Annotated in this window: 252 protein-coding genes, 6 pseudogenes and 1 other annotated feature (1 of these 259 running past the window's edge); of the genes and pseudogenes, 164 read left to right on the top strand and 94 right to left on the bottom strand. The window is 38.5% G+C overall.

Annotated features, from left to right (window positions below):
* Positions 1–1019, bottom strand: partial view of a hemolysin family protein gene (locus tag MKX82_RS03645; RefSeq protein ID WP_237942237.1) — the 5' portion only. It extends 280 nt beyond the left edge of the window; 1019 of the gene's 1299 nt are visible here — the first part of the coding sequence; it begins with the start codon at positions 1017–1019; its stop codon lies off the left edge, out of view.
* A gap of 178 nt (positions 1020–1197) precedes the next feature.
* A complete protein-coding gene (locus tag MKX82_RS03650) occupies positions 1198–1755 on the bottom strand; it encodes a GNAT family N-acetyltransferase (RefSeq protein ID WP_233317394.1) in 558 nt (185 codons plus the stop codon).
* A gap of 260 nt (positions 1756–2015) precedes the next feature.
* Here MKX82_RS03650 and MKX82_RS03655 point away from each other — a divergent pair, with 260 nt between their 5' ends.
* Together MKX82_RS03655 and MKX82_RS03660 are read left to right on the top strand one after the other, a co-directional pair.
* Positions 2016–3284 carry a methyl-accepting chemotaxis protein gene (locus MKX82_RS03655; RefSeq protein ID WP_341075044.1) on the top strand — a complete coding sequence of 423 codons (1269 nt, stop codon included), beginning with the start codon at positions 2016–2018 and terminating at the stop codon, positions 3282–3284.
* Between the two features lie 159 nt (positions 3285–3443).
* Entirely contained in the window at positions 3444–3899 is a 456-nt protein-coding gene (locus MKX82_RS03660) for a helix-turn-helix transcriptional regulator (RefSeq protein WP_233317331.1), read from the top strand.
* Between the two features lie 51 nt (positions 3900–3950).
* On the opposite strand, the gene MKX82_RS03665 is transcribed toward MKX82_RS03660, so the two are convergent.
* On the bottom strand, positions 3951–4253 hold the full coding sequence (locus MKX82_RS03665; RefSeq protein WP_233317330.1) for a hypothetical protein: 303 nt from the start codon (positions 4251–4253) through the stop codon (positions 3951–3953).
* 235 nt (positions 4254–4488) lie between these two features.
* Between MKX82_RS03665 and MKX82_RS03670 the strand changes: the two genes are divergently transcribed.
* From MKX82_RS03670 to MKX82_RS03680, 3 genes are all read left to right on the top strand, one after another.
* A complete protein-coding gene (locus tag MKX82_RS03670) occupies positions 4489–5775 on the top strand; it encodes an MFS transporter (RefSeq protein ID WP_237940759.1) in 1287 nt (428 codons plus the stop codon).
* 419 nt (positions 5776–6194) lie between these two features.
* Positions 6195–7961 (top strand): ABC transporter ATP-binding protein, encoded by a 1767-nt coding sequence (locus tag MKX82_RS03675; RefSeq protein WP_341075047.1) that lies wholly within the window; start codon positions 6195–6197, stop codon positions 7959–7961.
* Positions 7958–9958 carry an ABC transporter ATP-binding protein gene (locus tag MKX82_RS03680; protein WP_341075048.1) on the top strand — a complete coding sequence of 667 codons (2001 nt, stop codon included), beginning with the start codon at positions 7958–7960 and terminating at the stop codon, positions 9956–9958. The genes MKX82_RS03675 and MKX82_RS03680 overlap by 4 nt, the downstream gene beginning before the upstream one ends.
* Before the next feature lie 61 nt (positions 9959–10019).
* Here MKX82_RS03680 and MKX82_RS03685 read toward each other — a convergent pair whose 3' ends face one another.
* A complete protein-coding gene (locus MKX82_RS03685) occupies positions 10020–10223 on the bottom strand; it encodes an alpha/beta-type small acid-soluble spore protein (RefSeq protein WP_233317326.1) in 204 nt (67 codons plus the stop codon).
* A 274-nt stretch (positions 10224–10497) separates the two neighbouring features.
* Here MKX82_RS03685 and MKX82_RS03690 point away from each other — a divergent pair, with 274 nt between their 5' ends.
* Entirely contained in the window at positions 10498–10737 is a 240-nt protein-coding gene (locus MKX82_RS03690) for a hypothetical protein (RefSeq protein ID WP_233317325.1), read from the top strand.
* Positions 10738–10775: 38 nt separating this feature from the next.
* On the opposite strand, the gene MKX82_RS03695 is transcribed toward MKX82_RS03690, so the two are convergent.
* The 8 genes from MKX82_RS03695 to MKX82_RS03730 all read right to left on the bottom strand — a co-directional run bounded on the left by MKX82_RS03695 (position 10776) and on the right by MKX82_RS03730 (position 19082).
* The gene (locus MKX82_RS03695; RefSeq protein WP_233317324.1) at positions 10776–11873 is read right to left on the bottom strand and encodes an ABC transporter ATP-binding protein; all 1098 of its coding nucleotides are present in this window, start codon (positions 11871–11873) and stop codon (positions 10776–10778) included.
* Between the two features lie 161 nt (positions 11874–12034).
* Complete coding sequence (locus MKX82_RS03700; protein ID WP_233317323.1) at positions 12035–12661, bottom strand: metal-dependent hydrolase; 627 nt, start codon at positions 12659–12661, stop codon at positions 12035–12037.
* 122 nt (positions 12662–12783) lie between these two features.
* Positions 12784–13683, bottom strand: coding sequence for a PucR family transcriptional regulator (locus MKX82_RS03705; RefSeq protein WP_251645101.1), 900 nt, complete (start codon positions 13681–13683; stop codon positions 12784–12786).
* Between the two features lie 175 nt (positions 13684–13858).
* Positions 13859–14029 (bottom strand): hypothetical protein, encoded by a 171-nt coding sequence (locus tag MKX82_RS03710; RefSeq protein WP_233317321.1) that lies wholly within the window; start codon positions 14027–14029, stop codon positions 13859–13861.
* 42 nt (positions 14030–14071) lie between these two features.
* Positions 14072–15256 carry a YheC/YheD family endospore coat-associated protein gene (locus tag MKX82_RS03715; RefSeq protein WP_341075058.1) on the bottom strand — a complete coding sequence of 395 codons (1185 nt, stop codon included), beginning with the start codon at positions 15254–15256 and terminating at the stop codon, positions 14072–14074.
* The gene (locus MKX82_RS03720; RefSeq protein ID WP_341075060.1) at positions 15253–16617 is read right to left on the bottom strand and encodes a YheC/YheD family endospore coat-associated protein; all 1365 of its coding nucleotides are present in this window, start codon (positions 16615–16617) and stop codon (positions 15253–15255) included. Before MKX82_RS03720 ends, MKX82_RS03715 begins: the two co-directional genes overlap by 4 nt.
* Entirely contained in the window at positions 16595–17689 is a 1095-nt protein-coding gene (locus tag MKX82_RS03725; RefSeq protein WP_237940766.1) for a YheC/YheD family endospore coat-associated protein, read from the bottom strand. Before MKX82_RS03725 ends, MKX82_RS03720 begins: the two co-directional genes overlap by 23 nt.
* Entirely contained in the window at positions 17682–19082 is a 1401-nt protein-coding gene (locus MKX82_RS03730) for a YheC/YheD family endospore coat-associated protein (protein WP_341075061.1), read from the bottom strand. The genes MKX82_RS03725 and MKX82_RS03730 overlap by 8 nt, the downstream gene beginning before the upstream one ends.
* Before the next feature lie 284 nt (positions 19083–19366).
* Between MKX82_RS03730 and MKX82_RS03735 the strand changes: the two genes are divergently transcribed.
* Positions 19367–19720, top strand: a complete 354-nt coding sequence (locus MKX82_RS03735; RefSeq protein WP_341075063.1) for a YlbF family regulator — start codon at positions 19367–19369, stop codon at positions 19718–19720.
* An 84-nt stretch (positions 19721–19804) separates the two neighbouring features.
* On the opposite strand, the gene MKX82_RS03740 is transcribed toward MKX82_RS03735, so the two are convergent.
* Positions 19805–20002 carry an alpha/beta-type small acid-soluble spore protein gene (locus MKX82_RS03740; RefSeq protein ID WP_233317315.1) on the bottom strand — a complete coding sequence of 66 codons (198 nt, stop codon included), beginning with the start codon at positions 20000–20002 and terminating at the stop codon, positions 19805–19807.
* A 211-nt stretch (positions 20003–20213) separates the two neighbouring features.
* Between MKX82_RS03740 and MKX82_RS03745 the strand changes: the two genes are divergently transcribed.
* The 10 genes from MKX82_RS03745 to MKX82_RS03790 all read left to right on the top strand — a co-directional run bounded on the left by MKX82_RS03745 (position 20214) and on the right by MKX82_RS03790 (position 33114).
* Entirely contained in the window at positions 20214–21080 is an 867-nt protein-coding gene (locus tag MKX82_RS03745) for a Cof-type HAD-IIB family hydrolase (protein WP_233317314.1), read from the top strand.
* Between the two features lie 163 nt (positions 21081–21243).
* The gene (locus MKX82_RS03750) at positions 21244–22740 is read left to right on the top strand and encodes a coproporphyrinogen III oxidase (protein ID WP_237940771.1); all 1497 of its coding nucleotides are present in this window, start codon (positions 21244–21246) and stop codon (positions 22738–22740) included.
* A 193-nt stretch (positions 22741–22933) separates the two neighbouring features.
* A complete protein-coding gene (locus MKX82_RS03755; protein WP_233317312.1) occupies positions 22934–24232 on the top strand; it encodes an NCS2 family permease in 1299 nt (432 codons plus the stop codon).
* A gap of 124 nt (positions 24233–24356) precedes the next feature.
* The gene (locus tag MKX82_RS03760) at positions 24357–25256 is read left to right on the top strand and encodes an ABC transporter ATP-binding protein (protein ID WP_233317311.1); all 900 of its coding nucleotides are present in this window, start codon (positions 24357–24359) and stop codon (positions 25254–25256) included.
* Positions 25249–26493, top strand: a complete 1245-nt coding sequence (locus MKX82_RS03765; protein ID WP_233317310.1) for an ABC transporter permease — start codon at positions 25249–25251, stop codon at positions 26491–26493. Before MKX82_RS03760 ends, MKX82_RS03765 begins: the two co-directional genes overlap by 8 nt.
* Positions 26494–26613: 120 nt before the next feature.
* A complete protein-coding gene (locus MKX82_RS03770) occupies positions 26614–27483 on the top strand; it encodes a S66 family peptidase (protein WP_233317309.1) in 870 nt (289 codons plus the stop codon).
* A gap of 63 nt (positions 27484–27546) precedes the next feature.
* Positions 27547–28761, top strand: coding sequence for a metallophosphoesterase family protein (locus MKX82_RS03775; RefSeq protein WP_341075070.1), 1215 nt, complete (start codon positions 27547–27549; stop codon positions 28759–28761).
* Between the two features lie 3 nt (positions 28762–28764).
* Complete coding sequence (locus tag MKX82_RS03780) at positions 28765–31761, top strand: ATP-binding protein (RefSeq protein ID WP_341075073.1); 2997 nt, start codon at positions 28765–28767, stop codon at positions 31759–31761.
* Positions 31762–31813: 52 nt separating this feature from the next.
* Positions 31814–32782, top strand: coding sequence for a 3'-5' exoribonuclease YhaM (yhaM, locus tag MKX82_RS03785; protein WP_237940779.1), 969 nt, complete (start codon positions 31814–31816; stop codon positions 32780–32782).
* 44 nt (positions 32783–32826) lie between these two features.
* Positions 32827–33114 (top strand): sporulation YhaL family protein, encoded by a 288-nt coding sequence (locus tag MKX82_RS03790; RefSeq protein WP_311315889.1) that lies wholly within the window; start codon positions 32827–32829, stop codon positions 33112–33114.
* Between the two features lie 39 nt (positions 33115–33153).
* Here MKX82_RS03790 and MKX82_RS03795 read toward each other — a convergent pair whose 3' ends face one another.
* On the bottom strand, positions 33154–34038 hold the full coding sequence (locus tag MKX82_RS03795) for a peptidylprolyl isomerase (RefSeq protein ID WP_233317305.1): 885 nt from the start codon (positions 34036–34038) through the stop codon (positions 33154–33156).
* A 358-nt stretch (positions 34039–34396) separates the two neighbouring features.
* Between MKX82_RS03795 and MKX82_RS03800 the strand changes: the two genes are divergently transcribed.
* Together MKX82_RS03800 and MKX82_RS03805 are read left to right on the top strand one after the other, a co-directional pair.
* Positions 34397–34480, top strand: coding sequence for a YjcZ family sporulation protein (locus MKX82_RS03800; RefSeq protein WP_060670486.1), 84 nt, complete (start codon positions 34397–34399; stop codon positions 34478–34480).
* 52 nt (positions 34481–34532) lie between these two features.
* Positions 34533–34625 (top strand): YjcZ family sporulation protein, encoded by a 93-nt coding sequence (locus MKX82_RS03805; protein ID WP_127736325.1) that lies wholly within the window; start codon positions 34533–34535, stop codon positions 34623–34625.
* Between the two features lie 101 nt (positions 34626–34726).
* On the opposite strand, the gene MKX82_RS03810 is transcribed toward MKX82_RS03805, so the two are convergent.
* From MKX82_RS03810 to MKX82_RS03835, 6 genes are all read right to left on the bottom strand, one after another.
* Entirely contained in the window at positions 34727–34906 is a 180-nt protein-coding gene (locus MKX82_RS03810; protein ID WP_233317392.1) for a hypothetical protein, read from the bottom strand.
* A 157-nt stretch (positions 34907–35063) separates the two neighbouring features.
* Positions 35064–35609 (bottom strand): DUF3267 domain-containing protein, encoded by a 546-nt coding sequence (locus tag MKX82_RS03815; protein WP_233317304.1) that lies wholly within the window; start codon positions 35607–35609, stop codon positions 35064–35066.
* A 187-nt stretch (positions 35610–35796) separates the two neighbouring features.
* The gene (locus MKX82_RS03820; protein ID WP_341075085.1) at positions 35797–36366 is read right to left on the bottom strand and encodes an HTH-type transcriptional regulator Hpr; all 570 of its coding nucleotides are present in this window, start codon (positions 36364–36366) and stop codon (positions 35797–35799) included.
* 526 nt (positions 36367–36892) lie between these two features.
* Complete coding sequence (locus MKX82_RS03825; RefSeq protein ID WP_233317302.1) at positions 36893–37255, bottom strand: YtxH domain-containing protein; 363 nt, start codon at positions 37253–37255, stop codon at positions 36893–36895.
* A gap of 122 nt (positions 37256–37377) precedes the next feature.
* Positions 37378–38457: a 3-phosphoserine/phosphohydroxythreonine transaminase gene (gene serC, locus MKX82_RS03830; RefSeq protein WP_233317301.1), complete on the bottom strand. Its 1080-nt coding sequence runs from the start codon at positions 38455–38457 to the stop codon at positions 37378–37380.
* A 240-nt stretch (positions 38458–38697) separates the two neighbouring features.
* Positions 38698–39132: an HIT family protein gene (locus MKX82_RS03835; RefSeq protein ID WP_341075089.1), complete on the bottom strand. Its 435-nt coding sequence runs from the start codon at positions 39130–39132 to the stop codon at positions 38698–38700.
* Positions 39133–39747: 615 nt separating this feature from the next.
* Between MKX82_RS03835 and MKX82_RS03840 the strand changes: the two genes are divergently transcribed.
* The 4 genes from MKX82_RS03840 (at position 39748) to MKX82_RS03855 (ending at position 43290) form a co-directional block, all read left to right on the top strand.
* On the top strand, positions 39748–40488 hold the full coding sequence (locus tag MKX82_RS03840; RefSeq protein WP_237942239.1) for an ABC transporter ATP-binding protein: 741 nt from the start codon (positions 39748–39750) through the stop codon (positions 40486–40488).
* Positions 40481–41698 (top strand): ABC transporter permease, encoded by a 1218-nt coding sequence (locus tag MKX82_RS03845; RefSeq protein WP_237940780.1) that lies wholly within the window; start codon positions 40481–40483, stop codon positions 41696–41698. The genes MKX82_RS03840 and MKX82_RS03845 overlap by 8 nt, the downstream gene beginning before the upstream one ends.
* A gap of 107 nt (positions 41699–41805) precedes the next feature.
* Complete coding sequence (locus MKX82_RS03850) at positions 41806–42525, top strand: EcsC family protein (RefSeq protein ID WP_233317298.1); 720 nt, start codon at positions 41806–41808, stop codon at positions 42523–42525.
* A 108-nt stretch (positions 42526–42633) separates the two neighbouring features.
* Positions 42634–43290 (top strand): phosphatase PAP2 family protein, encoded by a 657-nt coding sequence (locus tag MKX82_RS03855; protein WP_237940782.1) that lies wholly within the window; start codon positions 42634–42636, stop codon positions 43288–43290.
* Between the two features lie 218 nt (positions 43291–43508).
* On the opposite strand, the gene MKX82_RS03860 is transcribed toward MKX82_RS03855, so the two are convergent.
* A complete protein-coding gene (locus tag MKX82_RS03860) occupies positions 43509–44933 on the bottom strand; it encodes a recombinase family protein (RefSeq protein ID WP_341075094.1) in 1425 nt (474 codons plus the stop codon).
* Between the two features lie 12 nt (positions 44934–44945).
* Positions 44946–45599: a LexA family protein gene (locus MKX82_RS03865; RefSeq protein WP_341075096.1), complete on the bottom strand. Its 654-nt coding sequence runs from the start codon at positions 45597–45599 to the stop codon at positions 44946–44948.
* Between the two features lie 192 nt (positions 45600–45791).
* Here MKX82_RS03865 and MKX82_RS03870 point away from each other — a divergent pair, with 192 nt between their 5' ends.
* The 17 genes and pseudogenes from MKX82_RS03870 to MKX82_RS03950 all read left to right on the top strand — a co-directional run bounded on the left by MKX82_RS03870 (position 45792) and on the right by MKX82_RS03950 (position 53488).
* Positions 45792–46025 carry a helix-turn-helix transcriptional regulator gene (locus MKX82_RS03870; RefSeq protein WP_341075098.1) on the top strand — a complete coding sequence of 78 codons (234 nt, stop codon included), beginning with the start codon at positions 45792–45794 and terminating at the stop codon, positions 46023–46025.
* 58 nt (positions 46026–46083) lie between these two features.
* A complete protein-coding gene (locus tag MKX82_RS03875) occupies positions 46084–46245 on the top strand; it encodes a hypothetical protein (protein ID WP_341075100.1) in 162 nt (53 codons plus the stop codon).
* Between the two features lie 107 nt (positions 46246–46352).
* The gene (locus MKX82_RS03880; RefSeq protein WP_341075102.1) at positions 46353–46652 is read left to right on the top strand and encodes a DUF6877 family protein; all 300 of its coding nucleotides are present in this window, start codon (positions 46353–46355) and stop codon (positions 46650–46652) included.
* 34 nt (positions 46653–46686) lie between these two features.
* Positions 46687–46845, top strand: a complete 159-nt coding sequence (locus MKX82_RS03885) for a YqaI family protein (RefSeq protein WP_341075103.1) — start codon at positions 46687–46689, stop codon at positions 46843–46845.
* Positions 46846–46942: 97 nt separating this feature from the next.
* Positions 46943–47119, top strand: a complete 177-nt coding sequence (locus MKX82_RS03890; RefSeq protein WP_341075105.1) for a hypothetical protein — start codon at positions 46943–46945, stop codon at positions 47117–47119.
* Positions 47116–47349, top strand: a complete 234-nt coding sequence (locus MKX82_RS03895; protein ID WP_341075107.1) for a hypothetical protein — start codon at positions 47116–47118, stop codon at positions 47347–47349. Before MKX82_RS03890 ends, MKX82_RS03895 begins: the two co-directional genes overlap by 4 nt.
* Entirely contained in the window at positions 47333–47530 is a 198-nt protein-coding gene (locus MKX82_RS03900) for a hypothetical protein (RefSeq protein ID WP_341075108.1), read from the top strand. The genes MKX82_RS03895 and MKX82_RS03900 overlap by 17 nt, the downstream gene beginning before the upstream one ends.
* On the top strand, positions 47531–48244 hold the full coding sequence (locus MKX82_RS03905) for an AAA family ATPase (RefSeq protein WP_341075110.1): 714 nt from the start codon (positions 47531–47533) through the stop codon (positions 48242–48244).
* Positions 48231–48707: a DUF669 domain-containing protein gene (locus MKX82_RS03910; protein WP_341075112.1), complete on the top strand. Its 477-nt coding sequence runs from the start codon at positions 48231–48233 to the stop codon at positions 48705–48707. The genes MKX82_RS03905 and MKX82_RS03910 overlap by 14 nt, the downstream gene beginning before the upstream one ends.
* 74 nt (positions 48708–48781) lie before the next feature.
* On the top strand, positions 48782–48961 hold the full coding sequence (locus MKX82_RS03915; protein WP_341075114.1) for a hypothetical protein: 180 nt from the start codon (positions 48782–48784) through the stop codon (positions 48959–48961).
* A 33-nt stretch (positions 48962–48994) separates the two neighbouring features.
* Positions 48995–51349, top strand: a complete 2355-nt coding sequence (locus MKX82_RS03920) for a phage/plasmid primase, P4 family (protein WP_341075117.1) — start codon at positions 48995–48997, stop codon at positions 51347–51349.
* A 264-nt stretch (positions 51350–51613) separates the two neighbouring features.
* Complete coding sequence (locus tag MKX82_RS03925) at positions 51614–52069, top strand: hypothetical protein (RefSeq protein ID WP_341075118.1); 456 nt, start codon at positions 51614–51616, stop codon at positions 52067–52069.
* Positions 52044–52214, top strand: coding sequence for a YozD family protein (locus MKX82_RS03930; protein ID WP_341075120.1), 171 nt, complete (start codon positions 52044–52046; stop codon positions 52212–52214). The genes MKX82_RS03925 and MKX82_RS03930 overlap by 26 nt, the downstream gene beginning before the upstream one ends.
* A pseudogene (locus tag MKX82_RS03935) lies at positions 52211–52748 on the top strand (ERCC4 domain-containing protein). Before MKX82_RS03930 ends, MKX82_RS03935 begins: the two are co-directional and overlap by 4 nt.
* 23 nt (positions 52749–52771) lie before the next feature.
* Complete coding sequence (gene fbpA / locus MKX82_RS03940) at positions 52772–52912, top strand: Fur-regulated basic protein FbpA (protein WP_341075121.1); 141 nt, start codon at positions 52772–52774, stop codon at positions 52910–52912.
* Positions 52909–53175: a hypothetical protein gene (locus MKX82_RS03945; protein WP_341075123.1), complete on the top strand. Its 267-nt coding sequence runs from the start codon at positions 52909–52911 to the stop codon at positions 53173–53175. The genes fbpA and MKX82_RS03945 overlap by 4 nt, the downstream gene beginning before the upstream one ends.
* 37 nt (positions 53176–53212) lie before the next feature.
* Positions 53213–53488, top strand: a complete 276-nt coding sequence (locus MKX82_RS03950; protein WP_341075125.1) for an organic solvent tolerance protein OstA — start codon at positions 53213–53215, stop codon at positions 53486–53488.
* 130 nt (positions 53489–53618) lie between these two features.
* Here the strand turns inward: MKX82_RS03950 and MKX82_RS03955 are convergent, their stop codons facing one another.
* Positions 53619–54146 (bottom strand): hypothetical protein, encoded by a 528-nt coding sequence (locus MKX82_RS03955; protein WP_341075126.1) that lies wholly within the window; start codon positions 54144–54146, stop codon positions 53619–53621.
* Positions 54147–54671: 525 nt separating this feature from the next.
* Here MKX82_RS03955 and MKX82_RS03960 point away from each other — a divergent pair.
* The 5 genes from MKX82_RS03960 to MKX82_RS03980 all read left to right on the top strand — a co-directional run bounded on the left by MKX82_RS03960 (position 54672) and on the right by MKX82_RS03980 (position 59975).
* Positions 54672–54968: an ArpU family phage packaging/lysis transcriptional regulator gene (locus tag MKX82_RS03960; protein ID WP_341075130.1), complete on the top strand. Its 297-nt coding sequence runs from the start codon at positions 54672–54674 to the stop codon at positions 54966–54968.
* Positions 54969–56240: 1272 nt separating this feature from the next.
* Positions 56241–57143, top strand: a complete 903-nt coding sequence (locus MKX82_RS03965) for a hypothetical protein (protein ID WP_341075132.1) — start codon at positions 56241–56243, stop codon at positions 57141–57143.
* A 168-nt stretch (positions 57144–57311) separates the two neighbouring features.
* Complete coding sequence (locus tag MKX82_RS03970) at positions 57312–58142, top strand: ATP-dependent DNA ligase (protein WP_341075134.1); 831 nt, start codon at positions 57312–57314, stop codon at positions 58140–58142.
* A 177-nt stretch (positions 58143–58319) separates the two neighbouring features.
* Positions 58320–59546, top strand: coding sequence for a glycerophosphodiester phosphodiesterase family protein (locus MKX82_RS03975; RefSeq protein WP_341075136.1), 1227 nt, complete (start codon positions 58320–58322; stop codon positions 59544–59546).
* 162 nt (positions 59547–59708) lie between these two features.
* Positions 59709–59975 carry a hypothetical protein gene (locus MKX82_RS03980; RefSeq protein ID WP_341075139.1) on the top strand — a complete coding sequence of 89 codons (267 nt, stop codon included), beginning with the start codon at positions 59709–59711 and terminating at the stop codon, positions 59973–59975.
* Positions 59976–60131: 156 nt separating this feature from the next.
* Here MKX82_RS03980 and MKX82_RS03985 read toward each other — a convergent pair whose 3' ends face one another.
* Complete coding sequence (locus MKX82_RS03985) at positions 60132–60308, bottom strand: hypothetical protein (protein WP_341075140.1); 177 nt, start codon at positions 60306–60308, stop codon at positions 60132–60134.
* A gap of 145 nt (positions 60309–60453) precedes the next feature.
* Between MKX82_RS03985 and MKX82_RS03990 the strand changes: the two genes are divergently transcribed.
* The 7 genes and pseudogenes from MKX82_RS03990 to MKX82_RS04020 all read left to right on the top strand — a co-directional run.
* Positions 60454–60876, top strand: a complete 423-nt coding sequence (locus MKX82_RS03990; protein WP_341075142.1) for a hypothetical protein — start codon at positions 60454–60456, stop codon at positions 60874–60876.
* Positions 60877–60927: 51 nt separating this feature from the next.
* Positions 60928–61218, top strand: a complete 291-nt coding sequence (locus MKX82_RS03995; RefSeq protein WP_445738826.1) for a hypothetical protein — start codon at positions 60928–60930, stop codon at positions 61216–61218.
* Positions 61218–61550 carry an HNH endonuclease gene (locus MKX82_RS04000; protein WP_341075144.1) on the top strand — a complete coding sequence of 111 codons (333 nt, stop codon included), beginning with the start codon at positions 61218–61220 and terminating at the stop codon, positions 61548–61550. The genes MKX82_RS03995 and MKX82_RS04000 overlap by 1 nt, the downstream gene beginning before the upstream one ends.
* Before the next feature lie 213 nt (positions 61551–61763).
* A complete protein-coding gene (locus tag MKX82_RS04005) occupies positions 61764–62054 on the top strand; it encodes a hypothetical protein (RefSeq protein ID WP_341075146.1) in 291 nt (96 codons plus the stop codon).
* A gap of 11 nt (positions 62055–62065) precedes the next feature.
* On the top strand, positions 62066–62947 hold the full coding sequence (locus tag MKX82_RS04010; protein WP_341075148.1) for a phage portal protein: 882 nt from the start codon (positions 62066–62068) through the stop codon (positions 62945–62947).
* 15 nt (positions 62948–62962) lie between these two features.
* On the top strand, positions 62963–63211 hold the full coding sequence (locus tag MKX82_RS04015) for an HK97 family phage prohead protease (protein ID WP_341079393.1): 249 nt from the start codon (positions 62963–62965) through the stop codon (positions 63209–63211).
* Positions 63210–63614 (top strand): annotated as a pseudogene (locus MKX82_RS04020) (major tail protein); the annotation flags it as partial. The gene MKX82_RS04015 and the pseudogene MKX82_RS04020, both read left to right, overlap by 2 nt.
* A gap of 79 nt (positions 63615–63693) precedes the next feature.
* Here MKX82_RS04020 and MKX82_RS04025 read toward each other — a convergent pair.
* The 6 genes and pseudogenes from MKX82_RS04025 to MKX82_RS04050 form a co-directional block, all read right to left on the bottom strand.
* The gene (locus MKX82_RS04025) at positions 63694–63852 is read right to left on the bottom strand and encodes a hypothetical protein (protein ID WP_445738827.1); all 159 of its coding nucleotides are present in this window, start codon (positions 63850–63852) and stop codon (positions 63694–63696) included.
* Position 63853: 1 nt separating this feature from the next.
* The gene (locus MKX82_RS04030; RefSeq protein ID WP_341075150.1) at positions 63854–64174 is read right to left on the bottom strand and encodes a hypothetical protein; all 321 of its coding nucleotides are present in this window, start codon (positions 64172–64174) and stop codon (positions 63854–63856) included.
* Positions 64171–64526, bottom strand: a pseudogene (locus tag MKX82_RS04035) (HK97 gp10 family phage protein). The gene MKX82_RS04030 and the pseudogene MKX82_RS04035 overlap by 4 nt, the downstream one beginning before the upstream one ends.
* Before the next feature lie 310 nt (positions 64527–64836).
* A complete protein-coding gene (locus MKX82_RS04040) occupies positions 64837–65127 on the bottom strand; it encodes a hypothetical protein (protein WP_341075152.1) in 291 nt (96 codons plus the stop codon).
* The gene (locus tag MKX82_RS04045) at positions 65128–65448 is read right to left on the bottom strand and encodes a hypothetical protein (RefSeq protein WP_341075154.1); all 321 of its coding nucleotides are present in this window, start codon (positions 65446–65448) and stop codon (positions 65128–65130) included. It lies immediately after the preceding gene.
* A 13-nt stretch (positions 65449–65461) separates the two neighbouring features.
* Positions 65462–66184, bottom strand: a complete 723-nt coding sequence (locus MKX82_RS04050) for a phage major capsid protein (RefSeq protein WP_341075155.1) — start codon at positions 66182–66184, stop codon at positions 65462–65464.
* A 27-nt stretch (positions 66185–66211) separates the two neighbouring features.
* Between MKX82_RS04050 and MKX82_RS04055 the strand changes: the two genes are divergently transcribed.
* From MKX82_RS04055 to MKX82_RS04075, 5 genes are all read left to right on the top strand, one after another.
* Complete coding sequence (locus tag MKX82_RS04055) at positions 66212–66457, top strand: hypothetical protein (RefSeq protein WP_341075156.1); 246 nt, start codon at positions 66212–66214, stop codon at positions 66455–66457.
* Between the two features lie 40 nt (positions 66458–66497).
* Complete coding sequence (locus MKX82_RS04060) at positions 66498–66950, top strand: DUF2441 domain-containing protein (protein WP_341075159.1); 453 nt, start codon at positions 66498–66500, stop codon at positions 66948–66950.
* Between the two features lie 346 nt (positions 66951–67296).
* Positions 67297–67635: a hypothetical protein gene (locus MKX82_RS04065; protein ID WP_341075161.1), complete on the top strand. Its 339-nt coding sequence runs from the start codon at positions 67297–67299 to the stop codon at positions 67633–67635.
* 16 nt (positions 67636–67651) lie between these two features.
* On the top strand, positions 67652–67870 hold the full coding sequence (locus tag MKX82_RS04070; protein ID WP_341075162.1) for a transposase: 219 nt from the start codon (positions 67652–67654) through the stop codon (positions 67868–67870).
* A gap of 153 nt (positions 67871–68023) precedes the next feature.
* Positions 68024–68650 carry a glucosaminidase domain-containing protein gene (locus tag MKX82_RS04075; protein WP_341075163.1) on the top strand — a complete coding sequence of 209 codons (627 nt, stop codon included), beginning with the start codon at positions 68024–68026 and terminating at the stop codon, positions 68648–68650.
* Between the two features lie 21 nt (positions 68651–68671).
* On the opposite strand, the gene MKX82_RS04080 is transcribed toward MKX82_RS04075, so the two are convergent.
* The 3 genes from MKX82_RS04080 to MKX82_RS04090 form a co-directional block, all read right to left on the bottom strand.
* Positions 68672–69142, bottom strand: coding sequence for a hypothetical protein (locus MKX82_RS04080; RefSeq protein WP_341075165.1), 471 nt, complete (start codon positions 69140–69142; stop codon positions 68672–68674).
* 55 nt (positions 69143–69197) lie between these two features.
* Positions 69198–69857 (bottom strand): hypothetical protein, encoded by a 660-nt coding sequence (locus MKX82_RS04085; RefSeq protein ID WP_341075167.1) that lies wholly within the window; start codon positions 69855–69857, stop codon positions 69198–69200.
* Positions 69858–70049: 192 nt separating this feature from the next.
* The gene (locus tag MKX82_RS04090; protein WP_341075169.1) at positions 70050–70391 is read right to left on the bottom strand and encodes a hypothetical protein; all 342 of its coding nucleotides are present in this window, start codon (positions 70389–70391) and stop codon (positions 70050–70052) included.
* Positions 70392–70695: 304 nt separating this feature from the next.
* Here MKX82_RS04090 and MKX82_RS04095 point away from each other — a divergent pair, with 304 nt between their 5' ends.
* Positions 70696–71346 carry a DUF4352 domain-containing protein gene (locus tag MKX82_RS04095; protein ID WP_341075171.1) on the top strand — a complete coding sequence of 217 codons (651 nt, stop codon included), beginning with the start codon at positions 70696–70698 and terminating at the stop codon, positions 71344–71346.
* Between the two features lie 31 nt (positions 71347–71377).
* Here the strand turns inward: MKX82_RS04095 and MKX82_RS04100 are convergent, their stop codons facing one another.
* Both MKX82_RS04100 and MKX82_RS04105 read right to left on the bottom strand, forming a co-directional pair.
* On the bottom strand, positions 71378–71734 hold the full coding sequence (locus tag MKX82_RS04100; RefSeq protein ID WP_341075172.1) for a hypothetical protein: 357 nt from the start codon (positions 71732–71734) through the stop codon (positions 71378–71380).
* 4 nt (positions 71735–71738) lie between these two features.
* Positions 71739–71942 (bottom strand): annotated as a pseudogene (locus MKX82_RS04105) (YolD-like family protein); the annotation flags it as partial.
* Between the two features lie 173 nt (positions 71943–72115).
* Here MKX82_RS04105 and MKX82_RS04110 point away from each other — a divergent pair.
* Positions 72116–72334 carry a hypothetical protein gene (locus MKX82_RS04110; RefSeq protein WP_341075176.1) on the top strand — a complete coding sequence of 73 codons (219 nt, stop codon included), beginning with the start codon at positions 72116–72118 and terminating at the stop codon, positions 72332–72334.
* Between the two features lie 2 nt (positions 72335–72336).
* Positions 72337–72591, top strand: coding sequence for a YolD-like family protein (locus MKX82_RS04115; protein ID WP_341075177.1), 255 nt, complete (start codon positions 72337–72339; stop codon positions 72589–72591).
* A 40-nt stretch (positions 72592–72631) separates the two neighbouring features.
* Here MKX82_RS04115 and MKX82_RS04120 read toward each other — a convergent pair whose 3' ends face one another.
* The 3 genes from MKX82_RS04120 to MKX82_RS04130 form a co-directional block, all read right to left on the bottom strand.
* Positions 72632–72787, bottom strand: a complete 156-nt coding sequence (locus MKX82_RS04120; protein ID WP_341075179.1) for a hypothetical protein — start codon at positions 72785–72787, stop codon at positions 72632–72634.
* 25 nt (positions 72788–72812) lie between these two features.
* The gene (locus MKX82_RS04125; RefSeq protein WP_341075181.1) at positions 72813–73013 is read right to left on the bottom strand and encodes a hypothetical protein; all 201 of its coding nucleotides are present in this window, start codon (positions 73011–73013) and stop codon (positions 72813–72815) included.
* Between the two features lie 194 nt (positions 73014–73207).
* The gene (locus MKX82_RS04130) at positions 73208–73411 is read right to left on the bottom strand and encodes a helix-turn-helix transcriptional regulator (RefSeq protein ID WP_341075183.1); all 204 of its coding nucleotides are present in this window, start codon (positions 73409–73411) and stop codon (positions 73208–73210) included.
* A 254-nt stretch (positions 73412–73665) separates the two neighbouring features.
* On the opposite strand from MKX82_RS04130, the gene MKX82_RS04135 reads away from it, so the two are divergent.
* The 3 genes from MKX82_RS04135 to MKX82_RS04145 are packed head-to-tail and all read left to right on the top strand — an operon-like array spanning position 73666 to position 75967.
* A complete protein-coding gene (locus tag MKX82_RS04135; RefSeq protein ID WP_341075184.1) occupies positions 73666–74997 on the top strand; it encodes an FtsK/SpoIIIE domain-containing protein in 1332 nt (443 codons plus the stop codon).
* Complete coding sequence (locus MKX82_RS04140) at positions 74942–75526, top strand: replication-relaxation family protein (protein WP_341075186.1); 585 nt, start codon at positions 74942–74944, stop codon at positions 75524–75526. Before MKX82_RS04135 ends, MKX82_RS04140 begins: the two co-directional genes overlap by 56 nt.
* A gap of 12 nt (positions 75527–75538) precedes the next feature.
* Positions 75539–75967 (top strand): hypothetical protein, encoded by a 429-nt coding sequence (locus MKX82_RS04145; protein ID WP_341075187.1) that lies wholly within the window; start codon positions 75539–75541, stop codon positions 75965–75967.
* Between the two features lie 198 nt (positions 75968–76165).
* Here the strand turns inward: MKX82_RS04145 and MKX82_RS04150 are convergent, their stop codons facing one another.
* The 6 genes and pseudogenes from MKX82_RS04150 to MKX82_RS04175 form a co-directional block, all read right to left on the bottom strand.
* A complete protein-coding gene (locus MKX82_RS04150) occupies positions 76166–76720 on the bottom strand; it encodes a hypothetical protein (protein ID WP_233319233.1) in 555 nt (184 codons plus the stop codon).
* Between the two features lie 15 nt (positions 76721–76735).
* A complete protein-coding gene (locus MKX82_RS04155; protein ID WP_341075191.1) occupies positions 76736–77347 on the bottom strand; it encodes a hypothetical protein in 612 nt (203 codons plus the stop codon).
* A 503-nt stretch (positions 77348–77850) separates the two neighbouring features.
* On the bottom strand, positions 77851–78213 hold the full coding sequence (locus tag MKX82_RS04160) for an FxLYD domain-containing protein (RefSeq protein ID WP_341075193.1): 363 nt from the start codon (positions 78211–78213) through the stop codon (positions 77851–77853).
* A gap of 148 nt (positions 78214–78361) precedes the next feature.
* A pseudogene (locus MKX82_RS04165) lies at positions 78362–79237 on the bottom strand (hypothetical protein); the annotation flags it as partial.
* A gap of 9 nt (positions 79238–79246) precedes the next feature.
* Positions 79247–80683, bottom strand: coding sequence for a recombinase family protein (locus MKX82_RS04170; RefSeq protein WP_341075195.1), 1437 nt, complete (start codon positions 80681–80683; stop codon positions 79247–79249).
* Positions 80684–80840: 157 nt separating this feature from the next.
* Complete coding sequence (locus MKX82_RS04175) at positions 80841–81263, bottom strand: helix-turn-helix domain-containing protein (RefSeq protein WP_233316633.1); 423 nt, start codon at positions 81261–81263, stop codon at positions 80841–80843.
* Between the two features lie 441 nt (positions 81264–81704).
* On the opposite strand from MKX82_RS04175, the gene MKX82_RS04180 reads away from it, so the two are divergent.
* From MKX82_RS04180 to MKX82_RS04190, 3 genes are all read left to right on the top strand, one after another.
* A complete protein-coding gene (locus MKX82_RS04180) occupies positions 81705–81827 on the top strand; it encodes a hypothetical protein (protein WP_267913438.1) in 123 nt (40 codons plus the stop codon).
* A 15-nt stretch (positions 81828–81842) separates the two neighbouring features.
* Positions 81843–81992, top strand: a complete 150-nt coding sequence (locus tag MKX82_RS04185) for a hypothetical protein (protein WP_233316634.1) — start codon at positions 81843–81845, stop codon at positions 81990–81992.
* Between the two features lie 337 nt (positions 81993–82329).
* Positions 82330–83190: an STAS domain-containing protein gene (locus MKX82_RS04190; protein WP_233316635.1), complete on the top strand. Its 861-nt coding sequence runs from the start codon at positions 82330–82332 to the stop codon at positions 83188–83190.
* 108 nt (positions 83191–83298) lie between these two features.
* On the opposite strand, the pseudogene MKX82_RS04195 reads toward MKX82_RS04190, so the two are convergent.
* Positions 83299–83751, bottom strand: a pseudogene (locus MKX82_RS04195) (hypothetical protein); the annotation flags it as partial.
* Positions 83752–84033: 282 nt separating this feature from the next.
* On the opposite strand from MKX82_RS04195, the gene liaF reads away from it, so the two are divergent.
* From liaF to MKX82_RS04210, 3 genes are read left to right on the top strand one after another with little or no spacing between them, the layout of a single operon-like run.
* Positions 84034–84831 (top strand): cell wall-active antibiotics response protein LiaF, encoded by a 798-nt coding sequence (gene liaF / locus MKX82_RS04200; protein WP_341075207.1) that lies wholly within the window; start codon positions 84034–84036, stop codon positions 84829–84831.
* A gap of 13 nt (positions 84832–84844) precedes the next feature.
* Positions 84845–85891: a sensor histidine kinase gene (locus tag MKX82_RS04205; RefSeq protein WP_341075209.1), complete on the top strand. Its 1047-nt coding sequence runs from the start codon at positions 84845–84847 to the stop codon at positions 85889–85891.
* Entirely contained in the window at positions 85888–86526 is a 639-nt protein-coding gene (locus MKX82_RS04210; protein WP_341075212.1) for a response regulator transcription factor, read from the top strand. The genes MKX82_RS04205 and MKX82_RS04210 overlap by 4 nt, the downstream gene beginning before the upstream one ends.
* Here the strand turns inward: MKX82_RS04210 and MKX82_RS04215 are convergent.
* Both MKX82_RS04215 and MKX82_RS04220 read right to left on the bottom strand, forming a co-directional pair.
* Positions 86523–87041, bottom strand: a complete 519-nt coding sequence (locus tag MKX82_RS04215; protein WP_233316639.1) for an antibiotic biosynthesis monooxygenase family protein — start codon at positions 87039–87041, stop codon at positions 86523–86525. The two genes, MKX82_RS04210 and MKX82_RS04215, sit on opposite strands and share 4 nt — an antisense overlap.
* A 130-nt stretch (positions 87042–87171) precedes the next feature.
* Positions 87172–87795: a spore coat protein gene (locus MKX82_RS04220; RefSeq protein ID WP_341075216.1), complete on the bottom strand. Its 624-nt coding sequence runs from the start codon at positions 87793–87795 to the stop codon at positions 87172–87174.
* A gap of 390 nt (positions 87796–88185) precedes the next feature.
* Here MKX82_RS04220 and hemE point away from each other — a divergent pair, with 390 nt between their 5' ends.
* The 6 genes from hemE to MKX82_RS04250 all read left to right on the top strand — a co-directional run bounded on the left by hemE (position 88186) and on the right by MKX82_RS04250 (position 95842).
* Positions 88186–89229, top strand: coding sequence for a uroporphyrinogen decarboxylase (gene hemE / locus MKX82_RS04225; RefSeq protein WP_233316641.1), 1044 nt, complete (start codon positions 88186–88188; stop codon positions 89227–89229).
* 34 nt (positions 89230–89263) lie between these two features.
* On the top strand, positions 89264–90205 hold the full coding sequence (hemH, locus tag MKX82_RS04230) for a ferrochelatase (protein WP_233316642.1): 942 nt from the start codon (positions 89264–89266) through the stop codon (positions 90203–90205).
* 174 nt (positions 90206–90379) lie between these two features.
* Complete coding sequence (locus MKX82_RS04235; RefSeq protein WP_233316643.1) at positions 90380–90955, top strand: TetR/AcrR family transcriptional regulator; 576 nt, start codon at positions 90380–90382, stop codon at positions 90953–90955.
* Between the two features lie 65 nt (positions 90956–91020).
* Positions 91021–93228 carry a YhgE/Pip domain-containing protein gene (locus MKX82_RS04240; protein ID WP_341075221.1) on the top strand — a complete coding sequence of 736 codons (2208 nt, stop codon included), beginning with the start codon at positions 91021–91023 and terminating at the stop codon, positions 93226–93228.
* A 207-nt stretch (positions 93229–93435) separates the two neighbouring features.
* On the top strand, positions 93436–94425 hold the full coding sequence (locus MKX82_RS04245) for a lipoate--protein ligase (RefSeq protein WP_233316645.1): 990 nt from the start codon (positions 93436–93438) through the stop codon (positions 94423–94425).
* A gap of 139 nt (positions 94426–94564) precedes the next feature.
* A complete protein-coding gene (locus tag MKX82_RS04250) occupies positions 94565–95842 on the top strand; it encodes a M48 family metallopeptidase (protein ID WP_341075224.1) in 1278 nt (425 codons plus the stop codon).
* Positions 95843–95963: 121 nt separating this feature from the next.
* Here the strand turns inward: MKX82_RS04250 and MKX82_RS04255 are convergent, their stop codons facing one another.
* Positions 95964–96200, bottom strand: a complete 237-nt coding sequence (locus MKX82_RS04255) for an IDEAL domain-containing protein (RefSeq protein ID WP_233316647.1) — start codon at positions 96198–96200, stop codon at positions 95964–95966.
* A gap of 209 nt (positions 96201–96409) precedes the next feature.
* Here MKX82_RS04255 and MKX82_RS04260 point away from each other — a divergent pair, with 209 nt between their 5' ends.
* Positions 96410–96907 carry a competence protein ComK gene (locus tag MKX82_RS04260; RefSeq protein ID WP_233316648.1) on the top strand — a complete coding sequence of 166 codons (498 nt, stop codon included), beginning with the start codon at positions 96410–96412 and terminating at the stop codon, positions 96905–96907.
* 38 nt (positions 96908–96945) lie between these two features.
* Here the strand turns inward: MKX82_RS04260 and MKX82_RS04265 are convergent, their stop codons facing one another.
* Positions 96946–97308, bottom strand: a complete 363-nt coding sequence (locus MKX82_RS04265; protein ID WP_233316649.1) for a hypothetical protein — start codon at positions 97306–97308, stop codon at positions 96946–96948.
* 221 nt (positions 97309–97529) lie between these two features.
* Here MKX82_RS04265 and MKX82_RS04270 point away from each other — a divergent pair, with 221 nt between their 5' ends.
* From MKX82_RS04270 to MKX82_RS04300, 7 genes are all read left to right on the top strand, one after another.
* Positions 97530–99515: an alpha/beta hydrolase family protein gene (locus MKX82_RS04270; protein WP_251645265.1), complete on the top strand. Its 1986-nt coding sequence runs from the start codon at positions 97530–97532 to the stop codon at positions 99513–99515.
* A 365-nt stretch (positions 99516–99880) separates the two neighbouring features.
* Positions 99881–100744: an LCP family protein gene (locus MKX82_RS04275; protein ID WP_341075229.1), complete on the top strand. Its 864-nt coding sequence runs from the start codon at positions 99881–99883 to the stop codon at positions 100742–100744.
* Positions 100745–100885: 141 nt separating this feature from the next.
* Complete coding sequence (locus MKX82_RS04280) at positions 100886–101512, top strand: TVP38/TMEM64 family protein (protein ID WP_233316652.1); 627 nt, start codon at positions 100886–100888, stop codon at positions 101510–101512.
* Positions 101513–101543: 31 nt separating this feature from the next.
* The gene (gene lepB / locus MKX82_RS04285; protein WP_233316653.1) at positions 101544–102098 is read left to right on the top strand and encodes a signal peptidase I; all 555 of its coding nucleotides are present in this window, start codon (positions 101544–101546) and stop codon (positions 102096–102098) included.
* 137 nt (positions 102099–102235) lie between these two features.
* On the top strand, positions 102236–105733 hold the full coding sequence (gene addB, locus MKX82_RS04290) for a helicase-exonuclease AddAB subunit AddB (protein ID WP_341075233.1): 3498 nt from the start codon (positions 102236–102238) through the stop codon (positions 105731–105733).
* Positions 105720–109445, top strand: coding sequence for a helicase-exonuclease AddAB subunit AddA (gene addA, locus MKX82_RS04295; protein ID WP_341075235.1), 3726 nt, complete (start codon positions 105720–105722; stop codon positions 109443–109445). Before addB ends, addA begins: the two co-directional genes overlap by 14 nt.
* Positions 109446–109558: 113 nt before the next feature.
* Positions 109559–109867: an HNH endonuclease gene (locus MKX82_RS04300; RefSeq protein ID WP_233316656.1), complete on the top strand. Its 309-nt coding sequence runs from the start codon at positions 109559–109561 to the stop codon at positions 109865–109867.
* Between the two features lie 19 nt (positions 109868–109886).
* Here MKX82_RS04300 and MKX82_RS04305 read toward each other — a convergent pair whose 3' ends face one another.
* From MKX82_RS04305 to MKX82_RS04330, 6 genes are read right to left on the bottom strand one after another with little or no spacing between them, the layout of a single operon-like run.
* Positions 109887–110105, bottom strand: coding sequence for a spore germination protein (locus MKX82_RS04305; protein WP_233316657.1), 219 nt, complete (start codon positions 110103–110105; stop codon positions 109887–109889).
* A 45-nt stretch (positions 110106–110150) separates the two neighbouring features.
* Positions 110151–110600, bottom strand: coding sequence for a spore germination protein GerPE (locus tag MKX82_RS04310; RefSeq protein WP_233316658.1), 450 nt, complete (start codon positions 110598–110600; stop codon positions 110151–110153).
* 2 nt (positions 110601–110602) lie between these two features.
* Positions 110603–110782 carry a spore gernimation protein GerPD gene (locus MKX82_RS04315; protein ID WP_233316659.1) on the bottom strand — a complete coding sequence of 60 codons (180 nt, stop codon included), beginning with the start codon at positions 110780–110782 and terminating at the stop codon, positions 110603–110605.
* The gene (gene gerPC / locus MKX82_RS04320; protein ID WP_233316660.1) at positions 110779–111411 is read right to left on the bottom strand and encodes a spore germination protein GerPC; all 633 of its coding nucleotides are present in this window, start codon (positions 111409–111411) and stop codon (positions 110779–110781) included. The genes MKX82_RS04315 and gerPC overlap by 4 nt, the downstream gene beginning before the upstream one ends.
* Positions 111412–111435: 24 nt before the next feature.
* Positions 111436–111678, bottom strand: coding sequence for a spore germination protein GerPB (locus tag MKX82_RS04325; protein ID WP_233316803.1), 243 nt, complete (start codon positions 111676–111678; stop codon positions 111436–111438).
* 33 nt (positions 111679–111711) lie between these two features.
* Entirely contained in the window at positions 111712–111933 is a 222-nt protein-coding gene (locus MKX82_RS04330; protein ID WP_144451981.1) for a spore germination protein, read from the bottom strand.
* Between the two features lie 230 nt (positions 111934–112163).
* Between MKX82_RS04330 and MKX82_RS04335 the strand changes: the two genes are divergently transcribed.
* From MKX82_RS04335 to MKX82_RS04390, 12 genes are all read left to right on the top strand, one after another.
* Entirely contained in the window at positions 112164–113060 is an 897-nt protein-coding gene (locus MKX82_RS04335; protein WP_237940907.1) for a fumarylacetoacetate hydrolase family protein, read from the top strand.
* A 66-nt stretch (positions 113061–113126) separates the two neighbouring features.
* Positions 113127–113468, top strand: coding sequence for a YisL family protein (locus MKX82_RS04340; protein ID WP_233316662.1), 342 nt, complete (start codon positions 113127–113129; stop codon positions 113466–113468).
* A 118-nt stretch (positions 113469–113586) separates the two neighbouring features.
* A complete protein-coding gene (locus tag MKX82_RS04345) occupies positions 113587–114693 on the top strand; it encodes a sensor histidine kinase (RefSeq protein ID WP_233316663.1) in 1107 nt (368 codons plus the stop codon).
* Complete coding sequence (locus tag MKX82_RS04350; protein ID WP_233316664.1) at positions 114690–115334, top strand: response regulator transcription factor; 645 nt, start codon at positions 114690–114692, stop codon at positions 115332–115334. Before MKX82_RS04345 ends, MKX82_RS04350 begins: the two co-directional genes overlap by 4 nt.
* Before the next feature lie 76 nt (positions 115335–115410).
* Complete coding sequence (locus MKX82_RS04355; protein WP_233316665.1) at positions 115411–115890, top strand: DinB family protein; 480 nt, start codon at positions 115411–115413, stop codon at positions 115888–115890.
* A 153-nt stretch (positions 115891–116043) separates the two neighbouring features.
* Positions 116044–116976 (top strand): ABC transporter ATP-binding protein, encoded by a 933-nt coding sequence (locus MKX82_RS04360; RefSeq protein ID WP_233316666.1) that lies wholly within the window; start codon positions 116044–116046, stop codon positions 116974–116976.
* Between the two features lie 11 nt (positions 116977–116987).
* On the top strand, positions 116988–118253 hold the full coding sequence (locus MKX82_RS04365; RefSeq protein ID WP_341075246.1) for an ABC transporter permease: 1266 nt from the start codon (positions 116988–116990) through the stop codon (positions 118251–118253).
* On the top strand, positions 118250–119338 hold the full coding sequence (locus tag MKX82_RS04370; protein WP_341075248.1) for an ABC transporter permease: 1089 nt from the start codon (positions 118250–118252) through the stop codon (positions 119336–119338). The genes MKX82_RS04365 and MKX82_RS04370 overlap by 4 nt, the downstream gene beginning before the upstream one ends.
* A 117-nt stretch (positions 119339–119455) precedes the next feature.
* Entirely contained in the window at positions 119456–120046 is a 591-nt protein-coding gene (locus MKX82_RS04375) for a DJ-1/PfpI family protein (RefSeq protein WP_341075250.1), read from the top strand.
* Positions 120047–120061: 15 nt separating this feature from the next.
* Positions 120062–120532, top strand: a complete 471-nt coding sequence (locus MKX82_RS04380) for a DinB family protein (RefSeq protein ID WP_233316670.1) — start codon at positions 120062–120064, stop codon at positions 120530–120532.
* Between the two features lie 46 nt (positions 120533–120578).
* Positions 120579–121430, top strand: a complete 852-nt coding sequence (locus MKX82_RS04385) for a pentapeptide repeat-containing protein (RefSeq protein WP_341075254.1) — start codon at positions 120579–120581, stop codon at positions 121428–121430.
* A gap of 100 nt (positions 121431–121530) precedes the next feature.
* Complete coding sequence (locus MKX82_RS04390) at positions 121531–121836, top strand: DUF3243 domain-containing protein (RefSeq protein WP_233316672.1); 306 nt, start codon at positions 121531–121533, stop codon at positions 121834–121836.
* Between the two features lie 32 nt (positions 121837–121868).
* Here MKX82_RS04390 and MKX82_RS04395 read toward each other — a convergent pair whose 3' ends face one another.
* Positions 121869–122771 carry an ArsR/SmtB family transcription factor gene (locus MKX82_RS04395; protein ID WP_233316673.1) on the bottom strand — a complete coding sequence of 301 codons (903 nt, stop codon included), beginning with the start codon at positions 122769–122771 and terminating at the stop codon, positions 121869–121871.
* 250 nt (positions 122772–123021) lie between these two features.
* Between MKX82_RS04395 and MKX82_RS04400 the strand changes: the two genes are divergently transcribed.
* Together MKX82_RS04400 and MKX82_RS04405 are read left to right on the top strand one after the other, a co-directional pair.
* The gene (locus MKX82_RS04400) at positions 123022–123510 is read left to right on the top strand and encodes an NUDIX hydrolase (RefSeq protein ID WP_341079396.1); all 489 of its coding nucleotides are present in this window, start codon (positions 123022–123024) and stop codon (positions 123508–123510) included.
* Positions 123507–124004 carry a GNAT family N-acetyltransferase gene (locus tag MKX82_RS04405; protein WP_233316674.1) on the top strand — a complete coding sequence of 166 codons (498 nt, stop codon included), beginning with the start codon at positions 123507–123509 and terminating at the stop codon, positions 124002–124004. The genes MKX82_RS04400 and MKX82_RS04405 overlap by 4 nt, the downstream gene beginning before the upstream one ends.
* A gap of 41 nt (positions 124005–124045) precedes the next feature.
* On the opposite strand, the gene MKX82_RS04410 is transcribed toward MKX82_RS04405, so the two are convergent.
* The gene (locus MKX82_RS04410; protein WP_233316675.1) at positions 124046–124609 is read right to left on the bottom strand and encodes a DUF2777 domain-containing protein; all 564 of its coding nucleotides are present in this window, start codon (positions 124607–124609) and stop codon (positions 124046–124048) included.
* A 252-nt stretch (positions 124610–124861) separates the two neighbouring features.
* Between MKX82_RS04410 and asnB the strand changes: the two genes are divergently transcribed.
* Complete coding sequence (gene asnB / locus MKX82_RS04415) at positions 124862–126709, top strand: asparagine synthase (glutamine-hydrolyzing) (protein ID WP_233316676.1); 1848 nt, start codon at positions 124862–124864, stop codon at positions 126707–126709.
* Positions 126710–126736: 27 nt separating this feature from the next.
* Here asnB and MKX82_RS04420 read toward each other — a convergent pair whose 3' ends face one another.
* Positions 126737–127693: an AraC family transcriptional regulator gene (locus tag MKX82_RS04420; RefSeq protein WP_237940917.1), complete on the bottom strand. Its 957-nt coding sequence runs from the start codon at positions 127691–127693 to the stop codon at positions 126737–126739.
* 277 nt (positions 127694–127970) lie between these two features.
* Between MKX82_RS04420 and MKX82_RS04425 the strand changes: the two genes are divergently transcribed.
* Positions 127971–129965 carry a glycoside hydrolase family 127 protein gene (locus MKX82_RS04425; protein WP_341075257.1) on the top strand — a complete coding sequence of 665 codons (1995 nt, stop codon included), beginning with the start codon at positions 127971–127973 and terminating at the stop codon, positions 129963–129965.
* A gap of 70 nt (positions 129966–130035) precedes the next feature.
* Positions 130036–131121 carry a DNA alkylation repair protein gene (locus tag MKX82_RS04430; protein ID WP_233316679.1) on the top strand — a complete coding sequence of 362 codons (1086 nt, stop codon included), beginning with the start codon at positions 130036–130038 and terminating at the stop codon, positions 131119–131121.
* Positions 131122–131160: 39 nt separating this feature from the next.
* Here the strand turns inward: MKX82_RS04430 and MKX82_RS04435 are convergent, their stop codons facing one another.
* From MKX82_RS04435 to MKX82_RS04455, 5 genes are all read right to left on the bottom strand, one after another.
* On the bottom strand, positions 131161–132063 hold the full coding sequence (locus MKX82_RS04435) for a DMT family transporter (RefSeq protein WP_233316680.1): 903 nt from the start codon (positions 132061–132063) through the stop codon (positions 131161–131163).
* 111 nt (positions 132064–132174) lie between these two features.
* Positions 132175–133935 carry a glycoside hydrolase family 13 protein gene (locus MKX82_RS04440; protein ID WP_341075258.1) on the bottom strand — a complete coding sequence of 587 codons (1761 nt, stop codon included), beginning with the start codon at positions 133933–133935 and terminating at the stop codon, positions 132175–132177.
* A 125-nt stretch (positions 133936–134060) separates the two neighbouring features.
* Entirely contained in the window at positions 134061–135464 is a 1404-nt protein-coding gene (locus MKX82_RS04445) for an L-cystine transporter (protein ID WP_233316682.1), read from the bottom strand.
* 239 nt (positions 135465–135703) lie between these two features.
* Positions 135704–136573 (bottom strand): SDR family oxidoreductase, encoded by an 870-nt coding sequence (locus MKX82_RS04450; RefSeq protein ID WP_233316804.1) that lies wholly within the window; start codon positions 136571–136573, stop codon positions 135704–135706.
* 120 nt (positions 136574–136693) lie between these two features.
* Complete coding sequence (locus tag MKX82_RS04455; protein WP_233316683.1) at positions 136694–137185, bottom strand: YajQ family cyclic di-GMP-binding protein; 492 nt, start codon at positions 137183–137185, stop codon at positions 136694–136696.
* Positions 137186–137319: 134 nt separating this feature from the next.
* Here MKX82_RS04455 and MKX82_RS04460 point away from each other — a divergent pair, with 134 nt between their 5' ends.
* Complete coding sequence (locus tag MKX82_RS04460; RefSeq protein WP_233316684.1) at positions 137320–138195, top strand: CvfB family protein; 876 nt, start codon at positions 137320–137322, stop codon at positions 138193–138195.
* Positions 138196–138225: 30 nt separating this feature from the next.
* Here the strand turns inward: MKX82_RS04460 and MKX82_RS04465 are convergent, their stop codons facing one another.
* Both MKX82_RS04465 and MKX82_RS04470 read right to left on the bottom strand, forming a co-directional pair.
* Entirely contained in the window at positions 138226–138357 is a 132-nt protein-coding gene (locus tag MKX82_RS04465) for a DUF3941 domain-containing protein (protein WP_233316685.1), read from the bottom strand.
* Between the two features lie 102 nt (positions 138358–138459).
* Entirely contained in the window at positions 138460–139314 is an 855-nt protein-coding gene (locus MKX82_RS04470) for a DegV family protein (protein WP_251645299.1), read from the bottom strand.
* Between the two features lie 190 nt (positions 139315–139504).
* Here MKX82_RS04470 and MKX82_RS04475 point away from each other — a divergent pair, with 190 nt between their 5' ends.
* Together MKX82_RS04475 and MKX82_RS04480 are read left to right on the top strand one after the other, a co-directional pair.
* Positions 139505–140329: a YitT family protein gene (locus MKX82_RS04475; RefSeq protein ID WP_233316687.1), complete on the top strand. Its 825-nt coding sequence runs from the start codon at positions 139505–139507 to the stop codon at positions 140327–140329.
* 17 nt (positions 140330–140346) lie between these two features.
* On the top strand, positions 140347–141063 hold the full coding sequence (locus MKX82_RS04480; protein ID WP_233316688.1) for a BsuPI-related putative proteinase inhibitor: 717 nt from the start codon (positions 140347–140349) through the stop codon (positions 141061–141063).
* A 42-nt stretch (positions 141064–141105) separates the two neighbouring features.
* Here the strand turns inward: MKX82_RS04480 and MKX82_RS04485 are convergent, their stop codons facing one another.
* The 3 genes from MKX82_RS04485 to MKX82_RS04495 form a co-directional block, all read right to left on the bottom strand.
* Complete coding sequence (locus tag MKX82_RS04485; RefSeq protein WP_233316689.1) at positions 141106–141291, bottom strand: DUF3813 domain-containing protein; 186 nt, start codon at positions 141289–141291, stop codon at positions 141106–141108.
* Positions 141292–141444 carry a hypothetical protein gene (locus tag MKX82_RS04490; RefSeq protein WP_233316690.1) on the bottom strand — a complete coding sequence of 51 codons (153 nt, stop codon included), beginning with the start codon at positions 141442–141444 and terminating at the stop codon, positions 141292–141294.
* Between the two features lie 164 nt (positions 141445–141608).
* Positions 141609–142427 carry a Cof-type HAD-IIB family hydrolase gene (locus tag MKX82_RS04495; protein WP_245399840.1) on the bottom strand — a complete coding sequence of 273 codons (819 nt, stop codon included), beginning with the start codon at positions 142425–142427 and terminating at the stop codon, positions 141609–141611.
* A gap of 302 nt (positions 142428–142729) precedes the next feature.
* Here MKX82_RS04495 and MKX82_RS04500 point away from each other — a divergent pair, with 302 nt between their 5' ends.
* From MKX82_RS04500 to clpB, 13 genes are all read left to right on the top strand, one after another.
* On the top strand, positions 142730–143515 hold the full coding sequence (locus MKX82_RS04500; RefSeq protein ID WP_233316691.1) for an alpha/beta fold hydrolase: 786 nt from the start codon (positions 142730–142732) through the stop codon (positions 143513–143515).
* A 146-nt stretch (positions 143516–143661) separates the two neighbouring features.
* On the top strand, positions 143662–143970 hold the full coding sequence (locus tag MKX82_RS04505; protein ID WP_233316692.1) for a metal-sulfur cluster assembly factor: 309 nt from the start codon (positions 143662–143664) through the stop codon (positions 143968–143970).
* A gap of 91 nt (positions 143971–144061) precedes the next feature.
* Complete coding sequence (gene moaA, locus MKX82_RS04510; RefSeq protein ID WP_341075273.1) at positions 144062–145063, top strand: GTP 3',8-cyclase MoaA; 1002 nt, start codon at positions 144062–144064, stop codon at positions 145061–145063.
* 16 nt (positions 145064–145079) lie between these two features.
* Positions 145080–146330, top strand: coding sequence for a molybdopterin molybdotransferase MoeA (locus MKX82_RS04515; RefSeq protein ID WP_341079399.1), 1251 nt, complete (start codon positions 145080–145082; stop codon positions 146328–146330).
* A 238-nt stretch (positions 146331–146568) separates the two neighbouring features.
* Positions 146569–147603 (top strand): N-acetyl-gamma-glutamyl-phosphate reductase, encoded by a 1035-nt coding sequence (gene argC / locus MKX82_RS04520; protein WP_341079401.1) that lies wholly within the window; start codon positions 146569–146571, stop codon positions 147601–147603.
* A gap of 12 nt (positions 147604–147615) precedes the next feature.
* Entirely contained in the window at positions 147616–148857 is a 1242-nt protein-coding gene (gene argJ / locus MKX82_RS04525) for a bifunctional ornithine acetyltransferase/N-acetylglutamate synthase (protein ID WP_237940931.1), read from the top strand.
* A gap of 13 nt (positions 148858–148870) precedes the next feature.
* Positions 148871–149641: an acetylglutamate kinase gene (gene argB, locus MKX82_RS04530; RefSeq protein WP_233316696.1), complete on the top strand. Its 771-nt coding sequence runs from the start codon at positions 148871–148873 to the stop codon at positions 149639–149641.
* A complete protein-coding gene (locus tag MKX82_RS04535; RefSeq protein WP_233316697.1) occupies positions 149642–150799 on the top strand; it encodes an acetylornithine transaminase in 1158 nt (385 codons plus the stop codon). It begins immediately after the preceding gene.
* Between the two features lie 79 nt (positions 150800–150878).
* Entirely contained in the window at positions 150879–151958 is a 1080-nt protein-coding gene (locus MKX82_RS04540) for a carbamoyl phosphate synthase small subunit (protein ID WP_233316698.1), read from the top strand.
* Positions 151951–155061: a carbamoyl phosphate synthase large subunit gene (locus tag MKX82_RS04545; protein ID WP_233316699.1), complete on the top strand. Its 3111-nt coding sequence runs from the start codon at positions 151951–151953 to the stop codon at positions 155059–155061. Before MKX82_RS04540 ends, MKX82_RS04545 begins: the two co-directional genes overlap by 8 nt.
* The gene (gene argF, locus MKX82_RS04550; RefSeq protein WP_341075282.1) at positions 155058–156005 is read left to right on the top strand and encodes an ornithine carbamoyltransferase; all 948 of its coding nucleotides are present in this window, start codon (positions 155058–155060) and stop codon (positions 156003–156005) included. Before MKX82_RS04545 ends, argF begins: the two co-directional genes overlap by 4 nt.
* Before the next feature lie 177 nt (positions 156006–156182).
* Positions 156183–156362 (top strand): YjzC family protein, encoded by a 180-nt coding sequence (locus MKX82_RS04555; RefSeq protein ID WP_127735956.1) that lies wholly within the window; start codon positions 156183–156185, stop codon positions 156360–156362.
* Between the two features lie 118 nt (positions 156363–156480).
* The gene (gene clpB / locus MKX82_RS04560) at positions 156481–159078 is read left to right on the top strand and encodes an ATP-dependent chaperone ClpB (protein WP_233316701.1); all 2598 of its coding nucleotides are present in this window, start codon (positions 156481–156483) and stop codon (positions 159076–159078) included.
* Positions 159079–159128: 50 nt separating this feature from the next.
* Here clpB and MKX82_RS04565 read toward each other — a convergent pair whose 3' ends face one another.
* On the bottom strand, positions 159129–159323 hold the full coding sequence (locus MKX82_RS04565) for a YjzD family protein (protein ID WP_233316702.1): 195 nt from the start codon (positions 159321–159323) through the stop codon (positions 159129–159131).
* Between the two features lie 220 nt (positions 159324–159543).
* Here MKX82_RS04565 and MKX82_RS04570 point away from each other — a divergent pair, with 220 nt between their 5' ends.
* The 3 genes from MKX82_RS04570 (at position 159544) to MKX82_RS04580 (ending at position 162208) form a co-directional block, all read left to right on the top strand.
* Entirely contained in the window at positions 159544–160284 is a 741-nt protein-coding gene (locus tag MKX82_RS04570; protein ID WP_233316703.1) for a hydrolase, read from the top strand.
* A 143-nt stretch (positions 160285–160427) separates the two neighbouring features.
* Complete coding sequence (locus MKX82_RS04575; protein WP_237940939.1) at positions 160428–161198, top strand: hypothetical protein; 771 nt, start codon at positions 160428–160430, stop codon at positions 161196–161198.
* A gap of 44 nt (positions 161199–161242) precedes the next feature.
* Positions 161243–162208 (top strand): BMP family ABC transporter substrate-binding protein, encoded by a 966-nt coding sequence (locus MKX82_RS04580; protein WP_237940941.1) that lies wholly within the window; start codon positions 161243–161245, stop codon positions 162206–162208.
* A gap of 75 nt (positions 162209–162283) precedes the next feature.
* On the opposite strand, the gene MKX82_RS04585 is transcribed toward MKX82_RS04580, so the two are convergent.
* Complete coding sequence (locus MKX82_RS04585; protein ID WP_233316706.1) at positions 162284–162649, bottom strand: hypothetical protein; 366 nt, start codon at positions 162647–162649, stop codon at positions 162284–162286.
* Positions 162650–162903: 254 nt separating this feature from the next.
* On the opposite strand from MKX82_RS04585, the gene MKX82_RS04590 reads away from it, so the two are divergent.
* From MKX82_RS04590 to MKX82_RS04640, 11 genes are all read left to right on the top strand, one after another.
* Positions 162904–163842, top strand: coding sequence for a beta-ketoacyl-ACP synthase III (locus MKX82_RS04590; protein WP_341075290.1), 939 nt, complete (start codon positions 162904–162906; stop codon positions 163840–163842).
* 53 nt (positions 163843–163895) lie between these two features.
* A complete protein-coding gene (fabF, locus tag MKX82_RS04595) occupies positions 163896–165134 on the top strand; it encodes a beta-ketoacyl-ACP synthase II (protein WP_233316708.1) in 1239 nt (412 codons plus the stop codon).
* 258 nt (positions 165135–165392) lie between these two features.
* The gene (locus tag MKX82_RS04600; protein ID WP_233316709.1) at positions 165393–165815 is read left to right on the top strand and encodes a Fur family transcriptional regulator; all 423 of its coding nucleotides are present in this window, start codon (positions 165393–165395) and stop codon (positions 165813–165815) included.
* Entirely contained in the window at positions 165802–165933 is a 132-nt protein-coding gene (locus MKX82_RS04605) for a hypothetical protein (RefSeq protein WP_341075295.1), read from the top strand. Before MKX82_RS04600 ends, MKX82_RS04605 begins: the two co-directional genes overlap by 14 nt.
* Before the next feature lie 143 nt (positions 165934–166076).
* Entirely contained in the window at positions 166077–166826 is a 750-nt protein-coding gene (locus tag MKX82_RS04610) for a DUF2268 domain-containing protein (RefSeq protein WP_237940943.1), read from the top strand.
* Between the two features lie 171 nt (positions 166827–166997).
* Positions 166998–168023 carry an ABC transporter ATP-binding protein gene (locus tag MKX82_RS04615; RefSeq protein ID WP_233316711.1) on the top strand — a complete coding sequence of 342 codons (1026 nt, stop codon included), beginning with the start codon at positions 166998–167000 and terminating at the stop codon, positions 168021–168023.
* A complete protein-coding gene (locus tag MKX82_RS04620) occupies positions 168023–169012 on the top strand; it encodes an ABC transporter ATP-binding protein (RefSeq protein ID WP_233316712.1) in 990 nt (329 codons plus the stop codon). Before MKX82_RS04615 ends, MKX82_RS04620 begins: the two co-directional genes overlap by 1 nt.
* A 25-nt stretch (positions 169013–169037) precedes the next feature.
* Positions 169038–170735: an oligopeptide ABC transporter substrate-binding protein gene (gene opp4A, locus MKX82_RS04625; RefSeq protein ID WP_233316713.1), complete on the top strand. Its 1698-nt coding sequence runs from the start codon at positions 169038–169040 to the stop codon at positions 170733–170735.
* A 39-nt stretch (positions 170736–170774) separates the two neighbouring features.
* Positions 170775–171740, top strand: coding sequence for an oligopeptide ABC transporter permease (gene opp4B, locus MKX82_RS04630; protein WP_233316714.1), 966 nt, complete (start codon positions 170775–170777; stop codon positions 171738–171740).
* Between the two features lie 12 nt (positions 171741–171752).
* Complete coding sequence (gene opp4C / locus MKX82_RS04635) at positions 171753–172667, top strand: oligopeptide ABC transporter permease (protein ID WP_237940946.1); 915 nt, start codon at positions 171753–171755, stop codon at positions 172665–172667.
* 279 nt (positions 172668–172946) lie between these two features.
* Complete coding sequence (locus MKX82_RS04640; RefSeq protein ID WP_233316716.1) at positions 172947–173696, top strand: YjbA family protein; 750 nt, start codon at positions 172947–172949, stop codon at positions 173694–173696.
* A 65-nt stretch (positions 173697–173761) separates the two neighbouring features.
* Here MKX82_RS04640 and trpS read toward each other — a convergent pair whose 3' ends face one another.
* Entirely contained in the window at positions 173762–174751 is a 990-nt protein-coding gene (gene trpS, locus MKX82_RS04645) for a tryptophan--tRNA ligase (protein WP_237940948.1), read from the bottom strand.
* 112 nt (positions 174752–174863) lie between these two features.
* Positions 174864–175081, bottom strand: a binding site (T-box leader).
* Positions 175082–175627: 546 nt separating this feature from the next.
* Between trpS and MKX82_RS04650 the strand changes: the two genes are divergently transcribed.
* From MKX82_RS04650 to pepF, 12 genes are all read left to right on the top strand, one after another.
* Positions 175628–177244 (top strand): peptide ABC transporter substrate-binding protein, encoded by a 1617-nt coding sequence (locus MKX82_RS04650; protein ID WP_233316718.1) that lies wholly within the window; start codon positions 175628–175630, stop codon positions 177242–177244.
* Between the two features lie 93 nt (positions 177245–177337).
* Positions 177338–178273 carry an ABC transporter permease gene (locus MKX82_RS04655; RefSeq protein ID WP_233316719.1) on the top strand — a complete coding sequence of 312 codons (936 nt, stop codon included), beginning with the start codon at positions 177338–177340 and terminating at the stop codon, positions 178271–178273.
* Positions 178274–178275: 2 nt separating this feature from the next.
* Positions 178276–179193 (top strand): ABC transporter permease, encoded by a 918-nt coding sequence (locus MKX82_RS04660; RefSeq protein WP_233316720.1) that lies wholly within the window; start codon positions 178276–178278, stop codon positions 179191–179193.
* A 12-nt stretch (positions 179194–179205) separates the two neighbouring features.
* Positions 179206–180273 carry an ABC transporter ATP-binding protein gene (locus tag MKX82_RS04665; protein WP_245399841.1) on the top strand — a complete coding sequence of 356 codons (1068 nt, stop codon included), beginning with the start codon at positions 179206–179208 and terminating at the stop codon, positions 180271–180273.
* A gap of 1 nt (position 180274) precedes the next feature.
* A complete protein-coding gene (locus MKX82_RS04670; protein WP_233316722.1) occupies positions 180275–181210 on the top strand; it encodes an ABC transporter ATP-binding protein in 936 nt (311 codons plus the stop codon).
* Between the two features lie 133 nt (positions 181211–181343).
* Entirely contained in the window at positions 181344–182546 is a 1203-nt protein-coding gene (locus tag MKX82_RS04675; RefSeq protein ID WP_341075311.1) for a putative glycoside hydrolase, read from the top strand.
* A gap of 12 nt (positions 182547–182558) precedes the next feature.
* Positions 182559–183134 (top strand): GNAT family N-acetyltransferase, encoded by a 576-nt coding sequence (locus MKX82_RS04680; protein WP_233316724.1) that lies wholly within the window; start codon positions 182559–182561, stop codon positions 183132–183134.
* 499 nt (positions 183135–183633) lie between these two features.
* Complete coding sequence (gene spxA, locus MKX82_RS04685; protein WP_233316725.1) at positions 183634–184029, top strand: transcriptional regulator SpxA; 396 nt, start codon at positions 183634–183636, stop codon at positions 184027–184029.
* Positions 184030–184450: 421 nt separating this feature from the next.
* Positions 184451–185110 (top strand): adaptor protein MecA, encoded by a 660-nt coding sequence (mecA, locus tag MKX82_RS04690; protein ID WP_233316726.1) that lies wholly within the window; start codon positions 184451–184453, stop codon positions 185108–185110.
* 192 nt (positions 185111–185302) lie between these two features.
* The gene (cls, locus tag MKX82_RS04695) at positions 185303–186820 is read left to right on the top strand and encodes a cardiolipin synthase (protein WP_237940952.1); all 1518 of its coding nucleotides are present in this window, start codon (positions 185303–185305) and stop codon (positions 186818–186820) included.
* A gap of 68 nt (positions 186821–186888) precedes the next feature.
* The gene (locus MKX82_RS04700; protein WP_341075316.1) at positions 186889–188061 is read left to right on the top strand and encodes a competence protein CoiA; all 1173 of its coding nucleotides are present in this window, start codon (positions 186889–186891) and stop codon (positions 188059–188061) included.
* A gap of 165 nt (positions 188062–188226) precedes the next feature.
* Positions 188227–190044 carry an oligoendopeptidase F gene (gene pepF / locus MKX82_RS04705; RefSeq protein ID WP_341075318.1) on the top strand — a complete coding sequence of 606 codons (1818 nt, stop codon included), beginning with the start codon at positions 188227–188229 and terminating at the stop codon, positions 190042–190044.
* A gap of 36 nt (positions 190045–190080) precedes the next feature.
* Here pepF and MKX82_RS04710 read toward each other — a convergent pair whose 3' ends face one another.
* From MKX82_RS04710 to MKX82_RS04730, 5 genes are all read right to left on the bottom strand, one after another.
* A complete protein-coding gene (locus MKX82_RS04710; RefSeq protein ID WP_233316730.1) occupies positions 190081–190260 on the bottom strand; it encodes a hypothetical protein in 180 nt (59 codons plus the stop codon).
* 275 nt (positions 190261–190535) lie between these two features.
* The gene (locus MKX82_RS04715) at positions 190536–191411 is read right to left on the bottom strand and encodes a ClpXP adapter SpxH family protein (RefSeq protein ID WP_233316731.1); all 876 of its coding nucleotides are present in this window, start codon (positions 191409–191411) and stop codon (positions 190536–190538) included.
* A gap of 18 nt (positions 191412–191429) precedes the next feature.
* Positions 191430–191813 carry a globin domain-containing protein gene (locus MKX82_RS04720; RefSeq protein WP_233316732.1) on the bottom strand — a complete coding sequence of 128 codons (384 nt, stop codon included), beginning with the start codon at positions 191811–191813 and terminating at the stop codon, positions 191430–191432.
* Positions 191814–192085: 272 nt separating this feature from the next.
* A complete protein-coding gene (locus MKX82_RS04725) occupies positions 192086–192745 on the bottom strand; it encodes a lytic transglycosylase domain-containing protein (RefSeq protein WP_237940958.1) in 660 nt (219 codons plus the stop codon).
* Between the two features lie 38 nt (positions 192746–192783).
* Positions 192784–193368, bottom strand: a complete 585-nt coding sequence (locus MKX82_RS04730; protein ID WP_341079402.1) for a CYTH domain-containing protein — start codon at positions 193366–193368, stop codon at positions 192784–192786.
* Between the two features lie 156 nt (positions 193369–193524).
* Between MKX82_RS04730 and MKX82_RS04735 the strand changes: the two genes are divergently transcribed.
* The 4 genes from MKX82_RS04735 to MKX82_RS04750 are packed head-to-tail and all read left to right on the top strand — an operon-like array spanning position 193525 to position 196327.
* Positions 193525–193893, top strand: a complete 369-nt coding sequence (locus MKX82_RS04735) for a UPF0738 family protein (protein WP_233316733.1) — start codon at positions 193525–193527, stop codon at positions 193891–193893.
* Positions 193894–193945: 52 nt separating this feature from the next.
* Entirely contained in the window at positions 193946–194578 is a 633-nt protein-coding gene (locus MKX82_RS04740; RefSeq protein ID WP_245399842.1) for a GTP pyrophosphokinase, read from the top strand.
* 32 nt (positions 194579–194610) lie between these two features.
* Entirely contained in the window at positions 194611–195405 is a 795-nt protein-coding gene (locus tag MKX82_RS04745) for an NAD kinase (protein ID WP_341075328.1), read from the top strand.
* On the top strand, positions 195383–196327 hold the full coding sequence (locus MKX82_RS04750) for an RluA family pseudouridine synthase (RefSeq protein ID WP_445738837.1): 945 nt from the start codon (positions 195383–195385) through the stop codon (positions 196325–196327). The genes MKX82_RS04745 and MKX82_RS04750 overlap by 23 nt, the downstream gene beginning before the upstream one ends.
* Before the next feature lie 333 nt (positions 196328–196660).
* On the opposite strand, the gene prpE is transcribed toward MKX82_RS04750, so the two are convergent.
* Positions 196661–197398: a bis(5'-nucleosyl)-tetraphosphatase PrpE gene (gene prpE / locus MKX82_RS04755; protein ID WP_341075331.1), complete on the bottom strand. Its 738-nt coding sequence runs from the start codon at positions 197396–197398 to the stop codon at positions 196661–196663.
* A 247-nt stretch (positions 197399–197645) separates the two neighbouring features.
* On the opposite strand from prpE, the gene mgtE reads away from it, so the two are divergent.
* The 4 genes from mgtE (at position 197646) to MKX82_RS04775 (ending at position 202515) form a co-directional block, all read left to right on the top strand.
* Positions 197646–199007 carry a magnesium transporter gene (gene mgtE, locus MKX82_RS04760; RefSeq protein WP_396953797.1) on the top strand — a complete coding sequence of 454 codons (1362 nt, stop codon included), beginning with the start codon at positions 197646–197648 and terminating at the stop codon, positions 199005–199007.
* A gap of 43 nt (positions 199008–199050) precedes the next feature.
* Complete coding sequence (locus MKX82_RS04765; protein WP_341075334.1) at positions 199051–200901, top strand: monovalent cation:proton antiporter family protein; 1851 nt, start codon at positions 199051–199053, stop codon at positions 200899–200901.
* 118 nt (positions 200902–201019) lie between these two features.
* On the top strand, positions 201020–201793 hold the full coding sequence (fabI, locus tag MKX82_RS04770) for an enoyl-ACP reductase FabI (RefSeq protein WP_233316740.1): 774 nt from the start codon (positions 201020–201022) through the stop codon (positions 201791–201793).
* A 200-nt stretch (positions 201794–201993) separates the two neighbouring features.
* Positions 201994–202515, top strand: coding sequence for a CotO family spore coat protein (locus tag MKX82_RS04775; protein WP_233316741.1), 522 nt, complete (start codon positions 201994–201996; stop codon positions 202513–202515).
* A gap of 288 nt (positions 202516–202803) precedes the next feature.
* Here MKX82_RS04775 and MKX82_RS04780 read toward each other — a convergent pair whose 3' ends face one another.
* Entirely contained in the window at positions 202804–203301 is a 498-nt protein-coding gene (locus MKX82_RS04780; RefSeq protein ID WP_233316742.1) for a CotY/CotZ family spore coat protein, read from the bottom strand.
* Positions 203302–203512: 211 nt separating this feature from the next.
* On the opposite strand from MKX82_RS04780, the gene MKX82_RS04785 reads away from it, so the two are divergent.
* The 7 genes from MKX82_RS04785 to MKX82_RS04815 all read left to right on the top strand — a co-directional run bounded on the left by MKX82_RS04785 (position 203513) and on the right by MKX82_RS04815 (position 207237).
* A complete protein-coding gene (locus tag MKX82_RS04785; protein WP_237940967.1) occupies positions 203513–203866 on the top strand; it encodes a DUF1360 domain-containing protein in 354 nt (117 codons plus the stop codon).
* Positions 203867–204243: 377 nt separating this feature from the next.
* Complete coding sequence (locus MKX82_RS04790) at positions 204244–204720, top strand: sporulation protein (protein WP_233316744.1); 477 nt, start codon at positions 204244–204246, stop codon at positions 204718–204720.
* Positions 204721–204733: 13 nt separating this feature from the next.
* Positions 204734–205207, top strand: coding sequence for a stage V sporulation protein AC (spoVAC, locus tag MKX82_RS04795; RefSeq protein ID WP_233316745.1), 474 nt, complete (start codon positions 204734–204736; stop codon positions 205205–205207).
* Positions 205208–206221, top strand: a complete 1014-nt coding sequence (spoVAD, locus tag MKX82_RS04800; protein WP_237940969.1) for a stage V sporulation protein AD — start codon at positions 205208–205210, stop codon at positions 206219–206221.
* Between the two features lie 17 nt (positions 206222–206238).
* Complete coding sequence (gene spoVAE, locus MKX82_RS04805; RefSeq protein ID WP_233316747.1) at positions 206239–206595, top strand: stage V sporulation protein AE; 357 nt, start codon at positions 206239–206241, stop codon at positions 206593–206595.
* 126 nt (positions 206596–206721) lie between these two features.
* Positions 206722–206847: a YjcZ family sporulation protein gene (locus tag MKX82_RS04810; RefSeq protein WP_233316748.1), complete on the top strand. Its 126-nt coding sequence runs from the start codon at positions 206722–206724 to the stop codon at positions 206845–206847.
* Between the two features lie 135 nt (positions 206848–206982).
* On the top strand, positions 206983–207237 hold the full coding sequence (locus MKX82_RS04815; protein WP_233316749.1) for a stage VI sporulation protein F: 255 nt from the start codon (positions 206983–206985) through the stop codon (positions 207235–207237).
* 35 nt (positions 207238–207272) lie between these two features.
* Here the strand turns inward: MKX82_RS04815 and MKX82_RS04820 are convergent, their stop codons facing one another.
* Entirely contained in the window at positions 207273–209579 is a 2307-nt protein-coding gene (locus MKX82_RS04820; RefSeq protein WP_341075342.1) for an ATP-dependent helicase, read from the bottom strand.
* A gap of 146 nt (positions 209580–209725) precedes the next feature.
* Here MKX82_RS04820 and MKX82_RS04825 point away from each other — a divergent pair, with 146 nt between their 5' ends.
* Positions 209726–209974: a hypothetical protein gene (locus MKX82_RS04825; protein WP_233316751.1), complete on the top strand. Its 249-nt coding sequence runs from the start codon at positions 209726–209728 to the stop codon at positions 209972–209974.
* Here the strand turns inward: MKX82_RS04825 and MKX82_RS04830 are convergent, their stop codons facing one another.
* From MKX82_RS04830 to MKX82_RS04840, 3 genes are all read right to left on the bottom strand, one after another.
* Complete coding sequence (locus MKX82_RS04830; RefSeq protein ID WP_233316752.1) at positions 209975–210649, bottom strand: DUF421 domain-containing protein; 675 nt, start codon at positions 210647–210649, stop codon at positions 209975–209977.
* A 101-nt stretch (positions 210650–210750) separates the two neighbouring features.
* Positions 210751–211263, bottom strand: a complete 513-nt coding sequence (locus MKX82_RS04835) for a 2'-5' RNA ligase family protein (RefSeq protein WP_233316753.1) — start codon at positions 211261–211263, stop codon at positions 210751–210753.
* Positions 211264–211427: 164 nt separating this feature from the next.
* Complete coding sequence (locus MKX82_RS04840; RefSeq protein ID WP_341075347.1) at positions 211428–212153, bottom strand: alpha/beta hydrolase; 726 nt, start codon at positions 212151–212153, stop codon at positions 211428–211430.
* 202 nt (positions 212154–212355) lie between these two features.
* On the opposite strand from MKX82_RS04840, the gene MKX82_RS04845 reads away from it, so the two are divergent.
* Together MKX82_RS04845 and nrdG are read left to right on the top strand one after the other, a co-directional pair.
* Positions 212356–214200 carry an anaerobic ribonucleoside triphosphate reductase gene (locus MKX82_RS04845; protein WP_341079405.1) on the top strand — a complete coding sequence of 615 codons (1845 nt, stop codon included), beginning with the start codon at positions 212356–212358 and terminating at the stop codon, positions 214198–214200.
* Entirely contained in the window at positions 214197–214679 is a 483-nt protein-coding gene (nrdG, locus tag MKX82_RS04850) for an anaerobic ribonucleoside-triphosphate reductase activating protein (protein WP_233316756.1), read from the top strand. The genes MKX82_RS04845 and nrdG overlap by 4 nt, the downstream gene beginning before the upstream one ends.
* A 44-nt stretch (positions 214680–214723) precedes the next feature.
* Here the strand turns inward: nrdG and MKX82_RS04855 are convergent, their stop codons facing one another.
* Both MKX82_RS04855 and MKX82_RS04860 read right to left on the bottom strand, forming a co-directional pair.
* Positions 214724–215245: a DoxX family membrane protein gene (locus MKX82_RS04855; protein WP_233316757.1), complete on the bottom strand. Its 522-nt coding sequence runs from the start codon at positions 215243–215245 to the stop codon at positions 214724–214726.
* A 194-nt stretch (positions 215246–215439) separates the two neighbouring features.
* The gene (locus tag MKX82_RS04860; RefSeq protein WP_233316758.1) at positions 215440–216048 is read right to left on the bottom strand and encodes a TetR/AcrR family transcriptional regulator; all 609 of its coding nucleotides are present in this window, start codon (positions 216046–216048) and stop codon (positions 215440–215442) included.
* A 185-nt stretch (positions 216049–216233) separates the two neighbouring features.
* On the opposite strand from MKX82_RS04860, the gene MKX82_RS04865 reads away from it, so the two are divergent.
* Entirely contained in the window at positions 216234–216992 is a 759-nt protein-coding gene (locus MKX82_RS04865) for an SDR family oxidoreductase (protein ID WP_233316759.1), read from the top strand.
* Between the two features lie 40 nt (positions 216993–217032).
* On the opposite strand, the gene MKX82_RS04870 is transcribed toward MKX82_RS04865, so the two are convergent.
* The 4 genes from MKX82_RS04870 to MKX82_RS04885 form a co-directional block, all read right to left on the bottom strand.
* The gene (locus MKX82_RS04870; RefSeq protein ID WP_233316760.1) at positions 217033–217761 is read right to left on the bottom strand and encodes an amino acid ABC transporter ATP-binding protein; all 729 of its coding nucleotides are present in this window, start codon (positions 217759–217761) and stop codon (positions 217033–217035) included.
* Positions 217748–219205, bottom strand: a complete 1458-nt coding sequence (locus MKX82_RS04875) for an amino acid ABC transporter substrate-binding protein/permease (RefSeq protein WP_396953792.1) — start codon at positions 219203–219205, stop codon at positions 217748–217750. Before MKX82_RS04875 ends, MKX82_RS04870 begins: the two co-directional genes overlap by 14 nt.
* A gap of 457 nt (positions 219206–219662) precedes the next feature.
* A complete protein-coding gene (locus MKX82_RS04880; RefSeq protein ID WP_237940978.1) occupies positions 219663–219959 on the bottom strand; it encodes a spore coat protein in 297 nt (98 codons plus the stop codon).
* A 22-nt stretch (positions 219960–219981) separates the two neighbouring features.
* The gene (locus MKX82_RS04885; RefSeq protein WP_233316762.1) at positions 219982–220185 is read right to left on the bottom strand and encodes a hypothetical protein; all 204 of its coding nucleotides are present in this window, start codon (positions 220183–220185) and stop codon (positions 219982–219984) included.
* Between the two features lie 271 nt (positions 220186–220456).
* Here MKX82_RS04885 and fabI (MKX82_RS04890) point away from each other — a divergent pair, with 271 nt between their 5' ends.
* A complete protein-coding gene (gene fabI, locus MKX82_RS04890) occupies positions 220457–221236 on the top strand; it encodes an enoyl-ACP reductase FabI (protein WP_233316763.1) in 780 nt (259 codons plus the stop codon).
* 43 nt (positions 221237–221279) lie between these two features.
* Here fabI (MKX82_RS04890) and MKX82_RS04895 read toward each other — a convergent pair whose 3' ends face one another.
* From MKX82_RS04895 to MKX82_RS04910, 4 genes are all read right to left on the bottom strand, one after another.
* On the bottom strand, positions 221280–223127 hold the full coding sequence (locus tag MKX82_RS04895) for a DHA2 family efflux MFS transporter permease subunit (protein ID WP_285854750.1): 1848 nt from the start codon (positions 223125–223127) through the stop codon (positions 221280–221282).
* A gap of 9 nt (positions 223128–223136) precedes the next feature.
* Positions 223137–223787 (bottom strand): HlyD family secretion protein, encoded by a 651-nt coding sequence (locus MKX82_RS04900; protein WP_233316764.1) that lies wholly within the window; start codon positions 223785–223787, stop codon positions 223137–223139.
* Positions 223784–224236 (bottom strand): MarR family winged helix-turn-helix transcriptional regulator, encoded by a 453-nt coding sequence (locus MKX82_RS04905; protein ID WP_233316765.1) that lies wholly within the window; start codon positions 224234–224236, stop codon positions 223784–223786. The genes MKX82_RS04900 and MKX82_RS04905 overlap by 4 nt, the downstream gene beginning before the upstream one ends.
* 258 nt (positions 224237–224494) lie before the next feature.
* On the bottom strand, positions 224495–225349 hold the full coding sequence (locus MKX82_RS04910) for a manganese catalase family protein (protein WP_233316766.1): 855 nt from the start codon (positions 225347–225349) through the stop codon (positions 224495–224497).
* 248 nt (positions 225350–225597) lie between these two features.
* Here MKX82_RS04910 and MKX82_RS04915 point away from each other — a divergent pair, with 248 nt between their 5' ends.
* Complete coding sequence (locus MKX82_RS04915; RefSeq protein ID WP_233316767.1) at positions 225598–226929, top strand: GntT/GntP/DsdX family permease; 1332 nt, start codon at positions 225598–225600, stop codon at positions 226927–226929.
* Between the two features lie 57 nt (positions 226930–226986).
* Here the strand turns inward: MKX82_RS04915 and MKX82_RS04920 are convergent, their stop codons facing one another.
* On the bottom strand, positions 226987–227832 hold the full coding sequence (locus MKX82_RS04920; protein WP_233316768.1) for a MurR/RpiR family transcriptional regulator: 846 nt from the start codon (positions 227830–227832) through the stop codon (positions 226987–226989).
* A 149-nt stretch (positions 227833–227981) separates the two neighbouring features.
* On the opposite strand from MKX82_RS04920, the gene gnd reads away from it, so the two are divergent.
* On the top strand, positions 227982–228878 hold the full coding sequence (gene gnd, locus MKX82_RS04925) for a phosphogluconate dehydrogenase (NAD(+)-dependent, decarboxylating) (RefSeq protein ID WP_233316769.1): 897 nt from the start codon (positions 227982–227984) through the stop codon (positions 228876–228878).
* Positions 228879–228910: 32 nt separating this feature from the next.
* On the opposite strand, the gene gntK is transcribed toward gnd, so the two are convergent.
* On the bottom strand, positions 228911–230455 hold the full coding sequence (gntK, locus tag MKX82_RS04930) for a gluconokinase (RefSeq protein ID WP_341075369.1): 1545 nt from the start codon (positions 230453–230455) through the stop codon (positions 228911–228913).
* Positions 230456–230686 lie beyond the last annotated feature (231 nt).

Below are 230686 nucleotides of genomic sequence, written 5' to 3' on the forward strand. Positions count from 1 at the left end.
CCGACTATTTCTTCTAAAATATCTTCGACAGTAACAAGCCCTGCTGTCCCGCCAAACTCATCATGAAGAATGGCAATGGAAGTCCGTTCCTTCTGCATTCTTATTAAGAGCAGTTGGATTGGTATTGTTTCCATCACATGAATAATCGGTTGAATATACGTTTTTAATGGAGAATTATCCATGCAGCTGTCTCTAATACAATCAGTCAATATTTGTTTTGCATGGATAAAGCCGACAATCATATCCTTATTCCCGTCTTTCATAATCGGAAATCTTGTGTAGCGATTAGAGCTGATTGCTGTAATGGCCTCATTTAATGGCATGTCCTCTGATAATGCTACCATTTCTGTTCGCGGCACCATCACTTCATGAGCAAGTCTGTTATCAAACTCAAAGATTCGTTGGACATAACGATATTCCGTCCTGTTTATTTCTCCATTTTGATAGCTTTCCTTCAAAATAAGCTGAAGCTCTTCTTCTGACAGTGCGTTGTCATTCGTATCAGTGCTTTTGACCCCATATAAGCGGGCTACTAGTCTAGCTGCATGATTCAATACCCATATAAAAGGGAAGGTGATTTTATAAAACAAAATGAGAGGTTTCGATAAGGACAAGGTGACTCTTTCCGCATAACGGATAGCGATAGATTTAGGAAAGAGCTCCCCAATGACAACATTAATATAAGTGACAACAGAAAACGCCAGCACAAAGGAAATAATATGTGCTGCAGAATCTGGCAGCTGTAATTTTGCTACAACCGGCGCCATAATTTTCAGCACAGTCGGTTCACCGAGCCAGCCTAAACCCAATGAGGTTATGGTGATTCCGAGCTGGCAAGCAGATAGGTAGCTATCCAAATGGGTCGTGATTGTTTTGGCAGAAGCTACGTTCTTATGTCCAGCTGCCTCCAAAGAATTCAACCGGCTTGGTCGCACTCTGACCATGGCAAATTCGATTGCAACAAAAAAGGCAGAAAAGGCTATTAGTACAAGTATGAGAAGAAGATTGGAAATAATCACTGCGCTCAACACCATTCGTTATTGTCTTTGCTGCTACTCTTAAACTAATTGTTAGTCTGCACTAAATGCAGAATTCTTAGTAAGAATTTAAATAGCATTATTTTTTAAATAGCGCATTTCCAATAATTTTAAACATTTTAGTGTTTTTAGAAGAATTCAAAAGGGGAAAAGGAGGGGATTAGGTACGGCGATTTAATGCTGTCCAATCTCGCTCTAGCATGCTGTACAAATATAAATCATGGTAATGATCATAAAGCCATTCTCCGTCCCTAAGGATACCTTCCTTTTTGAAGTGAAGCTTCTCAGGTATTGCTTGACTTTTGAAATTGTTAACTCCACAGCGTATTTCAATTCTGTTGAGGTTTAAATAATAAAAAGCGTGATTTAAAACAGCAACGACACATTTAGTCATGATTCCTTTTCCTTGGACAGCTTCTCCTAAATAATAGCCGATGCTTGCTTGGCGGCTCATCCAGTCCAGCTGCTGAAGAGATATCATACCGATAAGTTTGTCTCTGTAAAAAATTCCGGCCTGGAAGCCATTGTTATCTGCAAGCTGTTTATGCCAGTCTGGAATGATCGACTGGTATTGATAAGGAGAGATAATATGATCAATCCAAGGAAGCCATTCCTTTAAATAGGCACGATTCTGGTCAACAAGCTGAAAGAGCTCGTTGCTATCCTGCATATGAAGCATGCGGATGTGGATTTCATGATCGACAGCTAAATGAAATATATAGAATCATTCCCTTCTATGAATGATAATTAATTCCCTTTAGCTTATGCCAAACTAACGTTTCTTGTTATCAGAAATGCTTTAAATTCCAACGAGAATAGGCGTTTTGACTAGAAAAGGAATATTGCAAAAAATATAAAAAATAGCTTAATATTCTCCTATATACGCCGATAGACATAGTAAATGAGTAGTTATTTTATCCTATGTTGTTAGCGCTTTTATAAAGCGAACTAGTTTGCTGTGAAGGGAGATAGATTGTTGTGAAAAAGAAAAGTTTATTAGCTAAAATGGTGGCACTTGTATTCCTAGCTGTCCTAGTTGGTGCAGCTGCAAGTGGAACGGCAGTATATTTGTTAAACAGCGGGTTTGAACAGTCTGTTCTCTTGATTGGAGCTGTTGCATTAATTCTTGCTGTCGTACTTTCTGCTGTATTCTACATAGTCTGGAGAAGGAAGTTTGTTGTATTAGCAAATGTAAGCGAATCCTTCATGAGGCTGTCTGAGGGCAATATGAATATCAATATGCAAGCTCATTCATCAAAGGATGAGGTAGGGATACTTTGCAATGCGATGGAGAATTTAAAAGATCAGCTTGAATATTTGCTGAATGAAAGCAGCAATATTAGTAATTTAATTTTAGAATCATCTGCTGAACTATCAGCTGTTGCTGAGCAAACATCTGCAAGCTCAGAGGAGATAGGCAGAGCGATGGGAGAAATCGCCCATGGTGCAGGAGAACAGGCTGCAGCATTAGAGGATGTAAATAAGGAAATGGGAAGACTGAATAATTCTATTAACAAAATGAATGAAAAGAATGACCAAATTGATAATGCCGCTCATAGCTCAGAAACGGCAACTAAAAAAGGGCAAGAAATGATAAACCAACTGAAAAAATCAAATGAATTGGCAAAGAAAGCGACAGATGAGGTAAGTGTCGGAATTTCAAGCCTTTATACAAAAATCCTTGATATTTCAAAAATCACGGTCACAATTGACCAGATATCCGAACAGACAAATCTGCTTGCATTAAATGCCAGCATTGAAGCGGCTCGTGCCGGAGAGCATGGCAAAGGATTCTCTGTTGTTGCCAGTGAAGTAAGAAAGCTGGCAGAAGGAACGAATCTGGCGACAAAGCAAATTCAGGAAATGATTCAAGCGATAGAAAAGGAAACTGAAAAAACGGTTCAAGCATTATTTGAAACAACCTCTCAATCAGAAGAGCTGAATAATGCCGTCAATGGGACAGAAAATGAATTCACAAACATATCGACTGCTGTTAATGAAACAATCCATGCTGTTAAGGATCTGGGAAATGAGCTTGCATCCGTGGTAAATCAAAATAATCATATTTTAGAATCTGTTACTGCAATATCTGCTGTTTCTGAAAGTGCAGCAGCTGCAGTTGAAGAGGTATCCTCATCAACAGATGAACAAATTGCTGCAATCAGTAATGTGACAAAGGCAGCAGAAGCAATGATCAGTCGCGGCGAGCAGCTGAAGGATATCTTAAAAAATTACAAACAGCATTAAATATACTGGCCTGCTGCAAAATGTGCAGCAGGCCTATTCTAGGTTAGTCAAGCAAGGTTTATAAATGATTAGGCTAAAAATTGAAATTTGACTTATATAAGCTTATAATATAGATATCGGTGTAAAATTACACATAACTAATAAGGGAATGAATGCATTTTGACAAGAGAAGAGATTATTTTTAATGTATCGGAAAAAATGCGGTTAATACGAACGGAAGCAGGTTATACCCAGGATAAGATGGCAGAGGTTATTGGCTTGTCTAAAAAGACATTAGTTCAGATTGAAAAAGGACGACTATATGCAGGCTGGTCGACTGTTGTTGCTGTGTGTGCGCTTTTTAGGGAAACAGAAACAGTGCGTTTCCTTTTTGGGAATGAGCCATTGGAAGTGCTAGAGACAGTTGCGCGCGACGGCATGGATTATCGGAAAGAAAAGACGCTCGGAGGCAAAGTATGGTGGCGTGAAGTCGACCGGAAAAACGGCTTTATTTTTCAGCAAAACATCATTAGCCAGCATTACAGAATTATTGATGAAGATCATTTCCGCATCTTTTCAAGCTTTGATGAAAAGGAATCAATGGAAAGATTTCAAGAATTATCGACAGCACAATAATTTGCCAACAAAAAGCTTGAAATGATCAATCATTTCAAGCTTTTTGTTCTTTTAATATTCCTCTGTTAGATTGTTTCTGTTATATGACTTTACGAAGGGATTTTCACCATTGGAAAGCAGGCTCTTCCAAAAGGTGTTTGCTTGAGTTCCCTCCAGCTTAATTTGGATATCTTGTCTTGCGCCTGCCGTTAAGAAAAAAGAAACAAGCTTAGGAAGGCTGGTCGTCTCCACGACGTGTTTTTTGCAGAGCAGCTGACATTTCACATTAAATTTCTTTGTTGCCTCGTAGAAAGATAAAATATCTTTCACCGTCATATTTTCATGAAGTGTAACCTTTTTCAAAAATGTCTCCATTATCCTTGCTCCTTTTTTTAGAATTTTATATTTGAAGTATCGTCCATTATTTTTTTGTTATGTAACAACAAGTACCCGCATCTGCTCGAATTAAACGTTCAGATGGGAAAACACGACTTAAATACTAAACGAACTCCGACTTAAGGCTGAAATCAAAACCATCTACTGGCTATTATCGCGACTACCAGAAAAAGGTAAAATGGACCTTATCACATAAGAAGATGAGGGATGCAAAGTGAAGCAATTTTCAGAGGTATTCAGCAATAAGGATTTCAGGAAGTTATTTATGGCCAACATTACTTCGCAATTAGGCGGTTTAGTTGGGCTGACTGCGTTTATGTACTATATACTGGACCGGTTTACGAGCCAGCCTGCATATGCATCTGTAACAGAGCTGATGTATTCTGTGCCTACACTGGCTGTGTTTTTGTTTGTCGGTGTAGCTGCAGACAGGCTGGACAGACAAAAAATTGCTTATACATGCAATTGGGTAGCAGCTTTTTCTTCACTATGCCTGCTTGTGGCAGTTGCCATCGGATGGATGCCGCTCATCTTTTTTATTCTGTTCCTGAGAAGCGCTGTTCTTAAGTTCTTTTTTCCGGCAGAGCAAGGGCTTATGCAGGGGATTTTAAAGAAGGATGAATATACAATAGCAGCAGGGCTTAATCAATTCGTGAACAGTATTTTCATGCTCTTTGGCAATGCTTTAGGAATCTTTGTTTATTGGACATTAGGGATATATGGAGCAATACTGATAGATGCAGGAGCTCTGTTAATTGGCAGCCTGCTGATCAAGCTGACACCTCTTAGTGAAAATATTAGAATGCCAAATGGAGAGCACCGCATTCAGGATTTAAACTTAAAGATTGTCTGGCAGGATTTTAAACGAGGTTTTACGTACATTCTAAATAACAAGCTGCTGCTTGCGCTTATTTACGGGTTTATTGCATTTGGAGTTGTTAATGGCGGTTTTAGTGTAATGCAGGTGTTCATTTTAAAATATAAGCTTTCTCCATTAAACTATGAGGAAATGTCGATATATTTAGGAATTGTCTTTGGCAGCGGCATCTTGATTGGAAGTCTGGCAGCATCATTGCTTGCTCAAAAGGTCAAGCTTCATAAGCTCATCATTACTGGTGTACTGTTTGTAGCGATCTTTACTATCGCAGCATCTTTCGCCGCTACCACAGCAGTATTTATGGTGTTCTATTTCTTTATTGCTTTAGCATTGCCACTGATTAATATTGCAATCGGAGGGTGGATGCCTACCATTATTGCGCCTGAAATGATGGGCAGAGTACAGGGCTGGATAAACCCGCTTATGATGCTTGCACAGTCGATTACATTAGGTGTTATTACGATCGGCTTTCCTGGTGTAATTTCTATTGAAGCTATATTCTGGTTAGTGGGAGCCTGCTTTATTGTCGTTGGCATCTATTACAGTCTAGTGCTCCCAAAGCTTGCGAAAACCTCGGGAGAAACTGCAAAGAGGGAAGCGGTTGTGCCTGCCCATGAAGGGTAATTTGTCGAAATATTGGCAATTGACTTTAGTATAGGAGCATGTTAATCTTCTATTATATTATATTGGAAAATTAATGAAATGAAGGGAGGCGACTGACATGACAAACAAAATCAATCTAAATCGTAATAAATTTCATATGTCAGTGGCCTTCGCTTCTGTTAAATAATTGATGCATTAACCATAATTGCCATTTTGTGGCTGTTACGGCCGTTTTATGAGCATCAAAAAGAGACAGAAACGCATGTAGCGGGTCTGTCTCTTTTTTCGTGGCGAGAAATAGAGGAAAACCTCTTTTCTATAGATACTTGAAAATTTAAGGAGGAAGATGTTAATGATTGTAATGAACAGAAGTCATGGAGCAAATAGAAAAGATATAGAAAGCGGCTAGTAAAGTTTAGCTTAGAAGAGGAGAGAACAGCATGTTTTCCATATTATTAAAATTGAAGTGGTTTTTTAAAGAACATTGGAAAAGATATACGGTTGCTATTGTCCTGTTAATCATTGTTGGTGTAATTGATATTTTACCGCCGCAATTGCTCGGGATGTTTATTGATGAAATAAATGTCGGGACTCTGACAAAAGCAAAGACAGCCCAGTATTTGCTGGGTATTGCGGCAATTACAATCAGCTCTTATGTGATAACTTATTTTTGGATGTATAAGCTGTTTGGAGGGGCTATAGTGCTTGAGCGGAAGCTGCGGAGCAACTTCATGGGACATTTATTGAAGATGACTCCGACATTTTTTGAGAAGAACCGTACAGGCGACTTAATGGCAAGAGCGACAAATGACTTGAAGGCAATCAGCATTACAGCAGGATTTGGTATATTGACACTCATTGATTCAACAGCGTTTATGATTACAATTCTTATCACAATGTGTCTTTTAGTAAGCTGGAAGCTCACACTTGCTGCCATTTTGCCACTGCCGATTATGGCAATTATGATGCAAATATATGGAGATAGAATTCATAAACGATTTATGGAGGCTCAGGATGCTTTTGGTGATTTAAATGACCGCGTGCTGCAATCCATTGCTGGGGTCCGAGTTATTCGGGCATATGTATTAGAAAAGGATGACGAAAAAGAATTTCACCACATGACAGAGGATGTTTACAATAAAAACATTCGAGTTGCGAAAGTGGATTCACTGTTCGAACCGACAATCCGTATTCTTGTAGGGCTAAGCTATATTATCGGTTTAGGCTATGGATCTTATCTCGTCTTTCAGCAGCAAATAACGATTGGGCAGCTTGTGAGCTTTAATGTTTACCTCGGTATGATTGTGTGGCCGATGTTTGCAATCGGTGAGCTGATGAATGTTATGCAACGGGGAAATGCTTCATTAGACCGGGTGCAGGAAACATTAGATTATAAGCCTGATGTCTTAAACCATGGTGACAGTAAAGCAGTTGCTGTACCTGATACGATCGTGTTTGATTCTGTCCAATTTCAATACCCATCTTCGGCTGTGAAAAATCTAGATAATATCGATTTGAAAATCACAAGGGGAGAAACAATTGGTGTTGTTGGGAAAACAGGAAGCGGAAAGACAACGCTTATTAAGCAGCTGCTCAGAGAGTATCCAAAAGGAAAAGGGGAGCTTTCTGTCAATGGAATAAGCATTGATGATATCAGCTTGGATAAACTTCGCGGCTGGATTGGATATGTGCCACAAGATCACGTCTTATTTTCAAAAACAGTGAGAGAAAATATTCTGTTTGGCAACAAGGAAAACGCATCGGAAAGTCAGCTAAAAGATGCGATTCAGTTGGCATCGTTTCAGCAGGATATTGAAATGCTTCCTGAAGGATTGGAAACGCTTGTAGGAGAGAAGGGTGTTGCATTATCAGGCGGTCAAAAGCAGCGAATATCCATTGCGCGGGCGTTAATTAGAAATCCTGGGATTCTTATTTTGGATGATTCGTTGTCAGCAGTCGATGCGAAAACAGAGCAGAATATTATCCAAAACATCAAAAAAGAACGTGCAGGAAAAACAACAATTATTACCACCCATCGCATGACAGCCGTTCAGCATGCTGATCAGATTATTGTCCTTGAGGATGGAAAAATCGTCGAGCGCGGCTCACACGAACAGCTTATGCAAAAAAATGGCTGGTACAAAGAACAGTTTGAAGTCCAGCAAACAAAAACCGCACAGTCTGCAGGACAGGAGGTGCAAGCATGAGTACTGGCAAAAGATTAGTGCAGTATGCCTTACAGTTTAAAAAAATAATTATCTTTGCCTTAATTATGCTGACAATTGCAGTTATAGCAGATTTAGCAGGACCTTTTATCGCAAAAAAAATAATTGATGATCATATTATGGGAATCGAAAACAGCTGGTATGAAACGTCTTCAGGTGAAGGGGCCGTGCAGTATAAAGGCAAATATTATACGAAAGAGAAACCACAGGCAGCCGATGATGCTGATGCAAGAGTATTGCAGGCCGGAAAGGATTTTTTGTTTATAGAGGAGGAAATTTCCTTTGACGGAGAGAGAAGCTATGCCGATGGGATCTTGACTATCTCATCAGGAAATGAAGTGGCCAAGTACGAGGCTGACCGTCTCAGAGTTGAACAGGTTTTTGCCTTTTACAAACCGGAAGTTCCATCGATTATTAAGCTGCTTGCCTTTTATTTCGGGCTTGTTATCGTTGCTTCTGTGTTTCAGTATGGACAGCATTTATTTCTGCAGAAATCTGCAAACAGAATTATTCAAAAAATGCGGGAAGATGTGTTTGCGCAAATCCAGCGCCTGCCAATTAGGTACTTTGATAATTTGCCTGCAGGCAAGGTTGTAGCAAGGGTTACAAATGATACAGAAGCAATAAGAGAGCTGTATGTGACCGTTCTTTCCAACTTTTTCTCAAGCGGAATTTATATTATTGGAATTTATGTTGCCTTATTTATTCTTAATCCTACGCTTGCGGCAATCTGCCTCATCCTATTGCCGATCCTTTATGTATGGATGATTGGATACAGACGCTTTGCGGCTAAATATAATCATGTGATAAGAGCAAGAATAAGCGACATTAACGGTATGGTAAATGAATCGATTCAGGGGATGAACATCATTCAGGCTTTTGGTAAAGAAAAGCACACAATGGGTGAGTTTGAGACGTTGAATGAAGAACATTTCCGTTACCAGAACAAGATGCTGAATTTAAACAGCTTGACTTCCCATAATCTTGTAGCAGTATTGAGAAACCTAATCTTCGTAGCATTTATCTGGTTTGTTGCAGGTCAGACATTAAGCGTGTCTTCTGCGATATCATTAGGTGTTCTTTATGCATTTGTTGATTACATTAACCGCTTGTTCCAGCCTGTGCAGGGAATTGTCAATCAACTGGCAAATCTTGAGCAAGCACTTGTTGCCGGGGACAGAGTATTTGAACTGCTTCGTGAAGATGGCATTGATGTGGCAGAGACTAGCACGGAGAGGTACAAAGGCAATGTTAAGTTTGATCATGTTAACTTTGCATACAAGGAAGAAGAATATGTTTTAAAAGACATTTCCTTTGAGGCAAAGCATGGAGACACTGTTGCGCTTGTCGGTCATACCGGTTCAGGTAAAAGCTCTATCATGAACTTATTGTTTCGATTTTATGATATTCAATCAGGAACGATAACAATAGACGGCAAGGATATCTCCAAAATGCCGCGGCAAGATTTACGGAAGCATATGGGAATCGTTCTGCAAGATCCATTTTTGTTTAAAGGAACGATTGCCTCCAATGTGACATTAAATAATCCTGCCATCACGAGAGAAATGGTTGAGAAAGCATTAAAGGATGTCGGTGCAGACAGGGTTCTGAAAAATCTTGAAAATGGATACGATGAGCCTGTTATTGAAAAGGGAAGCACATTGTCAAGCGGACAGCGTCAGCTTATCTCCTTTGCCCGGGCTCTTGCCTTTAATCCGGCGATACTCATATTGGATGAGGCAACCAGCAGTATTGATACAGAAACAGAACAAATTATTCAGCACGCGATGGAAGTGCTCAAAAAAGGCAGAACCACCTTTATCATTGCACATCGCCTTTCGACTATCCGTAATGCGGATCAAATTATTGTCCTAGATCATGGGGAAATAGTTGAAAAAGGGAATCACGAAGAATTAATGAACCTAAAAGGAAGATATTATCAAATGTACCAACTCCAGCAAGGTACGAAAGCAGGTTAATTAGGTAAGCCCCCATTTTAAAAAATGGGGGCTTTGGCCATTTTATATTAAGTTGTGCAAATTAGAATTGAGAACCGCCAAGTTGACGTTCAGCCATTTGAACTAAGCGTTTAGTGATTTCTCCACCAACTGATCCGTTAGCACGAGAAGTAGTTTCTGCACCTAAGTTAACACCGAACTCTGATGCGATTTCGTATTTCATTTGATCTAGAGCTTCAGATACTCCTGGTACTAAAAGGTTGTTAGATGAATTGTTGTTTGCCATTGTGTTTCCAGCTCCTTGTAAATTAGTTTTTTTTTGGTTGGACCAGCTGGATTTGCACCAGCAAGTAAGAGAATCTTACTACCGCTTGGTATGGCCCAATGCTTTGTCGCTGCTTGTAATCTTATTATGGTCTGTGGCTGTGTTTCTATGCATTTGTTTTTAGATGAAATTTATTCCAATTTTTCTGCTTGTTTAAAATAATTCCTAAAGAATAGTTTCTTCTTGACCAACAAAAAATAAACGGAAATATGAAAGGTTTTAATGAGGTGAAGGAATGAATATTTGCCCTTTATGCAATGGCTTTGAACAACTGAACAAAGTCTGTGCCGATTGCGGACAGCAGGTAGAGGACAAGGGAAGAATTATGGATTATTATGATGACTATAGTGCGTATATGCCAATTGACCAAATGAAGCTGGAGAACGGCTATCCCGATTTGGAACAGCATTTATGTCCCCATCTTGTCCTATGCCCGTCATGTGAACGTGAGGATTTAGTTTTTATTCAGGAATAGAAAAAAGGAAGGGGAATTCCCCTTCCTAATCTTTGATATTAGCGGATACGGTTTTCTGAGTCTTTGTCAAAGAAGTGGCCTTTGTTCATATCAAAGCCTAGTTGAACAGTAACTCCTGCTGCCAAGTTAGCTCTTGAATCAAGGCGAGCAACGAACTCTTTCCCAGCAAGCGTTGAGTATACTAAGCTTTCCGCACCAGTCAATTCAAATACGTCAACTCTTGCATCAAAGCTTGTATTTTCAGAGCTGCTCAAGAATAATAGCTCATCGTGAATATCTTCTGGTCTGATGCCGAAGATTACTTCTTTGCCGATATAGTTTTGCTCACGAAGGATTTTCAATTTGCCTTCAGGGATGACAAAGGATGCATCGCCAATGACTAATTTATTGTCCACGATTTTTCCAGTAAAGAAGTTCATTGCTGGAGATCCGATAAATCCGCCAACGAAAACATTTTCAGGTTTTTCATAAACTTCTTTCGGAGCACCAACCTGCTGGATAACGCCGTCCTTCATAACAACAAGTCTTGAAGCCATTGTCATCGCTTCTGTCTGGTCATGCGTAACATAAATAGTAGTAGTTTGCAGTCGTTGATGCAGCTTGGAAATTTCAGCACGCATCTGTACACGAAGTTTTGCATCAAGGTTGGAAAGAGGCTCATCCATCAAGAACACTTTTGCATCACGGACAATGGCACGGCCAAGGGCTACCCTTTGGCGCTGACCGCCTGATAATGCTTTTGGTTTTCTTTTCAGGTACTGCTCCAAGCCAAGAATTTTTGCAGCATTATTCACACGTTGTTCAATTTCTGCTTTTGGAAATTTTCTTAGCTTTAATCCGAATGCCATATTATCATAAACAGTCATATGTGGATACAAGGCATAGTTTTGGAATACCATGGCAATATCGCGGTCTTTTGGAGCAACATCGTTAACACGCTGTTCATCAATAAAGAAATCTCCTTTTGAGATATCCTCCAAGCCTGCAATCATACGCAATGTCGTAGATTTACCACAGCCTGAAGGCCCAACAAATACGATAAATTCCTTATCTTCAATATGTAAATTAAAGTCGCGAACCGCTTCTACTTTTTCATCATAAATTTTATAGATATTTTTTAAGACTAACTCTGCCATCTTTTTCATACCCCCTGCGATTTGATATATATAATGTAACATGTTTGGGAACGTTTTCAAATTGGCGGTTTGCATGAAAAAAACCAGTGTTGTTTTGAGCAAGTTGCACTAAAGCGCTTTCTTTTTATAAAAAAAGAGAGGAACTGTTTGTCCTCTCCTTGTCAAAATTCCTTCGATGAGAAGGGAAGAAATAATTTAACTCCTCTTCTGTTAAATGGGAAAATCGACATATCTGCTACAAGATGGCTGATATAAGCTAATACACATGTCCAAAACACACCATCAATTTGCAGAGATTGTGCAAAATGAAACGATATGTAGGCAAAATAAACGGTTCCAATGATGGAATGTGTATAGCTTCTATGCGGTACGAATGAAGCAATCAATATAAAGACAGCCAAAAGGATAAGCCAGTATTCCTGAAGGGAAACCCCGCCAAACAAAACACCAGCGCCAGTGATTGTTAACATATGCCGCTGCTTAATTAAACTAGAAACGAGTATGATGGCAATCCCTGCACCAATGCTGAATAACAGCTCTGACGCGCTTCCGGCATAAATACTGTATAAAATCATCAATGCTCCAACTGCTTGGGCAATGGATCGAAACACCTTATGGGAAATCGTAATTTTGTTGCTTAGCTTGCCGTCAATGTCCATATCAGGCATCAGTGCCGAAATACCGCCAATCCCGACTAAAAGCAATGTAGTGGAAGGGGAGGCATCAAAATAATTCGCCGCTGCGAATCCAACCCCTGCGCCAATACAAGAATGTGCTGTACCTTTCAACTATAATCCTCATTTCTTTCTAGCATATAAACTAGCATTCTAGTGCTCTATTATATGCCAAGAAAAAAGAGTTTACCAGTTAATAAATGGAAACATACGTTCTTGTGAAAGATTTGTTTCTTCTAAGCCTTTTTTTGGCTGAAATATAGGCAGGCTAAATAGGCGGTAAAGAAGTTATGATAATTTTTTAAAGGCAATCCAGTTTTTTCAGTGAATTTGTCTAATCTGTATTGCAATGTATTGCGGTGGATAAATAGTTTTTTTGCTGTATTTGTATTATGTCCGTTGTTTTCAATGAATGTTTTAATTGTTAACAGCAATTCCTTATCTTCCCCTAAGATAGAGAACCAGTTTTTAAATGGCTCCAGCTCATGCTGATCAAGCCTGCTTATTAATAGATGAGGAAGGATTGTTTCAAAGGATAATACTCTTTCAGAAGAAATCACAGATAAGCCGGCTGTGAAAAAATCCCGTTCCTGAGTAAAGACGGTAGGACTTTCCATTGTGAAGGGCAGGATTTTTCCAATATAAAAGGTTATCGTAAAATAAAAATCGGACTGCAGGGCTTCAGCAAAAGAGGAATATTCCTCATCCTCAAGAAAGTGCCCGTCTCGCTCTAAAATACTTCCTCTATTAGCACCATTCCAAATAATGATGCTGCTGCTGTGAATAAATCCTTTGAATACAGTTTCTACAGCTTCTTTATCAATAGGAGTGTTATTTATTTGAAATTGTATAACCCGGAAATTTTTACATACTTTTTCTGGCATGCTACCGCCGAAAAATAAGAATTGGCTCCATTTAAAGTCCTCTGTATTTTCCTTGTTGTTTTCCGGTAAATAATGCTGAAAAAGCGTTTTTAATAAATCAAGTTGAGAATCGTTCATCTCATTTTTTTGAAAGCCAAACCACCCATTCTCCCCTTCAATGTGAAACCAATGGTAGTCAATTAGCTGTGGTTGAGAAGGAGGTGCAGACTGCTCTACCGCACCTGGAAAATAGGTTAATAATTTTTGTTTCATCGTCATTCCTCCATTTAGAGATGAAAGCGTTTGAAAAAGTAAGCAAGTACGATTGCTTCTTTTTACCTAAAAACTGGCCTGTGTAAAGTGTAATCGTTACCATTATCTTATTATAGTTACAGAAAAACGGCAATCAAAAAAACACAGTCTAATAATGACTGTGTCGAATGAAAGCTCATTTATTAGGGGGAGCTTCTTCTCCAAGTTCCCTTGCTTCTTCAATATTTGTGCTAGTATCGTGACGAAAGACTTTTCCGCCAGACATCCCTTCGTTTATCATTCTGTCGATGTCTAAATAAGCTTCTTTTTTACCTTCATATTGCAGGTCATCGTTTTTATTTCCCATAAATATCCCTCCTGCCGTTAGAATGTGTCAGGAAGGTGTATTTCATTCTTGCTGTTTAAAGCCAGCAAGCTCATAAAAAAGCTTGGCTAGCTGTCTGCAGCGGTTCGTTTCAATTTCTGGCTCATCAAATAACATCGGTTTAGAGTTTACTTCAAAAATATAATAATTGCCTTGTTTATCCACACAAGCATCAATGGAAAATTCTCCGAAAAATCCATGCTGGCTTGATAATAATGCTCCGCAATGTTCAATAGCAAGCTTAATAAAGTGATCATGTTTTTTTGTTCGCACAGCTTCATATGGAATGATTTTTCCACCTGCAGGCACATGTGTTGTGACATCTTGAAGGGAGGACTGTCTTATACCAACTCCCGTTAAGCGGTAATTACCGTCGAGATAAGTAGCCAGTATTCGAAAATCAAAGCGTTGTCCATCGAAAACATCCACATCTATTTCTTCCTGAACAATATATTCCTTAGAAGTCCATTGTGGTAAATAATCCTCGATAATTTCCTGTAATGTATGAAAGCTTCTTGTCCCTTGAATGTCTCCGAGGAGGAAGGAATTATCAGGATTTCTAGTTAGCCTGTATAAATCCTTGCCTTTAGAGCCTGAAGCAGATTTAACATAAATGGAACCATGTCTTTGGAGGAAATCAATCAGTTCTTGTTCAGATTGAAGCAGTGCGGTTTCAGGGAGAAACTTTGCTAATATTTCCTGTTGCTTTAATGCTTGATATAATGCAAATTTATGAATGAAATGCGGATTGAAAAATGGTATGTCAAAGCTTTTGATGATAGAAATAGCTGCTGCGAAATGATCGCCATCCTCTGTTTTGCGGAAAGGCACACGATTATATATAACATGGGGAAGAGGGGTTGTTATAGGAAGCCATTTATCTTTAGCTGTGATATACGTAAAACCGTCAATTTTAGTATTTGTCAGTCTTTCAGGAGGAAAGACGACAATCATTCCCCCAAAAGAATCTAGTTCTCTTTGCAGCTTTTCAAATAAAGACCGGTTGCCGATTAGCTTGTTTTTGGAATTGTAGGAAGTCAGTATGCCGACAATTGGGCCTGCATTGTTTGCCTTGTAGATCATTTTAAATGGCTGGAACTCTTTAAGGAAAGGGAATAAAGGCAGCAACGGAAGCTGATTGCTTCCGAAGGTTAATCCAGGCTGATTAGAATGCCAACTCTTTGCATTGCCATCATAGTAAATATTCATTTAAATATATCCTCAGGCTTTTTAATGCTCTGCTCATACAAGTAGATGGCATATTCTAGCGACATTCTTCTTGTCAGTAAGTCGTCTTTTTTAAGTGAACTGTGTTTAAAGATGCTTCTTCCAGGCTTAGAATTTGCTTCAAAAAGCCAAACTCTTCCTTTACGGTCTACTCCGATATCAAAGCCAATCTCTCCGATTGTTCCCTCCGTGTACTTCTCAAGTGTCTTAGATATTCTTAATGCAGAATTGATAAGCTTCTCTTTAAGCTGTTCCTTATCCTTGTCAACATCTAAGAGCTCGTCAATCGATTTAACAATACCGCCGCTATTCATATGTGTAGTTGCACTGCCTGCACCGGCAATTTTGGCGGCAATTGCGGTGACTTCCCATTTACCTTGTTTATTCTTATTAGTATGAACTCGAAAATCAATCGGTTTTTTCTCTGAGCGCATAAGATGAATGCCTTGTTGGACGAGAAGATTATTAATATTTGTTTTTGCTGTAATATGCTGTATCAGCTTTTCTAATGTATCGAATTTAAGCAGTCGTTTTTCTCCGCCCGGTTCTTTAAAACGTGTATAGTAGTTTTCGTCTTTCTTATTATAGATGACTTGATAGATTCCTTTTCCCAGGCTGCCATTCTTCGGTTTAATGTAAATATGCCCATAGTTGCTCAGCATTCGTTCTACGACAGAAAAAGAAGTGAAGGGAAGCGTTTCAGGCAAAAAATCGGCAATGCTGTTTTCTTGAAGCAGACGTTCATATATATCAAGCTTGTTAAAGAAGCCTGGATTATACCACGGAATCATATATTCCTGTTGAAGACGGTACTTTACCTTCTTTATTTTTGGCAAACTCTCTGTACGGCGATTAGGGATACGATCATAAATAACATCTGGAAACGGAACTTCAAACCGTTTCCAGCCATCATGATAAAACAGTCCGTTAATTGTGCCTTTATCCCAATCAATATGCTGGGCTCCAAATAAAAAGGCGGTGACACCTGCTGTGTTTTGGACAGCTAACAGCTTTGAAAAGATAATAGTGCGTTCACCGATTGGTTTGACCTCGACTGAGCTGAAGCCAGAGGTGAATATTCCAACAAGCGGACCGATATACAAGACATCTTTATCGTAAAAAACATGTAAGATAGGAAGAGTTGGCGGTATCTTTAAGGCTTGTATTAAATCTTCACTTATTCTAATTACATTGCCTCCGAATTTTTGGACAGCAATGAAAGCTTCTACCTTCATTGTTCCGAAGGCAGCCCGCTTAAGATTACTTGGTATTGATGCATCTGCAGGAAGGTAGATTGTATTAGTGCAATCATTTATCACTTCAATAGAGTAAAGTTTTTTCATTGCTGTTCCTCCTCTGTCCATCTCGCAGCATGGCTGCATAGGCTAGCGGTGCTTTATACAGCCTTTCACTCAAGTCTGGGTATGCCAGGAGAATGACTTTTCTGCCAGGCTTGCTGTTGACGTCGAGTATCCATAACGAGCCATTTTCGGTAATACCTATATCAACTCCTAACTCGAAGAGGGCAGGAAAGGATTGTTCTAATATAGGTGGGAGGCTAGAAAGAATGTCGTTTATTTCATTCTCAATAAAACTCTTCATTTTATAGGGAGCTGTATCAAGCCATTGTTTAAAAGGAATTACTTCTGCTCCTGCACTAAGATTGGAGATGATTCTGTCTTTGGCGCCAAGTCTTATCCCCTTTTCAATGATTTCCCATTTGTTTTGCCCATTTTTTTGCAGCAGTGCTCTAATATCAAACGGCTGTTTATCCTGATTGCATAAAGGTAAATAGCTTTGGCTAAAATAATCATTTTTCTGAAGCAGAGTAGTCAGCCAGCGTGAGAATTTTTCTTTATCTTTAAAGATATGTTCCACATGTCGCTCTTTTTTATCTGTTCTGACAAAAATGCGCTTATGTTGTTCTTTAATAAAATAAATGCCGTTTCCTTGTGAGCCGTTAATTGGTTTTAAGATAATCGGATTAACAAATCGCAAATCTTCTAATACTTCATCAGCTGAAATTACTTGTTTTGACTTAGGAATATAAGGGGCCAGCTTAGAAGCTTTCAATACATCATACAGCTTCAGTTTGTTTGGGAGCCCATTGCCAATAAAGACAATATCCTTTTTCTGTTTCAGCCACTCAACGATGTTTTTGCATTGTCTAGAATGAGAATTTTCTTGGTAATAGCAGCGGTCATATAAAAAGGAAGGGACGGGAAAGTCTTGTGTGAGCCAGCAGTTCTGCTCACTATCGAAAATCTTGCCAGATACCTTTTCTGTGAGAGGATTGTAGCTTGAAGGTACGAAATGATAAACATCAAAGGCCAGCGATTTTCCCAGTTTAGCAATTTCCGTGATATAGCTTTTTTCATTTTCTAATGAGAGTGACATGATTCCAAAACTAGACATCTTGTTGTTCTCCTTTTTTTATATGTGGAAAAGAAAGGCTCAAACAATATTCCAGTAATGCCTTTGTAGAAGGCCTTCCTTTATTTGTTGCCGAATCAAGATTTTTAGACGGTTTAGAATTGACCTCGATAATCCAAAGCCCGCCATGTATGTCAATGCCCATATCAATTCCGAGCTCGCCTAAGTCTCCGGTCATTTGCGACGACAGGGCCTCAGCTGTCTGAAGAGATATCTCTTTAAACTGTTGCTCCACCTGCTTAGCAGAAGCTTCACCAACTAATGCTTGAAGCACAGATTTTGATGAGATCATTTCTGCACCTTGATACAAATTAGCGACAAATGCTTCTGGCTGGGCACATCTGGCGACAATAGAGGTTATCTTCCATTGGTGCCGTATATCCTTATGGCAGAGAATTCTAAAATCAAGGGAACGATTATGATATTGTTGAAAGTTAATGCCTTCCTGACAAATATAAGCGCGTTTTTTAGTCAATTGCGAAAGCCATCTCCATAATTTATTAAATGAAGAAAAGAAGCGGATTTTTCCTTTTTCTTTACCAGAAGAAACGCTCGTTTTCCATGCATGTTCCTCGCGGCGTATCTGGATAATTTGCCGGCCTTGACTGCCATGAATCGGCTTTACATATAAAGTGCTGAATAGATTTAACATTGCTTCCAGTACCTCTTTAGAGAGCAGGTTCGTTTCTGGAATATATTTTTTTAATAAAGGAAGTTTGTTTAAGATTAAGGAGGTATCATATTTAGAAAAGAATTGTGCATTAAAGATAGGAATATTTCGTTTTTGCAAATCCTTTTTTAGGTCGTTAAATTGCGTTGATGCTTCTGCCTTACGTATATGAATGCGATTATAAACAACATTGGGATATGGCAGGGCTGTCTTTTTCCAGCTGTCCTGCTGGTAAGAATAGCCTTCGACATATCCTTCTTTCCAATCATAAAGGCTGCATACATAAAGAATTCCGCCAAGGCGTGACAGCTCTTGCTGAAATTCCTCGCAAAACTGATGAATGGAACGGAAAGAAGGTCCATCTTCCGCAGAATCATGTGCAGGAGCATCTGTCAAAATGGCTATTACCGGCCCAAGTGTTAATGTCTGGCTCTGTTTATTGAAATGACTGAGCAGTGTTAAATCTTGATTTGGCACTGCTAATGACTGAAGCAAGCTGTCACAGAAAAATATCGCTTGCTTATCCTCATGTACAGGTTCAACTTGGACAGGAACTGCCGTGCTACCTAAGTTGAGCAGAACAGGATTATTGCGATCTATTTCCCAATGATGAACTAAGGAGTGGCTCAAACGTAGTACTGTCTCCTTGTTTGCTGGGAAGGAGGAATTTTCTTTCATATACAGGGGAAGCAAATTTAGTTTCATCGCAATTCCTCATTTGTAAGGTGAATTTTTTAGTTTAATTTTTCTTATAGGCTAAAGCTGATATGGTATCGTATGTTAAATGGAATGATTTGTGCATGTATCTAAAGGGATGAAGGGTACTGCAGACTTTTTGTGGGCATTGGTGAATTGCATGTGAATTTATATAATTGTCCGGTCTTAACAGCGAACACTTGTCCAGTCTTAAATGAAATAAAGGGTCTTATTGGCAATATGAAGCATAGTTTGATATAGTGGAGACAATTGTTAAAAAGGAGTTGTTAATAATGGCAGTAAACCTTCATGATTCTGCTTATGAACTAGAAAAAGCTATTCGTCAAAGTGTTGAATATACAAACTTAAAAAAAATGTATGACTTGGTTAATGCTGACCCATCTGCAAAGGCCATGTTTGAAAACTTCCGCAACATTCAAATGCAGCTGCAGCAAAAACAAATGTCAGGGATTGAAATTACACAGGAAGAAGTGGAACAAGCCCAAAAGACAGTGGCATTGGTTCAGCAGCATGAGTCTATCTCCAAACTGATGGACGCAGAACAGCGTATGAGCATTGCTATTACTGAGCTTAACCAAATTATTATGAAGCCACTTGAAGAGCTTTATGGAGCTCCACAGCAATAAAATAGCAGAAATACATAAGTGCCCAAAGCTATGCTTTGGGCACTTTTTCCATATTATAATGTTGCTTATTTAAACTAGCTTACATTAAAACTGAGTACCAGACAGCTGCTGCTGAGCCATTTGCACTAAACGCTTCGTGATTTCTCCACCAACAGAACCGTTGGCACGAGCAGTTGTTTCAGCACCAAGGTTTACTCCAAACTCAGTCGCAATTTCATATTTCATTTGATCTAATGCTTGAGAGACTCCAGGTACTAGTAGTTGATTTGAATTGTTTGACATTGTTGTTTCCTCCTTTAGTGATTGTCGGTGTTACAGTCAATAGTTTGTAACAGACAGAGATATCTATGCAGTTTACGAGTCTGTAAATGTTTCCAGCAACAAGCATAGATTGCATTGGTTAAAACGGATAATTCGTGAAAGCCGGTTCTAATACAGGTGGTTTTTTCATACATGTTTATAAAGACAAAACAACCTGAAATGGGGGAACAAGATGATTTATCGCTTATTAGCTTTAAATATTGATGGGACTCTTATCCAATCAAATGGACGTCTGAGCAAATCCACGAAGGATGCAATTGAATACGTTCAGCAAAAAGGAATATATGTAACATTAGTCACATCAAGAAGTTTGCCTTCCGCAAGAAAGGTTGCCAAAGCATTAAAGCTGAATAATTATATTGTGACACATCAAGGTGCACTTATTTCAGACAATGCCGACCAAACATTGTACGTAAACAGGCTGACTGATGAACTTACATATGAAATTGTCCGTTTCCTAGAAGGGTTTATTTGTCAGATTAGAATCGTGCATGAGAAATTTTCTTTAGCGAATAAGTCAAGGCTTAACCATAATATGCTTGCTAAAACAGTGTTTAACTCTGGCGATCCTGTGTTTTATTCCCATCAATTTGTAGAAGTTCTTAGTGAAGTTTTGCTGGAAGAACCTGTCAGCGCTCCGAAAATTGAGGTGTATTTCGAAGACAAGAAAGATTGTTTAGATGCTAAAGAGGTTTTAGACAAGATGTTTGATGAAATCAATATTGTCCAAATGAATGACCTTCGCTTAGAAGTGCTGCCTGAAGGTGTTAATAAGCTCAACGGGCTGCTGTACTTGGCAGAGCATCTCGGTATTAACAGAAGGGAAGTAGTAGTAATTGGCGACAGTCTCGATGATAAAGATATGATAGAAGCAGCCGGCCTTGGAGTAGCTATGGGAAATGCGCCAAGTGAGCTGAAATTTGCAGCCGATTGGGTGACAAGATCCAATAACCAGGACGGAGTTGCTTACATGGTAAAGGAGCATTTTCGTAAACAGCAGCCTATTGAGTTTCTGCGCAAAATGAACATTATTAAATAGCAATTATTATACTCATCTTAATAAACCAAAAAATTCCTTAGAGCGTAAGGAATTTTTTGTTTTTCTAGCCAATATTTTGACCTGGCTGGTCACTTTTTGTAGACTGAAGTATAATGGAATTTTTAGAAGCTATTAACTATGATAATTAAAGGTGAATATAAAAATGAAATCAATTTCGATAAGCGGGTTACATGACGACCGACTAATCAGACCATTAGAGCATATCGGCAACTTGTTTTTTGAAGATACTAAGGTTGCTTTCGCTGAAGACGAAGCAGATATTTTAATACGTTTTGATGTTTCAGAAACAGACGACCGGTTTTTTGTTGAAGGAAAAATAGACGGCAAGTCAGCATTCGATTGCGAAAAAGCTGTAGCCGGTCTTGATGAAAAGGAAAGATTTAAGGAACAAAAGAATGCCATTTCACAAGTTTTCCTAAAGGTATTACAAGATTATACTGGCATGATTCAAAAATGGGGAATTTTGACGGGAATTCGCCCGACAAAGCTTCTTCATAAGCATATGCAAAACCAAACGCCAATCGAAGAGGCGCATCAGGCATTAAAGGATGAGTATTTAATGTCGGATGAGAAAATCGATCTCATGCAGCGCATTATAAACAGACAGCTTGCGGTTATTCCAGATTTATATGATTTGAAAAGAGAAGTAAGCATTTATATCGGGATTCCATTTTGCCCAACTAAATGTGCGTACTGTACGTTTCCGGCTTATGCTATAAACGGCAGACAAGGTTCCGTATTTTCCTTCTTAGGAGGTCTTCATCATGAAATAAAGAAGACTGGAGAATGGCTGAAATCTAAAAATATTAAGATAACGACCGTCTACTATGGTGGAGGAACTCCTACAAGCATAACTGCTGAGGAAATGGACATGCTTTATGAGCAAATGAATGAATCCTTCCCGGATGTGCAAAACATCAGAGAAATAACGGTAGAAGCTGGCCGGCCAGACACCATTTCTCCTGAAAAGCTGGAAGTACTGAATAAATGGAATATTGACCGCATCAGCATTAACCCACAATCGTATACACAACAAACATTAAAAGCAATCGGAAGGCATCACACTGTTGAAGAAACGATTGACAAGTATCATCTAGCCAGACAGCATGGAATGAATAATATCAATATGGACTTAATTATTGGCCTTCCTGGAGAAGGTGTGGAAGAGTTCCAGCACAGCCTTGATAAAACGGAAGAACTATTGCCGGAATCACTGACTGTTCATACATTGTCATTTAAACGGGCTTCTGAAATGACGAGAAATAAAGCGAAATATAAAGTTGCTGACAGAGATGAAATCCAAGAAATGATGAGAATGGCTGAAGTTTGGACAGACAAATATGATTATGTGCCATATTATCTGTACAGACAAAAAAATATTCTTGGCAATCTGGAGAATGTAGGATACTCCAAGGTTGGCCAGGAAAGCATTTATAACATCATGATGATGGAAGAACTGCAGACAGTAATTGGTCTTGGCTGCGGTGCTTCAAGCAAATTTATCCATCCAGTAACAGGAAAAATCACTCAGTTCTCTAATCCGAAGGACCCTAAAACATATAATGACAGCTTTGAAGAATATACAGACAGAAAATTAGCGCTGTTAGAAGAACATTTTTCAGCAGAAAAATCGATTTAGTACAAATAAAATTAGCGTTATTGAAGGAAGATAGAAAGAGCAGGACACTGCTTTTACTGTCTTCCTTTTTTCGTAGACTAAAGAAAACGCCAGCAACTTCTAAATAAAAGGCGAAGAAAAAGATTGCGTTTTTGTTAGAAAACGAATAATATAAAAGAGTTGTGTAAAAATGTTCGTTTTTTCGGAGGTATACATGTTTAAACTTAAAGAGAACAATACAAATGTGAAAACGGAAATAACAGCCGGCTTCACTACTTTTTTGACAATGGTCTATATCGTTATCGTTAACCCTGCAATCTTATCTAGTGCAGGCATTCCTTTTGACCAAGTATTTATGGCAACAATAATTTCTGCGGTAGTTGGTACACTGTGGATGGCGGTATTTGCTAATTATCCAATTGCTATAGCTCCAGGTATGGGCTTGAATGCTTACTTTGCCTCTTCAGTTGTCGGAAGCCATGGAGGAATTGATTATACAATTGCCTTATCTGCTGTATTTGTTGCAGGAATCATCTTCTTAATTCTTTCTTTAACAACTTTCAGGGAAAAGCTGATAGAAGCTATTCCAGAAAACTTAAAGCATGGTATCACTGCTGGTATCGGTTTGTTTATCGCTTTTATTGGTTTAAGACAGACACAAATAATAGTCGATAATAAAGAAAATCTTGTTGGACTTGGTGATTTTCAGTCACCTTCAGTCATTCTTTCATTAGTAGGTCTTGCGATTACCATTATATTATTTGCTATGAACGTAAAGGGAGCGTTGTTCTTTGGAATGATCGCAACAGGCATTATTGCTTTCTTTACAGGCCAGCTGTCATTTGATGGTTTTGCAGCTGTTCCTCACTTGCCAGAAGGACTAATTATCACAAATCCTTTCTCAGCAATCGGTGATGTTTTCCAGCATAGCTTATATGCAGTTGTGTTCTCCTTCTTGCTTGTGACAATCTTTGATACGACTGGTACGATGGTCGGTGTTGCTGAACAAGCAGGATTAATGAAGAATAACCGTCTTCCTAAAGCTAGACAGGCTCTGCTTGCAGATTCTATCGGAACTTCTGTTGGTGCTATGTTCGGGACAAGCCCGACGACTGCATTTATTGAGTCGACTTCTGGTGTTGCAGCAGGAGGAAGAACAGGACTGACTGGTGTCACGGTTTCTGTATTGTTTATTATTGCTGCTTTCTTTGCACCGCTTGTCAGCGCTGTTTCTGGCTTGTCTGCTATCACAGCTCCTGCCCTCATTATTGTCGGAAGCTTAATGATGGGAGCAATTGCACAGGTGCGCTGGTCTGAATTTGATGAAGCTTTCCCAGCTTTTCTTGTGATTTTGAGCATGCCGCTTACTTCAAGTATTGCAACAGGAATTGCACTAGGATTCATATCTCATCCGTTGCTGAAATTAGTGACAGGCAAGGGTAAATCTGTACACCCACTCGTTTATATATTCGCCGTATTATTTTTATACCAGCTCGTCTTTTTATCTCACTAGAGCTTAAAAAGTCCCATGAAGTTTATTCTTCATGGGATTTTTTTTATTTTTGTCCAATCTTTACAGTTATTTGTGAAACCTTCAGCATATCTTTTCGTATGAATGAAAGAAGGAGGAGATCGGAATGTCATTAGAAATAAAAAATGTTACAAAAAGATTCGGTTCATTTGTTGCAGTCGATAATATATCCTTATCAATTCCAGAAAATGAAATGTTTGGATTTTTAGGAGGAAACGGTGCTGGCAAAACGACAACCTTTCGCATGCTGCTAGGCATATTAGATATTAGTGAAGGGACCATTACTTGGAACGGGAAAAGCATCAACTATTCGACAAGTCCAGAAATCGGTTATCTGCCTGAAGAAAGGGGACTTTATCCGAAATTAAAAGTAAAGGACCAGCTTATTTACTTAGCAAGATTGCGAGGAATGGATAAAAAGGAAGCGTTGACAGAATTGAAAGGATGGCTGGAACGCTTTAAAATATCCGATTATTTAGAAAAAAAGGTGGAAGAACTGTCAAAGGGTAATCAGCAAAAAATTCAATTCATCAGCGCTGTGCTTCATAAGCCGAAGCTGCTGATTTTGGATGAGCCGTTCAGCGGTTTGGATCCGGTTAATGTGGAGCAGCTGAAGACCGCCGTCATTGACTTAAAAAATTCGGGAACGACAATTGTATTCTCTAGCCACCGGATGGAGCATGTGGAAGAAATGTGTGAAAATCTTTGTATTATGCATAAAGGAAAGCCAGTCGTCCATGGGGGCTTAAAGGAAATTAAACGCAGCTTTGGGAAGAAAAATGTTGTTATTCATGCTGATTTCGATTTGGCCTATTTAATAAAGTTTCCTGGTGTTGTCAAGCTGAAGCAAACGACAGAAGGCGCTGCTCTCCAGATTGAAGGCGAGGAAATTGCGGAAAATATATTAAAGGATATCGTAGGAAAAGGCTTCGTCCGGAAATTTGCGTTAGAGGAGCCGACTTTAAATGATATTTTTATCGAAAAGGTAGGTGCTTCACTTGAATAGTTTCTGGATTATTTTATTGCATACGTATTGGACAAAGGTAAAGACAAAATCCTTCATCTTCACAACGGTTATTACATTGCTGCTTATTTTAGGCTTAACAAATCTCCAGTCCATCATCCAAGTGTTTAACGATGATGATATAGACAAGATTGCAGTCATCGACAACACAAAAGAACTATATTCATCTGTTGCCGCAATGTCAGAAACCCTTAACGAAGATATTGTGCTAGAGGATTATGTAGACGGTGAAGCGGAAGCGAAACAAAAGGTGGAGGACGGTACGTATCAAGGATTGTTAATTCTTGATTATGATAAGGAAAATCTGCCGCAGGGATCCTTCTACAGCATGGATATTACAGACTCCTCGACAGCAACCGGTATTGAGACATTGGTTCAGGCTGTAAAGAGCCAGCTTGCTGCAGCACAGTTAAATCTCAGCAGTGAACAGCTTGAAAAGCTTAATGAGCCTGTTGAATTTGAACATATTGCTCTTGAACAAAATGCAAAATCAGAAGAAGAGCTGAACCAGGCAAGAGGGCTTGTCTATGTCTTATTATTCCTTATTTATTTTGCAGTCATCCTTTATGCTAATATGATAGCGATGGAAGTAGCGACAGAAAAATCATCTCGGGTTATGGAAATTTTAATTTCCAGTGTGTCACCGATTAAGCATATGTTCGCAAAAATACTTGGTATTGGCTTGGTGAGTATAACACAATTAGTGGTGCTACTAGTGGTTGGCTATTTTTCGGTTACAAATAATGAAGATATGAGCACACTTGATGGCTTTCTAGGCTTCAGCGGCATACCTGCAGCCACCATTATTTATGCTGTTTTGTTTTTTGTGCTTGGTTACTTTTTATATGCCACACTTGCAGCATTCCTCGGTTCTCTTGTCAGCCGAATCGAAGATGTTCAGCAGATGATTACCCCAATGACTTTAGTTGTCGTGGCAGGCTTTATGATTGCAATGTTCGGCTTAGGTAATCCCGATACGACATTCATTACGATTACATCGTATATTCCGTTCTTTACGCCAATGCTGATGTTTATGCGTGCAGGCATGCTGAGCCTTCCGGTATGGGAACCGATCTTAGGAATGCTTATATTGGCCGTTTCTATCATCCTCTTAGCAGTCTTTGGCGGCAGAGTTTATAAAGGTGGAGTGCTGATGTACGGCAAATCGAATTCCTTTAAAGATATTAAAAAAGCACTGCAACTGACGAAAAAAGAATAACATCACAAGGCTCACGAAATTCGTGAGTCTTTTTTTATTAATAGCAGGAAAAATATTTGGCGATTTCAGAGTCAATTCCGTACAATTAACAGTAGTCTTTTAGAAAGAAGGAATGTCAGGATGAGTATTTTACATAAAGGTGATAAAGTCGGATTTATTGCGTGCTCTGACGGCAGAGACCGCTCTAAATCAAACATATATTTAACATTAGAAAATATATTGGCACAGTTTAGTGTCCATGCCGTTTACGCGAAAACCTTTTATGCTGTCGGTAACACGCCATTCAGCGGTACACCAGAGGAAAGAGCAGCAGAATTAGCGGAATTATACCAAGATAAGGAAATAAAGGCCGTTTTTGATTTGTCAGGAGGAAATGCTGCCAACGAGCTGCTCCCATCTATCAATATGGAAGTAATTAAAGAAAATCCAAAGCCTTTTGTCGGCATGAGCGACCTGTCTGTCCTTAATAATGCCCTGTTTACATTAACTGGTGTTCCTAATCTTCATTATCAAACAACCAATTTACTGGGACCAGACAGTGCCTTTCAAATGGAATTGTTTACGAAAGTGTTTTTGGCTGACTGGCACAATCCGAATGAATTAGTAACATTTCCTTATACATGGCTGCGAGGAAGCAGTATGGAGGGTACTGTTATTGGCGGAAATGCAAGATGCTTCTTGAAACTGGCTGGCACTCCTTATATGCCAAATCCAGAGGATAAGCTGCTTTTCCTGGAAAGCCTCGGTGGTGGACCGGCTGCGATTGCCTCTTATATTGCTCAGCTTACCCAGCTTGGTTTTCTTGAGAGATGCAATGGCATCCTGTTAGGTACCTTTACGGAGCTAGAGCAGAGTGCAGGCATGCCGACAGCAGAGGAGCTAGTGCTTGCTGCCACAGAAAAGTTTGGAATTCCTGTGGCAAAAACAGCTAAGTTAGGGCATGGGTACGACAGTCACTGTCTTCCGATTGGAATGAAACTTCAGTTATAACTTTTTAGAACGTGCATTCGTATTTTAAGGATGATAATATAAAAGAAAAAGGAGGTGGTCATTATGGAGGAGATAACATTTATACATTGTGCAGACCTTCATTTGGACAGCCCTATGCTCGGGTTGAAAAATCTGCCTGCGCCTATACGAACACAGCTGCGGGAAAGCACCTTTACGTCGTTCAAAAGGATTGTTGATACTGCCATTGCCAAGCAGGTCGACTTCGTTCTTATTGCCGGGGATATTTATGATGGGGAAGACAGAAGCTTGAGAGCGCAAATATTTTTCCGGAAAGAGATGGAAAGACTGAATACCTCTGGCATTGAGGTATATATCATCCATGGAAACCATGACCATTTAAGCGGCAAGTGGCTGGAGATTAACTTTCCGGACAATGTACATATCTTTCCTTCCGAGGTCACTGTCTTTGAGCACAGAAAAAACAATGCGACAGTTCATTTATATGGCTTCAGTTATGAAGCGAGACATCTTTATGACAGAAGAGTAAACAGCTTTGAAAAAAAGGCAGGAGCAGATTACCATATTGGCATACTGCATGGCAGTTTGGAAGGAAACAGCGAACACAGTCCATATGCTCCTTTTAACTTACAGGAGTTAGCTTCAAAGGAGATGGATTACTGGGCATTGGGTCATATACATAAAAGAGCAATACTGCAAGCAGAACCGCCGGTAGTGTATGCAGGAAACATTCAAGGAAGGCATAAAAAGGAAACAGGAGAGAAGGGCTGCTACTACGTAAAACTAAGCAAGCTGGCTGCAGAGCTAGAATTTATCCCGACAGCGGCATGTTTATGGAAATCAGTTGAAATAGATGCAGCTGCAGCCAAAAACGTTGATGAGCTTTTGCGCTTATGTCAAAGCGCGCAAAATATCGAAAGAGACAATGGAGTACCTGTAATCATGTCCATTAATGCTGTTAACGCAGAAAAACTTGGCAGCTTCCACGCAGGAGAACTGCTGGAAATCCTTCAAGCTGACGAGTTGGAGGAATCGGATTTTGTGTGGGTGTCGAGCTTATCGATAACAGAACGCAGCAGCTGGGATAAAGAGCAGCTGCAAACAGAATCTGCTTTTTTTGCTGAGCTTTTTCAAGCTGTTACAGACTACGATTCAATCGCAGAAGCTGTTGCGCCGCTTTATCGTCACCCAGGTGCCTACCGATATCTTTCAGAATTAACGGAAACAGAGAAGCAAGAGCTAGCAGTAGAAGCGGAGCGGGTGCTTCTTCACATGCTGAACGGAGCAGCCAGGGGGTAAAATATGCGGATTAAAACAATAACTATTTACGGGTATGGAAAACTAGAGAATATAACGTATAATCTGGATGCAGATCTTCAAGTATTTTATGGAGAAAATGAAGCAGGCAAGTCGACGATCATGAGCTTCATCCACAGCGTTCTGTTTGGGTTTCCTTCAAAGGTTCAGACAGAGCTCCGCTATGAGCCGAAAAATCAAGCTAAGTATGGCGGTAAATTAACAGCATGGTTTCCTGAACATGGTATGGCAACAATTGAGCGTGTTAAAGGAAAAGCAGCCGGTGATGTTACTGTCATTTTGGAAAACGGCCGAAAAGGGCAAGAGGATTTGCTCGGTGAATTACTGCAGAGAGTAGATAAAGGTCTCTATCAATCGATTTTTTCTTTTAATCTTGATGGCTTGCAAAATATCCACGGACTAAAGAGCGAGGAGATTGGAAGATTCCTGTTTTCAACAGGTGTAATCGGTTCTGATCTAATAGCAAGGACAGATACAGAGCTGCAGAAAGAGCTGGATGCCCGCTTTCGACCAAACGGAAAAAAGCCAGTCCTAAACGAACTGCTGGTGTCTTTAAAGGATGCTCACCAACAGCTGAAAAATGCAGAAAAAACAAATGAGCAATACAGCGGGCTGCTGCAAAGAAGAGAGGAGCTGGCCCAAGAGCTGGAAGCAGAAGAAGACAATGCTGTCAGTCTAAAGGAAGACATTAATAAACTGGAGAGCTGGTTAGAAGCGGCTCCAATAGTAGCACAAACAGAGCTTTTAGAGCGTAAAGAGGAAAAGTATGCTGATTTGACGTTTCCCAATGCTGGTATGGACAGATGGGACCGAATCAAAGACCGAATCTTAACAGTCCAAAGCCGAATTCAGCATGTGCAGAACAAGATTAAAGGATTAGAAGACAAAGACAGGCAGCTTCAGCCTAATGAGGAGCTGTTAGCAGCTGCTGGAGAAATAACAGAGGCTAGCGGGAAAATGCCCGTCTATGAAGAGCTTCAAAAACGAAAGAACCAGCTGTTGAACCAGTTATCCATATTGGAGAAGGAAATGGAAGTTTTGCAGGCGAAATTGCATGTGCCAATAACAGAAGAGGATATTTCTGATATTAATACGAGCATCTTTATGAAGGAGCAATGTGCAAATGCAGATGCCTTGCAAAAAAGGCTTAAGGCCTCCAGATTAGAGCTTGATGCGAGATTAAAGGAAGAACAGCAGCAGCTCGAAAGCATGGAAAGGGAAACCGCTGAACTGAAAAGTCGACTGCTTTCAGAGGATAAGCGCCAAGAGCTAAAAACGCAGCTTAAAGCAGCGGAAAACATAAGCTGGCATAAAGAAAAGCTTGCAATTCTACAGAGGGATATCGAAAGCGTCCAAAAACAGCTTGAGGCTAATCGGAAAGTCCATCTTGCAGCTAATATGCAGTTTCTGTTCGTTCTAATCATGCTGATTGCAATCGGGCTGGCAGGTGCAGCTGAACAGCTCCTATACTTAATGCTTGCAGCCTTGTTAGGCAGTATTGCAGCCATTCTTTTCTTTTTTAATAGAAGGAAGGCAACGAAGAAAGAACGGTCAGAGCTGCAAAGAAAAGCAAAAGAGCTAAAGCGGGATAAGGCTGGCATGAGAGAGGAAACTGGCGGTTTTGAATTGCCTGATGCATTTTCAGCCAAGCATGCCTTAGAGAAGGATAATCAAGCAAGAGAAAGCTACAGCTTACATCTAGTAAAGCTGGAGCAGCAAACGAAAGCGTATGAGAGAATTTTAAGCGGCTATGAAAGCTGGGAACAGCAATACAGGGAGCATCAAACTGTTCTTGCAGAACTTGGCGATACATTGAGGATACCTGCTTCTCTCGCATATGATTATATTTACGATGCTTATTTGCTGTTAGACGAATGGAAGGTAAAGCTTAAGGATAAAAGGGCGGTTATTGAGGAAATAACGGCAATAGAGACAGAATTAGAACTTATTGGAGCGCGAATCTCCAAACAGTATGAAAAATTCTTCTCCTTTAAAGCAGACTCACTTGCTCAAATGTCTATCCAGTTAATGAATGCTGTGAAAGAAGAAAATGAAAGAAAGATTTATTGGCAGGAGAACAACCGGGCGTTAGAAGAATGCAGGCAGGAGTTGCATGGGTTAGCAGGAGAGCTGTCGGTATTTTCCGCTGAAACCGAAGCGCTGCTCGACATTGCTGAAGTGAAAACAGAAGAGGAATACCGGAAAAAGGGAGAGTTATATGCAGAAAAAATCGAGCTAGAGCAGAAGCTTTCCACACTAAAGCAAAAACTTGAGCATTTTCGTCTAACACAGGAAGAGATCGAGTTTCTTCGCACAATCGATGAGCCGGAACACGAGCAGTTACTGTTAACTGAAAGGTTAGCGGAAACAAAAGAAAGAATAAAGCAGATTATGAAGGCCAGTGCTGAAAATCAACTAACCATAAGTCAAGCCGAAAGCGGCGGAACGTACACAGAGAAATTGCATCATTTCAAACAGCTGCAGGATGAGTTTCAAGAGGAAGTAAAGATATGGGGAAAATTTGCTGCTGCCAAGCACTTCTTGACACAAACAGTCAATGTCTACAAAGATAAGCAGCTCCCAGTTATGCTGCATAAGGCAGAGGAGTATTTTGCTATTTTAACAGACAATCAATACGTTAGAATTTTGCCGAAGGAAGAAGGCATCGGCTTTTTGGTGGAAAGGGAGGATAACACCTTTTTTGAAGCAAAAGAGCTGAGCAGGGGAACAGCAGAACAGCTTTATGTGGCGCTTCGACTTGCCTTGACACAGACATTTTATCAGAAATATCCGCTGCCGATTATTATCGATGACAGTTTCGTCAATTTTGATCATAAACGGACGAAGAAAGTGCTTGAGCTTTTAAAAACTTGCAGAAATAATCAGCTGCTCTTTTTTACATGTCATACCCATCTATTGGAGCATTTTCCTGATGGTCAAATACATTCTCTGCTGCTGCCCTCTTTAGAGCGAGACCGTTAATATAGATAGTGTTATACTAGGAACGAATAGATTAAATAAAAGATTGTACAAGATGAAAAAGGAGCGAAAAGCCTTGGATAAAAAAGGAATCCTACACTATGCGGTTGGGGACCAGTTTGATTCACATTTATTAATAAAAAGTTCAGCGAGAGCAATGGCCAGCAATGGCAAACCTTTCTTAACATTAATTTTTCAGGATAAAAGCGGAGAAATAGAAGCAAAGCTGTGGGATGCTACTGATGAAGATGCACAGTCTTATCAGCCCCAAACAATTGTGAGAATAAATGGAGACCTCCAAAACTACAGAGGCAGGCTGCAGCTAAGAATACGCCAAATAAAGGCAGCATCCCATGAGGATAGTGTACGCTTATCTGACTTTATTGAAACAGCACCGCTTGAAACAGAAGAAATGCAGGCGAAAATTAATCAGTATATCTTTGATATGAAAAATCCTAACATCCAGCGGATTACAAGACATCTCGTGAAAAAGCACCAGCAAGCATTTTTAGAATATCCGGCTGCAACAAAAAATCATCATGAGTTCGTTTCAGGACTTGCTTATCATGTTGTTAGCATGCTTGATTTAGCTAAGTCTATTGCCACTCTTTATCCGAGCCTTGATACAGACCTGCTGTACAGCGGTGTAATCCTTCATGACTTAGGGAAGGTGCTTGAACTGTCAGGTCCAATTTCAACGACTTATACAGTGGAAGGAAACTTACTTGGACATATTACAATAATGGTAAATGAAATTGGCAAAGCAGCCGATGAACTTAGTATTAAAGGTGAAGAAGTAATGGTCCTTCAGCATCTGGTGCTTTCACATCATGGAAAAGCAGAGTGGGGCAGCCCGAAAGCTCCACTGATTAAAGAGGCAGAAATTCTTCATTATATAGATAATCTGGATGCTAAAATGAATATGCTAGACAGAGCGCTTGAACGTGTTCAGCCAGGCGAGTTTTCAGAAAGAATCTTCCCATTGGAAAACCGTTCCTTTTACAAACCTTCTTTCCATAAATAATAATTTAATCCTATGGTCTCCTTTTAATAAAGGAGGCCTTTTTTTTGTTTAGTGAGGGCTTCTGCGAAAAGGTGAATATTCTAGTTTATCTAGCATATGATGTAGTAATTAAGAGGAAGGGAGTTAATAGTATGTTTGAGATTCCGATGTGGGTTCTGTTTGTATTAGGAGGTATTGCTGTAAGTGCATTTATGGCTGTTAAGACAGGAAAAGAGGACAAGCAGCAAGAGAATGAATATATCGAAAAGGAAGGAGAAGTATATATTAAGAGGATGGAAGAGGAAAAACAAAAGAAAAGCGGAAATACTCAAGAACGCGCATATGAAAATTAAAGGGAAACTAGAGTATATCTCTAGTTTCCCTTTTTTTCGTTAACTGCCTGAAGTTGTGTTTGTTGAACCGCTTGTAGACGTTGCATCAAGCAAGGACTCTAAGTCCTTATCCTCGATTTTTACATCTGCATCCTTTAGTTCTTTTTCCATGGCACTGTTGATTGTATCAGATGTAAGCTTGGACACTTTTAATTCATATTCCATGTCATCCTTTACATCTTCATATTTGCCTTTTTTCTTTTTATCTGTTACTTGAATTATATGGTAGCCATTTTCTGTTTTGACTGGATCACTGATTTCGTCTACATCCAGCTTGTATGCTGCCTCTTCAAACTCAGCAACCATTGTGTTAGCACCGAACCAGCCTAAGTCACCGCCATTTTCTTTAGAAGCAGTATCTGTAGAATATTCCTTCGCTAGATCTTCAAATTTTTCGCCATTATCAAGCTTCTTTTTGACTTCTTTTGCTGTTTTTTCATCAGCAACAAGAATATGACGAGCTTTAATTTCAGGCTTATAGTCATCGTAATATGCTTTAATTTCATCTTCTGTTACATCAACTTCTTTAACTGCGGCTTTTTCTTGAAGCATTCCAGTCTTAATCATCGAACGCAGCTCATCTTCATCCTTATAACCATATTGCTGAAGGGCCAATTCGAAGTTATCGCCAAGCTGTGATTTAATGCTATCAACTCTCTCGTCTAACTCTTCATCGGATACGTCATACTTATCTTCAAGTACTTTCTCATATAGAAGGGACTGCAGTACAGTCGTACCGTATTTTTCCTTCATCGCATCGTAGAGTTCATCTTTAGTAATATCACCTGCATCTGATTTTACAACTGCGTCTGAACCACCATTGCTGCATGCGCTAAGTCCAATGATGCCAGCAGCGAGAGAGATGGATAGTAGCCTTTTTTTCAAGTTAAACACTCCTAAGTTAGTTTTATCTGTAACATCCATCATTACTATATCATAAATTTTCAAAAGAGCAAAAATCCCTTTTAATGCAAAAGAAAAACGATAGGCAAAAGCAACAAATTAAAAATTGGGTAAATGTCCTGTTCCGTTTTTAGGTCCTAGACATATGATACATTGAGCTTGAAAAACAGCTTAAAGAATTAGCCGGTGGCTTATTCGTGCTGAATTGTGCAAAGGGTCAGGATGGGGGCAGCTTAGTATGCTGCATGTAACTGACTTTTGGCAAGCAAGTCTTTAGTCTTATTAGACTTAAACCATTTATCAAAAGGATACAGTAGCAGCCTTAAAAGGAGGTGTTACTATGGGTCATGCATACGGCGGAGGATTTGCGTTAATCGTAGTACTTTTCATTCTTTTAATTATTGTTGGCGCTGCTTGGCTGTAAGAGCCAAAGTAATGCAGAACATGAATTCAACTGATAGAAAGGAGGAGTCTTCATGTCAGGTACAGGTGCATACGGCGGAGGATTTGCATTATTAGTGGTGCTATTCATCTTGCTTATCATTATCGGAGCAAGCTGGGTATACTAATACTCTCTAAGAAAATAAAAGCAGCGATGAATAATCATCGCTGCTTTCCTTCCAATAAAGGGATATGAAGCACCTTGTTAGGAGCATATTGTCCGTTTATGTCAACTAAATAATAAATCAACATAGGAAGAAATCAAAAGAATCGTTATAAGGACATTGATTGTGCGGAAAACCTTCGGCTGTTTCTCTTCCGGGATTTCCTTTTGTGCGCATAGTGCATTTGTCATTCTATTAATATTATATAATATTAATATGGCTAAGATAATAAAAATGGAGATCATCATTGATTCCCTCCTTAAAACAGAATTATTGTATGATACTTACAATATCAAATTAAGGGATAAAAAGATAGTATTATATCCTATGATATGTCAATTAAATACATGCATCCTTTTCCTTTATTATCTTATGTCCTGACCGCAAGTGTTGCCTCCAGCTTTAGCTGACATTGCTGACCAAAATTTCAATGCCATCTTCATTTTCTTCTACATAGCATGACCTTGGAGATTTCCATAAGCTTTTTATGCGAATAAAATCAGGTACACACATCCCGAAATGATAGGCAAACAAAATTAAGAAATAATGGACATAATGAGGAAACAGGAAACAGCAAATGACCAATGCAGTGTTAATGACGAGCATCGGCATAATCAAAGCAAATATAAACTGAATTTTCCCGATTGGGTCTGCTGCCCTAATACATATTAACGGAAAAATACCATAGTGTATATCAATTGATTTTTTTATTTTTTTGCCTAAATGGACAACCGGCAGAAAGTGCAGCAATTTATGAGCAGGATAAACGAGCAGAAATGCTGCCATAAAAGGTAAAAAGTAGTTGTCATTTAAACTGTTATACCCAAAAAATGCAATTGTCGGAGTGTAAAGGAACAAAAAAGAAAAAACCATTGTTAAGGAAGACATAAAAAGTATGCGTTGAAAGCCGTACTGTTTATGAAAATTAATTGTCTTCCAGCAGTTCATAAAGTAATCACCCTCCAAAAGGAGAAATTTTCTAGTTTAATAAAACTCACCTTGCTACTTTACGACGAATAGGGCAAAAAATCAATAGTTGTTTTTGATTATTTACTGGTGTTTTAAAACAAAAAAAGATAAGACTCTGTCTCATCTTTTTTTTGCCCTTTATTCCATTTTTACGAGTATATGTGGATTACTTCATAGGCGCCGGTTCTTTATGTTTAAGCTGCCCATTTTGTTCAACGAATGAATCTTCGATATTGTTGAAGGAGTTTTCGAATATTTCCATGAAGTTGTCTCCATAAATATTCTTGACGATTGTCATCATTTCCAGCAATTCTGGAAATTTTCCATATAAGTTTTTGATTGGCAATGCAGCTGAATATGCTGAGCTGTTGTCAGGATTGTATTCCTCCATGATATTAAGGAACAATTGCTCACCTTTTTCTGTGAGACAAACATAAGTGTTCCGTTTATCATTTTCTTTTTTGGAGAACTGCAGCAGTCCTCGTTCTTCTAATTTCTTAGAGAAGTTAAAGGCTGTTGAGACATGCATTACCCCAAAATTGGCCACATCTGATATGGAAGCGCCATTTAACTGATAAGCTATCCATAAAATATGATGTTCATTGATATTAAGATCATACGGCTTAATCCAATTTTGCCAATCCTTTTCAATTGATTTCCATAGTGCTTTACTGAGTTGTCCTACTCTTTGAGTAAACATTAAAGCTTCCTTCATCGAGCATTCTTTATCATTCATCCCCAAATCTATTCACCTACTTTTCTATATTTATAATCATTATGCCAATAAAACAAAAATTAATAAAGAAAAAATAAGCGAAATTTTTAGAAATAAGCATATTTTTTGAAAGAAAACGTTTTATTGTATAATTATTTCTAAAATTAAATAAAAATTCACCCTTTTTCTACCAGCATTATACACTGTAACTTTCTGGAGTGAAAGAAATATTAAGAAGACCGAACTGCTTGAAATCAAGGTTTTAAACATCAGATTTTAAAATCTGAAAAATAGTTTCATATTGAAATATTTCTATACTCTAAAAACAAATCGAGAAAGAATGAATAGAGAATAAGTTTTTTAAAAAGTCAGAATATGTACTTTGTTATACTTTTCTTACATGAATTTTTATATTTACTATACGCGTATATTTATTTTTCCAAATTTTAGATGTTTTTATGTAAGGAAATTTAACATTACTCAGGAGGAGATGAAGGGGTTTAGCAAAAAGAGAGGTAAACTATGTTAGTTTTCCTCTCTTTGTGTGTTATTGTTGCTTTTTTAAGTCGTTTTCTAATTCAGTTACTGTTTGTTCAATTTGGTTTAGTTCGATTTTCAGCTGTTCTTGATGTGGTTGAATTTCTGTTTTCCATTGCTCGAGCGATTCTTTTATATCTTCCACGAAGGTGCCGATGACATTTTTCCCTTCTTTGCTGGCAGTAGCAATGCTGTCTTTAATTTCTATAAGGTCTTCTTTTAAATCTTTGAATTCCTTTAGAAATGCTTTGCTGTTGTCCACACATGCTTTTCTTGCCTCTTTACCCGATACAGGGGTAGTGAATAAGGTTGCTGCTGCAGCTGCAAGCCCGCCAATGATAAATCCTGATAGAAATGTTTTTCCACTCATCATGTTCACCTCGTCTTTTTTTTCTAATTATAGCCTATTTTAGGTTAGGTTTGCATATATATGTCATTACCCATAGAAAGGCAAAAAAAACAGATAGGCGAAACCTATCTGTGTAAAGCCTTGTTTTAAGCGTTTTGCTGGAAGTCTTTCATAAATTGAGCTAAAGCCTCAACATGCTCTAATGGAACAGCGTTATAAATGGAAGCTCTGCAGCCGCCAACAGATCGATGGCCGTTCAGTCCCACAAATCCAGCAAGTTTAGCTTCATCCAGGAATTTTTTTGTCAGTTCATCAGATTGCAACGTGAACGTTACATTCATCTTAGAGCGGCTGTCTTTAACGGCATGGCCTTTGTAAAAACCTTCGCTGTTGTCAATGACATGATAAAGTGTTTCCGCTTTTTGGTTATTAATTGCTGCGATTCCTTCAATACCGCCTTGGTTTTCCGCCCACTTCAGCACAAGTGATAATAAATAAATAGCCAAAGTTGGAGGTGTATTGAATAAGGAGTTGCTGCTGGCATGTGTTTCATAGCTCAGCATCGTAGGAAGCTCTGGGTTCTTTTTAATGAGCTCCTTTTTTATGATAACAACAGTAACACCTGATGGTCCTAGATTTTTTTGTGCACCAGCATAAATGATATCGAAGTTTTTGATATCAAGTGGTGTACTCAAAATATCGCTGGACATATCAGCAATCAATGGAACCTTCAACCCAGTCGGGAATTTATGCCATTGAGTTCCGTATATAGTATTATTCGTTGTAATATGAAGATATGCCGCATTCTCAGGAACTTCTATTTCTGCTGGATCAGGAATATACGTATAGTTATCATCTTTGCTTGAAACTGCAGTCTCTGTTTTTCCTACTTTTGCAGCTTCTTTAAGTGCTTTCTCCGCCCAGACGCCAGTAAGTGCATAATAACCTGTTTTATCATCTGCCAGAAGATTCATTGGCACCATAGTAAACTGCAGGCTTGCACCACCTTGGAGGAAGAGAATTTCATAATCATCCGGTATAGAAAGCAGGGATGCAAGCAGAGATTTTGCTTCATTATGGACTGCTTCATAGTCTTTGCTGCGATGGCTGAGCTCCATTATGGACATGCCTGTATTGTTGAAATCCATCCAGCTTTTTTGTGCCTCCTGCAATACCCATTCTGGCAATGCTGCAGGACCAGCATTAAAGTTATACGCGCGTTTCATGTTTTTTCCTCCTTGTGCTTTTACTACGATTTTGATTGGAAGTTTACCCTTATACTATCAAATTGTGAAGATTTGTACAGATAAAAAAAGCAGCCTTAAAGCGAATTTCACTGCTTCAAAGCTGCTGTTGTTACATTAAGAAAATAATATATGTGTTGGAATACTCGAAAATCCAATGTGTAAATCATTGATAACGATTTCATGAAGCTATTGGATAATAGCTTTTTTATGTAGAAATTTTTAAAAATTTTCTGTTTGCAGCTTTTCTTTAATGTCATTTGCAATTTGGGAAAGCTGTTCATCAGAATATGCGTCGAAGTTCGTTTTCCAAACGGCTCCAAAGCCATCGCCTTTTCCGTAGCGGGGAATAAGGTGCATATGATAATGGAATACAGATTGACCTGCTTTTTCACCATTATTATTAAGTGTATTCAGCCCTACCGGCTCAAAAGCTGCTTTTAATCCGTTTGCGATAGAAGGGACAACTTCAAATAAGTTTTTAGCAATTTCAGGCGTTAATTCATAAAGATCTTTTACATGCGTTTTCGGAATAACTAAAGTATGGCCCTTTGTTACTTGGCTGATATCTAAAAATGCAACAACATGCTCGTTTTCGAATACTTTTTTGGCAGGAATTTCCCCTGCAACAATCTTGCAGAAAATACAATCACTCATTAACAATTTCTCCTTTTCCTGTTCATTTTTCTATTTATTTTATCATAGAGAGGAAATTCTAAAAACAAAAAACAGAGACAGGATCAAGAGATCCTGCCTCGTTGAAGAGGAACTTCTTATTGCGCTCGATTAAAGGTCATTCTCTTTGATAAACACCTCATTTAATAATGAATTGTTTTCTATGAGAAAAATCGATCATTGTTCAAACGAACCATCCCCTTAAATTAGGTCTTTATATGCGTTAACGTATAAAGAATAGATGACAGTCTGCGACACCACACCTCATTCCGTAATGGAATTTTTAACTACTTGGATAAGCAACTATTGGTGTATTGATCTTCTGGTATACTTAACAAATAATGCAAGCTAACCATCCCCTTGTTTTGAACGAATGGAAGTTTCAGTTGATTATTTAATCTAAATAATCTTTTGCAAACACCTCATTTTTATTATTGAATTGGTTCAACAATATTTAAGTGGTGCCCCTCTTCAATAATTAGAATGTCCGTTATGGAGATATATATACACAAAAAAATAAAAAGCCAAGGAAAAATTTCAAATTAACGCTGTTTGTTGATAAACTATAGGTAATACATAAGTGGAGGTACGTTATTGATGACGCTTTTGGAAGTGAAGAATTTAACGGGGGGTTATACCCGTAACCCGGTTTTAAAAGATATTTCCTTTTCGATTGCTTCAAATGAGATTGTTGGCCTGATTGGATTAAACGGGGCGGGAAAGAGCACGACAATACGCCATATAATCGGGTTAATGGAGCCGCATAAAGGAGAAATAAAAATAAATGGCAGCAGTTTTGAAAGTGACAAGGATGCTTACCGCAAGCAGTTTACATTTGTTCCAGAAACACCGATTTTATATGATGAGCTGACATTAGAGGAGCATTTAAGAATGACGGCGATGGCATATGGTATCTCGGAAGAGCAATATAAAGCAAGAATGCCAAAGCTTCTTAAAGAATTCCGAATGGAAAAAAGATTAAAATGGTTTCCAGCTCACTTTTCCAAAGGGATGAAACAGAAGGTGATGATTATGTGTGCCTTCCTAGTTCAGCCTTCTTTATATATCGTCGATGAGCCCTTCGTTGGACTTGATCCTCTTGGAATTCAATCGCTCCTTGACATGATGAAGCGAATGAAGGAAGAAGGAGCAGGCATCCTTATGTCGACACATATCCTTGCCACAGCGGAGCGATATTGCGACAGAATCATCATTCTTCATGAAGGCAAAATTAAATGTGCCGGGACAATGGAGGAGCTAAAGCAGGAATTCCAAATGCCAAATGCAACCCTGGATGATATATATATCCGGCTGACAAAGGAAGAGAGCCATGATTGAATTCAGTGAGAAGCAGCTGTGGAGAGACAGGTTAAGCTCTACAGTGAAGGAATATGTTCGCTATTTACGCTATATTTTAAATGGGCATCTAGTTCTAGTCCTTGTATTTTTATTAGGGGCGGGTTCTTATTATTATCAAGAGTGGCTTAAAGGGATTTCTAAAGGTTTTCCGGCTGCGATAATCATGAGCCTGTTGCTCGCATTACTCGTAACAAAAAGCCCAATTTATACGTTTTTAAAGGATGCTGACAGAATCTTTCTGATTCCTGTCGAGTCAAGAATGAGGAAATACTTTATCAACTGCATGCTGGTCAGCTTTATTTTCCAAGTTTATATCCTTTTAATGGGTCTTGGCATTTTAATGCCGCTGTATGCCAGTGTGAACGATGGGCAGTTTAATCGTTTTTGGTATTTCTTCCTTATTTTAAGTATTGTAAAAGGTGTAAACTTACTAATACGCTGGCAAGTTCAGCATTTTGTTAATGCGAGTCATCATACAACAGACACACTTATCCGTTTTTGCATAAATTTAGTTATCTTGTTTTTGCTTTTCTCTAATGCCTCGCCTCTGTTTGTGCTGGCTGTCCTTGTAATCCCTGTTCTACTGCTTGTCTATTATCAGAAGGCAACAAAACATATGGGTATTAAATGGGAATATTTAATCGCACAAGATGAAAAGCGTATGGCTGGTTTTTACCAGTTGGCAAATATGTTCACAGATGTGCCTCATCTGCGTAACCGAATTAAGAGAAGGAAGCTTTTAGATGTTTTCGTATCCAAAATAAGCTATAAGCAAGAGCTTGTATTCAGCCATCTGTATTGGCGGACCTTCTTCCGTTCAGGTGATTATTTAGGTCTGTCCGTCAGGCTAACAGTTATAGGCGGAATTGCGTTGTTTTTCCTTTCCTTTGGAATGGGACAAGTGTTGCTTGCGGTCTTGTTCTTATATTTGACAGGTCTTCAGCTTATGCCATTGTGGAACGCCTATCAAGATAAGTTATGGATCAGTCTTTATCCGCTGTCCATTGATATGCGTAAATCTTCCTTTAAAAAGACAATCAGCACTGTTCTTTACTTGCAAGGGATTATATTGTCAGCTGTTGTAGCATTAAAGGGAGATTTCACGGCAGGTCTTATGACGCTTATCGCAAGTGTTGTTTTCACCTTTGTCTTTGTCTCTCTCTATATGAATAAAAAACTTCAGGCATGATGTCTGCTTTAAAAACTCCAGCTAGGAGTTTTTTTTTTGCGAAGTTTACGGCATAGGGAACAATTAAATGAATAATACGTATGTATAGGTTAAAGGGAGTGAAACAGATGAAGGACTATGAAAGCAATGTCAGACAAGAAGTAAAGGACTGGAAAAGACGTATTCTAAAAAGACCTACCATGCTTAACCGAGTATCTAAAAAGGCACAGACCAAAATGAATGGTTATATTCCTCAAAAGGTTCATCAAGTCATAACGGAAGCAATTAAGCAGATGATAACAGGCACACTTGCCGGCACAAATAAAATAACGAAGAAACCATCGTCCTCTGAAAGAACATTAAAAGCATTGGATGAAGAGATGGACAAAAAAATCACTCAGTTTCAAAAAGCAGCAGCAGTAGAAGGAGCGGGAACTGGAGCAGGTGGTATTCTTGTCGGATTGGCTGATTTTCCGCTGCTGTTAGCAATAAAGATGAAATTCTTAATGGAGTCAGCATCATTGTATGGACATGATCCAGAGGAGTATGAAGAAAGAGTGTTTTCGCTGTATGTCTTTCAACTTGCCTTTTCTAGTGAAGACAGAAAACAGGAATTAATAGAAATTATTGAAAATTGGGATGCAAAGAAGGAAGAAGTGCTAAAGCTAAATTGGCAGGAGCTTCAGCAAGAATACAGAGATTATATCGATTTCGTGAAGATGCTGCAGTTAGTTCCAGTAATTGGTGCTGCTGTTGGAGCAGTGGCTAATTATAATCTTTTGGAACAGCTTGGGGAAACGGCAAAAAACTGCTACAGAATTAGGCATTTTAACAAAAATCACGAGTGATACCCTCATATTGGGAGGAAGCAAAATTACCTGTAAACCATATTTCCACGAAAAGAAAGATTTGATAAAATAGGCAATAAAAAGCAATCTTTACTTACGGAGGAAAAAATGACCATCAGGAAATCGAAAACAGCTTTGGCTTTAGTGGCATTATCATTGTTTATTTTTATTTATTTTGTTTCTGTAATAGCAAAAGGAAAAGACCTGTTTTTTGATGGAAGCATCCAAAAGACTATAATGGATTTATTCCCTGAAGGCACTCATTCTTTCTTTGAATTTATCTCAGCATTTGGTGATAAAATAGGCATTGGTGCAATCGCGATAATTGTTCTAGTATGGCTATGGATAAGAAAAAAGGATTATTTAGGAATGGCAGCCTTTGTGCTTAGCGTTGGTCTTGGCAATGAATTCAACAAAATCGTTAAAGACGCAATCGCCCGCCCGAGACCGCATTTTCATGATATTGCCGACGCAGACAGCATGAGCTTTCCAAGCGGCCATGCAATGGTTGGCTTTGTCTTATATATGTTTATCGCCTACCTAATCGCAAGGAAATTAAAAGGAAGCACACAAAAATGGCTAGTTACCGCTGCCGCCTTTCTGTTTATCCTGCTGATAGGAGTAAGCAGAGTAGTCCTCGGCGCCCACTTTCCATCCGATGTAATCGGCGGCTACGCATTAGGGCTAATTTGGCTGTATTTGTGGATTGCTCTTTATGAAGTGCTACAGGTAAAACTTACTAAGCGAGTAAAGATAAGAACATAATTTTTTAGCTTCTTACAAGCAGAAGCTCCATCTATCCTTCACATAGATGGAGCTTTTTTTATATCAGTATTATGGCCACAATCGTCGTAACGAATAAGCCGACAGCAACGGGGATAAGATTCCGTCTTGCAAGCTCGAACGGATCGACGTTACAGATGGCAGCAGCGGGGATTAGGGCCCAGGGAACTAGTGTACCTCCACCCACAAAAGACACTTAATTATTTAGCAGAAACAATAATTATTTTTCTTGATGCCCCTGTACCTCGCTTATAATTATCTTCCGTATCAATTACTAATTGGTTGAAGATTGTACTAATAATCTGTTTTCTTTCTTGATCATTAGCATCATTCCAAAGAGAGTGGATATTTTCCAATATTACTTTTATTTCTTCAGTATCTGTATTGTTTTCTTTTTGATAATTAAAGATTTCTTCAGTAAGTTGTTTTTCTTGCAGACGAAGGTTTTCAGTTTTTGCAATTAATTCATTAATACTTATAACATCATTTTCAAACATAACTTTTTGCTTTTTCATTAGCTTTTGAATAAGTTTCAGTTCATTTTCCAATTCAGTTATTTTTTGTTGAGAGATATTATTTAAAGTGGTATCTCCAATTATTTGCTTTGTTATTTCTTCAAGCGAACTAAGTACAGTTGAAACTAAGTTATCTTCTTTGATAATATGGCTAGTACATTTCTTTCCTGCTTTTTTACCAGAACAACGATAAGTTTTAACTCCTTGAGATCCCTTATGCCCTGACATTGACGAGCCGCATCGCGCGCATCTTAGAACTGATGAGAAGTAATAATTACTAGTCTCTCTCTTCCCGCCAAAAGTTCTTCTTTTATCAAGTATATCTTGCAATGACCAAAATTCTTCTCTGTGAATTATACGGCTGTGTTGACCATCATATAAGGTTTGTTGGCGGAGAGGTTTCTTGGAGTCTTTTGGGTCATTGAAGGTTAAATAGCCAGCGTATATGGGGTTATTAGCAATGTCTCTAACGGTATCGACATGCCAATCTCCACCTTTTCTTGTAGTAAACCCTTGTTCAGTTATTTTTTTTGCAATCGAGTAAAATCCTAAAGTTCTTGAAAGGTGGAAAATATACTTGATTAATGGCTCCTCATCTTCATTAATTTCTAATTCTTTATTAACAATTTTATATCCATAAGGTGCCATGCCACCTTTCCACTTTCCTAACTTTGTTTTCTTTTCCATACCTAATTTAACTCGTTCTGCCGTATTTTCTCTTTCCCACTGTGCGATAGCTGCTACTAAAGTGATAAATAATCTTCCCATAGCATTAGTAGTGTCGTATACCTCAGTAGCACTTTTAAACATGCAATTATGTTCATCAAGGATTTTTAATATTTCATAAAGATCTAAAACAGAACGAGTTAATCTATCTAGTCGATAGACCAGTAAGACATCTATATCTTCATTTTTTATTCGATTCATCATTTCTTTAAATTGAGGTCTGTTAAGATCTTTTGCAGAGTATCCATCATCAATAAAAGTATCAATTAAGTTCCACTCTTGAGAGACACAATAAGCTTCGAGTCTTTCTATTTGTGCAGCAATGGAATAGCCGTGTTTAGCTTGTTCGTCTGTAGATACCCTGATATAGGCTACACACTTCATGAAAAACTCCTCCTAGAATTTAATGTCAAGTGGTGCCATATACCAGACTAATTTGCCTACAATTGCAACCGGACAATGGTCCATCTCTTTATCACTATAGAATTGTGTTTTGTGTTCTGGATTATAACTAAGAGGTTCTAAAGTAACACCATCTTGATGTTTAAATACTCTTTTTAAAGTTGCATCATAACCATTGACTGCTACAGCAGCAATATCTCCATTACTTATTTCAATAGTTGGATCTAATAAAGCTAATGCACCTTCTGGAATAACTTTATTCATACTGTCACCAATAACTTCTAATAAAAATGCATCAGGATATGTTTCTCCAACTTCTCTAGGAACATTTACAAGGTCTTGTACCTCAATCATTTCTAAAGGCACACCAGCTGAAATTGAACCTAACAAAGGCATCTTAATTGAATCAATACCATGAGGGGCAGATGAACCAATAGAAGTAACATTATCTTTTTTATCCTCAATAATATCACTCTTTAAGATCCCGAAATGATCTGCAATCTTTTGGATTGTACCCATTCTTGGGGTTTTAAGTTCACTTTCCCAAGTAGATACTGCTTTATCAGAAACGCCAATTATGTTAGCTAATTGTTCTTGGGTAAGATTATGTTGTTCTCTCAACCTTTTAATATTTTTACCAATACTCACTTTAATGACCTCCGACCTAATTTATACCCTTAATTCTATACTAAAAGTAGAATGCATTCAATAGAATGTCCAAAAATTCTACTTTTAGTTAGAAAAAAATGCAAAACGGATATTTTTTTTATAATTTTGTTTGTATTCTACTTTTAGTAGAGTAATATGTGGTTGTGAAGCGAAAGAAGTGAGGTGAGATACATGAATATCACTTTAAAGCAAGCTAGGTTACTCAAAGGGTTAACTCAAAAAGAGGTTGCTTCAAAATTAGGTGTACACGTGCATACTTACAGTAAAATGGAGAAATGTCCTGATGATGTTACTGTAGGAGATGCCAAAAAGATCAGTGAAATTTTAGAGTTTAGTTACGATTTTATTTTTTTTAACGCCAACTCTACTTTTAGTAGAATTAACAACGGTAACTCTACCTCCTAAAGTAGAGTTGTCCCAACTGTCCACCTGCATAGCTTTAATTGAGGTGATTTATATGGGGATGAGTAAACATTTACTTACAGAAGAAAAGGTGAAAAATCTTAAGCCGATTGTTGAAAAAATTTTATCAAGAAAATATGGGAAAGAAATAAAATTTTTAAATTTAACAATCGGCGACATCACCATACAATGCAACGAAAAACCTGTAAAAGAGATTTCATAACTTAGAAGGTGAGTTTAATGAAAATCAGACCAGCTGAATGGTTAAAACTAGCTCCAGCAGATCGTTACATTCTAATCTGCCAAGCAACTGTGAAAGGGGTGAAGTAAATGAAAAACCCAATGGAGGAAATTACTTCAATAGCTCACCAGCTGCCAAGACCTGTATTAAGTGATATTAACAAGCGTATTGGAGATTGGTTAGCAAGTGGCGGTAAAGAAACAGATTCATATATTGAGCAGCAGTTAAGATTTGCAAAGCATTTTGTTCCGGCTGGTTGTTCCCATAAAGACAATGAAACTATTGATATACCAGGAACAACTGAATCAATTACATATGCCATGATTGCGGAAATGAATTATAAGGCTGAATTAGCCTTTCCTTTTTACCCACAATGCAGAAATTGTTGAAAGGTTCCAGTTCTACTTGGAGGAGGTGATACATATGCGAAAAGTTGAGGATTATCCAATTGAAGATGTTTTTGGAGATGAAATTTGCGAAGGGGATACCTACTTTGTATTTGGTAAAGATACTGTTCTTCAATTCAATGTAAAACAATACTTAATCGAAAAACAGCATGTGCAGTGTTATGAAGCAATATAAAAAAAGACCCACGCGCCAACGTGAGTCAAATACATCAATTTATATCTTAGTAAATAGTTTAATCATTATTAAATAAAAAATCAACAGGGGGAGACAAATGCCTTATTTTGATGCCAAAGATAGAACCGTTTTTAGCCCTGTGAACGATAAGCTTGAGCCACTTTTCAAGTTTTTAGAACAACACCAACAATCATTAAGTGGCAGTAACTTTTATGAAGACCTTGTTGAAATATATGAGTACTTGGACAAAGTTATGCAGGAAACAAAGAAATGACAGTAATGTCTAATATCCAATACTTAATCTATAGCTATATCAATAAATGTTATGACGATTATGGATTCCTTCCACATGAGGATGACACTTATGAAAGATTTCAACGTCATTTTGACAATGGTGTTCCCTTTGAATTAGCTGTGGAAGAGATACAGAAATTCGCCAGAATACACGATTTAACAGATATTGAAATCCGTTGGGAAGGTGACTTATTTGAAGATAATCATTGAGGAACTTACAAAGTCTCAACGATATCACAAAAGACAAATGGAGGATAACCTTCAACAAATAAAAAACAAGGAAGAATCCATTGAAATATTAAAGGTTGCAAATGAAAAGCATGTAGCAGCAATTTCTGAGATTGATAATTATATAGGAAAACTGCAGGAGCACGGAAAGGATGGGAGGTAATTGCAAGTATCAAACGCTGCTGAAATAACAACGAATAATTCAACGTATTTGATTTACGGTAATCCAGGAATGCGTAAAACATCTACAGCGAATTATTTAGAAGGAAACACTCTTTATATACCAATAGACAAGACACAAGCTCCATTAGCAGGTAATTCAAATATTGATATTGTTCAATTTGATACCTATGAGGCATGGACTAATTGGAATCAGCTTATGAAGGATTTAGCCTCAGCTGACTTATCGAAATATGACAATCTGTTTTTCGATAATATTTCAGAATTAACAAGATCTATGCTTGCTAACTTAGGAAGAGACGGAAATAACAATCGTGTTCCTTGGCAGGCAAATTATCAACAAATTGATTTTTTTATTATCGACAGTGTGCGCTTTATTCAAACCTTAGGTAAACGTGTTGTATTTACAGCGTGGGAAACCACTGATAAGTGGGAATTACCAAGTGGCCAAGCTGTCAATCGTGCATATCCAGATATCCGAAGTAAGATTCTAAACAACTTTATGGGCTTATGCCAGGTAGTTGCCAAATCGGTTATCAACGAAGAAACAAAAAACTATGGGTTTATTTTAGAGCCTACACCTTACATCTTTGCAAAAAATCAATTGGATAAACGTAAGGCAAGTGCTCACGAAGATATTTTTAAAGTTGGTTCGTACCAGAAAAACAAGGGGGAAATAAATAATGTCATTCTTTAAATTTGATGAAACTAATGCAAGCACAGGATTTGAATTGGTAGCAGAAGGTAAGTATGAGGTTGTGGTTGTAAACGCAGTTGCTGGGGAAACAGGCGCAAAGAAACCGAAATTAACAGTAGATTTTGAGATTCGTAGTGATGTTCCTCAAAACCACCAAGGAGCAAAAATCCTGTATAACACATTTACTTTTGAACATGAAGTTGCAGTGAGAATTGTCAGCTCGTTCATCAAAGCGTGTGGGTTCGCGAATAATCATGAGTTTAAATCAGCTGAAGATATGGCGAATCAGGTTATCAATAAAAGTTTGAATATCACAGTAAGACATGAAGAATATGAGAAAACTGTTGATGGGGAAAAACAAAAACGCACTGCTGCTAAAGCAAAATATTATAACCCATCTGAGGTAAAACCAGTTATGGAAGCTGGCGGATTTACTATTGGTGATGACGATCTGCCATTCTAATAAAACTAAATAGAGAAGTTGGTATTGTACTAGCTTCTCTTTTTTATACCCAAATACAAAGGAGGCTGAGCAAAATGAACAACATATATAAGCCTATAGTCCCTAAATGGGTTGGTGAAATCCTTGAAAGAGAAAAAAATCAAGATGTGTTTGCTTCACATGGAAGAACAAAAGAGTGGGATGATTGGAAATACAGATATTCAAGAAAGTTGAAATATGCAAGGCTGAACGGTTGGATTGCAGAAGAAAAATAACAGTGAAATGAACTAATAAAATCGGAGGGCGCAATGAAAGAAAATCCATACAATTTTAACGAAATCCCTGCCGAACTAAAAGCCCTGCCTCAATGGATTTTATGGAAATCGGAGTTAAGAAATAACAAGCCAACAAAGGTTCCTTATCAAGTAGATGGAGAAATGGCTCAGGCAAATAACCGCCGAACATGGAGCACCTTTGCAACTGCCGTAAAGTTTTATCTAGAAGGAAATTATGACGGAATCGGATTTGTATTTAGCGGCCAGGATAACTATATCGGGATTGATATTGATAAGTGCGTTGTGGATGGAAAGCCGAATACCTTCGCATCTGAGATTATTGATACTTTGGATAGTTACACAGAATTTTCTCCATCAGGCAAAGGAATTCACATCATTATTAAAGGGAACCTTCCACAATCTGTTTTAGGTACTGGAAGGAAAAATACCAAACATGGTTTGGAAATTTACTCATATGGCCGTTACTTTAGCTTCACAGGTAATCGCGAAAATTCTAATGAGGTTTATGAACGTACAGATGAGATTGCAGAAGTCTTTGAACAATATTTTGATGATAGCGACATTCAAGGAAGAGTAAACCTAGCTGAATTTGAAAAGGATGAAATCAAAATTTCAAATGAGGCTTTATGGGAAAGGATGTTCCGAAGTAAAAACGGTGATGAGATCCGTTCCTTATACAATGGCAACTTGATTAATGGTGATCACTCATCAAGTGATTTAGCTTTATGTAATCACTTAGCTTTCTGGACTGGGAAATCCTCAACTCGAATGGATACGATGTTCAGAGAAACTGGTCTTATGCGTGACAAGTGGGATGTTATCCATTTTAGAGAAACAAATGAGACATATGGTGAAAGAACTATTGGTACTGCTATTTCTTCTACTGCTACAACCATATTAGATAACAAAGAGCAGTTTAATGAATTTTCCTTTGAGTTTAGTACTGGTGCTGCAGAAGAAAGTATTGAGGAAAAACCGAAAAAGAAATTCCGTTTAACAGAGCTTGGGAATGCAGAGCGTATTGCCTATGAATATGGTCATGTTATCAAATATGTTTCAGATATGGGCTGGCTGATATGGGACGGCAAACGGTGGAAGCTAGATACAAAAAAAGAAATTGAGCGTATCACAGCTAAGGTGTTGCGGAGTCTTTACCAGTCAGAAGATGAGGCTGAAACCAAGTGGGCGCGCATCTGTGAGCGTAGAAACATCCGTATGAACAGTATCAAGGACTTAATGCCGTTGGTACCAGGAGAACGTGAAGACTTTGATAGACATAAGTATTTATTCAATGTTGAGAATGGGATTATTGATTTACAAACAGGAAAGTTACACCCGCATGATCGTGAACTTGCTTTAACAAAAATCACTAATATTGCGTTTGAAGAAAATGCCAAGTGTCCTGAATGGATTAGCTTCTTAGACCAAATATTCCAAGGTGATAAAGAGTTAATTGAGTACATGCAAAGACTAATCGGCTACTCACTAACTGGAGAAATCACAGAGCAAATCATGGTCTTCCTTATCGGTGGTGGCTCAAATGGTAAATCAACTTTTATAAATACCATCAAGGACCTCATGGGTGAGTATGGGAAACAAGCAAAGTCAGATACTTTCATCAAGAAGAAGGAAACAGGAGCGAATAATGATATTGCCAGATTGGTAGGTTCACGCTTTGTATCAGCGATTGAAAGTGAAGATGGGGAACAGCTATCTGAAGCATTCGTTAAACAGATAACAGGTGGAGAGCCCGTATTAGCACGTTTCTTAAGACAAGAATTTTTTGAGTTTATTCCTGAGTTTAAAGTTTTCTTCACAACAAACCATAAACCGGTAATCAAAGGGGTTGATGAAGGGATATGGAGAAGGATTAGATTAATTCCTTTCAATCTTCAGCTGCCAAAAGAAAAGCGAGATAAGAAATTGCCAGAAAAAATAAGTTTGGAAATGCCCGGCATTTTGAACTGGGCCATAGAAGGTTGTAAGAAGTGGCAGCAGTCAGGATTAGAAGATCCAGCCAGCGTAATGAAGGCTACAGGTGATTATAAAGAAGAAATGGATATACTGGGGCCGTTTATGTTCGAATGTTGTTTTAAACAAATTAATACACAAATTGAAGCGAAAGAACTTTATGAAGTGTATTCCAACTGGTGTTTTAAAAATGGTGAACATCAATTAAAAAACCGCGCCTTTTATAGAATCCTAGAATCTCAGGGATATAAAAGAGAACGAGGTAATCGAAACAAGTATTTTATTCATGGTGTTACTTTAATAGAACGAAAAAATACTTTTACACAGCAAAAGTTACTGAATAATGATGAAAATAGCGAAAGTGTTACTAAAAATAACACATTTAAATTCTCTTAAAAACCTTATATACCAAGGGTTCACAATATTTCCACTTTCGTTTTTGTTATTTTTGTTAATAAAAATATATATAACAAAAAAATATAAATATATAAATATATATTAGGAGCGTTAATACCCAAATTGGGTAACAGAAAGTAACAATGTGGTTCAAATCGTTGGGGCCGTAAGGCTGAAAGGTGTTATTTTTTAGTAACACATACTAATTTTCGCGTGTTTTTAGTAACTCATTTAAGTATCACTTAATAACCTGAGGTGATCATTTTGCAAGTATTAAAGATATTGGGTGCTATTTGGAAATCAGGAGCAAACATTTATTTAGATAATACGGATAACCGTATTGCGATAAAACACCAAGATTTAATTCCAGCAGAAGTAATGCAAGCAGCTGAACAAAACTTTCAACAAATTGATGATTGGTTCAAGTCCTGGAAAAACGCCAGTAATGAAAAAGTCACACTTATGAAAATGGTTTATCAGATTTGTGGATGGCAGCATAATGAAAAATTAAACGACTGGCTTTGTACAGAAGTAGAATCATTGGACATGTTCAATGACTGGATGATCGTACTTGCTAACAACGGATGGAATGACATATATGACGATTACCGTCAGTTTGAAAATGAAGAATCGAATGAAATAGCACAAGAACTTTACAACCGTGCTGTTAAATATGCAAAGAAGGGGGGGGAACATGCTGGACAAGGAAATAATCGTTGATACCAAAGAAGTTGAAGATTATTTCTATAAAGAGCTAATCAAACGTGGTTTTATCCCTGAGAAAAAGGAAATCGAAGAAATTGCAGATATTGTTTTTGATTATTTACTCTCAATCGGTGTTCTCGAGGAGGAAGATGATGAATGATCTCCTATCATTACACAGATACGGAATTAAATAAAATACTAAAAACGCTCACGATTGTTATTGATACTCGTGAAAATGTAAATGGCCATATCTTGGAATACCTTCGCCAGAAGGAAATCCCAATTAAAATTCAAAAGCTGGATACTGGCGATTATGGCTGCATGATTCCGAAAAATGAAGAGTTGGGTATTACTCGAGATATCTTTTTAAACAGTCGTGTTGAGCGTAAGGCTCATATGGATGAAATCACAGGGAACTTACAAAAGGACACACAAACGGCTTTTGAAAATGAACTGATTCGTTCAAAGGAAATACCATTCACTCTAATTGTGGAAGACATACGGATATGAAAAAATGCTTAAAGGTGACTACCGCTCAAAGTATAACCCAAAAGCATTATTAGGAAGATTGAATACATTCAAAGCAAAATACAATTTCGAAATTGTTTATCTGGACCAGAAATTCAGTGGGAATTGGATATACCATCATTTTTATTATCAAGCCAAACATTATCTTAAGACAGGCATATTTTAATTTATGCCTAAAGGTGGACAAACATGACAAATGAGCAAAAAAAGGATGAGATTAAAAGTGAGCTAATCCAGTTGAATTATTTTAAAACTCCAGATGGCCGCCAGCTATATGAGCTGTCAGTTGAGGAGCTTGAAACCCTATTGAAGGAAGTGAAAAAAGGATGAGGGAGTTTTATGAAATTAAGCAGCAGCTGCGTGATCTTATAGACAATGGGCCAACTGATGAATCAGAAATGTTTCTAAGGAAGTTACATGATTTTATCGTGCAGCAGGATAAAACGATAAGGGAGACAAAGAGAAACAGTCGTTTCAAAAGATATATAGAAGTTGGGTTAGAAAACTTGGAGCTACATGATAAGGTACGGAAGCTTGAAGAAGAAAATAAAACATACAAACAAGCATATGAAGGATTAACAAAAGCATTTTAATTTTCTGAAAAATTTTAAATATAAAGGAGCTAACAAAATGGCAAAAGTACAACTTAATCAAAAGGAACAACATTATGCAGATACTCGTGAAGAAGCAGAAGAAATCGTTCTAACTGCAACGGAAAACGATAATCTTCAAATGCACAAAATTACTGAGAAATATAATAAGTTCGGACAGTACTTCCTAATTGATTTAACATACGCTTATCAAACTCCTAAAGAAGTCATGGAGAGCAAACCACAAAAAGATGATGCTCCAGAAGGGCAAATGAGCATAGATGACCATGAGGGCATTCCTTATTCTGTGGATTGACAAGGTACTGTTATTGTCTCAGATGAAGTTAATAATGGCTAAAACAAAGCAAAATGGCTCTCCTTTTCCGTTGGGAGGGGAGAGCCATTTTTCAATATAGAGGTGTTAAGAGGAATAATATGAGATTCTTTTAATTTGGTATGTTTAAATTGTTTCTTCCTTCAAATAAATAATATTGATCAAAACAAAGCTTAATACCTGCTAGAATTTGATCACACATATCCTTGTTGAAAATGCCTTTATTAAAGTGAGAAACACTATTTCTATATGCAAAAATTCCTTTTAAGTGACTAACTTCTCTCTTGCTTATTAAAAAAGGTTCTTTTTTTAATTGCGCTATATATTCACTAGCGGTTGAATTTTCATTAGTTTTAATATTTTCTTCAGAAACATGTTTTTCAATTGATAGATAGAGTAAGTGTTCAAGTACACTTCCTAAACCTGCAGCACAAACAAAAAACTTTTCATTTTCATAGGAGTTTAAACATTCATTTAATTCTAACGTGAATTGGTCATTTCCTATTGCTCTTGTCATTTCAGTAAAATTATACAAGTCTTTATGAATTTGTAGACTATTAAAATTAATACCTTCAAAAGCAGGTTGTAATTGTGATTTGAAATTATTTTGATATTCTCTTTGGAATAGATGTTTACCCATATCATGGACAACATTTCCTTCTGTGAATAGACCTAAATTCAGAATGTTATTAGATTCAATATGTATATACTTCTCCGTTAATAGTTCGGAAACGAAATGCTCTACATTTAGTTGGAGAGTCTCATAATTAAAATCAATATCAGAAAGATCGTGAACCTTAATAGATCCCTTTTCTTCTTCTGAGAGCGAAAAAAAGAAGATGCATTTAATTTTATTATCTCTTGTATAGTAGACAATATGAATATCTAGGGGTTTTGATACCCAAGAAAAATAATCATCTACATTGCTAGGTTTGTTTCCTAGATTATTAAAATAGGATAAATAATTATCATGGAGGTAACTATAAGCTTCTTCTTTATCTTGTTGAGTAATTGAATTAATTTTTCACTAGTCATATAGTATTGAAACGTACGAAATAATTGATCTTCGTTCATAATGTCATCCCTTTTAATAGTATATAAAATAAAAATACTTCTTAGTATTTATTAATACAATCAATTAAAGTATATCATGGGGGGAGTCGCTTTGAAACAATTGTCCTTTGTACTTCCTGAATGGGATAGAAAAGCAACACAAGAGGCTGTAGAAGCAGCCATTGAAAAATATCGGTTATGTTTGTTGACGATCCCAGAAGAAAAGCTGCCGCAGATAACTGCTAAATACACTTTAGAAATCCCTACATTCTCTAATCAATTTCATTCTTCAACAGAAGATATTGCTATTGAGCGTGTGGACGAAGAGCGTAGAAGAATCAAATATGTGGAGTTTTTTAGGAAGGCTATAAATCGTTTGTCTCCGAGAGAAAGAGAAGCATTAATGTGAAGAAGAACTGTACGATTATGAAGTATATAACCAGCTGGGTATGAGCGAGTCACATTATCATCAGAAGTTTAAACCGCGGATATTTTATAAATTAGTGTTAGCCTTAAAGCTTGAAGTATTTAAACCGAAGGAGTAAGGAAATAGCATACACTAAGGGAGAACAGGAAACAAGCTTAGTATTCGATAATGAAACAGGTGAACGGAGTGTATACTCAACAGCTATTTGGATATTTGAAAATATCAAATGGTAGAACGAAAAAAAGGTGCAGAGTAACCTGTATCTTTATTATTTGGTGAAATATAACAAAAAAACACGCAAAAAAAGATATCGATTTTTGCATTTTACAAAAACGGTATCTTTGGCAATGGAACACCCTTGAAAGTGTAAGAAACAAGTGCGTTCCTATAAGGTGATAGCAAATATTGAAGGAGAAATTTGCTATATGTTTAATGTTCCTAGGAATAATATTGTTATACATAAATAAAACCTTAAAAGATCCCGTCAGTGTATTATTTACGGGCTTTTAAGGTTTTTGAGGCCAAGTTGACCTACAGACGATATTATTATCGGACAAAGTCCTACTATTTTAAATACCTTTTTAAAAAAAAACCTCCAAAGACCGGATGGCAGCCAGCTCTGGAGGTTTATATAAGGAAATAATATCATGGCAGATAAATTCCATATATAAGTTGGACAAATATTATATCGTCTGAAAACCTTGTTTATGTATTGGTAATTGGAACCAAATTCTGCCCTCCAAACCCAAATGAGATTTGGAGGTGCTTGAACTTAGAAACAACTACAAAACAGTAGCTATAAGGTTACTACTATATCCATTGATATACCTTACATTCATAATATCGACTGTGATAAGTAAGGATTGCCTGGTAAATGTTGAATATTTCAAAAAAAACATCTAGAAAGAAAACTCAGACTATATGGATTAGCCTTACACAGTAAAACGAACTGACTTTTTCAAAATAAAAAATTGATTAAAACGATTTAGAAACGAAACTATAACGATTCTAAAACGAATGTAAGATGAGCATTAGGTTTTTTATGTGTTAAATTTATATTATAGAAAATTATCAAAGAGAAGCGTTCCTGATTATCAAGTGCGCTTTTTTCATATAATTTTGAATTAGATTAAAATGAATTGACTCAAAACAAGAAGAATATTCTCCCAACTTTGCTCTTTTATTGTAAAGTAAAGTTTATAATAAGTATGTGCATCATTAAAATGATATTTATTTATAAGATGGGGGAAAGAAATGGAAAACTCAGAGAAGAAGGTTTTTATAATTACTCCAATTGGAGGGGCTAAAGACGACGTTAGAAGGGAAGCGGAAGGCGTAATTGATGCAGCAATAATACCAACTCTTGAACAAATGGGATTTTTAAGTGAAAATATTTCTGTAGCGCATAGAATATCCGAATCAGGATCAATAAATAAACAAATTATAACAAGAATACTTAACGATGACTTAGCGATAGTAAATCTCTCCAGGTTAAATCCTAATGTAATGTATGAATTAGCTGTAAGACATGCAGCTAGAAAACCCGTAGTTCAAATTTGTCTTGAAGGAACTAATTTACCATTTGACATAATTGATGAAAGGACTATTTTCTACACAAATGACATGAAAGGGACTTTGGAATTACAAGATGGTTTGATTAGGTATGTAGAAGAAGCGCTAAAGGATGAGGCTCCGGATAATCCTATTTATCGAGCTAGTGAATTAGACCAAGTAATAAAGAATTCATCAAATTCAAATATAAATGTTGATGAGTACATATTAGAAAGACTTGATAAAATTGAACGTTCAGTAAACCTAATAAATAAAGTAGATAATAATAGAATTAATAAAAATGATGTTGAACAAAAAGAAAGTGGTGTGAATATCGACATAGGAATAGTAGCTAAAGTAGATATTATTACTTCAGATATCCATAAAGAGCTTAAACACATTTTTAGGGATAATTTAAATATTATGTACGGTTACTCATTTAGTCCCCATAGTCAGCTTATTGCAGCTGGTTTGAAAAGGAAAGTTAGATTTAGATTTAGAACAGCCGATATAAGCTCATTAATTGTATTTAAAGAGGCGTTAGAAGTTTATGAATCGGAAAGTTTTGAAATAATAGAGATAGGAATAAAATTGGTTGACAGATAAATGACATTAATTAGAAAGTATGTTGACAGAGTTCTTATTTTTTATGTGTTATATTAAGATTAGATATAAATATCATAGAGAGCGTTCCTAAATATTAGGGCGCTTTTTTCATGTAATTACCACCTTAATTCGAACAGAAGTCATGATATCATTAATTGAGGTGTTTACATGTTTATTTCACCAATGTTATTGCATAAATCAGATCATCCGTTTGATGATGAAGATTATATAACCGAATTAAAATTAGATGGTATTCGTTTAATATTGTCTAAGATTGATAATAAAGTAAGGTTATATACAAGGCATAAAAATGAGGTAACAAGTAAGTTTCCTGAGTTACTGGATATTGATATACCTAACGGGACTATCTTGGATGGTGAATTAATCGTTCCTGGAGAAAACGGGAAACCTGATTTTGAAGCGATGATGGAAAGGTTCCAGTCTAATAAGTCACTTCACTTCATCCAGTATGGTGTATTTGATATTATTTACTTTAAGGGGAAAAAGGTAACAAACCTTACCTTGATTGAAAGGAAGGCATTGCTTAAATCCTTCTTGCCTCAGTCTGAAAATATTGTGTTAGTAAAATGGCTTCAGGGCAAAGGTGAAGCCTACTTTAATCTTGTGGAGCAACAAGGACTTGAAGGGATAGTCCTAAAACGTGCTAACTCTCAGTACCATATAAACAAAAGATCTTATGACTGGTTAAAGGTAATTAATTATCAATACACAGATGCCTACATTACTGGATTCAGAAAAAATGAATTTGGTCTCCTTTTAGGTGTTGAGGATAAAGGAAAAGTTAAGGCTGCAGGATTAATGGAGCTTATGTCAAAGAAAGAAAAATTTAAGTTTTTTAAACAGTATCAGGACTTAATTGTGGATGAAAATGATAAGTTTATTTTCTTAAATCCTCAAATAAAATGCCGAGTAAAATTCCGTAATTATACGAGGGAAGGGAAACTTAGAATACCATCCTTTGTTGAATATATTTCTTGAAAAAATAAAAAGTAGAATTTTTGACCCGTTATTGTATTGATAATGGTAATATAGTCATAGGGAACTAATAAAAAAGCGCGAAATGGATTCTCTTATAAATCTTTTTTCGGGCTTTTTTCCTGTGTGTAAATAGGTTCACATTCATACATAAGGAAAAGGGGATAGTAAAATTACATCATGAATATTGGAGTGGTAAAAATAAGCAAGAAAGTTTTAGTTATTGCTGTGATGGCAGCATTTTTAATAGCTTTAGGAACCTACACAAAGGGTGCTAATTCAGCTAGTTTAAATAAGATGAGAGTGACAAAAGATCAGTCGGCAATACATGCTACAAAGAGTGGGAAAACAATTGGCCACTTGCCAAAGGATTATATTATAGAAGTTACCAAAAAAGACGGGAATTGGTTTCAGGTAAAAAATGGAAAATCATATGCATGGATTTGGAATCAGTACACTTCCACTAAACTTGATGTTCCTGTTTTTTACAAGGCGAGTGTAACGAAAGATAAAGCTCCACTTCATATTAGTAATTCTGGTAAGGCTAAGATTACAACTCGTCTAAAGAAGGGGAAGATAATTGAAATCGTTGAAAAAAAGGGGAACTGGCTCCGAATAAAGACGAATTACGAAATGTCAGGATGGATTTATGCTTCTTACACAGCAATGGATAAGAATTCAAGAAAAGTCAGTGTCATTGCCCACCGCGGAGCATCCAGCCTATTCCCTGAGGAAACGTTCCTAGCAGCAGATGAAGCAATCAAGGTAAAGTCGGATTATATTGAATTTGATTTACAATTAACAAAAGATGGACATTTAGTAGCAATCCATGATAAGACAGTTAACAGGACTACCAATGGGACAGGCTATGTAAATGCCATGACACTTGAAGAAATTAAATCGGTTGATGCGGGCTACCGCTTTTATAAAAAAGTGACTGATTTGAAAATTAATACTCTAGAGGAGATATTCCAACGATATGGCAATAAAGTGAAGTATTACTTTGAAACAAAAAATACATCTGTAGGTCAGGAGAGAAAAGTATTGTCTGCAATGGCCTCCTATGGTATTAATGAATCTAATGTCATTCTAGAATCATTTAATCTCCAATCACTAACTAATATGAGAAAATTAAATGGGAAAATTAAGCTTGTCCAATTATTCCAAGTGAAAAAAGCCTCAGAGTTAGCTAAATTAGATATTCGAGAAATAGAGAAAATTGGTTATGGAATTGGAATAAACCATGAATATTTGAATGAGGATTTTATTTGGGGAGTGAAATCCAGAGGCCTTCAAGTTATCACTTATACAGCTGATAAACAGCCAGATATGAAAAGAGTTGTTAATATGGGGGTTGATGGGATTTTCACGGGTAACCCAGGACTGCTCAAATCAATCCTAAACTAAATGAATATAACCTAGGTTTTTAAGAGCATCCTTGCTTAGGATGCTTTTATTTTTTATAAGAAAAAGACCCTTAGAATGTTAAATACTTTTTTCTCAATAGTTCTCTATTTTTTTAAAAAAGGTTTTATGGTAACATTTAACAAACAGGAAAGGGGAACACTTATGAAAAAATACTTAAGTATTGCATCTTTCATCATCTTTTTTATAACGTTGGCTGGTGTTATAACATTTTATTCAGATTCAGGAAGTGTCAAGAGAGAGAGTGCTATCTTCTTCATTTGGATATTGCCCACCATTGGTCTTATATTAGGGATATTTGGAAAAAAAGGATTTTTTAAGATTGGTGGTCTAATAGGACATATACTTATTTTGACGTTTACAGCAGTTATTCCGTTTGTTGTAACTACGTTTTTTTGGAATACACCTTAAAACAAAAATACTTATACTTCAATTTATGGTAATAAAGTTTCTGTCATTATTTTAAGAATTTTTAAGGTTTTCCACTTTACTAAGGAGAACCAGTTGAGATATAGCATCCTTTTCAAGGGTGCTTTTTTTATGAAAATAAAAAAGACCCAACAAGGGTCAAATACTTTTCTTCATACCGCATTTACGGCATTCGCGGATATAAATGAAATCCTTAACGGAACTTTTAAACTGAGCATTACCGCAATTATCGCAGCGACCACTGTTAACATCAGGGTATTCCTTATAGTCATAAACAATAGTGGTATCATAACCGTTATATTTTTCTTCACTCATAGCTAATCACCTTCTAATTAGATTTAGCTTAATTATGATACCAGATAATTAGTAAGTGAGATAGGGCTTGTCAGTATTTGTCGATAAAGAAAGATTGTCCAATTATTTCCTTTCTCTGATAATTAAGGAGAAGGGAGATGATCAAATGAGCAATGATCTAAAAAGTTATTTAGAACAAAAACAAAAAAATAAACCAAAGACTGTTGATTTAACGCAGATTTGGGAAAATGCTCTGTCTGAATTATTAACTAACGTAAACACATGGTTAGATGAAGCATTAGCTGCAGGTTTGATAAAAGTCGAGAATGATCAGTTCTCCGATAGAATCCTGACTATAAAGACTAATGAGGATAATGATAAAAGAGTTTACTTTAACGTTACTCAGAAACTGTCCTCCAAACACTCTACAGGGATAATTGAAATGTATTTTGGAGAAAAACTTTACTTTATTATTTATAACCCTAATACTCAAAAATGGACATACAGACCAAAAGAAAAAGATGTTTTTGCACAAGACGATGAACTGAATGAAGAGGGGTTCATTAAGGTATTAAAAGATTTCCTATGATTTGTAATTGAAGCATCCATAAAGGGTGCTTTTTATTTTGGAGAAAGAAGGGTGATTGATATGGATAAACCAAGCTTAACGATTAGACCCGAGCCAACTGGTCCTGAAGAGAAAAAACAACCATTACTCCAAATAACCTTAGATGAATACGGGAGTGTTCCAAAGGTTTTATACAAGGGTAAGGAAGTGGATAGAAAAGTTGAGGTGGAGTTCAAGTGGAATACAAAAGAAGCTGTTACTGCATCAGGGCTTGCTAGGTTCTCTATAACTCATGGTGATGAGGCTAGTGATAACATGGCAGTTAAAACGATATCTTATGCACCTTTATGGGACTATGAGTAATGGCTAACTTCTATACCTCAAGATTGTGGAAGAATAAACGAACTCGAATACTTAAACGTGATGAATACTCCTGCCGAGAATGCAAACGATATGGCAAACATACAGATGCTACAACTGTTCATCATATCAATCCATTGCTTAACAGACCAGAGCTTCGACTAACCAACTGGAACTTACTCAGCCTATGCTCTAAATGCCATGACAAGATGCACAATCGAATAGATGATGAATTAACAACTTTAGGACTCTATTGGGTGGATAAGATGAAAATCTTTGATACAAAAGTATCCCCCCCCCACGTTTTTGGGTTAATACAAAGAATATTTGAATAGGTTGCAAGGTCTTTTCTTAAAGTTTCCATAGCTGAATAAATAGGAGTCTTACGATCATTTGTTGCACCAGCTTTATTTGTGTACTCTTCCGTAATCTGATACCCGGATTCCTCCTTTGATGCCGCCGTCTTCGGCTCTATTCAAATGTTAGAGGATATGACGAAGGCTTCGGATGCTACGAATTGGCTCAATAGCTAGAAAGGAGGTGTAAAATTGGCATTTTGGAATCGAAAGAAGAAAAAACGAAGTTTATCAGATGAATCAGTAGCGAAATCCATAACTTTAGGTATAGGCAACGTTGATACCGTTGGATATACAAGGTTATCAGATAATCCTGACGTATTAATTGCTGTTGATAAAATAGCAGACCTTGTTTCTAATATGACTATTCACTTAATGGAGAATACGGAAGAGGGAGACAAACGGGTCCGCAATCAGTTATCTCGGAAAATTGATATTGAACCTTATAAGAACATGACCGTAAAGGGTGGATTTATAAAATAGTTCGGGACTTATTGCTGTTTGGAGATGGGAATTCAGTTGTCCATATTGGAGTAGATCCATCCACAACCTTAATCAGTGACTTAACACCTTTTCAGATGCAAGCTGTGTCTTTTGAAGATACAGATGACGGATATCTTATTAACTATAATGGAAAAGGTTATTCGCCAGATGAAGTTATTCACTTTACAATTAACCCTAACCCAAATTATCCGTATAAAGGCACTGGTTATCGTGTAGCTTTGCAAGAGATTGTAAAGAATCTTAATCTAGCAACTGCAACAAAAAAAAATTTCATGAGTGGGAAATATATGCCTTCCCTCATCATTTCTGTGGATGCCATGACAGAAGAGTTGGCCAGTAAGGAAGGTCGCGACAATATCATGAACAAGTACTTTGATGAAACAGAGGGAGGAAAGCCCTGGATTATTCCTGCTGATTTAATCAAAGTAGAACAAGTTAAGCCTTTATCATTAAAGGACATTGCAATTATTGAAGGAGTAGAACTTGATAAGAAGACGGTAGCTGGACTCATTGGAGTGCCGGCTTTTTTTCTTGGGGTTGGAGACTTCAATAAAGAAGAGTATAACAATTTCATCAACACGCGAATATACGGAATGGGCCAAGTGATTTCGCAGACTTTGACCAGGGATTTATTGTTTTCACCCGACTGGTACTTCCGATTAAATCCACGAAGTTTATACTCGTATGACTTAACAGAAATGGTAAGTGCAGGAGTGCAACTTGTAGACCGCAATGCAATGAGAAGAAATGAAATACGTGATTGGATAGGTTTAGATCCTGACAGTGAAATGAATGAGTTAATCATATTAGAAAACTACATTCCAGCTGGAGCTATTGGTCAACAAAGCAAATTGAAAGGTGGTGATGAATAAATGGAGAAGCGACTAATGGTATTTCAGTCTGAATTAAAAACTCGAGCTGAAGAAAATGGTGAAGCTCTTATTGAAGGTTACTTTGCTGTATTTAATCAAGAAACAGAATTATGGCCAGGGGCCTTTGAAGAAATTGCACCAGGAGCATTCGATAACAGCTTAAGAAACAACGACATTATGTGCCTAGATAATCATGACACAAGAATTGTCTTAGGAAGTACAGGGAGTCAAACTTTAGAACTTAAAGCTGATTCTCACGGATAATAACCAAGGTTATGAAGGTACGCTTAGTATAGCTAACATCCCACAACAATTTGCTGTCGACTGCCTTGGAGAAGAAATAGAGGAAACTGACGGTGTTCTAACAGAATATGCTGATGCAAAACCAAAACCTTATGCTTTGTTATTTGAATTTGATGGAGATGTAAAAGCTACACGCCACATTATGTACAATTGCACAGCTAACAGACCAACTGTAAATTCAACAACTAAGACGGACTCTGTAGAACCAAATGCTAATGAATTAACATTCATTGCAAGTCCACTGCAAATTAACGGTCGACCTGTAGTGAAAACGAAGTCTACGGATAAAACGACAGATGAAATTTATAACACTTGGTATGAAACGGTCTATGTAAAAGGACAAGCAGCTATTCCAGAAGTGTGAGGTGTGTTAGATGGAAAAGACAGTAATGATTGACGGTAAAGAAGTTCGCTTCAAAAGTAACGGAGCAACGCCTTTAAAATTAAAATGCAGTTTCGCTAGGACTTCTTTGCGGAAATCTTAGTAACTCAACAGCACCAGGGATGGCTACAGGCTTATCAAAAACAAGAGCCCCGTTTGTAATTGCATATGTCGCATAATGGACATTCTTTAAACCAAAAGTAACTTTATTTTCTGGCATATTATCTCAACTCCACTTCAAATGTATTTAAAAATAATTTCTCTGAATCTATAAAAACTTCAGGAACCATTTCATAATTAATTTCTTTGTCTTGCAAAGCATCTTTAACTTTCTTCTCAGCAGTTAAATCTTTTCTTTCGGTATATAGTTCAATATCAACAGGAATAACTTCTTGATAAATTTTGTTATCTGCATAATAGTTTTCTGTCCCTTGAGTTCGGTAACAGATATAAGGTACACTTGGCGCACCATCGTTAAAATGCGAATATGTGACGGGATATCCAGTTTGTTCAAGTAATTGTTTTAACTCAACTAAAGTCATGATTGAATATCCCTTTCCACACGATCAATAAATTCTGCAACTACTCTTTCTTCCACAGGAGAAATGTGGACTTGCGGAGAAGTCCTGCCTCCATCCCTATTTGCATGGCCCTTTTCGAGTAAATGAGTTAATTGATAGTTAGTCTTATTGTGGATAATAACCTTATCTTTTTCCTTTTTTAACCGCCAACCCTTACGATAATCGCCGTATCCTTCGGACTGTTGCTTTTTAATTCTTTTACAGCTTCTTTTCCTAACTCCTCTTGAGAATCTTTTATTTTTTCTTGGACATCATTTGTATAGATGTTCAGTTGTCTCATAATTTCATTATTTAGTTGATTTATGCTGACCACCAGCTCGCAATATAGTTCAGTGAAACCATCTTTTCTTGGGTAGGATCTATAAATAAAATACTTTTTGGAATTAAAGATTAAGGATGTTTCCTCATCGAATTCATCTGAATCAACCACTAACATTAGTTGAGGCTTGAAAGATAATTGACCAGCAGCTAAAAACTCTGCTCTGTTAATGCTTAATTCAGAACAAAATATCTGCCTAGGAATTTCTTCAACCGGAATTGATTGATTTAAGTCATCTTTAACAGAGATGATTTCTAATAACTCACAGACATCATCCAAGGATATATTCCGGCTATCTCCTATATTAGATTTCAGTGATGGCATTTACAGTCCCTGCCTTTTTAATGAGTCTGTTATTAATCCTAAATTGAATGCTTCGTGATAAAGGAACGTTCTCTTGTCTATGCCTATAATTCCAAGCAACATAATCAACAAGTAACATCTGATCATCAGCATTACTAAGGTTTAACTCAGCACCCATTGTTTTAAGTTCATTTAATCCTCTGGATATTACATTAGAAAAATAGGCATCTCTCAAATTATGAGTGATGCCCAGGTCTAGCTTTAGTAAGCTAAGTAATAATTCCTCATTCATTTACTCAACCTCTTGGAGTAGTTCCTCGATGTGTTCGATTACGCCTTTGCGATCTTTCGATTCTTTTTCTAGTTTTAAAAGAACCTCTAACTTCTCTTTTCCTAGTTCTTCAGTAACAGATTGCTTGATTTTCTCAACCGATTCATCCAAAAGGGAATTATCCCCCTTGGATGATTTCTCTTCCTGTTTTTCTGCAAATAAATAGCCGCTTTCCTGCAAGTATTGAGCACGCTCAGTATCTTCTGTTTGATAAACAGAATCGACAGGGAAAATGGCTTTTGTAAATTTATCTCTAAATTGTTTAATTACTCTATATTCCAAGTGAAATCACTCCTTAAACTGTTGGTGTAGTTGCATTGCTATATGTGATGTAATAACCTGCAGCAGCATCAACCTTCTTCACATCAAATCGAACATAACCAGCAAGTAATTGACCGTAGATATCATTATCCACCCATTTAACAGAAGCTTGTTTACGGTTGAATAGTGTACAGAACTCTTTAGCATCCCCAACAAACCCTACAAGGTTGCCTTCTTCTTCACCGATAATGTCATCATCAAGGACTACTACTTCTCTTCCTTTGATTCGTTTACCAGAAGCAACAGTGATATCGTCTTGTAGTAAATAACGGCCGTTGGCATCTTTCAATGTATCAATCTCATTGAATAAAGAAGCAGACAAGTAGAATTTAACTGTATACACTTGTTTAAAACCAGTGTTGAGCAGTTTAACAATACCGTCTAATCCAGTAACTGCTTTTGCTGTTGCAGTTTTAAAGATAGCAGCAATTTGCTCATTTTTCGTATTCAAATCTTGATCACGGATATCTTCCGCAATTAATCCAGGGATATCATAATCAGCATCATCAATTGCTTCTTGAGATACAGGAATGTATCCGCGGTAAGTTTCAATTTCATAATTTACTTCTGTGAAAGTTGGATGCGCCAACTCTGGATTTTTAGCAAGTTCTGCAACTGAATTCATTTTGCCATTTGATTTGTGGATGACAGGATAATTTCCAGAACCACGATTTACAGGAACAGTGCAATTTTTCATTCAAAGCAGAGGGGAAGGGGAGTATTAATGATTAAATTCAGAATTAAAACTCATAGCGGTAGCGAGTATGAAGTTGAGGTAACTGATTACAATGCTGCAGAAACTAATGAAAAACTTAACCGGAATGATGTAAATACGGTCGCTTTTGGTAATGTTATTATTTCGCGTATAGATGTTAAATCTATTGTCCCTGTGGAAGAGCATGTTGTTCAAGATGTACCCGTTGACGAAAAACCAGTAGATATACCGGTGGAAGAAGAATCAGCAATTTAATTCATTATTAGTGTATATTGGTTACATGAGGGGGAATTCCATGAAGAAAGAATACTTTCATGTATCTGATGATAATCTTGAATTAGGAACTATTTTACAGCCGAAATACGGACAAGTTATTCAAAATAGCCATTATTATATGTTTAACGATCATAATTATGCACAGTATTTAAAAGAAATGTTAATCGAAGAAATTAGGGTTAAGGACTATCCAACTTTACCATCTAGATTAAAATGTATTTACGTTGTTGATAATGAAGAATCTGCCCGAAGTTACATGAAGACATATAATAAAAAATTTCTTTATAAAGTTCAAATTACTGAAGGTATAATTGCGAAGGTTGATATGAAGTGGATGGATTATAATAGACAATCACTTGAGAGTATTCGGATAATTGCCAACAGTTATTTCTCTGGAATCCAAAATGAAGGTGAGCCTTTTTTTGAGGTTATAGTCGAAGGTAAAGTAATCATAGAAAACAAAATAAACTAATTGTTGATATGCACCTTAAATAGGTGCTTTTTTTATGCCCTTTAAAGAGGTGAATCCGTTTGTAGAGAAAAAAGGGAGAAAAGTTCTAATTTTGATTCAATATGTTGTAGGTGCGGACCATAGCGGGTACTGAGAACTAAACAAACAACTGAGGTGAGTTCAATGGAGGAAAATTTCGCAGTAGGTTTTAGCATTGCAACTTTGATTAGTATCCCTTTATGGATATCATTCTTTGGATGGATAAAGTTATTATTATAAAACTTAAAGCGAGTCCAAATGGGCTCTTTTTTTATGCCTTTAAGGAGGTGAATCCGTTTGTATATAGAGAAAAAAGGGGGATGGGAAAATGCCGACACAGGAGGTACCAATAACTATGGAGGAAAAAGTTGAGAACCATGAGGAAAGGATAAAAGCACTCGAGGATTATCAACAAATACAGGAGAAATTGAATCAAGAAATTAAATCGCAATTACTGGCTACTGAAAACACTGTTTTAAAGGAGTCTGGTAAACAACAGGAAATGACACAAAAGCTTCTTGATCATGTTCTTGAAGAAGATAAGGAAGACAGGAAAACATCAAGGGACAGGAAAACATACACTCAACAACAATTTTGGAAAGTAGCGGGACTCATCTGTGGAAGCGGAAGTGTCCTTTATTTATTGTTGGAAAAATTTATTAACTAGATAGGAGATGATTAGTGTGGAAGAACTAACAGTAGCAGTATTTATTGCTGTAATTATTGCGTTAGTTGAGCTTTTAAAACGAAGCTTAGACTTACCTATAAAGATGGCTCCATTGGTTTCAGCACTTCTTGGGCTGCTTATAGGTATTTTATATTTAGATGTGGACCTGAAGACAGGGATTATATATGGTCTAATAATTGGTCTTTCAGCTGGTGGATTATATAGCGGAGTATAAACAATAACCAAGTCAGAGTAAGAGTAGCTGTTTAATGGCTGCTCTTTTTTATTGGAGGGATAACAGTGATTAAGAAAATTAGAGCTTTCCTTGAATTGTTGAAAGAAGATCCAGACATTATGGATGAAAAATATTGAAAATGGAGGAATTAAAATGAGTGCAAAAACAGATAAATTCTTAGCAGGTATTAAATCTGGAGCAATGTCTTTGTGGGATAAATTCGGAATCTTGCCATCTGTAGCAGCCGGACAAGCAGCATTGGAAAGTGCCTGGGGTGGAAGTGGACTTGCAACAAGATATAATAACTTATTTGGTATTAAAGGTTCATATCAAGGTAATTCAGCTATGATGAACACATGGGAAGTATATGGTGGTAAAAGATATGCAAAGGCAATTGGGTTAAAAGACTACAAAGCTCAAATTAAGGCCATCCACAATGCTGGGTATGCAACTGATCCAGATTACTCCACAAAGGTTATTTCCATCATAGAAAAGTACGGTCTTGCTTCTTGGGATAGAGAAGTTTTACAAGAGAAGAAAACTGAAACAAAGACAGCAACTGCAAAAGATGAAGGAAAGGCCATTGTTCCTTATCCAGGTAAGGTAATTAAAAAAGGCAGCACAGGCAAAGATGTTGAATGTATTCAACGAGCTGTAAAAGTGTCTGCTGACGGTAAGTTTGGCACTAAAACCGAAGTGGCAGTAAAAGCATATCAAAAACGTCAAGGTCTAACTGTGGACGGTAAAGTTGGTCCTGAGACTTGGAATAGGTTGTTTTAAAAAGTGGAAAGGGGATACCTTTTAAGGTAAATCCCCTTCATATTCATTTACTTCTCCTGTATCACAATTAACAGAATACAACTTTCCAATAATATGGTTCTTTGCACCTGATATTTCATTTACTTCAGTCCAACCAATTGAAAATATTTTTATGTGGTCGATTTCTCCTTCATAATTAGTAATTATATCAATTTTATCTTCTTCATATGTCAAATAATCAATTAAAACCCACATAGCATCTTCTGTATTAAGAGGGGTAGAGTAATATTCTCCATAAAACTGAATCTGGCTAGATTCTTCATTATTTACCTCATTAACTACTGGTTCTTCTTCATTCAATAAAGATGTTTCTTCTTTATTATTTAATGTTTTTTCTTCATTTTGTGAAACCTGTCCTTCATCAGAATAAGTTTCTTCTCCTCGCCAAAAACTTGCCCCTAATTTTTTAGATTTTACTATGTAGTCATAGACTGTAAAAATAATTACACTCATAAAAATAAATGCACTTATTATTAGAAAAAATTTTTTCACAAATTATATCCTTTCGTTATTCAACTATATCTGCAGTAATACTCGGAGCTAGTAATTTTTCTCCAGAATTACTTGTATAATTTATAAACTCAGTAATTGTTCCATACACGGTAATTGAATCTCCACTTTGATATTCAATAGGTATTAGAGACTTTACTCTTACAAGATTTCCGTCCCCAATATCTAATGCAATAATAGACCCAACGCCATCATTTTCTACATCCCTAATTTCATTAATGACACCTTCAAACTTTGCATGTTCTCCTAAATAGGAATTTGAATCGTTCAATAAAGTATTATAGTCAAAAGAATTTGATTCTTCTCTAATTTGTTCTGGTGATCTAAGGGACTCTGCAACTTGTTTGTGCATGTCTTCTTCATATTGTTCTTGAGCTTTTTCAGCTTCAGCCCAATTTTTGTTGATGTTTTCAACAATTCTTTGATTTTCTCGTTCTTCTGCTTTGGTTTGTTCCTGTCGTTCCCAATAATTAGGCGTTGTGAATTCACTAATGATTAAGGTAATAAAAAAAATAGGTACCATTCCAATACCAATAATAATTAAGTTTTTTGTAGGCTTTCCCCTGAAAAATTGAATTATAGCTAGGCACAAAATAACAGGGAGGCCAAAAAAACAAATACCACAAATAATTACTGAAATTACGTTTATTATGTTCATAAAATCCCCTCTTAAATAATATGTAATTTGAATCCATATAAATATCGGATGTATTTTGGAAAAGTTTAACTTATAAAAAAGAATCCTAAAAGTTACCGTTGGACGGGATCCTTTAGGATTAAAAAGGATAAGCCTGATGATTACTATATAATTTCTTACTCAAAAAAACCCCCTAATTAAAGGAGGTTGCTATTACATATCATGTTGAATATCACTTATTCTGAATTCCCCATCTTCCTCAACAATATTGAAAGTCCAACCTTCTTCACCACTTCTGAAGCCAACATTTCTTATAACATGAAGGTATCCATCTACAATTGTAGTTAGATGATTGGAGTTTTCATCAGTTTTTTCATAAAATGTCATTTGCCTTTCTAGGCTTTCTTTTTCGTCTACTAATTTGTTATAATCCTCAATCAAATTTTCGTTTGTCTCTTTAAGTTTTTTTTCTTCAGCGCTCGTCGTTTCCGATTGAGAACACCCGGCCATCACTAAAAAGACCATAAGTAATAAAGATAATTGTAGCTTTTTCATTATTTCTTCCCCTTCTTGTTGTATGTTGTATGTATTAACTAGGGAATTATACCATTAAAAGGCATTAATATTAAGTGATACTGCTCAATTTAAATTCGTTAAAAGGAACGAATCAGATGGTTGTTTGAATCATTATAATGGAGTGTTACTCATAAAGACTCAGTGCTAAATTGAAAATAGGACTTATTAATGATTAACTAGTTAAAAAAACATTATTTTTATCATATTTTTCCACTAGTAAAATATTGAAAATATTGTATTATATTAAAGCAGACATAAATAATAAATATTAGGGGGAAATGAAATGGCATCAAAGTTAGTACCGTGTAAAGCATGTGGTAAAGAAATCGCAAAGGGAGTTAAGAAGTGCCCAAATTGCGGAAAAGATCAACGTAACTGGTTTATGAGACATAAATTCTTATCCTTTATTGGAATTGTAATTATACTTAGCGTACTTGGAACACTTGGTGGTGGCGGAGATGACGATAAAGCGTCAACATCTTCAGACACATCTTCTAAATCTACAAAGAGTGAAGAGAAAGTATATAAAGTAAATGAGACAGTAACGGTTGATGATAAAGCAGAAGTAGTTGTGACAAAAGTAGAAGAGAAAAACAATGTTGGTGGAGAGTTCTTGGAAAAAGAAGTTTCAGAAGGTGGAGTATATGTTGCTGTTCAATTAACAGTAAAGAATATTTCTGACGAGCCGCTTGGTATGTTCTCTACACCTACTTTCAAGCTAGTCGATGAAAAGGGTACAGAATATGATTCTGATATTGAAGGTTCAGCTAACTATTCTGTAGAAACAGGTATCGATAACTCTAAGATTGCTAGTGACCTAAACCCTGGAATTAAAGTAACAGATGTTCACGTATATGAAATCTCTAAAGAAGCATATGCTAAAGGGAAATGGTATATCACTGTAAGTGGAGACCAGAAAGTACAAATTAAATAATACAGTTTGGGGGCTGTTTATCAGTCCCCATTTATTTTTCTCTATGTAAGTAATAAGATAATAATTTCTGTGTGTTATTCTTTAGATGTGCATTAAAAAACCGATGTGCCTCATGATATCCCTTGTAGTAAATATCATATACAGTGAAAGTCCCATCATTCTCTCCTCGAATAACCTTCATCTTTAGTTTTCTCATTTCATCATTAATTTTCTTTAAGTCTTTTTGAACCTTCAACATTGTGTGCTCAATTAAATCTAGATACACTAACTTAATTTTAAATGGGGTTATTTCAGTAACTTTACGGTCGTATTCCAGTACTGATAGTACTAAGGGTAAATAGATGGATTGTTCCACTAACCTTAGGTCTTCCACTAAAATCTTTGTCATAACCTTACACCTTCTGGACATCCACAATTTTTTTAAATGGGATTTTCTGAATTAAATTATCCTTATCTTTAATCCTGAACTCTTTCTTTATGTAATCAATAAAGTGTGTATGGCCGATTATGGACTCGATATATCCTTTCTTAAATAGTTTAAATTCCAGCTGCAAGTTATACTCCATTGCTTCATGTATTAGCATTTCAATTTCAGTAAGCCTATCCTCATGGAAGCATTATTGCTGTCCATTTTATATTCCCTCGGTCCCTAATCACGATATCCATCTCCTTATATATATTTAAAATATACCGGAACAATTGTTCGTATTCAATGTTGATTCAGAACAATTGTTCGTATATAATATATCCCAAAAGGGAGGTCTTATTGATGAATGGATTACTTAAAAGAGCTGTAGATAGTAATGAAGTTTTAGAAATTATTTATCAAAACAATAAAGGGGAATTCAGTCAACGTAGGATTCAGGTTATTAAAGTGAATGAAGAGTCCTTTAGTGCATATTGCTTTACTCGTAAACAGCAGCGCACTTTTAAGTTAACCAGTGTTTTATCAATTGGACCAGTACGTAAAGTAAGGAGAAGTGCGTAATTATGGATTTAGCAAAGCCTAAAAAGATAAAAAAACCTGCAAGACCAACAAGAGATGAATTTGAATTAGAGGAAATTGCCTTAACAGAAGCATTCGAGGAAAAGAATGAACTAAGACTAACTGTGTGGAAGAGAGAAGATCCTGTTAGAGGTAAAGTAGTTAAAATGGATGGTAATACAAAATTAATACATATAGAAAATTTTACTGAAACAATTAAAGTTAAATTTATGGATATTTTATATGTTCAGAGAGTTTAAAAGCCCAACTTGTTTGAGAAGGGCTTTTTTTCTAAGTAAATCAATTAGTAGACTTAAATGGTCGCTGAAAGACATGCTCTTCTAATGGTTTTACTTTAAGATTAGTGCACATTGATTTGTAAACTTTAGTAATCCGTCTATTCATCTCTTCAGGTCCAGGTTTTTCATATGTTGCACCATCAAGAACTTTGGTCAAATTATCGATAACTTGTTCGTCTTTTCTAAATACAACAAAAGCCCTGTTCAGAGTGCTTAAGAACTCTTTTCCACCCATCCCCTCTATGTTGCATAAAATCTACATATACCTCATAACGATCTCTTTTAGATTGACGAATAGCAGTTGTTATTATTGTTGTAACAACGCCAACTAATCCTGAGAAAAATACTAACATTACATATAACCATGCTGGAACACTTCCCATAGTAAATACCTCCTAAACAAAAATTAAGGCACCCAATGAGTGCCTTTCTTTGCTGTATCCACCTAAGGAATCTCAAGATTCCCTTTCTAGGTGGTGAGTGTATATCATGTCTGCTGTTATCATTAGACATCACTCCTTTCACCGCAATTCTATTATATATTGTAGGTTTTGGAATAACTAGATTTTTTTGTATTTTACAAGTCTTTTTTAATCCAAATGTCTCTAATATCCAAATTCAATTCTTCTGTAATCTTATATAAGACAATAAAGGAAGGGTATGATTTATTATTTACTATTGCGCTAAGAGCTCCATTACTAATACCAATTTTCTTTGCAAAGTCTCCATGCTTAATATTACTTTCTGCAAATATAACTTTTAATCTACATTTTAATTCCATCTTATACACCTCAATAATTTAAATTCTTCATAACTTTTTAGAATCCTGTAAAAATATTTCAGTGGACAAGATATATAGGACATGCCAGTATACATACCATTTACTATACCAAATGAATTGACACCCTAGTAGCTAGTTCGGGCATATGCCAGATGCATATATATCAAGGGGTGAACGCCTATATTTAAAATGCTAGATCGATGGGATAGATTCTTATGAATCTATAAAGAGGTGGCGTGTGGAAGGAGGATATTATGTTTTTTGAAGCAATCACAACTTTGTTGATGGGAAGCCTTGCACTTCAAGCACATTTTTCAAAAACTGGAGTAGGAAATGATTCGAAGAAATTAAATAAAATATTTGCACTGTCTGGATTAAATGTAAAAGACGGCACTCAGACATTAACTGCTCAGCAGATGAAGAAAAGAAATTATTATTGGGGGACGGAATACAAATATCGCATTCCTTTAGGAAGAAGTTATGAAGACTATCTCAATAAACAAAAGGTAATTGAAGCCGGCTTAAACACACGTAAAGTAAAAATACAATTAGGTGACTTGAAAGAACTCAAATTAGATAAACAAATCATTACCAATATTAGAAACTTGTATCAAAAAAAGTTAACCGAAAAGAAGGAAATAGAATTGTCATTTGATGGCATGTTAGTGGTTAGAGTTTATGAAGAGCCAATGCCAACTTTGGTGAGCATGTATGAAGGCAAAAAGTGGGCTGTGCCTATCGGTGTAACAAGAGAAAAAAACGAAAGAGTTCTGCATGATTTTGAAAAAATCCCGCACTTTGTATTAGGTGGTGCAACCAGATACGGGAAATCCAATTTAATAAACGGGATTATTGTTTCGTTGTTAAAACAACGCCCTAAGCATGTAAAGCTTCACCTTGTGGATTTAAAGGGCGGAGTGGAATTATGTGATTATGAAAACATTGAGCAAACAGTGAACATTGCCTATGAACCTGAGCAAGCCCTGAAAGTCTTATCTAACGCTTATAAAGAAATGCGAAGAATGCAGGAACGTGTGAGAGCAGTTGGGAAGAAGAATGTACAGGAAGCAGGGATACCAGAAAGGCATTTTATTATTATTGATGAAGTTGGGGAGCTAAACCCAGCAGAGGCAGTTGATAAGAAGGATGTTAAAAAAGACGGTGTGATTATTTTAAAAAGTGAAAAGACGATTAAGGAAGAATGCCAAAAGTATATGAGCCAGATATCTAGGTTAGGAGCAGGGTTAGGATTCCGATTAATCTTAGCAACCCAATACCCAACAGGTGATGTTATTCCGCGGCAGTGTAAACAAAATAGTGATGCTAAGTTATGTTTCAGAGTCCAGTCTTCCACAGCTTCGAATGTTGTCCTGGATGGTCCTGGTGCGGAGCAGCTGCCGCAAATAAAAGGTCGTGCTATTTATCAAACTGCTGATAACAAAATCATTGTTCAAACCCCATTAACGGAATCAGATATTATTGAATCCACCATAGAACCACATCTTAGAGAGGTGAAGCCAGTTGAAGCAATTGAACAAGAGACAAGAGCAAATCCTATTATCATTGAAAAAACTGGACTTTCTTAATCGGGACCAACTACAAACCATTCACAAACTAGGAAAGGTAAGAAATACTAACCGAATACTAAAAGAATTGTCCCCATACTTAGAAAGCTATCGAGAAGAATATTCCACAATTTATTACTTAAATGCAGAAGGAAGATCCTATGTAAATTCCAATAAAATTAGAAGGAAGAATCCATTTGTTAATCACGCAATTATGCGTAATGACTTTTATATCTTTGCTAAGTTTCCTACAGAATGGACTAACGAAGTTAAAGTGAGTGATGGTATTACAACCATTTATACAGATACATGGTTTAAGACTGGCGGGAAGTATCACTTTCTAGAAGTTGACTCTCTCCAAAAGATGAAGGAAAACAGAATGAAAATAAAGAATTATGCTGCTTTATATAGCGCAGGCCACTTATCAAAGCACTTTGGATATTTTCCTAAACTTATATGGCTGACTACAACAGAGTTAAGAAAGAAGCAATTAAAAGAACTGTGTAAGGATTTTCCCTGTGTTGTTTACACGATTAAAGACATTAAATAAGGAGTGATTAGTATGCAAACAATAGCACTTAATGATTTCATGTCAGGTAACTATAAAAAGGAGAAAAAGGAAGTAAAGATTAAAGTAAATGTAGGTAAAATTGTTAGAAGGATAGGAACTTCTATAGCTATTCCTTTAGTTATGGCAAAACCTGCGTTTGCTGCAAGTAATGTGGAGGAAGTACCAGCTAGTGCAAAAGAATGGATGGGAGAGCAAACTATTTCAGCATTAGCTCATGCCTTAGATCCTTTAGTGGATGTGCTTGTTGCTTTATCCTTTCCAATTGCATCAGTGATTATTGTAGGAGGCTGTTTCTTCTTTATGTTAGGTAATAGCGAAAAGGCTTGGTCCACAATTCAAAATGCCGGATTAGGCTATGTGTTAATTCAAATATCCCCTTTAATTCTAAGTATTTTAAAACAGATAGGTAATGCTGTTTAAAATTAATGTCTTTTATAGGTACTAGTGAACTTCTATAAAGACAGATACGTTTTAAGAGCGTCTAATTTTAAAAACAGTTACTTAGGAAGAACAAAGGCAACTAGAGGTTATTAGTACTTTAAAGTCTTAGTTAAAAAAGGAGCCCGACTCGATTTGAGTGGGCTTTTACCTTGGTGATAATGATTAGAATAATAACTTTTAAAAAGACCATGGTTTATTTATATCATAAAATATACCAACAACTTCTTGCTTTTCATTAAGTATATCTAATTTATAATTTGCAGGATCTAATGCTAATTTAAGCTGATTTTCCGATAAGTTTTCTATTAATCCACCATTTAAACTAACGGAGTAAATATTTTTATTTGTATCCTTTTTTAAAGGTGAATCAAGATTAATTTTAACTGGGATAGGCGGACTTTTAGGGTCCAGTATATCTGTCAGTGTAGAAGATTTATCAGAGATGGTTACATACCAATTACTATTCATCTTTGACAATTTCTCAATATAACTGTCCCGAATACCTACATTAATATTAAAAGTTAACCCTTTAGTTGTTCTTTCTATATTTAAAGGTTCCCATGCAATATTTTCTCCAGTAAGATCATCTGCAGATATACTATTTGTTGTTTCAGAGGATGGGTCTTCCTTTTGGTTGTTTTCAGTACTTTTTGATGTAGTTTTATCGCATCCTAATAAAGTTACACTTAGGACAATTAATATAAAACTTATCGATAAAATCCTTTTTAGCATTAATTATTCCTCATTTCAGAGTGATTTAACTTTTTTTACAGAGTACTCTTGATAACTATATTTTACATCAACAGGGTCTTTTCTAACTAACTTACCTCGATTATATTTAACAATACTTCCTTTTGTATGTACAGCTTTAGAACCATATTCAATTGTAGTTGTTGATTTACCTTCAAGTGTCCATGTGTTATTTGTTTCAACTGACGTGGATTTTCCCCATGAACCTTCCCCATTGATAGCTACTTTTCCTTGAATCAGTTTATAGTTAACCTTAGATTCCGCAGTAATACCTGCTTTTCCATTTGCAAATTTTGTTCTGGTTACCTTTCTACTTACACTATCGTCTTTTTTCCCTCCGTTAGTGTAAGAACCTGACCATTCTACTTTATTATATGTCTTTTTTTCTGACATTTGGTAATAAGTACCTGAGTAATCTACTGCAAGAGCTGAAGCAGAACCAGGAGTACTAGTGGAATAGCTTTTAAAATCCTTTTCAATTGGAGTTGTTAATGTTTCCTCAGATTCCACTACTACGTCTGATCCCTCTGCATATGCTAGAGTAATTGGAGATATTAAAACTGAAGTACCTAATAAAAGCGAAGTGGCGATTAAACTTATCTTTTTCATAATTTGTAAACACCCCTAATTTTTGTATTTTTTGTTACAAAATACATATATCATGTTAATTATGAAAAAATTGTAGAAATTTGTCTGAAAATAACATTTTTTCGGAAAAAATGTTAAATTTCCTCGGGAATATACATTTAAAGAGAACAAAATACAATTAAAATGTTCTTATTAAAGAAACAATTTGGGAATTATGTTATAAGTTCTATTTTAGAATCTTATTAATTTATATGTCTTTTATAGATACAAGAGTAGTTCTATAATTTAAGATACATTTAAAAAGAAGTTACTAAGAAGAACAAAGGCTAATGATATTGAGTGTAATTAGTTAATAAAAGAGCCCAACACGTATGTGTAGGGCTTTATTTTTGTTCTTTTTTACTTCGTATTGTGCTTCTGTGTAATTAATGATCTTTCCATATTCAGAATCATCCTTGTCGAATTGTATTGTAGTAACTGTATGTACCCCAACCTTAAGGAACTGTCTTTTAAGTTTATATTTCCTATTCAAAATCACTAATTGAATAACTGCAATTTGAAGAGCCTTCTACAGTCTGCAGCATTATTTCATAATCTTTTCTTTCGTTAGGCTGAAGCTGCTCATTCCCCACTGCATAAATTGTTTCTGTATTTAATACGTTACCTTGAGAATCTTTTAGCACGCCTTTTACCTCAATAAATGAATGGCTATAATCATCAATATTTTTAATAAAGCCTGTCATATAAGTATATTCTCCATCACTATTACACTTTGTATCCTCAAGGACTAGAAGTCCTTTACTTGTTTTTGGGGAGTTAGTAGCTACTGTAGCTACTGATGAACCATCAGTTACAAAGTTCCACATTCTCACAATAATAAATATCATTATACCTAAAAATAAATATCGTTTAATCGTAATCTTCTCCTTTGAAGTGTTTTAAGTACTAGAAAACGTATGGTTAAATAATACTATATTTAGATGTGGGAATAAATACCTAATTGTATTTTGAGTATTTATTTTTGTTTTATAATAGTTAAGGAAATTGATTGTCTTTTGTAGGTGAAGGTGTACCTCCGCCAACCCAAATCGCTGCAATCTGCCCAAGCGCTGTCAAAGTGCTAATACCAGTGCCAATCGCGTGAGCAAATAAGCCGGCAATGGAACCTGCAAGGGAAATGCCTGAGAAGCCGGAGCCGTCCAGACCTGTGATGACACCTACTGCTGTTAAAGTAATGGCGCCTATTTCTTTTGTAAGTGGAACGGTTGAGGCTAATGCGACACCAAGGTCATTGACGAGTCCTAGTGAGGAATCGGGAAGATGGTCGCCGACGATTGAAGTGAACCCAGAGTCGCCGAGATAGAAAAATGCGGCGATTGGAATAACAGGACCAAACACTTTAAAGCCAAACTGGAACCCTTCAATTAAGTAGCTTGTTGTTTTTTCAAGTCCTTTGTTTTTATAGCTGACAAGGGTAATAAGAACAAGGATAAAAATAGACGTTCCACCTACCAAGGCTGTAGCATCACCGCCTTGGAGATTGAGTATATACATTGCAACAACATCAAGCACAAAGAGAATGGGGATTAGAATGGAGAAAAAACGTTTTTGTGTCTTGGACAGTAAATAGCTCTCTTTTTTTGGAAGGATTGTTGTCTCAGAGCTGGTAACGCCTGTTTTATGTGTAAGCTTGCCGCTTTTTATATCTCTTTTTATTAAGAAAAATGCAGTGAGTGTTGTCACAAGCCCCATGACTATGACAAGGGGAATGCTTGCTTGCATGACAGATTCGACAGAAATGCCTGCTGCGTCTGCTGTCAGCTTTGGTGCTGCTTGAATGACATAGTCACCGGATAAGGCAATGCCATGACCGAACAGGTTCATTGCCATTGCAACTGGTATAGCCATCAAAGAGTCCTTTTAGTTAAGCTTGAAGTGTTTAATAATGATAGAGGGAGTTTTGCCGGGAGCTCTGCGGTAGTTGGCAGGCACATCTATTGTTATCGTTTGGAACAGGTCATTTATAAAGCTTTTCTTTTCAAAATCACTCGCTGTCACCCACATTTGAGGGAGGTTACTAAATAGAGATAGAACAGAGTGATAATCTAATGGAGCATATTCCTCCACCATGCTGTTAAGTTCTTCAGAAAGTAATGCTTCTTTCTTCGTATCCTCTTGAGTCATTTCTAGATACTCTTCTTGCGAAATAACGTTATTGCCTAATGCCATCAACCAGTTTTTTTTGCGAGTCCTTATGGCAGCCAGGTCTTTTTTTAATGTATCTATCATTTGTGATTGGTCGTGTGGTTGTTCAATAGGGTAATTTTTTAAATCTTCTTGTGAAAATTGTAGATAACGTTCTGAATCATCTGCTGACAGGTTGTGGAATAACTCAGTTGTTAGTACTTTTTCTGTAATCATTGGGAGATTGCAATTGCCGCCGTTCTTTTTAGTAATACATATATAATGCTTGCTACCACGGGATTTTTTTGTGTATCCAGATAAGGAACTGCCACATCTTGCACATCGTAACACTCCAGAGAAATGAAAGGGAGAAGTAGCTTTTTTTCCTTCTTTTGCTCTTTGCTGCCTGTACCGTTGAGCAAGATTGAATGTAGTCTCATCAATAATGGCTGGATGCTTAACATCATCAGAAATAATCACATCTAAATCGGAATTATTTCCCCATCTAAGCTTACCCATGTACACAGGGTTATCTATCATTTTTCCTATTGTTCGTATGTCCTTTTTAATCCCTAAGTGCTGGAGATATAAGGAGATGTTACGCATGCCATTACCACTATTATAAAGTCTGAAAATATCCTTTACGAAGCAAGCTTCTTCCTCGTTAATAACAAGCTCTCCATTTTGATATCTATATCCAAAAGGGGCTTTCCCGCCATTACGTTCGCCTAATAAAGCTTTTTTGGTCATATTAACAACTACACGTTCTGATATTGTTTCACGTTCCCACTGTGCGATGGCAGCCACTAATGTTATTAAGAAGCGGCCAATTGCTGTGGTTGTGTCGAACGGTTCTGTTACCGACCTAATCGCAATATTATTCTCATCAAAAAGTTGAAGAAGATCATCTAAATCTCTAACAGATCGGACAAGACGGTCAAGCTTGTAAAAGACGACCACATTAAATTTATGCTCCTTTGCATCTGAAATTAATCGCTGAATTTCCGGGCGGTTTAAGTTCTTTGCACTAACACCTTCTTCTACAAAAATATCGTATAATTCCCATCTTTGTGACTTGATAAAGTTAATACCATGATCCTTCTGTGATGCAATACTGTAGCCGTCTCGAAATTGCTCGTCTTTGGATACTCGAGTGTACAATGCTGCTTTCATTGGTGATTTCCTCCTTCTTTTCAGCGTTTTTTTTCACTTGAAAAGATAAAAAACATGCTTATCATTAATTTAATATATGATGGCAGCTTATTTAGTATGGCTGGTGCTGTAAATGGTTTAGGGAATATCACCGTAAAATAAAAATAGCACCTGGAAGCTAAATCGTCCCAGGTGCGTTATTACTTTCTGCTTTACGCTCTTTCGCAAGTTTTACAATCATTTTAAAGTGTTCTTCCACTATTTTTACATCTTGCGGAGATAGAATTTTCCATTGTTCTATGTCAAAAAGTCTCATTTGCTCAAAGCCATATTGTTTTATTAATTTGTTTATTTCATTTATAGAATAATTATTTTCAGCTGTAAAACTTTTTGTATTATCGGATCTGCCATGAAGATAATCGGTAGATACTTCGTAAAAGTCAGCTAATTTAGTTAGTGTTTCGGAGTCAGGTTCCCGATTACCTGATTCATATCCGGACAGAGTATTATTTTTCACGCCAATTTTTTCAGCAACAAACTTTTGTGATAAACCACTCTTTTCTCTTAGCAAACGCAATCTTTTTCCCATTATCTCACCCATGGCCAACCCTCCTTTAGTATCAATATTAGACTAATTTTTTAAAAACGTAGTGAAAATTCACAAAAAGAGAAATATAATATTTATATTCGCAAAGTGAGAAAAATATAGGGTGTATTAAGTTTGCATAACGCGAAGAGGAGGTATGGAAGACTATCACAAAAGAGCTAGAATAGTAAGAATGAACAATATATAAGTTATGAAAGCAGAGAAGTTTTGAATGGAAGAACCCAATGAAATTTACCATTATGGAAAAGGGAACGAAAATTCTATAATAATTTGTATTGTCCCTGAGTATTTCAGTGGTAAAGTTCGCGAAATGAGAAAAGTCGATAATTATTAAAGCTCTATTATTTTGTCCAATAATACGAACTTTATTACTAAGATTGCTTCCTAACATAATAGACAGCCTGTTGCTCATAAAATGTAAGCGGAGGCGATCTTATGATAAAAGTTCCGGCAGAAAAATTAGCAGCCGCAGTAAATAAACATCTGCTGCCAGGCGTCATTCGAAGTCTTTCGAAAAAACAAAGTATGAAGAAGGATGATGGCCAAAAAGGTTCGTAAAATGGAGGCACATGCATGAGTAAAGATAGATTATGTTTAAACGAAGGATGTAAAAAGAAACCTGACCTTTATGGATACTTTTGCAGCATCGAGTGTGAAATAGAGTATACAGACCAGCTCAATAAACGAAATAGTGAAGAGCCGCCAAAAAAAGAGGTTACATAACCTCTTTTTTACAGTGCTAAGATATATTAATTGTAAGCAAACATAAATATAAACGGTTAGGCATCCTTTTAAGGGTGCTTTTTGGTGTGAATTTTAATGTTTGATGGATTATTAGGTCTTTAGAAGGGTATGTGAATTATTAGTTTGTAATGGAGCAATAGGAAATAACGAGTTAATAAGTCTATCTAAAGAAAATCTGCAATTATATGTGAGAAAAAAAACTTTACTCATCATGAAAGGATGATGTACTAGCCGTGAGTTATAATAAATGATTTAATATAAATCCCGTGGTAATTAAATAACTAATAAAAATATACTAAATATTAGGGAGCAGTAAATGGATATTTTTGAATATAATAATGATTTGAAAATTTTTAAGAATTTTGATGAGGCAGCTTCTACTATTCTTAAAATGATGAGTAAATTTATAGATATTAATACACTATTTATCGCAAAAAATGATAATCAATCAAACGAAATTGTGAAAGTTTTAAACAAAGATAATATTTTATTGGAAGAAGGGGAAACCACCCCTTTTAATGAAACTTTTTGCAAGTTAAGTGTAGATTATGGTCGTAAAATTCTTGTGATTAGAGATATTACGAAAAGTGATGTAACTAAATCATTAGCGGTTACAAAAAAATTAGGAAGCGGCTGTTTTATTGGTATTCCAATTTATACAGGAGATGGAGAAAATTACGGAACAATATGTGGGTTAGATACTAAAAACTTTAAATTTGAAAATGAACATATCGAGCTGTTTGAGACAATGGCATCGTTGTTATCCTATGTACTTGATTTGGATAATGCAAACAAGCAAATACAACAATTATCTGCACCATTTGTCCCTTTAACGAAAGGTGTAGCCATACTGCCGATTATTGGCTTAATACGGGAAGAAACAGCAGAAAATATCATTTTGTTAGCTTTAACGAAAAGTCAGCAGCTTTCGTTGGAATATTTAATAATAGATTTATCAGGTATTAGTCAAATTAATAATTTGGAAAGCAGCTATTTACTAAAAATTGTGGATCTTTTAGGGCTGATTGGTGTCAACCCAATACTAACTGGTTTGAGTCCTGATATAGCTTTAAAAGCAACGAAAACAAATATCAACTTCCAAAATATACCGATTGAAGCTAATCTTGAGCGAGCATTAAAGAAAATAGGCTTCACATTAAAAAAAATGGAAGGTTAGCTATATATAAAATTAAACACTAGACAGCCTTTAAGTTGTTAGACGTCAAATCTAATGATTTAGGGGTGTTTTTTTATATAAAATCCGCTGCTTTAAGCCCCTTTTGTTGGCCATTGCAACTGCAATCGCAGGAAGACCTACTCTGACAGCAACAGGAAGAAGAACAGCCCCAATCAGTGCGACTGCAGGTGACGGCCAGAAGAAAAAGGAAATAATCATCATAAGTAAGCCGATGACCCAGTAGGCTAAACTGGGGGTTCGTATCCATTTTGCAAACGGTGAAATCATTACATCATTTATTCCGGTTTTGGTGAGGATTTTACTCATAGCGACAATGATGGAGATGACGGCTATGGTTGGTAGCAATTCTGTTATGGCATAAATGAAACTATTAAATATCGTGCTGATAGAGCCGCTTAAAGAACCTGTAGCAGTAAGTGCCAATAAAAAAATTCCGACAATGCACACGATTGTAGTGTCTCTTCTCATTATCATGAAGCCTATAATGAATAGAATAAATAAAACGTAAATCCAATGAAGTGCTGTTAATTCTATACCCATTGACGAAGACTCCCTTCTAATCCGACATGAAGCTTAGGCAAATGACTAAGACCGGATTTAATTACAGATTATGAAGGAGGATAGGATTGGGTGATTAGAGAATCATTTTCTTTTATAGGAAGGAAATGGTATCTCTAAAATCTCCTTCTCTAGTTGGAGAAAAAAACGCCGCAGGATTGAACAATTAAAGAGAGATTAGTAGTACAATAATGCTATTGACTGGAAAAATTTCTTAAAAACTAGCAGTCATTTGCTAGTTTCAATATAGAAGGTAGGGTACATATGGGGAAATCTTTAGCACAAATCATGTTTTCATTCTGCTTGCTTGTTGTCGGCATAGTCCTTCTTCTTGTTAACCTTGGTGTCATTTCCTTGGAAATAAAACAGCTTTTTGTCGTATTATACCCATTTCTGCTGCTTGTTTACGGAGTTGTATTGTTAATCAGCGGTATAAGAAAAAGAGCGACTAATACTTTTCTGGCCATTTTCATCCTTGTTTTTGCCGGGTTATTATGCCTTGACCGGCTGCACTTATTTACATTTGCTTTTATGGACTTTTGGAAGCTGTGGCCGCTTATAATGATCATTGCTGCTTTAAGTATGATGTTTAAGAAGTCAAAATTTCTTGTTGTCACTAATGTAAATTGGGCGAAAGAGGATAAGGTTTTCGGAAAACCATCAATCCATATCAAGCAAAAGCCGGAAGGAAAGAAAAAAAGAGCTTTTTCTCTAGTAGGAGACGTCAAAATCAATACAGAAAATTGGCCTGCTGAGCCGATGACAATGCATAATACAATCGGTAATTACTTTATTGATTTCAGCAAGGCATATATACCAGATAAAGAAACACATATAGAAATCAGCGGATGGATAGGCGATGTTAAGATTATTATTCCTGATAATCTGCCAGTGCGGATTGAAGGGGAAGTGAAAATCGGTGACTTACAAATCTTTGAGCAAAGCAAGGATGGCTTAGGAAATAAACTAGTCTACAAGTCTCCTGATTATGATGAGGCTGTTAGAAAACTCAGCTTGCATATTTATTTAAATATCGGCGATGTAACAGTAAAGAAAGTGTAGAGGTGCTAATCTGATGTGGAGAGAAAGAAAAGGTTTTCTGTACGGGCAGTTTTACAGCTATTTTATGACTAGTGTTATTAGTTCTTTGCTGCTGTTTATTGGTATGCAGCTCTATTTATTTTTAAACCCGCAAGCTCCGTTTTCTACGACCGTTATACTGCTTATATTCGCGTGCAGTTTCACCTTTACTACTGCAGTCGGCATTTATTTCTCTATTAAAGCAAACAGCATCATTAATAAAGAGTGTGCAAATATCCTACTGTTTGTGTCAGCATTAAGCAGAGGAAAGTATACGGAAAGGATAGCGGCTGAAGAAAACGGTATGCCAGAAGATATAAGGGGTGAACTTAACCGATTGGCAGTTCATATGAGTGAACAAGCAAATTCTCTGCAACGCCTTGCTGATGAAAAAATAAACTTGGCACAGACTGCTCATAACGCTGCCGTCATGGAGGAAAGACAGCGGTTAGCAAGGGATCTTCATGATGTAGTCAGCCAGCAGTTGTTTGCACTAAACATGATGTCATCAGCTGCCTTCAAAGTTTTTGATTCTAATCCGGCGCTTGCTAAGAAACAGCTGGAGGAAATCATCGGAATTGCGGGCAAGGCACAAGGGGAGATGCGGGCATTATTGCTGCACTTACGGCCGATTGAACTTAGCAATGACAGCTTATGTGACGGTATTATAAAGCTGATACAAGAGCTGAAGGGAAAAACGAGCTTACAGTTTGCAGCAAGCATTGATGAAATAGATGATTTGTCGACTGCTGGGCAGGAGCATCTCTTTCGCATAGTGCAGGAGGCGCTGTCAAATGTGCTGCGCCATTCCCATGCAAGCAAGGTGCAAATTATCTTGGAAGACAAAAGCAACTACGCTTACTTACATATTAGTGATAATGGACATGGATTTGATCTTTCTGTAGAAAAAATTACTTCCTATGGTTTGAAAACTATGCGTGAAAGATGTGAAGAAATCGGCGGTGTCATGGAAATACGATCTAAAGTTGGGAGCGGGACATATATTGACATTCGTGTTCCTTTAAAAGGGGGGAAAGCATGATTAAGGTAGCTGTAGTAGATGATCATGATATGGTAAGAAAAGGTTTGATTTCGTATTTGCAGACAGAAAAGGATATAGAGCTTGTCTTTGAAGCGACTGGCGGACAGGAAGCAGTCAAGCTTGCAGTGATGAAAAAGCCGGATGTCGTTTTGATGGATTTATTAATGGAAAAAGGAAATGGAATTGAAGCGACAAAAGGGATACTGAAGGAATATCCTGGCTGCAAAATAATCATTATTACAAGCTATTATGATGAGGCACAAGTTATTCCAGCCATTGAAGCAGGGGCGTTCAGTTATCTTTTAAAAACAGCAAGTGCTCATGAGATTGTCCAGGCAATTCGTAAAGCAGTTGCCGGAGAAACAGTTATTGAACCGAAAGTAGCAAGTGTTATGCTGAAAAAGCTGCGGCCGAGTGAAAAGAAACAGCATGATGATTTAACAGAGCGGGAGCTTGAGGTGCTGATGTGTCTTGGAGAAGGAATGACAAACCAAGAAATCAGTGAGGAGCTTTACATTGGGGTTAAAACCGTGAAAACACATGTAAGCAATATTCTTGCAAAACTAAATGTATCCGACAGAACACAGGCAGCTGTTTATGCTAACAGGAATGGAGTTATCAAAAAAAGGAGCTAAACTGCTCCTTTTTCGGCAATCGTAAGCTCGAGCAAATAGGCCTTGCCGTTGAACATAGTATGCTGGAGGATTCCGCCGTTTGTCGGATCGCCTGTGATAGGTGAATCAGGATTCTGGTGTTTCTGCTTCCAGACGATAAAGTCACGTCTTTCTGCCCAAAGTGACAGGATGATATAGGTATCTCCTTTTACAGGGCGCAGCAACCGGTATGCACTTATTTGCTGTCCCATTTGTTCTAATGACCGCTTCATATTCTGCTCAAATAATGGCTTATGCTCATCTGTGACAGGAATATGATTCATAACGGCAAATCTTTTCCCGGAAAAATCTCCGTTGCTTCCTGCTGTCTCATATTTTCTCGGGGCAGCAAAGATAGACGATGACAAAGTTTCATGCACTAATAAAGCGCTGTCACTGCCTAGTACCTGCATCGCAATCAGAGATTGCTGATCAATTTTGGCAGCGTATTTCTTTACTAAAAAATCATACGTCCCGCTTGCTAAATAAATATTCATAGCAGCCTCCTTCGTGAGTTTCCTTTTGAAAAGTGCGTTTTCATGCTTCAAGGATACTATACTTCGCATGTTAAAGAAACAAAAAAGCAAGGGCTGTTTGCTTGTAGTTGCAAACAGCCTTGTCTTCGTATTATTGGTACAGTTGGTTGCTTTGGCCTGCAGTTGGATTTTGGTTCATCATATACCCGTTCATTTGCTGGTCTGTTTCTGGGACAAGCAAGTACATTGATCCCATTTTTTGAACAGCCATTTCATCTGCTGGTTCTAATACATAATAGCCCTTTTTAACCATATACTGCCACATGTCATAGGCATGGGAGCAGCTCATCATGAAAGCTGTCTGGCAAAAAGAGCGTATTTCTGGATTTGCCATTTCCATTGCATTCCAAGCATATTCTCTGCCGGCACGCTTTAAAGTAAGCAGGTAGGCAGTGGCCATTTCTCTGTCATTCATATTCTCTACAAGCGTTCTCGGCTGAACAGGAGGAGCTTGCGGGGCAATCATTTCTGTAAATTGATTCATCTTCGCTTCTTCCTTTAATAAAGGAAGCTCCTTCGTTGCACCTTCTCTTTTATTGAGGAATTCAACCTTCATATTATAATCGCGAATATGAAGCGGGAAATGCCTTTGCAGGATGGATTTAAACTCTGGATCTTTGACATGCTGCAGCATATATCCCATATTTGTAATGCTGTTGACACAGCTCAATGTTAATTCATTCAATGCATTTGCTTCATGTGCGGCTATTCTCATTTGTAAGCTCCCTTGGAATTTAATTGTATTGGTGTAATACTTTTTTATAATGGCTGACTAAAAAAGAAATATACGCAAAATTTACTTGGTGGCGTTTGGGTTAAAAGCGAAATGGGAATAAGATAGAAGATGTAAATTAGTCTATTTTGTGACAATTTATCAAGTTTTGTATACAACGATAGTGAAAAAGTTATATATTTAATTTATACATCCAAAAGTACTGTAGATTAAAAGGAAATAGTGAGTGTCTGTAAAAAGACATTCTTTTTTATTGCTTTTTTATTTATAAATATTATAATCTAATAATGATTACAGTTAAATTATTTTTGAATTTATGATTTATATATTACAATGGAAAACATAAGCAATGGAAAGGTGGACATATTAAGAATGAGCAAGGAATTGAAAGATACATTCATTAAGGCGGCAAAAGGAGAAAAAACGGACTTCGTACCTGTCTGGTATATGCGTCAAGCTGGGCGTTCCCAACCAGAATACAGAGCGATTAAAGAAAAGTATTCTCTTTTTGAAATAACCCATCAGCCAGAACTTTGTGCATATGTTACAAAGCTGCCTGTCGATCAGTACAATGTCGATGCGGCGGTACTATACAAGGATATTATGACACCTCTTCCTGCAATCGGCGTTGATGTGGAGATTAAATCAGGTATTGGCCCTGTTATTGATAATCCTATTATATCAATGGAAGACGTAGCAAAGCTCGGTGTGTTAAACCCTGAGCAAGATATTAAATATGTGCTGGACACAATTAAATTATTGACAGAAGAGCAGCTGGATGTACCGTTAATCGGCTTTTCAGGAGCGCCATTTACACTTGCCAGCTATATGATTGAAGGCGGACCTTCAAAAAACTATCATAAAACAAAAGCTTTTATGTACTCACAGCCAGAGGCTTGGGCTTTATTGATGGAAAAGCTGGGAAGCATGGTCGTTACATATGCAAAATCCCAGATAAATGCAGGAGCAAGTGCTATTCAAATTTTTGATTCATGGGTAGGTGCACTGAATGTAGCGGATTACCGTACTTTCATTAAGCCAGTCATGGAAAAGATATTTACTGATTTAAGAAGCGAAAACACACCGCTTATTATGCACGGTGTTGGTGCTAGCCATCTTGCCCTTGAATGGAACAGCCTCCCGTTAGATGTTGTAGGGCTTGATTGGCGACTGCCTATTAAAGAAGCGCGGGACTTAGGAGTGACGAAAGCAGTTCAAGGCAATCTTGACCCAGCGGTACTACTGGCACCTTGGAATGTCATTGAAGAGAGAGTGAAGGAAATACTGGATCAAGGCATGCAGCAGGACGGATTTATCTTTAATCTCGGTCATGGTGTATTCCCGGAAGTAGACCCGGCTGTCTTGAAAAAACTGACAAGCTTTGTGCATGAGTATTCAGCTGCAAAAAAAGCCTAATAGACAATCAAACTATAGAAATGAGTGATAATAAATGAGCAGAAAAAAAATGGGGCTGTTAGTAATGGCCTACGGAACTCCATATAAAGAAGAAGATATCGAAAGATACTATACACATATTAGACATGGCAGAAGACCAACTGATGAGATGTTGGAAGACTTGAGAAGCCGCTATGAAGCAATAGGTGGAATTTCTCCGCTGGCAAAAATTACGCAGGAGCAGGCTGAACGACTCGAAGCCCATCTTAATTCCATTCAAGAAGATATTGAATTTAAGATGTACATCGGTTTGAAGCATATTGAACCATTTGTCGAAGATGCTGTTAAAAGCATGCATGCTGACGGAATCACAGAAGCGGTAAGTATTGTATTAGCACCACATTTCTCCACATTCAGCATTAAGTCATATAACGGCAGAGCGAAACAAGCAGCCGAAGAGCTTGGCGGGTTAACTATTCACAGTGTTGAAAGCTGGTATGATGAGCCGAAGTTCATCGAGTATTGGTCTAAAAAGGTTCAGGAGACTTTCAGCAAAATGTCAGAAGAAGAAAGAAGCAATGCTGCTTTAATTGTTTCAGCGCACAGCTTGCCTGAAAAGATTCTTCAATACGGTGATCCTTATCCAGATCAATTGAAAGAAACAGCTGATTTGATTGCAAAATCTGCTGGTGTTTCTAATTATTATATCGGCTGGCAAAGTGCTGGTAACACACCAGATCCTTGGCTTGGCCCAGATGTTCAAGATTTAACAAGAGATCTTTATGAAAAACATGGATATAAAGCATTTGTTTATACGCCAGTCGGTTTTGTGGCAGACCACCTTGAAGTGCTATATGATAATGACTATGAGTGCCTTGTTGTTACTAAAGATATCGGTGCGTCTTACTACAGACCAGAAATGCCGAATGCACAGCCTGAATTTATTGATGCGCTGGCAACGGTTGTTTTAAACAGCTTGTCTGTTCACTCTAAATAAGTAATTTTTTTAGCGGCTGATATTTTTCTTAGAAAAATTCAGCCGCTCTTGTTGCACTAGTTTTTTTGATATGTTATATTCATAACTGTACTAAATGACCAAATTTCTCATTTGGTCATTTTTAGTTTTTAATAGAAATACAGACTTATTTTTCATGACTTGAGGTGAAGCATTTTGGCTATGGATCGGAAGAAGATGATACTGGAAGCTGCTGCGAAGTCCTTTTCTATGTTTGGCTATAAAGCAACAACGATGGACCAAGTGGCGAAAATAGCAAATGTCGGCAAAGGAACTATTTATACGTTTTTCAAAAATAAGGAACAGCTTTTTGATGAGATTATCACAGGGCTTATTTTGGAAATGAAGGCAGAGGCAGACGCCTCCTTTGATCCAGGTTCTAGCTTTATGGACAATGTTCATCGGACACTAATTCGGATGCTTGAATACAGAAAAGAGCATCAGCTTACGATAAAGTTGTTTGAAGAGCAAAAGGAAATGGGAACATTAGAAGTGAAGGAAGTACTTAACCGCCTGGAAAACGCTATTCTTAGCTATATGAAGGGACATGTACAAGAAGCTATCAGCAAAGGAGAAATACAGCCTTGTGACCCTGAGCTGACTTCATTTATTATCTTTAAAATGTATATCTCCTTAATTTTTGATTGGGAAAAGAACCATCCCCCCCTTCAGTCAGAGGAGATCGCCTTAACTGTTGAAAGGTCCTTATTAAAGGGATTGTCTACTAGATAGTCCTCTTTTTTTAGAAATAAAAATGACCAAATGAACAAAACGGTCAGTAAAATGGAGTGGTTTTCATGAAACAAAATTTATTAAAAGCAGAGCTGACCTCAATATTCAAAAATCGGATGAAGCTTATTTCCATCTTGGCCATTATATTTATTCCGATATTATATGCAGGAATTTATCTATGGGCGTTTTGGGATCCATATGGACATTTAGAGAAGCTCCCAGTTGCTGTCGTTAATGAGGACAGCGGTGCAGAAATGAATGATGAAAAACTGGAGGTCGGCAAAGATTTAGTCGACAACCTGAAGGACAGCAAGGATTTCGACTTTCAGTTTGTAGATAAAGAGGAAGGTTACAAAGGGTTAGAAAATCAGAAATATTATATGCTGATTGAAATACCAAAGGATTTCTCTGAAAATGCAACGACATTGCTTGATGATAATCCGAAAAAATTGGATTTAAAATATGTCTCTAATCCAGGTTTTAATTTTATCTCCTCCCAAATCGGCAATTCAGCTGTTGAAAAGATAAAGGAGGGTGTCGGCAAGGAAGTAACAGAGACATATGCTGAATCTGTTTTTGAAAATATAAGCAAAATGGCATCAGGGCTTGAAGATGCGAGCACTGGAGCAAAGGACCTTAGTGACGGAACAGATAAGGTCAATAAAGGTACACAGGAAGTTTATAAGAATTTGCAAACACTTGCCGAGAAATCGGTTGAATTTACAGATGGAATCAATACAGCCAATTCTGGAGCAAAGGAGCTTCTGACTGGAGCAGAAAGCCTTTCAGATGGATTAGGTCAGCTGCAAGACGGCCATAAAGAGCTCGCTGATGCAGCAGCTAAGCTGCAAGGCGGAGACCAATCGATTTTAAATGGTATCACTTCAACAAAAGAAGGAGCGGAAAAGCTACAAAGCAGCATCCCTTCGTTAATAGCAGGAACAGATGAGTTGAAAACAGGCGCAAACTCTCTTACTTCAGGACTGCAGGAGTGGAGCAGCAGCTCTGAAAAGTTAGCTGACGGAGCCTTGCAAGTAAATGAAGGAGCAAAACAAGTGCAGGAAACAGTAAATTCCATCCTGCCAATGCTTGACGGGTTGCCTGAGGATAAGAAGCAAGAAGTTCAGGCAGCACTTCAAAGTCTTGTAGACGGCAGTGGCCAAATTGCGACAAACACGCAAGCTCTTCAGCAAGGAGCAGATAAATTGGCTCAAGGAGGACAAAGCTTATCTGCCGGCTTGAATCAGTTAAGTGACGGAGAACAGCAGCTTCAAGCTGGAGCTCAGCAGCTTGCAGATGGAACTGCACAGCTGGAGGATGGCTCTAAACAGCAGGTTGCAGGCCAGGAGCAGTTTATTGCAGGCATGAACCAATACTCTACAGAGTTTTCTAAAGCTGCAAGTGGTTCTAATGAACTTGTGACAGGAGTTAATTCATTGCTGACAGGTATGAATCAATTGTCTTCAGGTTCTAGTGCTTTATCTGAAGGGACTAGTAAGCTAGAATCCGGATCGAAGGATCTTGCAGATGGAACTGCTTCCTTATCAACAGGCAGCAAGGAGCTGTCAGATAAGCTGGCAGATGGTGCTGATGATGCAAGCTCTATCCACTCTGATGATAAGACGTATGATATGATGGCAGAACCAGTTACTGTGTCAGATGAAAAAGTTTCAGATGTTCCTAACTACGGAACAGGATTGGCTCCTTATTTCATCTCATTAGGATTATTTGTTGGTGCATTAATGCTTTCTATCGTGTTCTCATTCAATGAGCCGGAAGGAGTTCCTAAAAACGGACTGCGCTGGTTCTTAAGTAAAGCGGTCATTCTTGCTGGGGTGGGAATTCTGCAGGCACTTGTAGCTTCATTTGTGCTGCTTAAGGTGCTTGGAATGGAAGTGCAGAGCATCCCATTATTTATTCTGTTTACGGTTATTGCGAGTCTCGTATTCTTTTCTATCATTCAGTTCTTTGTGACAATTTTGGGGAATCCAGGACGTTTCATCGTTGTCCTTCTCTTGATTTTCCAATTGACAACAAGCGGCGGAACATTCCCGTTAGAGCTTATACCTGATTTTATGCAGCATATCCATGCATTGCTGCCAATGTCTTATTCAGTATCTGGCTTAAGGGCGGTCATTTCGACAGGAGACTTCGACTTTATGTGGCATAATGCGAGGATTTTGGCAATGTACCCAATCTTCTTTATTGCTGGTACGCTTCTATACTTCATAGTTGCTCATAAACGCCAGTTTGCAGAGACTGCAGCAGAATAAACCTGTGAGTTAAGGCCGGGCAAGGGAGCCCGGCCTTTTCTTTGAGTTAGATAGTAGGTTTTAGATTCCTGACTTTACCACAAGAAAAAAGGATACAAATAAAGTGCTAATTCGACGAATTTTAGTTATAGTATAAAGGGGCTAGTTTATTCTTTTAATAGAAGATATGCTATATTTAATCAGAATAACGGAAAAGAGGGTGTACATATGCTGTTTATTGATAATAAGGGCATTACAGATCCGCGCATTAACTTGGCGATTGAAGAATATGCGCTGAAAAATCTCGATATTAATGAAACATACCTATTATTTTATATAAATGAACCATCTATCATCATCGGCAAAAACCAGAACACAATTGAAGAAATTAACACAGAATATGTCGAGTCAAACGGAATTCACGTAGTCAGAAGGCTTTCTGGCGGCGGGGCTGTTTACCATGATAAAGGTAATTTGAACTTCAGCTTTATCACAAAGGATGACGGTGACAGTTTTCATAATTTCCGCAAATTTACAGAGCCTGTTGTCAAGGCACTGCAAAGCATGGGTGTTGATGCTGAGTTAAGCGGCCGCAATGATTTGCTGGCAGAAGGCAGAAAGATTTCTGGGAATGCCCAATTCTCCACAAAAGGGAGAATGTTCAGTCATGGCACCCTGTTGTTCGATTCAGAAATGGATCATATTGTTTCTGCATTAAAAGTTAGAAAAGATAAAATCGAATCAAAAGGGATTAAATCTGTCAGAAGCCGTGTTGCTAATATTACAGAATTCCTGAGAGAGAAAATGGAAATTGAAGAATTTAAACGCCTTATCTTGGCTTACCTGTTTGAAGGGGAAGAAAATATCCAGGAATACGTTCTAACAGAAAAAGATTGGGAAAACATCCATGCTCTTTCAAAGGAACGTTACCAAAACTGGGATTGGAATTATGGAAAATCACCAAAGTTCAATTTGCAGCATTCCCATCGTTTCCCTGTTGGACAAGTTGATGTCCGCTTTGATGTCGCAAAAGGAATCATTAAAAACTGTAAAATATATGGTGATTTCTTTGGAGTCGGCGATGTTTCTGACATTGAGAACAAGCTGATTGGTTTGCGCTATGACCGCAGTGAACTAGAAAAGGCTCTTGAGGAAACATCAATCAAGCATTATTTCGGCAATATCACGAAGGAAGACTTCCTTCATTTAATATATTAATCCGCTGTACTGGGTTTATTAGCCCAGTGCTTTTTTTGTTTAGCGGTGTTATTTAGTCCATTTAAAACTTCTTGTTCTAAATGTCGTCTTTTAGTCTTATTAATAGTAACAAGGGTTGTACAAGGCAAGGAGGGGAATAATGGCAAGAAAAATAGGTTTTTACTCAGTATTATTATTCATCATGTACGGCTTATTTTTTTATTGGTATTTGTTTTATTTCGCAGATTCAAAGCTCCCTTTTGAATACCAAGGATCCGCCGCAGATCCATCCACCTTTCTGAATAGCAGAGAGCTGGGATTAAGTGAGGAATATTCTAAACTAAAGAATTTTTTATTCTTTATTTCCACTCCCTTTGAATGGCTGATCTATCTGTTTATTCTGCTGTTTGGCTTCTCAAAAGCCTTCCGCAAATGGGGAGAGGTGTCAGGAAAATATAAAATCATCCAAAAAGCGATTTATTTGTTTTGGCTCCATTTAATGGCTTATGCAGTTTCCTTTCCTTTAAGCTATTTGGGCTATAAGCTTTCACGAGATTATCATATTTCCACACAAAGCTTTCCTTCGTGGATGAAAGACGAGCTGATAGATTTTTGGGTAAATTATGCAACTGTTTTTGTTATTTTTACCGTCCTGTATTGGCTGATGAGCAAAAGCAAAAAGCGCTGGTGGCTTTATGCGTGGCTGCTGTCTGTCCCATTCACATTGTTTATGACATTTATCCAGCCAGTCATCATTGACCCGCTGTATAACAACTTTACTGCCTTAAGTGATGAGAAGCTGGAGGAGAAAATCCTCGCATTGGCTAAAGAGTCCAACATCCCTGCAGAGCATGTGTTTGAGGTGAATATGTCAGACAAAACCAATGCCTTAAATGCCTATGTAACGGGAATTGGCAGTAATTCGAGAATCGTACTTTGGGATACTACACTTCAGGAACTGAAAGACAATGAGATTCTGTTTGTCATGGCCCATGAAATGGCACATTATGTTGAAAAGCATATTTACTTTGGAATCGGTTTGTCTCTTGTGCTGTCATTTTTCGGCCTTTATCTCATTTACAGGCTGATGAACCTAATTATTAATAGGTGCGGTCCTGCTCTAAAAGTTTCTAAGGTTGAGGATATTCAATCCTTCCCTTTAGTCCTACTGCTTATTTCGATGCTGCTGTTTATTGCAAATCCGTTTGCTAATGTTGTTTCGAGATATGAGGAGAAGAGGGCAGACAATTATGCAGTTGCTTTAACGGAAGATCCTGAAGCAGGAATAACAACCTTTCAAAAGCTTGCAAAAACCGGCCTCAGCGAAGTTAATCCGCCATTGCTTGTTAAAGTATTTCGCTACAGCCATCCAACGATGCTTGAAAGAATATCTGCCTTGGAAGAGAAGAGTATTTTAATCAAGAACAATACTGACTAGGCAAAAAAAAAACGCTTATCTCTAATGAAGGGATAGCGTTTTTTTATATGAGTAAAATCACAAAAAAAGGCATCTATCAGGAATGCTTAACAAGTCCTAAATAGATGCCCTACTGCGGAATTTAATTATCGAAGCGCTTACATAAATCCGTATATTGTTTGCTCAGCCGAATAAATTCAGCTTCATTTCGTTCGTCTATGGCGTGATCAATTTGAGTCATTAAACTGGCTTTCTCTAAATTCCATTGAATTTCAGTAAGAAGCATGTCGATGTAAAGTTCTTTCACATAAGTCTCTTTCGCTTTGTGTCTATTCATAGCACTTAACTTAGTTAACTCTGTGTACGACTTTTCATTCATTGGACTCACCCCTGATGCCTTTTTAATATTATATGGCAAAAATAAGAAAATATCAATAAAATAATTTAAAAATTTTGAAAACAAAGCGGATTTTTGAACTATTTAAGACGATTCGCTAACCGCTTACATTTCTAGGAATTGACATGCTATAATGCAACCGATGTAAGTTAATACAGCAGTGCTCTAATTACCAGAAAGGAGAAACAATAATGGCTGAAAAACGGAAAAATATCGACCTGTATGAAGTGAATTATCACACGCTTGCAATCCTGCCTGAATTACAGAAGAATGGCGAAGTTTATTCTAAAATATATGAAGGAGCCAATATTTATATGTGCAAACTAGCGCCAGGTAAAATAATTAAGCGAAGCTGTGAGTATTTCGGATGCACATATGAGGGGAAACGAAAGGGTACGAGGGCATTGATGAATTATCAGCATAAATTGCCGATATCCATTGATTCGAAAAGCACTATTTATGCATTTCCCACTCATTCTCCTTCAAACCATGCATGCATGTGGTTTTTTCTTCATCATATTTCAGACAGAGTAGTAGAGGGAGAAGGTAAAACGACTGTTATATTCCGCAATGACCGAAGACTGTCTATCGATGTATCTTTCCATACCTTCAATAACCAAATATTAAGAACAAATTTGCTGCAAACAAAAATCCGCCACAATCAGGAAGACAGTGAAAATCCGTTGTAAAGTATGTATACCCTGTAATAAGACAAGTTAAACTGCTCTCATCCGGTATGCCGCTTGTACAGATAATATTCCAATAGCTCTTGGACACGATTGCGAAGCCTTGGGTTGAAATAGTTATGATATTCTTCGTAACCATTGTATAGGAATAAATACATCGTGAAGGCTTCATCCCTTTTTACCTCTTCCACCTTCATCTTATGCTTTTGCATATATTCCTTTGTTTCCCGAAGTTCTGTATGAATTGTCTTCATCGTAATTTCCACAAGGTCAATATAAGGCTGCTTTAGTTTAAAACTGCTCTGCTTGATTGTCAGGAGGTCGCGGTTTAGAACGGTTAACAGCATGGGAAGATAAATGGCTTGCTCCATAATATATCTATCCTTCTCCGGTATGCGCGTCATAGTCAATCTTCTCCTTGAAATCTTTATAAGAACAAATGTTCTATTTAGATAGTACAATATTTGCCTGATCCTTTCAAGCTGTGTAAAATAAAAAATCCTGCAGCTCTTTTTTTGGCCTTCGCTTATTTTCTTTCAAAAAAGAAATTAAATGCAATGCTCCTGAAGGAAATTTATTTCTAATGTCGAAATAAGATATAGCTAATAAAGGGAGGAATTGTGACATGGGAGAATCGAGAAAAGTAACGTCTGAGGATTTATACAAATTAAAATCAATTGTTGATCCGCAAGCAAGCCCGGATGGGAAGGGATTTCTATATGTAGTGACAGGCATTTCGGAAGACAAGGATGCTTATTACTCCAATATCTATTATCAGAGCTTAGAGGACAGCAGCAAAAGCTATCAGTGGACGTTTGGAGAGCATCGCAACACATCGCCAAGATGGTCGCCAAACGGCGAGGAAATCGCATTTGTTTCGAATCGAAGCGGAAAAAACCAAATTTACGTGCTGAACAAAAACGGCGGAGAAGCAAAGCAGCTTACATTTGTGCGCAATGGTGCTTCTAACCCTGTTTGGTCTGCTGACGGCAGTGAGATTGCGTTCCAAACGAGCATTGGTAAAAAGGAAAGCCTTCAGGATAAGGAAATTACCGAAAAGACGGAAGAGAAACCACAAGCATTAGAAGTGGATATGATGAAATATAAATCAGACAGTGCAGGCTTTTGGAATGGCAGTTACAGCCATATCGCAATCGTAAATAAAGAAACAGCAGAACTGAAGGAAGTCACTTCAGGAGAAAATGACTATTACTTAGAAAGCTGGTCTCCAGATGGAAAGTATCTTGCTATTACAGCAGATGAAAGTGAGGATAAAGACTTCAGTTTCGAATCGGATGTATATCTGTACGCCTTAGAAACGAAAGAATGGAAGAAAATCACAGAAAGCAATGGCCAATTTGGAAGAGTAACTTGGTCGCCTAACAGCCAAAAAATCGGCATTATTGGCAGCGGTAGAGAATACGAAAATGCTACCTTGTATAAAATCTGGGTTTATGATTTGAACAGGGAAGAGCTCCGCTGCTTAACAGAAGATTGGGATGTGAATGTCGGCGATTTTGCGATTGGAGATTTTCAGCAAGGAGCAGTTACACCAGGAATTCTATGGGGCGAGGATAATAATAGCTTTGTTTTTCTTGCGACAGACCATGGTAATACTATTGTTTATTTTGGCAATGAGGAGGGAGCAATCTATCCAAGTCTGATTGACAATCAGCATGTGTACGGGCTGTCTACTGGCGGAAGCTTAAAGCAGGCGATTGTTGCAATCAGCAAACCGACAGAACCAGGTGATTTATACAGCCTGAACTTAGAAACAGGCGAAACAGTTAAACTGACAGATGTGAATAAGGAATTTACAGAAACACATAGCTTTGCACCAGCAGAACCAATCGAGCTGACATCAAGAGACGGCTGGCAATTACATGGCTGGGTGATGAAGCCTGCTGATTATAAGGAAGGAGAAAAATATCCTCTTGTTCTTGAAATTCATGGCGGTCCGCACGCAATGTATGCTAATTCCTATTTTCATGAGTTTCAAACACTTGCAGCAAATGGTTATGCCGTGCTGTTCATTAATCCGCGCGGAAGCCACGGATATGGTCAGCATTTTGTCGATGCGGTTAGAGGCGATTATGGCGGCAAGGACTATGAGGATGTAATGGATGCTGTTGACTACGCATGTGCAAACTTTGATTTCATAGATGAAACCCGCCTTGGAGTAACAGGAGGAAGCTATGGCGGATTTATGACAAACTGGATTGTCGGCCATACAAATCGCTTTAAGGCTGCAGTTACACAGCGTTCGATTTCCAACTGGATCAGCTTCTATGGTGTTAGTGATATCGGCTATTATTTCTCTGATTGGCAAATTAAAGCAGACTTGAATGATATCGAAACATTATGGAAGCATTCACCGTTAGCATACGCCAATAATATTGAAACGCCGCTGTTAATTTTGCACGGTGAAAAGGACTTCCGTTGTCCAATTGAGCAGGCAGAGCAGTTGTTTATTGCACTTAAAAAGCAGAAAAAGACAACGAAATTTGTCCGCTTCCCAGAATCCAATCATGAATTATCAAGAAGCGGCAAACCAACATTGCGCATTTCCCGTTTGAATTATATTAATAATTGGTTTATTGATTATTTGTAATATAAAGAATCGCTTGCCCTAATAGGCAGGCGATTTTTTTATGCGAAATAAGCTTTGATGAGAAAAGAGTCTTTTAATATTAAAATCATCTTAAGTTCCTTAAATGTAATTAAAAATATGGAAATTAAATGTTTGCATATCTATTTATCTGATATGATAATAGATAATACGTATCCTTTATACGTAAGAGTATTTTATTCTTTTAAGGGTAACAATGGAAAAGAAACTTATGTTTATCATAAAACGTTAGAATAGATAAAAGCTAAGAAAGGAAACAATGGAGGATGGAGCGATCAGAGTATAGACAAACCAGAAAGAAAAAAAGAAAGCTGAGAAAAGGCAGAGTCTTTTTCTTGTTTCTTGTTTTGTTGATAATATTTGCGGCTGTATACATATTTGTTCAATATAATGCCGGGAAAAAAAAGGCACTGGAAAATGGTGCAATAGAAAAGGTTGAATATGAATTTAATGGGGAAAAAGACCAGTATGGCGGGACAAATGTCCTTTTATTAGGTAGTGATGCTAGAGAAGGAGATACAAAATACCGCACAGACACGATTATGGTAGCCCAGTTTCATCCGGACAAGGGCACATATAAACTAATTTCCTTAATGCGTGATATGTATGTTGATATACCTGGAAACGGTCAGGGCAGAATTAACACAGCTTTCACAATTGGCGGACCAGAGCTGTTGCGGCAAACAATCAAGGAGAACTTTGATATAGACCTTCAATATTACGCAATTGTCAATTTCCAAGGATTTGAGGCGCTTATTGATGAGACATTCCCAGATGGGGTGGAGATAGACGTCGAAAAGAGGATGTCAGAGAATATTGGGGTAACATTGGAGCCTGGCCTGCAAAAGCTGAACGGAAAGCAGCTGCTTGGTTATGTGCGCTTTAGACATGATGCTATCTCTGATTTCGGTAGGGTAGAAAGACAGCAAAAAACCCTTGAAGCACTTGCTTCACAAATTTCAGGGGTGCAGACAGTTGCTAAACTCCCTAAATTGGCTGGTGTTATGATGCCGTATATTAATACGAGCATGAGTACAAAAGACATCTTGTATATTGGGTCTGATTTAATTCGCAATAAAGACCAAGAAGTAGAGACATTGAGAGTTCCTGTTGATGGGACTTATCAAGATCTTCGAGTCAATGGTTCTGCTGTGCTTGATGTAGATATAGACACAAATAAAGAAGAAATACATGAGTTTTTATCTAAATAAAGGGAGACTAAAGCAAATATACTGTATTTAGGGACGATAAGCGGATTTTTGTTAAGTAACCTTAGCGCTAACTAGCGTTTCGTATTGGTCTGCTGAGAAACATAAACCTGCTTGAAATGATATGCCAAGGAGTTTTCGTTTATGGATATAGCTACAATAAAAGAATGGTTTACACTAGATAATATCATGCAATTAATAGAGAGCTACCGGGCGTTCGGTCCGTTGCCAGGCATTTTGCTGCCTTTACTAGAATCGTTTGTCCCTTTTCTGCCGCTATTTTTGTTCATTTTGGCAAATGTGAATGCCTTTGGGTTTTGGCTCGGCTTCCTGTTTTCATGGATAGGAACTTGCGGAGGGGCGCTGCTCGTATTTTTGCTTGTTAGAAAATATGGACAAAAGAGGCTTTTGCGCTTTATTCGTAACCATAAAAAAGTGCAAAAGCTCATGGTTTGGATAGAGAGACATGGGTTTGGACCGCTGTTTATCTTGCTGTGTTTTCCTTTCACCCCGTCGGCTTTAGTAAATATTGTGGCAGGTCTCTCCCGTATCCGTGTAAAACAATATTTTCTTGCTGTTGTGGCAGGCAAGCTAGTCATGATCAGCACCATAAGCTTTATTGGTTATGACTTGAAGTCGATGATTACACATCCGATACGGACAATTCCAGTTGCAATCGCGATTTTTATCCTATGGTATGTAGGAAAAAGAGTCGAGGCAAGAATGAATGTTACGGCAGAAAAAGAAAGAGAAAGAGAACATGGAAATTAATGTTCCAAACAATGCATGGAGGAGATAGCATTTGAAAGAAGCAATAAAAAGAGAAAGCATAGAATGGATTAAAGCATTTGCTATCGGAATCATCATCTTTGTTATCATTCGCGCATTCTTTTTCTCCAATTATGTGGTTGAGGGCGAATCGATGATGCCTACATTGCAGGATGGAGATAAATTAGTCGTTAATAAGATTGGCTATAAAGTCAGTGATTTTCATCATTTTGATGTGATTGTTTTCCACGCGAATGATAAAGAAGACTATGTAAAAAGGGTGATAGGTGTTCCAGGGGATAAGATTGAGTATAAGGATGATCACCTGTATATTAACGGAAAAAAATATGAAGAGAATTTTTTGGATGCTTACCGTAGTCAAGTAAGTGCTGGAAAGCTGACAGGGGATTTTACCCTTGAGGAAATTACTGGAGAACAAGCAGTGCCGAAAGGAAAGCTGTTTGTGCTCGGTGATAATCGGCTGGGCAGCTGGGACAGCAGACATTTTGGTTTTATAAATATCGATCAGGTAGTCGGCAAAGTTTCTTTACGTTACTGGCCGCTCCGTGATACTCAATTTTCCTTTTAAGAATGGGCTCTTTTAGAGCCTTTTTTTTATGGAATAACCGTGAAAATATTGGCAAGTGGAATCCAAGTACTCTTTCATACGGAAACATTTGTTTCTATGATATTATATAGAGAGAAATTAAGTTCGAGGAGGCAATTATGTCTGTTAGATTATTATCCGGACGATCAGGCAGCGGAAAGACTGCCTTTTGTATAGATTCGATTCGGGAGAAGCTGTTCGCAGATCCTGAAGGCAATCCAATTATTTACTTAGTGCCAGATCAAATGACATTTCTGTCAGACCAAAGCTTGGCTGCGAGCGAAGGGCTTGGCGGCATGTTCCGTGCCCAAGTTTACAGCTTTACAAGACTTGCGTGGAGGGTTTTGCAGGAGACTGGAGGCATCTCGAGACAGCATATTAACAGCGTCGGAATCAGCATGCTCATCCGCAGCATTATCGAAGAAAAGAAAGAAGAGTTGTTCCTGTTTAAGAAGGTGGCAGACAAGAACGGCTTTATTGGACAAGTCGAACAGCTTGTAACAGAATTCAGAAGATATTGCGTTACACCAGAGGAGCTTGACAGCAGGCAGCAAGACATAGAGGGAGCTGGAGATGGCGACAAGGCTCTTTTGGACAAACTGCATGATTTGGAAATTATTTATCAAAGCTTCGAGGAAAATATGCTGGGCAAGTATATTGATGGAGAAGATTATTTCCGCCTCCTTGCAGAGAAAATCAACAGCTCTGAATATTTAAAGAAAGCAGAAGTTTACATTGACGGTTTCTACAGTTTTACACCGCAGGAATATTTAATTATTCAGGAGCTTATCCAGGTTTGTGAGAATGTAACGATTACTTTTACTATGGACAAGCCTGACCGAAACAGTTTTGCAGATGAATTAGACCTTTTCCGGATGTCAAAGGAAACTTACGCAACTGTTTATGAAATGGCAAGACAAATCGGTGTGGAAGTAGAGGAGGAAAATTTTGCTGAAGTGCATAAAAATATGCACCACTCCCTTAAACATATCGAGGCACATTTTGACAGCAGGCCAGCTCTCCCGTTTTTTGGAGAAAGTGCTGTGTTGTTTGCAGAAAGCGTCAATCCGAGGGCAGAAATAGAGGGCATTGCTCGGGAAATTAAAAAGCTTATTAGAAAAAACGGCTACCGCTATCGTGATATTAGTCTCTTATCCCGGAATACGGTAGAATACCAAAATATAATAGAAACTATCTTTGCCGATTATGAAATTCCTTTTTTTATTGACCAGAAAAGAACGATGCATTTCCATCCGCTTGTCGAGCTGATTCGCTCTACCTTGGAAATAATAGAAACAAACTGGCGGTACGAGCCTGTTTTCAGGGCAATTAAGACAGAGCTGCTGTTTCCAATGCATATGCAAAAGCGCAACATCAGAGAAAATGTGGACAAGCTAGAAAACTACTGCTTAGCATATGGAATAAAGGGAGAAAAATGGACGAGCAAGGAACGCTGGAAATATAGAAGATTTCAAGGGCTAGAATGGGATCAAGGGGTACAGACAGACAGTGAAAGACAAATGGAGCAGGAGCTGAATGAGCTTCGCCTTTCATTGGCTGCACCGATTACACGGCTGGCCACCAGGCTGAAGAGAGCAAAATCAGGAAGAGCAAAATGTGAGGCTCTATATCTCTACTTGGAAGAACTAGAGGTTCCAGAAAAAATGGAATTATGGAAAGTGGAGCTTGAAGAGCAGGGGGAGCTTGTTAAAGCAGGTGAACACGACCAAGCGTGGAACAGCATCATAGACCTTCTCGATCAATTTGTTGAGATTTTAGGAGACGAGGAGATAGCAAGAAAACAATTTGCGACCATATTGGATGCTGGGCTTGATACACTTAAGTTTTCTTTAGTTCCGCCAGCAATAGATCAGGTGCTTATTGCTGATCTTGAGAACTCCAGGCTTGGCACCATAAAGGCTGCCTTTGTTATCGGGATGAATGAAGGGGTTTTTCCTGCCAAGTTTACAGATGAAGGGATTTTTGCAGACAGTGACAGGGAAAGTCTTGTAGAAGCTGGAATGAAGCTAGCACCTACAAGCAAAACTAGATTGCTTGATGAAGAGTTTCTTGCATACAAAGCATTTACAACACCGTCTGACAGATTGTATTTAACATACCCGCTGGCAAATGATGAAGGCAAATCTCTGCTGCCATCTGTGTATGTAAAACGGATGCGCGATTTTGTGCCAGAAGCAAAAACGCTCTACTTTATGGCTGATCCTAAGGATCTTTCCAGTCTCGGACAGCTCGATTATGCAGTTGACATGAAAACAAGCTTGTCTTACTTAAATGGCCAGCTGCAGCTGAAGAAAAGAAATTACCAAATTTATGATTTTTGGTGGGATGTTTATAACACCTATATAGAAGACCCTAAATTCCAGCCAATCGCGAAAAAAGTGTTCTCAAGCTTAACCTATCAAAACAGGACGTGTGAGCTCACAGAAGAAACGAGCAGCGATTTATATGGGGAAAGCATAACAGCGAGTGTTTCACGGATGGAATTGTTCCAGTCATGTCCGTTTTCTCATTTTGCCACACATGGCTTAAAGCTTAGAGAGAGACAAGTGTACAGACTTGAGGCGCCTGCTATTGGAGACTTATTTCATGCTGCCTTGAAATATATTGCTGAAACAGTGCTTCATGAAAATATGATGTGGTCGGATTTGACGAGACAGCAATGTGAGGTTCTAGCAAAAGATGCTGTCGAAATGCTTGCTCCTAAATTGCAAAATGAGATATTGCTGAGCACAAACAGACATCACTATATTAAGAGAAAGCTGGAGCAGATTATTAGCAGAGCTTCTTTCATCCTGAGCGAGCATGCCAAATACAGCGGCTTTGCACCGATTGATTTGGAGCTGGAATTTGGGCCGAAAGGCAAGCTTCCGCCAATGGCCTTTTCGTTAAAGAATGGCACGAAAATGGAGCTTGTCGGCAGGATTGACCGTGTTGACAAAGCTGAGCTTGATAATGAAGTATATTTGCGTGTAATCGATTATAAATCAAGTGCACATGAACTCAATATGAATGAAGTATATTACGGCCTGTCTTTGCAAATGCTGACATATTTAGATTTGATTATTTCCAACAGCAGCATTCTTGTTGATAAAGAAGCAAATCCTGCAGGAGTGCTATACTTCCATGTCCATAATCCAATCTTGAGCAGCAAGAAAATCTTGACGCTTGATGAAATCGAAGAGGAATTGTTTAAAAAGTTTAAGATGAATGGATTAATGCTTGGAAAAGAGGAAGTTATTAAGCTGATGGACGGCAGTCTTGAAAAAGGCGATTCACCTATTGTTCCAGCAGGTGTGAAAACAGACGGAACATTAACGAAACGTTCTAAAGTTGCAAGCAGGGAGGACTTTTATTCCCTTCAGAAATTTGTTCGCCATAAATATGTGGAAACAGGCAATAAAATAATTGGCGGCAATGTTGATATTTCTCCGTATCAATTAAAAGAAAAATCACCATGTACATTTTGTTCATTCAAGTCTGTTTGTCAGTTCGATGAAGGTCTTGAATCAAACCAATATCGAAAGCTGCAAACCTTCTCGAAGGAAGAAGCACTTGATTTGATCAGAAAGGAGGCAAACACACATGAAGAGTATTGATATACCGCCGAAACCGCTTGATGCGACCTGGACAGATGATCAATGGAAAGCAATCAGCTTGAGCGGAAATGATATTTTAGTGGCAGCTGCGGCAGGATCAGGAAAAACAGCCGTTCTTGTAGAAAGAATGATACGCAAGATTGTTTCTGATAATCCAATAAATGTTGATGAGCTGCTTGTTGTTACATTTACTAATGCATCAGCGGCAGAAATGAAGCATCGTATTGGAGATGTGCTTGAAAAGGAGATAAATGCTAATCCAAAATCACAGCACTTGAAAAAACAATTAGTTCTATTGAATAAGGCCCATATATCAACTATTCATTCTTTTTGCTTAGAAGTAATCCGCAAATATTATTATATGATTGACCTGGACCCTGGCTTTCGCATTGCTGATGAGACAGAAGCACAATTGATGCGGGATGAATGTGTGGAAGATTTATTTGAGGAAGAATATGGACAAAGTGAAAATTCGGCATTTTTTGATTTAGTTGATGCCTTCACAAATGATAGAAGTGATGATGCACTTCAGAAAATCATACAGGAAGTGTATGATTTTTCACGGGCAAATCCTTCTCCGTCGGCGTATTTGGAGTCTTTAGCAAATATGTATGACATCGAGGAAACGGCGGCAATTGAAGACCTTCCATTTGCAAAAGAGCTGCTTGCAGATATAGGACTTCAATTGGACGGAGTTCGGCAGCTTTTGGAATATGGATTAGAATTGACGAAGCGTCCTGGCGGTCCTGCGCCAAGAGCGGGCAATTTTGTTGATGATTTACATCTTTTGGACATTATTCAAAAGGCGAAAGACGACTCATGGAAAACGATGTATGACGCGATGCAAACATTGAAATTCTCAAGAGCTAAGGCATGCAAAGGGGATGAGTATGATCCTGCTTTAATTGAAGAAGCCCAAAAGGTCAGAGATAGAGCGAAAAAAATATTGCAGGAGCTGCAGAGTGAATTATTCGGCAGGCTGCCTGAAGGTTTTATAAAAGACATGCGAGAAATGAAAGTCCATGTGGAAACATTGACGAGACTTGTAGCTTCCTTCTCCGATCGTTTCCAAAGAATGAAATCGGAAAAAGGCTTAGTCGATTTTGCTGACTTAGAGCATTACTGTTTGGAGATTTTACGTGAGCCTGAAGCAAAAGAGCTTGTGCCGTCTGTGGCAGCAGTGCAATACCGCAAGCAGTTTAAGGAAGTGCTGATAGATGAGTATCAGGATGTCAACATGGTGCAGGAGTCCATATTGCAGCTTGTTACGGCAGACAGTGAAACAGCGGGAAATCTGTTTATGGTTGGCGATGTAAAACAATCTATCTATCGATTCCGGCTTGCAGAACCAAACCTGTTTTTATCTAAATATAATCGTTATCAAGCAGATGAGAATACAGGCTATAAGATTGACCTTGCCAGAAATTTCCGAAGCAGAAAAGAGGTTTTGGACGGTACAAACTATCTGTTCAAGCAGATAATGGGGGTCAAAGTCGGCGAAATTGAATATGACAAAGATGCTGAGTTGGCAAAGGGAGCTGCTTATCCAGAGGATGCTGCTTTTCCAATTGAATTGGCACTTGTTAACCAAAATTCTGCAGCCACGACTGAAGAAGGTGACGGAGAGACTGGTGAATTCGATGCACAGGAAATGGAGCAGTCTCAGCTTGAAGCACGGGTGATTGCCCAAAAAATAAGAGAGCTGTTCGATCACAAGCAGGAAGTATATGATGCAAAAACGAAATCGTACCGTCCAGCTATGTATAAGGATATGGTGATTCTGCTTCGTTCGATGACATGGGCGCCAGCCATCATGGAAGAATTAAAGCAATTTAATATTCCGACATATGCTAATTTGACGACAGGCTATTTCGAATCAACGGAAGTCAACATCATGATGTCATTGCTTAAAGTAATAGACAATCCATATCAAGATATTCCGTTGGCTGCTGTGCTCCGATCCCCTATAGTCGGGTTAACAGAAGAAGACTTGAGCAGAATTAGAATTGAAAAGAAGCAAGGAGCATTCTATGATGCTGTTAAAGCATATATGAGTGTTAACAAAAATGACGCCTTGCAGGAGATGCTTGCACCATTCTTTGAATTATTGAATGAATGGAGAACAGAGGCAAGGCGTGGAGCTTTGTCAGATTTGATTTGGAGGCTCTATAGAGATACGCATTTTTATGATTTTGTCGGCGGATTGCCTGGAGGCAATCAGCGCCAGGCTAACTTGCGGGCATTGTTTGACCGGGCCCGTCAATACGAGGCAACCTCTTTCCGCGGGCTTTTCCGCTTTTTACGGTTTATTGAACGGATGAGAGACAGAGGGAATGACCTGGGGGCAGCCAGGGCCTTAACAGAGCAGGAAGATGTTGTCCGAATCATGACAATCCACAGCAGCAAGGGACTGGAATTTCCGTTTGTTTTCCTTGCTGGCATTGGCAGAGAATTCAACACAATGGATTTGCGCAAGCCGTTCCTGCTTGATAAAGATCTCGGGTTTGCGACAAAGTATATTCATGCTCAAAAACGAATCTCTTACCCGTCTCTTGCACAAATAGCATTTACGAAGAAGAAGCGAATGGAGCTTTTAGCAGAGGAAATGCGGGTGCTATACGTAGCGCTGACAAGAGCGAAGGAAAAATTAGTGCTGATCGGCTCTGTTAAGGATATCGAGAAGTCTAAACAAAAATGGGCACAAGCTGCTGGACATTCCAATTGGCTGTTAAATGAGTTCGACAGAGCATCTGCCCGCTCTTATTTAGATTGGATTGGGCCAGCCCTTGTAAGACATAAGGATGCATCTGGCATACATCTGGAAACATGGATGGAAAAAGGAGAAGTGTCTGTCCATCCTTCAGCATGGGAAATCCGAATTCTTCAAAAAGAAGATATTCTTAAACTTACTGTAGACGATATGGAAGAACAAGAGAGCTGGCTGGAAAAGGTGACAAGCGGAAAAGTGATGGACATTTCCTCTGAATATAAAGAGCAAATCCAAAAAACTCTCGCCTGGAAGTATTTGTACCCGCATGGCACAATATATCGTTCCAAACAGTCCGTGTCCGAGTTGAAAAGGCAAAGTGAACGGTTGGATGAACAAAGCGGCACAGAAATTCAGCCACGTCGCAAAACGATTTGGAACAGACCGAAGTTTATGCAGGAGAAAAAGCTGAGTCCTGCAGAAAAAGGAACAGCCATGCATATGGTGATGCAGCATATCCGATTGGATGAAGCTATAACAGAAGACAGTATCAGGCAGCTTGTTGATGAAATGCAGACAAAGGAGCTTCTGACACCAGAACAAGCAGAGGCAATTGAAGCAGGGCAGATTGTCTCCTTCTTCCAGTCAGAACTTGGAGAGCGCATGCGTAATGCAAAAAAGCTTGTTCGTGAGATTCCATTCAACATTGCCTATCCGTCAAGCTCTGTGTATAAGGATTGGCAAGGAGAGAACGAGCCAATTTTAGTCCAAGGTATCATCGACGTCTATTTTGAGGATGAAAAAGGCACAGTGCTGCTTGATTATAAAACAGATTCTATTCTAGACCGGTTTAAAGGCGGATATATGGAGGCCAAGCCAGTATTAGAAGCGCGCTATCGTGTTCAAATTGACTTGTATGCTGATTCACTGGAGAAAATTCTTAAGAAAAAAATCGATGAAAAATATTTATTCTTCTTTGATGGAGCGAATATCTTACCGATGTAAGACAAAAAGGCTGTCCGAATTATATCGGGCAGCCTTTATTATTAGTTTTTTTTTATGAATTGCTAATTTATTGGGGTAAGAAATCACATGCTAATAGGCAGGAGGGAAGAAAAATGGCAAAAGCGAATAAAAAAATTGGAACATGTGAGTTATGTTTAAGAGAAGATGTAGAGACGACAGCCCATCATTTAACACCTCGGGAAATGGGCGGGGCATTCTTAGGCACAGCTGATTTATGCATTCCTTGCCATAAACAAATCCATGCACTGTATACAAATGAAGAGCTGGCAGTAAGATTGAACAAGGTTGAATTGCTGCAAGATGATCCTAAGATAGCGAAGTATTTGGCTTGGATAAAAAAACAGCCTTCTACAAAATTGCAGAAGGTGAAAAAATCAAAGGACAGAAGAGGGAGAAAATGAGGCTTCTTCCCTTTGTCTGTCAGTTATTGGCTGTTGTCGGCTGGTCAAGCAGACTTGTGTCTACATAATTCGTTGCGCTTAATCCATTGTTGGTAATAATAAATGCTCCAGTGTTTGATGCCCCGGAACCTAAAGAGACTTTCGAATTTCCCTTTGGGGAAATAAACAAGGAATCACCGAATTGAACAATCCCTTCTCCGACGTTAACAATTTGAACAGGTCCTACAATAGCAGGCAAAAGAACCTCCTCCTTTATTTATATAGTAGCCTGGCACCAAAAAAATCATCTGCCGTTAACAATAGCGGTTCCAGGTGATGAATGTATTTCCTCAAGGGGGATGATAGTTTGATTATTTAACTCCTCAGAGTGATTCTCTAGCTGTCTTATATGCTTTATCCTCGTTTCTGCATAAATATGACGGGTGCTTCCGACTTGAAGCAGGGATGAGGCTGAGACGGCAGTAATATCAAGGTTTTTCACTTTAATAACCGGCTTTATTTGATGGTACATTATATTGATGCTCTCAGTGATAGGAGGAATGGGAATTGGTTCGGAAAAAATCGGATATTGGTCAAAGGAACCTTCTCCGCCGAAGAAAATCTTCTTCTCTCGTTGTACAGCAAGTGCCCTCGAAAACGCTTGATAAAAAGAGATATCACCAAATTCTAGTGTAGATGAAAATGATGCTATATTTAGACGTATATGATTAACAACAGAAGTCCTTGTAAGCATATTTATCCTTTAGGGAACAAAGGGACAAATGGTCCGATAATCAGTGATTCTGCAGGTGTGTCAAAAGTGGACGCAAGCTGAATTGTCTGAACGTCGCCGACAATGCAGACAGATGAACTTGATACACCGATGATTTTAATATCACCAACTGCCAGCTCTCTATTATAAACCTGAAAGTTCATTCCTTGTTCCTTCCCTTCATATTGTCTGGAATATTGCTTAAGAATATTTTGACACCATTTTCAATTTCCTGCTTTAATGCTTCTATAATCGTTTCATTTTGCTGTTGTGTATCCTCTGCTTTTTCACCGCCGGTTCTTTGCTGTAAATAATATTGGATTCTTGTAGGCAGCTGCTTTGTAACATCTTCCTGAATGAAGGAAATATAAGCTTCATCCTCCTCCAAGCCTAGTTCGGCTTGTTTTTGGACAATTATCTCAGGAAGCTCAAGCTGGATATAGGAGAGGAGTGTTTCTTCCAGTTCCATCGATCTTGTCATCATTTGTTTAGGGTCTATTGGATATAAAGGACCGCCAGGCTGAACAGAATTACCTGGATTAATTGCCAGTTCTTCGATTTTTTGCAAATCTGCTGGATTTAAACCGATGTTCAGCGTCCCATCCAATGTTTCCACTTTTAGCTGATCAAAGCTGTATTCAATGCGATCGACTCGAACGGAAGGCCTGTTTTTCAGTTCGGTTATTTCTTTGGTCATTTCGGTGACAGCTTGCTCCAATGATACGATTCTTTTTTCCAGGTATTGCAGATAGGATTGCATCTGATCGCCATAATGGTAGAATTGTTGGGACATCCTTCGTACCTCCTTCATCTGTCTTTAAGGTGCTGTCAATGGAACAGAAGGTGACATGACGACACTGTCGTCTGCCACATTAACACCAGTAAACGGCTCTGATTCTTCAACGGGACTTGGAGCAGCCTCGGTGAAGCCTCCGGTATTATATAGATAAGAATTAGGCTTTATGATACCAGAGCTGCCAATCTGAAAAACGGAAGAGTTTGTAATACCGCCGATTTTTATGGTGTTTATTGTTATAGATTGTTGAATGAAAAAATTCATCATTATCACCTTTTTCAAAGTCAGAAAATCAATTTAAGCATTCAGGAAATTTCCTTGATCAATGCCATCATTGTCTGTTGTGTTCGTGGCACTTCGGTAGTTAGTTATATTCAACCCATCACCAGTGTTGAAGGAACCGGAACCAGAGAATGTTTTGGCATTAGAAATCGGCATGATTTTATAGACATCGCCAATATTAAAGATGGAGCTGCTTCCTATGGAAATAACCTGTGCGACTCCTACAATAGCTGGCATAATCAACATCCTTTACATAAGATTCTTAACATTCTATGTGGGGGTTCTGTGGAGTGTGATACATTAGCCCAGCAGTTGTTAGCCTTCTCTCTTTTTAGCCTATTCAACAGCAAGGTTGGCCTATGCCTGTTGCTCCACTTTAATGTGATAGATTTGAATAGTATTATCTGAAAGTTTATAATTAACATAAATATTAAACTATAAATCTTTTGCAAAGGGATGGAGATAGTATGAAGTTTGCGACAGTATTACTGCAAGGCAGACAAGTTGTTGCGGTTTTAAATGAGAAGAATAAAACGATAATTCCGCTTAATGATGCAGAAGAACAGAGAACAGGCAGCCGTCCTTTTCCAGATGACTTGATTCAATGTATAGAGATGGGAAATGACTTTATTGATAAAGCAAGAGAGGCGACTAATTGGGCCAATGAAAACAGCAGCAATTTAGTTGAATTGGATGAAGTGAAGCTCCTTGCACCAATACCAACACCAAGGAAAAATATATTTTGTGTAGGGAAGAATTATGAGGAGCATGCAATTGAGATGGGGAGTAAGGATGATATACCTGAGCATGTGATGGTGTTTACGAAAGCCCCGACTACTGTAATCGGACCAGATGAAACAGTTCCTGACCATTCAGATGTATCAGAGCAACTGGACTATGAAGGAGAGCTTTGCGTAGTCATCGGTAAAAAGGGTAAGGCGATTCCACAGGATAAGGCGTTGGAGTACGTGTTTGGCTATACGATTCTTAATGATATTACCGCAAGGGATTTGCAGGCAAGGCATAAGCAGTTTTTCATCGGAAAAAGCTTGGATGGCAGTGGACCGCTTGGACCAGTAATTGTGGAGAAATCAGCTATTTCAAATCCAAACAAACTGAATATCTCGACTAAAATCAATGGAGAAGTCAGACAAAATTCCAATACAGCTCACTTTATCTTTCCTATAGAAGAAGTGATTAGTGTTTTATCAAAAGGCATGACGCTTGAGCCAGGAGATTTGATTGCAACTGGAACACCAGCTGGAGTCGGCAAAGGCTTCAAACCGCCGCGATTTTTGAAAGCTGGCGATACGATAGAAATAGAAGTAGAAGGAATCGGTGTGCTGCGCAACACGGTTGGATAAGATTTGACGGAAACCATTTTATAAACAGCAAGAAACGTGCATCCTATGAAAGAAGGAGGTGGGCATATGTTTGGCCAAATCCACTTTATTTCATGGATGCTCACATTAGTTCTTTTTGTTGCAGTCTTGTTTTTAAGAAAAACAGACCAAAAAAGAACGAGAAAAATCGTACATATGATTGCAAGGCTTTTGTATATCTTTATCATTGTTTCCGGTGCTATTATGCTGTTTCGTGTAGAAACTTTTACTGCCCTGTACATGCTGAAGGCACTTGTCGGGTTTTGGGTCATCAGCATGATGGAGATGATATTGGTCCGGCTTGAACAGGAGAGAAAGGTCAGAATCCTGTGGGGGCAGTTTGCAGTCGCTCTTGTGCTTGTATTGTATATTGGGTATGCTGCGTTATAATGTTTAAGGAAGGCTCTGCTTAACAAAAAAAGCAGAGCCTTCTTTTTGTTCCAGTATTGACCATGAAAAGAATTATCTGGTAAGTTATCAGTAGATTACGTGAATGGGAGAGAGTTTATTGCAATCATTTTATGTAAAGCTTGCGCTATTAATTTCTATGTGGGCAGGGGCGCTATTTGCATCGTATGAAAACAAAAATGTATTTTACATCTATTTATTTTCCTGCAGCATCCTGCTTGCTCTTTATTTTCTTCTACCCCTTCTTCGCAGAAAGGTTTTTATCTATTTGGCTCTTCTCGTTTGGATACAAGGGTTAATCTTTTTTGGAGAGGGCCAAAATCCTCTTTACCTTTACGCACTATCTTTCTTTTACATACTGGAAATGAATCAGGAGATGGCGGGAAGAATTAGCGGTGTGGCGCTCCTTGTGATTTCCTGCTTGAACTGCTTGTCAGGATATGCTTTGTATAATTATCCACTCTTGCTTGTGCTTGCTGTAAATGGATTTGCAGGGCTCGTGCTTTACTATTTTGGCGAAACGAACAGAGAGTATAGGCATATAAGAGAAGCATATGCCTCCTTATTAAATGACTTCAGGGTGCATAAGCGGAGAGCTTTTCAGAATGAAAGGACTGCGAGAGCGGAAGAGAGAACAATGATAGCAAGGGAAATGCACGATGCTGTTGGCCATAAGCTGACAGCGCTTGTTATGCAGGTTGAAGTAATGCGCCGAGAACTTCCTGGCAGTTCTTATTCCATCATTAAGGAAATAGCCTCTGAATGTCTGGAGGAAACGAGAAGAGCTGTCCGCCTCATGCAGGCAGAGGAACTTCAGGGGATTTCCGCACTTGTTCATTTAATCAAAAAGCTGGAAAGTGAGAATGCTGTCCATGTTCATTTTACAGCTAAACAAGGAGCGCTTCACGCACAGCTCAGCAATATGAAAAATGCAGTTCTTTATCGGACGATCCAGGAAGGGCTGACAAATGCAATGAAGTATGGAAGCACGAGAGATGTTTTTATTTCAATTGGAGTGTCGCCAATCGGCCACCTTACATTTGAAATAAAAAATGCTTTTAACCATAAGCATCCCATACACAAAGGGTTCGGTCTTGACAACATGTCAAGAAGGCTGGAGGAAGCGGGAGGAAAGCTTGCCATCCAGCAGCTGAATCAACAGTTTATCTTGGCAGGAAGTCTGCCGACAGAGGAGATAAAAAAATGATTAACGTAATGATTGCAGAAGACCAGGCAATTGTCAGGAATGGACTGAAAATGATAATTGAACAGGATGCTGATATTTTGGTGGCAGCTGAAGCGGAGAATGGCAAGGAGGCGCTCTGCTTGCTTGAAACTGTTCCTGCCATAGATCTTATCTTAATGGATGTCCGCATGCCTGTTATGGATGGACTTGAAGCAACAAAGCAAATAAGGGGGCGCTATCCGCATATTAAGATACTAATCTTAACTACTTTCAATGATGAGGAGTATGCAATTAAGGCTTTCCGAGAAGGAGCAAATGGGTTTTTGCTGAAAAACGCTGATAGTGCTGCCCTTATTAACAGCATTAAAAGCTGTCTTGCTGGGGGCATGAGCATACATGCGGACGTTGCAGCAAAGGTCATGCCTAAGCTGCTGAAGGAAACGAGACCCTATATGCAGACAGACCTAATTGATACCCTTACAGAAAGAGAAATAGAAGTCGTTAAGCATGTCGGACTTGGGAAAACCAATAAAGAAATAGCAGGAAATATGTTTTTGTCTGTCGGTACGGTAAAGAATCATCTTACACAAATCCTGCAGAAGCTTGAACTAAGGGATAGAACACAATTGGCTATCTTTGCTGTGAAAAATGACCTTATATAGCCATAGTTTTGGTTTAACATAACTAAAAATGTTATGATGATTTAGTGTGTTACATAAATGTTGAAGAGGTGTTTATATGTACAGAAAAACAGAAGATTTTATTGCAGACTGGACTGCTTCTGCTCACGGAACAGTACAAGTATTAGAGTCACTTACAGATGAGAAGCTAGGTCAGGCAATTGTTGAGGGTCACAGCACACTTGGCTGGCTTGGCTGGCATTTAGCTACAAGTCCTGCTTTTTTTGCAGGAGTTGCCGGTATTAAGGTAAGACCTGCTACAGATAAAAAAGCAGAAAATATCACTGCAGCTGAAATAGTACAAGCTTACAAAACGATTGCAGCTGATATCGCTGAAGCTGCAAAGTCTTTAACAGATGAAACACTTAGTGAAACAGTCGACCAGTTTGGAAAACCGATGACAAAAGGTTCTGTTCTTGGATTGCTGATTCAACATCAAGTTCATCACAGAGGACAAATGACGGTTCTGCTTCGTCAAGCTGGCCTGCCTGTTCCAGGTGTACTTGGACCAACAAAGGAAATGCAGGCAAAAGGCTAAATCAGCCTAAAAAACGTCTCTATATAATAGGGACGTTTTTTTTATGGAGAAAAAAATGACTTAAGTCACTTAGTAAGCAGCACATAAAATGACCTTTAGGTATAGGAAAAAACTTGTAAAAACATTATGCTGTCATTAGAAAGGATGATGACAATGCTTGAAGTGATTGATTTATCCAAACAGTTTAAACATAACAAAGTGGTCAATTCTGTTAATTTGTATTTGGAAAAGGGAGAGACAGTCGGTCTTCTTGGTCCGAATGGTGCTGGGAAATCAACGACAATTTCGATGATTTCTTCCCTCCTTGCGCCAAGCGGCGGTGATGTTCGGCTGCATAATGTAAGCATATTAAAGACACCGGAAAAGCTGCGCAAAATACTTGGCGTTGTCCCGCAAGAAATCGCCTTGTATATGGAGCTGACGGCAAGAGAAAACCTGATCTTTTTTGGCAAGATGCACAAAATTCCTAAAAGTGTGCTGCAGTCAAGGGTGGACGAAGTGCTGGATATTATTGGATTGAAGGACAGACAGAAGGACCTTGTGAAGACATTTTCCGGAGGAATGAAAAGACGGCTAAATATCGGGGTAGCCCTTATTCATGAGCCGGAAATTATCATAATGGATGAACCGACAGTCGGCATTGACCCTCAATCGAGAAATCACATATTAGAGACAGTAAAGCGATTGAACAATGAAAAGAATATTACGGTCCTTTATACGAGCCATTACATGGAGGAAGTAGAATACCTATGCAATCGGTTGTACATTATGGATCATGGCAAGATTATCGCTTCAGGCTTAAAGGAGGAAATCAAAAATATCCTGTCTGCAGAAACAGCGATTAATATTCATGTCGAAATGATTAAGCATCCCTTTGTGGAGGTGTTAAGGAATCTGCCTAATGTTCAGCAGCTCTCTATTAATCAATCAACTATTACTATAATTGTGCCGAAGGAAATCCAGCTATTGAAAGATATCTTCCGTCTGGCAGAGGAGCACGAGGTGAATGTGCTTGCAGTCAATATTGAAACACCAAGCCTGGAGGATGTGTTTTTGCATTTGACAGGGAGAAAGCTTCGGGATTAGGAGGAGAGTACATGTTCTGGCATATGGTAAAAAAGGAAATTCTGATGATATGGAGAAGACCTAGGGAACTGGTGGTTCTCCTCTTAATGCCTTTTATATTAATCACAATATTAGGAAGTGCACTGGGCACAATCATGGATGGAGGAGAAGAGTCTGGCAGCTTACATGCAAAGCTGTTGGTCGTCCTAAAAGACGATACTGTAAACGCCCAAAAGGTGACAGTATCTGAAATAGAGGCTTCCACTGTAAGTCCGGAAGAGAAAAAGATGCAAATGGAGACTGTTTATGCAGTAGATCCTGTTTCAACTTTTATGCATGAGATAAAAGAAAATAAAGAACTAAAGAAACTGGTAACCATGACCGTAGTTGAGGAAGAAAACAGTACTTCAGCAGAGGAAAGTGAGTATACAGGGATTTTGACAATTCCATCGGGCTTTACAGAACAGTTTTATCAGAAATTACTTTATGGCAAAGAAATTTCTGCAGAGTGGAGCTTTAAAGAGACAGACAGCACATCTCTGGCAGCGACTGTGTTAAAAGATATACTGATGAGCTATCAGAAAGAGCTCTCTTATATGAATATATCTGCCGAATTGAACAGTGAGTATACACCGACAAATAGCTCTGCTGTCGGAAAGCTAGAAAATGTCACGAAGAAAAAAGTAGTGGATTCCTTTTCTTATTATGCGATAGGAATGTGTGTCATGTTTGTCTTTTTTGTAGCTTCTACTGTAGCAGGCTTTGCTTACCAGCAGAAAGAGTCGTATATGTACCAGCGCATCCTTCTGGCAAATGTGTCGCCATATACCTTTTTCTTTGGCATATTTGTATCAACATTTTCCCTTTCCTTTATACAGCTGCATTTATTATTTGGATTATCTGCATTAGTATATGATGTTGTGTTTGCCAGCTTTATTCATTATTTTGTTGTGACATTCTTGTTGAACATACTGGCAGCAAGCTTCGCTGTGTTTACGGCAGCTTTATCATTCCGAGCAAATTCCAACAATGTGCCTACATTGTTTACTAATATGCTGATTCCTATCCTTGCCTTTGCTGGCGGAAGTTATTTTGATTTGAGTGCTAGTGGGGGATTCATGGAGACACTTGGTGAGTTTTCTCCATTAGGGGCTGCAATTACAGCCTATTTAAAAGTATATCAAGGCTACAGCCTGATGGATATAGCTGGGCAAATGGAAGCGATTCTCCTCTTTAGCGGTATCTTACTGCTTGTTTCAGTTGTGTTATTGATGAGGAAAAGAGGTGCTTTAGCATGAAGGGGATACTTTGGGGGAAATTCAGAAAATTTCTGCGCAGACCTGGGTCGTTTCTCATTACCGCAATTATTTGTGCTGTCTTTGCTTATTTACTCGGCTCCAGCTCATTCACAAAGGTAGAGATACCTGTGTTTGCTAAGGATACTGTGGAAGCAGAGGAAATAGTAGAAGAATTAAATGAAAGTGACAGCTTTCAGTTTAAATTATTATCTGAAAAAGCAACATTGGAACAAATTGAAGAGGGAAAGGCAGATCTTGGGGCAGCGCTGGAGGACGATTCATATACCATTTATCAGGCTGCAGAAACGGAAACTTCAATGGCAGTGCACCGCTATTTAGAAGAATATTATCAAAATCATTCTAAACAAGCACAAATCTTCAGCAGCGCCCAGGATAAGAAGGAAGCGGAGAGAAAAGTAGCAGAAATATCGGAAAATCCGCTGCTGCCAATAAAATTTGCCAAATCACAGGAAGAGAGCAGCTATGATCAATCTCTTCAAGCATTATTCGGATTTACCTTATTCTTTAGTATATACACCGTAGCAAATACGGTTGTAGAAATATTGCGTGATAAACAGAACGGCATATGGGACCGATTTATCTTGTCCTCCACAAGCAAAACACAGCTTTATCTCGGCCATCTTCTTTTCAGCTTTCTGTTAGGATATTTACAAATAATGCTTATTTTTCATATATTTAAATTCGGTACAGGTGTTGACTTCAATGGTAATTTTGCCGTAGTGTTCGGTGCTGTTATTCCGTATTTATATGCGATTGTTGCATTAGCCATTCTGCTGACAGGGCTAGTCAAAACAGTAAGTCAGTTTAATGCCTTTATCCCCTTGATTGCAGTGAGCTTTGCGATGCTGGGCGGAGCATACTGGCCACTGGAAATCGTTACATCTGACTTTTTGCTGTTGCTGTCCAAATTTGTGCCTGTCACATATGGGATGGAGCTGTTGAAGAAAGGTGTAATTGACGGTGCAGGACCAATGGAGTTGCTGTATCCTGTCGGCATTCTTTTACTGATGGGAACATTAATGCTGGGAATAGGTATACGCCTTATTGAACGAAGACATATTTAAGCACAAGCCCCTCCTTAAAGGAAGGGTTTTTTTAAGGAGAAAAATAGCTCTAAAAAAGAAGGAAATAGTTGTCAAATGTTGAAGTATTAAAGATTTAGGAAGGGAGAAATCTTTCCCATGAAGAAGCGAACTGTAGGTATTCTTTTATTTAATGAAGTGGAAGTCCTTGATTTTGCCGGACCATATGAAGTCTTTTCCTTATGTACCCCACCAGAAGAGCATGATAATCATTACTTTCATGTAGTGACCATTTCAGAGACAGGAGAGCTTATTAACGCTCGAAATGGTTTAAAAGTAAAGCCTGATTACAGCTTTTCAAACCATCCCCAGGTTGATATTGTCATTGTGCCAGGTGGAAAAGGTGCTGAAGTCCATGAAATACATAATCAAAATGTCATTGCATGGATAAAGCAGCAATCCATTCATGCAGAAGTGATGGCCTCTGTATGCACAGGTGCACTGCTGCTGGCTAAAGCAGGCTTACTGGATGGCAGAAGCGCAACAACTCATTGGATGGACATAGACAGGCTGGAGGGAGAGTTTCCACTTGTAAAGGTTAAGCGCGGTGTCAAGTTTGTCGATGAAGGCGACGTCATTACATCAGGAGGGATAGCAGCCGGTATTAATATGTCCTTTCATCTTATTAGCCGGCTTTATGGAAAGGAAGCAGCGATAAATACAGCCAAAAATATGGAGTATGAGTTGTAGCAGAGGTGCAAAGGCATGAATAAATATTGTGGAGCAGCCTTAAATCAAATCCGGATTGCGGTCGATTCAATAAAGGAACTGATGATGTCTTTACGTGAGGAAGACCTTACTTTTAGGCCTACGTTAACGAAGTTCTCCATTGGCGAATTATTAGAGCATCTTTCATTGATATGTGAGGCAGATTTATTGATTGCCTCTGGCATGTCAAAAGAGGAGATGGAGAGTTTTTATGTTGAACATAAACTTAGCAGTCTCTCAAAAATGGAGGCAGCTATTGATCATTCATTCTTATTGCTCAAGAGCACATATGAAGGCTTTTCTGATGAGCAATTATTCGAGCAAATCAAGTCGTATTGGGGCACGGTTTATACGCGGTATGAGTGGCTGTTGGAAATACTGGCTCATATTTATCATCATCGTGGCCAATTACATGCCATGCTTGTTCATATGTATAGAAAGGAACCACCAATAGCACTTTTTGAATAAAAGTGCATTATGGCTAATAGAAAGTAGATTATTAGGAAGTGGAAAAATGAAAAGTGGGATTCAGGAAAAAATAGATTACTATAGTTCATATAAGCCAGATTGTGAAAACTGTTTTGGTTTATGCTGTGTAGCTTTGCCGTTTGGTAAATCGGCGGAGTTTGCAGAAGACAAGGAAGGAGGGAAGCCTTGCAAAAATCTCGGGGAAGATTACCTGTGCGGCATTCACCAGCATCTCCGCCCGAAAGGTTATAAAGGCTGTACAGTATTCGAGTGCTTTGGTGCCGGTCAGAAGGTTTCGCAGTTTACCTTCAAGGGAGTGACTTGGCGGGATTCCCCCGCTGTTGCAAAGGATATGTTCAAGGTTTTCCCAATCATGCAGCAGCTGCATGAAATGCTTTGCTATTTAGATGAAGCACTTCAGCTAAAATCTGCAATAGGATTAAAAGAAGAGCTTACAAATGCCTTTAAGGAGACGAAAAGGCTGTCGGAATTAGAGCCAGCAGAGATTATGGAGCTATATATTCCCGCACATCGGGCTGTGGTTAATGAGCTTCTAATACAAGTGAGTGAGCTTATGAGACAAAAGGTGACTGAAAAAACCAAGCTTCAAAAAGGACGGAAAAAGAAAAAAGGGAGCGACCTGATCGGAGCGAATCTGCGCAATCAAAATTTGCGGGGAGAGAGCTTCAGAGGTGCATGGTTAATCGCAGCAGACTTACGAAGTGCTGATTTAAGAAATGTTGATTTTATTGGTGCTGACTTACGCGATGCTGATATTAGGGGAGCTGATTTAACTGGCAGTATTTTTCTGACTCAAATTCAGCTCAATGCCGCAAAAGGAGATAGTCATACTAAGATTCCTCGCACTCTATCTAAACCAGCTCATTGGTCTTGCTAAATTTCTAGTAGATAGTAATATATTCCAATAAAATAATAATAGTTTTAACAGGCTTACATTGGGAATATAGAAACTAACACTAGAAAAGGAGTGAGTCATAATGGAAAACAAAGTAGAAACAAAAGTAAATGATAAGCTTCAGAATATGAGTAGTGAAAAAAAGGATGAAATTTTATCAAGCTTTGAAGGATTTAAGGAATACCTTTCCGACAAGGTGGAAAAAGCAGATAAGCTAGGCTTAAATGAAGAACAGATTGCAAAAGCTGCCCAGAAGGTAGGAGACTTTTTAGCTGCAAAAGAGGAGCCTCGCAACAGAGAGGAAAAACTTCTTCAAGAGCTTTGGAAAGCAGGAAATGAAGAGGAACAGCATAAACTGGCTCATATGCTTGTAAAGCTTGTGAGCTGATGAAAAAAAACCGCCAAAAAAGGCGGTTTTTTTCATAGATAATACAATTTAAAGTTAATATCTTGGTCATGGTTGCCGAATTTTTTCCCGAATACAGTCGCGCCCCCGACATGCTCGGCATCTTCCTTCACTTCTATGCGGAAGGTCCATCTGTCTGTGCTTGTATCTAAATCATCGACTGTGATGCCTGACATAGGGTCTCCATCGATATATGTGCCATGGTTGGTGATGCGGATAGTTTTGAGCAGCCCGTACTGGTTGATATTATGAGGCCACCAATCAGGAGTGAACTTTCCTCTTGTATCAGCAAAATCTCCAGGACTTCTCCATGTTCCTAATTCAATTCCATTCAATGAAAAGGTAATATCTGACGGCCATACATCATTGGCGAATGGGAATTCAGAACAAATTTCCAAGCTGATTTCAAATTGCTGCAGCTTTTCATCTTTTTTCAAGAAATTGGCAATATTATATTGCACAAAACCTTGAGTGAACCAAATAATTTCTGCATCCATTCTCTTTGGATCCATAAAGTAGCGGGGCTCATCGACACGGCCGATAAATTCTTTATCTGTTGCTAGGCCACATGTCGGCTTTAAATCATAATCGGTATAATGTCCAATTGGCACAGCAGTTTCATAGGATGCAAACGAGTGAAATATCTTTTTGGGAAAATTTATTTCAATATGATCGACCTTTAAAATCGAAATCTTTTGCAGTCCAGATTTTCCTGGCACTCTTTCTGTCTTAATTAAACCTGCATCTTCTAATTTTTTTATATGCTTTGTCACAATAGCACTGCTGATTTCTAATTCCTCGGCAATTTCTTTAATGTTCATTTTATTTTTGCTGAGGAGTTGAATAATCTTGATGCGAACTTCGCTGGCTAGTGCTTCATAAACAACTAATGAGGAATTGTCGATCCCTAGTTGCATGGAAATCCCTTCTTTCGAAACGAATGGTTAATTAAATCTATATTATCTTTATAAAAATAACATAAAGATTAATTACTGTAAATATATTGAGATTTATAATTTAATAATAAACTGTTTTGTTAATTTAATAATATTTGAACAATGTTAAATTTACTATTTCGTTTATTTTAGTTAATAGAAGAAAGGGAATGTCAAAAAAGAGGGGAAAAAAGGGGAAACCCAGAATAAAAATAGAATTGGGGGGAGTATGATGCAAGAAAACGCCAAGTTTCATAGAGCTTTTGGTGTATATGGTATATGCCTTGATAGTGAATACTTGCTTGTTATCCACAAGAGTCAAGGACCGTATCGCAACCGCTTCGATTTGCCTGGGGGAAGTTTGGAGGAAGGGGAAAGTTTAGCAGAGGCAATAGACAGAGAGTTTCTAGAGGAAACAGGTCTTGAGATTTGTCACAAAGAAAATATTGGAATCACGGATTTCATGTTTCCCTGGAGATGGAGAGAATTCACACATGTTCATCATATAGCTGTATTTTATGAAGTGAGGAACTTTAGTGGGGTTATCACTGCCCCAGAGCAGTTTGTTGGACAAGATTCCCTTGAAGCTGTATGGATGGATCTGAACGAGTTAACGATGGATAATTCCTCTCCGCTGGTTATGCAGGCAGTAAACTGGACGAAAACGCGGAGTTTCCCTTTAAAGGTGAACAAGCTACAGGTTTGGGAGGTAAAGAAATGAAGTTGCGTAAAGCAGTTACAGCTGATGCGAAAGGCATTGCGAAGGTTCATGTTGACAGCTGGAGAACAACTTATAAGAACATGATTCCTGACGCCTTTTTAGAGCAATTATCTTATAAAGAGCGGGAGCAAATGTGGATATCAGCTATTCCAGGCGGCCATGTTTATGTTGCGGAAACCGGGGCAGGCAAGATTGTCGGTTTTGCGTGCGGCGGCAAAGAAAGGAGCGGCAAGTTTGAAGGGTATGATGGCGAATTATATGCTGTTTATTTGCTTGCAGAATACCAAGGGAAAGGAATTGGCAAAAAGCTCGCAGATGCTGTAAAACAGCATCTACAGGGTATGGGCTTAACTAGCATGATTGTGCTTGTACTAGAAGGCAATGGAGCATGCCGGTTTTATGAAGCCATAGGAGGAAAGCAAATCGGCAGGATGGAGGACAAAATTGGCGGCAAAACAGTTTATGAGCTCGTTTATGGCTGGGAAAAAATATGACGCAAAAAAACTTCAGCAGATATTCTGCTGAAGTTTTTTTCTTAAGAGGACAGCTTTTCGATAATCATCCGTTTGCCAGTATTCAAGGTAAACTCAAATCTGTCGGTAATTTTCTCATTATAATAGAAATGATGATTGACACTGCACAGGCCTTCCTGATTATCAAAAATCATCATATTCACACCATTTTTTCGTTTGTCATCTCTTAAGAAGGTTAATTGGTTATAACAGTATATACAGTCATAAATAGAGAACTTCATGGAATTCAGGGTGGTGATGAACTGATAAAAGCTGTCATCGCTGATCTCGTCAAGAAGACGTTCTAACGAGAATACAAGATGTTTGCGAATCCTGATTTTATCTTCAGTGCACATCCCATAAATCGAGCCAGAGCTGTTGATTCTTCCTTCATCCAAAAGGATTCCTTTTCTCCATTTGTTAAAGCAGAATAATTCCACTTCTTGATGAATATATTCATCTAGCATGGTTGCTTCTTCTGTTTCATCGTCGAAAAATATCCATTGGTCATTGATGTATTCGACTGTTCCTTGTGTAAAAGCACGGGTTTGGTACTCTATAAGCTTTAGTCTCTGCTGATTGTTCATTTCTTTGTAAACCTCCCAATTACTTCCCATAAATTCTTTTTAGACATTAAAGTTCAAATTTATAACTGAATGCCATTATTATTTTTGTTTTAGTTTTTAGGTGAAACTGCCATGCAAAGATCTAAAATGATGCAGCAGGAATGATTTATTAGATTCATTTATCAGGACAAATAACCATTTTTCTAATCATGCATACAATACTCCATACTGATTGGTATCTAATCACAATTCCACGAAGAAAGGATGATCATCATGTGTGGAATCACAGGTTGGGTTGATTACAGAAAAGATCTGAGAAAAGAAGAGGATACTTTGTCTGTAATGGCAGAAACGCTGGAAAAAAGAGGTCCAGATGATACAAATGTATGGAGTGCTCTTCATGCAGGCTTTGGCCACAAACGTTTGATTGTGGTAGATCCCCTTTGTGGAATCCAGCCGATGACAAAAGTAAAACAAGATTTTGATTATACGATTTGTTATAACGGTGAATTGTACAATACGGAAGACATACGCAAAGAATTACTAATAAAAGGATATTCATTTAATGGCCATTCTGATACAGAAGTTTTATTGGCTTCTTACATGGAATGGGGCGAGGATTGCTTACAATACTTAAATGGAATTTTTGCTTTTGCGGTTTGGGATGAAAAAAGAAATTCACTGTTTATCGCCAGAGACCGCCTTGGTGTTAAGCCGCTGTTCTATGCAGAGGTTGGATCAAGCTTACTATTTGCTTCGGAAATCAAGGCTATACTTGCCAATCCTCAAGTGAAGGCAGAATTAGACAGAGAAGGGTTGGCGGAAGTATTTGCACTTGGACCGTCCCATACACCTGGATCAGGGGTTTTCAGAGGCATTAAGGAATTAAGACCTGGGCATGCCTTGAAATTTTCGCAGGATGGCTTGAAGATATGGCGTTATTGGAATGTGAAAAGCGAGCAGCATGAGGATACGTTTGAAGAAACAGTTGAAAAGGTGCGCTTTCTGTTCAAAGATGCTGTAACGAGACAGCTAGTATCAGATGTGCCGTTAAGCACTTTCCTTTCTGGCGGGGTCGATTCCAGTGCGATTACAGCTATTGCTGCAATGGAATATGAAAAATCAGGCAAAGGACCGCTGCACACATACTCCATTGATTATGAAGGCAATGACCAGTTCTTTAAAGCAAATGAATTTCAGCCTAATTCTGATGGTGTTTATATTAAGAAAATGACGGACACTTTCGGTACGATTCATCATAACTGCATTATCACACAGGAAACGCTTGCCCAATTTCTCCATGAGGCTGTTACTGTCCGTGATCTGCCGGGAATGGCTGATGTTGATTCTTCCTTGCTGTGGTTTTGCCGTGAAATTAAAAAAGACTTTGTCGTGAGCTTGTCAGGTGAATGTGCGGATGAAATTTTCGGCGGGTATCCATGGTTCCGGAGAGAAGCAGATCTTGCAAGAGGAGGATTTCCATGGATGCGTTCAATCAAGGAGCGACAAGGGTTGCTAAAACAAGAGTGGAGCAGCAAGCTGCAGCTTGAGGATTATATGTATGATAAATACAATCAAACTATTGCTGAAACACCAAAATTGGAAGGCGAAAGTGCAGAGGATGCAAAAAGAAGAGAGCTGTTCTATTTGAATCAACTGTGGTTCATGACAACTCTATTAGAAAGAAAAGACCGGATGAGCATGGGTGCGAGTCTTGAAGTCAGGGTGCCATTCGCAGACCATCGATTAGTAGAATATGTATGGAACGTACCTTGGGAAATGAAAAACTACAAAAACAGAGAGAAGGGGCTTCTCCGCAAAGCACTTGAGGGGATTCTTCCAGATGAAGTACTCTATCGCAAGAAAAGTCCTTATCCAAAGACACATAACCCTGTTTACACGAAAACGGTCACAGATATGCTGACAGGAATTTTGGCAGAAAAGGATTCGGCTTTATACGAATTCTTTGATTATAACCAGCTCAAGGAGATTATCAATACTGGTGGCTCAGCCTTCAAAGAGCCTTGGTTCGGTCAGCTTATGACAGGTCCGCAGCTTCTTGCGCACTTGGCACAACTTCATTATTGGTTTAAAGACTATAATATTAATATTGTAGATTAATATTAAGCGGGAGCAGATGCTCCCGCTTTATTTTGTGATTATTGCTGTTCTCAAGTGTGGCGGCATAGGAATGTCAGGATCGACAGACACTGTGTTCGTATACGTCTTAGTGTAGGCATCACGAAATTTACTTGGGGTAATTCCTTCATAGCTTTTAAATAATTTCATGAAGTATTTCTCATCATCGAAACGCAGCTCAAAGGCAATTTCTTTGATTGTTTTATTCGTTGTACAAAGGAGTTCTTTTGCTTTATTAAGCTTTAATGTATGGATATAACGAATTGTGCTCATACCGATATTCTTTTTAAACAGCCTTGTCAGATGATCAGGGTTCATGGAAAAAGTGTTAGCAACTTCTCTTACATTAAGGGGTTCGTGAATATTGACTCTAATCCATTCAAGTATTTGGGTGAACTTTTGCGTCTTTTCACTTATCGTATTTTGATGGAGCAGCTGTTTGCTGTATTGTTCAGTAAGCTCAATTAACAACTCTGTCAGCAAGTAGTCGACAGAGAAGGTGCTGTAGTAGGAAGCATTTGCTATATCTAAAATTTGCTTCATTAAGATAAACGGTTTATCACTGTATGAAAGACTAAAATAATCAGGCAAAAAAACGGCATTATTAATTGCATGCCTATGTGCTTCTATATCACTTGCCAACAAATGGCTAATAAATTTCTCAACTGGATACATATCTGTCTCACAGAAAGGAATAAAGTGCATCCAAAAAAAGCTTGCTCCTTTTTGAGAAGGAGCATATCCATAGTAGTCAATTTCTGGTGGTATAAGCAGAACATTCCCCTGCTTGACTTCATACTGATGGTGGCCCACTTGGATGTAAACAGATTTGTTTAAACCAATAATAACCTCAAAATCCTTCTTCAGCCGCATTTGTTTATGCTGCCAGTCGTCACTGCTGACAAAACGGCCGCATTTGTAATAAGCAAGCGGTCTTTCAATGTTGAATTTCCAAAGCTGGTCCATCTACATCTCGCTCCTTGCATATTGTTTTTTCTACCAAATGTCGTTTTTGTTCACCTTATTGTATTTTTAAATAAAAGAGTAAGCGTTAACAATAATGTTAGCATAAATGCCAGTAGATAACGACAGACAATCTACGAAAATATCTTGTGAAAGTTATTTCTTAAAAGTCGGATTTCACCACTAAATCTACTGTTTTAGCAGTTTTTACTCACCCTTAAAGCGATTACAATAGGGGAGGATGTACGTAAAAAAGCTGTAAAAAGCAGGAGGAATAAGAATGTCAAACAATGTGCAAGCAGACAAGTCGATACATGTGAATAAGGTAATAATTAACGACCAATTTTGGAAGCGATATGCCGACATTGTGAAAACAGAAATGATTCCATATCAATGGGAAGTGCTCAATGACAGGGCTGATATAACAATCGAAAAGGAGCGGAATGACCAAAACATTCCTTCTGAAAAAAGTCATGCCATCGAGAACTTCAAGATTGCTGCAGGGCTGAAGAAGGGCCGGCATTACGGCTGGGTATTTCAGGACAGTGATGTATATAAATGGCTTGAAGCAGTGGCTTATTCTATTGAGCAGGAGCATGATCCACAGCTGATTGAATTGGCTGATGGTGTTATTGATTTATTGGCACTTGCCCAAGAGAAGGATGGCTATTTAAACACATATTTTACAATTGAGGCTCCCGAACGGCGGTTTAAAAGGCTCGCCGAAAGCCATGAGCTGTATTGTGCCGGTCACTATATGGAAGCAGCTGTAGCTTATTATAATGCAACAAAAAATGAAAAAGCCCTCACCATTGCCTGCAAATTGGCGGACTGTATTGATGCAAGCTTTGGTAATGAGGCAGGAAAAATAAAAGGCTATGACGGACACGAGGAAATCGAACTTGCCCTTGCTAAGCTGTATGAACTTACAAAGGAAAAGCGGTACTTAAATCTTTGCCAATTCTTTTTATACGAGCGAGGACAGGATACTAGTTTTTTTGAAAGACAATGGCAAGAGGAAGCTGGCGAGAATGCGGTGATTGGGGGAATGAACCATTTGCCGCTAAGCTATTATCAGGCACATAAGCCAATCCTTGAGCAAGAAAGTGCGGAGGGGCATGCAGTTAGGCTTGTGTATTTATGTGCAGGCATGGCGGATGCTGCTTTTTTAAGCAAAGATGAAGAAATGCTGCAAGCCTGCAAAAAATTGTGGAAGAGCATTACAGCTAAAAGAATGTACATTACAGGCGGAATTGGCTCAACCGTTCATGGAGAAGCATTTACTAGTGACTATGATTTACCGAATGATACGATGTATTGCGAAACTTGTGCTTCCATCGGTCTGATTTTCTTTGCGCAAAACATGCTGAAAAACGAAGCTGACAGTACGTACAGTGATACATTAGAAAGAGCACTCTATAATGGTGTGATCAGCGGAATGGCTTTAGATGGGAAGCATTTCTTCTATGTTAATCCCCTTGAGTCTAATCCTGAGAACAGCTTGAAGGACCCGGGAAAAAGCCATGTGAAGCCGACAAGGCCAGCTTGGTTCGGATGTGCTTGCTGTCCGCCTAATCTGGCCCGCCTGCTTGCATCCATTCATAAGTATTTGTACTCACAAAAAGGCGATTGTCTTTATGCAAATTTATATATTGCCAATAAGGCAGAAATCGATTGGAATGGTAAGCAGATAGAGATTACGCAAGAATCAAACTATCCATGGGAGGGAGAGGCTAAGTTTCAGTTTCAGCTGGAAGAGCCAGCTGAATTCGGCTTTTGCCTGCGCATACCAGCATGGTCGAAAACGTATAAAGTTACTGTTAATGGCATCGAAATAAGTGACAGCTTGATGAATGGTTATATGGTGATACGAAGGACTTGGGAAACTGGAGATGAAATCTGTGTCACCTTGGATATGAGCATCCAGGAATGGTCAGCAAATCCTCATGTTAAAGCAGATTTAAATAAGATTGCCATCCAGCGCGGCCCAATCGTCTATTGTATGGAGGAAGCAGACAATGGGAAGTGCCTTCATCTTTTCCGCCTGCCAAAGAACAAACAATATCATTATCGGTACGATTCAGAACTGTTTGGTGGAGCGGGACTCATTGATGTTACAGCAGAAAAAAGAGTTGTGGAGCAGGAATGGGAAAGTCAGTTGTACAGCCAAGGGATGGCGGAGCTTTATGAAGCAGCATCTCTTACACTGATTCCTTATTATGCTTGGGCAAACCGCTCGGTTGGGGAAATGCAGGTTTGGCTTGCTAAAGAATGAAGGAAGCTTGAGAATTTGATATTTAGGCCGCTTACTTATATGATTAGAAAAAAGAGTTTAAGAGGTCTTTATGGAGCCATTAAAAAATATTTATAATTTGCAGTTTATCACTAAACTAGAGGATGTTATTACATTAAATTACCCTGCATTCGAAAGGGAAGCGTTCCGCACCAAGTTGTTTGAGGCTGATTGGGAGGAGCTAGCACTTAAGGAAAGGATGCGCCAGATTACCTTGTCGCTTGCTCCGTTTTTGCCCCAGGATTACAAGCAAGCAATCGAAATCTTGCGCAAATGCGCTCCGTCCTTTACTGGATTAGGCGGGATTATTTTCCCCGATTTTGTGGAGCAATACGGGCTGGAGGAATGGGAGCTTTCTGTTGAAACCCTTGCCTTCTTTACAGAATTCTCTACGTCAGAGTTTGCAGTAAGGCCTTTTCTTATCAAGAACCAGACGAGAATGCTTGCACAGATGGAAGAATGGGCTGAAAGCGAGAATGAGCATATTCGCAGGCTTGCAAGTGAGGGCTGCCGTCCGAGACTGCCATGGGGACTGTCAGTGCCTGCTCTAAAAAAAGATCCTACTCCTGTTTTGGTTATTTTGGAGAAGTTAAAAGAAGATGAAGCATTATATGTAAGAAAGAGCGTAGCCAATAATTTAAATGATATTTCGCGAATTAATCCTGATTTGGCAGTAACTATTGCACAGAGCTGGTATGGCAACAGTCAAAAAACGGATTGGATTGTGAAACATGCAAGCAGGTCGCTGCTCAAGAAGGGTGATCCTCGTGTATTGCAAATCTTTGGATATGAGAGCAGTGACAGCTTAAGCTTGGCGGACTTTACGATAACACCTGAAAAGCTTGCATGGGGTGAGAATATTGCTTTTTCATTCACTTTAATATCGAGGATCGAAACACCACATAAAGTAAGAGTAGAATATGCCATAGATTATGTGAAAGCAAACGGCACTCGCAGCAGGAAGGTTTTTCATCTTTCTGAGCTGGAGTGGAGGGGCAGCATGAAGAAAACCTTCGCAAAGAACCATTCCTTTAAAGACTTGACGACAAGAAGACATTATCCTGGTGTTCACCGTATTGCCATTATTGTCAATGGAACAGAGAAGGCTGCCCTTGAGTTTGAACTTATACAAACGTAAAAAAACTGGAGAGCCTCCAGTTTTTTTAATTTCAATCTGCTATATTGTTTTTTCATGCTGAACTGGCTTCGGTTTCTGCTGCTGCAGAAGGAAGTAAAAAACACCTGCCAGCACTAATAGTCCGCCGGCAATTTGTGAACCGGAAAGTCTTTCATTTAAAAGAATTACAGCAAGAATGGTTGCTCCGACAGGTTCTCCTAAAATACTCATCGAAATAGTTGTCGCATTTACATAGTTTAACAGCCAATTGTTAATTACATGACTAAGTGATGGGACGATTGCAAGCAGCAAGAAGATGCCCCATTCCTTTGGCGGATAGCCTGTAAATGCTTCCCCAGAAGATAGATTAAAAATAGTCAGCAGCATGGCAGCAAATAAAAATACAGTGGAAGTGTAAACCCAATGGGACACCTTTTTCACAATAGACTGGCCAATTAACAAATAGCCGACAACTGCTATCACGCTTAAGAAGGAAAGTAAATCGCCAAGCAAGCTTGCCTTGCTTAAGCCAATATCGCCCCAGCCAATCATCATGGCGCCGATTATAGCAATCCCCATTGTCATAATGGCGCTTGACGTTGTCCTTTCACGGTAAAGGAGAAATCCTCCCGCCAATGACACGAGCGGTTGAAGAGCAAGAATGATAGTAGAGCTAGCTACTGTTGTCAGCTTCAAAGAACCGAACCACAGTGCAAAATGGAGAGCAAGGAAAGCTCCTGAGAACAGGAGGAACCACCAGTCTTTTTTTGATAGTTTCTTAAATTCTTTTCTGTTTATATAGACCATTGGAAGCATCAAAATTCCTGCGAGCCACATGCGGTACATGCTCAGTATTGTTGCTGGAGCATCCGACCATTTGACAAAAATAGCAGAGAAGGAGATAGCTATAATGGAAATTGCCAATGGGATGGCAATTGATTTTGTGCCTGTTGTCTGTTCCACAATTTACCCCCTTCATTACATAATAAGTAAATGATAGTACTATCTATTCAGTTAAACAAGAGGTTTTTCCAAGTTTAAGAAGCTGGATGAAAGGGCGATGAGTTCAGCCAGCTAAATATAAAAATGGAGAAGAATATTTTCATAAGCACCGAGATTCACGTTTAAATGTTCTGATTCGGCAGCATATTCCTGACATGTTAGTGGCATTGTTAACTTTTTTCCCTTTAGTGAGAAAGGCAATGGATAACTTACTTGGTCTGGACTGTTATTCATCACAGTCATAAATATTTCATTTTCGTTCCTATGGCAATAAGCAATGCAATTATTTAGGACAGGAAGGAAGGCAAAGCTTGCGTTTCCCGAGAGGATAGCAGCAGACTTTCGAATCGAAATCAGTTTTTTTAAATATTCCTTTATTTCCACGTTCTGTTTTTCTTTATCCCATTCCATGCATTTTCTGCAGCCAGGATCGCTTCCGCCATCAAGACCAATTTCATCGCCGTAATAAATACATGGTGTGCCAGGAAAAGTGAATAGAAAAGTAAACAGCTGCTTAACTCGTTCAGGTCTATAATGGGACTCCTGCATAACCCGAGGTGTGTCATGGCTGCCGATAATGTTAAAGAGGACTTTATTAACATTGTCTGGATATGCATGGACAATGGAGGTCATATCCTCGACGAATCCTTTAGCAGAAATCATGTCATAAGCAAAAAACTGCAAAGACTTGGAAAGCAAGGGATAGTTCATAACAGAATCAAATTGTTCGCCTCTCAACCAAGGCATGGAATCATGCCAAATTTCTCCTAAGATGAAACAATCTGGTTTTACCGCCTTAACACGCTTCCTGAATTCCCGCCAAAAGGCATGATCGACTTCATTGGCAACATCTAGCCGCCAGCCGTCAATATCACATTCCTTGATCCAATATTCAGCAACATGCAGCAAGTAATCTCTTACCGCTTTATTAGCTGTATTGAACTTTGGCATATCCTCATAGAAGCCGAAGGTCTCGTAATGAAAGCCAGAGCTGTCCTTTAATGGATATTGATGGACATGAAACCAATCCTTATAAGGAGATCTCTCTCCATTATTCAGCACATCCTGAAATGGCGGGAACATATAACCACAATGATTAAATACAGCATCAAGCATGACGCGAATTCCCCGCATATGGCACTCGCTCACAAGTTGTTTTAAAATGCTGACATCTCCGAAATGGGGATCAATCTGCAAGTAGTCAATTGTATTATATTTATGATTGGAATTGGCATAGAAGATCGGTGTTAAGTATATGCCTGTAATTCCTAAATCCTGCAGATAATCTAATGAGTCGATGATGCCTTGCAAATCTCCGCCGAAATAATTCGTCAAGCCAGGTGCCTCTTGCCCCCAAACAGCGGTTTCGATTGGATTTCTGTCAGGATCGCCATTGCGGAATCGTTCTGGAAATATTTGATACCAGATTGTTTCTCTCACCCAATCTGGCGGTGTGAATAGCTCTGTTTCATGTATATAAGGCAAGCAGAAGTAATAGCCTGGATCTTCGGGCAAAAAAGGAAAGAAGCCCTTTTCTGTAAAGGTAATCTGTTCATCTCCTTGTTTGATAATGAAACCGTAGCGAAGCCGTTTAAGACTATCTGTAACAGAGGCTTGCCAGTAATCAAAAAGCTGATCAGAGCCTGTCTTTTGCATCTCAAGCAATGAATTTTGCCATCTGTAGTTGCTGGTTTTATATTGGTCGCCATAAATCAAGGTGACAGCATGGACGTTGTCTTTTTTTGTCCGGAGGCGGATATGGAGTATATCTTCCTTGTAAAGATAGCAGAAATTATCTCCAGTCCGATGATAGATGGAAGCCAAATCAATCATTTCCCCACACTCCCTTTCCTACAAGTCATTTTCAACAGTGTAGCCAATTTGCTGAAAACCTATAAGGGAAAAGAAGGCGAAAAAAAACCAGACATTGAACATTCAATGTCTGGTTAATTTACTTTTTAAACAGCTGTGCTGCTTGTAGGAGTATTAACATCAATATCTTTATTATAAGTATCAGTGTCCAATTCACCTAGTGCTTTACTTGCAACAACTCCAGAAACCATTGAGCCGCTCACATTTAAAGCAGTACGTCCCATATCGATTAGCGGTTCAACAGAAATCAATAATCCAGCCAATGCAACAGGCATATTTAATGTAGACAGAACGATTAATGTAGCGAATGTCGCTCCGCCGCCGACACCGGCAACACCAAAGGAGCTAAGCATAACAACAAGGATTAAAGATGTGATGAAACCAGGTGATAACGGGTCAATCCCTACAGTCGGTGCAATCATAACAGCCACCATAGCAGGGTAAATTCCTGCACAGCCATTTTGTCCGATAGAAACACCAAATGAAGCAGAGAAGTTAGCGATTGCTTCAGAAACACCAAGTTTAGATTTTTGAGCATCAATATTCAAAGGCAGTGTTCCTGCACTTGTGCGTGAAGTAAAGGCGAATGAAAGCACAGGAAGCACCTTTTTCACATATTTTGCTGGACTTAATTTTAAAGCAGCAAGGATAATCAAATGAACGATAAACATTGCTATTAAAGCAACATATGATGCAATTACAAATTTACCAAGTTTAACGATAGCATCAAGATTGCTGCCTGCCATTGTTTTTGCCATTAAGGCAAGAATTCCGTACGGAGTTAAACGCAATACTAGTGTAACGATACGCATGATAATTGTGTAGACAGCTTCGATCATTTTCTCGAAGAATGCTGCCTGTTCTGGATTTTTACGTTTAATGCCAAGCAATGCCACACCTATAAAGGCTGCAAAGATTACAACAGCAATCGTTGAAGTAGGACGAGCACCAGTTAAATCTGAGAATGGATTAGCTGGCAAGAATTCAAGAACTTTTTGTGGAATAGTTGTGCTTTCCACTTGTGTCAAGCTTTCCTCAAGCTGCTGCCCACGAAGAGTTTCAGCATCACCTGAAGTAATGTCAATTGCTTTTAAGTCAAATCCGACTGCAGAAGCAATCCCAATTCCTGCAGAAATTGCAGTAGTCAATAATAATGTTCCGATAACAAGACCGCTGATTTTCCCAATATTGCTTGCTTTTTTCAAACGAGTAAAAGCAGAAATAATGGAGATGAACACTAGCGGCATAACAATCATTTGCAGAAGCTTCACATATCCGCTTCCAATAAGACTGAACCAGTCATTTGATTGAATTACTACTTCTGAAGTAGGTTCATATATTAATTGAAGAATGATACCAAATAAAACACCAAGACCTAAGCCGGTAAATACACGCTTTGAAAAGGATACGTGTTTCTTTTGCATGTAGTATAAAACGCCAAGCAAAACTAGTAAAACGACAATATTAACAACGGTTAAAAATATGTCCATTGTAGTTTCCCCCTATAATTATGTATAAGTTCATTTAAATCCTATCGGTTAAATAGGAATTACTAAAAGTACAATAACATGATTATATGTAAAAGTAAATAAATAAAATTAAATAATTTAGTTAAAATGTCTAAACAGTGAAAACTTTTATTTTGAAAGAAGAGGTTTTCCAAAGTACCTTGCCATAAATAAATTTTTTACAACCATATAAAAAAGGAACACAGATGTGTTCCTTGCATTTACCCGTTTACAACATATCCGCCATTGACGTGCATGATTTGGCCGCTGACGTAAGAGGAGTCTTCACTTGCTAAATAAACATAAGCTGGAGCGAGTTCATTTGGCTGGCCAGCTCGTCCAAATGGTGTATCTGCGCCGAATTGGGAAACCTTTTCGCTGTCAAATGTTGATGGAATCAACGGAGTCCAGATTGGACCTGGCGCGACACCATTCACCCGAATGCCATCTTTTGCAAGTGATTGGGATAAGGAACGGGTGAAGGAAGTGATTGCACCTTTAGTTGATGAGTAATCAAGCAGTGTTTCATTTCCTTTATAGGCTGTGATGGAAGTTGTATTGATGATGCTGTCGCCAGCGTTTAAATGCGGCAACGCTGCTTTTGTTAAAAAGAACATAGAGAAAATATTTGTGCGGAACGTTTTCTCCAATTGGCTAGCTGTTATGTCCAGCAGACTGTCCTGTGGATGCTGCTCAGCGGCATTATTAACGAGTATATTTAATGATCCGAATGCATTAATTGTTTCTGCAACAACCTTTTGGCAGAAATCTTCTTCACCGACATCCCCTGCTAAGGTGATGCATTTAACACCTTCTGCTTCGACTAATTCCTTCGTTTTTTCAGCGTCGTCATGTTCATTTAAGTACACAACAGCAACATTAGCTCCTTCTTTTGCATAATAGATGGCAACAGAACGACCAATCCCGCTATCTCCGCCAGTTATGATTGCCGTCTTGCCTTTAAGCTTACCAGAGCCTTTATAGTTGGGGCTCACATCCGTTGGTAATGGATTCATTTCAGTTTGAATACCTGGCTGCTGATTTTGATGCTGTGGTGGAAATGTTTGGTTTTGTTGGCTGTTTGAACTCATCATAAACAACTCCTTTTTTATTTCTTTGTTTGTTGTCTATTTTTCCCTTATAGACAAGGATAAACATGGAAAATTCAGGAGATAAAAAAAGCCTGACCAAAAAAATGGTCAGGCTGTGTTTTAGCGATAGTTTACAAATTGAACGTCAATTGTAAGTTTTGCTTCTTTAACAGCTGCGATGATTTTTTGCAGATCATCGCGGCTTTTTGCTGTTACACGGATTTGGTCGTCTTGCTGCTGGCTTTTAATTTTCAAGCCGCTGTTTTTAATAAGAGTGTTGATAATTTTAGCATTGTCTCTGTCAATCCCTTGAACCAATTTCGCTCTCTGACGGACCGTGCCACCAGATGCTCCTTCGATTTTTCCGTAATCCAAGTTTTTAATAGGAATGTTGCGCTTGAACATTTTGCTGATCAGCACATCTTTTAGCTGCTCCAACTTATATTCGTCGTCGGATAGTAGAACAAGCTCTTCCTTTTCTAATGTAATATTGCTTTTGCTGCCTTTAAAGTCATAGCGTGTTTGAATTTCCTTCATTGCGATTTGAACCGCATTCGAAACCTCTGCCATATCTACTTTTGAGACAATGTCGAATGAACTTTCTTTAGACATAGAAATACCTCCTGGTTAGTATGGGGCTTTCACCCATTTCCTTTTATGTCTGTATTATAGTAAAATATAGCAGTTGTAACAACTTTAGGGTACAAAACAGTTTACGATAGATATAATTCAAGGAGGACAATATAGTGTCTTTAAGAGATTACATAGGCCGAGTAGAAATATTGACGGTCGCAAGGGAAGCAACATTTGGATATTTTCTTACGCTGGAAGAAGAAGGTGAAGATGTTCTGCTTCATTTTAGTGAAACAGATCAGAAATTTGAAATTGGGGATGAGGTCCGTGTATTCATTTATACGGATTCACAAGGCAGAGCGTGCTCAAGCACAAATATACCGTCCATTTCAGTTGGAGAATATGATTGGGTGAAAGTAACGGATATTAAAGAAGGTCTTGGCTGCTTTTTTGATATTGGATTGAAAAAGGACATGCTTCTTGGCGAGGATGATCTGCCTGTTCATGAAGAAGTTTGGCCGGAAGTCGGGGATTTGCTCTATATTACATTAAGGGTAGACCGCAATAATTTCCTTTATGTTAAGCCTGCGACAGATCCTGTTATTGAGAGCATTTCGACTAAGGCTACACGAAAAGACTATAATAAAAACATTCACGGCCATATTTACAGAACAGCAAAGGTTGGAAGCTGGATTTACACGGCTGAAGGCTTTAAAGGCTTTATCCATGAGTCAGAGCGTAAAGTAGAGCCGCGTCTTGGAGAAAAGGTAAATGGCCGTATCATTGATGTGAAAGAAGACGGTACAATCAATGTGTCCTTATTGCCACGAAAAGAGGAAGCACTTGATGAGGACTCAAAAACAGTGCTTGCATATCTTGAGCAAAGAAAAGGTCAGATGCCATACACAGACAAAAGTATGCCAGAGGAAATCCAAGAGAGATTTGGGATGAGCAAAGGCTCCTTCAAGAGGGCTCTTGGCAGATTGATGAAGGAAAATAAAATCTACCAAGAACATGGATGGACACACTTGAAGAAAGAAGACGAATAAAAAAGAGCAGCCATGGGGCTGCTCTTTTTCTTATAGATGATCTGTCTTTTTGCTATATTGGTGTTTGCCCAATTTGCGATTTTTCTCGCGAAGCAAATTCTTTTGCTCTAAGCGGGCGTTATTGTCTTTTGGCTTTTTATTATTATCAGAAGTATTTGGCATGTCTGTATACTCCTCCATTCATTAGCTGTTCTGTAGAACATTATTAGTATGACTGAAAGGAGAAGGGAGTATGCAGGCACAGCCTTACTGGTTCGATTTGTCTTACTTGCTGTTTAGGAAGAACAATGCAATCGTTCCTGCACCAGTATGGGAGCCGACAGCAGCTCCGATAGAGGATATGTACACATCATTCGGCTGGAAACGCTCCATAATGGTATTTTTGAGTTCGGTTGCAGTCGCTAAATCATCAGCATGGCTGATTGCAATAGTCTGTGTGTTAAGACTATTTCCGCGCTCCTCCATCACATCAAGCATGCGGCGAAGCAGCTTCTTTTTACCGCGGATTTTTTCAAGCGGAACAAGCTTGCCGTCTTCCACATGAAGAAGCGGTTTGATTTGCAGCAACCCTCCGACAAAAGCAGATGCTTTAGAAACGCGGCCGCCTTTAGCTAAGTACTCTAAATCCTCCACAGTAAAGAGATGCTCCATATGTTCACAAAAAAAGCGCGCTCGAGCTTCAGCCTCTTCTTGAGTTTTGCCAAGACTGCGCTGTTTTACGCACTCTTGCACAGCAAGCCCTGCTCCAAGAGAAGCACATTTGCTGTCAATGATAGTGAGGTGGAAGTCAGGATAATTCTCTTTCACTTGCTCATAAATCATCTTAGCTGTTTGAAAGGTGCCAGAAAGCTGCGAAGAAAAGGCAACATAAATGCCGCTTTCGCCGTTTTTAGCCATTTCCGTAAAAACATCCTCAAAAAGGGATGGAGAGACCTGGGAGGTCTTTGGTACTTCACCGTTTCTAATCGCGTCATATACAGCATTCGGCTGGATTGTCTTTAAGTCTTCATACTCTTTGTTTTCCAAATTTACCTTTAATGGAAATAGAATGACATCATTATCGTCATAATAAGAAAGAGGCAGATCACAAGCACTGTCCGCTAATATTTTATATGTCATAAGCTCATCTTCTTTCTGTGTTTTTTTTCATTATATGACTTTCACTTAGTGAAAATTATGGTATATTGATTGCTGGTATGTATACATATGCATTATTTAGGTGTTGCATACTATTAGTTTATAGAATCTTATTCAAAAAAACAATGAATCCTAAAAAGCTTAGGAGCAAATATAGTACTGGGGGATTATTATGTATTGGACATTAACGAAGAAGTTAGTTGTAGTAATTGTTGGGGCTCTTTTGAACGCTGTTGCAATGAACTTTTTCTTAATACCTGCAGATGTTTATGCAAGCGGGTTTGCCGGTGTGGCACAGCTTATTTCAAGTATTACACCTATTACGACAGGAATATTGCTGTTTATTCTCAATGTGCCTATTGCCATACTAGGCTGGATTAAGGTTGGGAAATCATTTACATGCTATAGCTTTCTAAGTGTTGCATTCATGTCTTTATTTCTTGAGCTTCTTCCGGTTTATTCCTATTCAGATGATATACTGCTGAATGCTGTCTTTGGCGGTGTTATTGCAGCTGTCGGTGTCGGGATTACGTTGAAAATCGGTGCATCCACAGGCGGAATGGATATTGTTGCAATGATTCTTTCGAGAATGCAGGACAAGCCTGTCGGCACATATTTTTTTACATTAAACAGCATTATCATCATAACAGCAGGGTATCTTTATGGATGGGAAAAAGCTCTGTACACCCTTGTTACACTGTACGCATCCACAAGGGTGATTGATGCGATACATACAAGGCATCAAAAATTGACAGCGATGATAGTCACAAAAAAATCCGATGAATTAAAAGTGGCAATTCATGAGAAGCTAGTAAGAGGGATTACTATGGTTCCAGCAAAAGGGGCCTTTTCCAATGAAGATAGGGATATGATGATGATAGTTGTTACACGGTATGAATTATATGACTTGGAAAAAACCATTAAAGAGGTAGACCCGCAAGCATTTACTAATATCGTGCAAACAACAGAAATATTCGGCTTCTTCAGAAAAGAATAAAGGAGGTAGTCGGTATAGTGCTTCGTGTCATAATTGCAGCAGCACTCGCTTTTAGCCTTTTTTCCTTTGGCGGTGATCGAATACATGCAGAGGGAAATAATCTGCAGTTTGAGATTTCTGCAAAACCGAATAAAGACTATGCGGAAATCAGAATGACTGTTTTAAACACTGGGGATAAAGCCGTTAAACTTGTTTTCTCCTCCTCGCAAAAATATGAATTTTCGATTAGAGCAAAGGGAGGAAAAGAAGTTTACCGTTATTCAGCAGATAAGTCCTTCCTCCAAGCACTGCAGGAGCTAAAGCTCAAATCCAATGAGTCACATACATGGGTAGAGAAATGGAATTACCGAAAAAATAACGGTGAGCTAGTACCGAGCGGCGAATATGCTGTTAAAGCAGCCTTGTTAGGAAAGAAAAACAAGGGAGAGACCATAACGGCCAAGACAACTTTAGTTGTTCCTTTCGTTACGGATATTAAGACTACCGGCCAAAAGGGAATATATACAATAGAAGGAATTGCTCATACGAAAGAGCGGTTAACATTTACAGTAGAAGATGGACATAAAGAATTATTGTCAAAGCAGCCTGTTGCCGTTACAGACGTTGGGAGTTTTAAGGTGAATGTGAAGATAAAAACAGAAGATTTGCCGAAAAATGGGACATTGCTTCTTTATTTTCAAGAAGTAAATGGAAAACAAAGCGATCCAGTAATATTGGAACGGTTTCCTTCATAATTAATAAGCTAGCCTCCAGTAGTGGATGGCTAGCTTATTAGCTTAACGGGATTCTAGCTGCTCAAGCTCCTTTTGCAAATCAGACAGCTGCTCTTGTTCAGCACTCGTCGTATTGGCATAGGCGGAACTTAATGCATTTTTGGCTTTAGCAATCATCTCACTATCACTGCCACTAGACTTCGCCATTTCTACTGCTTGTCGTGCTTCTTGAAATAATCGGTTTCCCATTTAAAGTCCTCCGTGAGTAGATTCGTTCGAATTAGCCATTTTATAGCTTTCGGCCTCTGCATATGTCATATGATATGGAATACGTTGATCATGCTTAGATACTGAGTCTACACCCTGTTGTACGAAGCGTTTTGATTTATTTCGTTTTCCCATAGCAGATAATCCCTCCGCAAGTTGTTTTTTAGAGACAGCGCGATCATTTCATGGTGGAAACAGCTGCAAACTGCTTCTATAAAATAGTATTGGTCAAAGCAGCAATTAAATAGGCGGTAATGTTAACCAAAAAAAAGAGCCTGTTACCAGGCTCTTTGTATTTATCATAGTGCTTGTAAATTTAAATAATCATTTAAAAACACAGCGATGCCGTCTTCTTCGTTTGTCAATGTTATATGGTTAGCCCGTGATTTTAATTCCTGCAAGCCATTTCCCATCGCTACGCCGACTCCTGCATATTCAATCATCTCAAAGTCATTATCTTCATCACCGAAAGCAATAATATTCTTCTGCGGAATATTGTAATAATCAGAAACCTTTTGCAGTCCGACAGCTTTGCTGAGGCCTGTCCTGACAATTTCGATTATATGGTAAGGATCTCCCCAACGACGGTGGTCAATTAAATCGGCATGAACATCAGTTAAATGCTTACGTATTTTAACTACATCCTTTTCTTCGGCATGGATAAGCAAGCATGTTGGCGGTGCTTCTAAGAATTCCAACAAATTGCCTGTAGTCGTTTTCGGATTTCCTAATGAGAAGATATCAAGCAATTTATCATCATGATAATGAAAATATATATCATCGATTACTTCTGCAACGATATTATGATAGTCAAAATTATCACAAGCCTCTACAATGTCTTTCACAGTAGCGATATCTAATGGAGAATGATAAACGCCCCATTCTTGTGAGCGAGGATGGTGGATGAAAGCACCGTTAAAATTGACAATTGGTGTATCCAAATCCAATTCTTTATAGATAGCTTCACTTGCCCGATAAGGTCTTCCAGTTGCAATCATTACAATATGACCGGCTTCTTTTGCTTTTGCGATTACTTTTTTTGTTAAAGGGGAAATCGTCTTATTGTTTTTAAGTAATGTTCCATCAAGGTCTAAAGCAATTAGATGTTTTTCTGTCATAATTTCTCCTTAAAAGTTTGTTTATATTATTTATAAAAAGTTAATGGTGAGTCACCATCAGCTTTTTAAGTAGCAATATTTAGTAAATAGAAAGACTTCGTGATAAACTTAATAATGCTAAGTCTTAGTTTATACATATCGTTGATGATTGGAATATATGCATTTATTGTAATGCTCAAATGTTAAGAATCAATAAAGAACTTGTATAGCTAACCATAAAAGCTTGCTAGCTTGCTTTTAATTATATGTTAACGCAATAAAAAAGGATTTTCAAAAAAATATAAGCAAAGGAAGGCATATAAATGATTATTATCGAAAAAATAAAAATTAATGACGTACCAATCCTGCATATTGTCGCAAAAGAAAGTTATGATCAGCCCCTTCCTTTTATCCAATTTATACATGGCTTTACGAGTGCAAAGGAGCATAATCTCCATTTTGCTTATAACCTAGCAGAAAAAGGATTTCGAATTGTTCTGCCTGATGCCCTTTATCATGGCGAAAGAGAGGCAAATCTGTCAGGAATGCAGCTGAATATGCAGTTTTGGGATATTGTGCTGCAAACAATCGAAGACATTGAGCATGTTAAGCATTATTTTGAAGCAAAAGGACTTATACAAGAAGATAAAATTGGTCTTGTTGGAACAAGCATGGGCGGAATTGTTACATTAGGTGCCTTAAGCCGCTATCCATGGATTAATACTGCTGTTTGTCTGATGGGGATGCCGTATTATGAGAAGTTCGCAAATTACACGATTCAGGAAGTAAAGAAACGGGGTTATGAGCTTCCACTTTCTGAAGAGGAAATTGATAGGCTTTTGAAAAGGCTTGGAGAACTTGATTTAAGCAAACAGCCTGAAAAGCTGGAAAACAGACCGTTGCTGTTCTGGCATGGAAAGAAGGATGAAACGGTGCCATATATGTATTCCCGCCAGTTTTATGAAACAATTCTTCCATTATATGAAGAAACACCAGAGAAACTATCTTATATTACGGAAGAACATACAGGCCATAAGGTGAGCAGAAAGGCGATGCTGAGAACGATTGAATGGTTTGAGGAGTTCCTGCAAAATCAGGCCTCCTTGTAAAAAACGGTTATTTTAGCTCTAGATTATGCGAATTCTTTTTCTCTATAGTTAATCTCTGTTATGATAAGATAGAAGTATGTAAGAAGGAAATAAGATCCAATAGATGGGGTCTGTTATATAAAGAAGTATAAAGGAGTGGGTGTTAAATGGAAGAAGCATTAAAAGATAATATTATGGGTGCATTAGAGCTTGTAATCGACCCAGAATTAGGTGTGGATATTGTTAATCTTGGTCTAGTATATGACCTTGACTTGAATGAATCAGGGGTGCTCACAGTAACGATGACACTTACAGCAATGGGATGTCCGCTTGCAGGAGTAATTGTTGATCAAGTTAAAGCAGCATTGACAGACATACCTGAAGTAAAGGAAACTGAAGTAAACATTGTCTGGACGCCAGCATGGACGAAAGACAGAATGTCAAGATATGCAAAAATCGCATTAGGCGTGCAATAAGAATGTCGTAAGGGAGAGATGTCTCCCTTATTTTATTATATTTTTTTGGAATATTCGGCGAATATAATAATCCGGAGGTGACTGTCATCAAATGAAGGATTTGCTTAATAGGCCGCTCAGAGATTTGAGAATAAGTGTGATTGACCGTTGTAATTTGCGCTGCAGTTATTGCATGCCTGCAGAAATATTTGGGAAGGATTATGCCTTTCTGCCGCAAGGAGAACTGCTTTCATTCACTGAGCTGGAGCGGTTGGCCAAGACTTTTGTGTCACTTGGTGTGGAGAAAATCCGCCTGACTGGAGGGGAGCCTTTGCTTCGGAAGGATCTCCACTTGTTCATCGAAAAACTCATGCAGATTGACGGACTCAAGGATATTGCTTTAACGACAAATGGAATTTTTTTGCCGCGGCATGCTAAAGCACTTAAAGAGGCGGGCTTACAACGTGTTAATATCAGCCTAGACAGTTTGAATGATGAGCTGTTTGGGAGTATTAATGGCAGAAATGTTGGTACCAATCCTGTTAAAAAGGGGATTGAAGCAGCTAAAGGAGCCGGGCTTGGAGTTAAGATCAATATGGTCGTCAAAAAGGGACTGAATGAGTCAGAAATTATTCCGATGGCGAAGTTTTGCCGAGAAGAGGAGATTGAGCTGCGTTTCATTGAATATATGGATGTTGGCAGCACGAATGGCTGGAAATGGGATCAAGTTGTTTCAAAAAAGGAAATCATAGATATATTAAAAACAGAGTTTGAATTAATAGAAGCAGAGCCTGATTATTATGGGGAAGTGGCAAAAAAGTATTTATATAAAGGAAGCAGTACATATGTCGGATTCATTACTTCTGTGACAGAATCTTTTTGTTCAAGCTGCACAAGATCACGGATATCAGCAGACGGAAAATTATATACTTGCCTGTTTAATGGTAATGGTCATGACTTAAAATCCTTCATAAGAAACGGCGCTGCAGATGAGGAACTGCTGAATTATATTAAAAGTATATGGCAAGCAAGAGCAGACAGATATTCTGATTTGCGAACAGCTGAGGCAAAGGGAAGCAACAGTAAGATAGAAATGTCCTATATTGGCGGTTAGAGAAGAGGGAAATGAGATGGTGGAAAGAAGAACTCCGATAGCGGTGGAGGAAGCAGTAAAGAAAGTAATGGATTGTAAGCTGGCGGGGAAAACGGAATATGTTTCGATCTTTGACAGCAGTGACCGATTTCTGGCAGAAGACATAAAGGCCGACCACGATATTCCAAGGTTTGATAGAAGCGCATATGATGGATATGCATTTCTATCAAAGGCTAGTGCTTGCTGTACAGAGGAAAATCCACTCATCTTGGAAGTAATCGACGAAATTGGTGCAGGGTATGTATGCAAAAAAAACATCGGCAAGAACGAGGCTGTCAGAATCATGACAGGAGCAATGCTGCCTAAGGATTGTGATGCTGTTGTCATGCTGGAGGATGTGGCTGAATCTTCAGTTGACGGCAAACCGTATATTACTGTTACTAAGCAAGTGCAAATGGGGGAAAACATCTCTTTTAAAGGGGAGGATGTACAAGAGGGCGAAGTCCTTGTACAAAAAGGAACGAAAATTAACCCTGGTATTGTTGCTCTGTTGGCAACATTCGGCTATGAGCAAGTACCTGTTGCGAAAAAACCAAAAATCGGCGTTTTCGCAACAGGAAGTGAACTGCTTGAGGTTAATGAACCTTTAGAGGAGGGCAAAATCAGGAACAGCAATGCTTATATGGTAATGGCACAAATTAAGCAGGCTGGAGCTGAAGCTGTATATTTTGGGAAGCTTGCAGATATATTGGAAGATAGCTATGAAGCTATTAAAGAGAGCTTAAATGCTGTCGATATTCTAGTAACAACGGGAGGCGTTTCTGTCGGTGATTTTGATCTGCTGCCCGTTATTTATCAGAAATTAGGAGCAGAAGTGCTTTTTAACAAGATTGCCATGCGCCCAGGCAGTGTGACTACAGTGGCAAGTCTTGATGGCAAGCTTCTGTTTGGCCTTTCTGGAAATCCATCTGCATGTTTCGTCGGCTTTGAGCTTTTTGCCCGGCCAATTGTCAGAACGATGCTGTTTGCAGAAAAACCGCATTTGCCAACTGCGACTGCCATACTGACAGCGGATTTCCTGACTTCCAATGCGTTCACAAGATTTATTAGAAGCAGAACCTTCCTGGATGAAGATGTATTATATACTGGACCAAGCGGGACAGATAAGTCCAATATTGTCAGCAGCCTTAGCCATGCTAATGCGTTGACTGTCCTGCCAGGAGGACAAACTGGCTACAAGGCCGGAGATCGTGTGCAAGTGATAATGTTAGAAGGAAATGTTAATTGATAAATAACGTTAAAACACCTGTTCTTTTTAAGAATAGGTGTTTTTCTTTTTTTATGTAAAAAGAAAGGGCAAGACAACACCATGGCACATATCATTAGTAAAGAAAATAGAAAATTAATTCTTTTTTGAAAAACGGTTGATTTTATAATGCTAAGTTTTTATAATAAGAGAATCGAATATTAATATTTATAAATAAAAATGATTAAATATACAGAGTTTCCTGTAGAAGGAGGAAATGATGAAAGCTGCAATTATCGGCACAACTGGATATGGCGGAGCTGAATTGATGAGGGTTTTAGCTAATCACCCTGAATTTTCTATTCACTCTGTCCATACAACAAGGGATGAAGTCCCTGTATGGAATGAATATCCCCATTTATATGGCATCGTTGAAAATAAATTAGAAAAAGTAGATTTCTCTCTTATTGCAGAGAATTGTGATGTTGTCTTTTTTGCTACGCCGTCTGGTGTATCAAGCAAACTTATTAGTGATTTTGCAGATAAACCAATCAAGATCGTTGATTTATCTGGTGACATGCGTCTTCGAAATTTAGATGATTATCAGAACTGGTATAAAAAACAGCCGGCTTCTAGTGAAGTGGTCAGCAAGTTTGTCTATGGTTTGTCTGAGTGGAATAAAGAAAAAATCGCAAAGGCAGATTGGTTATCTAATCCGGGTTGTTATCCGACTGCAACATTGCTTGGGTTAGCACCTGTTATTAAAGAAAATCTTGTTAAGCCGGACAGCATCATAATTGATGCGAAATCAGGAATCTCTGGTGCAGGCAGGACACCGTCTAGGGGGACTATGCTTGCAGAAATGAATGAAAATTTAAAAATATATAAAGTGAATGAACATCAGCATATTCCTGAAATAGAGCAGCAGCTGACAGACTGGAATGACTCTATCCGTCCTGTTACTTTTTCGACACATTTGCTTCCTGTAAACAGAGGAATTATGGCGACTATTTATGCTTCTCTAAAGGAAGAAAATACAGGAGAGCAAATACATGAACTGTTTATGGAGGCATATAAAGACAAACCTTTCGTGCGGGTGAGGCCAATAGGTAATTATCCTTCCATTAAAGAGGTTAATGGTTCCAACTATTGCGATATCGGCATTCATCTTGATGAAAGAACTAAAAGACTAACTATTATATCAGTAATTGACAATTTAATGAAAGGCGCTGCAGGGCAAGCAGTACAAAACGCGAACATTATGTTCGGCTTGGATGAATGTACGGGCTTGAATTTTGTGCCGATGTATCCATAAGGAGGAGTATTTATGCAGGTTGTATCAAATGGAGAGCAAACCTCTCAAATAAAAGAACTAGTGAATGGCAGCATTGTCACACCAGCTGGTTTTAAAGCGGCAGGTTTGCACGCTGGGCTGCGTTACAATAAAAAAGATTTGGGAGCGATTGTGAGCGAAGTACCTGCAAGCTGTGCAGCAGTTTACACAATGAGTCATTTCCAAGCAGCGCCGCTAAAGGTGACACAGGAGTCTATTAAATCAGAAAAGCTCATTCAAGCAGTTGTTGTTAACAGCGCCTGTGCAAATGCCTGTACTGGTGAAAAAGGCTTAATTGATGCTTATAAAATGCGCGAATTGCTGGCAAATCATCTCGGAACAAAACAAGAGTATGTAGCTGTTTCCTCAACGGGTGTTATAGGCGAATACTTGAAGATGGATAAAATCGAAGCAGGAATCAGTCAGCTTATCTTTGGAAATACACAAGAGGATGCAGACAGTTTCCAAGAGGCTATTTTAACAACAGATTTAGTCATGAAAAAATGCTGCTTTACAGCTGAAATTGGTGGCAAGACAGTTACTATCGGCGGAGCTGCCAAAGGATCTGGCATGATTCATCCTAATATGGCGACAATGCTTGGCTTCCTGACAACAGATGCGAATATATCTTCAGATGTGCTGCAGACAGCATTAAGTACAGTGATTCCAACATCCTTTAATCAAATCACTGTTGATGGAGATACATCCACAAACGATACAGTGCTTGTAATGGCAAACGGATGTGCAAAAAATGAAGAGCTTACTTTAGACCACCCTGATTATCCTGTATTTGTTGACTTGTTATCTGCTTCATGTGAAAGTCTTGCAAAGCAAATTGCCAAAGATGGCGAGGGTGCTACGAAATTAATCGAAGTAAATGTGAAGGGCTGTAAGACAGAGGAAGAAGCAAGAGTTATTTCTAAACAGATTGTCGGTTCCAACCTCGTGAAAACAGCGATGTATGGATCTGATGCAAACTGGGGCAGAATCATTACAGCTATCGGCCAAACGAAAACGGATGTAAACCCAGCTTCTGTAGATATTGCAATCGGACCGATTACTATGCTGAAGAACAGTGAGCCGCAAAGCTTTTCGGAAGAAGAAGCAATTGACTATTTGAGCAAGGACTATATTCAAGTTCATGTTGATTTGCATAATGGCGACAAACAAGGAACAGCATGGGGATGCGACCTGTCCTATGATTATGTCAAAATCAATGCAAGCTATCGAACATAGGAGTGTGCACGTGATGAAGACAATACTTATTAAATGTGGAGGAAGCGTCATTGATCAGCTTTCCGAAGGATTCTTCACCAGCATAAAAAAACTGCAACAAGATGGCTTTCACATTATATTTGTCCACGGCGGCGGCCCTGACATCAATGAAATGCTTGATTTATTATCTGTAAAAGCCGAATTTCATAATGGGCTGCGAAAAACAACAAAAGAGGCCCTTGCAGTTGTGGAGATGGTCCTTTCTGGAAAAACCAACAGGAAACTGGTCGATTTATTAAGGAAGAATAATCTTTATGCAGTCGGCTTAAACGGAACGGATGACAACTGTCTTACAGCAAGTATTATCGATGAAGAAAATCTTGGGTTTGTTGGCAATGTGGAGGAAGTAAACAATAAGCTAATCTTAAGACTGTTAGAAGAAGGCTATATTCCAGTTGTGACTCCCCTTGGAATTACAGCAGAAGGCATTAAGCTGAACATTAATGCAGATTATGCTGCTTCAGCTGTTGCTAAAAGCTTAAAGGTTGAGCAATGTCTTTTTGTAACAGACGTAGACGGCATTATCATTGATGGAGATATTGCCAGTTTAATAGGAAAAGAAGAAGTGCTGCAGTATATTGAACAAGGGCAGATTACAGGAGGTATGGTCCCGAAAGTTACTTCCGCGTTAGCTGCTATTGACAGTGGCTTAAACAGTGCCATGATCGTATCAGGAAAAAAAGAATTTTATGCAGATGAGAGATGGAACGGAACAAAAATTGTAGCGAAAGCGGAGGTTATGTAAATGAGTCATTTATTTCCTACTTATTCTAAATGGGAAATTGAGCCAGCATCAGCTAAAGGAAGCTATATGTACAGTACAGAAGGTAAGAAATATTTGGATCTTACTGCAGGTATCGGTGTTTGCAATCTCGGCCATTGCCATGAAGAGGTAAAGGCAGCAGTTGAAGCACAACTGGAAAAATTCTGGCATGTTTCTAATCTTTTCCCGGTAGAAATACAGGAAAAAGCAGCCGAAGCATTGGCGAAAGCAAGTTCAATGGATGCAGTATTCTTTGCCAACAGTGGTGCAGAAGCAAATGAAGCAGCAATCAAGCTTGCAAGAAAAGCTACCGGCAAAACAAAAATTATCACATTTGAGCAGTCCTTCCACGGCAGAACCTTTGCAGCAATGTCGGCAACAGGGCAAGAGAAAATTAAGCATGGCTTTGGTCCAATGCTTGAAACGTTCGTATATGTGCCATTTAACGATATAGATGCATTAAAAGCTGTGCTGACAGATGAAGTTGCGGCAGTCATGCTTGAGATTGTTCAAGGTGAAGGCGGCATTCATGTAGCTAGTCAAGAATTTCTGCAAGAAGCAGAAGCGCTAGCAAAAAGCAAAGGTGCATTGTTAATCATAGATGAGATTCAAACAGGAATCGGCAGAACAGGAAAACCATTTGCATTTCAGCATTTTTCCTTAAATCCCGATATCATCACATCGGCTAAAGGGTTAGCAAATGGCCTTCCAGTCGGAGCAATTGCAGCGAAACAAGAATTAGTAGAATTTTTTGGACCTGGAAGTCATGGCACTACATTTGGAGGCAATCCTCTGGCAATGGCAGCAGCGACAAAAACAATGGAGATTATTTTTGAAGAAAGCTTTCTGCAAGAAGTAGAGCAAAAAAGCGAATTTCTTATTAGCCTGTTAACAGAAAATCTGAAGGAAAATACAGCGGTAAAGGATATCCGCGGATTAGGTTTGATGATAGGAATTGAACTTGAAGTACCTGTAGCCAATGTGCTTAGTGACTTAAGAGAATCGGGCTTGATTGTTCTGAATGCAGGAGAAAAGGTAATACGACTTTTACCAAGCTTGAATATAACTACAGAACAGTTAAAGGAAGCAGTAGAAATATTAGCAAGCAAACTAAAAATTTACAGCAATATTGCAATTTAAGATGTATTTTTTTGCAGTGTGATGTATAATTATAAGAAATTTAAAATAAATATACAAGACTTATAGAGGTGTGCTAAAGATGGAAGGATACTTGCATTTAAGCAATGGAGCGAAATATAAAGGAAAATTCGTTACAAACGCAATGGAAGAAATTTGTGGAGAAATCGTCTTCTTTACAGGAATGACAGGATATCAGGAGGTTTTAACAGATCCTTCTTATAAAGATCAAATCATCGTCTTTACGTATCCGCTTATAGGAAACTATGGCATTAACAAAGAAGATTTTGAGAGTAAAAAGCCGCATGTTAAAGGTGTAATCGTTTATGAAGCAAACAAGCAGGCTTATCATTATCAGTCACAACATTCACTTGCTGAATATTTGGAAAAATGGGATATTCCTTTGCTGAGCCATGTTGATACAAGATCAATCGTGAAGAACATCCGTACGGAAGGCTCCATGCCTGCCATTCTTTCAGGAAACGGGGAAGTTGATAAAGCAGGCTTCTCATTAATAAAGGATTCGAAGGTACCGAAAGTGTCAGAAAAGGCACAGCAAACATACAGCGAAGGCGACTACCATATCGTGCTGGTCGATTTCGGCAAAAAGGAAAGCATGCTCGATGCCCTTGTGGAGAGAGGCTGTAAGGTAACCGTCGTACCTTATGACACAGCATTTGAAGCAGTTAAGAAACTGCAGCCAGATGGAATTTTGTTGTCAAACGGACCTGGAGATCCCAAAGAGCTAACGAGTGTATTGCCGACTATAAAACAGTTAATTCAAGCTTATCCTACATTAGGAATTTGCCTTGGTCACCAGCTGGCAGCATTAGCTCTTGGCGGTGACACAACAAAGCTGTCATTCGGACACAGAGGGGCAAATCATCCTGTTTATGATAAGCGAAATAACAAAGTGATTATGTCCTCACAAAACCACAGCTATGTGGTGGAAGAAGGCAGTCTAGCAAACACTGGCTGTGAGGCAAGATTCTTTAACTTGCATGATAATTCTGTCGAAGGTATGACACATAATGTGTATCCTTTGCAGACAGTGCAGTTCCATCCGGAAGCAAATCCTGGACCTTCAGAGGGCCATTATATATTTGATGAATTTATAGAAAATGTTAAAGCAAACAATGGGAGAGTTTTTGCATATGCCTAAAGACAACAGTATTAAAAAAATATTAGTAATTGGTTCAGGCCCTATTGTTATTGGGCAAGCGGCAGAGTTTGATTATGCTGGCACACAAGCATGCATGGCATTAAAGGAGGAGGGCTACCAGGTCATCCTTGTCAATAATAATCCAGCGACCATCATGACAGATCAAACCTTTGCAGATTCGATTTATTTCGAACCGCTTACTCCAGATGTATTGGAAATGATTATTGCAAAGGAACAGCCTGATGGCTTGCTTGCAACATTAGGCGGGCAAACAGGTTTAAATCTTGCCTTCCAATTAAGTGAACAAGGAATCCTTGAAAAATACGATGTTAAGCTGTTAGGAAGCTCGATCGAATCCATTAAAAAGGGAGAGGATCGTGAAGCATTCCGCCAGCTCATGTATGAATTGAATGAACCAGTTCCAGAAAGCAAAATCGTTCATTTAGTAGAAGAAGCAATTGAGTTTGCGGAAGAAATTGGATTCCCCATTATCGTACGCCCTGCTTACACTTTAGGAGGAACAGGCGGCGGAATTGCTGACGATATGGAGGAGTTTAAAAGACTTGTCAGCGGCGGTCTTAAAGAAAGTGCCATCGGCCAATGTCTAGTGGAAAGAAGCATTGCTGGCTTTAAGGAAGTCGAATATGAGGTAATGCGTGACAGCATGAATACATGTATCACGATTTGTAATATGGAAAATATTGACCCAGTCGGTATCCATACAGGTGACAGTATCGTTGTTGCCCCTTCACAGACATTGACGGATGTAGAATACCAAATGCTTCGCTCTGCTTCTATTAAAATTATTTCTGCCTTAGGAATTATCGGCGGCTGCAATATTCAGTTTGCTCTTGATCCGAACAGCAAGAAATATTATTTGATCGAAGTCAATCCACGGGTCAGCAGATCGTCAGCACTTGCTTCAAAGGCGACAGGGTACCCGATTGCCAGAATGGCAGCGAAATTGGCGGTTGGTTATACACTTAATGAAATCGTGAACCCAGTTACAGGAGATACGTTTGCGAGCTTTGAACCAGCTCTTGATTATGCAGTTGTTAAATTTCCAAAATGGCCATTTGATAAGTTCCCAAGTGTTACTAGAAAGCTGGGAACACAGATGAAGGCAACTGGAGAAGTAATGGGAATTGACCGCAATATTGAAAGAGCGCTGTTAAAAGCAATTCGATCTTTGGAAATTAAAGGGAATGATTTGACTGTTCCCGGAATAGCTGCTGCAAGTACAGATGAATTGTATGCAAAGGCTAAAGATCAAACAGATGAAAGATTTTTTGTGTTGTTAGAATTGCTCCGCAGAGGAGAAACGATGGAAGCAATCCATCACTTAACGAAAATCGATTTGTTCTTCCTACAGATTTTCCATGGGCTTGTAAAGATGGAGAAGGCTATTCTGTCCACTTCTCTTGAAGAAGCAGGAGAAGAAGCATTGCAGTTATGGAAAGAAAAAGGATTCAGCGATGCATTCCTTGCAGCAGCATGGCAGTGTACAGAACAGGATGTGCGCAACAAACGCAAAGCTCTCGGTATATTGCCTGTGTATAAAATGGTTGATACATGTGCAGCAGAATTTGAAGCAAAAACGAACTACTACTATTCCACTTATTATGGAGAGAACGAGCAGACAGAAAGCAGCAAGCGTAAAGTGCTTGTTATCGGCAGCGGTCCGATTCGCATCGGTCAAGGGATTGAATTTGATTACTGCTCTGTTCATGGTGTATTTGCTTTAAAGCAGGAAAATATCGAAACCATCATCATCAATAATAATCCAGAAACGGTGAGCACAGACTTTGCGACAGCAGACAGATTGTATTTTGAACCACTGACAATCGAAGATATTATGAATGTCGTAGATTCAGAGGGAATTAAAGAAGCAATCGTTCAGCTTGGCGGACAGACTGCCATAAATGTGGCAAAAGGATTAGAAGAATACGGTGTGAAAATTCTCGGCACAGACAGCAAAACAATTGATGTTTTAGAAGACAGAGATCTGTTTTATCAAATGCTTGATGAAGAAAGCATTCCTCATATCGAAGGAGATATTGCCTTTGACGAAGCAGGCTTGCTAACTGCTGTGAATAAATTGACTTACCCTGTCCTCATTAGACCTTCCTATGTTATCGGTGGAAAAGGGATGGAAAGAATCAATAATGACGATGATTTGAATGCTTATCTGCAAACAGACATTCCTTATCCAGTCCTTGTTGATCAATTCCTAGAGGCGTATGAAGCAGAATTGGATTTGGCAGCAGATGGAGAAAACATATGTGTTCCAGCAATCATGGAGCATATCGAAAAGACAGGTGTCCATTCTGGTGACAGTCTTTCGATGCTACCGGCCCAAACTCTGACAGAGTCTGTACAAGACAAAATGCTGACATATGCGAAAAAGATTGTCGGCAATACAAAATACAAAGGTCTTATGAACATTCAATATATTATTGATGGCGAGAAGGTATATGTATTAGAAGTAAATCCACGTGCAAGCAGAACCGTTCCAATTGTCAGCAAGGTGACAGGTGTCCCATTAGTTCAAATTGCGACAAAAATATTGCTCGGGAAATATAATTTGTCAGAAGAAGAGAAAACCTTCAAGAATGATCTCGACTTTGTCTGCATTAAATACCCAGTTTATTCAAATTATGCTCTCAAAGGACTTGATTCCAAAGTCGGTCCGGAAATGAGATCTACTGGGGAAGGAATTGCTCTTGCAGATTCAATAGCAGAAGGCTTGAAAAAGGTATTCCATCCGACATTGAAAAAAGTCGAGAATAAACAAATTATCATAAAATCTGACAACTTCGACATTGCTATAAAGCAAAAGGCAGAGGCAGTTGGATTAACAGTAAAAACAGCAGAGGAAGCTGGACCGCTGTTGGCTGAAGACCAAACAGTCGCGTTTTATAACCCAGAAAATGGAGCAGATGACAAGCTTCTCCGTGAAACAGCAACAAGAAATCGTCTAATTACATTTACACAACAGGAAAGCTTAGAGGCATTCATTGAGTCCTTTAAAGCAGACTCTATTTCTGTCCAATCTATTAATGAATGGCATAATAAATCGAAAAAGGGTGTGAGCACCGTATGATATTAACGTCACTAACAGACTTGAAGGGCAAAGACTTACTCACATTGGCTGAATACTCTTCAGAGACAATTGTCGAGCTTGTTAATAAAGCGAAGGAATTGAAAGAAGCACATTTAAATGGAGAAATAATCACACCATTAAAAGGAAAAACGCTGGGAATGATTTTTGAAAAGTCCTCAACAAGAACAAGAGTTTCCTTTGAAACTGGAATGTTTCAGCTCGGGGGGCAGGCCCTTTTCTTAAGCTCCCGCGACTTGCAAATTGGAAGAGGAGAACCTATTTCTGATACGGCAAAGGTTTTATCTCAATATGTGGATGCGATTATGATTAGAACATTTGCACATGAAACGGTCGAAGAATTGGCAGAACATGCTACAATCCCTGTCATTAATGGATTAACAGATCTTCATCATCCATGCCAAGCGCTGGCTGATTTGCTGACTATTCTTGAGGTGAAGGGGACTCTGCAAGGGCTGAAGCTAGCTTATATTGGCGATGGAAATAATGTCGCACATTCGCTCATGATTGCTTGCGCAAAAGTTGGAATAGATATCGCTGTAGCAACACCAGCAAATTATGAGCCGAACGAGGAAATTGTTGCTTTAGCAAAAAGCTTTGCAAAGATAAGCGGGAGCGCCGTTTCCATTGTCCAAGATCCAGTGGAAGCAGTGAAAGATGCAGATGCTATCTATGCAGACGTTTGGACCAGCATGGGTCAAGAAGAAGAAAACGAACAAAGACTAAAGGATTTCCAAGGTTTCCAAGTTAATAAAGAGCTCGTCGCACATGCTAAAGCTGATTACATGTTCCTTCACTGCCTGCCTGCACACAGGGAAGAGGAAGTAACAGCTGAAATCATTGACGGACCGAACTCGTACGTATTTCAAGAAGCAGGGAACAGAATGCATGCCCAAAAAGCATTGCTTGTTGAATTATTGAGTTAAGTTTCTAAAGCCTATTTCGATAGGCTTTTTTCTTTATGCTTATTATCTCCACTAAACTAATAATAAATTAGCGTTAATGAAGTTAATAATTTCCGTTATTAGCTTGGAAAAACGGGAAATAATAATAATGCAGTTCATGGAAGACACTGTGGATCTTTAAAGCTTAGGAGGGTTTATATGGGACAAAATAGACAGTTTCGACCAGGGCAGAAAGCCCCGAATAACGGTGTATATATAGAAATCGGTGAAACAGGAAGTAATGTCAATAATCCCCAAAAACTGAAATTGAAAGCTGGAGATCGTTTCCCAGAAACATCGAACCATAACCGCCTTTGGTCATACCAAAGAAGGCCGTAACTAAGCTGGGTTTAATGAATAAAAAATGGCCATCCGATCATTCGGATGGCTTTACATATGGAGAAGAAATACTATAATAAAAGTAAAGGTCAAATATGGTCAAAAGAGGTGCTTTTTTATGAATCCTGAGATGATGACGGAAAGAGTGCAACAAGCTTTTAGTGATGCCCAAGCATTCGCCCTTAAACAGAACCATCAAGAAATAGATGATATTCATCTATTTCTGGCAATTTTAGAGCGTCCCGATAATTTGCTGGATTCTGTATTGCAAAAACTGGATAAAGACACAGAGTTGGTACGGCAGGAGCTTTTGAAGGAAATTGATAAGAAGCCTAAGGTTACACTTAGCGGTAATCAGTCTAGTTCCATTTATATAACCAATACACTACAGCAAGTCCTGCATGAAGCAGAAAAAGAGCAGGAAAAATGGAGTGATGATTATCTTTCAGTCGAGCATATACTGCTCGCTGTCTTTGCTGTCGGAAACTCGGCAGTGCGCAGTCTATTTGATAAAATCGGCATAAACAGCCAACAGGTCAGAATAAAAATTAAAGATATAAGGGGGAGCCAAAGAGTGACTAGTAAAAACCCAGAAGCATCTTATGAGGCCCTTTCCAAATACGGCAGGGATCTTGTAGCAGATGTGAAAGAAGGAAAAGTGGACCCTGTCATTGGCAGAGATAATGAAATTAGGCATGTTATTAGAATTTTATCGAGAAAAACAAAGAATAATCCAGTATTAATCGGAGAGCCTGGCGTCGGCAAAACGGCGATTGTCGAGGGTCTTGCTCAGCGAATTGTCAGAAAGGACGTACCTGAAGGACTGAAAGATAAGACTATTTTCTCGTTAGATATGGGTGCCCTTATCGCTGGAGCAAAATTCAGGGGAGAGTTCGAGGAGCGGCTTAAAGCGGTCCTGCAAGAAGTGAAAAATAGTGAAGGCAGAATCATACTGTTTATTGATGAGCTTCATACAATTGTCGGCGCAGGAAAAACAGATGGAGCAATGGATGCGGGAAACATGCTTAAGCCGATGCTTGCAAGAGGTGAGCTTCATTGCATCGGGGCGACAACCTTAGATGAACATCGACAATATATCGAAAAAGATCCAGCATTAGAGCGAAGATTTCAGCAGGTTTTAGTTGCTGAGCCGACGGTAGAGGATACAGTATCTATTATTAGAGGTCTGAAGGAAAGATTTGAAATACACCATGGTGTTTCTATTCAAGATAGAGCAATTATCGCTGCAGCAACCTTATCAGACCGCTATATAACAGACAGATTCCTTCCGGATAAAGCAATTGATTTAATAGATGAAGCTTGTGCGATGATTAGGACAGAGATAGATTCTATGCCAATTGAAATCGATGAGCTGACAAGAAAAATCATGCAGCTAGAGATTGAAGAAGCTGCCTTAAAAGGGGAAGAAGACCCGCTAAGTAAGGAAAGGCTGCTTGTGATAAACAAGGAAGTCTCCAATTTGCGTGAAAAGGCAAATGCACTTCAGGCTAAATGGCAGCTTGAAAAAGAAGGTCTGTTAAATGTTCAGGCGAAAAAAGAAGAATTAGAAAGAAAACGCAGAGAATTGGAAGAAGCAGAAAATAATTATGACTTAAATAAAGCAGCCGAACTCAGACACGGCAGCATCCCTGCATTAGAGAAAGAATTAGAGCAGCTTGAAAATAAGACCAGCACAAAAAAAGGAGAAAGGCTGCTTAGGGAAGAAGTAACAGAGCAGGAGATATCTGCAATTGTAGCGAGATGGACTGGAATTCCTGTTACTAAGCTTATGGAGAAGGAGAGAGAGAAGCTTCTTCGTCTTGAAAGCATCCTGCATGAAAGAGTGGTAGGGCAAGCCGAGGCTGTTAAGCTTGTCAGTGATGCTGTATTAAGAGCACGAGCAGGCATCAAAGATCCAAATAGGCCGATTGGTTCGTTTTTGTTCCTAGGACCGACAGGTGTCGGCAAAACCGAGCTAGCGAAAGCGTTGGCCTCCAGTTTGTTTGACAGTGAAGAACAAATCATTCGGATTGATATGTCGGAATATATGGAAAAACATGCTGTTTCCCGTTTAATTGGAGCACCTCCAGGGTACGTTGGATACGAAGAAGGCGGACAGCTAACCGAGGCAATCAGAAGAAAGCCTTATAGTGTCGTATTGCTGGATGAAGTGGAAAAAGCCCACCCAGAGGTTTTCAACATCCTGCTCCAAGTGCTTGATGATGGAAGAATCACCGATTCACAAGGAAGGGTAGTTGATTTTAAGAATACGGTCATTATCATGACCTCTAATATTGGCTCCCATCTTCTGCTCGAGGGCAAAGATTCCGATTCCATTCCTGAGCACATCAGAGATGGTGTCATGAATCAATTAAAAGGACATTTTCGCCCTGAATTCTTGAATCGGATTGATGAAATTATTTTATTTAAGCCATTGGCATTAAAGGAAATAAAAGAAATTGTCTTAAAGCTTATCAGTCAATTGCAAAGCAGACTTTCTGACCAGCATATCAGCATAAGCATGACAGACCGTGCCGGTGAATATATTGCAGTAAATGGCTTCGACCCTGTATTTGGAGCAAGGCCGCTCAGACGTTTCCTGCAAAGAACGGTTGAAACAGCATTGGCAAGAGAAATAATCGCAGAGAAGGTCAAGGAAAACGATCACGTTGAAATTGACGCTGCAGAGGATGGCATCTTCCTTACAAGAAAATAAAATAAAAAAGGGTGAAAGCAGCTGCTTTCACCCGATAATTAAGCTAGAGATTAATGCGAACCTTCCTCATGACTCGGTTCATCATTTGGCAATACAGCAGCCAAAAGGAAAATGACAACAGAAAAGACAACTGTTAACACTACTCCCATAGAGAAGCTGTAAGTTATTCCGTTCATAGAACTAATAACATATGTAAGCATTTGCGCTAATAGGAATGTCCAAAAAATCGTTACGATATACCGCATACAATCACCTCACACTTATTTTTAAGGTCTGTTCTAATAGTATCATACAGGGCCAAAATAATAAATCATATATAATCTCCTTTTTTTCTTAAATAACATAAAAAAATCATTTATCGCTTCTGTCATACTTAAAACATGAAATACTTGGGCAAACTCCCTTACATTTTGCTGAAATGGTCATACATTAGTAAAAGGAAAACCTAAAAAGGAGTTTTGAGAGATGGAGAACCGGAACTTCCAACTGGATACCGAATGGAATATGATACATTATCCAACACAGCAGCCTAACGGTTTCGGTATCTTAATTATTGGTGACGACAGACATTTTGTAGATGCAAAGAATAGCTTTTGGGTACAGAATGAAGGGAAGAAATCAATTATTGATTCATTGCGAAATAAAGGATACACCATTTTTTATTCTAATCTCTATGGAAAGAACTGGGGAAGCGAAAGATCATTAATGCTTGCTAAAAGACTGTATGAGCATATGATTCGCTCAGAAATCCTCAACCCGAAAATACATTTAATTGCAGAAGGAATGGGAGCATTGGTTGCGATAAAGCTGATGATGGAAATGAAGGAAAATATCCGTTCAGTCGTCTTGTTCAACCCTATTCTGTCTTTAAGTGAACATCTTGAGAAAGAAAAGGAGCATAAATTTTTCTTTAAAAAGCTTTGTAATGAAATAGCAGCTGCCTATGATAAAAATGCTAAAGTTATCCCTGACTTTATAAAAGAAATAAAAGAAAATCATCTAGAAGAGACAGACACCCCTGCGAAAATCATCCATATACTTCATAACGGCAAATCCTATTACCAATCCCAGCTGCTGAAGGAAAGAATTAGAAAATGGGATCAAGAAGAGCTGCCCATCTTCGTATCCTATGTTTTGCCAGAAAAAAGGAGTGCAATCCCCGGGCAAATTATCCGCTTTTTTGGACAGTATGAAAAAACCCTCTAGCTGTCCCTTTTTTTACGTTAGAGAGGCTGAAGCGATTAGTTTCAGCTTCTTTTATTCTAAGATAGCAGCCCTTTGATGATAATCATGATTGCTCTTATCTCTGCATAAGATACACTAACCTGACTTCAAGGAGGCTTCTTTAGATGGAGAATGCAGTAATTGTCGGTACATACCAATTTATCGGCTTTCACCTTTGCCGCTCTTTATTGGAAGATGGAGAAACTGTTTATGGAGTATCTTATCCAAATCTGCAACTGGAAGATTCCGAAGATAAGCAGCTAGAAATAGGAAGGAATGCCAATTACGAAGAAATAGGCTGGGAAGAGAAATTTAAGGGAAACAGCGGCAAGATTATTTATGATTGTTATGACATACTAAACAGCGATAAAATAATCAGCCAAATAAAAAATGATTTGCATATAGAAAGCAATATTCAGGATTTGACAGATAGAAAGCATGAATTAATCTTTCTAGGTAATGTGCTGGATTTCACTCGGCATGAAGAAGAACTCTTTCCAATGCTGAAAAGTATTGGTATTCCTTTCAGGTTTATCTATTATCCGACCGTGTATGGACCATGGCAGCCAAAAGAGTTTTTATTTGTTCAATTATTAGAAGACTGTAATGATATAGAATTAAGCGAGCTGGAGTATAAGGAAGATGCTATTTTTATAGATGATGCAGCAGCTGCAACGAAAAAGCTGATGATGGAAACAAGCACAGCCTGTCTTTTCTTGACGAGCGGCATCAAAAATCATTGGATGCACGGTAAAAAAGCAATAAAAGAGTTTCCGGTAAAAATTCCGCGCTATCAGATTCCTTCCTGCTTACAGTCGTATACAGTTGATAATAAAAACAATATTGCAGATAACTTGGAAATGCAAAGAAGACATATTAAGATGTATAAGTGGTAGTGTAGTAGTTTATATGAAAAATTGCGTGAAAGAAAGGCGTTCAAATGAAAAAAATGAAGCTAATGCTGTCCCTTTTCATCCTGCTGAGCACCTTTTTTCTTGCCTCCTGCGGACAAGCCGAAAAAAAGGGGCAATTGAAAAGTGTAGGATTGCTTGTGACTGGAACGGTTACAGACCAAGTCTGGGGCACGAAAGGATATAAGGGGCTGTTAAATATACAATCACATTATAATGTGGATGTTTATTATAAGGAGTATATCGATTCCCTTGCCCTTGCAGAAAGAGCGATCGAGGAATTCGATCAAAAAGGGGTAAATCTCATCTTTGGGCATGGCAGTGAGTTTGCGGATTATTTTAATATTTTGTCTGAAAAATATCCTGACATCCATTTTATCAGCTTTAATGGCAGCGCTAAAAATGATAATACAACTAGCGCCTCGTTTGAAGGCTATGCGATGGGCTTTTTCGGAGGAATGGTCGCAGGCCATATGACAAAGACCAATACAATCTCTGTTATTGGAGCCTTTGACTGGCAGCCTGAGATACAAGGATTTATAGACGGAGCTAAGTATGAGAATAAAAATGTGGAGGTTCTGACTGATTTTGTACAGGGGTGGGATAATCGTGAACAGGCACTGAAGCTGCTCGATTCGGCGATTGCCAAAGATGCTGATATTATTTATCCTGCAGGTGACGGATTTAATATCGATATCATCGAACAAGTAAAGGCGAAGGGCCTTTATGCAATTGGTTATGTTTCTGAACAATCTGATCTTGGCAGAATGACTGTTTTAACAAGCACCGTGCAAAATGTATCAAAAATGTTTGATATACTTGCTGGCAAATTTAACGAAGGCAAGCTCGTATCAGGCGATATATCTTACGGAATGAAGGAAAATGTCATCACATTAGGAAAGTTCAGCCCTAATATTGATGCGGCATTTATCCAAAAAATCAATAAGGAAATGAAGCAATATAAAGAGACAGGCAAATTTCCTAATAACCAATGATAAAAAGCTTGCATTTTGCTCTTTGTGGAGGAGGAGATGCAAGCTTTTTCTCTCCAGCAGGAGCTGCACTAAAGGTTAGTCCATCCATTTTTTTAACATTGGCTTAACTTTGTTAATCAGCGGCTTTAGCTCATTAGCAGAACTCATAAATAGCTCAATATTACTAAAAACTAAGTTCATATCTATTTCGTCCAAAAAGTTCATCACTTTGTTATTATCTTCTGGTTGCTGCGAATCCTCCTCGCGCTGTCTGCCATGCTGACCTAAAATCCAGGAATCTCCTTTCGTTCTTTCCCTTCTTTCCCTTCTTTCATATAAAGCATCATCATGCTGTTTTTTACGATAAACCTTTCTGCCAAGCATGAAGTCATAATAGTAATCTTCCTCTGCTTTCACGCTGTCATCCTGTTCATCGACGGCATTTTGAATATCCTCATCCAACGCAGTTCCCCCCTTTATTCCAGGCAATATTAGTTCTTTATGTTTATCTTATGAATAAATTTAAGAAGTTGTTTAGACAGGCGCTTATAAAGTGAAAAAAAGTTGCATACTATATGAGAAATTTGATAAAATTAGTACCAAGTCATAATAATTGATAATAATATATAGAATACGATTGCGTCGAAAAATGCCTTTCATTTTTCAATTTACAAGCAAATAAAGTATAATCGGACATATTAAAGGAGCTGACAGCTTTGAGTACAGGAATTATTGGCCTTGGCCGTGCATTGCCTGAAAGAATCTTGACAAATTTTGATTTGGAAAAAATGGTGGACACGAATGATGAATGGATTCGTACACGTACAGGCATTGAGGAGAGAAGAATTGCAGATGATAATACAAATACATCTGACATAGCATATGAAGCTGCAAAAAAGGCAATTGAGAATGCTAACATCAGCCCTGAGGATATTGACATGATTGTTGTGGCAACAGTCACACCAGATCAGCCGTTTCCGACAGTTGCCTGCATGCTTCAAGAACGCCTTGGCTGTATTAAAGCTGCAGCAATGGATTTAAGTGCAGCATGCGCAGGTTTTATGTATGGAATGGTTACAGCTAAACAGTTCATCGATAATGGAGCTTATAAATACGTTCTTGTTGTTGGTGTGGAAAAGCTGTCAAAAATCACGAATTGGGATGACCGCAATACAGCTGTGCTCTTTGGCGATGGCGGCGGAGCTGTCGTATTGGGAGAGGTTTCAGAAGGACGAGGAATTCTTTCCTTTGAGCTAGGTGCAGACGGCTCTGGCGGTAAGCATCTTTTCCAAGATGAAGAAGACTTTATCCAAATGAACGGCAGAGAAGTATTTAAATTTGCTGTTCGTCAAATGGGTGAAAGCAGTGAAAATGTATTGGTAAAAGCAGGCCTTTCTAAAGAGGATGTTGACTTGCTGATTCCGCATCAAGCGAATATTCGCATTATGGAAGCATCCAGACAGCGTTTGAATCTTCCTGAAGAGAAGATGTCAAAAACAGTTCATAAGTATGGAAATACAAGTGCAGCTTCGATTCCAATCTCACTTGTGGAAGAGTATGAGGCAGGCAAGCTTAAGGACGATGACGTCATCGTTATGGTAGGCTTCGGCGGCGGCTTGACATGGGGCGCAATCGCTCTGCGCTGGGGCAGATAATTAAAAAATTTTAACACTTAGAGTGTATGAATAAATCAAAGGAGATTACAATCATGAGTAATAGAAGAGTAGTCGTTACAGGTATTGGTGCAGTAACGCCGGTTGGTAATGATGCTGAAAAAACATGGGAAAATATCGTGAATGGAGTTTCTGGCATTGGGCCGCTTACGAGAATAAATGCAGATGAATATCCTGCAAAAGTAGCAGCACAAATCAATGACTTTAACGCAGAAGATTTCATGGATAAGAAGGATGCAAGAAAGATGGATCGCTTTACTCAATATGCTCTTGCTGCTTCTTTAATGGCTGTGAAGGATGCAGACTTGCAAATTACCGAAGAAAACTCAGCACGCATTGGTGTTTGGATCGGTTCAGGAATCGGCGGTATGGAAACATTCGAAAATCAATACGAAATTTTCCAAAAGAGAGGCTATAAACGTGTTAGTCCGTTCTTCGTGCCAATGCTTATTCCAGACATGGCAACAGGACAGGTTTCTATCACGCTTGGTGCAAGAGGGGTTAACTCATGTACAGTAACTGCTTGTGCAACAGGAACAAACTCAATCGGCGATGCCTTCAAAGTTATTCAGCGCGGTGATGCTGATGCAATGATTACAGGCGGAGCAGAAGCGCCAATTACAAAAATGTCAGTTGCAGGTTTCTGTGCGAACACAGCACTTTCCACAAACCCAGACCCAAAAACAGCGAGCAGACCGTTTGATGCAAACCGTGACGGATTTGTTATCGGTGAGGGTGCAGGTATTCTAGTGCTGGAAGAATTAGAGTATGCACTTGCAAGAGGAGCAAAAATCTACGCAGAAATCGTTGGTTACGGCTCAACTGGTGATGCATATCATATCACTTCTCCAGCTCCTGGCGGAGAAGGCGGTGCACGTGCGATGAAAATGGCAATCAATGATGCAGGCTTACAGCCAGAAGAAGTATCATACTTGAATGCACATGGAACAAGCACAGCATATAACGATAAGTTTGAGACAATGGCTATTAAAGAAGTCTTCGGAGACTATGCTTATAAATTGCCAGTCAGCTCAACTAAATCAATGACAGGACACTTGTTAGGGGCTGCAGGCGGAGTTGAAGCGATCTTCAGCATTCTTTCCATTAAAGACAGCGTAATTCCTCCAACAATCAACTATGAAACACCAGATGCTGATTGTGATTTAGACTATGTAGTAAACAAGCATAGAAAACAAGAAGTTAACGTGGCAATGAGCAACTCATTAGGCTTTGGTGGACATAACGCAACAATTATCTTTAAGAAATATCAATAATAATAAACCAGGCTAGCCTTTAATAGGTTAGCCTGTTTTTAATTTACGTTAATAATAATTATTATAAATTAAAATTGACTATAATTAAAAAATGTATATAATTAAATATAGAGTATAAAAAGTTTTTGCGGATAATAACAATTATGAAAATCTTTATTTCTAGAACTAAGTAAGCGCTTGCTTAAGAAGTTAGCACTTTTCTCATTATGACAGACTGATTATCAATTTAACATCGCTTGTTTAGCAAAGGAGGATAATATGTTAAGTATCGAAAAAGCAATACAGGCATTAAAGGAGAAAAATATTCGCTTAACACCTCAAAGACATGAACTAATAAATATTCTTTCCAAAGGAAATAAACATTGGACAGTAGAGGAGTTATATCAGCTGTTAAATGAGTCCATGCCATCTGTAAGTATTACAACAGTTTATAATAATATAAAGTTATTTTGTGAGATAGGTTTAGTAAAAGAAATTCAGTTTGGAGAATCATTAAGCAAGTATGAATGGAAACAAGAAGACCACTATCATATCGTCTGCAGTAAATGTGGAGAAATGGTAGATGTATGGTACCCAGCTTTAAAGGAGGTAGAAGTATTTGCCCAATCCATATCGAAATTCAACATTAGCTCCCATAACCTCCAGTTCTACGGGACATGCAGCAGCTGTGAACAGAAATAAACAATCTGGGCAGCAGGTTTGTCCTGTATGTAAACAGCCAATCCAAAGATTAAAGCATTCCATCCTTTGCGGCTGCGGATTCAAAATGATCGTAGATAAACGAAAAAAAAGCATTTGAATTAAAACTCTGCACAAAAGATGTGCAGAGTTTTTGTTTTCATTAACTGGTCTTATGAATGAACACCATATGATTTGTCAGAACATAAACTATAACGTTATATTCTCAGTCTGTAGAGGGAAAGGGGGAAATGATTTGGGGTAGTGAACACAAGAGAGTGGCTCGATGAAAAATTTTATAAACCAGTTGCGATTTGCAGTGAGCTTAAAGGCGCCTTCGAAGGAGAGCCGTCAAGACAGGTATATCAGCATCTTGCCAATTTTGGGATGTATAAGCCTTCAAGAAAAACAAAAGAAATATATGATTCACTTGTTAAAGAAGATGTATGGGCGAAGTGTGAACGAATTTACTTAAAATACAAAAGCTTATGGAAAGGTCCTGATATTCCTATTTATATTTTTCCTTTTAATCAATCTTCCAGAAGAAGTGACAAGAAATCAGGGCTGTCATTTCCTGATATGCTATTCCTCTTTATTGGAGATATAGAAGATGAAAAAGAGCTGGAAGCCTTAATAATTCATGAATATCATCATGTTTGCCGAATACACTATCAAAAAAAGGATGTCGATGAATACACCCTTCTGGACTCAATAATTATGGAAGGGCTGGCAGAGCATGCTGTTAAAAACCACTGTGGAGAGAAGTATAATGCAGATTGGTGCCGTAAATATAAAGAGGATGAATTAGAGGGCTTCTGGGAAAAGCATCTGCAAGAGAATTTGGATATTAATAAAAGCGAATATTTGCATGATGCTTTGCTGTTTGGTCTAGGAAGCTTTCCAGATATGCTGGGCTACTGCTACGGATTTTATATGATTACTAAATTTAAAAAACAAAAAAGTTTTTCTGAAAAAGCATATTTTGTTTTGAAAAGCGAAGAATTTTTAAAGTAAATACAGCATAAAAATAGAGAGAAACCTTTATACTATAGGGTTTCTCTTTTTCTACACAATTTAGACTTATGCTAATATTTAAAAAAATATTGCAATTCAAATAAATCTGTAATAGTATTTTAACAAATAGATTTTAATGTAATAAAAGTCACAATATGTCAGAGGTGTAAAATGAACGGTAATGCTTCCACATCAAATGATAGTTATTTGCTGGAGGTTAAAAACTTAGAAACCTCCTTCTCTATCGACGGAAAGCTGTATAACGCTGTCGATAATGTATCCTTCCAAGTGAAGCCGCGCCAAATTGTCGGAATTGTTGGAGAATCTGGGTGTGGGAAATCAGTCCTTAGCCTGTCTATTATGAAGCTTCTTCCTAAAGGAGCAGGAGTTATCCGCTCAGGTGAAATTATCTTTGATGGAGTCCATCTTGAAACAATGGGAGATAAAGAGATAAACAGTATTAGAGGCAGTGACATTTCCATGATATTTCAAGAACCAATGACCTCATTAAACCCTGTTTTCACAATAGGCTTTCAATTAATGGAGGTATTGTTAAATCACCACGATATCACCAAGAAACAAGCAAGACAAAAGAGTATCGAATTGTTGAAAAGCGTAGGTATATCAAGGCCGGAAAAACTGGTAGATGAATATCCGCATCAGCTTTCAGGCGGGATGCGCCAAAGGGTGATGATTGCGATTGCCATCGCCTGCCAGCCGAAGCTTTTGATTGCTGACGAGCCAACAACCGCACTTGACGTAACTGTTCAAGCTCAAATCCTTGATCTCATGAAAGAAATTCAAGCAGAGAACGATATGTCTGTCATTCTAATCACCCATGATTTAGGTGTAGTTGCGGAAATGTGTGATGAAGTAATCGTCATGTATGCAGGCAAAATCGTCGAGAAGACAGACGTTGATACACTGTTCTACGAACCGAAACACCCCTACACAAAACTGCTTTTGGAGGCTATCCCAAAAATGGACGAGGAAGTCGAGCTGTTGAGCTCCATCAGCGGAATAGTTCCATCCTTAAAAAATATGCCCGAAGCCGGCTGCCGATTCGCAGATCGCTGTCCGATGGCAATGCCCGAATGTAAATACATAACACCGATTCTTGCAAGCACTGAAGATGGACATGAAGTTTCCTGCCTTCTCTATGATCAAAGCAAACCGAAGGAAGGAGTGAACGCATAATGACAGCAGAAACTATTAAGGATAAAGATATTTTATTGGAAGTTAAAAATCTTAAAACCTATTTTCCAATAAAATCCGGTTTTTTTGGCAAAACAGTAGACCATGTAAAAGCAGTAGATGGAATTACCTTTGATATAAAACAGGGAGAAACGTTTGGACTCGTAGGAGAATCAGGCTGTGGAAAATCTACAACAGGAAGAACAATACTTCGATTTTTAAGTCCCTATGCAGGAGATATATTCTTTGGAGATAAAGATATTACAAAATTAAGAGGAAAACAGCTTCGTGATATTAGGAAAGATTTGCAAATGGTGTTCCAAGATCCTTATGCCTCGCTTAACCCTATGCAAATGGTTGGGGATATCATTGCAGAACCTATAAATAATTACTTTAGAAATAAACCGAAGGAAGAAACACAAGCAGAAGTAATGGATTTATTGAATAAAGTCGGCTTGCCAACGGATGCTTATTACAAATATGCACATGAGTTTTCTGGAGGACAAAGACAAAGAATAGGCATCGCCAGAGCACTGGCCCTGAAGCCTAAATTAATTATCGCAGATGAGCCGGTTTCTGCATTGGACGTGTCCGTACAGTCCCAGGTTCTTAATCTGCTAAAGCAATTACAAAAAGAATTTGATTTAACTTTTTTATTTATCGCTCATGATTTAAGTGTAGTAAAACATATGAGCGATCAAATTGGAGTCATGTATTTAGGGAATTTAGTGGAGGTTGCCAATAAAGAAGGCATGTACGAAGAGCCATTACATCCCTATACGAAAGCCTTAATCTCAGCTATACCGGAACCTGACCCTAGAAAGAAAAAGAAAAGAATTATATTAGATGGAGATGTTCCTAGTCCTATAAATCCGCCGACAGGCTGCCCGTTTCATCCGAGATGTCCTGCAGCAATGTCAGAATGCAGCAAAGTAAAGCCTGTATTAAAGGAGGTGAAACCATTACATAAAGTAGCTTGCCATCTATATTAAAAAAGCTTTAAGGGGGAGAAACACAATGAAAAAGAAATGGCTGACACTAACTGCTTTAATGTTAATTCTATCTGCCTTTTTGGCTGCTTGCAGTGGTAATGGAGAGAAAACATCAACGAGCGATGGCTCAAGTTCAACAGGAGAACCACAGGATGGAGGAACGCTGGTTTATTCACTAGATTCCGCTCCAGAGGGTTTGTTTAACTGGTCGTTTTACGGTAATGCAACAGATGCGGAAGTTCTTGATTTCTTTGATGAAAGCTTAATCAGCTATGATGAGAACCTTAAACCGCAACCAAATATTGCTTCTTGGAAAACAGAGGATAACAAAGTTTATACATTTACCTTTAAAGAGGGAGTTAAATGGCATAATGGCGAAGAGCTTACTGTTAATGACTGGGTTTTTGCTTTAGAAACAATTGCAAATAAAGATTATGATGGACCACGATATACAAGTGTGCAAACAATTGAGGGAGCTCCTGCCTATCATGACGGCTCTGCGGACAGCATTTCAGGAATCAAAGTAATTGATGATTACAACATCGAGATTACGTTTGATAAAGCAAGAGTAAACAACTTAGAAAACGTGTGGACATATGCAATGCCAGCGAAGGAGTTTGAAGGAATTGCTGTTAAAGACATGGCAAGTTCAGAGCAAGTAAGAACAAAACCTGTTGGGTTAGGACCGTTTAAAGTGAAAAATATTGTTCCAGGCGAATCAGTTGAATTTGAAAGATTTGATGACTATTTCAATGGCAAGCCTCACTTGGATGGTATTGTCCTGAAAGTAATCGATCCTTCTTTAACAATTGGTGAATTGCAAAATAATACTTTAGATATGACAGCATTCCATCCGAGCATTAAGGCGGATATCGAGGCATTGGATAATGTGAATATTGAACAATATCCAGGGTTGTCTTACTACTATATTGGCTTTAGATTAGGAACTTGGGATGGCAGCAAAAACGTGATGAATGATCCTAAATATCAAGATTTAAAACTTCGTCAAGCAATGTATTATGCGATGAATAGAGATGAATGGAATGAAGCATTCTTCTATGGCGTAGGAAAGACCGTTAATACACCAGTTCCATCAAATCACTGGATTTCAGCAGACAACAGTGAATTGGAGCAATATAAATATGATCCGGAAAAAGCAAAGTCCTTGCTTGATGAAGCTGGATATAAAGATGTAGATGGCGATGGTTTCAGAGAAGATCCAAATGGAGAGCCTTTCACAGTTAAGTTTTCTCATTACGCAACAAATAACCCAACATTTGAAACTCGTGCGCAAGCAATTGTTCAGTATTGGGAAGAGGTTGGTTTAAAAACAGAACTTAGTATGACAGATGTTAACCTATACTATGATCAAATTGAAAAAGCTGATAAGTCCATTGAAGTATTCTTTGGCGGCTGGTCTACTGGAACAGACCCTGATCCATCAGGATTGTGGAGATCAGATGCTCTATGGAATTACTCAAGATGGGTAAGTGAAAAGAGCGATAAATTATTGGATGACGCTTTAGACGTTAGCATTGTCGGTACTGACCAAGAGAAGCGTAAAGAGCTTTATGTGGAATGGCAGAAGCAATTTATGGAAGAATTACCGGCACTTCCAGTTGCAGAGCTAGATGAAATAATGGCGCTTAATAAGCGTGTTCAAGGTGTAACATTTGATGTTTCTGGCATGAACAGACCGAACGAATGGTGGATTCAGCAATAACTAGAATAATAGATTTTAACATAAGGAGAAGAGAGTTACATGTTGAAATATACATTGCGAAGAATATTAGGCATGATACCAATGTTGCTCCTTACTTCTGTTGTGGTATTCTCCCTGGCGAAATTAATGCCAGGGGATTCCCTCAGTGGAGAAATTGATCCTAATAACACAGACCCTCAGTACATAGCTGAAATGAGAGAAAAACTCGGATACAATGATCCAGAATATGTTCAATATTTTCGCTGGGTAACAGATTTTATTAAAGGTGATTTTGGTATATCAACCCGCTATAAAATAGATGTAGCCGATCTCATTACTGAACGGCTCCCTAATACAATTTTCTTGGGAATCACTGCTCTAATTATTACGTATATCCTTGCCTTTACTTTCGGGATGATTTCTGGAAGAAAACCTTATACAATTCGGGACAACCTGATTGCAGGTATAAACTATATAGGTCTGGCAATTCCTTCGTTTGTAGCTGGAGTCATTACTATATATATTTTTGCATTTAAGTTAAACTGGTTCCCTTCGAACGGTTCTGTAGGAATTGGTCTGATGAAAGGATCGTTTGAATATTACATCAGTAAGCTGCATCATGTTTTCTTGCCGGCAATTGTCCTTGGTGCATTAGCAACAGCGAGCTATACACAATTTCTTAGAAATGACATCATTGAAAACAGCAGGAAGGATTTTGTGAGAACAGCTAGAGCCAAAGGAACGCATGAAAATAAGATTTATAATGTGCATATATTACGGAATTCAATGATACCACTAGTTACCTTTTTAGGATTTGATATCGCTGCATTAATAGGCGGTGCTGTAATAACCGAAACAATTTTCACTTATCCTGGTATTGGTCAATTAATGATCCAATCGGTAGGAACAAGAGATTATCCTGTTTTGTTAACATTATTAATGCTATTTTCGTTTTTAACATTGTTGGGCAACCTCATAGCTGATATTTTATATGGCGTTGTAGATCCAAGGATAAGGGTAAGTTAGGAGGAAAGGGAAATGGAAGTAATTACTCCGAAAAATAATAATAACTTAAGCGTAGACATTAAAACGAAAAGCCTTTCTCCATGGGCATTAGCCAGAAGTAAATTCATCAAGAATAAGATTGCAATGGTAAGCCTGCTATTCCTTATCCTTGTAACAATTCTTTCTTTTTTAGCTCCGTATATCACAACAATTGACATAACTAAGGTAAATATAGGGCAAATGTCTTTGGAGCCTTCAGGTGACCATTGGCTTGGTACTGATAAAAGCGGAAGAGATGTGTTTACTCGCTTATTATATGGAGGAAGGATTTCCTTGCTTGTAGGCATATGCTGTACTGTAGCTGTCGTTTTCTTAGGCACATTAGTCGGTTCGATTGCTGGTTATTATGGTGGCAGAATTGATAGTTTGTTAATGCGTTTTACTGATTTTATCATGGTTTTTCCGTTTTTAGTGTTTGTCATCGTGCTCAATGCCATTCTTCAAGGTATTGTTTCAGGCTTATGGGTATTAATCATTGTGATAAGTCTGTTGAGCTGGGGTGGAGTAGCAAGGATTGTGCGCAGTAAAATTCTCTCTGAGAAGGAAAACGAATATATATTAGCTGCCATTTCCATTGGCGGTAAACCGAGTAAAGTCATTATTAAGCATTTGCTGCCGAATGTAATGTCTACCATTATTGTGCAGGCTTCTATCCTATTTGCAAGCATGATTGTTGTAGAATCAGGTTTAAGCTATTTAGGGTTTGGTGTACCTCAAGAGGTGCCAAGCTGGGGAAATATGCTGTCTTCTGCAAATGAACCAGATGTGCTCCAAAATAAACCGTGGATTTGGCTACCGCCAGCCATTATGATTACATTGACTATCCTATCCATTAACTTCATAGGCGAAGGCCTAAAAGATGCCTTCAACCCAAAATCCAAACGTTAATGATTAACAGGTTTACTGTACAATTAGAAAAGGCTATAGATATAAAGGTAATAAGTCTTTCTTACATAGAAAGGCTTTTTTGCTTTTTAAATCTATGGAGAGTTTGTACATATATAAGAGAAATGTATCATAATAATAAACATACTATGAATGGGCGAGTGCAAAGATTACATGCTTTCTAGAAAAGAAACTTATAAGAACAATGACAAAACAGGAATAAATTTACTGCTCGATGCCCATACTGATTGACAAACAGTTGTTGAAGCGAGGGATAATAATATGCAATATCTTCATGATGTTTGGGTTAATTGGTTTGAAGGAGAAGAAAACGGTTATAATGTTTGCCATTTCCACGAATGGAGAAAAGAAGATGGGGTGGAGCTGCTTGATCAGGTGCCGCTCGTAAAGATTGATTCGGTGTTGTTTAACTACATAGAAAATGATTTAGCAGAGCTTCCGAGGCAGCTGCTTGAAGAAATTTACCAAAAAGCTTATCTTCGAAAAAACCATGAAAGAATCCAATTGGATTATTGCTTTGTTGTTTCAGATGGAATAGGGATTTTGGTTGTTGATACACTTGGTTATTCCATTCCGATTAGAAAAAGCAGGATGATACCTAGGCAGGAACAGCTGGCATATGAGTTACTTGAAAGCCAAGAGACTATAAACTACAACTTTCAAACAGACAACGAAGAAAATAAGGAGTTTCATATCCTGTCGCCTGAGCCGCAAATGATGTACGGGCTGACTAGAAAAGAGCGTCAGCTTAAGCAATTGTTGTTCATGGCACTCGATCAGCTGCATTCCTCTGAAAATGTTGCAGAAGTGAGATATTGGTATACAGAATGGAGCCCAGAGAAGTATTTTGATATTCAAAGCCTTGAATTTGAGGATGCTTGGAGTGAGCTGTTTGACTGCACGAAATTTGGCTGGTCGCCAAAGCATGAGACGTTTTGTGAAAACATCATAAAAGGACAGCCCTTTTTTGAGAAGCTTTGGGAATTAGAACATGGACCAAAGGTAAATTAAATAACTGCTTTCTTCTATTATAAGACATAAAAACAGGCTGATAGCTATCTATCAGCCTGTTTTTATTATCTGCGCTTGCGGCCTAAGCCCATAGCGTTTTCCATTTTTTTAACCATTTTGTTTGCTGCTTTATTCGCTTTTTCCGCACCTAAATCTAAAATCTCGTCAAGCTCAGGGGAGTTCATTAATTCATTGTATTTCTCTTGAATTGGACGAAGTGTATCAACAACTACTTCTGCAAGATCTGCTTTAAAGTCGCCGTAGCCTTTGCCTTCATACATTTCCTCCAAGCTTGCAATTGATTTCCCTGAAAGAATAGAGTAAATAGACAACAGGTTGGAAACTCCCGGTTTATTTTCAATATCAAACTTCACGATGCCTTCTGAATCTGTAACAGCACTCTTGATCTTTTTGACAATGGCTGACGGCTCATCTAATAGAGTGATTGTTGCCTTTTTATTAGGATCAGATTTGCTCATTTTTTTCGTCGGTTCTTGCAGTGACATGATTCTTGCGCCGACTTTAGGGATACGAACTTCTGGTATTGTCAGAATGTCGTTATATTTCTTGTTGAATCTTTCAGCAAGATCTCGTGTCAGCTCTAAATGCTGCTTTTGGTCTTCTCCGACTGGAACTAAATCTGTGCTGTACAGCAGAATGTCTGTTGCCATCAATGGCGGGTATGTGAGAAGTGCTGCAGAGACACCTTCTTTGCCAGCTGATTTATCTTTAAATTGCGTCATGCGCTCTAATTCCCCTATATAGGAAATACATTGCATCATCCAAGCACCTTGAGCATGGGCAGGCACTTCTGATTGGATGAATAATGTAGCCTTTTCAGGGTTAATACCGACAGCAAGATACAATGCAGCAAGGCTGCGGATATTGTTTCTTAATACAAGGCGGTCTTGCGGAACTGTGATCGCATGCTGATCAACAATGCAGAAATAGCAGTTATAATCATCCTGTAGCTCCACAAACTGACTTAGTGCGCCAATATAATTTCCTAAAGTAATTGTTCCGCTCGGCTGGATGCCGGAAAAGATTGTTTTCATTTGTTTTTCCTCCATTTGCTGTTTGTACTATATAAAGGTTGGACATAGAAACGTCTTTTTAAGCCTGCAAGGAATTTTTTGCACAAAAAAAGACCACACGTCCCTATACGAACATAGGGACGAATGGTCCGCGGTGCCACCCTAATTGCTTAAAACAAGCCACTTTATCCTTGGTAACGAAAGGAAGTCGCTGAAATGTAATATGCAAGAAGTAGCAGTTCTATTTCAGTGCTCAAAAGTCCATTCCTTATAACTGGCTGTTTGTTTTCACCAGACACAAACTCTCTTTTAAACCATTATATAAGTACTACTCTTTATCAAAGCATAAATGTATTAACTATATATGTATAAATTAAACTAAAAACAAGGAAAAATCAAGGGAAGGCAAGGGATATTTTACGCTTAGAGGCCTAATTGATTCAATGAAGATAAAGAAGGGATAACTTTATCAGGAAAATGTTAGGAAATTTTAATTTTCTAGCTACAAAGTATATCAGAATATTATTCACAGAAAAATCTATAAATTAAATTAATTTAGATTATTCTTAATTCTACAAAATTCTACAAATTTCTTGCAATCTAATAGGTCGATATATATAATTGGTTTTACGAGTGGAAATTAAAAGTGATATTTCAGACTATTTGAAACAATTGGATACTAAAGTTTATTTCCTAATTCATTATTATACTAGCCTAATTGTTTAGTAGTGACGAAGGTTACATAAAGGATTGTTTACTATTGCTGAATAGCGAATAAGTGGGCTTGAATTTACAGACTATTTAGGAAATATAAGTTTATGTATTCTTGCGTTTTATATGGGAAAGATAATTTTTGGAAACTCCACTTGTGGACAAAATATATAAGGGGGTAAAACAATGAAAAAGAGAATGCTTGTACTTCTATCATTAGTACTTGCACTTAGTGCATTCCTTGCAGCTTGTGGCAACGGCGACAGCGGTAGCTCAGAAGAGGCAAAACAAGATTTGCGTCTTAACATCAGATCAGAGCCATTCTCACTAAACCCTGGTTTAGCGAATGATTCTACATCAAGCAACGTATTGCTTCAAACTTTTGAAGGTTTAACTCGTATTGATAAAGACGGTGAGCCTGAGGAAGCAATGGCTGAAGACATTCAAGTTTCAGACGACCAATTAACTTATACTTTCAAAATTAAAGAAGATGCTAACTGGTCAAACGGTGATCCTGTAACTGCTGAAGACTTTGTGTATGCTTGGAAATGGGCTCTTGACCCAGCTAACCAATCACAATATGCTTACCAGCTTTACTATGTAAAAGGTGCTGAAGAAGCTAACACTGGTAAAGGTAAGCTAGATGATGTTGGAGTTAAAGCAATCGACGAGAAAACGCTTGAAGTTACTCTAAACAACCCAACTCCATACTTCACTCAATTAACTGCTTTTTACACTTACTTCCCTGTAAACAGCACAATTGCTAAAGAAAATCCAGACTGGTATAAAGATGCTGGAGATGATTATGTATCAAACGGACCATTCAAAATGACTGAATGGAACCACAGCGAATCCATTAAGCTAGAGAAAAACGAAACTTATTGGGATGCTGACACAGTTAAGCTAGCAACAGTTGAATATTCTATGATCGATGATGCTGGAACTTCTCGCAGCATGTACGAAAACGATGAGTTAGACTGGAATGGTCTTCCATTCGATACTGTTTCAACAGATGCTATTAAAGCACTTAAAGACAGCGGCGAGTTGAAAACTCAAGCAACTGCTGGTACTTACTGGTACAAATTCAATACGGAAGTTGAACCTTTGAACAACGTTCATATCCGTAAAGCATTGACATATGCAATTGATCGTCAATCAATTGTAGACCAAATTACACAAGGTGGACAAATTCCAGCAATGGCAGCTGTTCCTCCAACAATGTTCCCTGAGAACGAAGAAGGCTACTTCAAAGACAATGATATCGAAGCTGCAAAAGCAGAACTTCAAAAAGGTCTTGATGAGCTAGGCTTGAAAGATGCTTCAGAACTTCCAACTATCACTTTATCTTACAACACAGATGAAGCACATGCGAAAATTGCTCAAGCAATTCAAGATATGTGGAAAAATAACCTTGGAATTGATGTAACATTAGGAAACGAAGAGTGGGCTGTTTACATTGATAAACTTCACTCTGGGGATTACCAAATCGGACGTATGGGCTGGTTAGGTGACTTCAATGATGCAATCAACTTCCTTGAGCTATACCGCGATAAAGAGGGCGGTAACAACGATACAAACTGGGAAAATGCAGAATTTAAACAATTGTTGATCGATTCTCAAAAGGAAACTGATGCAGCAAAACGTCAACAAATGCTTAAAGATGCTGAAGCAATTCTAATGGACGAGCTTCCAATCGCACCGATTTACTTCTATACAAATGTTTGGGTACAAAAAGACAACCTGAAAGATGTAGTAATTTCTGGTCTTGGTGATGCTCAATTGAAATGGGCTTATTTCGAATAATATAAGTCAAAAGTAAAAAGGTATATGAAGCTTTTGCTTCATATACCTTCCTTTCTAATTAGAGGTGATTAGAAAATATTGGAGGTTTAAATCATGATAAAGTACTTGACAAGACGTCTGCTGTTTATGTTACTTTCTTTACTGCTTATTGTAACAGCAACGTTTTTCTTCATGAGGTTGGCACCAGGTAACCCTTTTACATCAGAGAAACAGCTGCCACCGGCAATTGAAGCTAACTTAAATGAACATTATGGACTAAACGACCCTTGGTATGTCCAATATGGGGAGTATTTACTTCGCATTGTACAATGGGATTTCGGCCCATCATTCAAATATAAGAGCCAAACAGTTAATGACTTAATCAATGAAGGATTCCCTGTTTCCTTAGTTCTGGGAATGGAAGCAATCTTTATTGCATTAGCAGTTGGTGTATTACTTGGTATTATTGCTGCATTGAAGCATAACAAATGGCAGGATTATACAGCAATGATTATAGCAGTACTCGGAATATCTGTTCCTTCCTTTATTATGGCCGCATTTTTACAATATGTATTCGCGATGAAATTAGGCTGGTTCCCGGTTGCAAGATGGGGAACATTCTCACAAAGCGTCTTGCCTGCCATCGCATTAGCAGCAGGGCCAACGGCGTTCATTGCCCGACTTACAAGATCATCTATGCTTGAAGTGTTGAGCAATGATTATATTAAAACGGCAAAAGCAAAAGGCTTGAGCCAAACTACTATTACAGTAAAACACGCTATCCGTAACGCTATTCTTCCAGTAGTATCCTATATGGGACCACTATCTGCAGGGATTGTAACAGGAAGCTTTGTCATTGAGAAAATATTCGGCATACCAGGTCTTGGATCACATTTCGTCAAGAGCATCGGTAACCGTGATTATACAGTAATTATGGGTGTAACAGTTTTCTATAGTATTATCCTATTAGTATCTGTTCTTCTTGTCGACATATTATATGGACTAATCGATCCACGCATTAAATTAGCTGGCGGGAAGAAAGGAGAATAAGCATGCAGCAAATTTCAAAAGATAAATTCAAAGTTGTCGGTAACAGCAGCGCTGAAGCAGAAACGATTTCCAGACCGAGTCTGTCCTTCTGGAAAGACGTTTTTATGCGTTTCAGAAAGAACAAGCTTGCTATGTTCGGCCTTGTGCTGTTAATTATTTTAATTGTTATGGCGTTTTTGGGACCTTTTCTTACACAATATGATTATCGTGAAAACGACTTAATGAAAGCAAACCAGCCTCCAAGTGCAGAGCATTACTTCGGTACAGATGATCTTGGACGTGATATGTTCGCTCGTATTTGGTATGGTGCGAAAATCTCTCTATTCATCGGGATTGCAGCTGCTATCATTGACTTAGTAATTGGTGTAATCTGGGGGGGAATCTCTGGGTATAAAGGCGGCCGTGTCGATGAAGTAATGATGAGGATTGCAGACGTACTTTACGGAATTCCTTACTTGCTTCTAGTTATCTTATTAATGGTAGTTTTAGGTCAAGGATTAGGAACAATGATCCTGGCAATGAGTATTACCGGTTGGATTAACATGGCACGTATTACACGTGGACAAGTGCTTTCATTGAAAAACCAAGAGTATATTTTGGCTTCAAGAACTTTAGGTGCAGGCTTAACAAGAATCATGGGCAAACACTTGATTCCAAATGCAATGGGACCTATTCTTGTAACATTAACTTTGACTATCCCAAATGCTATCTTTACAGAAGCATTCTTGAGCTATTTAGGATTAGGTTTAACACCTCCTTTAGCAAGTTGGGGAACAATGGCTAATGATGGTATCGCAGCGATGAGCTACTACCCATGGCGTGTATTCTTCCCAGCATTGTTTATCTGTTTAACAATCTTTGCATTTAATGTAATCGGCGACGGCATACGTGATGCACTAGATCCAAGACTACGTAAGTAAGGAGTGAGCAAAATGGAAAAATTGTTAGAAGTAAAAGATTTAAAAGTCTCATTCCATACGTATGGAGGAGAAGTTCAAGCAGTACGCGGTGTTTCTTTTGATTTATATAAAGGAGAAACATTGGCTATCGTCGGTGAATCAGGATCAGGAAAAAGTGTAACATCCCAAACATTGATGAAGCTGATTCCAATGCCACCTGGTCAAATTAAAGGCGGACAAATCCTGTTTAAGGGTCAAGATATTGTTCCAAAAACAGAAAAAGAAATGCAAGCTATCCGCGGTAAGGATATCAGCATGATCTTCCAAGATCCAATGACATCATTGAACCCAACGATGAGAATCGGAACACAAATCATGGAAGTAATTATTAAGCATCAGGATATTTCGAAGGAAAAGGCAAAAGAAAGAGCAATTGAATTGCTGAAGCTTGTTGGAATACCAATGCCAGAAAAAAGGGTTAATCAATACCCTCATGAATTTTCAGGCGGTATGAGACAGCGTGCAATGATTGCTATCGCTCTTGCTGCAAGACCATCCTTGCTTATTGCCGATGAGCCTACAACTGCATTGGATGTTACAATTCAGGCACAAATCCTTGATTTAATGAAGGAATTGCAAAACAAAATGGATACAAGCATCATCTTTATCACTCATGATCTCGGTGTTGTTGCGAATGTTGCAGATCGTGTTGCTGTTATGTATGCTGGTGAAATCGTTGAAATGGGCACAGTAGATGAAATATTCTATGATCCAAGACACCCATATACTTGGGGATTGCTTGCGTCTATGCCTAGCTTGGATAATGATGGAGAAACGGAGCTTGCTGCCATTCCAGGAACACCACCTGATTTGACAAACCCTCCTGTAGGTGACGCGTTTGCACCGAGAAATCCGAATGCCCTTGCAATCGATTATGAGCAAGAGCCGCCAATGTATCAGGTTTCAGAAACGCATTTCGTGAAATCTTGGCTGCTGCATCCAGATGCTCCAGCTGTTGAACCGCCTGCATCTGTGAAGGAGAAAATCCGTCCTTTATCCACTAACTTTGATAAACCTGTACTAGTGAAGGGGGATTTGTGAAATGGCTGAGAAATTACTTGAAATAAAAGACTTAAAGCAGCATTTCAATGTCGGCAGACCAAATTTGGTAAAAGCCGTAGATGGTGTATCCTTTGATATCTACAGAGGAGAAACATTAGGTTTAGTTGGTGAATCCGGCTGTGGTAAAAGTACGACAGGCCGATCAATTATTCGCCTTTATGAAGCAACAAGTGGACAAGTTCTATTTAATGGAGAAAATGTTCACGGAAAAAAATCAACTGCAGATTTGAAGAAATTCAATCGTAAAATGCAAATGATTTTCCAAGATCCATATGCATCCTTGAACCCTCGTATGACGGTAGCTGATATTATCGCAGAGGGCATTGATATCCATGGATTAGCGAAAACCAAAAAAGAACGCATGGAAAAGGTATATGAGCTGCTGAATACAGTTGGGTTAAACAAAGAGCATGCTAACCGCTATCCGCATGAGTTTTCCGGCGGACAAAGACAGCGTATCGGAATTGCCCGCGCACTTGCTGTAGATCCAGATTTCATCATTGCCGATGAGCCGATCTCTGCACTTGACGTATCAATCCAAGCTCAGGTTGTAAACTTGATGAAAAAGCTGCAAAAAGAAAAAGGCTTAACATACTTGTTTATTGCCCATGACCTTTCAATGGTTAAATATATTAGTGACCGTATTGGCGTTATGTATTTTGGGAAGCTGGTAGAGTTAGCTCCTGCTGATGAGCTGTACAACAATCCTATCCACCCATATACAAAGAGCTTGCTGTCTGCTATTCCGCTTCCAGACCCTGAGACAGAGCGCACTCGTACAAGAACAGCGTATGATCCTGCTGTACATCAGTATAAAGAGGGCGAAGAGCTTAAAATGCGCGAAGTAAAACCAGGACATTTCGTATATTGTTCGGAGGCAGAGTATAATCAATATAAACTGCAATTCAAAAGTTAATTCATAACGATCTCTCGATTTGAGATCGTTATTTTTTTTGCTTTTTTTTCAGTTAATGGAGAATGGCAAGAACATTTAACCATGAATTAATAGAAACAGGCACATAATAAAAGAAAGATTGTGGAGGTGTCGTATGAAATACATTACTTTTTACTTATCTTTTGCATTATGTGCTTTATTGTTAATACCTAACACAACAGGAGCTGAAAAGCCTGATTTGTTATCAGACCAACAAACGGAGAAGCTTCTAAAGGGTTTTCCTGAAGAAGTTTCTGAAAGGAAGAAAACAAGTCTGACATTTCCTTATCCTGACGCAGTCAGAGGCATTTATGTTAGCGGCAGTGCGGCAGGAAACAGCAATCGGTTTAATCAGCTAATTCAGTTTGTGAATCAAACAGATTTGAACGCGATGGTTATTGATTTTAAGGAGGACAGCGGAAAGCTCGTTTATAAGCCAACAAAAGCTTCATCGTTAGCAAACGCAGGTTCTAATAAAGTGAAAAGTATCCCCGCCATGCTAAAAAAATTGGAGAAAGCAGGCATCTATCCAATTGCAAGAATTGTTGTTTTCAAGGACAGTCATCTGGCACAGCAAAAACCAGAGTGGACATTCAGAAATGGCGAAAAGGTTTGGAAAAATGAGCGTAATGAAGCCTTTATTAACCCTTTTGTGAAGGATGTTTGGGACTATAATGTAGCAGCAGCAATAGAGGCAGCACAGCTAGGGTTTCAAGAAGTTCAGTTCGATTATGTCCGTTTTCCTGAAGGTTTTGAAAAAAAAGGCGCTAATTTAAGTTATTCTAAAGGTGATTATGGGAAACTGAATATAAGTGAAGGGCAAAGAAGGGTAAAAGCAGTATCTGACTTTGTTAAATATGCGAAGGAAAAGCTTAAGCCGTATCATGTAAAAGTTTCTGTGGATATATTCGGCTATGCGGCAACACTGGAAGAAGCTCCTGGCATTGGTCAGAACTTCACAGAAATCAGCAAAAATGTTGATGTTATTTCAAGCATGATTTATCCAAGTCATTGGGGTCCTTATTTTGGAATAAAAAAGCCTGACCTTGAACCATACCGCCTTGTAGACGCGTACATGAAAGTAGAGAAGCAAAAGCTGACAACTTTGCGCAATCCACCAATTTCCCGGCCATGGATTCAAGACTTCACTGCTGTTTATTTAGGAAAGGGAAATTATCAGCCTTACGGAAAAAAGCAAGTCGAAGCTCAAATTGACGCTTTATACGCAAATGGAGTGAAAGAGTTCCTTCTCTGGAACGCAGGCTGTAAGTATACAAGCAACGTGAATTACAAACCGGCGGAATCAAAGAAAAGATAGGAGTTTTTCAATATGCATTGGTATGAGAAATTAAATGAGTATTTTCCGATAGAAGAGATGAAATCACAAGAACATATGGAAGCCTTATTAGCAGATTTTCCAGAAATTTATCATAAGGATGAAGGGAAACACCATGTATTGATGTATGTGGAAGTGGAGGATTTTATTTTCATTGATTATCTGTTTGTTTCTGGAGAGTCGAGAGGACAAGGTTTAGGGCATAAACTGTTAGAAAAACTTAAAGAAAAGGGCAAACCGATTATTTTGGAAGTAGAACCAGTTAACTATAAAGATTCAGATACAAAAAAACGCTTGAAGTTTTACAAAAGAGAAGGCTTCCAGCACGCTAAGACAATTGGCTACAGAAGAAGATCTTTAGCAACAAAAGAAGTTAATGTAATGGAAATACTGTACTGGTCACCAACTAATGAATCTGAAGAACTGGTGTATGATGCACTAGTAAGAACATACGAAAAAATCCATACGTATCGTGACAGTGATTTTTATGGACAGTCATACGATCCGGTTGAACAAGCAGTCCAATTTGATGAGGATAAAGAGAAGCGAGATATATTTGACGAAATTTGACTATAATTGAAAACAGATGGAAAGCGTATGTATGTTTCTATCTTATTTTCAATAACTGATTCTTAATTGAGAATTTATAAAAGAGGTTTATGTAATGGGACAAACGGGTACTTACACTAAGAACAGGAAAAATAAAAGAAAAACAAATGCGCCTAAAAAAAATGAAACCTTTTTACATCTCAATCGTCTATAATAGTAAGCAATTTAAATAGCCTGAAATTCTCAAAAATTTACTGAGAAATAAGGAAAAAGGGCGGGTGATCATTGGCGTAAACACTGAAATGGGCTGCATATTAAAAGAAAAAGCAACTCTAAATAAACCTAAACAAATGATATTTAAAAAAACTATACCAAATTACTTATAATTGGTGTATAATAATTAATATAAATTACTTGATTAAATTAATTACAATTTAAGAATATAACATACTCAAGTATTTATTTGAATTAACTAGTGGTCTAAATACATGTCTAAATAAAGGGAGTGTGAATTTGTAAAATGGTAACATTATACACTTCACCAAGTTGTACATCCTGCAGAAAAGCAAAAGCATGGTTAGAGGAACATGAGATTGCTTATAAAGAAAGAAACATCTTTTCAGAGCCGTTATCCATTGAGGAAATCAAAGAGATTCTTCGTATGACTGAAGACGGTACAGATGAGATTATCTCTACAAGAAGCAAAACATTCCAGAAGCTGAATGTTAATCTTGAAACAATGCCTTTACAAAACTTGTTTGAGTTAATTAAGGATAACCCAGGATTACTGCGCCGTCCGATTATACTGGATGAAAAAAGGCTTCAGGTTGGTTATAATGAAGATGAAATACGCCGCTTCCTACCAAGGAAAGTTAGAACATTCCAATTGCGTGAAGCACAGCGTCTAGTGAACTAAATTGATTATTAAATAATAATATATAGGTCTGGCTAGAAAGCTGCTCCGCAATAATTGTGGAACAGTATAGTCAGACCTTTTTTTCTATAGTAGGAAAAGTCCAAGCTCCTTAAAAGGAATTTGGTTTGAAATTAAATTCCTGAGGTAATAATACTAAATATAGCTTGAAGTGAATACGCTTATAAAAAGAATCTCCTTACTTAGGCAAAAACCGTTTAAATAACCGTGAATATAGGCATACATTGGTTTTTGCTGATTTCAGGATATTTTAATTCCATTTAAAGCGGTTTTGTCATAAAATATAAAGTACAAGGTACAATAGCAGTTGACCTTCTATTTTAAAAAATGAAACATGGGATAAAACGAATATCTGTATGGGGGTTTAGTCCCTTCCATTATAGCTTGAAGGGAGTGTTGCAAAATGGAAATTGAACGTATTAATGATCATACAGTTAAGTTTTATATTTCGTATATTGATATAGAAGAACGCGGTTTTAAGCGGGAGGAAATATGGTATAACCGAGAAAGAAGCGAAGAGCTTTTTTGGGAGATGATGGACGAAGTTCATCAAGAGGAAGATTTTATTTTGGATGGGCCGTTATGGATTCAAGTTCAAGCATTGGATAAAGGACTTGAAATACTTGTGACAAGAGCACAGCTGTCAAAAGACGGTCAGAAATTCGAAATCTCCATTCCGGAAGACAAGCTGAAGGATCTGCCATTGGATGACCGCTTTGAAGATTTAATGGATCAGCACTTCACAGTCAAGGATGGAGACGATGACTTTGGGGAAAACCTTGAATTCCTTATCGCTTTTAAGGAATTTGAAGACTTAATTTCCCTCAGCAAACTTCATGGACTGGAAGGAATCGATACAAAACTTTACACATACAAGAACGAATACTTTTTGTATGTACAGTTTCTTGATGAAGAAACGGATGAAGAAGAAGTCGACAATGCGTTGAGCATCCTACTTGAGTATGGACAAGAAACGCAGACAACCATACATGTTGTTGAAGAATACGGCAAAGCAATCATAGAAGACGAAGTATTTATGGAGCTAAGAAAATACTTTCATTAAATAAATAAAGAGCCTGTTTAATGGTAAGGCAAGAAATTCACATTATAAAGTCTATATATAGTCATGGATTATCTATATAGTAGAAATTGTAATGGTGAGTTTCACCTTACAGGAGAACAGGCTTTTTATTTTTCATTTAATTTTTTCTCACATAGGGCGTATACATAATTGCAATGATGGCAGGTGTTTAACATGAATCATACAGCAAGGCTGGGAATATTTTTAGGAGCCGCAGGCATATTCGTGTATGTTTTTAATTTTTTTATTACCGTTAAGGGCGGAATTATTGGACAGCTTAGCTTAATCATAAGTCTTTGTGTGATATTTATCGGCTTTGTCATCTTCTTTGAAAACAGGCATCCTACACAAACACTGACATGGCTTGTTGTTCTTGGCAGTTTTCCCGTTGTCGGCTTTATATTTTATCTCCTGTTTGGACGTAATTATCGAAAAGAAAGAATTTATCGTAAAAAGTACTTTCTTGATAAACAGGCATTTTTGCGAATTGAAAGAGAAATTGGCACTGGAACAGAAGAAAGGCAAAAGGAAATGGATCTTCATCAGCAAAATTTGTTCCGGCTAGCAGAAAAAATCGGCAACAGCCCCATTTCATTCGGCACTTCTTCCACTATCCTCACAAATGGAGATGAAACGTTTTCCTCCATATTAGCTGAGTTGAAAAAAGCAGAGCATCATATTCACCTTGAATACTATATCGTGAGGCATGACGACATTGGCCAGCAAATTAAGGATGTCCTAATCGAGAAAGCGAACCAAGGGGTGAAAATAAGATTCCTTTACGATGCAGTCGGATCATGGCAGCTTTCGAAGCGCTATATTAATGAAATGCGGCAAGCTGGAATTGAGATTGTTGCATTTGGTCCAGTTAAATTTCCGGTACTTAACAGCAAGTTTAACTTTCGCAATCACAGGAAAATTATCGTTATTGATGGAAATATCGGATTTGTCGGTGGACTCAATATAGGTGATGAATACCTAGGGAAAAATCAGTCGATTGGCTTTTGGAGGGACACGCACCTTTTGGTGAAAGGAGAAGCGGTCCGGTCGCTACAGCTAATATTTTTGCAGGATTGGTATTATATGACGAATAGCAGCTTTTTGACAAATGATTATCTAACACCGATTACGGAAGAAAACACACATGGCGGGGTGCAGCTGATTGCCGGCGGTCCTGACAATGAATGGAGTGTCATCAAAAGTATCTTTTTTTCGATGATGACATCTGCAACGAAATCAATCTGGATTGCAAGCCCTTATTTTATTCCTGATGAGGACATCCTTTCTGCCATTAAGATTGCTTCATTGAGCGGCATTGATGTACGCATCCTTGTTCCTAATAAGCCGGATAAGCGCATTGTATTTCATGCATCCCGATCGTATTTTCCTGAGCTGCTTGAGGCAGGTGTGCGTATTTATGAGTATGAAAAAGGCTTTATGCACAGCAAGCTGTTAATCGTAGATAATGAAATAGCTTCCATAGGGACATGCAATATGGATATGCGCAGCTTCCACTTAAACTTTGAAGTAAGCGCCTTTTTATACAAAACCCAAAGCACTAAAAAGCTGGCAGATATCTATTTGAAGGATTTGGAAGATGCTGTGCAGCTTGAAATAGATTCATTCGGGAAAAGACATGTCGGTTTCCGCATCCTCGAATCAACATCAAGGCTTCTATCTCCCCTTTTATAAGGGAGGAGCCTTCAGTTGTTTTGTAATTAATTGTAAAATTTCATTTTTCAAAGGAGCGTGGCAGTCTATTGTTTACTGCGTTAAATAAGGACGGAAGCATCGTTTGCGCCTTGGATTTTAAAGAGAAAAAGGAGCTTCAGGCAGAAAAAAGAAACAGCATATTCTATTGTCCAGCATGCCGAAGTGTGGTTGTGTTAAAGAACGGAGAGAAAAGGCTGCCTCATTTTGCTCACCGTAAGGATGTATCCTGCAGTGGAAGCAGTGAGCAGGAATCATCTTATCATTTGCACGGAAAGCTGCAGATTTATAATAGATTGAAGGATTTAGGATTAAATCCAGTACTAGAGCCGTATTTTCCGTCCATTAAGCAAAGAGGAGATATTGGTGTCATGTGGGACAATTCTTATTATGTCATAGAATTTCAATGTTCTTCCATACCAGTGTCCTGCTTGCAAAAACGGACAAAGCAATATCGAAAAGAAAAGTACCAGCCGATCTGGATATTAGGTTATAAAAATGTGAAACGTTCTAAGAGCTTCTCCCGATTTTCTGCTTTTCAATCCTCATTCCTTGTTCCATTTAAGGGCAAATATATCCTCCCAGCTTACTGTCCATACCAAAAATCCTTCTATATTATGGATAACCCGATTCCCATTTCTAAAGAGAAATTTATTACCTCTATTAACAAGCTTCCACTAGCTGCTGTCACCCTCCGTGAACAAACAATAAATCTTAGCAGCAATTTTCCATACAGTGATTGGCAATCTGCCATTCAAAAACAAAAGAATAACCATATACATTATCATTCAAACGAGAATGACCGCTTTTTGCGATATCTCTACAAAAGTGGTTTGCATCCGCATGTTATACCGCCATTCATTGGCATTCCCTTGAAAGAAGGAATTAAACTGTTAACTCCTCCTTTAATCTGGCAGGCATATTTGTATATTGACTGTTTTCTGCCAGCTAGAAAAATTGTTTCTCTTCATAAAGTTTATGATGCTTTTCTAAACAGAATAAAAAGGGGGGACATCACAGTCCGCAATCTTCCCAATATTATAGACAGTAATTGGAGGAATACAGTTAATGATTACTTAACAGTGCTTGTGAAAATGAAGATGATAGAAGAGATTCGGCCAGATTTTTTTACAAGCAGTGAGGAAGCTTGCCTTAGCTCAGACTCCTTGGCAAAACACGAGGAGGATTTTTATTTAAGGTTAAAAGGAGGGAGTTTACAATAATAATAGCCAAACGGAAAAATCATTAATGAAATACAGCAAAGCTACATATGATAAGCTTAGTAAATCACAAAAGTTTAAAAATGAGCAGGAATTTAGTTATAATAGATAGAAAATATCGGGTAGGAAAATTTTTTCGAAATCCGAAGGAAAGATTGGAGGATTTACATGTCTAATGAAACAACTGTAAAAAAACTGCCTTTACGTAATGAAGTTCCAACGGAAGACACATGGAGACTGGAAGACATCTTCGCATCTGATGATGACTGGAATAAAGAATTTGAAGAGGTGACGGCCCTCTCGAAAAAAGCAGGGGACTATCAAGGAAAGCTTGCAGAAAGTGCGGATGTTTTGTACGAAGCGCTTCAATATCAGGATACGCTTTTAAGCCGTTTAGGTAAATTATATACATATGCACATATGCGATATGATCAGGACACAACAAATGGCTTTTATCAAGGCCTGGACAGTCGGATAAAAAATTTATATGCACAAAGTGCGAGTGAGCTCGCATACATTGTCCCAGAACTTCTATCTATTGATGAAGCAATCATAAAGGGTTTTCTTGAGGAGAAGGAAGAATTGCGCCTGTACGAACAATCATTGGAGGAAATTAACCTTCAGCGTCCGCATGTTCTTTCAGCAGATCAAGAAGCACTTCTTGCCCAAGCATCTGAAGTATTGGATGCATCTAGCAATACATTCGGCATGCTTAATAATGCGGATATAGAATTCCCGAGCATTAAAGATGAGAATGGGGAAGATGTGGAAGTTACACATGGCCGCTATTCACGCTTTTTGGAAAGTGCAGATCAACGTGTGCGTCATGATGCGTTTAAAGCGGTTTATGATACGTATGGGAAATTCAAAAATACGTTTTCATCTACATTATCCGGAACAGTAAAAAACCATACATTTAATGCAAGAGTGCGAAATTATAAATCAGCACGGCATGCAGCTCTTGCTGCTAACAATATCCCTGAACAGGTATATGAAAACCTTGTGGAAACAATCAATGAGTATTTACCATTGCTGCATCGTTATGTAAAGCTTCGTAAAAAGGTACTTGGTCTTGAGAAGCTTCATATGTATGACTTGTATACTCCGCTTGTTAAGGATGTGAAAATGGAGATCAGCTATCAAGAAGCTACTGAACATATCCTTAAAGGACTTGCACCGCTAGGAGAGGAGTATTTATCCATTCTGAAAGAAGGCTTTGAAAACCGATGGGTTGACGTTCAGGAGAACAAAGGGAAAAGAAGCGGAGCTTATTCATCAGGAACATACGGCACCAATCCATATATCCTAATGAACTGGCAGGATAATGTGAATAACCTGTTTACTTTGGCTCATGAATTCGGACATTCTGTTCACAGCTATTATACAAGAAAATCACAGCCGTACCCGTATGGAAATTATTCGATCTTTGTCGCAGAGGTTGCGTCTACATGCAATGAAGCATTGCTGAACGATTATATGCTAAAAACAATCACAGATGAACAAGAGCGCTTATACTTGCTGAACCATTATTTAGAAGGCTTCAGAGGTACTGTATTCCGTCAGACTATGTTCGCAGAGTTTGAGCACCTTATTCATGAAAAGGCGCAAAATAACGAAGCATTGACAGCTGATTTATTTACTTCCGAGTACTATGCGCTAAACAAAAAGTATTACGGCGAGGAAGATATCATTATTGATGAGGAAATCGGCTTAGAATGGTCAAGAATTCCTCACTTCTATTATGATTACTATGTGTACCAATACGCGACAGGCTACAGTGCAGCAACAGCTTTAAGCAAACAAATTCTTGAAGAAGGCAAGCCGGCAGTGGATCGCTATATTGATTTCTTGAAAGCGGGAAGCTCCGACTATCCAATTGAAGTGCTGAAAAAAGCTGGAGTTGATATGACAAGCAAGGACCCAATCAGAGAGGCTTGCAAAGTATTTGAACAAAAGCTCAACGAAATGGAAAGTCTGCTTTCTTAATGTTTAAGGCATGCGGCTATTTAGCCGCATGCCTTTTTACTTATGAAATCCTTTAAACTTCTTGCGATTGTTCATAAACGACAAAAATAGAAAGAGCGCGATAAACAAAAGCGGTGAGCTTATATAAAGGGGGATTATATGCATAAGCCCGAGAATATTCAAAAAGAATGCAAACAAGATGCAAAGCAGCAGGGATACAGGGATAATTGCCTTCATGTTAACTCATCTCCTTTCATTAAGATCAATGCTAGCCTGTCAATAATGTATGTTTCTACATCATTAGTTATGAAAGTTTGTCTATTTTGTGAACAAATATACAAACTTATTGATAAGGATAATGATAATATGATATTATTATGTTGTGAAATTAATCACAAACAAACTTATACCCCTTTGTTTGACCGTGAAAAATTTCTCCCATCCCCTTTGTTAATTAATAAAAAAAGGCCTTGCCTTGAGACAGCAAGCCCTTTTTTTATGTCATCATTTATTTATCCAATATATTTCCAAAACATTCCATACTTTGCAGGAATCTGCTCTACTAACTGTTTAAGCTGCAGCTTTTTCATTTCCTTTTCCATCTCTTGGATAGACTTGTTATAAACAACGGAAAGCTCTTTAGAAGCAACAAGGTTAAAGCATTTTAAGAAAGATTCCAATGGGGGAGGATCTGCTTTTTCTGGGACGATTTGAAGCATTTCCTCAATAATTTGTACATATACCTCATAAGGATAATAGCCAGTAACCTTTATTCCTTCCTCCTCAATGTTTTCGTTAAAGAAAACCAATGTCGGGATTTCGGAAACTTCCATTTCAGAAGTAATTTTTAAATCGCATTGGAAAGCTTTCGCAGCACTTGTTGAGTGAATATCGGAAATAAACTCAACAACATCCAAGCCGACGCTTGCCGCACAATTTTTCAGCACGTCAAATGTAGCAATATTTTGCTTTTCAAGAAAGAGCATTTCTTGCAGTTTTCTTAAAAAACGGATGCCGCATTTACGGCCTTGTAATTCAGCTGCTTTTAATGCGATTGAAGCCAAATATGGAGAGACAATGGGATTTTCGAACCAGAGCGAACCGTCGCATGACATTCCTGTTCTGCTCGCTGTTTGTTCCCAAAGTTCAGCGATATTTTCGTATTTCTTCTTTTTATTCATGTTTAATGTGGCTAATCTTCCGCTCAAAACATGCTTTAAGGAAAAATACTGGCCGTATTCAATCTGAAGCTTTTTAATGATAGGCTCTAAAGCCCAACATTCAGGACATAAAGGATCGACAAACATGTATATTTCAAGGGGTTTGCTATCAGGGCAATTGTCATCGGCTGTTTTCGGGATGGATGTAGACAAATCTTTTTCAATCATGTTTAATCACCTTTATCTTTAGTTTTCCTCCGAATTAATCATGTGTTTTGCTGTCAAAGCAAGTCTTGAAAAAAGTCCTTCACGAATGGAGTCGTCTAGCTCAACTTCATCCATTGCTTCACTCATACAGGACAGCCATGCTTTTGCACGCTTTTCCGTAATGGGAAACGGCAAATGCCGGGCCCTAAGCATAGGATGGCCATGTTCTTCTGTGTATATTTGCGGCCCTCCTAAATATTGTGTAAGAAACTGCTTTTGTTTTCTTGCAGTTTCTGTTAAATCATCTGGAAAGATAGGAGCTAAATCGGGGTGTTTGCCAACACGCTCATAAAATGCGTCAACAAGATTGCTAAGCGTTTTTTCCCCAATAACATCATATGGAGTAGGCATTTTATTGACCATCTTTAAAACTCCTTTTTGTTTGAAATAATAGGACTTTAAGGAAAAGAATATGAATTATTCCTTTTTATAAGATAAAAAATCACTTAATGCTATTTTACCAATGGTCTTTTCATTGTACAAATAAATAGCTTGTAAAACTTTATTATCACATTTTCCGGTTTATGCCTGTTTAATTTACAGCGTCATTTTTTCATAAAAAAATATCCACTAACAAGTACCGGATAAAAGTGTAAGAAAGCAGGCCGGTGAATGTCGGCCTGCAAGTAAAATTGTTATGCTGTATAATGCTGTGTCACTTTTGCGACATAGTTTTGTGTTTCTTTAAATGGAGGAATTCCTCCATATTTGTTTACATTGCCTGGTCCTGCATTATATGCAGCTAGAGCAAGGCTGACATCGCCATCATACTTTGTAAGCATTTGCTTCAAGTACTTAGTGCCTCCCATAATGTTCTGCTCAGGATCATAAGTGTTATTAACTCCCAAACCTCTGGCAGTTGCAGGCATCAATTGCATTAAGCCTGATGCGCCGGCATAGCTTGTCGCGTTTGGATTAAAGTTGGATTCCACTTTAATAACAGAACTGATCAGTTTTTCAGGAACACCGTATTTAGCAGCAGCCTTTTGAATAATATCATCAAAATCTCCATTGCTGCTCGAATCACTTTTCGCTAATTTAGTTAAGCTGATAGGAAGCAGGGAGCTTGTTGCACTTGTCTGCATTAGATTTGAGCTGGCTGCACTACTAATGCCGGCGTAGCTGCCTAGTGTATTCTGCATGATGCTGTCAGCAGCACCTGTCCCGCTCGATGAAAAACTGCCGAGCAGTTCTTGAAATAAATTATTTGAAGAAGAGCTGTCAGCAGTTCCTGCAGTTGACATGTTCTGTAATGCTTGCAATTCAAATAAAACTTTTAATTGATCTATTTTCATGTAGTTCCTCCATATGACTGGTAAACTGAGTTATCTATTTAAATTCCGTTCTTATATTTTTGCTCGTAAAATCTTCTAACTTTATTTTTGGTCTTTCTTACAGGTATTTGAAAGGATTGAAGGAGCTGTTGGAAATATGCCTGTCCATCTTTTCTATCGCTTACTTCATATTCTAACTCATAATCTTCTATATTTAAATAAAAACTGTGATCGAAAACTAGTAAACCATTTCCAGTTTCTTTTTCTGCTCGGATAGTAGTGAGAGAACCAAAATAATGAATCTTTTCTGGTGCAATACCTAAGTCCAGCAAAAGTGCTGCAAACTGTTCATCCAAAATTCGGCCTGTCTGAATCATTTCCTCGCCAGCTTCTGCAGACAGCTGCTTGTTCGTTTCAAGCAGCCCGTCCTCATGGGGCTGCTTTAACGTCAACTCGTAGCCAGCCTGCTTTTTGCGGATTCGCAGTGCAGAGCTGCGTTCTTTCAAGGCGAAATCTGCCGTGTCAAAATAATGGTTTTCTTGTTTAAATAACTCATTTTCTTTGACTTGATAATGTTCAAGCAAATTGGTGTATTCTTCTTTAGTCAGCATATTTTTAAATTCTATTTCAATGTTTTTCTCCATCATCCAAATTCCTTTCCCGGCTGTTTAACTTTTATGCCTTAAACGGTCTTAAGGCAAGGTTCTAATAGATATTATCTCTTTGTTTGTTTCTGACTGCAATGTTTAGGATAAATTTATCCAATGTGGTAAAATAGTGCATAGTTGGAGGGTGAAAAAATGAAAGAAAAACTACAAGTGCTAAACGCAGAAATGACTGAATCTAATTTAATCTTGAAAGTGGAAGAAAGCTATCCGGTTAACGAGCTTTCTGCAAAGGGGCAGATCTTAGTTGATTCTGACGCTTTCGCCTTTATATATTTAGCTGAAAAAGGGGATCAGTACGTATATATTGTACTCGGCAAAGATATTTGGCCAAGCTTAAAGAAAGGCTTAGAGGCCGAATTACCGGTGTATTTGTCAAACGGACAGAATAACCTTGAATTGGCTGAATGGAAAGAGGAAATGGAATACTTAATTGATAATATTGAAGGCAACGGCAATTATGGAGAAGAGATGGAGGCTAGTGTAACAGCCGTTTTTTCATAATATAAACCGACGTACATAATAGAAGAAACCTATTTAAAATGGGGTGTTATATATGCAGTGGGAGCAATTTTTAGCCCCTTATAAACAAGCGGTTGATGAACTGAAAGTTAAGTTAAAGGGCATGAGGAGACAGTTTGAGCATGAAGAGGAGCATTCTCCGATTGAATTTGTCACAGGAAGAGTAAAGCCGATTGCAAGCATTCTTGATAAGGCCAATGAAAAGGGTATACCTTTAGACAAATTAGGAACAGAAATGCAGGATATTGCCGGCTTGCGTATGATGTGTCCGTTTGTGGACGATATTATAAGAGTAGTAGAATTATTAAGGGCTCGCAATGATTTTGAAATTGTGGAGGAAAGAGACTATATTCTCCACCGAAAAGAGAGCGGCTACCGTTCCTATCATGTCGTTATTAGCTATCCGGTGCAAACAATCAACGGAGAGAAAAAACTCCTGATGGAAATACAGATTAGGACGCTTGCCATGAACTTTTGGGCAACGATTGAACATTCGCTTAACTATAAATATAAAGGGCAATTCCCGAAGGACATCCAAATGAGACTTCAAGGAGCTGCCGAAGCTGCATTCCGCCTGGATAAGGAAATGTCGCTGATCCGAGGGGAGATTCAGGAAGCACAAGCCTTTTTCAATCGAAAAAAGGAGCAGAAAGACAGGAAAAAATGATGGAAATCATTTCAAAGAGGAGCTAATCGAAAATGAAATTTGCCGTAACCTCAAAAGGTGATTTAAAGTCGGATAATTTAGTACAGCGGTTAAAGCAATATTTATTGGATTTTGAGCTGGAGTATGAGGAGGAAGAGCCAGATATCGTCATTTCAGTCGGCGGTGACGGCACGCTTTTATATGCATTCCACCGCTACAGCAGCCGCTTGGATAAAACCGCATTTGTCGGTGTTCACACAGGCCATCTCGGCTTTTATGCAGACTGGACGCCTGATGAAATTGAAAAGCTTGTTATTGCTATTGCTAAAACACCATACAGTGTAGTCGAATATCCATTGCTTGAAGTGACTGTTCAGTATCAGGATGAAGATAAGGAAACACGATATCTTGCCTTGAATGAATCTACTGTAAAAAGCATTGACGGCACATTTGTTATGGATGTAGAAATCAGAGGAGAGCATTTTGAACGGTTTAGAGGAGATGGACTATGTGTATCTACTCCTTCCGGCAGCACGGCGTACAATAAGGCTTTAGGGGGAGCGCTGCTGCACCCGTCTATCAGAGCCATTCAATTGGCTGAAATGGCTTCTATTAATAACCGTGTTTTCCGGACAGTCGGCTCACCGCTCATCATTCCTGAGCATCATACTTGTGTGCTGAGACCTGTCAATGAGCCTGATTTTCGCATCTCCATCGATCATTTGACATTATTGCATAAAAAGGTTAAATCGATTCATTATCGAGTTGCCGAAGAAAAAATACGGTTTGCGAGATATCGGTCATTCCCTTTCTGGAAAAGGGTTCATGACTCTTTCATCTCAGAATAGAATTAGGAGTGCAAGGCATGTGACATTTAAGCTAGACTGGGTTATGGAAGAAGACGGGAAGATAATGCTGAAGGAGTTTCTGAAAGAAAGGTCCATCTCTAAGTCTGCTCTGACGGATATCAAGTTCAAGGGCGGCAGGATTACTGTCAATGAGGTGGAGCAGAATGTCCGTTATATGGTGAAAAGAGGCGATCGGATTTCAGTATTATTCCCTGTTGAGAAGCCGAGTGAGGGCTTGCTTCCCGAAGAAATACCGCTGAATATTATATATGAAGATGACTATCTTCTTATCGTGGAAAAGCCGAGCGGGATGAACACCATTCCTTCAAGAGAGCACCCTTCCGGCAGCCTTGCGAATGCTGTTTTCGGCTACTATGTGAAAAAAGGCATTGCAGCAACAACACATATTGTCACGAGGCTTGATAGAGATACATCGGGGATGGTCCTTATTGCGAAGCATCGTCATGTTCATCATCTTTTGAGTGAACAACAGAAGGCCCGCTTGGTCAAACGGCATTATACAGCGTTAGCAGAAGGGCTGTTCTCCAATAAGAGCGGCACCATCAATGCGCCTATCGGCAGGTGTGGAGACAGCATCATTAAAAGGGAAGTAAGAGAGGACGGGCAGACAGCCATTACTCATTACAACGTGCTAACTCAGCTGTCTGATTTTGCCGCTGTTGAGCTGTCTTTAGAGACTGGCAGAACACATCAGATTCGTGTACATATGTCTTATATAAGCCATCCATTAATTGGAGATGATTTATATGGCGGTTCACGCCATAAGTTAGGAAGGCAGGCGCTGCACTGCTCAAGACTTGCCTTTATCCATCCAATCACACAGAAGGAAATGGAATTTTCCGTCAGCCTTCCTGAGGATATGAAAAGGTTATTTACATTAAATAACCAGGCTGGGACATAAATATGTAAATTTGCATAAAAACCGAACTATTTTTATTATTTATTGATAAAAAGTTTGGTTTTTTATGTTTTCGTTTAAATAAAATAATAAATAATCTTAGTGGAATGGAGCGGAGGACACTCGACTCCTGCGGGAAATAGAGGCTCAGCTTCCTCCCCGCAGGCGAAGACGAGGAGGCTCAGCTTCCTCCCCGCGGAAAGCGAGTGGGACGAGAGCGCAATGAAACGAACTAATTTTAAAGCCATATTCTATTTTTATTGTTTCAAAGTTACATGAAATTTTATTATTCTTGTTTAGATAGGCTTATTTTGTTGTGCCATCCCTTTATTTATGCTAATCAAATGTCCGGAATTTCTGTGCTATATAAGGCATTGCAGAAGAAACCGATTGAACAGTCATTTCAGGGTAGCTTAGTGCGGATAAATGTCCACCAAAAACAGCTCCTGTATCAATATTATAAGTATTGTTAATGGCACGCACCTCTTTAACAGGAGTATGTCCGTAGACAATCGCTGCTTTTCCTGTATAAGATTTAGCCCAATCCCGGCGGACTGGTGAACCGTCAGGATGGCTTTCTCCCGTAATATCACCATAAAGAACGAATGTTTTTACCTTCTCAGAATGCTTGCCAATATAATCTTCCTTAATCCCTGCATGGGCAATAACTAACTTTCCACCATCAAGTACATGGTATAAAGGAGAATGATCATACAGCTTCATGAACTTGTTTTTGATAATTTCCCTGTCCTTTTTTTTTAAGCTCTCCAATTCTTCTACTGTTGTTTCCAATCCATGCTTAATTTGCACCTTTCTTCCTAAAAAATAACGGTAAAGCTTGTTGCAGTGATTTCCTGGCACATAATATCCAAGTTTTTTTTCAATAAGTGTGCAAACAACCTCTATCACACGCAGAGAGTTAGGACCTCTGTCTGTTAAATCCCCGACAAAGGCAAGCAATCTGTTCTCTTGATGAACGGGATAGCCTAAATCCCATGTATAGCCAAGCTTTTTTGTTAATGCTTGCAGTTCTTCATAACAGCCGTGTATATCACCGATAATATCCAGTTTCATATTTGTCCTCCCAATTCAATCCTTCGTACCAATTATCTTTTGTAGGGAAACAAAATATTATAAGGTCACAATCTAAAGTTTTACATGTAAAAGAATGGGGAATATATATTAGCTGTCTCCTATTTCCTTTAGGTTGTTTGTAAAGGTATCATAATTTTTTTATTGGAAATTAGTGAGATGGACGACAAACTCTAAGAGATTTGTTAGTATAGAGAGAAACTTTTGAAAGGAGTATGTTTTGAAAGAGATAACGAGCAGCTATGAAGAAAAACTAGAAGAAATCCTCCATTCTTTACAAAATGAAAACTTACAAACATTCAGAGAAGCATTTTTAGAGCTGCATCCATATGATCAAGCTTCATTTTTTAAGGAATTGGAGAAAGTAGAACAAGAGAGTGTATTTCATTTTTTATCACCTGAGGAGATTGCAGAGTTATTTGAGCATCTCGATATGGAAGACCATGATTACCAGGAGCTGTTTGCAAGACTGCTGCCTTCCTATGTGGCTGACATATTCACACATATGTCAGCAGATGATGCAGCAGATATCCTCATCGCTTTGGAAAAGCAGCAAGCACTTAGTTATATCGCCCTTATGCCGCTTGAAGAGGCAAGCAATGTTAAGGCACTAATGGATTATGAGGAGGAAACTGCAGGGAGCATCATGACACTTGAATATGTCAGCCTGTATTCTCATATGACAGTTCATGCTGCAATGGCCTTGCTTAAAGCGGAAGCACCTAATGCGGAGACAATTTACTATATTTATGTGGTGGATGAACAGAAGCATCTTGTCGGAGTAGTATCCTTAAGGAATTTAATCGTAAGTGATGACAGTACAGTGATTGCTGACATTATGAATGACAGTATCTACTCTGTTTCTGTCACTCAAACCCGTGAGGAAGCAGCAAGGAAGATGCGGGATTATGACTTTCTTGCATTGCCTGTCATTGATTTTCAAGGGAGGCTGCTCGGCATCATCACGATTGATGACATTGTCGATGTATTGGAGGAAGAAGCAACTGATGATTATTCAAAGCTTGCGGCTGTTTCTAATATGGACTATGTTGATCAACATCCCGTTTCTGCTGCAAAAAAACGATTGCCGTGGCTGATTATCCTGTTGTTCTTAGGAATGTTTACGGCAAGCTTAATCGGCAGGTTTGAGGAGACGTTAAACAAGGTTTCTATCCTTGCTGTTTTCATTCCCTTGATTGCAGGGATGGCAGGAAACACGGGGACACAGGCACTCGCAGTTGCAGTGCGGGGCATTGCGACAGGAAACCTGGAGAAGGAAAGCAAGTTCAAGCTGATCATGCGCGAAGCGGGAACAGGACTAATAACAGGTGGAGTCTGTGGAATACTTGTAACATTGGTCGTTTATATTTGGAAAGGCAATATTTTTTTAGGGCTTTTAGTTGGTGCATCTATTTTAGGAACACTAATTGTAGCGACAATTGCAGGTTCTATAATCCCTCTATTGATGAATAAATTAAAAATTGATCCTGCCGTTGCATCTGGACCATTTATTACAACTTTAAATGATATTATCAGTATCCTCATTTATTTTGGAATGGCAACGATGTTTATGGGATTGTTGACCAGTTAAGTTATTTTAGAAAGAAAAAAGCAGTTATCAAGGAGGAAATAAAATGGAACACGGCGCTTCTGTAATGTCCTTAATGATTGTAATCATTGTGGCATTATTGACACCGATTATTTTGCACCGCCTAAAGCTAAATGTTATTCCTGTCGTGGTTGCAGAAATTATCATGGGGCTTATTATTGGAAAAAGCGGTTTTAATCTTGTCGAGCAGGATACTTGGCTGGAGACTTTATCAACATTAGGCTTTATTTTTCTAATGTTCTTAAGCGGGCTGGAGATAGATTTTAAATCTTTTTCCAGCAATAAAAAAAGAGAGACACTGCCGAATGGGAGGCTTGAACCGAAGCCGTTCTCAACATCTGTCATCATCTTTGCCGCTATTTTTGCGTTATCGGTTATTTTGAGTTATCTATTTGTCCTTGCAGGCTTTGTAGATAGTATTTTCTTAATGACTATCATCATTTCTACTATTTCACTTGGTGTGGTTGTGCCAACATTAAAAGAAGCAAATATCATGAAAACGGCAATAGGGCAAATCATCCTGCTTATAGCAGTCATTGCTGATTTAGCGACAATGATATTGCTGGCAGTTTTTGCTTCGATTCATGAAAGCGGCGGTAACACTTGGCTGTTACTAATCCTATTTGCAGCAGGGGTGTTATTATATTTTGCAGGCAGACGCTTCAAAAACAAAAACACTTCAGATTCGATGTCAAGAGGAACAGTGCAAATCGGAACAAGGGCAGTGTTCGCATTAATTATTTTCTTAGTAGCGCTGTCTGAAACTGTCGGTGCAGAAAATATTCTTGGTGCTTTCTTAGCAGGGGTGCTTGTGTCGCTCTTGTCCCCGAATGAAGAGCTTGTGCATCAATTAGATTCCTTTGGCTATGGCTTTTTAATTCCGATATTTTTTGTAATGATTGGTGTTGACATGGATTTATGGTCACTATTTACAGATTCTATGCTTCTTTTATTTATACCGCTCTTATTGCTTGCTTTGCTAGCAAGCAAGATGCTGCCTATTTACTATTTGAAAAAATGGTATGATAACAGGACAATAGTAGCATCAGGGTTTTTATTAACATCGACATTGTCTCTAGTAATTGCAGCTGCAGCGATTGGGGAAAGAATGAATATAATAACCTCGCAGATGAGCGGGATATTTATTCTTGTAGCAATTATTTCCTGTATTATCACACCGATTGTTTTCAAAAAACTTTTCCCAAAGGAAACAGCAGGAGAAAGGGCAGTAAATATTTCAATCATCGGTGTGAATCAGATTACTATGCAGCTATACCAAGAGTTAAAATCCCCTTACTATAAGGTGGAATTCTATCATAAAAAACAAGAAAAACATGATCTGCAAATTGCAGATTCTCTGTTTGAAATCACAGAGCTGGACAATTATACCGAGGAAGTTATCAAGGCTACAAACATTTCGGCAGCGGACATTGTAGTAGTTTCTACTGGCGATAGCAGTGAGAATGAAAGAATGAGTCTTTTATTAAAGCAGGCAGGGATTGATAGGGTTATTTGCAGAATGGAAGATCTCGATAAAGAGGCCTCTTTGCAAAAGGAAGGAATTGAAGTGTTTTCATCCTTTACATCAACTAAAGCACTGCTAAAAGCGATGATTCAATCTCCGAGCATCCTTGCTTTGTTAGGGAATAATGAAACATCTTTACATGAAATTACAATTAAGAACAAGGGGTTTGAGGGAATGACATTAAGAAAGTTCCCGTTCACTGGAGATGTTATTTTTGTACGAATCTTCCGTGGAAGAGATTCCGTTATTCCCCATGGAGACACCGAGCTGCAGCTACATGACCATTTAATTGTAACTGGTTCTGAAGAATATGTCAGGGAGCTGAAAAGAAACCTAGAACGTGAGTACTAAGTGGCAACGGAAAAATAAGCCAAATGACTACGGTAACAGCACTTTTCTTTTTGAAGATAGTATAGTAAAATTAGTACTAGGTACTAATAACTTGTAATATAATTTAGGAGGATAAATTATGAGCTTTTCATTAAAGGGCAAAACCTATGTTGTAATGGGTGTTGCGAACAAAAGAAGCATTGCATGGGGGATTGCTACATCTCTTCATAAAGCAGGTGCCCGTCTAGTATTCACATATGCTGGAGAAAGACTGGAGAAAAGTGTTCGTGATCTTGTAGCAACACTTGAAGCAAGTGACAGCATCGTTTTGCCATGTGATGTTACGAATGACCAGGATATCGCACAGTGCTTCCAAACGATCAAAAACGAAGTTGGAACTATTCATGGAATTGCTCATTGCATCGCTTTTGCAAACAAGGAAGAATTGCAAGGGGATTACATGAATACAACAAGAGAAGGCTTCTTGCTTGCGCATAATATCAGCTCTTATTCTTTGACTGCTGTAGCGAAGGAAGCTAAAGGTTTGATGACAGAAGGCGGAAGCATTGTTACATTAACATATCTTGGTGGAGAACGTGCTATTAGAAACTATAATGTTATGGGTGTTGCAAAAGCTTCACTTGATGCAAGTGTCCGTTATTTAGCATCTGATTTAGGCAAGGACGGCATCCGTGTTAACTCTATTTCAGCAGGTCCGATTCGCACACTTTCTGCAAAAGGTATCAGTGACTTTAACTCAATCTTGAAAGAGATTGAAGAACGCTCACCGCTAAGAAGAACAACAACACCTGATGAAGTGGGAGATACGGCTGTATTCTTGTTCAGTGATATGGCAAGAGGAATTACAGGCGAAAACATCCACGTAGATTCAGGCTTCCATATTATTTCATAAGCAATAAATAAGCGCTGACCTAAAATGGGTCAGCGTTTTTTGTTTTGCAGAATAGAGCAGCACCATGATGAATATCTTTTTTAAAGAAATACCTGACACAAACTCCTTGATTAACATTAAAGCATGCCCCAGCATAGATTAAGATGAAGTAGGCAAAAAAACCTGCTGTATATTATGTATTAGGAGGTGACTTTAACTTTATGAGGAAAAAAACAGCAAGAAAAGCTTCACCTCTCTTGTTTCAGCATACTCCTTTTCCTGCTGAAAACATGCAAAGCACATTCTCTGCTCGTAAAGCGCAAACACGTAAGCGAAGAGAGGAAATAGAAAACGCAGCATTGCAGGCTGCTAAAACTAAAACAGAAAAACAAACCGATAAAGAGCATATCGGTATGATTGAGTCTCCAGGGGCTGTTCGGGATAAAATACATGATTACAATGTAGAGCAGGCGGAACAACAAGAAAGCCAAGAACGGAAACCTGCATTCCGCAGGCTGAAAAGCTTTAGGGAGATGGGGATAGAGGAAAGGCTGACATATCTTTTTAACTTTCCGAAACAGCTTCCTCCTGTTGCATGTATCCTGACGGTTGAAGAAAACCAGCAAATAAGAGGATTTATAACTGGCAAAGATGACAAGAAAGTGTCAGTAAAGTTGATGGATGGCGAGGAAATCTCCCTTTTTACGAAGAAAATTACAGATGTTAGAATGGTCGGTATTTAAGCATCGGCTCAGGAAAAAAACGCACTGTTAAAAGTGCGTTTTTTTTTTTTGCACATATGTAGCTTTCTTTAGTCTAGGGAATTAAAGAAAAGGGAGCCAGCACCTATTACCAGTAATAATAGGGAATAGGCAACAAGAGCAATTTGCGTAGAATGATTTGCTTTGTGGAAAATCTTTATCAACACTCTCACCTTCGAAGTAAGATAAGATGAAGTTTCCTATATTGCAAAAAAAATAAACAACCAGCCATATAAAATGACTGGTTGTAGGGTGTAAATTACGCTTATATTAATCACAGATGTCTAAATCAACGTCAGCAATGCATTGTACGGCACAGAAGCATTTCAAGTCAACTGTAATGCAGTCGCTTGTGCGACGGAATCCATCCACTTCACAGACTTTGCCAAGGTCAATGCCTTTTGGTCCTGTGATATCAAGTGTTTCTCTGCCAGAGTGAGTGTTAGTAATTGGTGCAAGCACTCTCAATACTGCACAGCAGTTGTCAAACACATCTTCTACGCGGAAGAAGATAGACACACATGCACAGTCATCTCCTCTGAAGAAAGCATGGAAAGGTGATCCGTCAGCTGTTTTTAGAACAAATACACGAGTATCTGCTTTACTGCGTTTTGTTGGGGAAACAAGTGAACCTAGTGGCTCAGAAAAGCAGTTTGTTTCACATTCGCAGTTGTCTTCTGCACTATCTTGAATATCTTTAATGGCGCGAACCACTTCGCAAACACAGCTAGAAGTACCGAAAACATCATCTTTTTTTCCACAACCCATAATTGATTTCCTCCTTGTTTGTTTCTTTCTTTGTGATACTACACTACTAACATATTGCCAAAGACCGTTATGGGTTACGGACAAACGCCTTTTTTCTTGAAATTTAGGCATATGCCCAAATTTCCAGGTGTGTTTAGATGTCTGTCATGAAAATAGGCACTGAAAGACTGCTTTCTTCATATTAGTGTGTGTATAGAGGAGGGTAATAAAAGTGAATATAGAGTGGATAGAACTGCTGCTGTTAGTGTTAGCCACATTTCGCCTGACTAGATTATTAGTGTTTGACCGCATAACGGAATTCCTTCGCATGTTAGTGCTTGATGAAAAGCTTGAAAAAAATGAAAATGGTGAAGATGAGATATATTATGTTCCAAAGGACGGTTTGGTTAGAGGCTTTTTAGGGGAATTGATTAGCTGTTATTGGTGTACTGGAGTTTGGTCAACTGGCTTTCTTGTCCTATTGTATTATTTCCTTCCAAGCATTTGCACACCAGTTGTACTGATACTTGCCATTGCAGGGGCTGCTTCTATAATCGAGGCTATCGTGCAGAAATTGACGGAATAACATTGAAATTCATTTTCTATATTTAGGCTAGTTGTTTACACATAGACAAAAAGAGCCTCATACAATATGGTAGACATATTCTAATGTCATTCTAAAAAAACGGGAGTGCTTGTAATGATGAAAAAACTGACAAAAAAAGAAGAAGCACCTGCTGCTATTTCCCGGAAAAAAAAGGTGAAAAAGAAAGGCTGCGGCTGTGGGAAAAAAGTTAAAACAAATGGCTAAAAGCCAAGAAAGAAGAGCGGATCTGCCGTTCTTTTTTTTGTCTTTACAAAAATTGGGGCTGTATGCTTCCTTTTTTTTTTCATAAAAAACAGTAAAAACGAAAAAAATAAACAAAGGAAAAACATACATCTTTTACATAGGAAGGGACAAATATGACACATCAAAAACGTTTTTTTGTATTTTTTATTTTCATGTGCTTTCTTCTGGCCGGTTGTGAAGAATCATCTCCTTCCAGCCGGACCGCTTTATTCAAAAGGGTTGATCCTGCTCCATTAACAGTTACCAAAAATCCAGATCAGCTTGAACAAATATTAGTGCGTCAAGTAAAAGATGAAGCAAGTTCGGTTAAATCCATCTATGACGTAGCGGTGATTAAAGGCCAAAAGGAAATTCTGGTTGCTTATAAAGTAAAGCATATGTCCAGGTTTAGAATGAAGGGCATTGAGAGTGACTTGAACAAAATCTTAAGTGATAAGTTTCCCGACCATACATTCACTGTATCAAGTGACTATAAGATATTTCTAGAAGCGATAAGGCTTGGGGATAAGATGAAGAATGCCGATTACAGTGAAAAAAATGCGGATAAGCGGCTTAAGCAAATAATCAATCTCACCAATGAACTAACATAAGGAGAAGGTATTAATGGCGAAGAAAAAGAAAACACCACAGCAAAAACAGTATGAACAATTAGAGAAAAAATACGAAACGAAAAGACCAGTAGTAAAGAACTGCATAAAGGCTTTTTTTGTCGGAGGCTTTATTTGTATGCTCGGACAGCTGCTGTCTTTTATGTATATTTATTTTTTCCACTTTACAGAGCAAACTTCCGGAAACCCTACAAGTGCCACAATCATATTCCTGTCTATGCTGCTCACCGGATTTGGCATTTATGACCGGCTTGGCCAGTTTGCCGGAGCTGGAAGTGCAGTGCCGGTTTCAGGGTTCGGGAACAGCATTATTTCTGCGGCAATAGAGCATCGGACCGAAGGCTTTGTATTAGGTGTAGGAGGAAATATCTTCAAATTAGCAGGCTCCGTTATTTTATTTGGTGTCTTTGCTGCCTTTGTTGTTGCGTTAATTAAAACGCTTATTCTAATGGCCAGGGGGGTTATGTAATTGCTTAAAGGAAAACAGTCATGGCTTTTTGACAATCATCCTGTCATACAGTCTACAGGTGTAGCAGGCGGTCCATTTGAAGGGAACGGAAACTTAGCGAAGGATTTTGATATTTTGCATGAAGACTTATGGATGGGCAAGACATCTTATGAGCAAGCGCATAGAGTGCTTTTGGAGGAAGCAACAGAGACTGCTTTAAAAAAAAGCGGACTGTCTGCAGAGGATGCCCAATTTTTTATTGCAGGCGACCTTATCAATCAAATCACACCAACCAGCTTTGCTGCCCGTGACCTGAAAGTGCCTTATTTCGGCTTGTTTGGCGCTTGTTCTACCTCGATGGAGGGGCTGGCAATGTCTTCTTTTATAATCAACTACAAAGGTGCTAAGAATATCCTTACAGGTGCTTCGAGCCATAACGCAGCTGTTGAAAAGCAGTTCCGCTATCCAACAGAATATGGCGGTCAAAAGCCGCCGACAGCACAATGGACTGTCACAGGCGCAGGCGTTGCTTTGTTAACAGAAAATGACGGAACGCATGAAAATTGCCCGTACACGACGTCAGCAACAATAGGAAGAGTAATGGATATGGGTTTAATTGATCCATTTAATATGGGCGGGGCAATGGCTCCAGCTGCTGCTGATACTATTTGTGCCCATTTCAATGACTTAGGTGTTGATGCATCTCATTATGATTTAATTGTTACTGGTGATTTGGGTAAAATTGGAAGAGATTCTGCACTCGCACTTCTTGAGGAAAAAGGAATTCATATTGATAAAAATAAATTTAATGACTGCGGTTTACTTATCTATAAAGCTGATCAGCCAGTCCAATCAGGCGCTAGCGGTCCTGGATGTTCTGCGACTGTATTATACGGTCACTTGTTGAACGAAATGAAAAGAGGTGTTTATAAGCGGATACTTGTCGTGGCGACAGGTGCATTGTTATCTCCGCTTACGGTTCAGCAGGGAGAATCTATTCCATGTATTGCTCATGCAGTATCAATCGAAATATAGAAGGGAGGAAATTGAGTATGCTGCCAATGTTTTTTTGGGCATTTGTAATAGGAGGCTTGATTTGTGTAATTGGCCAGCTAATGTTTGATGTGGCCAAGCGTACACCAGCACATACTTTAACGACTTTAGTTGTGGCAGGTGCTATATTAGATGGACTAGGTCTGTATGAGCCGTTTGCCGACTTTGCCGGTGCTGGTGCAACTATTCCTATTACGAGCTTCGGTAACGCACTGGTTCATGGTGCTATGCAAGAAGCAGAGACACATGGGTTAATTGGGGTACTCACAGGAATGTTTGAGGTTACCAGCTCAGGAATTTCAGCCGCAATCGTCTTCGGTTTTATTGGCGCTTTAATTTTTAAACCAAAGGGTTAAGAATTCTTCCGTTTCATCCGCTAATAGTCAATCGTACAAATTCACATAGCTTAGGAGCTTGCCTATACACAATACCTCAATTTCCATATGCTATTAAAGAATAAAGGAGAAGTGAGGTGAAGGTGTATGTGTTTCGGCGGATATGGATATGGAGGCGGCGGCTATAGCGGCGGCGGTTATGGTTCTTCATTTGCTTTGATCGTTGTACTTTTCATTCTATTGATTATTGTTGGAGCTAGCTTCTACGCTTAATAATTAGTAAATGAACGAAAGGATAGGCTTTCCATGGGAAAGCCTATCCTTTTTAATTTTTTTAACTGAAAATTTTCACCTTTTACTTTTACCTACATACTATGTAAAGTAGCTCAAGAAGGAGGAAATACAGGTATGAATAACAACTTCTTTAAGAATATAGAATCAAAAACAGGTGTGAATATGAAAGACATTTTTGACCTGGCTAATTCATTACAAAATGCAAACTTCAAAGATGAAAACACAGTAAGAGGGGTCATTCGCCGAGTATCCCAAATCGCTGGCAAACCTGTTCCTAAAGAAACAGAGGACAAAATTGTTCAATCCATTGTTAAGGATGGGAAACAGCTTGATTTCAACACACTATCCAAGATGATTAATAAAAAGTGATTTGGCGGGTAACCTCTTGTCTAAAGGTTACCCTTTTATTCTTTATTCTTGTGTATTGGTGCCAGTCTTAAAGCAGATAAGAACCGGGATGCTTTTGCTTTTCTTCCCCTCAAGTGCATCGGAATGGATACATACAGCTCTGCCATTGATCTTGTCATCGCAACATATAATAGTCGCCTTTCTTCTTCCATAGGCAGATTGTCGCCATTTCGGAAGGCTTCCAATGCATAATCGTGAGGAAGGGAACCGTCAACACCGCCTAGAATATAGACGATTTTATATTCAAGTCCTTTGGCACGATGAATGGTTGTCAGGCTGATTGCATTTTTTGTATCTTTATATTGTTTTTTCAGTTCTGCGTTCATGGCAATCATATGGTCTGTATAGGCAACAAATTCAGCAATGGTGCCAAACTTTTTAGCGACAACTTTAAGATCTCGAAGATCGTCAGAGCCTTTATCCCATTGATTTCCTTCATTTCCCCGTTTTTTAATGAACTCTTGGAAGCCGAGTTCTTTTTCAATAAAGGCAATGGCCTCTAAAGGGGGAGTTGATTTTAGTTTTTTCAGAGCGTCTGGAATTTTTTTTAGTCTCGATTCCTGAAAGGCAAATCCGGTTTTGATTTTTGCGAATCCGTCAGCCAGGCTGCAATCTTCCAAAATACTTAATGCTTTTAAGTCTTGAAGCACACTTTTCTTGAGAAATAATGTCGGCAGCAAACTGTTAACAGCATGCTGATCATCTGGGTCAACAGCAAGCTTTAAGTAAGCAATCATGCTTTTGACGATAAAGCGGCTGTAAAAGGAACCAGAATCCTGCTCGAGTCTAAATGGAAGACTTGAGGAAGACAGTCTTTCAAACATTGCCCTGCTGTTTGTATTAGTTCTAAACAGAATGGCGAAGTCCGTCGGTTCTGCCCCTTTTTGAATTTTTTCTAATATGTCTGTGACTATCATTGTTGCTTCTTCCTCTTCATCATAAGGATAGAAGAGGAGGGGATTTTGTCCAGTATAGGTCGCAGCCATTTTTTTGGGACGTCTGTTTTTGTTTGCTTTTATAATATCATTTGCTGATGATACAATTTCATTAGTAGAGCGGTAATTATTCTTCAGATAAATAATTTTGGCATTTTTAAAGTCCTTTTCATAATCCAGCAGGTATTTCGGGTCACTGCCTCGAAATGCATAAATAGCCTGATCATCATCTCCAACTGCATAAATACTTTTCGCTCGTTGGGACATCAATTTTATCCATTCATACTGGACTTTATTAATGTCTTGAAATTCGTCTAGCAGGAAATAGGAAAATCTGTTTTGGTATGTTTCAAGTATTTTAGGATTTTCAAGGAAAAAGTAATATCCGCCGACAAGCATATCGTCAAAATCATATTGGCCTTTGTTATGCTTTGTCTCTTCATATTTTTTGTAAAGTGGCAATACCTTCTCTTCCCAATCAGAAGCAGGCTTAATTTCATTTGGAAATTGCAAAGAATTCTTCCATGCTCCAATCAATTGAAGGGCAGCATCATATGGGAATTCTTTCATATCAATTCCTAATTCTGTGCCAATTTCTTTTAGGATTAATTCTTTCTGCCAGTTGCTGCTCAGCAAATTGGTCCTTTTCCATTTATTTGGTTCGTGAAAAAGGAGTATTTGATACAGGATACTGTGGAAGGTCCCTGAAACAATCCGGCTGATTACCGTTTTGGTCATGTCAGGATACTTCATAAGCCGTTCTTTCATTTCTAATGCAGCTTTGCTCGTAAATGTTACTAGCATGATGGAGGCAGGGTCAATTTTCTTCTCATGGATGAGATAGGCAGTTCTCGCCGTCAGAACTCGTGTTTTTCCGCTACCGGCACCTGCAACAACCAATACTGCTTCCTCATCTGTTGTGACGGCATTGCATTGGGATTCATCAAGCTTGACGCCACTAAGGGAAAGAGCATGAAGATAACTGTCTGGCGCGTTATAATCAGGTCTGTCCACCTTAGCAGCAGTATCTGTAACAGTTTGGATGATTTTAGGCTGTTTAAAGCTAATTTCTTCAATCGGTGATGAAATGCTTCGAGATTTAGGAAAACGAAATCCGTTTCTTTCTTCATATTCAACAGCAGCAGCTGCTTCACTGACAGCTGGAGTAATATTTTGCTGGCAAGGCTCTGAAGTGGAAGCATGGTAAAAATGCGGTTTTGCTTTAATACCCAAGTAAAGCTTTACAGCCTCACCGCAGACTGAGCAAGCAAGAAGGCCTTTTTTTCCAGCTTCATGCCAAGTCTGCCAGTCGCTTCTCGTATCAGCATATAAATGTATCAATCTATCATAATAGTAGGCTGTTTCCATAGTTAAACCTCATTTTCATACAATACTTCTTTTTTTAACGTACTTATTATCATAGCAAAATAAAAGAGTATATAAAAGGGAAGAAGGAAGTTTAACAAAACCATTAATTGGGTATGGATAAAAAAATCAAGTAGGAGGCAATTCGTATGGGTTATATTCTTCCAGTAAATAACTATCAATATGAACAGTATGTTAGACAGGATATCGCGCAAAAAATTAGACCTGTTAAGAGCCAAAAGGTTTTTGCACCTGCTGTTATTTCCAATACATATGAGAGATTTGACCAGCCCTATTCTGCACATAATAAAGAGGCTTCCAAAAGGAGAATGGAAGATGCGGAGAAGCTCATTGCCGAACTGACAGGAAAAGGTCGGCAATTCAACAAGCTTGTCTAATTAATAGCTTTGAACATATAAAGGAGCATCTTCCTGCCATTCGGCATACAACACTGTTTTAGGAGAATGAATTCCTATTTGAGCTAATTCTGCGTTTAGCTTTTTTTCATCCCAGCCGACAGTAGTCAAATTTTCCTCGATGATTTCTCCATCTAGTATGAGACTTAAAGGCAGAGTGCTGTCTTGGACATTCAGCTGCATTTCTGTCCGGGAGGGACTTGTATATGCCTGTTTTTTAATCGTGTTAACCGTTCCATCTGTTTCTAAAATAGCATAATGGCATTCTTGGATGGAGAAAATATCCTTGGAACGGAGAAGATGCTGAAGCTGGTTCAAATCGAGATGGTTTTTCTTCAGTTCATCATAATCTATCTTTCCTTTTTGGATGATGATAGATGGCTTTCCTTCAAGTAAGCTGCGTGAGCGCCGGAACTTTTGTGTCAAAAATTCTGTCAGGAAGATTAAAAAACCCCAAATAATGACAGCATATAATATTTCCTTTATGCCTGTATTGTCATCATACATTGCGTTTCCGACTAATTCCCCAATAACTAGCACACAAACAAAATCGAACGTTGTTACTTGGGTTATAACGGTTTTACCGAGTATTTTAGTAAAGAGAAGAAGTGCAATAAATCCAAAAACAAGCTCTGAACCAATATGCAGGAAATCCATAAGTTTATCATCCTTTCTCCTCCGTTATTCTAGACAAGAACAATAGAAAATAAACAAAGGGGAATGTCAGCTGACATTCCCCTAAAAATTTGTAAGTTCTCTTATTCATTATTACCGAGACGGAAAGTCTCAAATACAGTCCAAGAGCCATTTTCCAACTCATACAAGAGATGAAAGCGGTCCGTACTTTCCTCATGGCTGAAACTGCGCATTCTTAAGCTGCTGTATAGATCGAGATGCTCATCGTTAGACAGCTGCTGCCCAAGTGTTACGTGAGGAATGAAAGGATGCTCCTCGGGCACACCGATTGTGTTAATGATTTCCGTATGTAGATCCTCTAAATCGGAATTTTGTTCGATCTTTAAATAAATAACATTATTAACAGGCTGAAATGTGCTTATTTTCAAAACTTTAATCGCAATGGAATGGTAATGGCTCGCCACCTTTTGCAACTTGGCACTGATTGTCTTAATTTCATCATTGTCTGCGTTGAATTCGCCTACTAGCGTGATGTGAGGCGGTACTAAAGCGTATTTCGGATCATAGCGTTTACGGTAAGAATTAGCTAAATCTTGCAGCTCTTTTCCTGGAAAAATAGCGATGCCATATTTCATGGTTGAAACCCCCATTTCTTCTCTTCAATAATGTATATTCCTTAAGACAGGTATTCATTGCCTTACAAGCAGTTTTGCAGTATCTGTAAGATATTATAACAAATTTATAAATTGATGTTCAAAAATATCTGTTTTTTCATTATTTTCATATATAAAAAATTGTTTTAACTGCTATACATATGTAACAGAATAGTCCTCAAATAAGGCTGCCAATATTTCCATGTATGATTTCCTTCGTATTCTTCGTAATGATAATCGGCATTAGATTCGTGCAGCAGTGTAGCCAAGTTCCGGTTTGGTTCAAGGAAGTCCTCGATTGTGTTGCTGGACGTTTTAACTGCTGTTTCCTCGCTTCCTATTATATGGAATATTTCGAGAAGATGAAAGGTCTGAAAGGCGTTTACTTCAGATAACACTTCCTCGTTAACATATGGAGACTGAAGCATCACTTTGCCGAATGTATGTGGATATTTCAAGGCTGCTCTAAGCGAAACGGTTGCTCCAAGGGAATCACCGATAAGTCCTCTGCCGAGCCCCATTTGGTATGTCGGAAATTCACTATCCAAAAACGGGACAAGCTCATGTGCGAGAAAGCGGATATAGCTTTGTGATTTTTCGCCATCTGGGTGATATTTTGACCTTCTGTCTGCAACATCCGCATATGGAATACCGACGATTATTGTTCCTTCTATGTCGTTATTCAACTGCAGTTCATCTGCAGTTCTGCCAATCCTGCCAAGCTGGAAATAATCTTTCCCATCTTGGGCAATCAAAAGCTGGTATTTATATAAATCAGAATAGTTTGGTGGTAAATAGACGAGCAGCTGAATTTCTTCATTCAAAGCATTGCTGTAAAACATGATGTCTTTAATTGTCCCTTGAGTAGACATAATTTGCTCCTCCATTTTTTATTATTATTTACGTTTAGTTTAGCATAAAATCCCTTTTCCTTGCAGATTCTCCGTTTATTTTCATAAACTGCTAATTCACTATATATTGTGTACATTCGGTGAACAAACCTACTATATGTTGATGTTTTTAGAGACGGTTATTTATAATGAGGAAGAATTGAGTGTAGAGGGAGAGAAGGAAATGGGTACATATGAAAAATTAATGAATGAATTTGCTGATATAACAACAGGGGAGCGCATAGACCTTATCCAAGAAAATGCCAACATGGACGGTGTTTCTCCGATGAGCCATATGATGCATTTTGCTTCTGCTTCAACAAAGCATTTTACAATCGAACAACTTTTGTCAGAAGAAGCGAAAAATGCATATTTAAGCGGTTATATCCATATTCATGATTTAGACTTTTATGCGTCAGGAACGGCTACATGCTGCCAAATCCCAGTCGGCAAGATTTTAAAAGAAGGCTTTAATACGGGCCATGGATATATGAGAGAACCGAAGAGCATTATGAGCGCCATGGCGCTGACATCAATAATCCTGCAGGCAAACCAAAACCAGCAGCACGGGGGACAAGCAGTGCCTTTGTTTGATTATGACTTGGCTCCATATATCAAGAAATCCTATATGCGCCATAAAAACCGACTTGAAGGGCTTTTTTCAAGTGTCAAGCAAAGGGATGAAATTGCCTGGAAATGGACAGAGGAAGAAACCTATCAGGCATGTGAAGCGTTTGTGCATAATTGTAATAGCATGCATTCAAGAGGAGGGGGGCAGACACCGTTTGTCTCTGTTAATCTCGGTACCGACATATCAGTGGAAGGAAGATTGCTTACAAAAAGCTTGCTGCTTGCTGTAAAGGCAGGATTAGGGAAAGGGGAGACGCCAATTTTTCCAATTATCGTCTTTAAAGTAAAGGAAGGTATCAATTACAGCAAGGAAGATATAAACTATGATCTTTTTCAGCTTGCAATCGAGACAACAAGCAAAAGATTGTTTCCGAATTTTCTTTTTCTGGACGCACCGTTTAACAAAGAACATTATGACGGCACACCAGAGTCAGAAGCAGCAACAATGGGCTGCAGAACGAGAGTGATGGGAAATATTCATGGGTCAGCCAGCTGTATTGGAAGGGGAAATCTGTCTTTCACAAGCCTTAACCTACCCCTTATCGCACTGGAATCCAACACTGTTGAGGCTTTTTTTACACGCTTGGACAGTTATATACATATTGCCATTGAGCAATTGTATGATCGTTACGAGTATCAAGGGAATAAAAAGGCAGCAAACTTCAAATTTTTGTTCACTCAAGGAGTTTGGAAAGGAGGGGAGGCGCTTAGCCCTGAAGATAATCTTGAAGAAATCTGGAAACAGGGCACGCTGTCTCTTGGGTTTGTAGGCCTTGCTGAAGCTCTGGTTGCCTTAACAGGCTTTCATCACGGAGAATCAGAAGAGGCTTATAAGCTTGGGTTGAAAATTGTTGCTCATATGAGAAAAAGAACAGATGAAGCAACGAAAGCTAAGCAAATGAACTATTCTCTTATCGCCACTCCAGCTGAATCGTTTGCTGGCAAAGCGCAAAGAGAAGTCAGAAAAAAATACGGAATCATAAAGAGGATTACCGACCGGCCTTATTTCACAAATAGCTTTCATATCCCCGTTCATTACAAAATTATGGCAATTGATAAAATTGAAAAGGAAGCGCCATTCCACCCGTTGACGAACGGAGGCCACATCACTTATTTAGAATTGGATGGGGATGCAAGCAAAAACCTTATAGCAATGGAGCAGATTGTCCGGGCAATGAAGGAGGCCGGCATTGGATATGGAAGCATTAATCATCCTGTCGATCGGTGTCTTGCTTGCGGGTATAAAGGGGTTATAAATAACAGATGCCCTAGCTGCAATATTGCGGGAGAGGAGAATTTTGAGCGTATCCGGAGAATTACAGGCTATCTCGTCGGGTCACTAGATAAATGGAACTCAGCTAAACGGTCGGAAGAGAAGGACAGAGTGAAGCATAGATGAGAGTGCTAAATATTATACAAGACAGCATTGTAGACGGCCCGGGACTGAGAAGCACTGTTTTTTTTGCCGGCTGTCCTCATCGATGCAAGGGGTGCCATAACCCGAACAGCTGGAACAGAAGAGGCGGTACAGAGATGGAAGCTGCTGATATTTTTAATATATTGATGGCCAATCCCTTTAATGATGTCACCTTCAGCGGCGGGGAGCCTTTTTATCAGAATCATCATGAGCTCCTCACACTTGCATCAGAACTGAAAAGGAATGGAAAAAATATTTGGTGTTATACTGGATATAAATGGGAACAATTAATTAGCTGTGCAAGCAGCAAAGCCGTTTGCGAATATTTAGATGTTATTGTAGATGGCCCGTTTATTATGGAGAAGAGAGATTTAAATCTGCAGTTTATGGGAAGCAGCAACCAGAGACTGATTGCTGTTTCCCGCAGCTTGGCAGCGCAAGAACCCATTCTTTTTGAATGATAAAAAAGCATGTGCTTTTCGCACATGCCTTTTAGCTTCTATATTTACGCTCTTAAATTTGGAGATAACGGCTTTTCTTCTTTGTCTTTCATGATGTACTTTCGCAAGATTGGCAGCACCCATCTGTCTAGGCCATAGTAGCCTGCATTTGCGCCAGCAAACATAATGATCATTCCCATGAGTATATCTGTTGGGTTATGAGAAATCGTACCTGCGAGAATGAAAGAGAAATTCATCACAACTCCAAAGAATGTAGCTGCAGTTGTCAGACAGCCAAGAATTAAGCCTAACCCTACCAGCAATTCGCCAATCGGAATTAATACGTTAAATAGTCCAACATTAGGAAGTGCAAATCCTTCTATAAAGCTCGTATACCAGCCGTAAACGGCACCGTCAGGACCTGTGACAGGATTTTTAATCGCATTTGTTAAAAATCCGCTTGCATCAAAGCCCTCGCCAGTCAGTTTTCCGAAGCCGGATTTAAACCAAGAATATCCAAGGAATAAACGAATAACAGTTAAAACAATGGCAGCAATCTTATTTTCTCTAATAAAGGCATTAATCATAGTTTTCATCCTTCCTTTATTTCAATATTTCTTACAAGTTAAATATAGCAAAAAAAGAGGGAAGAAAATGATTATTGTGAAACAGTTCACAAAGAAGCCAAGATATTGTGTCTGATATTTGAACATTTATTAAAGAGTGTGTCAGAAATCACTGTAATGTGATTAAGGAGAAGCTCCCAGTTACGAAGGGAGCTTTACTTCTCGATGCTTGGTTTTATTACAGAAGCTGTTGTATTTCTATTGATGATTAGCAATAATTGCTCTGCCATATAGCTTGAGCTGTATTTAAAACCGCCTTTAATCCATTCAACGAGCAGACCAAAGAGGGCGTAGGCAGAATAACTAGCAGCTAGTTCTTTGTCTATGGGGGAGTCCACTACAGGTGTATGAAAATCTTGGAGCGATAATTCCTTTAGAATTTCACACAGTCTATACTGGAAACTATGCAGCAATTCTGCATGGATAATCAGCTTATAAAAGTTTGCGTTTTTTTGGACATGGTCGAACAATTTAATGGCATTTGCCGTCAGTTTACTTACTTCAAAGATTTCGGAATTTTTATAAGGCTCCCGGTAAGAAGCAACCAAATCAGTAATAATGTCATCAATAATTTCATTCAGCAAATCTTCCCTATAAGTATAATGCTTATAGAAGGTGCCGCGATTCAAGTCTGCTAGCTGGACGATATCTGTTATGGTTATTTCCTTAAAGCTTTTTTCCTGCATAAGGGAAAGAAATGCTTCTTTTAGTGCTCGTTTTGATTTAATCACTCGCCTATCAAGGTATTCATTTTTATTAGACATATTCCACCTCTAATGTTCATCAAAAAGGATTTGGCAGCAGAAAGCCTGCGATTTGTTGACTAATAGACAAATTCCACTTTATTTGCTGATTGTCCTTCATCGTTTAGTGTCATTATACTATAAGTGTAGTAAAAATTCGCAATGTTGAAAGCGTATTCTAACAGTTCATATATGGGGGTATCTTAATGAGACTTGAAAACAAGGTTGCAATCGTAACAGGTGCTGGTTCTGGTATGGGAAAACAAATTGCTCTTCTTTATGCAAAGGAAGGAGCAAATGTGGCTGTATCAGACATTAATTTGGATGCAGCAAATGCAACAGTAGAAGAAATAAAAGCAAATGGCGGCAATGCATTCGCAGTATCAGCGAACGTGGCAAAAGAAGAGGACATACAAAACCTTATAGATACAACAGTGCAAAACTATGGAACGCTCGATATTCTTGTTAATAATGCTGGAATTATGGATAATTTTGAACCTGCAGGCGATATTTTGGACGAGAATTGGGAAAGAGTATTTGCCGTCAATACAACAAGTGTTATGAGAGCAACACGGAAGGCGCTGCCGATTTTCTTGGAAAAAGAGAGCGGTGTGATTATCAATGTAGCTTCAGCTGGAGGCTTGCAAGGAGCAAGGGCAGGTGCTGCTTATACAGCTTCTAAGCATGCTGTTGTCGGCTTCACTAAAAACACTGGCTTTATGTATGCCCAAAAGGGAATTCGCTGCAATGCAATAGCTCCAGGAGGCGTGGAGACTAATATCAGTGCCTCAATGACAAATGTTAACCCATTTGGAATGGGCAGAGTACAACCGGGGCTAGGTGTAAACCCTCGTATCGGCAAGGCGGAAGAAGTCGCAACCGTTGCTCTATTCCTCGCATCAGATGAATCAAGCTTTGTTAATGGAACAGTGATCACTGCAGATGCAGGGTGGACAGCATTTTAATAAAAACAGGCGTACCAGAAGGTACGCCTGTTTTCTTAGATTAAAGTACTTTGTTTAAGAAGTCTTTAGTCCGTTCGTTTTGCGGATTACCGAAGATCTCCTGTGGAGTGCCTTGTTCGACAATATAACCGCCATCCATAAATATAACTCTGTCTGCTACTTCTCTTGCAAATCCCATTTCATGTGTCACGATAACCATAGTCATGCCTTCTTGTGCCAATTGCTTAATAACATTGAGCACTTCTCCAACCATTTCAGGGTCAAGGGCACTTGTTGGTTCATCAAACAGCATAATATCTGGATTCATTGCAAGCGCACGGGCGATAGCCACCCTTTGTTTTTGACCGCCAGATAACTTCGCTGGGTTTTCTGGAGCCTTATCCTTTAATCCAACACGATCTAAAAGCTGAAGGGCTTTTTCTTTTGCTTCTGCCTTCGTTGCTTTCTTCAATTCGACAGGAGCAAGTGTAATATTCTCCAGAACACTCAAGTTTGGAAAGAGGTTAAAGTGCTGGAAAACCATTCCGATATTTTCTCTTACCTTGTTAATATCAGTGTTTTTATCTGTCAGCTTTTGGTCGTTAACAACAACTTCTCCGCTTGTTACTTCCTCCAGCATATTCAAACAGCGCAGCAAGGTACTTTTTCCAGAACCAGAAGGACCGATAAGGCAAACGACTTCACCTTCTTGGACCTGCACATCAATCGATTTTAAAACTTCAAGGTTTCCATATGATTTTTTCAGATTGGTCACTTTAAGCTTTGCCATTTTTAATCCTTCTTTCTAAAACATTTGATACTTTAGTTAGTATTGTAATAACAATTAAGTAAATCACGCCGACGATAATCCACATTTGGAATGATTCCAGATTTCTTGCAATGATGATTTTACCGCTTTGTGTCAATTCGTTTATGCCAATAATAGACAGAATCGAAGTATCTTTCAGTGTTATGACAAACTGGTTAATAAATGCCGGAATCATCAATTGAATAGCTTGTGGAAGAACTACCTTCATCATAGCTTTTCCATAAGGAAGTCCTAAACTGCGGGCAGCTTCCATTTGGCCTTTATCTACAGATTGAATACCGCCTCTGACGATTTCAGCCATGTAAGCACCAGCATTTAAGCTTAATGTAATGAGACCTGCAACAAATGCAGTGATTCGGAAATCAAATGCAGCCGGTATACCAAAGTAAATGAAGAATGCTTGGACAATCAATGGTGTTCCACGGAAAATATCAATATAAATCATTGCAATAGTGCTTAAAACTTTACTTTTTGCAATTCGCATTAAGCCAAAGACAATTCCCACTATTGTTGCAATAATTAAAGAAACAACAGTAAGGATTAATGTCATTTTTAATCCTGTCATCAAGCTTGGCATGCTTTCTTTTAGAAGTCCGAAAAATCCAGTGTCTTCTGCAGCAGCAGTGTCAGAGCCTGTTTCCAAGTATTTATCCATGATTTTCTGGTATTCACCAGATGCTTTTAAGTTTGCAAGTCCTGCGTTAAACATTTCTAAAAGTTCCGTGTTTTGGCCTTTTGAAACAGCAAATCCGTAAGAAGCGCCTGCTTCTTTTTCAGTCACTGTTTTTAAGCCATTGCCTTGTTTAATTCCATATGCTAATACAGGGTAGTCATCAAATACAGCAACGGAATTTCCTGTTTTTACATCTTCGTACATATTTGCAGAGTCATCAAAAGTAACAATATTAAAGCCGTATTCGTCTTTAATGCTTTCAGCGAAGCTTGCACCTTCCGTTCCTGTTTTAACAGCGACCTTTTTGCCTTTTAGGTCATCGTAGGAAGTAACAGTGTCATTATCTTTACTAACAGCCATGATGATTCCAGAATCAAAATATGGATCAGAGAAATCAAATTTCTGTTTTCTTTCATCGGTAATGCTCATTCCCGCAATAACTGCGTCAACTTGCTTTGATTCTAATGCCTGAACAGCGGCATTAAACCCAAGCGGTTTAATTTCGTATTTAAAGCCTTGGTCTTTTGCAATTGCTGCAACAAGGTCCATATCAATTCCAACGAATTCACCACTCGTATCTTGGAATTCAAATGGAGCAAAAGTAATATCTGTAGCAATCTGATATGTTTTTTCTGCAGCCTTCACATTTGTTAGTGGAGAAAGCATGCTTAAGGTAGTCAGTAAAACTACAAAGAACAAAATTAACTTTGGAAATCTTTGTTTTATCTTCATTCATATAGCTCCTTTTGTACTTTTTCTGTGTTGGGAAATTAGGATAAATAAATCCTTTTTAATAAACATTTGTTTGTATGTAAGATAATCTGACATAAAACATAATTAAAATCATACTAAATAAACGCAAAATTGTACAGATATGATTTTTAATTGAGTATAATTTACCTTTTTATTAATAATTGCATTAGTTCTTTCATACAGCTTGTTTTCTGATATGAAAGAGGTTTCATACCTAGCGATGAAGAAGGTAACGGCAAAATTTCTTCCATGATAGTTTTTTTGTTTGGCGTTTGCTTGATAAAAGAAATGCTTTTTCTAAGTCGTTTTATTTTTTCTTACAATGGTGTATCTAATGCCTGTAATTGAAAAAATTTTTCTATAGCTTTTTAAAGAGGGAAGGGGAATGGGTGGATGCTTAAAAGCGTACATTTTTATGCACGCTTTTAAGATAGGTTTACTTAAATTGATTGTCTGGGTGAAGATTGTTTTGCATGAGTTCTTGTACTTTGTTGATTTGATCTGTTGAGGCAATCTCTGTTTTGTACCAGCCTTTGTCATCCATGATTGAAAAGAGCTCGTATTGGTTGGAGCTGGCATTGGCATAGGCTCCTTCGTAAATCTCTCGCAGTCCTTGATGCTTTGTCTCGAGTATAACGTTATTGATGCTATGGCAGCGGCCTTTTTCAAGCTCCAAACAAAGCTGGAGCAATTCCCGGTCTGTCAGTCCGCGTCCTTCGATATTGTTTGGCATAAGATCATTCCTTTCCCATAAGCTATTGAATATTTTGCGTCCTGTTAAAATATTGGGATAGGTCGGCAATCTTTAACTGGTGCTTTTCTGCCATTGCTTCCAATATGTTTTTTAATGTTTCATCCTCACATTGTGTTGCACACCAATTTAATGTTTTAGCGGTAATTGCTTCTGCACGTATCTCATCCTCAATAAATGCCAGTTCCTTCATTGTTAGTTCGGTCAAAGCTTACTTCACCTCCCAGAACCATATATGCTTAGTATTGTTTCGGTACAGCTGTTTTATCCTTGTTTGCAGATAATGGCTGTTTATTACGAAGATATTCGGATTTAATAACATGCTCTTACGCTATATGAGCCATAATATAGGCATCGATCCGATTACGATAGAAGGGGCTTATTTAAATTAGATTTGTTTATGCTATAATAGTATTAGAACCAAGTACTAAAACTAGGTGTAATATTATGAATACGACTTGTCGAACTAGGGGGACAATATGGAAGATTTATTAAAGCTAAAAGGCAAAAATATCGTCATTATGGGCGTTGCAAATGAACGGAGTCTAGCTTGGGGTGTGGCTAAATCATTATTTAAAGCAGGTGCAAATCTGATATTTACATACCGTCTTGACCGCTCTCTTGCTAAGTTGAACAAATTGCTGGCAGATAACAGCTATAATGCCGATTTGATTGTGCAATGTGATGTAAATAGTGATGAAAGCACAAAAAATGCCTTCCAGGAAATTGGGGAAAAGGTTGGCGTGATCCATGGAATCGTCCACTCTGTTGCGTTTGCTCATTCGGAAGATTTAAAGGGAGATTTCATTAATACTTCAAGAGAAGGATATGCATTTGCACAGGATACTAGCAGCTATTCATTAGTTGCTGTTGCAAGGGAAGCGAAGCCCTTCATGACAGAAGGCGGATCTATCACGACAATGAGCTATCTAGGAGCAGAACGTGCTGTAGGCGGATATAATGTGATGGGTGTTGCTAAAGCAGCACTAGAATCTTCTGTGAGATACTTGGCATTAGACATGGGTAAAGATAATATCCGCGTTAATGCAATCTCTGCTGGAGCAATCCGCACACTCGCTGCTAAAGGTGTCGGTTCATTTAATGAAATTCTTCATAAGATTGAAGATACTGCGCCATTGAAACGGAATGTAACACAGGACGAAGTTGGTGACATGACATTAGCTATGATCAGTGAGCTGTCCAGAGGGGTTACAGGCGAGATCATTTATGTAGATTCAGGCTATAACATTCTAGGGTAATATAAAGCAAAAAAACGAGGCTATGATATAGCCTCGTTTTTTATTATTTAGATTTTGTTCTAGGCGTTGATCTTCTAATGAAAAATGCTAAAAGAAGAGCTAGTGCCGAGATACCTGTAGCAACGATAAAGGCATCGTTAATTCCGTCAATTGTCGCTTGCTGAACTGCTTTCCCATAAATAGAGGATACAGCCAGTGCCTGACCAGAGCTTGTCGGAATGCCAGCTAATGCTGCAAAGCCTTGACCAAGCTGTGCCATTTTTTCGGCGATAAATGGATTATCACTTGTAATAATATTGCTGTAATTAGCAGTATGGTATGTGGATCTGTTTGTCATAACGGTAACAAGGAATGCTGTCCCAATACTTCCTGCAACTGTTCTTGCAGTATTAGAAGCAGCTGTACCATGACTTGTTAAATGCATAGGCAGCTGATTCATTCCTTCTGTCATAACTGTCATCATGATAAACGACATTCCGAACATGCGGAAAATATAAAGCATCATGATATGTGCATAAGTTGTTTGCATCGTCAATTGGGTAAAGCCCCATGTTGTCAAAACAGTAATGACAAGTCCAATAACTGCGAGCGGTCTTGCCCCGAAGCGGTCAAACAGCTTACCGGCAATCGGCGACATGATACCCATCACGATAGCACCTGGGAGCATTAATAGGCCAGAATCCAATGCTGTAAAGCCGCGGATGTTTTGCAGGTAAACAGGGAGCAAGATCATCCCTGCAAACATTGCCATATTAACAACCATGCTTACTACTGTAGTTAAAGCATAAATATCATATTTAAATACTCTTAAATCAAGCATCGGTACATCTGTTGTGAATTCACGCCATACGAATAGAACTAAGAACACAATCCCGATGAAAAGAGATAAGACAACTACACTGCTGTCCCAGCCATCGTTTCCAGCTTCACTGAAACCGTACAGTAAGAAGCCCAACCCGATAGAGGAAGTAATAAAGCCCCAAAGGTCAAATTTAGGATTTGTACGCGGTGTAACATCTCTCATCCAAATGGAGGCGATAATTAAATCGATAATACCAAAAGGAATGACTAGATCGAAAAGCACCCTCCAAGAATAGTGTCCGATAAGCCAACCTGAAAGTGTCGGTCCGATTGCAGGGGCAAAGATCATGGCAACACCCATGATACCCATTGCAGTTCCTCGTTTTTCAGGAGGGAAAATAGTTAAGAATGTTGTCATTAGAAGCGGCATAATGACACCTGCTCCGGCTGCCTGAATAACGCGTCCAACCATCAGCATGCTGAATCCGGTGGAGACAGAACAAACTAATGACCCTATCGTAAAGGCACTCATTGCAAGGATTAATAGTTTTCTTGTACCAAGCTTGCTGATTAAAAACGGAGTAATTGGAATGAATATACCGTTTGTCAGCATATAGCCTGTTGTCAGCCACTGCACAGTGCTTGTTGATACATTCAAGTCGTTCATAATATGCGGGATGGCAACATTCAATAATGTTTGGTTCAAAATCGCAACGAATGCGCCGAGCATAACTGCAGCAATAATTTTGCCTTTACTGCCTTCAAAATCAACCTTCGCTTTTTCTTTTACTGTTTTTTCTACTTCAGGTATTTCTTCTTCGCCAGGTTTTTCGGCATCATCTACATCTACGACATACTCTAGGCTTGGCTCTGTAATCGCAGATTTTGCTAATGTATCATTTATGGCATCATCCATCGGACTCTCTTCAGCGATGGAGCTGGTTTGCGATGTTTCTTTATTAAGGATTGGTTCATCCTTTTCATAATTTTTTGCCGGTTTTGGCTTCCTGCTTTGTTTCCTAATCAGGTAATTGATGGTGAGGAGCAATATAATGCTGATCACTGCATAACTTGCGATATATATCGTCATCGTCATCACCTACTTATGAATTCGCACAGTTACATTCATACCAGGTACTAAATCTAAACCACCATAGTTATCAATCGAGATTTTTACAGGAATGACTTGCGTTTCTTTTGTGTAGTCGCCTGAAGAATTGCTGCTAGGAAGCAAAGAGAATGTGCTTGATGTTGCTAAGCCTAAAGAATCGACTTTACCAGTAAGAGTTGTATCTGGATATGCATCTACATAAAGATCGACATCTTGACCGACCTTTACATCATTTAAGTCCGTTTCATCAACATTTGCTGTAACCCAAAGATTGTTCATATCATATGCTTTAGCAAGAGAAGTACCTGCTGCTACGAATGAGTTTTCTACTGCTGAAGATTGGACAACCGTGCTGTTAGCAGGAACGTTTACATTGATTTTTGAAGTTCCAGTTTCTGTTGTTACTTCAACTGTGCCGATTTTTTCGTTTTTGCCGAATTTTTCTCCGACATCACCGCTCCAGTTCGTTAATTTACCTGTTGCAGGGGAAGCAATGCTTACTTGCTGTCCAGCGATTTGGGCATTATCTGTTGAGATATACGAAACTGATTTGTCATAGAAATAATAGCCGGTAAAACCGCCGCCTACTAAGACAACTAGTAGGATGATGTTAATAAGTATCATGCGTCTTGCATTCATTCTTGAAAGTCCTCCTTAGAATTGAGAATCGTTAAGATTTTGTTGTTTAATTCAAGCAGTTTTTGTATATCTTCGTCCGGGAATTGCATTATTTCTTTTATTTTGCGGGCAACGACAGAGTCAGAATGCATCAGTGCTTCTAATTTTTCATTTCCTAGCTTTGTCAGATGTAGATTGACAGCTCTTCTGTCGGTTGTTTGAGTTGTCCGTTCAATCATATCCTGCTGCACAAGGCGGTCAATCACACCGCTGACAGTACTTTTTGTCAGACGTAATTTGTCTGCAAGCTCGCCTAAGCTTATATTCGGCTGAAATGAAACCCGATATAAAGCTTTTAGCTGAACAGCAGTCAAACCCATCCGGTCTGCATCTTCCTTTAGGAGCTGATAGTAAGCCTTGCTTATTCTTGCGTACGATCGAATCAGCTCATTGTTTAAAGCTTCTTTCACGCCATGCCTCCTTTTCCCTTATGAAATAAACTACCCAACCAGACATAAAAAATGCTGGAATTAATACCTTGTCAAAAATAGTTCGTATACGAACTATATCGCAAGAGCTATCTTCGCATAATTAATTAGGAGTATCATTAAAAGAAGTTAAAAAAATGATGAGAAAATAATGAGTGGAAAGTAGCTATATTAAAATAGAAGGAAAGCGGTTTATAAAACAGAGGAAAGACCCTTTTCAAAGGAAAAGGGCCATAGAAATCAACTGTTTAAATCATATAATCCTGGGCTGTGCTCATTTGGCATATCAGGAAGTTCAGGGACAGGATAGCCTTGAGGAGGCTCAACGACTTTAAGCTCTCCTTTATTTCTGCTTGGTGACTCACCTTGGAAAATCTCGCCGATTCTAGTGTCATCAAGACGGAAGTTGAATTGAGCATTATGGAAGCCTAAGTCTACATACTTGCGGCATTCAGGGTACTTATTGATGTCATAGTTTGGAACTGGGAATAGTTTTGCCCAGTTTACGCCTAATGTTTCAAGTGCTTTGGCGAAGGCATTTTGGTGTGCGTTGTCACGAACAATTAAAAATGCCAAAGTTTCACGGAATGTTTTGTTTGAGCTCATTTCATATAAACGTGATTTTTGCAAAACACCTGTTGACTCAAGAACTAAGTTATCAAGAAGATCAGCAACTAAGTTCCCGTGGCTGTATACATAGTTTCCTGTCCATGGGTTTCCACCGGCATCAACTGGCAGAGAAGCCTGTGCACCCATTATATAATGATGTGGGTTAACATTTTCTGTTGCAACATGAAGTGGTGCATTGCTTTCGCCAACAGAACCTACACCTATATCACCTGAACCATTGAGCAGCTGATTAATAGTTGTCTGAACGAGCTCCACATGGCTTAGCTCTTCAAGGAATACACCACGAATCAAGTCGCGATATTGTTTAGCTTTTCCACGGAAGTTAGCACTTTGGAAAGAGAACTGCATCATTGTTCTCATTTCTCCAAAACGTCCGCCTAATGCTTCTTGAAGGACTTTTGCTGCGGCTGGGTCTGGTTTATCAGGAACAATTACATTTATTAAATCTTCTTTATAGAAATACAAGATGATACCTCCAATGGTATTTTTTTAATTTTTATCATTTTTTATTGTTGATTAATTTTCTTTTTTTTATTCCACCCTTTTTAGAAACGAACCAAAAAGGGGATAGTAAATATATAATGAACAATCGAAATTGTTAAAATATTTTTTTCGAAAATAATAGTTGATGAAAGAAATTTTTTTTCGTATAATAAGTACATAGGAAATGAAAACACTTACAAATAAACAACTTTGACTAGGAGGTACATCATATGGATGCCTACTTATTAATTATCACACTAGTTTCAATCGTCCTTGTTATATTAGGAGTTTCCCTGTTTAAATGGCATGCATTTATCAGCTTAACAGTTGCAAGCTTATTTCTAGCCATTTTCTCAGGACTATCTTGGGATAAAATTGTAAGCGCTTATGAGACGGGCGTAGGTGGCGTATTAGGTCATTTAGTCGGGATTTTGGCGCTTGGAACAATACTTGGAAAAATGCTGTCCGAATCTGGGGCAGGGCTGCAAATTGCAAACTTCTTTGTTAGAGTTTTTGGAGAAAAGAAACTGCCATGGGCAATGTTCTTCTCTGGGTTTATTATCGGAATTCCCGTTTTCTTTGAAGTTGGTATTTTAATACTGCTTCCACTTGTTATCTCTATACAGAAAGCAACAAAGAAAAACATTCTTTTGATTGCTTTGCCAGGTATTGCTGGTTTGTCAATCGTTCATGGTTTAGTGCCGCCGCATCCAGGTGCTATTGCGGCAATCGGAATCTTTGATGCAAATCTAGGAAAAGTATTGCTTTACTCACTTATCATTGCACTTCCAGCCGGGATTGTCGGCGGACCGCTGTTTGCTAAATATATTTATAAACGTGTTGTACCACAAGGCGAGCCAGAATTAGTTCGTGTGGAAGAAAAAGACGAAAAGGCACTGCCAAGTGTAGGTATTTCTTTCTTCTCTATCTTGCTGCCTGTTATTTTAATGATTATCGGAACTGCTGCACCATATATGAAATTCTTGCCTGGTGAAGTTCAAAAAGCACTAGCATTTATTGGAAGTCCATTAGTTTCACTGCTGCTTGCTGTATTCTTTGCATTCTATTTCCTTGGCTTCAAGCAGGGAATAGGCAAGGAAAAATTGAAAAAATTCACAGAGGACTGCATCTTGCCAGTCGGATCAATCGTGTTAATCATCGGTGCTGGCGGAGCATTTAAACAAGTGCTGATTGACAGTGGTGTTGGTACTACAATCGGTAATATGTCTGAAAGCTTATCTTTGTCTCCATTAGTTTTAGCCTTTATGATTGCAGGACTTATCCGAATTGCGACAGGGTCTGCGACAGTTGCTTTAACAACTGCAGCAGGAATTGTGTCTCCAATAATTGCAGGTATGTCTGGAGTTAATGTGGAATTGCTTGTATTAGCAACAGGAGCAGGTTCCTTAATGTTCTCTCATGTCAATGACGCTGGTTTCTGGATGGTGAAGGAATATTTAGGATTGTCAGTAGAGGAAACATTCAAAACTTGGACAGTTCTTGAGACGGTTCTTTCATTCGTTGCCTTTGCAGGAGTATTGATTTTGGATCTGTTTGTATAATAAATAAAGAAAAAGGGTGCCAACCTTGAAGCTATCAAGGTTGGCACCCTTTTTATGTTACATTCTCGTATCAGAGATAGCATTTCTGATTTTCTTTAGTGACTTATTGGCTGTATCTTTATTTAAAATCATCATATTAACATACAGAGCATCAATCAGGCTTAATTGAGCAATCCGGGAGGAAAGGGCCTCAGACCTGAATTCTGTTTCCTCTGAGCTTGTAAACAGTGCCACATCTGCATGTTGAGCGATTGGTGATTTTGGATATCCTGTAATGCTAATCGTTTTGGCGCCATTGGTTTTTGCTGTTTTTAAGATATTGATTGTATCTTTGTTCGTACCGGAATGGGAGATGACGACAGCTACATCACGATCAGAAAGCTGGGAGGCAGACATCAGCTGAAAATGTGAATCAATGAATGTAAACGCTTTTATTCCTGTGCGCACAAATTTATGAAATGCATCCATTGCAATGACTGCTGATCCTCCAGTTCCATAAAACTCTACACGCTGTGCTGCAAGCAAAAAATCTGCCGCTTTTTGTATGGACGAACCGTTTACCAGCTGCAAAGTATTTTCCAATGTGCGAATATTCGACATAAACACCTTTTCTGTCACTGTTTTCACATTATCCTGTTCATTTATCTCTTCATGGATATGCTGGATAGGCTCAATGATTTCAGATGCGAGCGCGATTTTCATCGCTTGATAGCCTTTAAAGCCTATTCGTTTGCAAAATCGAAATACAGTTGCATCTGCAACGTTTAAATCCTCTGCAAGCTCATTGATTGTACTGTGAATAATTTTTTCAGGGTTTTCTAATATATAATCTGCAATCTTTTTTTCTTTTTCACTTAGTCTTGCATAATAGGAGCGGATTTTTCCTAAGCAGTTTTGTGCCATATCATTTGATTCCTTTCGACATATTATAAGTATAGTATAGCATATTCAAAATTAGAAAAAATATTTTTTAATACGCTTTCATTAATGAAAAAAATTTCGTATAATAAAGATGAGAGAGAAAATTTTTTTCATGAGGGAGCGTTATAAAAATGAATATTGGATTAATAGGTCTAGGAAAAATGGGATTCAATTTAGCAGAGAATTTATTGGATCATAATTATAGTGTAACAGCTTTTGACGTAAATGTAAGCGCTGTAGAAAAAATTTCAGCAGCTGGTGCCCTTGGTGTAAAGACAATAGCAGATTTAGCTGCTAGTTTGCCAAGTCCGCGGGTGATTTGGGTAATGGTACCATCAGGAAAAATTACCGAGGATGTTATCTTAGAGCTTAGCGAGCAATTAGAAGAAGGGGATATTATCATAGAAGGTGGCAATTCCCATTATCAGGACACAAAAAGGAGAGCAGCTGAGCTGAAGACAAAAGGCATTCATTATCTTGATGTAGGCACTAGCGGGGGAACAAGTGGAGCTAGAAACGGTGCGTGCATGATGATTGGAGGAGACAAAGACGTCTTCACAAGTGTGGAAGGCCTTTTTAGAGATATTTGTGTGGAGAATGGTTATTTATATACAGGAGAAATTGGCAGCGGCCATTTCTTAAAAATGGTTCATAACGGTATTGAGTATGGAATGATGCAGTCAATTGCAGAGGGGTTTGAATTGCTTGAGAAAAGTGAATTCAACTTTGACCATGAGCAGGTTGCGAAAGTTTGGAATAATGGCTCTGTCATCCGCTCATGGCTGATGGAATTAACACAAAATGCCTTCTCGAAAGATCCAAAACTTGAAAGCATTAAAGGAGTAATGCATTCATCAGGAGAAGGAAAGTGGACACTGGAAACAGCACTTGATCTGCAAGTGGCGATGCCTGTGACTGCGATGTCGCTTATGATGCGCTACCGTTCGTTAGAGGAGGATACATTCACAGGAAAAGTCGTAGCTTCATTAAGAAATGAATTCGGAGGCCATAGTGTAGAGAAGAAGTAAAAAAAGCTGCAGCTAATTGCTGCAGCCTCTTTTTATTTAACCCACTTGCGCTGGAAGTCAGCGATATACTCATACTCATTATTAAGCAATCTGGAGATACGGATAAAGATTGGTGTTAAATCTTCATAGATGACAACATTCTCTTTGATAGGCTTATGAGCATGTGTGCTGCCGACAAGCTCTTTCATAATGCTGAAATCTTCAATTTCTCCAAGTCCATACATGCCGAGAACGACTGCACCAAGGCAAGAGCTTTCAAAGCTTTCAGGGACTGTCACTTCCTGATTAAAGATGTCAGCCATCATTTGCCTCCAAAGCTCAGACCGGGCAAAACCGCCAGTAGCCTGGATTTGCTTCGGCTCACCGATTACCTCCTGCAAAGCAAGCATTACTGTATACAGATTTAATATAACGCCTTCAAGCACAGCTCTAACCATATGTTCTTTCTTATGGTGAAGACCAAGTCCAAAGAAGGAGCCTCTTGCGTTCGAATTCCAAAGCGGAGCTCGTTCTCCTGCTAAATATGGATGAAACAGAAGTCCGTCTGCTCCAGGAAGAACGCGGGAAGCAATCTTCGTTAACACTTCATACGGATCAATGCCTAGACGCTTTGCAGTCTCCACTTCTGATGAAGCCAGTTCATCACGAACCCATCTGAACGTCATTCCGCCGTTATTGACAGGACCGCCGACTACCCAATGGTTTTCTGTGAGGCAGTAGCAGAAAGTCCGCCCTTTTGGATCTGTCACAGGTTTATCTGTTACAGTTCGGATTGCACCGCTCGTGCCGATTGTGACAGCTACCACGCCAGGATCAATAGCATTTACACCTAGATTGGATAGAACTCCGTCATTGGCTCCAACGATAAAAGGAACTTCTTGAGAGAGACCGAGCTCTAAAGCAAGCTCTTCCTTGAGACCTGTGACAGCGTGTGTTGTCGGAACAGGTAAAGGCAAATGGTCTGGAGTTATTCCAGCAATTTCAAGTGCTTCTTTATCCCAGTCAAGCTGTTCTAGGTTAAACAAACCTGTAGCAGAAGCAATGGAATAATCGACAATGAATTCTCCAAAGAAATGATGAAAGATATATTCCTTTATACCAATAAATTTAGCAGTTTTTGTGAAGATCTCCGTATGATCAGCTCTAAGCCAAGCGATTTTTGCAAGAGGAGACATCGGATGGATTGGAGTGCCTGTGCGCTTGTATATTTCCATCCCATTTAACTCATTCTTAATTTTATCTGCCCATTCAGCTGAACGGCTGTCTGCCCACGTGATGCATTTAGTCAGCGGTTTGTTTTTATCATCGAGAGCAATTATACTGTGCATCGCAGCACTGAAGGAAACAAGCTTTAATTTCTCCAGCTCGACATTACCTTTTTTCAATGTAGTCTTGATTGCTTCTTTCGCAGCAGAAAGTATTTCATCAGGGTCTTGCTCGGCAATGGCAGGTGCAGGGCTGTAAAGCGGGTATTCAACATGATGCATGCTGATTACCTTGCCAGCTTCGCCGAATAATACAGCTTTTGTGCTTGTCGTTCCAATATCAACACCTAAATAGAAGGAATCCTTAAACATTACGAAATCTCCTTTATCATAAAATCCTTAAATATAAATTAAGAGTAAACGGTAACAAAAAAAATTTCTAGAAAACATAAACTTGTTAGAAAAATTTTTTCTTCTCTTTTATTTTAAAGCATCTTTTTTATTTTTGGAACTGTTTTCATTAAAAGAATAAAAGAAACAGGACAAGAAATCAAACATCACGGCGACAAATATCCCTTCGCAACTCGAATTATAGGGAAATTT

Origin of the sequence: Niallia sp. FSL R7-0271, assembly GCF_038005785.1 — a bacterium.
Lineage (GTDB): Bacteria > Bacillota > Bacilli > Bacillales > Cytobacillaceae > Niallia.

Excerpts from the sequence above, each read along its gene's own strand:
- MKX82_RS04640 (WP_233316716.1), top strand. The coding sequence starts at position 172,947 with ATGCAATATCTTCATGATGTTTGGGTTAATTGGTTTGAAGGAGAAGAA.
- MKX82_RS03885 (WP_341075103.1), top strand. The coding sequence starts at position 46,687 with ATGCGAAAAGTTGAGGATTATCCAATTGAAGATGTTTTTGGAGATGAA.
- MKX82_RS04430 (WP_233316679.1), top strand. The coding sequence starts at position 130,036 with ATGGAGCCATTAAAAAATATTTATAATTTGCAGTTTATCACTAAACTA.
- MKX82_RS03850 (WP_233317298.1), top strand. The coding sequence starts at position 41,806 with ATGAAGGACTATGAAAGCAATGTCAGACAAGAAGTAAAGGACTGGAAA.
- MKX82_RS04040 (WP_341075152.1), bottom strand. The coding sequence starts at position 65,127 with ATGAATGAGGAATTATTACTTAGCTTACTAAAGCTAGACCTGGGCATC.
- MKX82_RS04425 (WP_341075257.1), top strand. The coding sequence starts at position 127,971 with ATGTCAAACAATGTGCAAGCAGACAAGTCGATACATGTGAATAAGGTA.
- MKX82_RS04580 (WP_237940941.1), top strand. The coding sequence starts at position 161,243 with ATGAAAAAAATGAAGCTAATGCTGTCCCTTTTCATCCTGCTGAGCACC.
- MKX82_RS03780 (WP_341075073.1), top strand. The coding sequence starts at position 28,765 with ATGCGGATTAAAACAATAACTATTTACGGGTATGGAAAACTAGAGAAT.
- clpB (WP_233316701.1), top strand. The coding sequence starts at position 156,481 with ATGAATCCTGAGATGATGACGGAAAGAGTGCAACAAGCTTTTAGTGAT.
- MKX82_RS04145 (WP_341075187.1), top strand. The coding sequence starts at position 75,539 with ATGCAAACAATAGCACTTAATGATTTCATGTCAGGTAACTATAAAAAG.
- MKX82_RS04715 (WP_233316731.1), bottom strand. The coding sequence starts at position 191,411 with ATGATTGAAAAAGATTTGTCTACATCCATCCCGAAAACAGCCGATGAC.
- MKX82_RS04895 (WP_285854750.1), bottom strand. The coding sequence starts at position 223,127 with ATGACGATATATATCGCAAGTTATGCAGTGATCAGCATTATATTGCTC.
- MKX82_RS04355 (WP_233316665.1), top strand. The coding sequence starts at position 115,411 with ATGTACAGAAAAACAGAAGATTTTATTGCAGACTGGACTGCTTCTGCT.
- MKX82_RS04915 (WP_233316767.1), top strand. The coding sequence starts at position 225,598 with ATGGATGCCTACTTATTAATTATCACACTAGTTTCAATCGTCCTTGTT.
- MKX82_RS03760 (WP_233317311.1), top strand. The coding sequence starts at position 24,357 with ATGTCATTAGAAATAAAAAATGTTACAAAAAGATTCGGTTCATTTGTT.
- MKX82_RS04490 (WP_233316690.1), bottom strand. The coding sequence starts at position 141,444 with ATGGGAAAACGAAATAAATCAAAACGCTTCGTACAACAGGGTGTAGAC.
- MKX82_RS03855 (WP_237940782.1), top strand. The coding sequence starts at position 42,634 with ATGACCATCAGGAAATCGAAAACAGCTTTGGCTTTAGTGGCATTATCA.
- MKX82_RS04110 (WP_341075176.1), top strand. The coding sequence starts at position 72,116 with ATGAATGGATTACTTAAAAGAGCTGTAGATAGTAATGAAGTTTTAGAA.
- MKX82_RS04130 (WP_341075183.1), bottom strand. The coding sequence starts at position 73,411 with ATGGAATTAAAATGTAGATTAAAAGTTATATTTGCAGAAAGTAATATT.
- MKX82_RS03740 (WP_233317315.1), bottom strand. The coding sequence starts at position 20,002 with ATGTCAAACAATTCAAATCAACTACTAGTACCTGGAGTCTCTCAAGCA.
- addA (WP_341075235.1), top strand. The coding sequence starts at position 105,720 with ATGAAGAGTATTGATATACCGCCGAAACCGCTTGATGCGACCTGGACA.
- MKX82_RS04920 (WP_233316768.1), bottom strand. The coding sequence starts at position 227,832 with ATGGCACAAAACTGCTTAGGAAAAATCCGCTCCTATTATGCAAGACTA.
- serC (WP_233317301.1), bottom strand. The coding sequence starts at position 38,457 with ATGAAACGCGCGTATAACTTTAATGCTGGTCCTGCAGCATTGCCAGAA.
- MKX82_RS04735 (WP_233316733.1), top strand. The coding sequence starts at position 193,525 with ATGAAAGAAAAACTACAAGTGCTAAACGCAGAAATGACTGAATCTAAT.
- MKX82_RS03910 (WP_341075112.1), top strand. The coding sequence starts at position 48,231 with ATGTCATTCTTTAAATTTGATGAAACTAATGCAAGCACAGGATTTGAA.
- hemE (WP_233316641.1), top strand. The coding sequence starts at position 88,186 with ATGAGCAAGGAATTGAAAGATACATTCATTAAGGCGGCAAAAGGAGAA.
- MKX82_RS03875 (WP_341075100.1), top strand. The coding sequence starts at position 46,084 with ATGAGTAAACATTTACTTACAGAAGAAAAGGTGAAAAATCTTAAGCCG.
- MKX82_RS04420 (WP_237940917.1), bottom strand. The coding sequence starts at position 127,693 with ATGGACCAGCTTTGGAAATTCAACATTGAAAGACCGCTTGCTTATTAC.
- MKX82_RS04475 (WP_233316687.1), top strand. The coding sequence starts at position 139,505 with ATGTATTGGACATTAACGAAGAAGTTAGTTGTAGTAATTGTTGGGGCT.
- MKX82_RS03930 (WP_341075120.1), top strand. The coding sequence starts at position 52,044 with ATGCTGGACAAGGAAATAATCGTTGATACCAAAGAAGTTGAAGATTAT.
- MKX82_RS04810 (WP_233316748.1), top strand. The coding sequence starts at position 206,722 with ATGTGTTTCGGCGGATATGGATATGGAGGCGGCGGCTATAGCGGCGGC.
- MKX82_RS04505 (WP_233316692.1), top strand. The coding sequence starts at position 143,662 with ATGGAAGAAGCATTAAAAGATAATATTATGGGTGCATTAGAGCTTGTA.
- MKX82_RS04775 (WP_233316741.1), top strand. The coding sequence starts at position 201,994 with ATGAGGAAAAAAACAGCAAGAAAAGCTTCACCTCTCTTGTTTCAGCAT.
- MKX82_RS03825 (WP_233317302.1), bottom strand. The coding sequence starts at position 37,255 with ATGATGAGTGGAAAAACATTTCTATCAGGATTTATCATTGGCGGGCTT.
- MKX82_RS04265 (WP_233316649.1), bottom strand. The coding sequence starts at position 97,308 with ATGACGCGCATACCGGAGAAGGATAGATATATTATGGAGCAAGCCATT.
- MKX82_RS03835 (WP_341075089.1), bottom strand. The coding sequence starts at position 39,132 with ATGAGTGATTGTATTTTCTGCAAGATTGTTGCAGGGGAAATTCCTGCC.
- MKX82_RS03860 (WP_341075094.1), bottom strand. The coding sequence starts at position 44,933 with ATGAAGTGTGTAGCCTATATCAGGGTATCTACAGACGAACAAGCTAAA.
- MKX82_RS03950 (WP_341075125.1), top strand. The coding sequence starts at position 53,213 with ATGGCAAAAGTACAACTTAATCAAAAGGAACAACATTATGCAGATACT.
- MKX82_RS03770 (WP_233317309.1), top strand. The coding sequence starts at position 26,614 with ATGAGTATTTTACATAAAGGTGATAAAGTCGGATTTATTGCGTGCTCT.
- MKX82_RS04835 (WP_233316753.1), bottom strand. The coding sequence starts at position 211,263 with ATGAAATATGGCATCGCTATTTTTCCAGGAAAAGAGCTGCAAGATTTA.
- MKX82_RS04825 (WP_233316751.1), top strand. The coding sequence starts at position 209,726 with ATGGGTTATATTCTTCCAGTAAATAACTATCAATATGAACAGTATGTT.
- spoVAE (WP_233316747.1), top strand. The coding sequence starts at position 206,239 with ATGCTGCCAATGTTTTTTTGGGCATTTGTAATAGGAGGCTTGATTTGT.
- gnd (WP_233316769.1), top strand. The coding sequence starts at position 227,982 with ATGAATATTGGATTAATAGGTCTAGGAAAAATGGGATTCAATTTAGCA.
- MKX82_RS04205 (WP_341075209.1), top strand. The coding sequence starts at position 84,845 with ATGTGGAGAGAAAGAAAAGGTTTTCTGTACGGGCAGTTTTACAGCTAT.
- MKX82_RS04485 (WP_233316689.1), bottom strand. The coding sequence starts at position 141,291 with ATGGGAAACCGATTATTTCAAGAAGCACGACAAGCAGTAGAAATGGCG.
- MKX82_RS04465 (WP_233316685.1), bottom strand. The coding sequence starts at position 138,357 with ATGCCAAATACTTCTGATAATAATAAAAAGCCAAAAGACAATAACGCC.
- MKX82_RS04865 (WP_233316759.1), top strand. The coding sequence starts at position 216,234 with ATGAGACTTGAAAACAAGGTTGCAATCGTAACAGGTGCTGGTTCTGGT.
- MKX82_RS04310 (WP_233316658.1), bottom strand. The coding sequence starts at position 110,600 with ATGCTTACAAGGACTTCTGTTGTTAATCATATACGTCTAAATATAGCA.
- MKX82_RS04860 (WP_233316758.1), bottom strand. The coding sequence starts at position 216,048 with ATGTCTAATAAAAATGAATACCTTGATAGGCGAGTGATTAAATCAAAA.
- nrdG (WP_233316756.1), top strand. The coding sequence starts at position 214,197 with ATGAGAGTGCTAAATATTATACAAGACAGCATTGTAGACGGCCCGGGA.
- MKX82_RS04125 (WP_341075181.1), bottom strand. The coding sequence starts at position 73,013 with ATGGGAAGTGTTCCAGCATGGTTATATGTAATGTTAGTATTTTTCTCA.
- fabF (WP_233316708.1), top strand. The coding sequence starts at position 163,896 with ATGAGTAATAGAAGAGTAGTCGTTACAGGTATTGGTGCAGTAACGCCG.
- MKX82_RS03895 (WP_341075107.1), top strand. The coding sequence starts at position 47,116 with ATGACAGTAATGTCTAATATCCAATACTTAATCTATAGCTATATCAAT.
- MKX82_RS04175 (WP_233316633.1), bottom strand. The coding sequence starts at position 81,263 with ATGGGTGAGATAATGGGAAAAAGATTGCGTTTGCTAAGAGAAAAGAGT.
- MKX82_RS03975 (WP_341075136.1), top strand. The coding sequence starts at position 58,320 with ATGAATATTGGAGTGGTAAAAATAAGCAAGAAAGTTTTAGTTATTGCT.
- MKX82_RS04410 (WP_233316675.1), bottom strand. The coding sequence starts at position 124,609 with ATGAACAATCAGCAGAGACTAAAGCTTATAGAGTACCAAACCCGTGCT.
- MKX82_RS04300 (WP_233316656.1), top strand. The coding sequence starts at position 109,559 with ATGGCAAAAGCGAATAAAAAAATTGGAACATGTGAGTTATGTTTAAGA.
- argB (WP_233316696.1), top strand. The coding sequence starts at position 148,871 with ATGAAGACAATACTTATTAAATGTGGAGGAAGCGTCATTGATCAGCTT.
- moaA (WP_341075273.1), top strand. The coding sequence starts at position 144,062 with ATGAAGGATTTGCTTAATAGGCCGCTCAGAGATTTGAGAATAAGTGTG.
- MKX82_RS04260 (WP_233316648.1), top strand. The coding sequence starts at position 96,410 with ATGGCTGAAAAACGGAAAAATATCGACCTGTATGAAGTGAATTATCAC.
- MKX82_RS04565 (WP_233316702.1), bottom strand. The coding sequence starts at position 159,323 with ATGCGGTATATCGTAACGATTTTTTGGACATTCCTATTAGCGCAAATG.
- MKX82_RS04050 (WP_341075155.1), bottom strand. The coding sequence starts at position 66,184 with ATGAAAAATTGCACTGTTCCTGTAAATCGTGGTTCTGGAAATTATCCT.
- MKX82_RS03720 (WP_341075060.1), bottom strand. The coding sequence starts at position 16,617 with ATGAAAAAACTTTACTCTATTGAAGTGATAAATGATTGCACTAATACA.
- fabI (WP_233316740.1), top strand. The coding sequence starts at position 201,020 with ATGAGCTTTTCATTAAAGGGCAAAACCTATGTTGTAATGGGTGTTGCG.
- MKX82_RS03715 (WP_341075058.1), bottom strand. The coding sequence starts at position 15,256 with ATGAATATTTACTATGATGGCAATGCAAAGAGTTGGCATTCTAATCAG.
- MKX82_RS04845 (WP_341079405.1), top strand. The coding sequence starts at position 212,356 with ATGGGTACATATGAAAAATTAATGAATGAATTTGCTGATATAACAACA.
- MKX82_RS04065 (WP_341075161.1), top strand. The coding sequence starts at position 67,297 with ATGCCGACACAGGAGGTACCAATAACTATGGAGGAAAAAGTTGAGAAC.
- MKX82_RS04545 (WP_233316699.1), top strand. The coding sequence starts at position 151,951 with ATGCCTAAAGACAACAGTATTAAAAAAATATTAGTAATTGGTTCAGGC.
- MKX82_RS04135 (WP_341075184.1), top strand. The coding sequence starts at position 73,666 with ATGTTTTTTGAAGCAATCACAACTTTGTTGATGGGAAGCCTTGCACTT.
- MKX82_RS04335 (WP_237940907.1), top strand. The coding sequence starts at position 112,164 with ATGAAGTTTGCGACAGTATTACTGCAAGGCAGACAAGTTGTTGCGGTT.
- MKX82_RS04240 (WP_341075221.1), top strand. The coding sequence starts at position 91,021 with ATGAAACAAAATTTATTAAAAGCAGAGCTGACCTCAATATTCAAAAAT.
- spxA (WP_233316725.1), top strand. The coding sequence starts at position 183,634 with ATGGTAACATTATACACTTCACCAAGTTGTACATCCTGCAGAAAAGCA.
- liaF (WP_341075207.1), top strand. The coding sequence starts at position 84,034 with ATGGGGAAATCTTTAGCACAAATCATGTTTTCATTCTGCTTGCTTGTT.
- MKX82_RS04675 (WP_341075311.1), top strand. The coding sequence starts at position 181,344 with ATGAAATACATTACTTTTTACTTATCTTTTGCATTATGTGCTTTATTG.
- MKX82_RS03845 (WP_237940780.1), top strand. The coding sequence starts at position 40,481 with ATGATTGAATTCAGTGAGAAGCAGCTGTGGAGAGACAGGTTAAGCTCT.
- MKX82_RS04875 (WP_396953792.1), bottom strand. The coding sequence starts at position 219,205 with ATGAAGATAAAACAAAGATTTCCAAAGTTAATTTTGTTCTTTGTAGTT.
- MKX82_RS04055 (WP_341075156.1), top strand. The coding sequence starts at position 66,212 with ATGATTAAATTCAGAATTAAAACTCATAGCGGTAGCGAGTATGAAGTT.
- MKX82_RS04650 (WP_233316718.1), top strand. The coding sequence starts at position 175,628 with ATGAAAAAGAGAATGCTTGTACTTCTATCATTAGTACTTGCACTTAGT.
- fbpA (WP_341075121.1), top strand. The coding sequence starts at position 52,772 with ATGACAAATGAGCAAAAAAAGGATGAGATTAAAAGTGAGCTAATCCAG.
- MKX82_RS03810 (WP_233317392.1), bottom strand. The coding sequence starts at position 34,906 with ATGATCTCCATTTTTATTATCTTAGCCATATTAATATTATATAATATT.
- MKX82_RS03985 (WP_341075140.1), bottom strand. The coding sequence starts at position 60,308 with ATGAGTGAAGAAAAATATAACGGTTATGATACCACTATTGTTTATGAC.
- gntK (WP_341075369.1), bottom strand. The coding sequence starts at position 230,455 with ATGTTTAAGGATTCCTTCTATTTAGGTGTTGATATTGGAACGACAAGC.
- MKX82_RS03690 (WP_233317325.1), top strand. The coding sequence starts at position 10,498 with ATGAATATTTGCCCTTTATGCAATGGCTTTGAACAACTGAACAAAGTC.
- MKX82_RS04515 (WP_341079399.1), top strand. The coding sequence starts at position 145,080 with ATGGTGGAAAGAAGAACTCCGATAGCGGTGGAGGAAGCAGTAAAGAAA.
- MKX82_RS04315 (WP_233316659.1), bottom strand. The coding sequence starts at position 110,782 with ATGAACTTTCAGGTTTATAATAGAGAGCTGGCAGTTGGTGATATTAAA.
- MKX82_RS03705 (WP_251645101.1), bottom strand. The coding sequence starts at position 13,683 with ATGAAACAAAAATTATTAACCTATTTTCCAGGTGCGGTAGAGCAGTCT.
- MKX82_RS04090 (WP_341075169.1), bottom strand. The coding sequence starts at position 70,391 with ATGAAAAAGCTACAATTATCTTTATTACTTATGGTCTTTTTAGTGATG.
- MKX82_RS04380 (WP_233316670.1), top strand. The coding sequence starts at position 120,062 with ATGAATAAATATTGTGGAGCAGCCTTAAATCAAATCCGGATTGCGGTC.
- MKX82_RS04180 (WP_267913438.1), top strand. The coding sequence starts at position 81,705 with ATGATAAAAGTTCCGGCAGAAAAATTAGCAGCCGCAGTAAATAAACAT.
- MKX82_RS03890 (WP_341075105.1), top strand. The coding sequence starts at position 46,943 with ATGCCTTATTTTGATGCCAAAGATAGAACCGTTTTTAGCCCTGTGAAC.
- MKX82_RS04790 (WP_233316744.1), top strand. The coding sequence starts at position 204,244 with ATGACACATCAAAAACGTTTTTTTGTATTTTTTATTTTCATGTGCTTT.
- MKX82_RS04780 (WP_233316742.1), bottom strand. The coding sequence starts at position 203,301 with ATGGGTTGTGGAAAAAAAGATGATGTTTTCGGTACTTCTAGCTGTGTT.
- MKX82_RS03955 (WP_341075126.1), bottom strand. The coding sequence starts at position 54,146 with ATGGGTAAACATCTATTCCAAAGAGAATATCAAAATAATTTCAAATCA.
- MKX82_RS04325 (WP_233316803.1), bottom strand. The coding sequence starts at position 111,678 with ATGAATTTTTTCATTCAACAATCTATAACAATAAACACCATAAAAATC.
- MKX82_RS03815 (WP_233317304.1), bottom strand. The coding sequence starts at position 35,609 with ATGAACTGCTGGAAGACAATTAATTTTCATAAACAGTACGGCTTTCAA.
- MKX82_RS04100 (WP_341075172.1), bottom strand. The coding sequence starts at position 71,734 with ATGACAAAGATTTTAGTGGAAGACCTAAGGTTAGTGGAACAATCCATC.
- MKX82_RS04385 (WP_341075254.1), top strand. The coding sequence starts at position 120,579 with ATGAAAAGTGGGATTCAGGAAAAAATAGATTACTATAGTTCATATAAG.
- MKX82_RS03665 (WP_233317330.1), bottom strand. The coding sequence starts at position 4,253 with ATGGAGACATTTTTGAAAAAGGTTACACTTCATGAAAATATGACGGTG.
- MKX82_RS03880 (WP_341075102.1), top strand. The coding sequence starts at position 46,353 with ATGAAAAACCCAATGGAGGAAATTACTTCAATAGCTCACCAGCTGCCA.
- MKX82_RS04185 (WP_233316634.1), top strand. The coding sequence starts at position 81,843 with ATGAGTAAAGATAGATTATGTTTAAACGAAGGATGTAAAAAGAAACCT.
- MKX82_RS04440 (WP_341075258.1), bottom strand. The coding sequence starts at position 133,935 with ATGATTGATTTGGCTTCCATCTATCATCGGACTGGAGATAATTTCTGC.
- MKX82_RS04025 (WP_445738827.1), bottom strand. The coding sequence starts at position 63,852 with ATGCCAGAAAATAAAGTTACTTTTGGTTTAAAGAATGTCCATTATGCG.
- MKX82_RS04360 (WP_233316666.1), top strand. The coding sequence starts at position 116,044 with ATGCTTGAAGTGATTGATTTATCCAAACAGTTTAAACATAACAAAGTG.
- MKX82_RS03775 (WP_341075070.1), top strand. The coding sequence starts at position 27,547 with ATGGAGGAGATAACATTTATACATTGTGCAGACCTTCATTTGGACAGC.
- MKX82_RS04160 (WP_341075193.1), bottom strand. The coding sequence starts at position 78,213 with ATGATATTTATTATTGTGAGAATGTGGAACTTTGTAACTGATGGTTCA.
- opp4B (WP_233316714.1), top strand. The coding sequence starts at position 170,775 with ATGTTGAAATATACATTGCGAAGAATATTAGGCATGATACCAATGTTG.
- MKX82_RS04720 (WP_233316732.1), bottom strand. The coding sequence starts at position 191,813 with ATGGTCAATAAAATGCCTACTCCATATGATGTTATTGGGGAAAAAACG.
- MKX82_RS03680 (WP_341075048.1), top strand. The coding sequence starts at position 7,958 with ATGAGTACTGGCAAAAGATTAGTGCAGTATGCCTTACAGTTTAAAAAA.
- MKX82_RS04570 (WP_233316703.1), top strand. The coding sequence starts at position 159,544 with ATGGAGAACCGGAACTTCCAACTGGATACCGAATGGAATATGATACAT.
- MKX82_RS03695 (WP_233317324.1), bottom strand. The coding sequence starts at position 11,873 with ATGGCAGAGTTAGTCTTAAAAAATATCTATAAAATTTATGATGAAAAA.
- MKX82_RS04190 (WP_233316635.1), top strand. The coding sequence starts at position 82,330 with ATGGATATTTTTGAATATAATAATGATTTGAAAATTTTTAAGAATTTT.
- MKX82_RS04500 (WP_233316691.1), top strand. The coding sequence starts at position 142,730 with ATGATTATTATCGAAAAAATAAAAATTAATGACGTACCAATCCTGCAT.
- MKX82_RS04535 (WP_233316697.1), top strand. The coding sequence starts at position 149,642 with ATGAGTCATTTATTTCCTACTTATTCTAAATGGGAAATTGAGCCAGCA.
- MKX82_RS04600 (WP_233316709.1), top strand. The coding sequence starts at position 165,393 with ATGTTAAGTATCGAAAAAGCAATACAGGCATTAAAGGAGAAAAATATT.
- MKX82_RS03980 (WP_341075139.1), top strand. The coding sequence starts at position 59,709 with ATGAAAAAATACTTAAGTATTGCATCTTTCATCATCTTTTTTATAACG.
- MKX82_RS03820 (WP_341075085.1), bottom strand. The coding sequence starts at position 36,366 with ATGAATGATAAAGAATGCTCGATGAAGGAAGCTTTAATGTTTACTCAA.
- addB (WP_341075233.1), top strand. The coding sequence starts at position 102,236 with ATGTCTGTTAGATTATTATCCGGACGATCAGGCAGCGGAAAGACTGCC.
- opp4A (WP_233316713.1), top strand. The coding sequence starts at position 169,038 with ATGAAAAAGAAATGGCTGACACTAACTGCTTTAATGTTAATTCTATCT.
- MKX82_RS04170 (WP_341075195.1), bottom strand. The coding sequence starts at position 80,683 with ATGAAAGCAGCATTGTACACTCGAGTATCCAAAGACGAGCAATTTCGA.
- MKX82_RS04350 (WP_233316664.1), top strand. The coding sequence starts at position 114,690 with ATGATTAACGTAATGATTGCAGAAGACCAGGCAATTGTCAGGAATGGA.
- MKX82_RS04740 (WP_245399842.1), top strand. The coding sequence starts at position 193,946 with ATGCAGTGGGAGCAATTTTTAGCCCCTTATAAACAAGCGGTTGATGAA.
- MKX82_RS03945 (WP_341075123.1), top strand. The coding sequence starts at position 52,909 with ATGAGGGAGTTTTATGAAATTAAGCAGCAGCTGCGTGATCTTATAGAC.
- MKX82_RS04665 (WP_245399841.1), top strand. The coding sequence starts at position 179,206 with ATGGAAAAATTGTTAGAAGTAAAAGATTTAAAAGTCTCATTCCATACG.
- MKX82_RS03965 (WP_341075132.1), top strand. The coding sequence starts at position 56,241 with ATGGAAAACTCAGAGAAGAAGGTTTTTATAATTACTCCAATTGGAGGG.
- MKX82_RS04015 (WP_341079393.1), top strand. The coding sequence starts at position 62,963 with ATGGTATTTCAGTCTGAATTAAAAACTCGAGCTGAAGAAAATGGTGAA.
- MKX82_RS03970 (WP_341075134.1), top strand. The coding sequence starts at position 57,312 with ATGTTTATTTCACCAATGTTATTGCATAAATCAGATCATCCGTTTGAT.
- MKX82_RS04365 (WP_341075246.1), top strand. The coding sequence starts at position 116,988 with ATGTTCTGGCATATGGTAAAAAAGGAAATTCTGATGATATGGAGAAGA.
- MKX82_RS04210 (WP_341075212.1), top strand. The coding sequence starts at position 85,888 with ATGATTAAGGTAGCTGTAGTAGATGATCATGATATGGTAAGAAAAGGT.
- MKX82_RS04745 (WP_341075328.1), top strand. The coding sequence starts at position 194,611 with ATGAAATTTGCCGTAACCTCAAAAGGTGATTTAAAGTCGGATAATTTA.
- MKX82_RS03745 (WP_233317314.1), top strand. The coding sequence starts at position 20,214 with ATGATTTATCGCTTATTAGCTTTAAATATTGATGGGACTCTTATCCAA.
- MKX82_RS04555 (WP_127735956.1), top strand. The coding sequence starts at position 156,183 with ATGGGACAAAATAGACAGTTTCGACCAGGGCAGAAAGCCCCGAATAAC.
- MKX82_RS04750 (WP_445738837.1), top strand. The coding sequence starts at position 195,383 with ATGACTCTTTCATCTCAGAATAGAATTAGGAGTGCAAGGCATGTGACA.
- MKX82_RS03730 (WP_341075061.1), bottom strand. The coding sequence starts at position 19,082 with ATGAAACTAAATTTGCTTCCCCTGTATATGAAAGAAAATTCCTCCTTC.
- MKX82_RS04080 (WP_341075165.1), bottom strand. The coding sequence starts at position 69,142 with ATGAGTGTAATTATTTTTACAGTCTATGACTACATAGTAAAATCTAAA.
- MKX82_RS03750 (WP_237940771.1), top strand. The coding sequence starts at position 21,244 with ATGAAATCAATTTCGATAAGCGGGTTACATGACGACCGACTAATCAGA.
- MKX82_RS04455 (WP_233316683.1), bottom strand. The coding sequence starts at position 137,185 with ATGTCTAAAGAAAGTTCATTCGACATTGTCTCAAAAGTAGATATGGCA.
- MKX82_RS04405 (WP_233316674.1), top strand. The coding sequence starts at position 123,507 with ATGAAGTTGCGTAAAGCAGTTACAGCTGATGCGAAAGGCATTGCGAAG.
- MKX82_RS03915 (WP_341075114.1), top strand. The coding sequence starts at position 48,782 with ATGAACAACATATATAAGCCTATAGTCCCTAAATGGGTTGGTGAAATC.
- argC (WP_341079401.1), top strand. The coding sequence starts at position 146,569 with ATGAAAGCTGCAATTATCGGCACAACTGGATATGGCGGAGCTGAATTG.
- MKX82_RS04680 (WP_233316724.1), top strand. The coding sequence starts at position 182,559 with ATGCATTGGTATGAGAAATTAAATGAGTATTTTCCGATAGAAGAGATG.
- trpS (WP_237940948.1), bottom strand. The coding sequence starts at position 174,751 with ATGAAAACAATCTTTTCCGGCATCCAGCCGAGCGGAACAATTACTTTA.
- MKX82_RS04615 (WP_233316711.1), top strand. The coding sequence starts at position 166,998 with ATGAACGGTAATGCTTCCACATCAAATGATAGTTATTTGCTGGAGGTT.
- MKX82_RS04115 (WP_341075177.1), top strand. The coding sequence starts at position 72,337 with ATGGATTTAGCAAAGCCTAAAAAGATAAAAAAACCTGCAAGACCAACA.
- MKX82_RS04620 (WP_233316712.1), top strand. The coding sequence starts at position 168,023 with ATGACAGCAGAAACTATTAAGGATAAAGATATTTTATTGGAAGTTAAA.
- pepF (WP_341075318.1), top strand. The coding sequence starts at position 188,227 with ATGTCTAATGAAACAACTGTAAAAAAACTGCCTTTACGTAATGAAGTT.
- MKX82_RS03710 (WP_233317321.1), bottom strand. The coding sequence starts at position 14,029 with ATGGGAAATAAAAACGATGACCTGCAATATGAAGGTAAAAAAGAAGCT.
- MKX82_RS04220 (WP_341075216.1), bottom strand. The coding sequence starts at position 87,795 with ATGAGAATAGCCGCACATGAAGCAAATGCATTGAATGAATTAACATTG.
- MKX82_RS04830 (WP_233316752.1), bottom strand. The coding sequence starts at position 210,649 with ATGGATTTCCTGCATATTGGTTCAGAGCTTGTTTTTGGATTTATTGCA.
- MKX82_RS04095 (WP_341075171.1), top strand. The coding sequence starts at position 70,696 with ATGGCATCAAAGTTAGTACCGTGTAAAGCATGTGGTAAAGAAATCGCA.
- MKX82_RS04280 (WP_233316652.1), top strand. The coding sequence starts at position 100,886 with ATGGATATAGCTACAATAAAAGAATGGTTTACACTAGATAATATCATG.
- MKX82_RS04855 (WP_233316757.1), bottom strand. The coding sequence starts at position 215,245 with ATGATTAATGCCTTTATTAGAGAAAATAAGATTGCTGCCATTGTTTTA.
- MKX82_RS04815 (WP_233316749.1), top strand. The coding sequence starts at position 206,983 with ATGAATAACAACTTCTTTAAGAATATAGAATCAAAAACAGGTGTGAAT.
- MKX82_RS03755 (WP_233317312.1), top strand. The coding sequence starts at position 22,934 with ATGTTTAAACTTAAAGAGAACAATACAAATGTGAAAACGGAAATAACA.
- MKX82_RS04880 (WP_237940978.1), bottom strand. The coding sequence starts at position 219,959 with ATGCCAAACAATATCGAAGGACGCGGACTGACAGACCGGGAATTGCTC.
- MKX82_RS04370 (WP_341075248.1), top strand. The coding sequence starts at position 118,250 with ATGAAGGGGATACTTTGGGGGAAATTCAGAAAATTTCTGCGCAGACCT.
- MKX82_RS04215 (WP_233316639.1), bottom strand. The coding sequence starts at position 87,041 with ATGAATATTTATTTAGCAAGCGGGACGTATGATTTTTTAGTAAAGAAA.
- MKX82_RS04330 (WP_144451981.1), bottom strand. The coding sequence starts at position 111,933 with ATGCCAGCTATTGTAGGAGTCGCACAGGTTATTTCCATAGGAAGCAGC.
- MKX82_RS04820 (WP_341075342.1), bottom strand. The coding sequence starts at position 209,579 with ATGGAAACAGCCTACTATTATGATAGATTGATACATTTATATGCTGAT.
- MKX82_RS03725 (WP_237940766.1), bottom strand. The coding sequence starts at position 17,689 with ATGTCTAGTTTTGGAATCATGTCACTCTCATTAGAAAATGAAAAAAGC.
- MKX82_RS04730 (WP_341079402.1), bottom strand. The coding sequence starts at position 193,368 with ATGGAGAAAAACATTGAAATAGAATTTAAAAATATGCTGACTAAAGAA.
- MKX82_RS03685 (WP_233317326.1), bottom strand. The coding sequence starts at position 10,223 with ATGGCAAACAACAATTCATCTAACAACCTTTTAGTACCAGGAGTATCT.
- MKX82_RS03675 (WP_341075047.1), top strand. The coding sequence starts at position 6,195 with ATGTTTTCCATATTATTAAAATTGAAGTGGTTTTTTAAAGAACATTGG.
- MKX82_RS03805 (WP_127736325.1), top strand. The coding sequence starts at position 34,533 with ATGTCAGGTACAGGTGCATACGGCGGAGGATTTGCATTATTAGTGGTG.
- MKX82_RS04340 (WP_233316662.1), top strand. The coding sequence starts at position 113,127 with ATGTTTGGCCAAATCCACTTTATTTCATGGATGCTCACATTAGTTCTT.
- MKX82_RS04575 (WP_237940939.1), top strand. The coding sequence starts at position 160,428 with ATGGAGAATGCAGTAATTGTCGGTACATACCAATTTATCGGCTTTCAC.
- MKX82_RS04375 (WP_341075250.1), top strand. The coding sequence starts at position 119,456 with ATGAAGAAGCGAACTGTAGGTATTCTTTTATTTAATGAAGTGGAAGTC.
- MKX82_RS04470 (WP_251645299.1), bottom strand. The coding sequence starts at position 139,314 with ATGACATATAAAATATTAGCGGACAGTGCTTGTGATCTGCCTCTTTCT.
- MKX82_RS03870 (WP_341075098.1), top strand. The coding sequence starts at position 45,792 with ATGAATATCACTTTAAAGCAAGCTAGGTTACTCAAAGGGTTAACTCAA.
- MKX82_RS03920 (WP_341075117.1), top strand. The coding sequence starts at position 48,995 with ATGAAAGAAAATCCATACAATTTTAACGAAATCCCTGCCGAACTAAAA.
- MKX82_RS04060 (WP_341075159.1), top strand. The coding sequence starts at position 66,498 with ATGAAGAAAGAATACTTTCATGTATCTGATGATAATCTTGAATTAGGA.
- MKX82_RS04155 (WP_341075191.1), bottom strand. The coding sequence starts at position 77,347 with ATGAAAAAGATAAGTTTAATCGCCACTTCGCTTTTATTAGGTACTTCA.
- hemH (WP_233316642.1), top strand. The coding sequence starts at position 89,264 with ATGAGCAGAAAAAAAATGGGGCTGTTAGTAATGGCCTACGGAACTCCA.
- MKX82_RS04250 (WP_341075224.1), top strand. The coding sequence starts at position 94,565 with ATGGCAAGAAAAATAGGTTTTTACTCAGTATTATTATTCATCATGTAC.
- MKX82_RS04445 (WP_233316682.1), bottom strand. The coding sequence starts at position 135,464 with ATGGACATATTTTTAACCGTTGTTAATATTGTCGTTTTACTAGTTTTG.
- mecA (WP_233316726.1), top strand. The coding sequence starts at position 184,451 with ATGGAAATTGAACGTATTAATGATCATACAGTTAAGTTTTATATTTCG.
- MKX82_RS04495 (WP_245399840.1), bottom strand. The coding sequence starts at position 142,427 with ATGACAGAAAAACATCTAATTGCTTTAGACCTTGATGGAACATTACTT.
- MKX82_RS04395 (WP_233316673.1), bottom strand. The coding sequence starts at position 122,771 with ATGCAACTAGGGATCGACAATTCCTCATTAGTTGTTTATGAAGCACTA.
- opp4C (WP_237940946.1), top strand. The coding sequence starts at position 171,753 with ATGGAAGTAATTACTCCGAAAAATAATAATAACTTAAGCGTAGACATT.
- MKX82_RS04655 (WP_233316719.1), top strand. The coding sequence starts at position 177,338 with ATGATAAAGTACTTGACAAGACGTCTGCTGTTTATGTTACTTTCTTTA.
- MKX82_RS04030 (WP_341075150.1), bottom strand. The coding sequence starts at position 64,174 with ATGACTTTAGTTGAGTTAAAACAATTACTTGAACAAACTGGATATCCC.
- MKX82_RS04400 (WP_341079396.1), top strand. The coding sequence starts at position 123,022 with ATGCAAGAAAACGCCAAGTTTCATAGAGCTTTTGGTGTATATGGTATA.
- MKX82_RS04765 (WP_341075334.1), top strand. The coding sequence starts at position 199,051 with ATGGAACACGGCGCTTCTGTAATGTCCTTAATGATTGTAATCATTGTG.
- argF (WP_341075282.1), top strand. The coding sequence starts at position 155,058 with ATGATATTAACGTCACTAACAGACTTGAAGGGCAAAGACTTACTCACA.
- MKX82_RS03840 (WP_237942239.1), top strand. The coding sequence starts at position 39,748 with ATGACGCTTTTGGAAGTGAAGAATTTAACGGGGGGTTATACCCGTAAC.
- MKX82_RS04245 (WP_233316645.1), top strand. The coding sequence starts at position 93,436 with ATGCTGTTTATTGATAATAAGGGCATTACAGATCCGCGCATTAACTTG.
- argJ (WP_237940931.1), top strand. The coding sequence starts at position 147,616 with ATGCAGGTTGTATCAAATGGAGAGCAAACCTCTCAAATAAAAGAACTA.
- MKX82_RS04540 (WP_233316698.1), top strand. The coding sequence starts at position 150,879 with ATGGAAGGATACTTGCATTTAAGCAATGGAGCGAAATATAAAGGAAAA.
- MKX82_RS04900 (WP_233316764.1), bottom strand. The coding sequence starts at position 223,787 with ATGAATGCAAGACGCATGATACTTATTAACATCATCCTACTAGTTGTC.
- MKX82_RS03800 (WP_060670486.1), top strand. The coding sequence starts at position 34,397 with ATGGGTCATGCATACGGCGGAGGATTTGCGTTAATCGTAGTACTTTTC.
- asnB (WP_233316676.1), top strand. The coding sequence starts at position 124,862 with ATGTGTGGAATCACAGGTTGGGTTGATTACAGAAAAGATCTGAGAAAA.
- MKX82_RS03735 (WP_341075063.1), top strand. The coding sequence starts at position 19,367 with ATGGCAGTAAACCTTCATGATTCTGCTTATGAACTAGAAAAAGCTATT.
- MKX82_RS04150 (WP_233319233.1), bottom strand. The coding sequence starts at position 76,720 with ATGCTAAAAAGGATTTTATCGATAAGTTTTATATTAATTGTCCTAAGT.
- MKX82_RS04390 (WP_233316672.1), top strand. The coding sequence starts at position 121,531 with ATGGAAAACAAAGTAGAAACAAAAGTAAATGATAAGCTTCAGAATATG.
- MKX82_RS03990 (WP_341075142.1), top strand. The coding sequence starts at position 60,454 with ATGAGCAATGATCTAAAAAGTTATTTAGAACAAAAACAAAAAAATAAA.
- MKX82_RS04450 (WP_233316804.1), bottom strand. The coding sequence starts at position 136,573 with ATGAGTTCAAACAGCCAACAAAACCAAACATTTCCACCACAGCATCAA.
- prpE (WP_341075331.1), bottom strand. The coding sequence starts at position 197,398 with ATGAAACTGGATATTATCGGTGATATACACGGCTGTTATGAAGAACTG.
- MKX82_RS04000 (WP_341075144.1), top strand. The coding sequence starts at position 61,218 with ATGGCTAACTTCTATACCTCAAGATTGTGGAAGAATAAACGAACTCGA.
- MKX82_RS04075 (WP_341075163.1), top strand. The coding sequence starts at position 68,024 with ATGAGTGCAAAAACAGATAAATTCTTAGCAGGTATTAAATCTGGAGCA.
- fabI (WP_233316763.1), top strand. The coding sequence starts at position 220,457 with ATGGAAGATTTATTAAAGCTAAAAGGCAAAAATATCGTCATTATGGGC.
- MKX82_RS04670 (WP_233316722.1), top strand. The coding sequence starts at position 180,275 with ATGGCTGAGAAATTACTTGAAATAAAAGACTTAAAGCAGCATTTCAAT.
- gerPC (WP_233316660.1), bottom strand. The coding sequence starts at position 111,411 with ATGTCCCAACAATTCTACCATTATGGCGATCAGATGCAATCCTATCTG.
- MKX82_RS04085 (WP_341075167.1), bottom strand. The coding sequence starts at position 69,857 with ATGAACATAATAAACGTAATTTCAGTAATTATTTGTGGTATTTGTTTT.
- MKX82_RS04710 (WP_233316730.1), bottom strand. The coding sequence starts at position 190,260 with ATGAAGGCAATTATCCCTGTATCCCTGCTGCTTTGCATCTTGTTTGCA.
- MKX82_RS04725 (WP_237940958.1), bottom strand. The coding sequence starts at position 192,745 with ATGAAAATAGATCAATTAAAAGTTTTATTTGAATTGCAAGCATTACAG.
- MKX82_RS04270 (WP_251645265.1), top strand. The coding sequence starts at position 97,530 with ATGGGAGAATCGAGAAAAGTAACGTCTGAGGATTTATACAAATTAAAA.
- spoVAC (WP_233316745.1), top strand. The coding sequence starts at position 204,734 with ATGGCGAAGAAAAAGAAAACACCACAGCAAAAACAGTATGAACAATTA.
- cls (WP_237940952.1), top strand. The coding sequence starts at position 185,303 with ATGAATCATACAGCAAGGCTGGGAATATTTTTAGGAGCCGCAGGCATA.
- MKX82_RS04660 (WP_233316720.1), top strand. The coding sequence starts at position 178,276 with ATGCAGCAAATTTCAAAAGATAAATTCAAAGTTGTCGGTAACAGCAGC.
- yhaM (WP_237940779.1), top strand. The coding sequence starts at position 31,814 with ATGAAAAAGGAGCGAAAAGCCTTGGATAAAAAAGGAATCCTACACTAT.
- MKX82_RS04840 (WP_341075347.1), bottom strand. The coding sequence starts at position 212,153 with ATGTCTACTCAAGGGACAATTAAAGACATCATGTTTTACAGCAATGCT.
- MKX82_RS04255 (WP_233316647.1), bottom strand. The coding sequence starts at position 96,200 with ATGAATGAAAAGTCGTACACAGAGTTAACTAAGTTAAGTGCTATGAAT.
- MKX82_RS04870 (WP_233316760.1), bottom strand. The coding sequence starts at position 217,761 with ATGGCAAAGCTTAAAGTGACCAATCTGAAAAAATCATATGGAAACCTT.